Origin of the sequence: Primorskyibacter sp. S87 (genome assembly GCF_049801055.1) — a bacterium.
Lineage (GTDB): Bacteria > Pseudomonadota > Alphaproteobacteria > Rhodobacterales > Rhodobacteraceae > JBNAGF01.
In genome coordinates, this window is record NZ_JBNAGF010000001.1 from 111,058 (window position 1) to 336,469 (window position 225,412).

Annotated in this window: 225 protein-coding genes, 1 tRNA gene and 2 riboswitches (2 of these 228 running past the window's edge); of the genes, 114 read left to right on the forward strand and 112 right to left on the reverse strand. The window is 59.2% G+C overall.

Translation table 11 applies throughout. The features are described from left to right. On the forward strand, positions 1–776 hold the 3' portion of the coding sequence (hemE, locus tag ACP15U_RS00590) for a uroporphyrinogen decarboxylase (protein WP_425043174.1). 253 nt of this gene lie to the left of the window's left edge; the window shows 776 of its 1,029 coding nt (coding positions 254–1,029); its start codon lies beyond the left edge, outside the window; it ends in the stop codon at positions 774–776. Between the two features lie 12 nt (positions 777–788). Here the strand turns inward: hemE and ACP15U_RS00595 are convergent, their stop codons facing one another. Together ACP15U_RS00595 and ACP15U_RS00600 are read right to left on the reverse strand one after the other, a co-directional pair. Further along, positions 789–1,877 (reverse strand): CaiB/BaiF CoA transferase family protein, encoded by a 1,089-nt coding sequence (locus tag ACP15U_RS00595; protein WP_425043175.1) that lies wholly within the window; start codon positions 1,875–1,877, stop codon positions 789–791. Between the two features lie 17 nt (positions 1,878–1,894). Further along, on the reverse strand, positions 1,895–2,029 hold the full coding sequence (locus tag ACP15U_RS00600; RefSeq protein ID WP_425043176.1) for a hypothetical protein: 135 nt from the start codon (positions 2,027–2,029) through the stop codon (positions 1,895–1,897). On the opposite strand from ACP15U_RS00600, the gene ACP15U_RS00605 reads away from it, so the two are divergent. Both ACP15U_RS00605 and ACP15U_RS00610 read left to right on the forward strand, forming a co-directional pair. Further along, the gene (locus ACP15U_RS00605; RefSeq protein WP_425043177.1) at positions 2,028–2,888 is read left to right on the forward strand and encodes a crotonase/enoyl-CoA hydratase family protein; all 861 of its coding nucleotides are present in this window, start codon (positions 2,028–2,030) and stop codon (positions 2,886–2,888) included. The two genes, ACP15U_RS00600 and ACP15U_RS00605, sit on opposite strands and share 2 nt — an antisense overlap. A 64-nt stretch (positions 2,889–2,952) precedes the next feature. Further along, positions 2,953–4,230 (forward strand): TAXI family TRAP transporter solute-binding subunit, encoded by a 1,278-nt coding sequence (locus ACP15U_RS00610; protein ID WP_425043178.1) that lies wholly within the window; start codon positions 2,953–2,955, stop codon positions 4,228–4,230. A 64-nt stretch (positions 4,231–4,294) separates the two neighbouring features. Here the strand turns inward: ACP15U_RS00610 and ACP15U_RS00615 are convergent, their stop codons facing one another. Next, a complete protein-coding gene (locus tag ACP15U_RS00615; RefSeq protein ID WP_425043179.1) occupies positions 4,295–5,275 on the reverse strand; it encodes a DMT family transporter in 981 nt (326 codons plus the stop codon). Between the two features lie 248 nt (positions 5,276–5,523). Between ACP15U_RS00615 and ACP15U_RS00620 the strand changes: the two genes are divergently transcribed. The 10 genes from ACP15U_RS00620 (at position 5,524) to ACP15U_RS00665 (ending at position 13,731) form a co-directional block, all read left to right on the forward strand. Next, on the forward strand, positions 5,524–6,453 hold the full coding sequence (locus ACP15U_RS00620; protein ID WP_425043180.1) for an ABC transporter ATP-binding protein: 930 nt from the start codon (positions 5,524–5,526) through the stop codon (positions 6,451–6,453). Beyond that, complete coding sequence (locus ACP15U_RS00625) at positions 6,450–7,211, forward strand: ABC transporter permease (RefSeq protein ID WP_425043181.1); 762 nt, start codon at positions 6,450–6,452, stop codon at positions 7,209–7,211. The genes ACP15U_RS00620 and ACP15U_RS00625 overlap by 4 nt, the downstream gene beginning before the upstream one ends. Before the next feature lie 115 nt (positions 7,212–7,326). Next, the gene (locus ACP15U_RS00630; protein ID WP_425043182.1) at positions 7,327–8,124 is read left to right on the forward strand and encodes a S49 family peptidase; all 798 of its coding nucleotides are present in this window, start codon (positions 7,327–7,329) and stop codon (positions 8,122–8,124) included. Further along, positions 8,105–8,299 carry a hypothetical protein gene (locus tag ACP15U_RS00635; RefSeq protein WP_425043183.1) on the forward strand — a complete coding sequence of 65 codons (195 nt, stop codon included), beginning with the start codon at positions 8,105–8,107 and terminating at the stop codon, positions 8,297–8,299. Before ACP15U_RS00630 ends, ACP15U_RS00635 begins: the two co-directional genes overlap by 20 nt. Then, the gene (locus ACP15U_RS00640; RefSeq protein WP_425043184.1) at positions 8,296–9,264 is read left to right on the forward strand and encodes a calcium/sodium antiporter; all 969 of its coding nucleotides are present in this window, start codon (positions 8,296–8,298) and stop codon (positions 9,262–9,264) included. The genes ACP15U_RS00635 and ACP15U_RS00640 overlap by 4 nt, the downstream gene beginning before the upstream one ends. Positions 9,265–9,301: 37 nt before the next feature. Then, positions 9,302–10,081 (forward strand): SDR family oxidoreductase, encoded by a 780-nt coding sequence (locus tag ACP15U_RS00645; protein ID WP_425043185.1) that lies wholly within the window; start codon positions 9,302–9,304, stop codon positions 10,079–10,081. A 300-nt stretch (positions 10,082–10,381) separates the two neighbouring features. Next, entirely contained in the window at positions 10,382–12,244 is a 1,863-nt protein-coding gene (uvrC, locus tag ACP15U_RS00650; RefSeq protein WP_425043186.1) for an excinuclease ABC subunit UvrC, read from the forward strand. Between the two features lie 125 nt (positions 12,245–12,369). Continuing rightward, positions 12,370–13,041, forward strand: a complete 672-nt coding sequence (gene pgsA / locus ACP15U_RS00655; RefSeq protein ID WP_425043187.1) for a CDP-diacylglycerol--glycerol-3-phosphate 3-phosphatidyltransferase — start codon at positions 12,370–12,372, stop codon at positions 13,039–13,041. Further along, positions 13,041–13,286 carry a molybdopterin converting factor subunit 1 gene (gene moaD, locus ACP15U_RS00660; RefSeq protein ID WP_425043188.1) on the forward strand — a complete coding sequence of 82 codons (246 nt, stop codon included), beginning with the start codon at positions 13,041–13,043 and terminating at the stop codon, positions 13,284–13,286. The genes pgsA and moaD overlap by 1 nt, the downstream gene beginning before the upstream one ends. Positions 13,287–13,290: 4 nt before the next feature. Further along, entirely contained in the window at positions 13,291–13,731 is a 441-nt protein-coding gene (locus ACP15U_RS00665; RefSeq protein ID WP_425043189.1) for a molybdenum cofactor biosynthesis protein MoaE, read from the forward strand. Positions 13,732–13,802: 71 nt separating this feature from the next. Here ACP15U_RS00665 and ACP15U_RS00670 read toward each other — a convergent pair whose 3' ends face one another. The 3 genes from ACP15U_RS00670 to ubiA all read right to left on the reverse strand — a co-directional run bounded on the left by ACP15U_RS00670 (position 13,803) and on the right by ubiA (position 17,097). Beyond that, a complete protein-coding gene (locus ACP15U_RS00670) occupies positions 13,803–14,120 on the reverse strand; it encodes a hypothetical protein (RefSeq protein WP_425043190.1) in 318 nt (105 codons plus the stop codon). Between the two features lies 1 nt (position 14,121). After that, positions 14,122–16,065, reverse strand: a complete 1,944-nt coding sequence (locus ACP15U_RS00675) for an OmpA family protein (RefSeq protein WP_425043191.1) — start codon at positions 16,063–16,065, stop codon at positions 14,122–14,124. Positions 16,066–16,134: 69 nt separating this feature from the next. Beyond that, complete coding sequence (ubiA, locus tag ACP15U_RS00680; RefSeq protein ID WP_425043192.1) at positions 16,135–17,097, reverse strand: 4-hydroxybenzoate octaprenyltransferase; 963 nt, start codon at positions 17,095–17,097, stop codon at positions 16,135–16,137. A gap of 12 nt (positions 17,098–17,109) precedes the next feature. Here ubiA and ACP15U_RS00685 point away from each other — a divergent pair, with 12 nt between their 5' ends. From ACP15U_RS00685 to ACP15U_RS00695, 3 genes are all read left to right on the forward strand, one after another. Next, positions 17,110–17,835: a 16S rRNA (uracil(1498)-N(3))-methyltransferase gene (locus tag ACP15U_RS00685; RefSeq protein ID WP_425043193.1), complete on the forward strand. Its 726-nt coding sequence runs from the start codon at positions 17,110–17,112 to the stop codon at positions 17,833–17,835. Beyond that, positions 17,832–18,359 (forward strand): hypothetical protein, encoded by a 528-nt coding sequence (locus ACP15U_RS00690; RefSeq protein WP_425043194.1) that lies wholly within the window; start codon positions 17,832–17,834, stop codon positions 18,357–18,359. Before ACP15U_RS00685 ends, ACP15U_RS00690 begins: the two co-directional genes overlap by 4 nt. Positions 18,360–18,425: 66 nt before the next feature. Further along, a complete protein-coding gene (locus ACP15U_RS00695) occupies positions 18,426–19,796 on the forward strand; it encodes a glutamate--cysteine ligase (protein ID WP_425043195.1) in 1,371 nt (456 codons plus the stop codon). Positions 19,797–19,885: 89 nt separating this feature from the next. On the opposite strand, the gene plsY is transcribed toward ACP15U_RS00695, so the two are convergent. Genes plsY through ACP15U_RS00720 form a run of 5 tightly spaced genes read right to left on the reverse strand, consistent with a single transcriptional unit; the run spans position 19,886 to position 23,607 of the window. After that, entirely contained in the window at positions 19,886–20,491 is a 606-nt protein-coding gene (gene plsY, locus ACP15U_RS00700) for a glycerol-3-phosphate 1-O-acyltransferase PlsY (protein ID WP_425043196.1), read from the reverse strand. Then, entirely contained in the window at positions 20,491–21,771 is a 1,281-nt protein-coding gene (gene pyrC / locus ACP15U_RS00705) for a dihydroorotase (protein WP_425043197.1), read from the reverse strand. The genes plsY and pyrC overlap by 1 nt, the downstream gene beginning before the upstream one ends. Next, positions 21,768–22,142, reverse strand: coding sequence for a hypothetical protein (locus tag ACP15U_RS00710; protein WP_425043198.1), 375 nt, complete (start codon positions 22,140–22,142; stop codon positions 21,768–21,770). The genes pyrC and ACP15U_RS00710 overlap by 4 nt, the downstream gene beginning before the upstream one ends. Next, positions 22,139–22,666 (reverse strand): hypothetical protein, encoded by a 528-nt coding sequence (locus ACP15U_RS00715; protein WP_425043199.1) that lies wholly within the window; start codon positions 22,664–22,666, stop codon positions 22,139–22,141. Before ACP15U_RS00715 ends, ACP15U_RS00710 begins: the two co-directional genes overlap by 4 nt. Further along, complete coding sequence (locus tag ACP15U_RS00720; RefSeq protein WP_425043200.1) at positions 22,663–23,607, reverse strand: aspartate carbamoyltransferase catalytic subunit; 945 nt, start codon at positions 23,605–23,607, stop codon at positions 22,663–22,665. Before ACP15U_RS00720 ends, ACP15U_RS00715 begins: the two co-directional genes overlap by 4 nt. A 733-nt stretch (positions 23,608–24,340) precedes the next feature. Between ACP15U_RS00720 and ACP15U_RS00725 the strand changes: the two genes are divergently transcribed. The 6 genes from ACP15U_RS00725 to ACP15U_RS00750 all read left to right on the forward strand — a co-directional run bounded on the left by ACP15U_RS00725 (position 24,341) and on the right by ACP15U_RS00750 (position 31,855). Further along, entirely contained in the window at positions 24,341–25,126 is a 786-nt protein-coding gene (locus ACP15U_RS00725) for a uracil-DNA glycosylase (protein WP_425043201.1), read from the forward strand. Next, entirely contained in the window at positions 25,123–25,719 is a 597-nt protein-coding gene (locus ACP15U_RS00730) for a metallophosphoesterase family protein (RefSeq protein ID WP_425043202.1), read from the forward strand. The genes ACP15U_RS00725 and ACP15U_RS00730 overlap by 4 nt, the downstream gene beginning before the upstream one ends. Then, positions 25,720–26,340 carry a LysE family translocator gene (locus ACP15U_RS00735; protein ID WP_425043203.1) on the forward strand — a complete coding sequence of 207 codons (621 nt, stop codon included), beginning with the start codon at positions 25,720–25,722 and terminating at the stop codon, positions 26,338–26,340. Positions 26,341–26,346: 6 nt separating this feature from the next. Then, positions 26,347–26,889, forward strand: a complete 543-nt coding sequence (moaB, locus tag ACP15U_RS00740; RefSeq protein WP_425043204.1) for a molybdenum cofactor biosynthesis protein B — start codon at positions 26,347–26,349, stop codon at positions 26,887–26,889. 109 nt (positions 26,890–26,998) lie between these two features. Next, positions 26,999–28,453: an efflux RND transporter periplasmic adaptor subunit gene (locus ACP15U_RS00745; RefSeq protein WP_425043205.1), complete on the forward strand. Its 1,455-nt coding sequence runs from the start codon at positions 26,999–27,001 to the stop codon at positions 28,451–28,453. Between the two features lie 6 nt (positions 28,454–28,459). Then, entirely contained in the window at positions 28,460–31,855 is a 3,396-nt protein-coding gene (locus ACP15U_RS00750) for an efflux RND transporter permease subunit (RefSeq protein ID WP_425043206.1), read from the forward strand. Here the strand turns inward: ACP15U_RS00750 and ACP15U_RS00755 are convergent. Together ACP15U_RS00755 and ACP15U_RS00760 are read right to left on the reverse strand one after the other, a co-directional pair. Continuing rightward, positions 31,842–32,261, reverse strand: coding sequence for an NUDIX hydrolase (locus ACP15U_RS00755; RefSeq protein WP_425043207.1), 420 nt, complete (start codon positions 32,259–32,261; stop codon positions 31,842–31,844). The two genes, ACP15U_RS00750 and ACP15U_RS00755, sit on opposite strands and share 14 nt — an antisense overlap. A 2-nt stretch (positions 32,262–32,263) precedes the next feature. Beyond that, a complete protein-coding gene (locus ACP15U_RS00760; protein WP_425043208.1) occupies positions 32,264–33,079 on the reverse strand; it encodes a protein-disulfide reductase DsbD domain-containing protein in 816 nt (271 codons plus the stop codon). Between the two features lie 142 nt (positions 33,080–33,221). Here ACP15U_RS00760 and ACP15U_RS00765 point away from each other — a divergent pair, with 142 nt between their 5' ends. Continuing rightward, positions 33,222–33,779, forward strand: a complete 558-nt coding sequence (locus tag ACP15U_RS00765; protein ID WP_425043718.1) for a YqgE/AlgH family protein — start codon at positions 33,222–33,224, stop codon at positions 33,777–33,779. A 5-nt stretch (positions 33,780–33,784) separates the two neighbouring features. On the opposite strand, the gene ACP15U_RS00770 is transcribed toward ACP15U_RS00765, so the two are convergent. Next, positions 33,785–34,777, reverse strand: coding sequence for an L-threonylcarbamoyladenylate synthase (locus ACP15U_RS00770; protein ID WP_425043209.1), 993 nt, complete (start codon positions 34,775–34,777; stop codon positions 33,785–33,787). 131 nt (positions 34,778–34,908) lie between these two features. Between ACP15U_RS00770 and ACP15U_RS00775 the strand changes: the two genes are divergently transcribed. The 7 genes from ACP15U_RS00775 (at position 34,909) to ACP15U_RS00805 (ending at position 41,444) form a co-directional block, all read left to right on the forward strand. Continuing rightward, on the forward strand, positions 34,909–36,612 hold the full coding sequence (locus tag ACP15U_RS00775; RefSeq protein WP_425043210.1) for an acyl-CoA dehydrogenase: 1,704 nt from the start codon (positions 34,909–34,911) through the stop codon (positions 36,610–36,612). 35 nt (positions 36,613–36,647) lie between these two features. Beyond that, positions 36,648–37,670 carry an MBL fold metallo-hydrolase gene (locus ACP15U_RS00780; protein WP_425043211.1) on the forward strand — a complete coding sequence of 341 codons (1,023 nt, stop codon included), beginning with the start codon at positions 36,648–36,650 and terminating at the stop codon, positions 37,668–37,670. 10 nt (positions 37,671–37,680) lie between these two features. Then, positions 37,681–38,133, forward strand: coding sequence for a DUF6173 family protein (locus tag ACP15U_RS00785; protein ID WP_425043212.1), 453 nt, complete (start codon positions 37,681–37,683; stop codon positions 38,131–38,133). A gap of 59 nt (positions 38,134–38,192) precedes the next feature. Further along, the gene (locus ACP15U_RS00790; protein WP_425043213.1) at positions 38,193–40,025 is read left to right on the forward strand and encodes a glycerophosphodiester phosphodiesterase; all 1,833 of its coding nucleotides are present in this window, start codon (positions 38,193–38,195) and stop codon (positions 40,023–40,025) included. Beyond that, positions 40,009–40,566, forward strand: a complete 558-nt coding sequence (locus ACP15U_RS00795) for a hypothetical protein (RefSeq protein ID WP_425043214.1) — start codon at positions 40,009–40,011, stop codon at positions 40,564–40,566. The genes ACP15U_RS00790 and ACP15U_RS00795 overlap by 17 nt, the downstream gene beginning before the upstream one ends. Before the next feature lie 79 nt (positions 40,567–40,645). Then, positions 40,646–40,780 (forward strand): aa3-type cytochrome c oxidase subunit IV, encoded by a 135-nt coding sequence (locus ACP15U_RS00800; RefSeq protein ID WP_425043215.1) that lies wholly within the window; start codon positions 40,646–40,648, stop codon positions 40,778–40,780. 43 nt (positions 40,781–40,823) lie between these two features. Beyond that, positions 40,824–41,444, forward strand: a complete 621-nt coding sequence (locus ACP15U_RS00805; RefSeq protein ID WP_425043216.1) for a hypothetical protein — start codon at positions 40,824–40,826, stop codon at positions 41,442–41,444. Positions 41,445–41,496: 52 nt separating this feature from the next. Here the strand turns inward: ACP15U_RS00805 and ACP15U_RS00810 are convergent, their stop codons facing one another. Both ACP15U_RS00810 and ACP15U_RS00815 read right to left on the reverse strand, forming a co-directional pair. After that, positions 41,497–41,829: an AzlD domain-containing protein gene (locus ACP15U_RS00810; protein WP_425043217.1), complete on the reverse strand. Its 333-nt coding sequence runs from the start codon at positions 41,827–41,829 to the stop codon at positions 41,497–41,499. Beyond that, positions 41,826–42,542 (reverse strand): AzlC family ABC transporter permease, encoded by a 717-nt coding sequence (locus tag ACP15U_RS00815; protein ID WP_425043218.1) that lies wholly within the window; start codon positions 42,540–42,542, stop codon positions 41,826–41,828. The genes ACP15U_RS00810 and ACP15U_RS00815 overlap by 4 nt, the downstream gene beginning before the upstream one ends. Positions 42,543–42,597: 55 nt before the next feature. On the opposite strand from ACP15U_RS00815, the gene ACP15U_RS00820 reads away from it, so the two are divergent. The 3 genes from ACP15U_RS00820 (at position 42,598) to ACP15U_RS00830 (ending at position 45,981) form a co-directional block, all read left to right on the forward strand. Continuing rightward, the gene (locus ACP15U_RS00820) at positions 42,598–43,494 is read left to right on the forward strand and encodes a formate dehydrogenase accessory sulfurtransferase FdhD (protein WP_425043219.1); all 897 of its coding nucleotides are present in this window, start codon (positions 42,598–42,600) and stop codon (positions 43,492–43,494) included. A gap of 73 nt (positions 43,495–43,567) precedes the next feature. Further along, positions 43,568–44,188 carry a molybdenum cofactor guanylyltransferase MobA gene (gene mobA, locus ACP15U_RS00825; protein ID WP_425043220.1) on the forward strand — a complete coding sequence of 207 codons (621 nt, stop codon included), beginning with the start codon at positions 43,568–43,570 and terminating at the stop codon, positions 44,186–44,188. Then, positions 44,185–45,981, forward strand: coding sequence for a bifunctional molybdopterin-guanine dinucleotide biosynthesis adaptor protein MobB/molybdopterin molybdotransferase MoeA (locus tag ACP15U_RS00830; RefSeq protein ID WP_425043221.1), 1,797 nt, complete (start codon positions 44,185–44,187; stop codon positions 45,979–45,981). The genes mobA and ACP15U_RS00830 overlap by 4 nt, the downstream gene beginning before the upstream one ends. An 8-nt stretch (positions 45,982–45,989) precedes the next feature. On the opposite strand, the gene ACP15U_RS00835 is transcribed toward ACP15U_RS00830, so the two are convergent. The 3 genes from ACP15U_RS00835 to ACP15U_RS00845 form a co-directional block, all read right to left on the reverse strand. Next, positions 45,990–47,018 (reverse strand): hypothetical protein, encoded by a 1,029-nt coding sequence (locus ACP15U_RS00835; protein ID WP_425043222.1) that lies wholly within the window; start codon positions 47,016–47,018, stop codon positions 45,990–45,992. A 27-nt stretch (positions 47,019–47,045) separates the two neighbouring features. Further along, on the reverse strand, positions 47,046–47,516 hold the full coding sequence (greA, locus tag ACP15U_RS00840; RefSeq protein WP_425043719.1) for a transcription elongation factor GreA: 471 nt from the start codon (positions 47,514–47,516) through the stop codon (positions 47,046–47,048). 145 nt (positions 47,517–47,661) lie between these two features. After that, entirely contained in the window at positions 47,662–48,042 is a 381-nt protein-coding gene (locus ACP15U_RS00845) for a VOC family protein (RefSeq protein ID WP_425043223.1), read from the reverse strand. Positions 48,043–48,128: 86 nt separating this feature from the next. Here ACP15U_RS00845 and soxR point away from each other — a divergent pair, with 86 nt between their 5' ends. From soxR to ACP15U_RS00865, 4 genes are all read left to right on the forward strand, one after another. Continuing rightward, complete coding sequence (gene soxR / locus ACP15U_RS00850) at positions 48,129–48,584, forward strand: redox-sensitive transcriptional activator SoxR (RefSeq protein ID WP_425043224.1); 456 nt, start codon at positions 48,129–48,131, stop codon at positions 48,582–48,584. A gap of 133 nt (positions 48,585–48,717) precedes the next feature. Beyond that, positions 48,718–50,367 carry an electron transfer flavoprotein-ubiquinone oxidoreductase gene (locus ACP15U_RS00855; protein ID WP_425043225.1) on the forward strand — a complete coding sequence of 550 codons (1,650 nt, stop codon included), beginning with the start codon at positions 48,718–48,720 and terminating at the stop codon, positions 50,365–50,367. A 102-nt stretch (positions 50,368–50,469) separates the two neighbouring features. Then, positions 50,470–52,185 carry a tetratricopeptide repeat protein gene (locus ACP15U_RS00860; RefSeq protein ID WP_425043226.1) on the forward strand — a complete coding sequence of 572 codons (1,716 nt, stop codon included), beginning with the start codon at positions 50,470–50,472 and terminating at the stop codon, positions 52,183–52,185. Beyond that, positions 52,175–53,014: a 4-(cytidine 5'-diphospho)-2-C-methyl-D-erythritol kinase gene (locus tag ACP15U_RS00865; RefSeq protein WP_425043227.1), complete on the forward strand. Its 840-nt coding sequence runs from the start codon at positions 52,175–52,177 to the stop codon at positions 53,012–53,014. The genes ACP15U_RS00860 and ACP15U_RS00865 overlap by 11 nt, the downstream gene beginning before the upstream one ends. A 27-nt stretch (positions 53,015–53,041) precedes the next feature. On the opposite strand, the gene ACP15U_RS00870 is transcribed toward ACP15U_RS00865, so the two are convergent. Continuing rightward, on the reverse strand, positions 53,042–54,043 hold the full coding sequence (locus tag ACP15U_RS00870) for a polyprenyl synthetase family protein (protein WP_425043228.1): 1,002 nt from the start codon (positions 54,041–54,043) through the stop codon (positions 53,042–53,044). A gap of 56 nt (positions 54,044–54,099) precedes the next feature. Here ACP15U_RS00870 and ACP15U_RS00875 point away from each other — a divergent pair, with 56 nt between their 5' ends. The 3 genes from ACP15U_RS00875 to ACP15U_RS00885 all read left to right on the forward strand — a co-directional run bounded on the left by ACP15U_RS00875 (position 54,100) and on the right by ACP15U_RS00885 (position 55,367). Next, entirely contained in the window at positions 54,100–54,315 is a 216-nt protein-coding gene (locus tag ACP15U_RS00875) for a DUF2007 domain-containing protein (RefSeq protein WP_425043229.1), read from the forward strand. Then, positions 54,312–55,088, forward strand: coding sequence for a tRNA1(Val) (adenine(37)-N6)-methyltransferase (locus ACP15U_RS00880; RefSeq protein WP_425043230.1), 777 nt, complete (start codon positions 54,312–54,314; stop codon positions 55,086–55,088). The genes ACP15U_RS00875 and ACP15U_RS00880 overlap by 4 nt, the downstream gene beginning before the upstream one ends. Positions 55,089–55,202: 114 nt before the next feature. Then, on the forward strand, positions 55,203–55,367 hold the full coding sequence (locus ACP15U_RS00885; protein WP_425043231.1) for a YdcH family protein: 165 nt from the start codon (positions 55,203–55,205) through the stop codon (positions 55,365–55,367). Here ACP15U_RS00885 and ACP15U_RS00890 read toward each other — a convergent pair. From ACP15U_RS00890 to ACP15U_RS00930, 9 genes are all read right to left on the reverse strand, one after another. Next, positions 55,364–56,227, reverse strand: coding sequence for a DMT family transporter (locus ACP15U_RS00890; RefSeq protein WP_425043232.1), 864 nt, complete (start codon positions 56,225–56,227; stop codon positions 55,364–55,366). The two genes, ACP15U_RS00885 and ACP15U_RS00890, sit on opposite strands and share 4 nt — an antisense overlap. Next, on the reverse strand, positions 56,224–57,171 hold the full coding sequence (locus ACP15U_RS00895) for a transcriptional regulator GcvA (RefSeq protein ID WP_425043233.1): 948 nt from the start codon (positions 57,169–57,171) through the stop codon (positions 56,224–56,226). Before ACP15U_RS00895 ends, ACP15U_RS00890 begins: the two co-directional genes overlap by 4 nt. Before the next feature lie 311 nt (positions 57,172–57,482). Next, entirely contained in the window at positions 57,483–58,205 is a 723-nt protein-coding gene (gene phbB / locus ACP15U_RS00900) for an acetoacetyl-CoA reductase (protein ID WP_425043234.1), read from the reverse strand. Between the two features lie 191 nt (positions 58,206–58,396). Continuing rightward, entirely contained in the window at positions 58,397–59,572 is a 1,176-nt protein-coding gene (locus ACP15U_RS00905) for an acetyl-CoA C-acetyltransferase (RefSeq protein WP_425043235.1), read from the reverse strand. A 154-nt stretch (positions 59,573–59,726) separates the two neighbouring features. Next, positions 59,727–60,575 carry an EAL domain-containing protein gene (locus tag ACP15U_RS00910; protein ID WP_425043236.1) on the reverse strand — a complete coding sequence of 283 codons (849 nt, stop codon included), beginning with the start codon at positions 60,573–60,575 and terminating at the stop codon, positions 59,727–59,729. A gap of 118 nt (positions 60,576–60,693) precedes the next feature. Next, entirely contained in the window at positions 60,694–61,623 is a 930-nt protein-coding gene (locus ACP15U_RS00915) for a sterol desaturase family protein (protein ID WP_425043720.1), read from the reverse strand. Then, positions 61,620–62,006 carry a hypothetical protein gene (locus tag ACP15U_RS00920; protein ID WP_425043237.1) on the reverse strand — a complete coding sequence of 129 codons (387 nt, stop codon included), beginning with the start codon at positions 62,004–62,006 and terminating at the stop codon, positions 61,620–61,622. Before ACP15U_RS00920 ends, ACP15U_RS00915 begins: the two co-directional genes overlap by 4 nt. A gap of 74 nt (positions 62,007–62,080) precedes the next feature. Continuing rightward, positions 62,081–62,446 carry a hypothetical protein gene (locus ACP15U_RS00925; RefSeq protein WP_425043238.1) on the reverse strand — a complete coding sequence of 122 codons (366 nt, stop codon included), beginning with the start codon at positions 62,444–62,446 and terminating at the stop codon, positions 62,081–62,083. Between the two features lie 109 nt (positions 62,447–62,555). Further along, positions 62,556–63,113: a TlpA disulfide reductase family protein gene (locus ACP15U_RS00930; RefSeq protein ID WP_425043239.1), complete on the reverse strand. Its 558-nt coding sequence runs from the start codon at positions 63,111–63,113 to the stop codon at positions 62,556–62,558. Between the two features lie 23 nt (positions 63,114–63,136). Between ACP15U_RS00930 and argH the strand changes: the two genes are divergently transcribed. The 5 genes from argH (at position 63,137) to ACP15U_RS00955 (ending at position 69,105) form a co-directional block, all read left to right on the forward strand. Next, positions 63,137–64,528 (forward strand): argininosuccinate lyase, encoded by a 1,392-nt coding sequence (gene argH, locus ACP15U_RS00935; protein ID WP_425043240.1) that lies wholly within the window; start codon positions 63,137–63,139, stop codon positions 64,526–64,528. Further along, positions 64,525–64,707: a hypothetical protein gene (locus tag ACP15U_RS00940; protein WP_425043241.1), complete on the forward strand. Its 183-nt coding sequence runs from the start codon at positions 64,525–64,527 to the stop codon at positions 64,705–64,707. The genes argH and ACP15U_RS00940 overlap by 4 nt, the downstream gene beginning before the upstream one ends. 112 nt (positions 64,708–64,819) lie before the next feature. Beyond that, positions 64,820–65,137: a DUF2834 domain-containing protein gene (locus tag ACP15U_RS00945; protein WP_425043242.1), complete on the forward strand. Its 318-nt coding sequence runs from the start codon at positions 64,820–64,822 to the stop codon at positions 65,135–65,137. Between the two features lie 46 nt (positions 65,138–65,183). Then, positions 65,184–66,449, forward strand: a complete 1,266-nt coding sequence (gene lysA, locus ACP15U_RS00950; RefSeq protein ID WP_425043243.1) for a diaminopimelate decarboxylase — start codon at positions 65,184–65,186, stop codon at positions 66,447–66,449. A gap of 34 nt (positions 66,450–66,483) precedes the next feature. Continuing rightward, positions 66,484–69,105: a TIGR02302 family protein gene (locus ACP15U_RS00955; protein WP_425043244.1), complete on the forward strand. Its 2,622-nt coding sequence runs from the start codon at positions 66,484–66,486 to the stop codon at positions 69,103–69,105. Positions 69,106–69,123: 18 nt separating this feature from the next. Here ACP15U_RS00955 and ACP15U_RS00960 read toward each other — a convergent pair whose 3' ends face one another. Beyond that, a complete protein-coding gene (locus ACP15U_RS00960) occupies positions 69,124–69,945 on the reverse strand; it encodes a zinc-ribbon domain-containing protein (protein ID WP_425043245.1) in 822 nt (273 codons plus the stop codon). A 184-nt stretch (positions 69,946–70,129) separates the two neighbouring features. Between ACP15U_RS00960 and ACP15U_RS00965 the strand changes: the two genes are divergently transcribed. From ACP15U_RS00965 to ACP15U_RS00980, 4 genes are read left to right on the forward strand one after another with little or no spacing between them, the layout of a single operon-like run. Continuing rightward, positions 70,130–70,807 (forward strand): cell division ATP-binding protein FtsE, encoded by a 678-nt coding sequence (locus ACP15U_RS00965; protein WP_425043246.1) that lies wholly within the window; start codon positions 70,130–70,132, stop codon positions 70,805–70,807. Then, a complete protein-coding gene (locus ACP15U_RS00970) occupies positions 70,804–71,703 on the forward strand; it encodes a cell division protein FtsX (RefSeq protein ID WP_425043247.1) in 900 nt (299 codons plus the stop codon). The genes ACP15U_RS00965 and ACP15U_RS00970 overlap by 4 nt, the downstream gene beginning before the upstream one ends. After that, positions 71,703–72,431, forward strand: coding sequence for a lysophospholipid acyltransferase family protein (locus tag ACP15U_RS00975; protein WP_425043248.1), 729 nt, complete (start codon positions 71,703–71,705; stop codon positions 72,429–72,431). Before ACP15U_RS00970 ends, ACP15U_RS00975 begins: the two co-directional genes overlap by 1 nt. Further along, positions 72,428–73,033, forward strand: a complete 606-nt coding sequence (locus ACP15U_RS00980) for a pyridoxamine 5'-phosphate oxidase family protein (RefSeq protein ID WP_425043249.1) — start codon at positions 72,428–72,430, stop codon at positions 73,031–73,033. The genes ACP15U_RS00975 and ACP15U_RS00980 overlap by 4 nt, the downstream gene beginning before the upstream one ends. A 21-nt stretch (positions 73,034–73,054) precedes the next feature. Here the strand turns inward: ACP15U_RS00980 and ACP15U_RS00985 are convergent, their stop codons facing one another. Then, positions 73,055–73,648, reverse strand: a complete 594-nt coding sequence (locus ACP15U_RS00985) for an NAD(P)H-dependent oxidoreductase (protein ID WP_425043250.1) — start codon at positions 73,646–73,648, stop codon at positions 73,055–73,057. Between the two features lie 100 nt (positions 73,649–73,748). Between ACP15U_RS00985 and ACP15U_RS00990 the strand changes: the two genes are divergently transcribed. Continuing rightward, positions 73,749–74,327: a TetR/AcrR family transcriptional regulator gene (locus ACP15U_RS00990; protein ID WP_425043251.1), complete on the forward strand. Its 579-nt coding sequence runs from the start codon at positions 73,749–73,751 to the stop codon at positions 74,325–74,327. A gap of 25 nt (positions 74,328–74,352) precedes the next feature. On the opposite strand, the gene lpdA is transcribed toward ACP15U_RS00990, so the two are convergent. From lpdA to mdh, 9 genes are all read right to left on the reverse strand, one after another. Beyond that, entirely contained in the window at positions 74,353–75,741 is a 1,389-nt protein-coding gene (gene lpdA, locus ACP15U_RS00995) for a dihydrolipoyl dehydrogenase (protein ID WP_425043252.1), read from the reverse strand. A gap of 112 nt (positions 75,742–75,853) precedes the next feature. Next, entirely contained in the window at positions 75,854–76,123 is a 270-nt protein-coding gene (locus ACP15U_RS01000; protein WP_425043253.1) for a hypothetical protein, read from the reverse strand. Between the two features lie 2 nt (positions 76,124–76,125). Next, positions 76,126–77,646 (reverse strand): 2-oxoglutarate dehydrogenase complex dihydrolipoyllysine-residue succinyltransferase, encoded by a 1,521-nt coding sequence (gene odhB / locus ACP15U_RS01005; RefSeq protein WP_425043254.1) that lies wholly within the window; start codon positions 77,644–77,646, stop codon positions 76,126–76,128. Between the two features lie 6 nt (positions 77,647–77,652). Then, complete coding sequence (locus ACP15U_RS01010) at positions 77,653–80,607, reverse strand: 2-oxoglutarate dehydrogenase E1 component (protein ID WP_425043255.1); 2,955 nt, start codon at positions 80,605–80,607, stop codon at positions 77,653–77,655. Next, a complete protein-coding gene (locus ACP15U_RS01015; protein ID WP_425043256.1) occupies positions 80,604–81,146 on the reverse strand; it encodes a DUF805 domain-containing protein in 543 nt (180 codons plus the stop codon). The genes ACP15U_RS01010 and ACP15U_RS01015 overlap by 4 nt, the downstream gene beginning before the upstream one ends. A gap of 64 nt (positions 81,147–81,210) precedes the next feature. After that, positions 81,211–82,092: a succinate--CoA ligase subunit alpha gene (gene sucD / locus ACP15U_RS01020; protein WP_425043257.1), complete on the reverse strand. Its 882-nt coding sequence runs from the start codon at positions 82,090–82,092 to the stop codon at positions 81,211–81,213. A gap of 84 nt (positions 82,093–82,176) precedes the next feature. After that, positions 82,177–83,370: an ADP-forming succinate--CoA ligase subunit beta gene (gene sucC / locus ACP15U_RS01025; RefSeq protein ID WP_425043258.1), complete on the reverse strand. Its 1,194-nt coding sequence runs from the start codon at positions 83,368–83,370 to the stop codon at positions 82,177–82,179. 182 nt (positions 83,371–83,552) lie between these two features. Next, positions 83,553–84,731, reverse strand: coding sequence for a hypothetical protein (locus ACP15U_RS01030; RefSeq protein WP_425043259.1), 1,179 nt, complete (start codon positions 84,729–84,731; stop codon positions 83,553–83,555). A 94-nt stretch (positions 84,732–84,825) separates the two neighbouring features. Then, a complete protein-coding gene (gene mdh / locus ACP15U_RS01035; RefSeq protein WP_425043260.1) occupies positions 84,826–85,788 on the reverse strand; it encodes a malate dehydrogenase in 963 nt (320 codons plus the stop codon). Between the two features lie 159 nt (positions 85,789–85,947). Here mdh and ACP15U_RS01040 point away from each other — a divergent pair, with 159 nt between their 5' ends. Next, positions 85,948–86,703, forward strand: coding sequence for a sulfite exporter TauE/SafE family protein (locus tag ACP15U_RS01040; RefSeq protein WP_425043261.1), 756 nt, complete (start codon positions 85,948–85,950; stop codon positions 86,701–86,703). Positions 86,704–86,751: 48 nt separating this feature from the next. Here the strand turns inward: ACP15U_RS01040 and ACP15U_RS01045 are convergent, their stop codons facing one another. Further along, positions 86,752–87,069: a hypothetical protein gene (locus ACP15U_RS01045; RefSeq protein ID WP_425043262.1), complete on the reverse strand. Its 318-nt coding sequence runs from the start codon at positions 87,067–87,069 to the stop codon at positions 86,752–86,754. 215 nt (positions 87,070–87,284) lie between these two features. On the opposite strand from ACP15U_RS01045, the gene ACP15U_RS01050 reads away from it, so the two are divergent. From ACP15U_RS01050 to ACP15U_RS01110, 13 genes are all read left to right on the forward strand, one after another. Further along, positions 87,285–88,142, forward strand: a complete 858-nt coding sequence (locus ACP15U_RS01050; protein ID WP_425043263.1) for an HpcH/HpaI aldolase/citrate lyase family protein — start codon at positions 87,285–87,287, stop codon at positions 88,140–88,142. Positions 88,143–88,149: 7 nt separating this feature from the next. After that, a complete protein-coding gene (locus tag ACP15U_RS01055) occupies positions 88,150–88,704 on the forward strand; it encodes an NnrU family protein (RefSeq protein ID WP_425043264.1) in 555 nt (184 codons plus the stop codon). An 11-nt stretch (positions 88,705–88,715) separates the two neighbouring features. Continuing rightward, positions 88,716–88,922, forward strand: a complete 207-nt coding sequence (locus ACP15U_RS01060; RefSeq protein WP_425043265.1) for a DUF1737 domain-containing protein — start codon at positions 88,716–88,718, stop codon at positions 88,920–88,922. After that, complete coding sequence (locus ACP15U_RS01065) at positions 88,922–89,950, forward strand: MaoC family dehydratase (RefSeq protein ID WP_425043266.1); 1,029 nt, start codon at positions 88,922–88,924, stop codon at positions 89,948–89,950. Before ACP15U_RS01060 ends, ACP15U_RS01065 begins: the two co-directional genes overlap by 1 nt. 91 nt (positions 89,951–90,041) lie before the next feature. Next, complete coding sequence (locus ACP15U_RS01070; protein WP_425043267.1) at positions 90,042–90,785, forward strand: DUF1194 domain-containing protein; 744 nt, start codon at positions 90,042–90,044, stop codon at positions 90,783–90,785. Between the two features lie 125 nt (positions 90,786–90,910). Then, the gene (gene sdhC, locus ACP15U_RS01075) at positions 90,911–91,297 is read left to right on the forward strand and encodes a succinate dehydrogenase, cytochrome b556 subunit (protein ID WP_425043268.1); all 387 of its coding nucleotides are present in this window, start codon (positions 90,911–90,913) and stop codon (positions 91,295–91,297) included. A gap of 12 nt (positions 91,298–91,309) precedes the next feature. After that, positions 91,310–91,681 carry a succinate dehydrogenase, hydrophobic membrane anchor protein gene (sdhD, locus tag ACP15U_RS01080; protein ID WP_425043269.1) on the forward strand — a complete coding sequence of 124 codons (372 nt, stop codon included), beginning with the start codon at positions 91,310–91,312 and terminating at the stop codon, positions 91,679–91,681. A 19-nt stretch (positions 91,682–91,700) separates the two neighbouring features. Beyond that, positions 91,701–93,506, forward strand: coding sequence for a succinate dehydrogenase flavoprotein subunit (sdhA, locus tag ACP15U_RS01085; RefSeq protein ID WP_425043270.1), 1,806 nt, complete (start codon positions 91,701–91,703; stop codon positions 93,504–93,506). Between the two features lie 10 nt (positions 93,507–93,516). Further along, entirely contained in the window at positions 93,517–94,362 is an 846-nt protein-coding gene (locus ACP15U_RS01090) for a hypothetical protein (protein WP_425043271.1), read from the forward strand. Then, the gene (locus ACP15U_RS01095) at positions 94,359–95,246 is read left to right on the forward strand and encodes a hypothetical protein (protein ID WP_425043272.1); all 888 of its coding nucleotides are present in this window, start codon (positions 94,359–94,361) and stop codon (positions 95,244–95,246) included. The genes ACP15U_RS01090 and ACP15U_RS01095 overlap by 4 nt, the downstream gene beginning before the upstream one ends. A gap of 94 nt (positions 95,247–95,340) precedes the next feature. Further along, positions 95,341–96,120: a succinate dehydrogenase iron-sulfur subunit gene (locus ACP15U_RS01100; RefSeq protein WP_425043273.1), complete on the forward strand. Its 780-nt coding sequence runs from the start codon at positions 95,341–95,343 to the stop codon at positions 96,118–96,120. 547 nt (positions 96,121–96,667) lie between these two features. Next, positions 96,668–97,918 (forward strand): DEAD/DEAH box helicase, encoded by a 1,251-nt coding sequence (locus tag ACP15U_RS01105; RefSeq protein WP_425043274.1) that lies wholly within the window; start codon positions 96,668–96,670, stop codon positions 97,916–97,918. 62 nt (positions 97,919–97,980) lie between these two features. Beyond that, complete coding sequence (locus tag ACP15U_RS01110) at positions 97,981–98,844, forward strand: urea carboxylase-associated family protein (RefSeq protein ID WP_425043275.1); 864 nt, start codon at positions 97,981–97,983, stop codon at positions 98,842–98,844. Positions 98,845–98,929: 85 nt separating this feature from the next. Here ACP15U_RS01110 and deoD read toward each other — a convergent pair whose 3' ends face one another. From deoD to ACP15U_RS01125, 3 genes are all read right to left on the reverse strand, one after another. Then, the gene (gene deoD, locus ACP15U_RS01115; RefSeq protein ID WP_425043276.1) at positions 98,930–99,634 is read right to left on the reverse strand and encodes a purine-nucleoside phosphorylase; all 705 of its coding nucleotides are present in this window, start codon (positions 99,632–99,634) and stop codon (positions 98,930–98,932) included. A gap of 26 nt (positions 99,635–99,660) precedes the next feature. Next, a complete protein-coding gene (locus ACP15U_RS01120; protein ID WP_425043277.1) occupies positions 99,661–99,978 on the reverse strand; it encodes an H-NS family nucleoid-associated regulatory protein in 318 nt (105 codons plus the stop codon). A 91-nt stretch (positions 99,979–100,069) separates the two neighbouring features. Further along, a complete protein-coding gene (locus ACP15U_RS01125; RefSeq protein ID WP_425043278.1) occupies positions 100,070–102,049 on the reverse strand; it encodes a methylmalonyl-CoA mutase family protein in 1,980 nt (659 codons plus the stop codon). Between the two features lie 148 nt (positions 102,050–102,197). Here ACP15U_RS01125 and ACP15U_RS01130 point away from each other — a divergent pair, with 148 nt between their 5' ends. From ACP15U_RS01130 to ACP15U_RS01155, 6 genes are all read left to right on the forward strand, one after another. Beyond that, entirely contained in the window at positions 102,198–103,625 is a 1,428-nt protein-coding gene (locus ACP15U_RS01130) for a 1-acyl-sn-glycerol-3-phosphate acyltransferase (RefSeq protein WP_425043279.1), read from the forward strand. A 109-nt stretch (positions 103,626–103,734) separates the two neighbouring features. Continuing rightward, positions 103,735–105,021: a crotonyl-CoA carboxylase/reductase gene (ccrA, locus tag ACP15U_RS01135; protein ID WP_425043280.1), complete on the forward strand. Its 1,287-nt coding sequence runs from the start codon at positions 103,735–103,737 to the stop codon at positions 105,019–105,021. Between the two features lie 367 nt (positions 105,022–105,388). Then, entirely contained in the window at positions 105,389–106,108 is a 720-nt protein-coding gene (locus ACP15U_RS01140) for a helix-turn-helix transcriptional regulator (protein WP_425043281.1), read from the forward strand. 104 nt (positions 106,109–106,212) lie between these two features. Then, positions 106,213–106,851, forward strand: a complete 639-nt coding sequence (locus tag ACP15U_RS01145) for an acyl-homoserine-lactone synthase (protein WP_425043721.1) — start codon at positions 106,213–106,215, stop codon at positions 106,849–106,851. Between the two features lie 55 nt (positions 106,852–106,906). Continuing rightward, positions 106,907–108,463 (forward strand): AAA family ATPase, encoded by a 1,557-nt coding sequence (locus tag ACP15U_RS01150; RefSeq protein WP_425043282.1) that lies wholly within the window; start codon positions 106,907–106,909, stop codon positions 108,461–108,463. Beyond that, positions 108,460–109,188, forward strand: a complete 729-nt coding sequence (locus ACP15U_RS01155) for an SDR family oxidoreductase (RefSeq protein ID WP_425043283.1) — start codon at positions 108,460–108,462, stop codon at positions 109,186–109,188. Before ACP15U_RS01150 ends, ACP15U_RS01155 begins: the two co-directional genes overlap by 4 nt. Positions 109,189–109,220: 32 nt before the next feature. Here ACP15U_RS01155 and ACP15U_RS01160 read toward each other — a convergent pair whose 3' ends face one another. From ACP15U_RS01160 to ACP15U_RS01215, 12 genes are all read right to left on the reverse strand, one after another. After that, positions 109,221–109,985, reverse strand: coding sequence for a TIGR02186 family protein (locus ACP15U_RS01160; protein WP_425043284.1), 765 nt, complete (start codon positions 109,983–109,985; stop codon positions 109,221–109,223). Beyond that, complete coding sequence (locus ACP15U_RS01165) at positions 109,985–110,908, reverse strand: sulfite exporter TauE/SafE family protein (protein ID WP_425043285.1); 924 nt, start codon at positions 110,906–110,908, stop codon at positions 109,985–109,987. The genes ACP15U_RS01160 and ACP15U_RS01165 overlap by 1 nt, the downstream gene beginning before the upstream one ends. A 93-nt stretch (positions 110,909–111,001) precedes the next feature. After that, positions 111,002–111,967 (reverse strand): ABC transporter permease, encoded by a 966-nt coding sequence (locus tag ACP15U_RS01170; protein WP_425043286.1) that lies wholly within the window; start codon positions 111,965–111,967, stop codon positions 111,002–111,004. Continuing rightward, positions 111,967–113,061, reverse strand: a complete 1,095-nt coding sequence (locus ACP15U_RS01175) for an ABC transporter permease (RefSeq protein WP_425043287.1) — start codon at positions 113,059–113,061, stop codon at positions 111,967–111,969. Before ACP15U_RS01175 ends, ACP15U_RS01170 begins: the two co-directional genes overlap by 1 nt. Next, positions 113,061–114,590, reverse strand: coding sequence for an ABC transporter ATP-binding protein (locus tag ACP15U_RS01180; RefSeq protein ID WP_425043288.1), 1,530 nt, complete (start codon positions 114,588–114,590; stop codon positions 113,061–113,063). The genes ACP15U_RS01175 and ACP15U_RS01180 overlap by 1 nt, the downstream gene beginning before the upstream one ends. 120 nt (positions 114,591–114,710) lie before the next feature. Next, positions 114,711–115,709, reverse strand: coding sequence for a BMP family lipoprotein (locus tag ACP15U_RS01185; RefSeq protein ID WP_425043289.1), 999 nt, complete (start codon positions 115,707–115,709; stop codon positions 114,711–114,713). Positions 115,710–115,890: 181 nt separating this feature from the next. After that, positions 115,891–116,319 carry a GNAT family N-acetyltransferase gene (locus ACP15U_RS01190; RefSeq protein ID WP_425043290.1) on the reverse strand — a complete coding sequence of 143 codons (429 nt, stop codon included), beginning with the start codon at positions 116,317–116,319 and terminating at the stop codon, positions 115,891–115,893. Continuing rightward, positions 116,316–116,906 (reverse strand): tRNA (adenosine(37)-N6)-threonylcarbamoyltransferase complex dimerization subunit type 1 TsaB, encoded by a 591-nt coding sequence (tsaB, locus tag ACP15U_RS01195; RefSeq protein WP_425043291.1) that lies wholly within the window; start codon positions 116,904–116,906, stop codon positions 116,316–116,318. The genes ACP15U_RS01190 and tsaB overlap by 4 nt, the downstream gene beginning before the upstream one ends. A 15-nt stretch (positions 116,907–116,921) precedes the next feature. After that, complete coding sequence (locus tag ACP15U_RS01200; RefSeq protein WP_425043292.1) at positions 116,922–117,485, reverse strand: NifU family protein; 564 nt, start codon at positions 117,483–117,485, stop codon at positions 116,922–116,924. 103 nt (positions 117,486–117,588) lie between these two features. Further along, positions 117,589–118,044: a universal stress protein gene (locus ACP15U_RS01205; RefSeq protein WP_425043293.1), complete on the reverse strand. Its 456-nt coding sequence runs from the start codon at positions 118,042–118,044 to the stop codon at positions 117,589–117,591. 73 nt (positions 118,045–118,117) lie between these two features. Continuing rightward, entirely contained in the window at positions 118,118–118,981 is an 864-nt protein-coding gene (locus tag ACP15U_RS01210) for a branched-chain amino acid aminotransferase (protein WP_425043294.1), read from the reverse strand. A 124-nt stretch (positions 118,982–119,105) separates the two neighbouring features. Beyond that, positions 119,106–119,564, reverse strand: a complete 459-nt coding sequence (locus ACP15U_RS01215; protein ID WP_425043295.1) for an Lrp/AsnC family transcriptional regulator — start codon at positions 119,562–119,564, stop codon at positions 119,106–119,108. A gap of 132 nt (positions 119,565–119,696) precedes the next feature. On the opposite strand from ACP15U_RS01215, the gene ACP15U_RS01220 reads away from it, so the two are divergent. Next, positions 119,697–120,746, forward strand: coding sequence for a Glu/Leu/Phe/Val family dehydrogenase (locus ACP15U_RS01220; protein WP_425043296.1), 1,050 nt, complete (start codon positions 119,697–119,699; stop codon positions 120,744–120,746). Positions 120,747–120,841: 95 nt separating this feature from the next. Here ACP15U_RS01220 and trpS read toward each other — a convergent pair whose 3' ends face one another. Further along, entirely contained in the window at positions 120,842–121,864 is a 1,023-nt protein-coding gene (gene trpS / locus ACP15U_RS01225; protein ID WP_425043297.1) for a tryptophan--tRNA ligase, read from the reverse strand. A 110-nt stretch (positions 121,865–121,974) separates the two neighbouring features. On the opposite strand from trpS, the gene ACP15U_RS01230 reads away from it, so the two are divergent. Then, positions 121,975–122,661, forward strand: coding sequence for a rhomboid family intramembrane serine protease (locus tag ACP15U_RS01230; protein WP_425043298.1), 687 nt, complete (start codon positions 121,975–121,977; stop codon positions 122,659–122,661). 14 nt (positions 122,662–122,675) lie between these two features. Here the strand turns inward: ACP15U_RS01230 and murJ are convergent, their stop codons facing one another. The 3 genes from murJ to ACP15U_RS01245 are packed head-to-tail and all read right to left on the reverse strand — an operon-like array spanning position 122,676 to position 128,216. Next, a complete protein-coding gene (gene murJ / locus ACP15U_RS01235; protein WP_425043299.1) occupies positions 122,676–124,271 on the reverse strand; it encodes a murein biosynthesis integral membrane protein MurJ in 1,596 nt (531 codons plus the stop codon). Continuing rightward, positions 124,268–127,084 carry a [protein-PII] uridylyltransferase gene (locus ACP15U_RS01240; RefSeq protein ID WP_425043300.1) on the reverse strand — a complete coding sequence of 939 codons (2,817 nt, stop codon included), beginning with the start codon at positions 127,082–127,084 and terminating at the stop codon, positions 124,268–124,270. The genes murJ and ACP15U_RS01240 overlap by 4 nt, the downstream gene beginning before the upstream one ends. Then, positions 127,044–128,216 (reverse strand): penicillin-binding protein activator, encoded by a 1,173-nt coding sequence (locus ACP15U_RS01245; protein ID WP_425043301.1) that lies wholly within the window; start codon positions 128,214–128,216, stop codon positions 127,044–127,046. The genes ACP15U_RS01240 and ACP15U_RS01245 overlap by 41 nt, the downstream gene beginning before the upstream one ends. An 86-nt stretch (positions 128,217–128,302) precedes the next feature. On the opposite strand from ACP15U_RS01245, the gene rsmI reads away from it, so the two are divergent. From rsmI to ACP15U_RS01265, 4 genes are all read left to right on the forward strand, one after another. After that, entirely contained in the window at positions 128,303–129,160 is an 858-nt protein-coding gene (rsmI, locus tag ACP15U_RS01250; RefSeq protein ID WP_425043302.1) for a 16S rRNA (cytidine(1402)-2'-O)-methyltransferase, read from the forward strand. Positions 129,161–129,188: 28 nt separating this feature from the next. Continuing rightward, on the forward strand, positions 129,189–129,533 hold the full coding sequence (locus ACP15U_RS01255; protein WP_425043303.1) for a YraN family protein: 345 nt from the start codon (positions 129,189–129,191) through the stop codon (positions 129,531–129,533). A gap of 86 nt (positions 129,534–129,619) precedes the next feature. After that, on the forward strand, positions 129,620–130,555 hold the full coding sequence (gshB, locus tag ACP15U_RS01260; protein ID WP_425043304.1) for a glutathione synthase: 936 nt from the start codon (positions 129,620–129,622) through the stop codon (positions 130,553–130,555). Further along, positions 130,552–131,475, forward strand: a complete 924-nt coding sequence (locus tag ACP15U_RS01265) for an alpha/beta hydrolase fold domain-containing protein (protein ID WP_425043305.1) — start codon at positions 130,552–130,554, stop codon at positions 131,473–131,475. The genes gshB and ACP15U_RS01265 overlap by 4 nt, the downstream gene beginning before the upstream one ends. Here the strand turns inward: ACP15U_RS01265 and ACP15U_RS01270 are convergent. The 12 genes from ACP15U_RS01270 to cbiE all read right to left on the reverse strand — a co-directional run bounded on the left by ACP15U_RS01270 (position 131,441) and on the right by cbiE (position 143,551). Then, on the reverse strand, positions 131,441–132,955 hold the full coding sequence (locus tag ACP15U_RS01270; protein ID WP_425043306.1) for a YifB family Mg chelatase-like AAA ATPase: 1,515 nt from the start codon (positions 132,953–132,955) through the stop codon (positions 131,441–131,443). The genes ACP15U_RS01265 and ACP15U_RS01270 overlap by 35 nt on opposite strands. Before the next feature lie 546 nt (positions 132,956–133,501). After that, positions 133,502–134,416, reverse strand: coding sequence for an agmatinase family protein (locus ACP15U_RS01275; protein WP_425043307.1), 915 nt, complete (start codon positions 134,414–134,416; stop codon positions 133,502–133,504). An 821-nt stretch (positions 134,417–135,237) separates the two neighbouring features. Beyond that, the gene (modC, locus tag ACP15U_RS01280; RefSeq protein WP_425043308.1) at positions 135,238–136,326 is read right to left on the reverse strand and encodes a molybdenum ABC transporter ATP-binding protein; all 1,089 of its coding nucleotides are present in this window, start codon (positions 136,324–136,326) and stop codon (positions 135,238–135,240) included. Next, the gene (gene modB, locus ACP15U_RS01285) at positions 136,323–137,015 is read right to left on the reverse strand and encodes a molybdate ABC transporter permease subunit (RefSeq protein WP_425043309.1); all 693 of its coding nucleotides are present in this window, start codon (positions 137,013–137,015) and stop codon (positions 136,323–136,325) included. The genes modC and modB overlap by 4 nt, the downstream gene beginning before the upstream one ends. Positions 137,016–137,018: 3 nt before the next feature. Next, a complete protein-coding gene (gene modA / locus ACP15U_RS01290) occupies positions 137,019–137,816 on the reverse strand; it encodes a molybdate ABC transporter substrate-binding protein (protein ID WP_425043310.1) in 798 nt (265 codons plus the stop codon). Positions 137,817–137,915: 99 nt separating this feature from the next. Then, positions 137,916–138,287 (reverse strand): winged helix-turn-helix domain-containing protein, encoded by a 372-nt coding sequence (locus tag ACP15U_RS01295; RefSeq protein WP_425043311.1) that lies wholly within the window; start codon positions 138,285–138,287, stop codon positions 137,916–137,918. 84 nt (positions 138,288–138,371) lie between these two features. After that, positions 138,372–139,121 carry a precorrin-6A synthase (deacetylating) gene (cobF, locus tag ACP15U_RS01300; protein ID WP_425043312.1) on the reverse strand — a complete coding sequence of 250 codons (750 nt, stop codon included), beginning with the start codon at positions 139,119–139,121 and terminating at the stop codon, positions 138,372–138,374. Then, positions 139,114–139,854 carry a uroporphyrinogen-III C-methyltransferase gene (gene cobA / locus ACP15U_RS01305; RefSeq protein WP_425043313.1) on the reverse strand — a complete coding sequence of 247 codons (741 nt, stop codon included), beginning with the start codon at positions 139,852–139,854 and terminating at the stop codon, positions 139,114–139,116. The genes cobF and cobA overlap by 8 nt, the downstream gene beginning before the upstream one ends. Then, positions 139,851–141,203, reverse strand: coding sequence for a cobyrinate a,c-diamide synthase (locus ACP15U_RS01310; protein ID WP_425043314.1), 1,353 nt, complete (start codon positions 141,201–141,203; stop codon positions 139,851–139,853). The genes cobA and ACP15U_RS01310 overlap by 4 nt, the downstream gene beginning before the upstream one ends. Beyond that, the gene (gene cobM, locus ACP15U_RS01315; RefSeq protein ID WP_425043315.1) at positions 141,196–141,990 is read right to left on the reverse strand and encodes a precorrin-4 C(11)-methyltransferase; all 795 of its coding nucleotides are present in this window, start codon (positions 141,988–141,990) and stop codon (positions 141,196–141,198) included. Before cobM ends, ACP15U_RS01310 begins: the two co-directional genes overlap by 8 nt. After that, positions 141,987–142,355: a cobalamin biosynthesis protein gene (locus tag ACP15U_RS01320; RefSeq protein WP_425043316.1), complete on the reverse strand. Its 369-nt coding sequence runs from the start codon at positions 142,353–142,355 to the stop codon at positions 141,987–141,989. Before ACP15U_RS01320 ends, cobM begins: the two co-directional genes overlap by 4 nt. Further along, positions 142,352–143,551: a precorrin-6y C5,15-methyltransferase (decarboxylating) subunit CbiE gene (cbiE, locus tag ACP15U_RS01325; RefSeq protein ID WP_425043317.1), complete on the reverse strand. Its 1,200-nt coding sequence runs from the start codon at positions 143,549–143,551 to the stop codon at positions 142,352–142,354. Before cbiE ends, ACP15U_RS01320 begins: the two co-directional genes overlap by 4 nt. On the opposite strand from cbiE, the gene ACP15U_RS01330 reads away from it, so the two are divergent. Continuing rightward, positions 143,550–144,281: a cobalt-precorrin-6A reductase gene (locus tag ACP15U_RS01330; protein ID WP_425043318.1), complete on the forward strand. Its 732-nt coding sequence runs from the start codon at positions 143,550–143,552 to the stop codon at positions 144,279–144,281. The genes cbiE and ACP15U_RS01330 overlap by 2 nt on opposite strands. On the opposite strand, the gene cobJ is transcribed toward ACP15U_RS01330, so the two are convergent. The 7 genes from cobJ to ACP15U_RS01365 are packed head-to-tail and all read right to left on the reverse strand — an operon-like array spanning position 144,272 to position 152,287. Beyond that, positions 144,272–145,069 carry a precorrin-3B C(17)-methyltransferase gene (gene cobJ, locus ACP15U_RS01335; protein WP_425043319.1) on the reverse strand — a complete coding sequence of 266 codons (798 nt, stop codon included), beginning with the start codon at positions 145,067–145,069 and terminating at the stop codon, positions 144,272–144,274. The genes ACP15U_RS01330 and cobJ overlap by 10 nt on opposite strands. Next, complete coding sequence (locus tag ACP15U_RS01340; protein ID WP_425043320.1) at positions 145,066–145,794, reverse strand: precorrin-2 C(20)-methyltransferase; 729 nt, start codon at positions 145,792–145,794, stop codon at positions 145,066–145,068. The genes cobJ and ACP15U_RS01340 overlap by 4 nt, the downstream gene beginning before the upstream one ends. Next, positions 145,791–146,420, reverse strand: a complete 630-nt coding sequence (locus ACP15U_RS01345; RefSeq protein WP_425043321.1) for a precorrin-8X methylmutase — start codon at positions 146,418–146,420, stop codon at positions 145,791–145,793. Before ACP15U_RS01345 ends, ACP15U_RS01340 begins: the two co-directional genes overlap by 4 nt. Next, entirely contained in the window at positions 146,420–147,547 is a 1,128-nt protein-coding gene (locus ACP15U_RS01350) for a cobalamin biosynthesis protein CobG (protein WP_425043322.1), read from the reverse strand. The genes ACP15U_RS01345 and ACP15U_RS01350 overlap by 1 nt, the downstream gene beginning before the upstream one ends. Further along, entirely contained in the window at positions 147,544–150,840 is a 3,297-nt protein-coding gene (gene cobN / locus ACP15U_RS01355) for a cobaltochelatase subunit CobN (protein ID WP_425043323.1), read from the reverse strand. The genes ACP15U_RS01350 and cobN overlap by 4 nt, the downstream gene beginning before the upstream one ends. A 14-nt stretch (positions 150,841–150,854) precedes the next feature. Continuing rightward, a complete protein-coding gene (gene cobW / locus ACP15U_RS01360; RefSeq protein ID WP_425043324.1) occupies positions 150,855–151,910 on the reverse strand; it encodes a cobalamin biosynthesis protein CobW in 1,056 nt (351 codons plus the stop codon). Continuing rightward, entirely contained in the window at positions 151,907–152,287 is a 381-nt protein-coding gene (locus ACP15U_RS01365) for a DUF1636 family protein (protein ID WP_425043325.1), read from the reverse strand. The genes cobW and ACP15U_RS01365 overlap by 4 nt, the downstream gene beginning before the upstream one ends. A gap of 88 nt (positions 152,288–152,375) precedes the next feature. Then, positions 152,376–152,595: riboswitch (cobalamin riboswitch) on the reverse strand. 189 nt (positions 152,596–152,784) lie between these two features. On the opposite strand from ACP15U_RS01365, the gene ACP15U_RS01370 reads away from it, so the two are divergent. After that, a complete protein-coding gene (locus tag ACP15U_RS01370) occupies positions 152,785–152,919 on the forward strand; it encodes a hypothetical protein (protein WP_425043326.1) in 135 nt (44 codons plus the stop codon). A gap of 289 nt (positions 152,920–153,208) precedes the next feature. Next, positions 153,209–154,135: a fumarylacetoacetate hydrolase family protein gene (locus tag ACP15U_RS01375; protein WP_425043327.1), complete on the forward strand. Its 927-nt coding sequence runs from the start codon at positions 153,209–153,211 to the stop codon at positions 154,133–154,135. 36 nt (positions 154,136–154,171) lie between these two features. Here the strand turns inward: ACP15U_RS01375 and ACP15U_RS01380 are convergent, their stop codons facing one another. The 11 genes from ACP15U_RS01380 to thiD form a co-directional block, all read right to left on the reverse strand. Continuing rightward, positions 154,172–154,792 carry a TetR/AcrR family transcriptional regulator gene (locus tag ACP15U_RS01380; protein ID WP_425043328.1) on the reverse strand — a complete coding sequence of 207 codons (621 nt, stop codon included), beginning with the start codon at positions 154,790–154,792 and terminating at the stop codon, positions 154,172–154,174. 72 nt (positions 154,793–154,864) lie between these two features. Next, positions 154,865–155,608, reverse strand: coding sequence for an ABC transporter permease (locus ACP15U_RS01385; RefSeq protein WP_425043329.1), 744 nt, complete (start codon positions 155,606–155,608; stop codon positions 154,865–154,867). After that, complete coding sequence (locus ACP15U_RS01390) at positions 155,605–156,339, reverse strand: ABC transporter ATP-binding protein (protein WP_425043330.1); 735 nt, start codon at positions 156,337–156,339, stop codon at positions 155,605–155,607. Before ACP15U_RS01390 ends, ACP15U_RS01385 begins: the two co-directional genes overlap by 4 nt. Further along, on the reverse strand, positions 156,336–157,016 hold the full coding sequence (tenA, locus tag ACP15U_RS01395) for a thiaminase II (RefSeq protein ID WP_425043331.1): 681 nt from the start codon (positions 157,014–157,016) through the stop codon (positions 156,336–156,338). The genes ACP15U_RS01390 and tenA overlap by 4 nt, the downstream gene beginning before the upstream one ends. Continuing rightward, the gene (locus tag ACP15U_RS01400) at positions 157,013–157,948 is read right to left on the reverse strand and encodes an ABC transporter substrate-binding protein (RefSeq protein WP_425043332.1); all 936 of its coding nucleotides are present in this window, start codon (positions 157,946–157,948) and stop codon (positions 157,013–157,015) included. Before ACP15U_RS01400 ends, tenA begins: the two co-directional genes overlap by 4 nt. A gap of 15 nt (positions 157,949–157,963) precedes the next feature. Beyond that, positions 157,964–158,923: a HesA/MoeB/ThiF family protein gene (locus tag ACP15U_RS01405; RefSeq protein WP_425043333.1), complete on the reverse strand. Its 960-nt coding sequence runs from the start codon at positions 158,921–158,923 to the stop codon at positions 157,964–157,966. Next, positions 158,920–159,516: a thiamine phosphate synthase gene (locus ACP15U_RS01410; RefSeq protein ID WP_425043334.1), complete on the reverse strand. Its 597-nt coding sequence runs from the start codon at positions 159,514–159,516 to the stop codon at positions 158,920–158,922. The genes ACP15U_RS01405 and ACP15U_RS01410 overlap by 4 nt, the downstream gene beginning before the upstream one ends. After that, positions 159,513–160,295, reverse strand: coding sequence for a thiazole synthase (locus ACP15U_RS01415; protein ID WP_425043335.1), 783 nt, complete (start codon positions 160,293–160,295; stop codon positions 159,513–159,515). Before ACP15U_RS01415 ends, ACP15U_RS01410 begins: the two co-directional genes overlap by 4 nt. Before the next feature lie 2 nt (positions 160,296–160,297). Further along, entirely contained in the window at positions 160,298–160,492 is a 195-nt protein-coding gene (gene thiS / locus ACP15U_RS01420) for a sulfur carrier protein ThiS (RefSeq protein ID WP_425043336.1), read from the reverse strand. Then, positions 160,476–161,453 carry an FAD-dependent oxidoreductase gene (locus ACP15U_RS01425; protein WP_425043337.1) on the reverse strand — a complete coding sequence of 326 codons (978 nt, stop codon included), beginning with the start codon at positions 161,451–161,453 and terminating at the stop codon, positions 160,476–160,478. The genes thiS and ACP15U_RS01425 overlap by 17 nt, the downstream gene beginning before the upstream one ends. Then, on the reverse strand, positions 161,450–162,250 hold the full coding sequence (gene thiD, locus ACP15U_RS01430) for a bifunctional hydroxymethylpyrimidine kinase/phosphomethylpyrimidine kinase (protein ID WP_425043338.1): 801 nt from the start codon (positions 162,248–162,250) through the stop codon (positions 161,450–161,452). The genes ACP15U_RS01425 and thiD overlap by 4 nt, the downstream gene beginning before the upstream one ends. 52 nt (positions 162,251–162,302) lie before the next feature. Further along, positions 162,303–162,416, reverse strand: a riboswitch (TPP riboswitch). A 207-nt stretch (positions 162,417–162,623) separates the two neighbouring features. Between thiD and ACP15U_RS01435 the strand changes: the two genes are divergently transcribed. Continuing rightward, positions 162,624–164,138 carry a phospholipase D family protein gene (locus ACP15U_RS01435; RefSeq protein WP_425043339.1) on the forward strand — a complete coding sequence of 505 codons (1,515 nt, stop codon included), beginning with the start codon at positions 162,624–162,626 and terminating at the stop codon, positions 164,136–164,138. A 59-nt stretch (positions 164,139–164,197) separates the two neighbouring features. On the opposite strand, the gene ACP15U_RS01440 is transcribed toward ACP15U_RS01435, so the two are convergent. Both ACP15U_RS01440 and ACP15U_RS01445 read right to left on the reverse strand, forming a co-directional pair. Further along, positions 164,198–164,821: a phosphoribosyltransferase family protein gene (locus tag ACP15U_RS01440; protein ID WP_425043340.1), complete on the reverse strand. Its 624-nt coding sequence runs from the start codon at positions 164,819–164,821 to the stop codon at positions 164,198–164,200. Continuing rightward, a complete protein-coding gene (locus tag ACP15U_RS01445; protein ID WP_425043341.1) occupies positions 164,818–165,564 on the reverse strand; it encodes an adenine phosphoribosyltransferase in 747 nt (248 codons plus the stop codon). The genes ACP15U_RS01440 and ACP15U_RS01445 overlap by 4 nt, the downstream gene beginning before the upstream one ends. Before the next feature lie 80 nt (positions 165,565–165,644). On the opposite strand from ACP15U_RS01445, the gene ACP15U_RS01450 reads away from it, so the two are divergent. The 8 genes from ACP15U_RS01450 to ACP15U_RS01485 all read left to right on the forward strand — a co-directional run bounded on the left by ACP15U_RS01450 (position 165,645) and on the right by ACP15U_RS01485 (position 172,408). Beyond that, entirely contained in the window at positions 165,645–166,541 is an 897-nt protein-coding gene (locus ACP15U_RS01450) for a LysR family transcriptional regulator (protein WP_425043342.1), read from the forward strand. Between the two features lie 170 nt (positions 166,542–166,711). Next, positions 166,712–167,815: a polyamine ABC transporter substrate-binding protein gene (locus tag ACP15U_RS01455; RefSeq protein ID WP_425043722.1), complete on the forward strand. Its 1,104-nt coding sequence runs from the start codon at positions 166,712–166,714 to the stop codon at positions 167,813–167,815. 106 nt (positions 167,816–167,921) lie between these two features. After that, on the forward strand, positions 167,922–168,746 hold the full coding sequence (locus tag ACP15U_RS01460; RefSeq protein WP_425043723.1) for an ABC transporter permease: 825 nt from the start codon (positions 167,922–167,924) through the stop codon (positions 168,744–168,746). Then, positions 168,743–169,540 (forward strand): ABC transporter permease, encoded by a 798-nt coding sequence (locus ACP15U_RS01465; protein WP_425043343.1) that lies wholly within the window; start codon positions 168,743–168,745, stop codon positions 169,538–169,540. The genes ACP15U_RS01460 and ACP15U_RS01465 overlap by 4 nt, the downstream gene beginning before the upstream one ends. A gap of 1 nt (position 169,541) precedes the next feature. Continuing rightward, positions 169,542–170,627: an ABC transporter ATP-binding protein gene (locus ACP15U_RS01470; protein ID WP_425043344.1), complete on the forward strand. Its 1,086-nt coding sequence runs from the start codon at positions 169,542–169,544 to the stop codon at positions 170,625–170,627. A gap of 3 nt (positions 170,628–170,630) precedes the next feature. Beyond that, complete coding sequence (locus tag ACP15U_RS01475) at positions 170,631–171,527, forward strand: polysaccharide deacetylase family protein (RefSeq protein WP_425043345.1); 897 nt, start codon at positions 170,631–170,633, stop codon at positions 171,525–171,527. 4 nt (positions 171,528–171,531) lie between these two features. Next, on the forward strand, positions 171,532–171,975 hold the full coding sequence (locus ACP15U_RS01480; RefSeq protein WP_425043346.1) for a nucleoside deaminase: 444 nt from the start codon (positions 171,532–171,534) through the stop codon (positions 171,973–171,975). 130 nt (positions 171,976–172,105) lie between these two features. Further along, positions 172,106–172,408, forward strand: a complete 303-nt coding sequence (locus tag ACP15U_RS01485) for an SH3 domain-containing protein (protein ID WP_425043347.1) — start codon at positions 172,106–172,108, stop codon at positions 172,406–172,408. Positions 172,409–172,580: 172 nt separating this feature from the next. Here the strand turns inward: ACP15U_RS01485 and ACP15U_RS01490 are convergent. Beyond that, positions 172,581–172,655 (reverse strand) — tRNA-Gln (locus ACP15U_RS01490). Positions 172,656–172,763: 108 nt separating this feature from the next. Continuing rightward, positions 172,764–173,753 (reverse strand): NADPH:quinone reductase, encoded by a 990-nt coding sequence (locus ACP15U_RS01495; protein WP_425043348.1) that lies wholly within the window; start codon positions 173,751–173,753, stop codon positions 172,764–172,766. Positions 173,754–173,874: 121 nt separating this feature from the next. Here ACP15U_RS01495 and ACP15U_RS01500 point away from each other — a divergent pair, with 121 nt between their 5' ends. After that, a complete protein-coding gene (locus ACP15U_RS01500; RefSeq protein ID WP_425043349.1) occupies positions 173,875–174,780 on the forward strand; it encodes a haloalkane dehalogenase in 906 nt (301 codons plus the stop codon). An 18-nt stretch (positions 174,781–174,798) separates the two neighbouring features. Here ACP15U_RS01500 and ACP15U_RS01505 read toward each other — a convergent pair whose 3' ends face one another. Beyond that, the gene (locus tag ACP15U_RS01505; RefSeq protein ID WP_425043350.1) at positions 174,799–175,260 is read right to left on the reverse strand and encodes an SH3 domain-containing protein; all 462 of its coding nucleotides are present in this window, start codon (positions 175,258–175,260) and stop codon (positions 174,799–174,801) included. A 195-nt stretch (positions 175,261–175,455) separates the two neighbouring features. Between ACP15U_RS01505 and ACP15U_RS01510 the strand changes: the two genes are divergently transcribed. The 6 genes from ACP15U_RS01510 (at position 175,456) to ACP15U_RS01535 (ending at position 184,502) form a co-directional block, all read left to right on the forward strand. Continuing rightward, positions 175,456–176,442, forward strand: a complete 987-nt coding sequence (locus ACP15U_RS01510; protein ID WP_425043351.1) for a 2-hydroxyacid dehydrogenase — start codon at positions 175,456–175,458, stop codon at positions 176,440–176,442. A gap of 45 nt (positions 176,443–176,487) precedes the next feature. After that, complete coding sequence (thpR, locus tag ACP15U_RS01515) at positions 176,488–177,045, forward strand: RNA 2',3'-cyclic phosphodiesterase (protein ID WP_425043352.1); 558 nt, start codon at positions 176,488–176,490, stop codon at positions 177,043–177,045. 117 nt (positions 177,046–177,162) lie between these two features. Then, a complete protein-coding gene (gene ggt / locus ACP15U_RS01520) occupies positions 177,163–178,911 on the forward strand; it encodes a gamma-glutamyltransferase (RefSeq protein ID WP_425043353.1) in 1,749 nt (582 codons plus the stop codon). Positions 178,912–178,963: 52 nt separating this feature from the next. Continuing rightward, a complete protein-coding gene (locus tag ACP15U_RS01525; protein WP_425043354.1) occupies positions 178,964–180,373 on the forward strand; it encodes an FAD-binding oxidoreductase in 1,410 nt (469 codons plus the stop codon). 104 nt (positions 180,374–180,477) lie between these two features. Beyond that, positions 180,478–181,845 (forward strand): hypothetical protein, encoded by a 1,368-nt coding sequence (locus ACP15U_RS01530; RefSeq protein ID WP_425043355.1) that lies wholly within the window; start codon positions 180,478–180,480, stop codon positions 181,843–181,845. 149 nt (positions 181,846–181,994) lie between these two features. Then, on the forward strand, positions 181,995–184,502 hold the full coding sequence (locus ACP15U_RS01535; protein ID WP_425043356.1) for a GcvT family protein: 2,508 nt from the start codon (positions 181,995–181,997) through the stop codon (positions 184,500–184,502). Between the two features lie 279 nt (positions 184,503–184,781). On the opposite strand, the gene ACP15U_RS01540 is transcribed toward ACP15U_RS01535, so the two are convergent. The 9 genes from ACP15U_RS01540 to ACP15U_RS01580 all read right to left on the reverse strand — a co-directional run bounded on the left by ACP15U_RS01540 (position 184,782) and on the right by ACP15U_RS01580 (position 193,883). Next, entirely contained in the window at positions 184,782–185,120 is a 339-nt protein-coding gene (locus tag ACP15U_RS01540; protein ID WP_425043357.1) for a carboxymuconolactone decarboxylase family protein, read from the reverse strand. Between the two features lie 71 nt (positions 185,121–185,191). Continuing rightward, positions 185,192–185,842, reverse strand: a complete 651-nt coding sequence (locus tag ACP15U_RS01545; RefSeq protein WP_425043358.1) for a DUF938 domain-containing protein — start codon at positions 185,840–185,842, stop codon at positions 185,192–185,194. Continuing rightward, positions 185,839–186,912: an NAD(P)/FAD-dependent oxidoreductase gene (locus tag ACP15U_RS01550; protein ID WP_425043359.1), complete on the reverse strand. Its 1,074-nt coding sequence runs from the start codon at positions 186,910–186,912 to the stop codon at positions 185,839–185,841. Before ACP15U_RS01550 ends, ACP15U_RS01545 begins: the two co-directional genes overlap by 4 nt. Continuing rightward, positions 186,909–187,847 (reverse strand): aldo/keto reductase, encoded by a 939-nt coding sequence (locus ACP15U_RS01555; protein ID WP_425043360.1) that lies wholly within the window; start codon positions 187,845–187,847, stop codon positions 186,909–186,911. Before ACP15U_RS01555 ends, ACP15U_RS01550 begins: the two co-directional genes overlap by 4 nt. Before the next feature lie 64 nt (positions 187,848–187,911). Continuing rightward, a complete protein-coding gene (locus tag ACP15U_RS01560; RefSeq protein WP_425043361.1) occupies positions 187,912–189,006 on the reverse strand; it encodes a hypothetical protein in 1,095 nt (364 codons plus the stop codon). A gap of 175 nt (positions 189,007–189,181) precedes the next feature. Next, a complete protein-coding gene (locus ACP15U_RS01565) occupies positions 189,182–190,255 on the reverse strand; it encodes a BMP family ABC transporter substrate-binding protein (protein WP_425043362.1) in 1,074 nt (357 codons plus the stop codon). Between the two features lie 35 nt (positions 190,256–190,290). Further along, entirely contained in the window at positions 190,291–191,211 is a 921-nt protein-coding gene (locus tag ACP15U_RS01570; RefSeq protein WP_425043363.1) for an ABC transporter permease, read from the reverse strand. A gap of 2 nt (positions 191,212–191,213) precedes the next feature. After that, complete coding sequence (locus tag ACP15U_RS01575; protein ID WP_425043364.1) at positions 191,214–192,296, reverse strand: ABC transporter permease; 1,083 nt, start codon at positions 192,294–192,296, stop codon at positions 191,214–191,216. Positions 192,297–192,365: 69 nt separating this feature from the next. Beyond that, complete coding sequence (locus ACP15U_RS01580; protein ID WP_425043365.1) at positions 192,366–193,883, reverse strand: ABC transporter ATP-binding protein; 1,518 nt, start codon at positions 193,881–193,883, stop codon at positions 192,366–192,368. Positions 193,884–194,455: 572 nt separating this feature from the next. Here ACP15U_RS01580 and dnaE point away from each other — a divergent pair. After that, positions 194,456–197,956 (forward strand): DNA polymerase III subunit alpha, encoded by a 3,501-nt coding sequence (gene dnaE, locus ACP15U_RS01585; RefSeq protein ID WP_425043366.1) that lies wholly within the window; start codon positions 194,456–194,458, stop codon positions 197,954–197,956. 41 nt (positions 197,957–197,997) lie between these two features. Here dnaE and ACP15U_RS01590 read toward each other — a convergent pair whose 3' ends face one another. After that, positions 197,998–198,192, reverse strand: a complete 195-nt coding sequence (locus tag ACP15U_RS01590) for a SlyX family protein (protein WP_425043367.1) — start codon at positions 198,190–198,192, stop codon at positions 197,998–198,000. 103 nt (positions 198,193–198,295) lie between these two features. Between ACP15U_RS01590 and ACP15U_RS01595 the strand changes: the two genes are divergently transcribed. The 4 genes from ACP15U_RS01595 to hisG all read left to right on the forward strand — a co-directional run bounded on the left by ACP15U_RS01595 (position 198,296) and on the right by hisG (position 202,504). Next, positions 198,296–199,099, forward strand: coding sequence for a crotonase/enoyl-CoA hydratase family protein (locus ACP15U_RS01595; RefSeq protein WP_425043368.1), 804 nt, complete (start codon positions 198,296–198,298; stop codon positions 199,097–199,099). A gap of 134 nt (positions 199,100–199,233) precedes the next feature. Next, complete coding sequence (hisS, locus tag ACP15U_RS01600) at positions 199,234–200,730, forward strand: histidine--tRNA ligase (RefSeq protein WP_425043369.1); 1,497 nt, start codon at positions 199,234–199,236, stop codon at positions 200,728–200,730. Beyond that, entirely contained in the window at positions 200,730–201,818 is a 1,089-nt protein-coding gene (locus ACP15U_RS01605) for an ATP phosphoribosyltransferase regulatory subunit (protein ID WP_425043370.1), read from the forward strand. Before hisS ends, ACP15U_RS01605 begins: the two co-directional genes overlap by 1 nt. Then, entirely contained in the window at positions 201,815–202,504 is a 690-nt protein-coding gene (hisG, locus tag ACP15U_RS01610) for an ATP phosphoribosyltransferase (RefSeq protein WP_425043371.1), read from the forward strand. The genes ACP15U_RS01605 and hisG overlap by 4 nt, the downstream gene beginning before the upstream one ends. Before the next feature lie 12 nt (positions 202,505–202,516). Here hisG and ACP15U_RS01615 read toward each other — a convergent pair whose 3' ends face one another. Both ACP15U_RS01615 and ACP15U_RS01620 read right to left on the reverse strand, forming a co-directional pair. After that, the gene (locus ACP15U_RS01615) at positions 202,517–202,972 is read right to left on the reverse strand and encodes a cupin domain-containing protein (protein WP_425043372.1); all 456 of its coding nucleotides are present in this window, start codon (positions 202,970–202,972) and stop codon (positions 202,517–202,519) included. 107 nt (positions 202,973–203,079) lie between these two features. Beyond that, positions 203,080–203,511 (reverse strand): DUF1489 family protein, encoded by a 432-nt coding sequence (locus tag ACP15U_RS01620; RefSeq protein ID WP_425043724.1) that lies wholly within the window; start codon positions 203,509–203,511, stop codon positions 203,080–203,082. Positions 203,512–203,640: 129 nt separating this feature from the next. Here ACP15U_RS01620 and ACP15U_RS01625 point away from each other — a divergent pair, with 129 nt between their 5' ends. Together ACP15U_RS01625 and ACP15U_RS01630 are read left to right on the forward strand one after the other, a co-directional pair. After that, a complete protein-coding gene (locus tag ACP15U_RS01625) occupies positions 203,641–205,923 on the forward strand; it encodes an adenosylcobalamin-dependent ribonucleoside-diphosphate reductase (protein WP_425043373.1) in 2,283 nt (760 codons plus the stop codon). Between the two features lie 114 nt (positions 205,924–206,037). Further along, complete coding sequence (locus ACP15U_RS01630; protein ID WP_425043374.1) at positions 206,038–207,309, forward strand: NAD(P)/FAD-dependent oxidoreductase; 1,272 nt, start codon at positions 206,038–206,040, stop codon at positions 207,307–207,309. A 35-nt stretch (positions 207,310–207,344) separates the two neighbouring features. On the opposite strand, the gene ACP15U_RS01635 is transcribed toward ACP15U_RS01630, so the two are convergent. Both ACP15U_RS01635 and ACP15U_RS01640 read right to left on the reverse strand, forming a co-directional pair. Then, entirely contained in the window at positions 207,345–208,298 is a 954-nt protein-coding gene (locus ACP15U_RS01635; RefSeq protein ID WP_425043375.1) for a dihydrodipicolinate synthase family protein, read from the reverse strand. Positions 208,299–208,311: 13 nt separating this feature from the next. Next, positions 208,312–210,420: a xanthine dehydrogenase family protein molybdopterin-binding subunit gene (locus tag ACP15U_RS01640; RefSeq protein WP_425043376.1), complete on the reverse strand. Its 2,109-nt coding sequence runs from the start codon at positions 210,418–210,420 to the stop codon at positions 208,312–208,314. Between the two features lie 157 nt (positions 210,421–210,577). On the opposite strand from ACP15U_RS01640, the gene ACP15U_RS01645 reads away from it, so the two are divergent. The 5 genes from ACP15U_RS01645 (at position 210,578) to ACP15U_RS01665 (ending at position 214,908) form a co-directional block, all read left to right on the forward strand. Then, complete coding sequence (locus ACP15U_RS01645) at positions 210,578–211,372, forward strand: aspartate dehydrogenase (protein ID WP_425043377.1); 795 nt, start codon at positions 210,578–210,580, stop codon at positions 211,370–211,372. A 12-nt stretch (positions 211,373–211,384) separates the two neighbouring features. After that, complete coding sequence (locus tag ACP15U_RS01650) at positions 211,385–212,329, forward strand: LysR substrate-binding domain-containing protein (protein WP_425043378.1); 945 nt, start codon at positions 211,385–211,387, stop codon at positions 212,327–212,329. A gap of 208 nt (positions 212,330–212,537) precedes the next feature. Next, positions 212,538–213,602 (forward strand): Hint domain-containing protein, encoded by a 1,065-nt coding sequence (locus ACP15U_RS01655; RefSeq protein ID WP_425043379.1) that lies wholly within the window; start codon positions 212,538–212,540, stop codon positions 213,600–213,602. Positions 213,603–213,789: 187 nt separating this feature from the next. After that, positions 213,790–214,410 carry a 30S ribosomal protein S4 gene (gene rpsD, locus ACP15U_RS01660; protein ID WP_425043380.1) on the forward strand — a complete coding sequence of 207 codons (621 nt, stop codon included), beginning with the start codon at positions 213,790–213,792 and terminating at the stop codon, positions 214,408–214,410. Positions 214,411–214,581: 171 nt separating this feature from the next. After that, positions 214,582–214,908: a hypothetical protein gene (locus ACP15U_RS01665; protein WP_425043381.1), complete on the forward strand. Its 327-nt coding sequence runs from the start codon at positions 214,582–214,584 to the stop codon at positions 214,906–214,908. A gap of 16 nt (positions 214,909–214,924) precedes the next feature. Here ACP15U_RS01665 and ACP15U_RS01670 read toward each other — a convergent pair whose 3' ends face one another. Further along, complete coding sequence (locus tag ACP15U_RS01670; RefSeq protein WP_425043382.1) at positions 214,925–215,383, reverse strand: Lrp/AsnC family transcriptional regulator; 459 nt, start codon at positions 215,381–215,383, stop codon at positions 214,925–214,927. Between the two features lie 100 nt (positions 215,384–215,483). On the opposite strand from ACP15U_RS01670, the gene ACP15U_RS01675 reads away from it, so the two are divergent. From ACP15U_RS01675 to ACP15U_RS01690, 4 genes are all read left to right on the forward strand, one after another. Next, positions 215,484–216,902, forward strand: coding sequence for an aminotransferase class V-fold PLP-dependent enzyme (locus tag ACP15U_RS01675; RefSeq protein WP_425043383.1), 1,419 nt, complete (start codon positions 215,484–215,486; stop codon positions 216,900–216,902). 93 nt (positions 216,903–216,995) lie between these two features. Continuing rightward, entirely contained in the window at positions 216,996–218,081 is a 1,086-nt protein-coding gene (gene hisC / locus ACP15U_RS01680) for a histidinol-phosphate transaminase (RefSeq protein ID WP_425043384.1), read from the forward strand. Continuing rightward, entirely contained in the window at positions 218,078–218,998 is a 921-nt protein-coding gene (locus ACP15U_RS01685; RefSeq protein ID WP_425043385.1) for a prephenate/arogenate dehydrogenase family protein, read from the forward strand. The genes hisC and ACP15U_RS01685 overlap by 4 nt, the downstream gene beginning before the upstream one ends. Continuing rightward, positions 218,995–219,864 carry an extensin family protein gene (locus tag ACP15U_RS01690; protein WP_425043386.1) on the forward strand — a complete coding sequence of 290 codons (870 nt, stop codon included), beginning with the start codon at positions 218,995–218,997 and terminating at the stop codon, positions 219,862–219,864. The genes ACP15U_RS01685 and ACP15U_RS01690 overlap by 4 nt, the downstream gene beginning before the upstream one ends. Positions 219,865–219,910: 46 nt before the next feature. On the opposite strand, the gene ACP15U_RS01695 is transcribed toward ACP15U_RS01690, so the two are convergent. After that, positions 219,911–220,912, reverse strand: a complete 1,002-nt coding sequence (locus tag ACP15U_RS01695) for a DUF2125 domain-containing protein (protein ID WP_425043387.1) — start codon at positions 220,910–220,912, stop codon at positions 219,911–219,913. A gap of 66 nt (positions 220,913–220,978) precedes the next feature. Between ACP15U_RS01695 and ACP15U_RS01700 the strand changes: the two genes are divergently transcribed. The 3 genes from ACP15U_RS01700 (at position 220,979) to ACP15U_RS01710 (ending at position 224,589) form a co-directional block, all read left to right on the forward strand. Beyond that, the gene (locus ACP15U_RS01700; RefSeq protein WP_425043388.1) at positions 220,979–221,509 is read left to right on the forward strand and encodes a gamma-glutamylcyclotransferase; all 531 of its coding nucleotides are present in this window, start codon (positions 220,979–220,981) and stop codon (positions 221,507–221,509) included. A 68-nt stretch (positions 221,510–221,577) separates the two neighbouring features. Further along, entirely contained in the window at positions 221,578–222,753 is a 1,176-nt protein-coding gene (locus ACP15U_RS01705; protein WP_425043389.1) for a biopolymer transporter ExbB, read from the forward strand. Between the two features lie 3 nt (positions 222,754–222,756). After that, positions 222,757–224,589, forward strand: a complete 1,833-nt coding sequence (locus ACP15U_RS01710; RefSeq protein ID WP_425043390.1) for a peptidoglycan -binding protein — start codon at positions 222,757–222,759, stop codon at positions 224,587–224,589. 51 nt (positions 224,590–224,640) lie between these two features. Here ACP15U_RS01710 and ACP15U_RS01715 read toward each other — a convergent pair whose 3' ends face one another. After that, positions 224,641–225,412: the 3' portion of a M23 family metallopeptidase gene (locus ACP15U_RS01715; RefSeq protein WP_425043391.1), read on the reverse strand. The gene runs 194 nt beyond the window's last position; the window shows 772 of its 966 coding nt (coding positions 195–966); the start codon falls outside the window, past its right edge; it ends in the stop codon at positions 224,641–224,643.

A 225,412-nucleotide genomic window follows, 5' to 3' on the forward strand; every position in this document is an offset into this window, starting at 1 on the left:
TGTGGTTCGTGACCGGTGAAGGGCCGCGCTTGTCAACCATCACCACCGGTGACGAGCTGGCCGCGCTGCGACCGGTTGGCGATATCCACGAGACCCTGAACCCGGTTTATGAAACCGTGCGGATCCTGCGCCGCGAACTGCCCGAAGACACCACGTTGATCGGGTTTGCTGGCGCGCCTTGGACCGTGGCCACATACATGATTGCCGGGCGCGGCACACCCGACCAGGGGCCGGCGCACGCTTTGCGTCAGGAAAACGAAACGGTGTTCGCCGGTCTGATCGAGCGTCTGACCGAAGGCACGATAGACTATCTATCGGCGCAGATCGAAGCGGGCGCGGAAGTGGTGAAAATCTTCGACAGCTGGGCAGGGTCTCTGCAGGGCGAAGCTTTCGAACGTTATGCGCTGGAGCCCTGCCGGGTGATCACGCAGGAGCTAAAAAAGCGCCATCCGGGTACTCCGGTGATCGGTTTCCCGCGTGAAGCCGGCGAAAAATACATCGGTTTTGCCAAGGCCACGGGTGTTGACTGCGTGGCACTGGATGCGGCTGTGGATCCGGAGTGGGCCGCGGCGAATGTTCAGGTCGATGGCTGCGTGCAGGGGAACCTTGCCTCGTCACATATGGTGACGGGCGGGCAGGCACTGGTGGATGAAACCCGCAAGATTGTCGAAGCGTTCTCAAAGGGTCCGCATATCTTCAACCTCGGTCACGGGATCACACCGGACGCGGATCCGGAGAATGTGCAGCTGATGATCGAAACGGTGCGCGGAACGTAAAAGCTTCTGGCGTCAGCGCGAAGTCTTAAGTTCGGCTCTGATTTCGTCATTGTGCTGACCGCGCGACGGGCTGGGTTTCGGCTGCCATCCTTGCCCCTGAAAGCGCGGTGCCGGCGCGGCTTGCATGACATCGTCGATTTCAACCCAGCTTTGGCGGGCAGCATTCATCTCGTGGGCCATCGCTTCTTCCGGGCTGAGAACCGGTGCGACACAGGCATCTGAGCCAAGGAATAGGTCCGCCCAGAAATCGCGAGGTTTCCCGGCGAATTTTTCCTCAAGCCGCGCGGTGAGTTCCGACCAGAGTTTCGAATTGTATTGCTGGCGGAACTCAGGATCGGCAGACAGCCCCATTCGGTCGAGAAAATCCGCATAGAACTGCGGCTCGAGACATTGTACCGACACATGGCCTCCATCTGCGCATCTGTACGATCGCGACCAATGCGGGCCATCCAGCAGGCTGCGGCCCCGGGTGCCGCTCAGGTTGCCGGTCTGGCGCAGGGACATCAGCAGGTTCATCATATGTGCGGACCCGTCGTAGATCGCCGCATCGACCACCGTTCCACTGCCGGTTTTCTGGGCGCTCAGGATCCCCGAAAGCAGGCCAGCCACCAGATACATCGCCCCGCCTCCGATGTCTCCGACAAGCGTGGCTGGTGTGACCGGTGGATCACCGGGTGCCGATCCATACCAAAGCGCACCCGAGAGCGAGATGTAGTTCAGATCATGCCCCGCAGCATGTGACAGCGGGCTGTCCTGTCCCCACCCGGTCATCCTGCCAAAGACAAGTCGCGGGTTGATGGCGTGGCAAATCTCGGGCCCGAGGCCAAGCTTTTCCATCACACCGGGGCGGAATCCTTCGATCAGCGCATCGGCCGTGGCGATAAGCGCCTTGCAGGTATCGAGATCAGCCGGGTCCTTCAGATCCAGAGCGATTGAGCGTTTGCCCCGATCGAGCAGCGACCGCTCCGGCATGCCCGGTGTTACCGCACCCCCTTTGCGATGGACCACGATGACTTCGGCTCCGAGATCGGCAAGGGTCATTGCCGCGAACGGGCCGGGGCCCAGCCCTTCGATTTCGATAATGCGGATGCCGTCGAGCATTTTGGTTCTCCTGTATCTCAGCTCAACCTGTCCCTGCTACGGGCAATCGACAAGCTGCCAATCCGAATGAAACGTAGCGTCACTGCAAAGCGCCCGAGGGTTTCCAGAGCCGCGTCAAGCTGATCGACTGACGGCGAGGGAGGGTCAACCATGTCAGTTGTCACTTACGAGAAGGACGGCCGTGTCGGCCGGATCACGCTGAACCGGCCAGACGTCTTGAACGCAATCAACAACGAACTGCCCGCCGCTTTGGCTGATGCCGTGGCCCTGGCCGACGCAGATCCCGGCGTTCATGTCATGGTGTTGTCCGGAAACGGGAAAGCATTCTGTGCTGGATACGACCTGACCTATTATGCCGAAGGCAACGGGTCAGGGGATGCAACCCAGCCAATGCCTTGGGATCCGGTAAAGGATTACCGGTTCATGTGGGCCAACACGCAGCATTTCATGTCCCTTTGGCGTGCAGTGAAACCCGTGATCTGCAAGGTGCATGGGTTCGCGGTGGCCGGCGGGTCGGATATTGCCCTGTGCGCCGATCTGACGATCATGGCCGAGGATGCACAGATCGGTTACATGCCCGCCCGGGTTTGGGGGTGTCCGACAACGGCCATGTGGGTTTATCGGCTGGGACCGGAACGGGCCAAACGGATGTTGTTCACCGGTGACAGAATTTCGGGGATTGAAGCGGCGGAAATGGGCTTGGTTTTGAAATCTGTTCCGGCCGACCAGCTGGATGATGCTGTTGAGGAGATGGCGGCGCGCATGGCGACGGTGCCGATCAATCAGCTGGCGATGCAGAAGATGGTGATCAACCAGGCGATCGAGCAGACGGGGATGATGCAGACGCAGAGGCTCGCGACGATATTCGACGGCATCACTAGGCACTCACCCGAAGGGATCAATTTCAAGACACGGGCCGAGGACGTCGGCTGGAAACAGGCCGTGACCGAGCGTGATCAGGGAACTTTCGACTGGACGGACAACCAAGAGATCCCAAAACGAAACAGATAGTTGTCTTGCCACGCCGGTGCGGCTTGCATAGCGTCGGACGCGTTATCCAAAGTGGGGCGGAGTCATGCGGGCCTGGATTGTCATTTGCTTTTGTGCCGTTCTGGCCCTTCTGGCGGTTATCCTCGCCCAGCTGCACCCTCCGAATGAGCTGCGTCTTGCGGCTGGTCCGGGCGGTGGCGCTTATGTTCAGGTTGCAGATGATTATGCCGAGGTTCTGGCCCGTGACGGAATTCGTCTGAGGATTGTTGAAACTGCCGGGTCGGCCGAAAATGCAGCCCTGTTGAGAGAAGGCAAGGTTGACGCCGCATTTCTGCAAGGTGGCATCAACGCCCGCGGGATGGCGGCAGAGGCTGTTGGCAATATCTTTTACGAACCAATCGTATTGCTCGCCCGTGACGATGGGATTTTGCCAGACAATCCTTCGCAGTGGAAAGGCCTGCGGATCAACAGCGGGGCACCCGGATCGGGAACAGAAGCCGCCTTCCGGGATTTTGAAGCTGCGGTCGAACTGTCGCGAGAAGACAACGAGCATCTGGAGTTCCCCTATGATGAAGCCGTGTCGGCTCTTTTGAACGGGGACCTTGATATTGCGGCCTTCGTGGCGCCGATCGATGCACCGTATCTGGTTGAGGCCTATCATACGCCCGGCCTGCATACCCTTGCACTTGATCATGCCGAGGCGATCTCGCGCCGGATGGAATATGCGGGGGTGGTCACCGTGCCGACTGGTGGAATGTCACTGGATCCGGTCCTCCCGGCCGAACCACGCCAGCTTGTCGCTCTGTCCGCGCGTCTGGTCGTGGATGAAAATCTGCATCCCGCGCTGGTTAATCGCCTGACCATGGCGGCGATCGAACTTCACCGTGGCAGGGGGATCATCACAGATCCGGGCACCTTCCCGTCGATCGAAGCGACTGGTTTGCCGGTCAACAAGACGGCTCGGCAGCTGATCCAGAACGGCCCGACCACATGGCACGACTGGCTCCCATATTGGATGGCGGCTCAGATCAACCGGGTTCTGCTGCTGTTTCTTCCGTTCTTCTTCATTGCCGTGCCGCTGCTTCGGGCGGTGCCGTCCATTTATACCTACCTAATGCGCTGGCGCGTCTGGCAGCATTACCCCGAGATCCGCCTAATTGAGGATGAATTGATGCAGGCCCCGAGCGTCGAGGAGCTTGAAACCATGCGGACGCGTCTGGACGAGCTGGATGAAAGGCTGGCCGGGCTGCGACTGCCACCTGCCTATCGTCAGGTCCAGTACGATGCTCGACTTCATCTGGAGCTTGTCCAGAAGCGCATAGCCGACATGTATCGCATGCGGCGAAACGATCAGGCGGGATAGACTGCTCTGCGATTGTTCGTTTTGTTGTGCCTGTCCGGTTCGGCTGCCTTGTGTCGGCGGGGCCTCAATACCGGCCTTTCACCTCGGTTCGGGCAATTTGTTTGGATTTCTGCTGTTCACGCAGGAACACGAACAGACCGGCGCCCATGATCAGGGTCATACCCACCCAGATCTCTGGCTGCGGTAGTTCATTCCAGATCAGCCAGCCCCAAAAAACCGCCATAGGGAGCATGGCATACTCAAATGGAGCGACGGTGGCAGCGTCGGCAACGCGATAGGCTTGGCTGAGGCAGTATCCGACGGCGGCAGAATTCACGCCAAGTCCGATCAGATAAGGCCAATCCTCCTGCGCGGGCCAGATCCACGGCCGCAGCAGGAAATAGCGACTGGGATTTCCAGATTCTTCGGCGAACCGGCCATCTCCGGCCACCACGAAAAAGCAGACGGACACGACAACAAACATGCTTTGAATGTAGACCGCCAAGGCAGAGGCCTTGGTAGTGGCGCCCAGTTTGCGGGTCATCAGTTGCATCAAGGCATAGGCAAACGCGGAAAAGACCGGCAACAACAGCACGACTCGGTCGACTTCCAGTGTTTCGCTGCCCTCCCACGGGCGTTGCATGATAATGACACCGGCAAACCCGACCGCAACTGCGCTGATCCGCATGGCGCCGACCTTTTCGCCGAGAATTGGAATGGACAGCAGCGTGATGAACAACGGGGCCACGAAGAACAGCGCTGTGACATCGGCCAGCGGTGCCACGGCCAGCGCCACGAAAAAGGTCATGTTCGAGACAACCACCAAGAGGCCGCGGATCACATGCAGCAACGGTTGCCGGGTTTTCAGGATAGACAGGCCTCCTTCATACCAGACCATTGGCGACAGGATCGCCAGTCCGATGGCCGATCGTGTAAACACGATCTGGTGCAAGGGATAACCACCTGACAGTTTCTTGATCAGCATGTCGTTGACCGAAATCGCCAACATGCCAAGCAGAATGAAAGCAATTCCGGTCGAAGACCGGTTTCGGGTGATTTCCGTCAATTCGAGCGCTCCAGAGGGAGGCAGAGAAGAACAACTGCCCTACCGAAACAGAGCTATCACGATTTGCAGCCGGGGATTTGCCGATTTGCGACATTGCCGAAAACGAGAATGTCCGAAGGGCGGCCCATTCCCCAAATGGCAGGCGCAGTAAACACTGCACCCTTGCACACCAGTCTGTTCGTGCACCCCCCCCTGTTTCCTCGCGTTCAGGCCGCTAGGATGGCACGCAGAATCACACCGGAGTCTCCATGTCCTCGATCCTGTCCATCAAGAACCTGCGCAAGTCTTATGCGGACGGGTTCGAAGCGTTGAAGGGTGTCTCTCTCGACATCAATCAGGGAGAGATTCTTGCCCTGTTGGGACCCAATGGGGCCGGAAAGACCACTCTGATATCGACGATTTGCGGTATCACCATTCCCAGCGCGGGTTCAGTAACGGTGGGCGGACACGATATCGAGCGTGATTTTCGGGCTGCGCGCGAGATGATCGGGCTGGTGCCGCAAGAACTTAATCTGGAGCCATTCGAGAAAGTCTGGAACACGGTCCGGTTTTCGCGCGGATTGTTCGGTCAGCCCCGTAATGACGCCCTGATCGAGGAAATCCTGCGTAAGCTCTCTCTCTGGGACAAGCGCAACAATGCCACCAAAGAACTTTCCGGTGGCATGAAGCGTCGAGTGTTGATCGCCAAGGCTCTGGCGCATGAGCCAAGGGTGCTGTTTCTGGATGAACCCACAGCCGGCGTAGATGTGGAGTTGCGAAAAGACATGTGGGACATCGTAGCCGAGCTCAAGGCGGATGGCGTTACGATAATTCTCACCACCCATTACATTGAAGAAGCCGAAGCGATTGCCGACAGAGTCGGCGTGATCAACAAGGGTGAGCTTCTGCTGGTCGAGGAAAAAGACGCTCTGATGGCACAGATGGGTCGAAAGCAACTGGACGTGCAACTGAGCAGCCCGATCCTGAAAATCCCGGAATCGCTTGCGGAACACGAACTGGAACTGTCAGAGGATGGCGAGGTTCTGACCTACACCTATGACACCCGAGCGCCCCGGACCGGGATCACGACGCTGTTGCGTGACGTGGCTGAGGCCGGGCTGGTATTGTGCGACGTGCAGACCCGGCAGAGTAGCCTTGAGGAGATTTTCGTGACGTTGGTTTCGGGAGAGCGCACATGAATTGGACCGCGATCGCCGCAATCTACCGCTATGAGATGGCACGATTTTTCCGAACTCTCTTACAGAGTTTCGTATCCCCGGTGTTGTCCACCTCGCTCTACTTTGTGGTGTTCGGAGCCGCGATAGGCAGCCGCATCGATCAGGTAGAAGGCGTGGACTACGGGTCCTTCATCGTGCCCGGGCTCGTGATGCTGAGCGTGATTACCCAGTCGATTTCAAGCGCATCCTTTGGGATCTACTTCCCCAAGTTCATCGGGACGGTCTATGAACTGCTTTCGGCGCCTGTCAACTTTCTGGAGATCGTGATGGGCTATGTCGGGGCGGCAGCCACCAAGGCGTTGTTCATCGGCACGGTCATTCTGATCACTTCAACTTTTTTTGTGGATCTCGAGATTCGGCACCCACTGGCGATGGTGTCATTTCTTGTTCTGACCTGCCTGAGTTTTGCGCTGCTTGGGTTTATCATCGGCATCTGGGCGGGGAATTTTGAACAGCTGCAACTGGTGCCTTTGCTTGTTGTCACGCCGCTGATCTTTCTGGGCGGAGCGTTCTATTCGATCTCGATGCTGCCGCCGATCTGGCAAACAATCACCTTGTTCAATCCGGTTGTTTATTTGATCTCAGGGTTCCGATGGGCCTTTTTTGGTATGTCCGACGTGCCCGTAGGGTTGAGCCTGCTGGCGATTTGCGCGTTTACAACACTTTGCCTGTGCGTGATCGGCTGGATTTTCAAAACCGGGTGGCGGATCCGTAGCTGATGCGGTCGTGTGGCGTTGCAAATTTGCCGGTCGAATGTGAGAAATTTGCAGCCGTGACGTTTCTGTGGCCCTCGGCGTCTTGTTTCACCCCTATCGGCAATCTACATCGGGCGTCATGAAGCTGCGTCTCCCGTTTATTAAGAACCCGCCTCTCGTTTCGGTGGTTCGCCTCTCCGGAGCTATTGGAATGGCCGGCCGTGCCTCTCTCAGTGACGTCGGGCTGACACCGGTGCTGGAAAAAGCGTTTCGCCGTGGAAAGCCCGATGCGGTCGCGTTGGAGATCAATTCGCCGGGTGGCTCCCCTGTCCAGAGTTCTCTGATCGGAGCCCGTATCCGGCGCCTGTCCGACGAGTTGGAAGTTCCGGTTTATGCCTTTGTCGAAGATGTGGCGGCGTCGGGCGGATACTGGCTGGCGGCCGCGGCTGACGAGATCTGGGCAGACGAAAGCTCGGTCCTTGGTTCGATCGGCGTGATCTCCTCGGGCTTTGGGGCACATGTATTTCTGGCGCGTCAGGGCTTGGAGCGGCGGGTGCATACAGCCGGAGATTCCAAATCGATGCTGGATCCCTTCCGCCCGGAAAAGAAAGAGGATGTGAAACGCCTCAAGGGGCTCTTGGGCGATATCCACGAGAATTTCATTGCTCATGTCAAATCCCGCAGGTCCGGCAAGCTGGACGAGACCGCCGACCTGTTCACTGGTGAGATCTGGCTCGCCCGGCGCGCGACCGAACTTGGGTTGATCGAAGGCGTCGGGCATCTGAAGCCAAAAATGAAAGAGCTTTTCGGAGACAAGGTTCAGTTTCGCCGTTACGGGATGAAACGTCCTTTCTGGAGCCGTTTGGGGGCGGAGATATCTCAGGATGCGATCGCCGGGATCGAGGAACGCGCAGCCTATGCGCGTTTTGGGTTGTGACGTGATCCTGAAAATCGTTTCCCTGTTTCTGGTGGTCATGGCGGTGCTGGCCATGTTCGGCAAGCTCAAGGTTCCCGGCAGCAAAAGGCTGGCATCCGCACGTTGCCCCCGATGTGGTCGGTTTCGGATCGGTAAGGGGCCATGTGCCTGCGGGCACGGAGGATCCGGAACATGACGGCGTGGTTGCTATCAGGTCTGGGCCTGTTCATCCTGCTGCTGGCTGGGGATGCATTGGTGCGTGGTGCTGTGAACTTAAGCCTGCGTCTTGGCGTTCCTGCACTGATCGTCAGCCTGACAATTGTAGCATTCGGAACGTCGGCACCAGAGTTGCTGATTTCCATCAAGGCGGTGCAGGAGAATGCGCCGGGCATCGCGCTGGGCAACGTTGTCGGGTCTAATACGGCCAATATCCTGCTGGTTCTCGGTGTGCCGGCTCTATTGGCCACTCTGCACACCAGTGAGTGCAACAGCCGGCGGAATTACGTATTCATGTTGCTGGCTTCTTTATTGTTTATCGGACTTGCCTTTTGTGGGACGTTCACATGGGTCAGCGGCCTGATCCTCCTTGCTGCCTTGTCGTTAGTGCTGTTCAACGCCTTTCGTCAGGCCCGCGCCCATCGCAAGTTATGCGGGAAGGCGGACGAAGACGACGATCTGGAAGAGCTGGACGGGCTGGAAGACGCAGATCCCGACATGCCGTATTGGAGGATAGGAATATACCTCGTGCTCGGCTTGATCGGCTTGCCGATGGGGGCGCATCTGCTGGTGGACAATGCAACGATCATTGCCCGTACCTACGGGGTCAGCGAAACCGTGATCGGACTGACGCTTGTTGCCATTGGAACATCGTTGCCTGAATTGGCCACCACCGTGATGGCTGCGCTGCGTCGGCAGGCCGATGTGGCGCTGGGCAACGTTATCGGGTCGAACATGTTCAACCTTTTGGCCATCGTCGGCATCGCCACGCTCGTTGGACCTATCCCGGTGGATCCCGAGTTCCTTGAGTTCGACCTGTGGGTCATGCTGGGGGCTTCGCTTCTGCTGATCCCCTTCGTGTTTTTTAAAAGGGACATCACACGAACCTGGGGTGTGGCCTTGACGCTGCTATATGCGGTCTATCTGATCGCTGTGCTGGTTTGATCACTTCAATCGCGAAGGCTGGCAAAGGGGAGCTCATATGACACGCTGTCTGGTTACCGGGGCGGGAATACGCATTGGTCGTGCAATGGCGCTTTATCTGGCGCGGCGCGGCTATGACGTTGCTGTCCATTTCGCCAGTTCCGAAGGCCCGGCGCACGAGGTCGTGGCGGAAATCGAAGCAATCGGGCGCCGTGCTGTGGCAGTGCAGGCTGATCTCCTAAGTGAGGACCAGACGCAGGCTCTTCTTCCACGCGCTGCAGAGGCCCTCGGTGGGCCAATAACCTGTCTCGTGAACAACGCTTCGATCTTCGAGTATGACAATATCTCGATAGCCAGCCGGGTGTCGTGGGACCGCCACATGGAAAGCAACCTGCGCGCGCCCTTCGTACTGACACAGGCCATGGCTGAACAGGGTTTGCAGCCGACCCGCGACGACAACGGAGAGCCGGAGGCAGCCGGCCTGATCGTCAACATGCTCGATCAGCGCGTGCGCAAACTGACCCCGGAGTTTATGTCCTACACTCTGGCCAAGGCCGGTCTTTGGACGCTCACGCAAACTGCCGCCCAAGCGCTCAGCCCGGCCATACGCGTCAACGCAATTGGTCCCGGGCCGACCGTTCAGGGGCACCGGCAAAGCGCCGAACACTTTGCGGGTCAGCGCAGGAATACGATTCTGGAACGCGGGGCGAGCCCATCGGACGTTGTCGGGGCTTTGGGGTTTTTCATGGATGCCGTAGCGGTAACCGGGCAGTTGATTTGCGTGGATGGCGGACAGCACCTCGGTTGGAAGACGCCAGACGTGCTAGGGGTGGAATAGGCGTAAATATCCATGTTCCCCGCAAGTTTTGCACCGCTCACGGCCGGGTGAAAAAGGCGTTACAAAATTGCCTTTGATTTCATGAGCTTGCTGCGTGAACATTTTTTTTCGCAACAGAATCAACATGTTAAAGCATTGCCTATTTTTTGTGCAATTCAACGAAGCGCCCATTTTTCAAGGGAAATCTTCCCGACACCCAAAGATATCTTCAGACTTATCCACAAAAGGCGTGGATTTGTTTTTGCTTGAAACCGGCACGTCAAGATTGCAGCCCGGACCGGAGAATCATATTTCCGTAACATGACCGACCAATCCGACATGCCCCCGACCGGTTATGCCGTCATCCAAGCGCATCTTCGCACGTTGGATGGGTCTCCCGGTGTCTATCGAATGCTGGATGCTCAGGCTCGCGTTCTTTACGTGGGAAAAGCCCGAAACCTTAAGGCGCGCGTGTCGAGCTATTCCCGTCCCGGTCATTCTCCGCGTATCGAGCGGATGATCCGCGAGACGGCCTCGATGATGTTCCTGACGACCCGCACGGAAACCGAGGCATTGCTGCTTGAGCAGAACCTGATCAAGCAACTCAAGCCGAAATACAACGTGCTGCTCCGGGATGACAAAAGCTTCCCCAACATCCTCGTAGCCAAGGGTCACTCTTTTCCCCAGATCAAGAAGCACCGAGGTGCCAAAAAGGAGAAGGGCGCCTATTTCGGACCGTTTGCCAGTGCCGGCGCAGTGAACCGGACCCTGAACCAGTTGCAAAAGGCGTTCCTGTTGCGCAACTGCTCTGGCCCGATGTTCGACAGCCGGACGCGCCCCTGCTTGCTTTACCAGATCAAAAGATGTTCTGGCCCCTGTGTCGGGCTGATTTCCGAGCAGGACTACGCCGCCAGCGTAAAAGACGCCGAACGGTTCCTGTCGGGCCGGTCGACCAGGATACAGGAAGAACTGGCCGCTCAGATGATGGCGGCCTCCGAAGCGATGGAGTTCGAGCGCGCCGCCGCTCTGCGAGACAGGATTCGGGCGTTGACCGCTGTTCAGACCAGCCAGGGCATCAACCCGCGTGGTGTTTCCGAAGCGGACGTGATCGCGCTGCATCTCGAAAGTGGACAGGCCTGTGTTCAGGTATTTTTCATCCGGGCCAACCAGAACTGGGGCAACCGGGATTTCTATCCGCGTGTCGGGGCCGATGTTTCGCCAGCCGAAGTGGTGGAGGCGTTTCTCGGCCAGTTCTACGACAACAAGGAACCGCCCCGACAATTGATCTTGTCCGACGATATCGAGAATGCCGACCTGATGACCGAAGCCCTGTCTGAGAAAGCCGGACGCAAGGTCGAGATCATCGTTCCGCAGCGGGGGGAAAAGGCCGAGCTTGTCTCGGGAGCGCTGCGCAATGCTCGTGAATCTCTTGCCCGTCGGATGGCAGAGAGTGCCACTCAGGCAAAACTGTTGCGCGGACTTGCCGAAGCCTTGGACCTCGACGGCCCGCCAAGCCGAATCGAAGTCTACGACAACTCTCATATTCAGGGAGCCAATGCCGTCGGGGCCATGATCGTCGCGGGGCCGGACGGTTTCGACAAGAACCAGTACCGTAAGTTCAACATTCGGGGTGATGATCTGACCCCGGGTGATGATTTTGGAATGATGAAGGAGGTCCTGACGCGTCGCTTTGCCCGGCTTCTGAAAGAGGATCCGGATCGGGACAAGGGACTTTGGCCGGATCTGTTGTTGATCGACGGCGGTGCCGGGCAAGTCAGCGCGGTGGCCGAAATCATGCAAACGCACGGGGTTGAGGACATCCCGATGGTCGGAGTGGCAAAAGGCGTCGACCGCGACCACGGCAAAGAAGAGTTTCACCGCAAGGGACAGCGCCCATTTGCATTACAACGCAATGATCCGGTGCTCTACTTCATTCAACGTATGCGGGATGAAGCGCATCGTTTTGCGATTGGCACCCACCGCGCAAAACGGGCCAAATCGGTCGGGGCAACGCCACTGGATGATGTTCCGGGTGTCGGGGCAACCCGAAAACGGGCGTTGCTCGCCCATTTCGGCAGCGCCAAGGCGGTGAGCCGCGCCAACCTTGCCGACCTGAAGGCTGTAGAGGGGATTTCAGCTACACTGGCGGAAACCATCTATGACTATTTTCATGAAAAGGGCTGACGCCGGCAATCCGGGCGTTATCGACGCGCGCCTTGGCCTATGCGTCGGGCTCTGGGCGGATCGCACATGCGATTTCCGCTCGCGCCGCCTTTCATGTTTTTCTGCCGCGATGTAAGTTCCGCCGCATGAAGTGGAACCTCCCGAATATCCTGACCTTGTTGCGTCTGCTGGCGGCTCCTGGGCTGGCTGTCATGTTTCTGTATTTCACCCGTCCCTACGCGGATTGGTTTGCATTGCTGCTGTTCATATCCGCAGCGATAACCGATTGGTTCGACGGCTATCTTGCGCGGGCTTGGAAACAGGAAACCAAGATCGGGGCGATGCTTGATCCGATTGCGGATAAGGCAATGGTGGTGATCGCCCTGATGATCCTTGTGGGGTATTCCAACGAACACTGGACGCCGTGGCTAGTGCTTCCTGCCACCGTTATCCTGTTTCGCGAAGTATTTGTCTCTGGCCTGCGGGAGTATCTGGGCGACACCGCCGGGACCCTCAAGGTGACCAAGCTGGCGAAATGGAAGACAACAGCCCAGATGGTGGCAATCGCCATACTGTTTTCGCAGGGCATCTTTGAACATTACTATGTGATGTCGTCGTGGGGTATGGACAACGCGCTAATCGATCAGGTTCTGACGGGAGAGGTCGAAGATCTTCAGGGTCTGCGCTGGAAGGTTGAGGCCATGTTCTGGTCCGGCCGGATCGGGCTCTGGCTGATCTGGATTGCAGCGGCGCTGACATTGATCACCGGCGCGGACTATCTACGTAAAGCCATGCCACATCTGAAGGAGGGGGCGTGATGGACGTTCTGTATTTTGCATGGGTCCGGGAACGAATTGGGCTTCCAAAGGAAAAGATCGAGACCTCGGCTCAGACCGTGTCGCAACTGGTCGAAGAGCTTAAGGCGCGTGAAGACCGGTATCAGGCCGCCTTTGCCGACCTGTCGGCCTTGCGTGTGGCACTGGATCAGGAGTTGAGTGATTTTGAGGCCTCGCTTGCCGGCGTCCGCGAAGTGGCGTTCTTTCCGCCCATGACCGGCGGTTGAGCCAATGCGGATTTCGGTTCAGGATGCACCGTTCGATTTGGGGCAGGAGGCCGAAACCTTCGCTGCCGGCAGCACCGCCGATGGTGCCGTCGTGACCTTTACCGGGGTTGTGCGTGATATCGCGGGCGGTTTGGACGCGATGGAGATCGAACACTATCCCGGCATGACCGAAAGCGCGATCCGGAAGATCGCCGAAGAGGCGCAGGCGCGCTGGAATCTGGGCGATGTGCTGGTCATTCACCGCTTTGGGCGGCTCGCACCCGGAGAGCGGATCATGATGGTGGCAACCGCTGCTCGGCATCGAAAGGATGCGTTCGAAGCTGCGGAATACCTGATGGATTACCTGAAATCCCGCGCGCCGTTCTGGAAGAAGGAAATCACGTCCGCCGGAACCGAGTGGGTCGCCGCAAAAGACGAAGACGAAGAAGCTCTGTCGCGCTGGTAGCCCGCCACGGCATACGTGAACATCCTCGCCCTTTCTGTTGACGCCTGCTTGCGTGGTAGCGCCGTGCGGCCTCAGGTGCGCCCCATATGCGCGCGCAACTCTTCTGCCTCGTGGCGTGCGGCCCGCAAACCGTCCATCGCCGCTGCGAGTTCTGCCTCTGTCTGGGTCAGTTGATTGGTCAGTTCTGCTTCACGTTGCTGAAGGTAGGTAATTGCCTGATCCCGTGTTTCCTCGGCCTCGTGCAACTCCTGACTCATCCGGTCGAGATCCGCGACATCACTTTGGCGGACGCGGGTAAAACGATGCACCAGCCAGTTTGCAAACCATCCCATTGCAAAGGCCACGAAAAGGATGATGGCAGTGGTGATGATGAACTCGGTGCGGTTCATGTCATTGATCCTCGTCCGCTTGGGTTTCGGTTCCCTGATCTTCGGCTTCAGTTGGCGTCGCTTCCTCAGACCCTTCGCCAACAGCCGCGGTTTCCTGTTCGGAGGCTTCCAACGTGGTGGGCGTTTCAGGAATTGGTTCAGGCCGGATCAGGTGGAATTCAATCCGGCGGTTTTCCTCGCGGCCGTCCGGGGTGCCGTTGTCGGCGATGGGGCGGCTCTCGCCATACCCGATTGCCGAAAAGTTGGAGGTCAGCACCCTGCGGGAACGTAATTCGTTCAGGACCGATTGCGCGCGCGACTGGCTAAGTTGCAGGTTCATCTCTTCACGCCCCTGGCTATCGGTATGGCCCTGAATCTCCATCCGGATTTCTGCACATTCGGTCAGGATCTCGGCAAGACGGTCGAGCGTTTCCAAAGACTCGGCGGCAACAGTCGCCGACCCGGGTTCGAAAGCGATTTTGGCGTTGGCCTGAACGGCCGCAAGATCCGCCTCGCACTGGCCCGGATCCGGGGGGAGGTCCTCGGGGGGCGGCGGCGGCCTATAGGTTACGTCCAACTCGTAACTTTGGGCTTGGCCAAGTTTTTCAGACAAGAGCCGGGAGATGATCGCCTTGGCGTCTTCCTGCGAAGAGGACCCGCGCAGGCGCAGTTCATCCGGGGTTACGGTTATGGCGCCGTTGGAAAGAATCGAAAGAGCCTCGAGCCCCGCTAGAACCCGCACCGGCCACCCAGACGGCAGAGTTTCATCCACCCGAGCCGCCATATGAACATTGGACGATCCGAACCGGGATTTTGCGTAGCTGTCGGCCATCTGCCGAAGTGTTTCGTCATTGACGCGGCCGCGCAGCTGAACCAGCCCTTCGGGGCTGAGGGTGGCGGTGAATTCGGGCGGTCCGGCCAGCGTGACAGTTTCCGGTTCCGGAAGCACTGCATGCAAAGCAAAGACATCGGGCAGCGAGGTTTCGAGTTCACCCACAACCTTGTCAAAAAGGCTTTGGTCGGTCCCCTGGGCGGCCACCAGAGTGATATCGGCATCTGCGATTGTCACCGAACCTGCACCCAGCTCGGCCAAAGCCGAAATGCTCTGTTCCGCGGCACGAGGCCAGTTGGGTGACGGAACACCCATTCCAATCACGCAGTTCGACGGACCGGTCAGACCGGCCGATATGGCTGCTTTCACAATCCGGTCGCGGGAGGCCGTGCTCTCGGCGGAACAGGCGTCGAACCGCCCCCCGGTTTCGTCGATCAGGTAGCGAAGCGTGAACGGGGTGATTACCGGGCGCGGGGCCGAGATCTTGAGCGCCAGTCGCACACCAGCAGGTGCGCGGCGCGTCAGTCGGGCCTCGATCCGTTCCTTTTCCTGTGCGCTGTCGGTGATCGCAGTGACCGAAACCTGCTCGGAACTGACCGAGATTTTCGAACGCGGCAGCATCGACAGTGCGGCTTTGGCAAATCGAAGCGCTTCCGGCCATCGGTTCGGAACAGGGTAGTCCGCGGTTTCCAGCAAATCGATCACCGGTGCGTCCCGGGTGATGTCGGACAGTTCGTCTATCAGCGCATCGCGGTCGGATACTTCCGGTATCAGCCCGATCAGAGAGATGCCGCTGTCATTGCGCAGGATCTCGATCAGAAAGCGCGGCGGCACGATATCTGCCGTAGGGGTGACGTCCATCTGGTCGATGATCCGGGCGGCATCGACAACGCTCCCGACCTGACTGATTGCAGTAAAGCGCGCGGCCTCGTCGGGCGCGGTTCCGCTCATGACGACCTGCAGCCCATCGGCCTGCACCTCGGCCCAGCCATGTCCTGTGCGATCAAGTTGTCTGCGCACCGATATTTCAGTGCTGTCCTCGATTGCGGTAACCGCAAAGCTGGCTGCGACCGTGCTCAGCACGGCTGCCAATAGGAAGGTCGCAATGACCACGAACAGAGAGGAAATACGCATTAGCCTCGGGATTGTAGCGTTGTCCGATTGTGATTCCGCTGTCTTACAGGGGACGTGGCCGGGGTTCAATCAGGCCAGCAGGGCCGCAAGAAAGAAGATGAGCGGGATCAAGCCGGTATCCCGATTGGAACGGAACAAGCCAAGCAGTCGGCCGTTATCTTCGATATCAAGTCGGCTGAGTTGCCATGCCATATGCCAACCCATCGCCCAAGGCCCCATCAGGGCAATCACAAGCGCCAATATCGACGCCTGTGGCAGCCCGGCGGCGATCACCGCGAGCCCCATAAGAGCCACCGTGGCGACCAGAAAGCGCCGCAGCCAGGCAGGCGTTTCCGAGCCGAACAGCCGCGCCGTGGATTTGACGCCGATCAGTGCATCATCCTCGGTATCCTGATGGGCATAGATCGTGTCGTAGAACAGGGTCCAAGAGATGCCGGCGGCATACAGAAGCAGCGCAGGTTGGTTCAAGGTCCCGGTATGGGCAACCCAGGCCAGAAGCGCACCCCAGTTGAAGGCGAGGCCGAGAAACACCTGCGGCCACCACGTAAAACGTTTGGCGAAAGGATACACTGCGACAGGCAACAATGAGATGACACCCATCAGGATCGCTGCGGTGTTGAAACTGAGCAGAATGCCAAAGGCCACAAGAGCCTGAAAGCCCATCCAGCCAATTGCCTGTTTCACCGAAACCTGGCCGGAAGGAATCGGGCGCGATCTTGTGCGCTCAACCTGCCCGTCGAAATTGCGGTCGGTGATGTCGTTCCATGTGCAGCCCGCCCCACGCATCAGCCATGCCCCAGCGGCACAGCCGATAGCAATCCACAGATCTTCCCAGCGCGGGGTCTGGTCCCACAGCATCGCCAACGCCAGACCCCACCAGCAGGGCAGCAGCAACAGCCATGTACCGATGGGCCGGTCGGCACGGCTGAGCCTGAGATAGGGGCGGGCAGAAACCGGTGCATAGCGGTCGACCCAGTTGCCGCTCACGGCATCCGAGACCTGACCATCTGGTGTTGGGGCATTGCCTTGCATATGTAGGCTTTCATGAATGCTAAGATCAGGCTGTATGTAGAGCACCCTTTGGGGGCGGGGCAATCGGTTCCTTTGGATCGCGATCAGGCACATTACCTTTTTGGGGTGATGCGGCAGGGTGTCGGCGACCGGGTTGCCCTGTTCAACGGGCGCGACGGGGAATGGCTGGCCGAAGTGGCCACCGCAGGCAAACGCGGCGGTGAGTTGACCTGCGCGGAGCAGTCGAAACCACTGCAGTTGCCACCCGACCTTTGGCTGCTTTTTGCCCCGATCAAGAAGACTCGCACCGATTTCATTGTGGAAAAAGCGGCCGAAATGGGCGCGTCAAGGATCGTTCCGGTGCAGACCGAATATACCAATTCTGAGCGGATCCGGCAGGATCGCCTGCAGGCTCATGCAGTTGAAGCTGCCGAACAGTGCGGAGGAACCTATGTCCCCGAGGTGGCGGATCTGCAGAAACTGTCGCGCCTTCTCGATCAATGGCCCGAAGACCGGCAGTTGATGTTTTGTGACGAGGCCGAGGTGGGCGCTGCACTCCGGCTTTCGGAGCTGGGCAGAGGCAAGCCGTGGGCAATCGTGATTGGCCCCGAAGGCGGGTTTTCGGACGCCGAACGCAAACGCCTCGCAGCGCTACCGCAATCACATGTCGTTAGTCTTGGGCCGAGAATCCTGCGCGCTGATACCGCTGCCGTGGCTGCGTTGGCTCTTTGGCAGCAGGCCCTTGGAGATTGGACATGAGTTTCGTTCGGCCCGAGGCCAGCGCAGCGCTCTGGCGCTGGCGTGAGGTGCTCACCGGGGCTGCAATCACGCTGCTGGGGATCAGTTGGATCATCGGGCCGGGAGGATTGTTGGGGCTGGTCGGCTGGCCGGTTCTGCTGGGAGGCGTGGCTCTGGCGGTGATCGGAGTCCAGCGGGCTCGCTTTCGCAAGGGTGGCGGTGGTCCGGGCGTGGTCTTGATCGACGAAGGCGAAGTCACCTATCTGGGTCCGTTGACCGGCGGCGTGATTGCCATCGACAACATGCAGCGGTTGACGCTGGATCCAACCGGCAGCCCCGCGCACTGGGTGCTGGAGCAGCCAGGGCACCCGCCGCTGATGGTGCCCGTGAATGCAGAAGGGGCTGACGGGCTCTTTGACGCGTTCGCAATCCTACCGGGACTGCGCACGGAACGGATGCTTGCGGAACTCAATGGCGGAGCTGTTCACCCGGTCGTGATCTGGGAACGGCAATCGACACGCCCTTCGCTGGCGCGGTTGCATTGACAGTCTCTGCGTTTGGGGCCACGACTGACCATCTGAACGAAAGCAATCAGGATCGGAGCACCGCTCATGTCCATTCCCCAATCTGGTGGCGGCCCCATCGAGAGACACGAGCAGCTGGCTGAGTACCTGGCCGATGGCTGCAAGCCTAAGGATCAATGGCGGATTGGCACCGAGCACGAGAAGTTCGGCTATTGCAAGGACACACTCAAGCCGCTGCCCTATGAAGGGAAGCGCTCGATTCTGGCGGTCCTCGAGGGGCTGCGCGATCTGCACGGCTGGTTGCCATTGGAGGAAGGCGGCAAGCTGATTGGCCTGGAAAAAGACGGGGCCAATGTCTCGCTTGAGCCGGGCGGGCAGCTCGAATTGTCCGGAGCGCCGCTGGAAACCATCCATGAGACCTGTGACGAGGTGAACGCGCATCTGCGTGACGTCAAGGACATCTCGGACAAGATCGGTGTCGGGTTCATCGGCCTGGGGGCGGCTCCGATCTGGACGCACGAAGAAATGCCGGTCATGCCCAAGGGGCGCTACAAGCTGATGACCGACTACATGGACCGCGTGGGAACCATGGGAAAAACCATGATGTACCGCACATGCACGGTTCAGGTGAATCTCGATTTCGCATCCGAAGCGGACATGGTGCAGAAACTGCGTGTGGCGCTTGCATTGCAGCCGGTTGCAACCGCACTGTTTGCGAATTCTCCGTTTCTCGAAGGCAAGCCGAACGGCCACAAGTCTTGGCGGTCGCGGGTCTGGCGGGATCTGGACGCGGATCGAACCGGCATGTTGCCATTTGTGTTCGAGGACGGCTTCGGCTTCGAACGCTGGGTGGAATACGCGCTCGATGTGCCAATGTACTTTGTCTATCGCGACGGAAAATATGTCGACGCGCTGGGGCAATCCTTTAGAGATTTCCTCAAGGGACAATTGCCTGCCCTGCCGGGGGAAACTCCGACGTTGAGCGATTGGGCGGATCACCTGACAACGATCTTTCCCGAGGCGCGGATCAAGAAATTCATCGAGATGCGTGGCGCGGATGGCGGCCCGTGGCGGCGGCTCTGCGCTCTGCCCGCTTTCTGGGTCGGGCTGACATATGATCAGGCTGCGCTGGATGCGGCGTGGGGTCTGGTCAAGGGCTGGGATGCCGAAACCCGCGAGGCTTTGCGTGTGGCGGCCAGCCAGCAGGGTCTGCAGGCAAAGGTGGGCAGTATCGACATGCAAGATCTGGCCCGCGAAGTTGTTGCCATCGCCGAAGCGGGGCTCCGTTCACGCGCCTGTCCCGGCGCCGGTGGGCTGGTGCCGGACGAGACCCATTTCCTCAATGCTCTCAAGGATTCGCTGGACAGCGGCAAGGTGCCCGCCGACGAGCTGCTCGACCGTTACAGCGGTGAATGGCAGGGCGACCTGACGCGGATCTACGGCGAATTCAGCTATTGATCTGACCGAGAGATTGATTTCGAACAGGTTCACTCTGTCTTGCGTGGATCTGCTTTGTCAGTTTCGCGCGCAGGGCGGCTTTCGAAAGATCATTTCTGACCGATCCGGGGCTCTTCCCCGGCCCGGATCCGCATGATGTTGGACCGGTGCCGCCAGAAGAGCAAAAGTGTCAGAAGGATACCCAGAATGAGGGTCGTTCCAAAACCAAGGACCACGGCCCACAGCGTCGATAGAGAAGCCGCGGCTAGCGCCCCCATCGACGAGATCCGAGTTGCAGCGGCCGCCGCTAGCCATGTCAGACAGCAGGCAATTCCGACGGGCCACGCAAGTGCCAGCCAGATCCCGAGGAATGTGGCGACACCCTTGCCCCCCCTGAAGCCCAACCAGACCGGATAGCAATGCCCGATGAATGCGGCCAGGGCGGCGATCTGAACGGCATCCTCGGCCGCAAGCGCACGGGCGAGCAGAACCGCCGCGGCGCCCTTGCCACCATCAAGCAGTAGGGTCAGGGCTGCGGCCATTTTGTTGCCGGTGCGTAGCACATTGGTGGCCCCGATATTGCCCGAACCGATCTCCCGTAGGTTGCCGAGATTCATCAGGCGGGCCAGAACCATGCCGAAAGGGATCGATCCCAGCCCGTAGCCGATCACGGCCCAGAGGATGAGCTGAAGTGTACTGCTGTCAATTTGGGGCATCAGGCTTTCCGATAGATCTCTTGTCCTGCCAGGTAGGTTGCGAGAACCCTACCTTGCATCCTCTGACCGTCAAAGGGCGTGTTCTGGGATTTTGATTTCAGGGTGAACCGGTCCAGCACAAAAGGAACATCAGCATCGAACAGCACGAGATCCGCAGGTGCGCCGGCGCTCAGGCGCCCGCTTTCGAGGCCAAGACGTTTCGCCGGATTGAGCGACATGGCCCGGAACAATTGCGGCAGGGTCAGCTGTTCGGAATGATAAAGGCGCAGAGCCGCAGGCAGCAGCGTTTCCAGCGCCACAGCGCCCGATGCGGCCTCTTCGAAGGGCAGGCGTTTGCTTTCTTCATCTTGCGGCGTGTGCATCGAACTGATGATGTCGATCAGGCCCGTTCGCACGGCTTCGACCACGGCGAGCCGGTCCTCTTCGGACCTGAGCGGGGGTTTGACCTTGAAGAACGTCCGGTAACCGGCAACGTCCAGCTCGTTCAGAGTCAGGTGGTGGATCGACGTTCCAGCGGTGATGTTCAGCCCGTTGTTCTTTGCCCGTTCGAGGGCGGGCAGGGCGCGGGCAGTTGTGATCTGGTCGGCGTGGTAGGCGGCCCCGGTCATTTCCAGTAGCGCGATATCCCGGTCCAACCCCATACGCTCGGCCATCGGGGACACGGAAGGCAAACCATATAGCGTCGCGAATTTACCGCTTGTCGCTGCCGCGCCAGAGCTCAAGCCCGGTTCCTGCGGGTGGGCGATAACCAGCGCATTGCAGGACCGGGCATAGGTCAGGGCGCGAGTGAAAACCTTGGTATTTGTGACGACATGATCGCAATCGGTGAAGGCCGCGGCCCCGGCATCCAGCAGGAAGCCGATTTCGGTCATTTCGCGCCCTTCGCGCCCCTTTGTCAGTGCCGCCATGGGCAACACATTGACCGGCGCGTCGGCCTGTGCGCGGCGGGTGACAAATTCCAGCGACTCTGGTGTGTCTGTGGCCGGCAGCGTGTCAGGCCGGGTGACGATGGTGGTAACACCGCCGGCGGCGGCAGCCTGACCGGCAGATTTGTAGCTTTCTTTGTGGCGCTCGCCGGGTTCGCAGACCTTGACACCGGTATCGACGATGCCCGGCGCCAGGCAGTGGCCGCCACAATCGACGACTTCTACGCCCTCGGGTACACCAATTTCCTGACCCGCCTCCCGGATGCGGCCGCCCGAAACCAGCAGGCTTCCCGGTGCATCCGTTCCGGCTTCGGGATCGATAAGCCGAGCGTTCTGAAACAGGATTTCGGTCATGGGCGCGCCCTTTCGATGGCTTGCACGGTGGCGGCCGGGTCCGCCTGATATTTGATGAGGTGCTTGTCCCCGCTGCCGGTGATGATCTGCACAAAGCTTCCCATTGAACGAACTTTTTCGATCTGGTTCAGCGGCACGTTTCGACCGGCTCCCCGGAGGGTGCCGCCATCAATTTCCCAGACCACGGCGAGCTCATCTGACGCAAGATACCAGCCGCGCACGGCGACTGCGGCAAGTCCTGCGACTGCCCCTGTCCAGACATGCGGGTTGCCGATCAGCCACAGCACTGCCATCGCGCCCGCCATACCAAGCGCTGCCAGCCATGCATGGCTGCGGATATAGGCTTGGCGGTCGGCGGGAAAGTGGGTCACAGCACCAACCACAGAAGGCCTCCGATGATTATCGTCATCACAAAGGCAAACAGGGAAAACCCGATCCAACGGGCCCGCGCGCGTGTTTCTCGGGGCGAAGGTCGAGGCGCGGAATAGGGTTTTGCACTCTCCGCCTCAATTGGTTTTGCCGACCAGTCCACCCCGGCTTCGCGATAGATCTCGACCGGGATAACGCGCTGATCGGGGTCAAGTTCGGCTGCGGTTCCGTTGAAGGCGGAACTGCGGACCAGCATCACCCACCCCTGTATCTTTTCCAGTTGTTCCCGGTCGATCTGGTCTTCGGATATCCCGCATCCTTCGGTGAGGTAGCCAAAGAGTCCGAGCTCTTCGAGATCCCAGACCGGAAAGACTTCGACATGGCGATCGTCGAGCCCCTCGACCCCCAAAAGCTGGGCCGCGGCTCCGGGTTCGCGAAGGAACCGGGCATGTTCTGGGGCAAGGTCCAGCGCGAAAAGGCGCAACAGGCGGCGTTCGCCGGTGTCCACGGTCAGGATATCGCTCATTTGGATACCTCCAGATTGCGAGCCAGCAGCTCCATTGCCGCCATCCGCACTGCGACACCCATCTCGACCTGTTCCTGAATCACCGAGCGATTGATGTCGTCGGCCAGCGTGCCGTCGATCTCAACGCCTCGGTTCATCGGGCCGGGATGCATGACAATGGCATCCGGCTTGGCCAGCGACAGCTTGTCGGCGTCCAGCCCGTACCGGTGGTAATACTCGCGCTCCGACGGAATGAAACCACCGTCCATCCGTTCGCGCTGGAGCCGCAGCATCATCACCACGTCCACGTCTTTCAACCCTTTGCGCATGTCGTCATACACCTCGGCTCCGAATTCGGCGAAATGGCCGGGCACCAGGGTCGGCGGGCCAATCAGTCGAATGCGGTTTTCCATCTTGCCCAGTAGGATCAAGTTGGACCGAGCCACACGGCTATGGGCAATATCGCCACAGATTGCGATATTGAGCCGATGCAGCCGCCCCTTTGCGCGGCGAATGGTCAATGCATCAAGCAGCGCCTGCGTCGGGTGTTCATGCCGTCCATCTCCGGCGTTGAGAACGGCGCAGTTCACTTTTTCAGCCAGCAGGTCCACCGCGCCGGAATGCGGATGCCGAACCACCAACAGATCGGGGTGCATCGCGTTCAAGGTCATCGCGGTGTCGATCAGGGTCTCGCCCTTTTTGATAGAGCTTGCCTGCATCGCCATGTTCATCACGTCCGCACCCAGACGCTTGCCTGCAAGTTCGAAACTGGCTTGCGTGCGCGTCGAATTCTCGAAGAACATATTGATCTGCGTCAGGCCGGACAAAACGTCCGAGTGCTTTGCCGATTGCCGGTTCAGATCAACATAGGTTTCGGCCAAATCGAGAATTGCCGTGATGTCGAGTTGGGAAAGATGTTCGATGCCAAGAAGATGACGGTGGGCAAAACGCGTAGCGTTCATGGCGAGGGCTCCGATCTGGCAGGTCGAAAGTGCTTATAGGGAGGGGGCGGTGCCGGGGCAATATCCGCAAACATGGTCAATTCAGTCCGTCCCTCTCTGTCGGCGTGCAGCCACCACCTTGGACACATTGCTCTCCGGGGCGGCACCATTTACCGAACCCGCAATCCACGGCCTTGACCGGAACACAGCCACGGCCCTTGGAGCACTTGAAACCCGGGCGGCATTCCGAGTCCGTTTCCTCACATTGGAACCACCCCGGTTCAGAGCACCCTCCGCCTGGCAAACACCCTGTCTGCGGATCCGGGCGAGTCAGATCAAGGCCCTGAAGTCCTCCGGGCTTGGTGCAACCTCCGTTGATGGCGCAAACTGTACCAGGGCGGCAGATCGTTCCGTCCCGGCACCGGGTCGACCCATGCGGCGCGCAGCTGGTTCCGGCGCCAGTGCAGATTTGCCCGGGTGGGCAACTGACTCCACCGCCGCAATAATTTCCGCCAGGTGGTATGCAGTGTCCGTCCCAGCTGCATCTGTGTGAAGCGGGGCAGCAGATTGTTCCGCATCGCCGCTGGCCTGCCGCGCAATCATCTCGCAACCCCTGAGCATCTGCAGGAAATGAGAGCCACAGGGCAACAAGGCAGGCAAGAACTCGAAACATCGCCCCATGCTGTCTTGCAGTCGGTTGTCGCGCAAGCTCAATCCGCTTTCCCTCGCCGATTGGGCGGGTAGAGTGGGACACATGGAATCGGCCTTGGATTATCACGAAGCTCGTGCATTGCTGGAGTGGCAGATTGAGCTTGGCGCACTGGATGCTATCGGCGATCTGCCGGTGGACAGGTATGCGCTGCCCGACACCCGAGCCGAGACGCGAAAAAAGGCGAAACCCGCCGCGGTCTCAGATAGTGTTCAGCCTGCTTTGCACACGAATGCCGCAGATCCAGTGCAGCTTGCACGTCAGGTCGCGCAGTCCGCGACCTCTCTGTCCGAGCTGAAATCCGCGTTGGCAGGATTTGAGCATTGTGATTTGAAAAAGGGCGCCCGCAACCTTGTCTTTTCGGACGGTGTGGCCGGGGCCTCGGTCATGATCATCGGAGAGGCACCAGGACGAGAGGAAGACCGCGAAGGGCTGCCCTTTGTCGGGCGGGCTGGTCAATTGCTGGACAAGATGCTGGCAGCGATCGGGCTCGACCGAACCGAAAGCGTGTATATCACCAATGTTCTACCGTGGCGGCCGCCACAAAACCGCGACCCGCGGCCAGACGAAATCGGAACGATGGTCCCGTTTCTTGAGAGGCATGTCGCATTGGCAAAGCCCGACATGCTGGTTCTGATGGGCAATATCAGTTGTCAGGCGGTGTTGGGCAAGCGGGGGATAACCCGGCTTCGTGGCCAGTGGGAACAAGCGATGGGCTTGCCGGTTATGCCGATGTTCCATCCGGCCTATCTTCTTCGCCAGCCGCAGATGAAACGACAGGCCTGGGCGGACCTTCTTGAACTGCAGGCGCAACTCCGGGATCTGACATGAAGATTCTCGCTTTCTCTGATCTCCACTTGGCCCGCGCCCGTGCCGCCGATTTGGTCGCGGCCAGCGCAGATGCGGATCTGGTGATCGGCGCAGGGGATTTCTGCAACATGCGGCAGGGATTGGATCAGGCGATGGACATGTTGTCCGGTATCAGCGCACCTTTCGTGGTTGTGCCCGGCAATGCCGAGAGCGTCGATGAACTGACGCAGGCAGTCCCGAATGGGGTTCATGTTCTGCACGGATCGGGAGTGGAAATCGGCGGGTTGCAGCTGTTCGGGCTTGGATATGGCGTGCCGGTCACCCCTTTCGGATCGTGGTCTTGTGATCTGACAGAGGCCGCAGCGACGGTCATGCTGCTGCATTGTGAAGCGGCCGATATCCTCATAACCCATTCGCCGCCCCAGGGCGTTGCGGATGTGACATCTCAGGGTGTGTCGGTGGGGTCAGAGGCTGTCTATTCCGCCATCGATCGGATTCAGCCAAAGCTGGCGCTTTGCGGTCATATCCACGACAGTTGGGGCGTACGCGAAAAAATCGGAGTAACCGACGTGGCAAATCTTGGTCCGACCGTCAACTGGTTCGAGGTGAGTTGAATGATTGATCCGGTGATCCTGTTGGCATTTCTTCCGGCCGCACTGGCGCTGAACTTCACGCCGGGCGCGGATATGATGTTCTGCCTTGCGCAGGGGGTGCGGGTCGGTCCCAGGGCGTCGCTGGCAGCAAGTGCCGGGATTTCCTGCGGCGCGATGGTCCATGTTCTGCTGGCCGGCCTTGGTGTCGGCGCCGCCGTTGCGGCTCAACCCTGGCTATTTGACGTGATCCGCTGGGCCGGGGTTGGGTATCTTCTGTTTCTGGCCTATGGCGCGATTCGGAACGGCGCCTTGCCGGCACAGGGGCCGGGGCAACCAGTGAGCAACGCCTTTCTGACCGGAATGGTCGTGAACCTGACCAACCCCAAGGTGATCCTGTTCGTGCTCGCCTTTGTACCGCAATTCGTAGACCCGTCGACCGGCTCGATCCTCGCTCAGTTCCTGATACTCGGGGCGATGCTCGCGCTTGGCGGGTTCGTGGTGAACGGGCTGGTTGGTGTGTTTGCCGGCAGCGCCAGCCGCCGCCTGACCGACAATCCGCGCTCCAGCAGGATATTGGGCTGGATTACCGGAAGCATTTTTGCCGCGCTTGCTGTGCGGCTGGCCATATTGGAAAGGGCCTGACATCTCATGTCCCGAATTGACGAAGCAAAGGAATTCATTCCGATTCGTATCGCCGTGTTGACCGTTTCCGACACCCGCTCGATTGAGGAAGACCGCTCGGGCCAGACTTTGGTGGACCGGATAGCGCGGGCAGGTCACGAGATTGCCGATCGCAGAATTCTTCGGGATGAGCGAACCGAGATCGCCGACCAGTTGCGCGTGTGGATCGCGGATCCGACGGTTGACGTTGTGATTTCGACCGGAGGCACGGGTCTGACGGGCCGGGATGTCACTGTCGAGGCGCACAGGGACGTGTATGAAAAAGAGATCGAGGCCTTTGGCACAGTCTTCACGACCATTTCGATGGAGAAAATAGGCACATCGGCGGTTCAATCCCGCGCTACCGGAGGGGTAGCGGGCGGAACGTATCTCTTTGCACTGCCGGGCAGTCCGGGCGCTTGCAAGGATGCATGGGACGGGATTCTGGAGAAACAGCTCGATTATCGTCACCGACCCTGCAACTTTGTGGAAATTCTGCCGAGATTGGACGAACACCAGCGACGGAAGTAGGCTGGCAGCACGTTTTACGTCTGTGTGACCGCCGTGAGGCTTGGCATTTTTCAATGTCCAGCTACCTTTGGACTTGGCGGCCTCAAACGACCCGACAGGTGAGACAAGAATGCGATTTTTGCGGCAAAGCCTTGTAGGCGTTTTTCTGGCCTCGGTGACTCTGGCCCTTTTGATCTATGCCGGTCAATTGGTGTTCGGGGCCGTTCAGGAACGCATGAACGCGGACAAGAACCCGCCGCAGGCCCGCGAACGGGTGTTTGCCGTTAATGTGGTCACGGCTGAACTGGACCGCATCACGCCCATTCTCGAAGCATTCGGCCAGATCCAGAGTCGTCGCACGCTTGAATTGCGCGCCGCCGCAGGAGGGCGGGTGATCGAATTGGCCGAACAGTTCGAAGAGGGTGGTTCTGTGCAGTCCGGCGATGTGCTGGTAAGAATCGATCCGGCAGATGCGCAATCCGCGTTGGACCGGGCCAATTCGGATCTTCTCGACGCTCAGGCCGAAGAGCGGGACGCCGAGCGTGCTCTGGCTCTGGCCCGCGACGAACTACAAGCCGCAGTCGATCAGGCCGAATTGCGAGAGCGTGCCCAAAAACGGCAACAGGATCTTCAGGATCGTGGCGTGGGAACGGCAGCAGCTGTAGAAACCGCCGAACTGTCCGCGGCTTCGGCGCGTCAGGCCGTACTGGCCCGCCGGTTGTCGGTCGCACAGGCGGAATCTCGAGTCGACCAGACTGTGACCCGGTTGGCGCGGGCTCAGATCACGCTCGACGCGGCCCGTCGGGATCTGCGCGATACCACAGTAACTGCAGGATTTGATGGCACGCTGAGCGGTGTAAATCTTGTCGAGGGACGGCTTGTGTCGGCCAACGAAAAGTTGGCCGAGCTGGTGGACCCGTCGGCGTTGGAGGTGGCGTTTCGCGTATCGACGGCGCAGTATGCGCGGCTGCTTGATGCGGCCGGGCAGCTCATCCCGGCCTCGGTTGTGGTCTCACTCGACAGCAGCGGAGCCGCATTGCAGACAGGCGGGATCATCAGCCGAGACAGCGCAGCAGCGGGCGATGGCCAGTCAGGCAGGCTGATTTATGCCCGACTTGATCTGGCGCCGGGGTTCAAGCCGGGTGATTTCGTGACGGTTCTTGTCGAAGAGCCGCCCCTCGAGGGCGTTGCCCGTCTGCCAGCTTCGTCGCTTGATGCGTCCGGCACCGTACTGGTGATTGGCCCGGATGACCGGCTTGAGGCATTGCCAGTGCGGCTGATCCGTCGCCAGGGTGACGACATTCTGGTTCGCGGGTCTGGACTGGAAGGGCGCGAGGTTGTTGTCGGCCGGACACCGCTTCTGGGGCAGGGGATCCGTGTTCGCCCCTTGCGCAAGGAGGCAAGGGCTGAACCCGAAGCCGCGATGCTGGACCTGTCCGACGAACGCCGGGCACGGCTCGTGGCCTTCGTTGAGGCCAGCGACCGTTTGCCCGCCGAGGCCAAGGCCCGTGTCCTGAACCAGCTTGCCAAGACCAAAGTTCCGGCCCGGCTGGTCGAGCGGATCGAGTCGCGGATGGGGGGCTGATCGGCCATGATCCGCGAAATCCCCAGCGCCGCAAAAGGCATACTGAGCTACTTTACCCGTCACCGCACAGCGGCCAACCTTTTGTTGCTTGTTCTTCTGGTTCTGGGCGCAGCGGCGATGCCCAACATGCGGGCTCAGTTCTTTCCCGATGTGATCGTTGAAAATGTTCGTGTCGAGGTGACATGGGAAGGCGCCGGTCCGGAAGACGTGGACAATGCCATTGTTCAGGTGCTGGAGCCGGGATTGCTGTCTGTCGACGGCGTAGAAAGCTCGGAAGCCAGTTCCCGCGAGGGCCGGGCCTCGATCCGGCTTGAGTTTGAACCTGGCTGGGACATGTCCCGCGCCGCGGATGACGTGCAATCTGCAGTCGATGCGATCACGACCCTGCCGGATGATGCCGATGATCCCACTGTCAGGCGTGGAGCATGGCGTGATCGGGTGACCGATGTTGTGATCACAGGAGATTTGGGTGCTGAACAGCTTGGCCTGTTGGCTGACGAGTTTGTCACCCGACTGTTTGAGGCAGGTGTTACACGGACCACCATTCGGGGCGTGGCCGCGCCGCGCACGATTATCGAGGTGCCTTCCAACCAGCTGATCGCCAACAACATCACCATGGCAGAGATAGCCGAGGCCATTGCGGCCGAGGCGACGGCCAACCCTGCCGGCGATGTTACCGGAGCCAATGCCCGGGTGAGAACCGGTGTCGAAAAACGCAGCCCCGAACAGATTGAGCGCATCGTGTTGCGGTCCAACCCGGACGGGTCCAAGCTTCGGATCGGCGATCTGGCCAGCCTTCGGGTTGAAGGGGTGGATCGCAACCGCAGCTACTACGTAGGGGAGCATCCGGCCATGTCGATCCGGGTGGATCGATCGGATGCCGGAGATGCAATCCGCATTCAGCATCTCGTGGCCGAAGTTGCCGACACCATGCAGCTCAGCCTGCCCGAAGGTGTCACGATACAGCTGATCCGCACCCGTGCCGAAGCCATCACCAACCGGCTCGACATTCTTGTGGACAACGGGCTGATGGGGCTGGCTCTGGTGGTCTGCCTGCTGTTTTTGTTCCTGAATGCGCGGATTGCCTTCTGGGTGGCGGCCGGGATCCCCGCTGCGATGTTTGCTGCTGTGGCTCTGATGTATGTCGGTGGGCTGACCATTAACATGGTGTCGCTGTTCGGGCTGATTATCACTCTGGGGATCGTGGTGGACGACGCAATCGTTGTTGGCGAACACGCTGATTTCCGGGCGCGCAGGTTGGGAGAACACCCGGTCGTTGCCGCCGAAAACGCCGCCCGAAGGATGGCAATGCCAGTCTTTGCCGCGACTCTTACGACTGTGATTGCGTTCTTTGGGCTCGTTGCCATCGGGGGACGGTTTGGCGATCTGATCCGGGATATTCCGTTCACGGTGATCGCGGTCCTGCTCGCGTCGTTGGTTGAATGCTTTCTGATCCTGCCAAACCACATGGCTCATGCCATCGCGCATTCCAGCAAGCAACACTGGTATGATCTGCCGAACCGCATCGTCAATCGAGGGTTCCGCTGGGTGCGGGATCATCTGTTCAGACGGCTGATCGCCTGGGTCGTGTGGGCGCGTTACGTGGTCCTTGCAGGGGCCATCGTGATCCTTGCCAGCCAGCTGGCCCTCTTCATTGGCGGTGATGTCAAATGGCGGTTCTTCAACGCGCCCGAGCGTGGGTCAGTTACCGGCAATTTTGCAATGACTGAAGGGGCCACCCGCGAGGACACGCTGGCCATGATGCGCGAGATGCAAAGGGCCACCGAAGAGCTGGGCAAGATCTATGAGGACCGGTATGGCCTTAATCCGATCGACTACGTGATGGCCGAAGTCGGCGGCAATGCCGGACGCGGCCTGTCCGGTGTCGAGACGAAGGACACCGATCTTCTGGGCGGTATCTCGATCGAGTTGATTGACGCGGATCTGCGCCCGTATTCCAGCTTTGCGTTCGTGGCGGAATTGCAGGAAACCGTTCAAAATCATCCTTTGGCCGAGACTGTCAGTTTCCGCGGCTGGCGCTCGGGGCCCGGCGGTGACGCGCTCGATGTGCAGTTCTTCGGGGCAGAGGTGACATCGCTCAAGGGGGCGTCTGAGGATCTGAAAACCGCCTTGCTGCCCTATGGTGAAGTCTCTGCGGTCGAAGATGATCTGGCCTACGATAAGGAAGAGATCGTTCTGGACCTCACGCCGCAGGGGCAGGCGCTCGGGTTCACCATTGGCGGGTTGGGGCGGGTTCTGCGGCATCGGCTGAACGGGATTGAGGCGGCGACCTATCCCGACGGACCTCGAAGTGCCGAGATCCGGGTGGAACTGCCTGCCGGCGAACTCACCGCCGATTTCCTTGAACGAACACTGATGCGGGCACCCAATGGCGCCTACGTGCCTCTCGCCGATATTGTCAGCGTGGAACAGCGGACCGGGTTTTCGACGGTACGGCGTGAGAACGGGGTGCGGACGATCTCGGTTACCGGGGATATCTCGGAAGACGATCCAGCCCGCGCCGAGGCCATCGGCGACGCACTTGAAACAGAGGTTCTGCCGAAGATCGCAAGCGAGCGGCAAGTCGAGTGGCGTCTGTCAGGACTCAGCGAACAGGAAGACGAGTTTCTGAGCGACGCTCGGACCGGGCTGACCCTCTGTCTGACCGGAATTTATCTGGTTCTGGCCTGGATCTTTGCCAGCTGGACACGGCCACTGGTGGTGATGGCAGTCATTCCGTTCGGCCTCGTGGGCACGATCTGGGGGCACTACATCTGGGATGTGCCCCTCTCGATGTTCACCGTCGTCGGCATGCTGGGAATGACGGGGATTATCATCAACGACTCGATCGTTTTGGTGACAACCATTGACGAATACGCAGAGGATCGTGGCCTGATACCTTCGATCATCGAAGCGACGTCAGACCGATTGCGGCCGGTGATGCTGACAACTCTGACCACTGTTCTGGGCCTGACGCCGCTTCTCTACGAAAGCTCGCAACAGGCGCAATTCCTGAAACCCACGGTGATCACGCTTGTTTATGGTTTGGGCTTTGGGATGTTCCTCGTGTTGCTGTTGGTGCCGTCACTTGTTGCGATGCAACGGGATTTCGCGCGTCCGATCCGTGCGCTGCGGCGGGCCGTGCGGGCACCCAGCCCGATTTTGCGGAGCTGGGTTCTGGGTTACGGGGCTTTGCTGTTGGTCTGGCTAGGGTTCGTGGTGGTGCAACCGGCGCTAACTGGTGCCATGCCGGTGTTTGTCTCCGATGCAGTGCCGGTACTGGGGGATATGCCTGCCGCGCGGGCCGGGCTGCTGCTTTTTTGTTGCGGGGCACTGGTTTTGCTGATTGCAACCCTGATCCTGACAGCGCTGCTGCGCGGGCGCGGGATCAGACGGGTCTGAGCGCCCGTTCCAGCAGATCGGTCACGCCCGACAATAACGGCAGTCCGCTATCCGCCAGTTCATCGGTCGGAATCCAGCGGGCATCCATCGCATCATCGTTGGCATAGGGCGTTCCGCGGACATAGGTGCAGGCGACAGCCACAAGAAAGTAGTGGGTTGTGGTTTCACCGTCGGCGTCCCGCCGCAAAAGGTCGAACTGGTGCAGGTATCGCGATGGTCGGGCTTCGATTCCGGTCTCTTCCATCAACTCTCGCACGGCGGCTTGCCTGACGGTTTCGCCCCACTCCACATGCCCGCCGGGAAACCCCCATAGGCCACGACCGGGATCCTTGCCGCGTTGGGCAAGCAGGACATGGTCATCATGGATCAAGACGGCCAGAGCGCCGAGAAGAGGTATCTGCGTCATGTTCAGCTGGGTGTGCAGCCCCGAATATCCACCGAGTGTTTTTTGCCAAGCACGGTGATGCGGATTGCGGATCGGTCAAGCGCAAAGGCAGTCCCGGAGTCGTTTGCGACCTCGGCAGTTGCAATCAGAGTATCGCCCTTTCGGCGGGTCTCTGTTTCCGATGCCCACAAGCCCGGATTGCCGGGTTCAATGACAGCGAATTCTTCTCCACCGGCAGAGGGCATGCGGATATGGGCTTCGATGCGCATTCCATCGGCGGTGGGAGACAGCGCGCAGGTGGTCGCACGAACTCCAGCCTCGCGTGCTGAATAGGGGCGCTGAGCCATCGCCGCCACGATTGTCGGGTTGCGCCCGGCTTTTGCGTCCAGGTCGTGGTCGAAGCGCAGAGTTCCGGGAACGCAAACCTCGTTGCAGACCCCCAGCTCAACGCTTCCACGCAAGCGGACAGGATCGCCTGCGCGGGACGGGGTGATTTCCACAGGCAACACCAGTTCGTTCTGGTAGCCGATGGATCTCAGGCCGTTTTGTTCGAAAACATGCGGGGCCGGCCATGTGATCGACAGTTCGCCGACATTGCGTGATCGGCTCCAATCGAAGCGCGGCGGAATGCCAGCGTCACCGGGTGCGCGCCAATAGGTCTTCCAGCCATCGGACAGGGTCAGCCGAAGGGCGGCCAGATGGGTTCCGCGACTGGTCTGCCCTCCGTCAAGAACTTCGACACGGACAAGGTCGCCCATCCCTCCGGCAAAAGCGGAGTTGGCCTCTGAAACGGCAGCGGGCACGGCTAATGCCAGCACGGACAGTAACGATTTGATCATGGATCATAGATGCGCCCTTGGCCGGTAAATGCCAAGTCACGTTCCGTTCAAAACATCAGTTTTTTGGAAACTGTGGGGATCCGGCCTTGCGCAGGGCGCAGGGCGCAGCCATCTTGGAAGAAAGGAGGCGCACAGCCATATGATCGATCTCACCGGAAAGCTGCTGATTGCCATGCCCGGAATGGGTGATCCTAGATTCGAACATTCAGTGGTCTTCATGTGTAGCCATGGCGAAGATGGTGCCATGGGGCTGATTATCAACAAGCCGGTGCCACAGTTGTCGCTGTCCGACCTGTTTTCGCAGCTTGAAATCGAGGTTACGGACGACGCGAACGGACATCCCCCGGTTCATTTCGGAGGACCGGTGGAGACCACGCGCGGTTTCGTACTGCATTCAAGCGACTACGAAGCAAATCTGCATTCGATGTCGGTATCTGACGAAATCAGCATGACCGCCACGCTCGACATTCTCGAAGACATTGCCCACGGTCGCGGACCTCGGCAAAAGCTGTTGACATTGGGGTATTCCGGATGGGGTCCGGGGCAGCTGGAAAGCGAGATCGCAACAAACGGCTGGCTCACGACAGATACGGATCTGTCGCTGGTGTTCGATCTTGCCCACGACGAAAGGTGGAGCGCGGCGCTGGCAACTCTTGGTGTCGATCCTTTGACTCTGTCGGCAAGCGCCGGCCACGCCTGATCGCCTCAGAGCAGCCCGATCCCCGACCTTCGGATTATTTCGGGTGCCAGTTTTGGGCGGGGCGCTGCGGCGCGGCGTAACCGATCGTTTATTGCCAGACCCAGCCCGTTCATGGGGACCGGAGCGATGGCAATAGGTTTGCCCTGCGCGTCCAGTTTGTGCAGGTGTCCGAACAGGCGGGCGGCCGCTTCTACGAGATCGCCGCGTTCCGAAAGGTTCAGGTCACATTCCATGTCTCCGAAGCCCAGCAGCAACTCCCCGGGTTCGGCGTGATCTGCGTTCAGGCGAACCTGTGCCCGGGGGGCATAGTGCGACAGCAGTTGCCCGGGCGCATTCAACGGTTCGTCCTGTTCACGACGGTTCAGTTTCCGCCCAAGAACTGTTTCGATCTCCTCGCAAGCCAGACCGCCCGGACGCAGCAGGGTGGGTTGTTCTGTGACCCCGACAATTGTGGATTCGACGCCGACACCGCACGGTCCGTCGTCAAGCACGGCGGCGATCCGGCCTTGCAGTCCATTCAGCACATGCTGGGCAGTTGTCGGGCTGATACGGCCGGACGGGTTTGCCGAAGGGGCCGCGACCGGCGCATCGAGCCGTGTGAGAATCGCCTGCGCGGCGGGATGAGCCGGCACGCGAACCGCCAGAGTGTCGAGCCCGGCGGTAACCAGTTCGGACACGCCGCCATCGTTGCGAAGCGGCAGAACCATCGTGAGCGGGCCCGGCCAGAAAGCCCGTGCAAGTTTCTCGGCTGTCTCGGACCACTGGACATAACGGCGGGCGACTTCTGCCGAGGCGACGTGAGCGATCAGAGGGTTGAAACTCGGCCGGCCCTTGGCTTGGTATATCGCTGCGACGGCCGCACCGTTGCGGGCATCGCCGCCCAGCCCGTAAACGGTTTCGGTTGGAAATGCGACGAGCGCACCCTGCGCCAGCAACGCAGCAGCGCGGTCGAGGCCAAGGCTATCGGCTTTCAGAATCTCGGTTTGGACTGGTTCCATTTCGGTGACGCGGCGTTTTGGTTGCTTGAAGGCAGGCAGAAGGTAGGTAATCTTCCAAGCCCTGATCCTTATCCCTGCTGGATGCAGATTCCAAGACTGCCCGGCCAGCCCCGCAACTGAAGGAGGCTGAGATGCCTTATCGTGCTCCCGTCAACGACTATGAATTCCTGATGCATAAAGTCATCGGCTATCAGGACGTATCCGCCACTGAAAGGTTCGAGGAAGCCAGTGCGGACGTGGCCTCGGCCATTCTGATCGAAGCGGGCAAGCTGTGCGAAGAAGTCATGTCTCCGCTGCAGCGGAATGGCGATCTGCACCCGGCCAAGCTGGAAAACGGCGTTGTCCGGACGTCGCCGGGGTATTCCGGGGGATGGGAAGCCATCAGCGAAGGCGGCTGGATCGGGATGAGTGCAAACCCGGAGTTTGGCGGGATGGGCCTGCCCATGACCCTGACCACAGCGGTGAACGAAATGATGAGCGCAGCTTGTCTGTCGCTGCAATTGGCCCCGTTGATGAGTCAGGGGCAGATCGAAGCACTGGAACATCATGCCGACGATGCACTCAAGGAATTGTATCTACCGAAGTTGATATCGGGTGAATGGGCCGGCACCATGAACCTGACCGAACCACAGGCGGGGTCGGACGTGGGTGCGCTGAGCTCTCGTGCCGAGCCAAATGGGGACGGAACCTACGCGATCACCGGGCAAAAGATCTTCATCTCTTGGGGCGACAATGATTTTGCCGGGAATATCTGCCATCTCGTGCTGGCCCGCCTTCCGGACGGTGTGCCCGGAACAAAGGGGATCAGCCTGTTTCTCGTGCCCAAGTTCCTGCCCGATGAGAACGGGGCACCGGGGGTTGGAAACAGCCTCAAGGTGGTATCGCTGGAGCACAAGATGGGTCTCCACGGATCTCCCACCTGCGTGATGCAATATGACGGAGCCAAGGGATGGCTTGTCGGTAAGGAAAACGGCGGTATGGCGGCAATGTTCACAATGATGAACAACGCTCGTCTCGGGGTCGGAGGACAAGGAGTCGGTCAGGCTGAAGGCGCGTATCAGCATGCGATGGCCTATGCGATGGAACGGCGGCAGGGGCGAACAGAGTCTGGCACGATTGTCGACCATGCCGATGTGCGACGGATGCTGATGGAGATGAAGGCCGACGTGTTTGCGTCGCGCGCGATCCTGTTGGCCTGTGCTGCGGCCATCGATATGCAGACAGCCACCGGGGAACCGAATTGGGCCGCGCGTGCCGCACTGCTGACGCCGATTGCCAAAGCCTTCGGAACCGAAACCGGGATCCGGGTGTCGGAAACCGGCGTGCAGGTTCACGGTGGAATGGGTTTCATCGAGGAAACCGGTGCTGCGCAATTCTATCGCGATGTTCGTGTAACCTCGATTTACGAAGGCACGAATGGCATTCAGTCGATGGACCTTGTGGGCCGCAAGATGATGGATGGTGGTGAGGCCGCCACACGTCTTTTGGACGAAATCGAGGCGCAGGCTGAAAATGCCCGGTCGCAGTTTCCGAACATGGCCGAAGCCGTCTGGGAAGCCACCGAAAGCCTGCGAGAGACCACCGAGTGGCTGGTTGCGCAAAGTGACATGAACCAGCGGTTCGCAGGGGCATTTCCCTATCTTCTTGCCTTTGCACGGGTTCTGGGTGCGCATTATCATCTGTCTGCTGCGATCGCTGAGCCGGGCGGAGCACGCGAAAAACTGGCGCGCTTCTACATCAACCGGCAGCTTCCATTGCATTCCGGCTTGCTGGATCAGGTTCAGACCGGTGCCGAAGACCTGTTTGCATTGTCGCTTGACGAACTCGCCTCGTGATGGATGGAGCATTGAATAGCCAGGAGGCAGCGGTCATGCGCTACCCATGGGCCGAACCCCCTGCTGCAGGCGCTGCCATCGAGGTCGCGGAGGGCGTTCTCTGGATGCGGCTTCCATTGCCGATGAAGCTTGATCACGTCAATGTCTATGCCCTCGATGATGGCGGTAGCTGGACGGTGATCGACACCGGGTTCTCGTCAAAGAAGACCCGCGGTATCTGGGAAACCCTGATGTCCGGCCCGCTTGCGGGTAAGCCTGTGACCCGGGTTATCGCCACCCACCATCACCCGGACCATGTCGGCAATGTTGGCTGGTTTCAGTCTGAGCATGGGGCCGAACTTGTCACGACACGCACAGCATGGCTGTTTGCGCGCATGCTGACGCTGGACGTACAGGACAGCTGGCCCAGCGAAACGCTGGACTATTATCGCAGCGCCGGGATGGACCCCGACGTTCTGGCCAAACGTATGTCAGAGCGTCCGTTCAACTTTGCCGACATGGTCTATCCGATGCCGCTGGGCTTTACCCGGATCAAGCAGGGTGACGTGTTCCGCATGGGTGGGCGCGACTGGGACGTGCACATGGGCAACGGACACGCGCCCGAACACGCCACGTTCTGGAGCCGGGACGATAATCTCGTGATTACAGGCGACCAGATCCTCAGCTCGATCAGCCCGAATATCGGGGTTTACGCGACCGAGCCAATGGCCGACCCAGTGGCGGATTGGTTGGAAAGCTGTGAACGGCTGGCGCCGCTAGCCCGGGCGGACCATCTGGCATTGGGGGGGCATAAGCTGCCCTTCACCGGTTTGCCCACGCGCATGCGGCAACTGATCGAGAACCACCATGGTGCTCTGGCCCGGTTGCTGGACCACCTCGATCGACCCAAATCCACTTCGGAGTGTTTTGCGCCTCTGTTCAAGCGATCGATCGGTGAGGGAGAATATGGCCTCGCGCTGGTTGAAGCGGTGGCCCATTTGAACCATCTTTACCATATCGGTGATGTGACCCGAACCCGTCGCGAGGACGGCGCCTGGCTCTATCAGCGTAAAAGGTAAAGGAAAACCAATGGGCGAAAAGATCGAAACAGCAGCTGAACATCAAGAGGAAGCTGCCCTGCCGCGCTGCCACGAGGTGCACGCCGATCCGAACAGCAACGCCAAGTTGGACGGGGTTCCGCAGCCGTTGCAAAAACCCGTTGAAGCCAAGAGCCCGGCGCAGTGGGCCTATGAACGGCTGATCCTTTACATCCGCAATTTCGAAGAACAGCTGGACGCCGAACACGAAGTGGCGATGGGGTTCACCGGCGGCGATGCCGGCGTGCTGCGGATTGAAGGTATGGGGTATTTCGATCCCGACATGATCACCTTCTACGGCACCGATGGCGGCGGCGCGCGCACCCAGTTGGTTCAGCACGTCAGCCAGTTGAGCGTAATGCTTCGGGCCTTGCCGAAACCTCAGGAGAGGGATCAGGCCACGCGGATCGGCTTTCGCCTTGCCGCCGACCTCGAGAACAACTGAAACCTTGCGAAAGCCTGTCTGATCGCGTCTAAATTCCTGTGTATTGCAGGAGGACGCAGATGTCCGATACTTCAAGTGTATTAGAGGCTTACTCGCGCGCATGGGGCCGCAGGGGGGCGTTTGTCCCGACTTATTTCGCGCTGCGGCTATTGGCGGTTGCCCTGATAGCGCCGGGCTTTGCAGCACTTGTCAACGTGGCGGTTTCCCTGTCGGACCAGTCGGCGCTCACCGATCAGGATATTGCGTTCTTTATCCTGTCTCCGTTCGGTTTCCTTCTCACGCTGGGCGTGCTGGCCGTGCTGCTGGTCGTCGAGGTGCTTGGTTTCGCGGTGATGACGGCGATGCTGCGGATCGATGGCGCAGATCGTTGGGCAACTGGGTGGGGCGCGTTTCGGGCTGTGTTGGCAAAGTCGCGGACTTTGTTTGTCTTTTCCGCACATTTGATCCTGAGGATCCTGCTGATCGCAGCCCCCTTTGTTGCCGTGGCCGGGCTGATCGCGTGGTGGGGGCTGACCGAATTCGACATCAACTACTATCTTACGTTCAAGCCTCCGAGTTTCATCGTATCTGCCCTGTTGATTGGTCTGGTTCTGGCGGTGCTGGCGGTCGTGTTGATTTTGCGCCTTTCTTCCTGGGCGCAGGCTCTGCATCTCGTGTTGTTCGACGGGGTGAAACCGTCCGAAAGCTTTGCAGAAAGCGCACGCCGGATGGAAGGAAAGCGCAACCGGCTCAAACTGCAGCTGGTGTTCTGGTTGGTGGCGCGCCTTGCAATGGGCGCGGTACTCGCCTTTCTGGCCGGGCTGGCGATTCAAATGGTCCCGTTGGGCGACGGAGCAAGTCTGCGTCGGGCACTTGTGTTGTCGTTGGCAGTGGCGGGGATCTGGTCGCTGCTCAATCTGGTGCTGGCGGCCATCGCTCTGGGTGCGCTGGCAATCCTGCTTGATGGGCTGTTCGAGGGACGGCGTCTGCAGCCATCCGCCGTTTCGACAAGTGTGGGCGGGGCGACCGGCCTTGCGATGCTGGTGATCGGAGCCTTGGTGATCGGCTTATGGTCATCGGGCGAATTGCTCGAATCCGTGCAGGCCGAGGACAATGTAACTGTGATTGCCCACAGAGGCGCGGCGGGAAGCCGACCCGAAAACACCATGGCCTCGGTCGAGAAAGCCATCGAGGATGGCACGGATTGGGTTGAGATCGACGTGCAGGAAACAGCGGACGGCGAGGTCGTTGTCATGCATGACAGCGATTTCATGAAGCTCTCCGGCGTGAACCTGACGATCTGGGATGCGACAATGGAAGACCTTGCCGGAATCGATATCGGAAGCTGGTTTGACCCGACATATTCGGATCAGCGTGCGCCGACCCTGCGTGATGTCCTGCAAACCGCCAAGGGCAAAGCCAAGGTTCTGATCGAACTGAAGTATTACGGCCATGACGTGGACCTGGAAAACCGCACCATCGCGATCGTAGAAGAACTGGGAATGGCCGATCAGATTGCGACGATGTCTCTGAAATATCCGGCGGTCCAGAAAATGCAGACTCTGCGACCTGACTGGCGGGCTGGTGTGCTGGCGGCAACCGCCGTTGGGGATCTTGCCGGGCTCGATGGCGATTTCCTTGCGGTCAATATGGGCATGGCCCGACCCGGGCTGATCCGTTCTGTTCAGGCCACGGGAAAAGATTTCTATGTCTGGACGGTGAACGATCCGCTCGACATGTCACGAATGATCTCGCTGGGTGTTGACGGGCTGATCACCGACGAACCTGCATTGGTTCGCGAAGTGTTGCGAATCCGGGCCGAGCTTAGTCCGCCACAGCGATTGCTTTTGCTGCTGACCGAAGCACTGGGCCTTTCCATTCCGACTGGAGAGTATCGTGATCAGAGCCCTTAGTGTCATTTTCCTGATCGCCTCGCCGGTTGCCGCACAGGACAATCGATTGACCCGCAGTTTCGAACTGCCGTCCCACCGTGCGCTGATGTCGGTAAAGGGCGAGCTCGCGCCATTCACGACAGACGGGTGCAGTGGCGGATTGTCGGCAGGCTGGCAATTGGTGGCAGACCAGTTCCCGGATTTTGCCGCCGCGCATCAGGGCCAGCCACCGTGGGAAAGCTGTTGTGTGACCCATGACCGGGCCTATCACAACGCAGGCGGATCGGAGACCGCCGAAGACAGCTATGAGGCGCGCCTGACCGCAGATATGGAATTGGAAACCTGTGTCAACGAAACAGGGGAACCACGCATCACCGATCTGGCCCTTTTCTACGACGTTTCAGAAGATCTGGTGCGGGACGCCTATGACACGATCGCCGGTGCGATGTATCTTGCCGTGCGTTTCGGAGGCGGTCCTTGTTCGGGCCTGCCATGGCGTTGGGGATACGGGTTCGAGGCCTGCTCCATACTGGATGCGACAACTGGCCCGGCCAATGAATGAACAATGTGCGTGATTGACGTGGTGACACTGCTGCGAGAATCCGTTATCCAAGCCTTTAAACGCGAATAGGAAGAGACCCATGGCAGACCATAAGCACGGCGAAATGGACATTACCACTCAGACCGAAACCTTTGATGGTTTCGTGAAATTCACCACATGGGCGGTGATTGTTATTCTGGCGGTGCTCTTGTTCCTGGCCGTTTTCGCATCCTGATCTGCAGGCTGCTTGCCTTTAGACACCTGCGGAGTGTTGGGTCGTGTTCCGGTTGATTTGCTGTAGTGCTCTGATCATTTCGGTGGCCGCCTGTGCGCCGCGCCATCCGGATGACGACGATGCTGAAATCGCTGCCGTATCTTACCGTGATCCCGGCCCTTCCAGCCTGACCCTCTACACGGTGGTCAACAACCGGACCGGTGGCGGCGGACACTCCTCGTTGATGGTAAATGGTCCCGAACGGGTCCTGTTCGATCCGGCGGGATCCTTCTATGCAGACGTGGTGCCGGAAAAGAACGACGTTCTTTACGGAATCACGCCTTCTGTCGAAAAGGCCTATCGCAGCGCTCATGCGCGCAGCACTTATCACGTGGTTTCCCAGACCATCGAAGTGACGCCGGAACAGGCGAATCTCGCCTATAATCTCGTCCGCCAGAATGGACCGGTCGCGGGTGCTTTCTGCGCCAACGCGACGAGTTCGGTATTGCGGCAGATCCCCGGGTTCGAACAGATCCAGACAACGTATTATCCTGTCAAACTGCAAGAGCAGCTTGAACAGATCCCGGGTGTCAAAACGGAAAAGTACTACGAAAACGACGATGAAGACCTGCAACAAGGTCTGGTTGACGGCAACGTCGCACTGAACGCAACCGCAGGCGGCTGACGCATTTTACGACGATTTCAGCCGATGTTCTGCACCCGTCAGTTCCCGTCTATTAGCCCATCAGGGCCAGCAACGTCCAAAGCGACCCGGCGCCTGAAAAGATTGCCATCAGAACATTCTTGGTTAGCAATCCGACGGTGATCGTAATCAGAGCGGCCAGCAGGCGTGGCATATCCGGGGTTCCCCCTGTCGCAGGCGGCCATACGACAAGCGGTGCCACCAATGCCGGAATGATGGCAACGGCGGTATACCGAAGGTGGCGCATCAGCCAAGGCGGGATCTCCCGACCACCGACAAACCCAATGAATGCGAAACGCATGGCGAAGCTGCCGACGGCCAATCCGATGATGACGGTCCAGAGGGTGGTTTGATCGATTCCGTTCATGACCGGGCCGCCTTTCGTTCGAAGTAGAGCTCGGCCTGCGCGCCGGCGAGCATCCCTGCCAGACCGGCGACCATCAGGCCAAGGTTATAAGGAAGGCCGGCTGCGAGCAGAGCAGTCACCACGGCCACCAGCGCAGCCACGACATGCGCCTTTGTTCGGAGCATCGGGCAAATCATGGCCAAAAAGGCGATTGGAAGCACGAAATCCAACGCCCAGCTGTCGGGAATCCGCGCGCCGAGCAAAGCGCCGGTCAGCGTGCACAGAACCCAGGCTGGGGCAACGATCACGTTGGTGCCGGCGAAATACGCCATTCGCTGCGGCAGGGTCATTTCTCGATCCGTTTCGAACTGCACGATCGAGAGCGCATAACTCTGGTCGACGATGAACATCGCAGCCAGGGCACGCTGCCACATGGGCGCCGCACCCAGATAGGGGGTCAGCGAGGCTGAATACATGGCCACCCGCAGGTTCACTGCCAGCGCCGAAACCAACACGACGATCATCGGTGCCCCTTCCAGCATCAACTGCATTGCGGTCAGCTGCGCGGCCCCGGCAAAAACGGTCAGCGAGAACGTGAAGGATTCGATGATCCTCAACCCGGCTTCGGTGGCAAGAACGCCAAACAGGAGCCCGAATGGCCCCGCAACGAATACGAACGGAGCGCTGTCCTTGATACCTTTGAAAAGGTAGGAATCGGCTGTGGTGATTGCCATGAGATGATCCTAGATTGTCCCGAACCGGCCTAGCGCCATATCGAGAGGGTTGCAATTGTCCACGGATCGGGATGTCGACAAGTATCTGATTGCCCCGGCCCCTGAACGTCAGGGGCTGACACGCACGGTGCAAGGGGTAGACCACACTGGCGCCGTCAGCGAGATCTCGGTGGTCGAAGAACGTCCTCTGACGATCTTTCTAAACTCACAAGAGATCGTGACCGCCATGACCATCGGGGACTACCCCGAATATCTGGCGCTTGGTTTTCTCCGAAATCAGGGGATGCTGCTCGACGATGACGAAATCACCGGAGTTGATTTCGACGCGGATCTGGAAACCGTTGTGGTGCGCACGGCAAGGCAGACGTCCTACGAGGAAAAGCTGCGCAAAAAGACCCGCACAAGTGGGTGTGCAGTCGGCACCGTTTTCGGCGACATGATGGAAGGTCTCGAGGACGTACAGCTTCCCGACACGCAGGTCCGCAGCTCATGGCTGTACGCGCTCGCGTCAAAGATCAACCGCACCCCGTCGCTATACCTCGAAGCGGGCGCGATACACGGCACTGTGCTCTGTCGCGAAGATCGGCCGATGGTCTACATGGAGGACGTGGGCAGGCACAACGCCGTTGACAAGATCGCGGGCTGGATGCTGTCCACCGGCGAAAGGGCGGATGACAAGATCCTTTATACGACCGGTCGTTTGACGTCGGAAATGGTTATCAAAACAGCTCTGATGGGCATTCCCGTGCTGGTGTCCCGGTCGGGTTTCACGGCGTGGGGTGTCGACATCGCCCGCGAGGTGGGGCTGACGCTGATCGGGCGTATGCGCGGGCAAAGGTTCGTTTGCCTCGCAGGTGAACAGCGCCTGCTGCGTGATGTGGACCCATCTTCGGTCTCGGATGAGGATCGCAAACATCGCCGCAAAAGTGCTGCGCGCTCAGGGTCGCTGTAAATGGGTTCGAGAGATGTGCAACGAAGTTGTCCGGCCGAGCGGGCCGACAGGCGCCGAAAATGAAGGGCAAGCCATGAAACAACCGCTGGGCATCATACTGGCCGGGGGTCAGGCCACCCGGATGGGCGGCGGCGACAAAGGGTTGCTCCGATTGGGCGGGACAACATTGCTGACCCGTGTGATCGAGCGGCTGGAGCCTCAGGTCGCCGGTCTGGCCCTCAACGCCAATGGCGACCCCTCTCGGTTTGCGGGATACGGGTTGCCTGTTCTGGCGGACAGTATTGGCGGTTACGCCGGACCTCTAGCAGGTGTGTTGGCCGGGCTCGACTGGGCCGCGGAACAGGGGGCGGATACCATCGTGACGGCTGCGGCCGATACGCCGTTTTTTCCGCCCGATCTCGTCCCCCAACTGTTGCTGGCGGCAGAAGGGATGCAAGCCCCCTTGACGCTTGCTGCCACGCCCGACCCAAAGCGCAATCGAAATCGCCATCCCACATTCGGTCTCTGGCCTGTGGCACTGCGCCACGACCTGCGGAATGCGTTGCAGGACGGGTTGCGCAAGGTCGTTCTCTGGACGGATGCACATGATGGCCGCGAAGCCCTTTTCCCGGTCGGAGATTTCGACCCGTTTTTCAACGTGAACACGCCCGAGGACCTTCAGCTTGCGCGACAGATGATCGGAGCCGAGGCATGAAGATCTATGGCGTCACAGGTTGGAAAAACAACGGTAAGACCGGGTTGATGGAGCGTCTGGTCGCCGAGCTCACGTCTCGTGGGTTACGGGTGTCCACCGTTAAACATGCCCACCACGCATTTGATGTGGACCAACCCGGCCGCGACAGCCATCGCCACAGGATCGCCGGTGCCAGCGAGGTGCTCTTGGCCTCGCGGCAGCGGGTGGCCCTGATGCAGGAATTGCGCGCAGATCCCGAGCCGTCGCTTGATGAACTGTTGCTGCGGCTCAGCCCGGCAGATCTGGTTCTGGTGGAAGGCTACAAGCGCGAAGGGCACCCAAAGATCGAAGCCCACCGGGCAGAGGCGGGAACGGAGCTGATCGCCCCCACAGACCCCCTGATCCGTGCCGTGGCGAGTGATGTGCAGATTGATCTGGACCGGCCGGTTTTTGATCTAGACGACACCGTCACGATTGCCGATTTCATACTGCAAGAGGTAGGTCTTGCGCCGTCATCGCCTCTTTCGAGCGAAGGGACTGCTGAAGTCGAAGAGTGCGGGCCCTCTGCGCCACCACCGCTGCGCAATGATTGTTTTGCTTTGCCACCCGGGGTCGACTGGACGCCTGTGGACGACGCATTGGAGATGCTGCGCACGCGGCTGTCCCCGGTGGCGGGTGTCGAAACGATCCCGTTGCAACAGGCGTTGAACCGGGTTCTGGCCGAGGACGCAATGGCCGCCCGGCCAAACCCGCCACAGGCGAACTCGGCTGTCGATGGGTATGGCTTTGCCGGGGCTGTGACTGATGGCAGCCACAGATTGCCGCTTGTCGATGGCAGGGCGGCAGCGGGTGTTCCTTTTGAGGGTGCGGTTCCTCGCGGCATGGCGATCCGTGTTCTGACCGGGGCCGCATTGCCCGATGGTGTGGAGACCGTGGTTTTGCAGGAAGATGTGGCAGTTTCTGACGGGTATGTCTCGTTCAGAGGGCCGCTCAAGCGTGGTGCAAATGCGCGAAAAGCAGGGGAAGACGTGGAGGCAGGTCAATTGGTCTTGCGTGCCGGAAGGCAAATTACCCCCGCCGATCTTGCCCTGATGTCGGCGGTTGGGTTGTCGCATATACCGGTTCGCAAATCACTGCGGGTTGCCGTTCTTTCCACCGGTGATGAGCTTGTTGAACCGGGGCACCAAGCTGGGCTCGGGCAAATTTTCGATGCCAACCGCCCGATGCTTCTGACAATGGCGCAGCGCATGGGATTTGTGCCGGTCGATCTGGGTCGGGTCGCCGATGACCGGGAAACTCTGCGGTCGGTGATGGACCGGGCGGCAAACGAGGCCGATGTGATTCTGACCAGCGGGGGGGCGTCGGCTGGTGACGAAGATCACGTTTCTGCGCTGCTCGGTGAAACTGGCGCTTTGCAGGAATGGCGAATTGCCCTCAAACCGGGGCGCCCCGTGGCGCTGGCCATGTGGCAGGGAACCCCGGTTTTCGGTTTGCCGGGAAACCCTGTGGCGGCGTTGGTCTGCGCGCTGATTTTTGCCCGCCCCGCCATGGAAGTACTGGCCGGGGCCGAATGGTCAAAGCCGCAAGGGTTCGACCTTCCGGCGGCGTTCGAAAAGCGCAAGAAACCGGGACGGCGCGAGTATCTGCGCGCCCGAGTTCGCGATGGCCGGGTTGAAGTTTTTGCCTCCGAAGGGTCGGGGCGGATCAGCGGTCTGAGCTGGGCCGAAGGGCTGGTCGAAATTGGTGATGGTGCATGCCACATCCGACCCGGAGACCCGGTGCGCTACATTCCCTATGGCAGTTTCGGGCTCTGACGCCGGTATCAGTCGAAGGTTCCGGCCACACGGCCAAGCAACATGAATGCACGGGCAGTGCGGGTTTCGCTTAGCGCTGAGATTTCCGCGTCCGAGGCGATCTGTTCGAATTCGGCAAAGGTCTGATCGAACCGGCGCAGGAAATGATGAGCGGCATCGCGGAAGATCGGGTCCTGCTTCATCCGCCCGGCAGTCAGCGCAAGCGACGACCGGTCACGCACTCCGCCCAAGGATGCGACAGCGCGGCCGCGTGTCCCGTTGGCAAACTGCCGCCAGATTTCCGGGCGAGCCATGTCCGGCCGCAGGTCGTCCATGTATATTCCGTCCTGACTGAGAAGGGTCAGCACGTCCTGCGCGGCCTGAATCAGCTGCGCGGCCTTTCGATCCCGCAAGGCCCGGCGCAAGGCTGTAAAACCGGCCTCGTCCTCGGCGGATTCCGGGAAATTGAGGGCGCAAATGAAGTCTTCGGTGGTCAAAGGGGGGGCAAGTTCTTCGGCTTGTGTGCCGAGTTCCAGCAACCCTTGATCTTCTGCTTGGGGATCGGCGGGCGGAGTTGGCGCTGGCGTTGCGGCCCGAATGCCGTCGGTGCGCTTTGTTGAAAACGTTGCCAGAGCGGTTTCGGTCTTTCTTGCTGCGGCGGCGATCTCATCCAGCTTGCGGGCAACCGAGGGTTCCGACGTGACCGCGCCACGTTGCTGTTGCGCCAGATAGGCATGGCGGATTGCGTCGATGGCGGCTTGCAGCCTTTGGCTTTCCTCGCGCATGACGCGACTGGCTCGTGCGGCCGTCGCAGCAACCCAGATCATGGCGACCGGCATGAAGATCGCCAGCATCGTCATAAGGAACCGCAGCCCATCAAAGCCGCCCTGCGCCTCGGACGGCAAAGCAACAAAAAAGATCAGCGCACCAAGTAGCCACAAGCCGCTCAATGCGATGGCCACGACCTCTATCGCGGTGATCGGTTCACGCTTGGGCTTGTCGTAGATTCCAAGAGGCGGTGAACGTGTTGTTTCGGGTTCGGGCAGGGGGTCGGACATTGGAAACGCTTCCCGGGTATGCACCCGTCAGGAATACTCGATCTTCAGAACCTCGTAGGCACGCTCGCCACCGGGCGTGCGGACTTCGACACTGTCACCTTCGTCCTTGCCAATCAATGCCCGCGCAATGGGGGACTTGATATTGAGCAGGCCCTTTTCGATGTTGGCCTCGTGCTCACCGACGATCTGCCAGGTCTTTTCCTCGTCCGTGTCTTCATCGACCAGCGTGACCCGGGCTCCGAACTTGATCGCGCCCGAAAGCCGGGCAGGATCGATCACGTCCGCCAGTGACAAAACGCCTTCGAGCTCTTTGATACGGCCCTCGATGAAAGACTGCTTTTCCCGGGCAGAATGGTATTCGGCGTTTTCTGACAGGTCGCCATGCTCGCGCGCCTCGGCAATCGCCTTGATGATTGCAGGGCGTTCTTCGCTTTTAAGCTGCTTCAGCTCCGTCTCCAGTGCGGAAAAGCCCGCCGGGGTCATCGGGATCTTGTCCATGTCGTCTTGGTCCATGCATCAAATTGCATCGCCCCGCCGCGCAATGCGCCGGGGCGACTTGTAGGGTTGAGGACTAACTGACTCAAACAGAGGGCAGATTTCAAGGGAATTCAGGAAGCGAGGCGCCGGTTACGCAATTCCAGGCTTACTTATAGGAAACTACTTCGAATTCGATGCCGTTTTCGTCGTCGAAATAAAAACGGTGACCCGGTTCGTAATCTGCATGACTGCGCGGAGTGAATCCTGCGGCCTTCACACGAGATTCGACGGCATTTAGATCATCTACGACCACTCCGATGTGATTGAGCCCGCCGATAATGTCGTAGCTGCTTTCCCCAGAAGCCTGTGGTGCCGGTGGTTGGTACAGGGCCAGATAGGCATCATCGGTGCCGACATGCGCGGTGCGCCCGCCGGCGATGGCGTCACCTTCCCAACGGATTTTCCAGCCAAAGACGTCGGCCATCCAGCCAGAGGTGGTTCTTAGGTCCGCAACCGTGAAGTTGGCGTGTTCCAGCGTGGCGGTCATATCGGTTCCTCATTTCATTTTGATTGATCCCGCTCATCGTAATTTCTAAACCTAACTTTAGGTCAAGGATAATTTGGGAGCTTGCCGTGAAACCAGAATCGGGATTGTCCATCGGGGCTTTGGCGGACCGGACGGGGTTGGCTGTTTCAGCCATTCGCTACTATGAGAAACAGGGCCTGATCGAGCCGTGGCGCAATTCCGGTGGCCAGCGCAGATTCCAGCGCGCGGATATCAGAAGGTTGAGCTTCATCATGATCGCACAGCAATTCGGGCTGTCGCTTCCCCAGATCCGCGAGGTGTTGTCCGGCCTACCTGGCGGGCGCACGCCGACTCCCAAGGACTGGACCCGGATTTCCGAGCGGTTGCGGACCCATCTCGATCAGCGAATCGATGCGTTGCTGCGACTGCGAGACAATCTGGATGGATGTATCGGCTGCGGGTGCCTCAGTTTGCCAAACTGTGCGCTCTACAATCCGGAAGATCGGGCTAAGAGGCTGGGAAAAGGGCCGCGATACCTAATGGGCGACCGGCCAGAGCAATGACGCTGCGACGCAGCAGCGCGACGCTCGGTTTTATTTGACCTCTGTCCTGTTCAAAGGGTAATCACGCCGAAAGATTATTGCGCCCAAACACCTGTTTGAGAGCCGAATCGGTAAGTCAGCGAAGGAGCCCGCAATGGCCGAGATTGAACGCGAAGCGATGGAATACGATGTTGTGATCGTCGGTGCGGGTCCCGCGGGTTTGTCCGCCGCGATCCGTCTCAAGCAGCTCGATGCAGAACTGAATGTGGTGGTGCTGGAGAAGGGCTCGGAAGTCGGAGCACATATTCTGTCTGGCGCGGTTCTGGACCCCTGCGGGCTTGAAGCGCTGATCCCCGACTGGAAGGAAAAGGGCGCACCTCTTAACGTTCCGGTCAAGGAAGACAATTTCTACATGCTGGGCGAAGCGGGCAAGCTGCGCGTGCCAAACTGGCCGATGCCGCCCCTGATGAACAATCACGGCAACTACATCGTGTCGATGGGCAATGTCTGCCGCTGGATGGCTGAGCAGGCGGAGGAACTTGGCGTCGAAATCTTCCCGGGCATGGCCTGCTCCGAAGTCGTCTATGGCGACAAAGGAGAAGTAAAGGGCGTCGTCGCCGGTGAATTCGGCAAGAACCCCGATGGTACTCCGGGTCCGGGATACGAACCCGGAATGGAGCTGCACGGCAAGTACGTCTTTATCTCTGAAGGTGTCCGCGGATCGCTGGCCAAGGAAGTCATTGAGAAATACGACCTTCAGATCGGTAAGGAACCGCAGAAGTTCGGTATTGGCATGAAAGAGATCTGGGAAATCGATCCAGCCAAGCACAACGAAGGCGAAGTCACGCATACGATGGGGTGGCCGCTTGGCTCCAATGCCGGTGGCGGCTCCTTCATTTACCACATTGAGAACAATCAGGTTTATGTGGGTTTCGTGGTCCATCTGAACTACAAGAATCCGTATCTGTTCCCCTACATGGAGTTCCAGCGGTTCAAGCATCATCCGATGGTTGCCAAGCTGCTCGAAGGCGGTAAGCGTGTGGCCTATGGCGCGCGGGCGATTTCCGAGGGTGGCTATCAGTCGATGCCCAAGATGGTGGCGCCCGGAGTTGCGCTGCTGGGATGTTCGGTGGGTATGGTCAACGTGCCGCGCATCAAGGGGAACCACAATGCGATGCTGAGCGGCAAGGCAGCCGCCGAAGCCGCTTACGAAGCCCTTCAGGCCGGCCGGAGCGCCGACGAACTATCCGACTACGAAATCGAAGTGCGCGAAGGTGCAATTGGCACCGATCTCAAAAAGGTTCGTAACGTCAAGCCGATGTGGTCGAAATGGGGGCTGACAGCCTCGCTGGCCTTTGGTGGTTTTGACATGTGGACCAACACGCTTGGCTTCTCGCTGTTTGGCACCCTGAAGCACGGTAAGACTGACGCCGAGGCCACTGGTATGGCCGCGTCAAACGAGCCTATCGAATATCCAAAGCCTGATGGCGTCCTGTCATTTGACCGGCTGACCAATGTATCCTTTGCGATGACCAACCACGAGGAAAGCCAACCCTGCCATCTGCAACTGAAGGATACGAACGTCCCGACAGTGGTGAATCTCCACACTTATGCGGAACCGGCTCAACGGTATTGTCCTGCGGGGGTTTACGAAGTGGTCGAAGAAGAAGGCAAACAACCGCGATTTGTAATCAACTTCCAGAACTGCGTGCATTGCAAGACTTGCGACATCAAGGATCCCAGCCAGAACATCACATGGGTGACGCCGCAGGGCGGTGACGGGCCAAATTACCCGAACATGTAAGCAAACATCCGAGCAATGGCGCTTGGTTAATACCTGTGCCATTGCCTCCCCCGTTGGAACGGCCTAGCTTGTTTGGAAACACACGAGCATAGCAGGTTCCCGGTGAAATCCATTCTCAGACAGTCCGCAGCCATTGTATTGGCCCTCGGCATTGCAGTGCCCGGTTCTGCCCAAGCAGAATCCAATCCGGGCGCCTACCTGGCCGGGCGCCAGGCGTCGTTCGACAGCGACTTTGAAACTGCTGCGCGCTACTATGTGCAGGCGCTGGCCGAAGACAGGGACAACCCGGCCCTCATGGAGAACGTGGTCCATTCGCAATTGGCGCTTGGGCAGATCGACCGCGCTCATCCGGTGGCCACGCGCATGGAGCAACTGCAGCTTCGCAGCCAAGTCGCCCACATGGTAACTGTCGCGCGTCTTGTGCGTGACAAGGAATACGACCCCTTGCTGGAGCGTCCCCGCGAAGAGCTTGGCATCGGCCCTCTGATGGACGGGCTGATCGATGCCTGGTCCCGTATGGGGGCGGGGCAGGTTTCCGAGGCTATGGCCGCATTTGACGCTGTTGCCAACGAAAACGGCCTGCGTGGCTTTGCGATGTACCACAAAGCGATGGCACTGGCCTCGGTTGGTGATTTCGAAGGAGCCGAGGCGATCTTTGCGGAAGATGAGGGCGCCCTCACAACCGTGTCTCGCAGAGCAGCACTGGCGCGTGCTGAAATCCTGTCTCAGCTTGAGCGGAATCAGGATGCTCTGACGATGCTCGAAGAGGTGTTTGGCGCGCGGATCGATCCGGGGCTCGGCGATGTCGCAAGCCGCCTCGCGGACGGGCAGACCATACCCTTCACTCATGTACGCAGTGTTTCAGACGGCATAGCAGAGGTTTTCTTCACCATTGGTGCTGCGCTCAATGGTGAAGCTGCAGATGATTATGTTCTGCTCTATGCACGTGTTGCCAATTACTTGCGCCCGGATCATATCGATTCCCTGTTGCTGACCGCCAACCTGCTGGAAACACTGGGCCAGTATGAGCTCGCGGTTGCCACCTACAAACAGGTTCCGGCTGGCACTCCGGATCACCACGCTGCCGAACTGGGGCGTGCGGAATCCCTGCGGCGGGCCGCAAAACCAGACGCCGCAATCGAGGTTCTGGAGCAGCTTGCAAACGACTACCCGGACCTTTCACTGGCTCACAGCGCGCTGGGTGACCTACATCGGCAGCAGGAAAACTATGCTGCGGCAGCCATATCCTATGACCGGGCATTGGAGCTGACAGAGGAAGGCGATCCTTCCAAATGGTTCGTTCTTTATGCTCGGGGCATCAGCCATGAACGCCTCAAGCAATGGGAACTGGCCGAGGCTGATTTTCGCGAGGCATTGAAACTGAACCCAGACCAACCTCAGGTTCTCAACTATCTCGGTTATTCACTGGTGGAAAAGGAGACCAAGCTGGACGAAGCCCTGTCGATGATTGAACGTGCCGTGGCGGCGCGTCCGGACAGCGGATACATCGTCGACAGTTTGGGGTGGGTCTTGTTTCGCCTTGGGCGCTATGACGAAGCGGTTCAGCATATGGAACGTGCCGTGGAGCTGATGCCAGTAGATCCCGTGGTCAATGATCACCTTGGCGATGTCTATTGGGCCGTTGACAGACTCCGCGAGGCAGAATTCCAGTGGAAACGGGCGCTCTCGTTTATCGATCCGGACGATGTCGATGGCGAAGCTGACCCGAACCGGATCCGGCGCAAACTGGAGGTGGGCCTGGATACGGTGCTGGCCGAGGAGGGTGCAGAACCTCTGACTGTCGCCAATGGCGATTGAGGTCTTTGCTCCTGCCAAGATCAACCTGACCCTGCATGTGACCGGCCAGCGTGACGATGGCTTTCATCTGTTGGATTCGCTGGTTGTCTTCGCGGATGTCGGGGATCGGATCACTTTGGATTGTGTCAGGCCGCCAACAGCCGACATCCGGGTTTCTATAGATGGACCCAGAGCACAAGGCGTGCCGACGGACCGAAGCAACCTGGTGGTGCGCGCGGCTGAGGCGATGGGCGTTGCCGCGAATATCCATGTCGAAAAACATCTTCCTGCTGCGGCCGGTATCGGTGGTGGTTCCTCGGACGCTGCGGCGACCCTCACAGGGCTTGCGCGGCTTACGGGCAGGCCATTGCCGAGCGATGACGAAGTTCTGGGGCTTGGGGCGGATATCCCCCTGTGTCTGCGCGAAGGGCCTCAACGGATGCAGGGTATCGGAGAGGTGCTGACCCCGGCCCAACCTGTGCCTGACCTGTATCTGATTCTTGCAAACCCGGGTGTATCGGTGCCGACACCGCAGGTGTTTCGCGCACTCTCGTCAAAAACCAACCCGCCGCAGAATTGGCCGATGCCCGCGGGAAAGGAAGCGTGGTTGTCTTGGCTTGCCGCGCAGCGCAATGACCTGCAGGCGCCGGCCTGTTCAGCGGCTCCAGTGATCGGTGAAGTCATGGAGGCGCTGCAAGCTCAACCGGGGTGCCGCCTGAGCCGCATGTCAGGCTCCGGGGCAACCTGTTTTGCCATCATGGACGACGCCGGGACGCAGGCGCGGGCGGTTCGGGCACTGCGCCGTTTGCACCCGGATTGGTGGGTGATGCCCTGTAAGGCATTGCCCTGATTCCAACGGCAGCGCGCTATGCAGAGATCAGTTCAATCGCGAAACCACGTAATCCGCCAGTTCAGTCAAGAGGTCGCGAATATGATGGTCGGGCAAGGTTGAAAGAGCAGCCTTGGCCTTAGTTGCCCAGCCAAGCGCATCAGTGCGAGTCGCTTCAAGCGTGCCGTATTTGTCCATCAGGCGGAGCGCTTCAGTCAGATCGCCGTCCTCTTGCCGGCCCTTTTCGATGGTCCGCTGCCAGAAACCGCGTTCTTCGGGCGTGGCTTGGGCAATCGCCTTAATCACCGGAAGGGTCAGTTTCCGTTCGCGGAAATCGTCGCCGACATTCTTGCCGGTTGCTTGGCTGTCTCCCTGGTAGTCCAACAGGTCGTCTGCGATCTGGAAAGCGATTCCAAGGCAGTCACCGTAATCGAACAGGGCCTTTTCCTGAGGTTCGGGCACGCCTGCGATCACCCCGCCCACTTGCGTCGCTGCCGAGAACAGCGCAGCGGTCTTGCCGCGAACGACCTGCAGATAGACGCTCTCGTCCGTGGCCAGATCCTGTGCAGCCGTCATTTGCAGAACTTCGCCTTCGGCGATCGTTGCTGATGCATTGGCCAGAATGTCCAGAACGCGAAGCGAACCGGTTTCGACCATCAGTTGGAAACTGCGCGAGAACAGGTAATCCCCGACAAGGACCGAGCTTTTGTTGTCCCACAGCAGGTTGGCGGTAGGGCGCCCACGTCTTTGTCCGCTTTCGTCGACTACGTCGTCATGCAGCAGGGTGGCAGTATGGATGAATTCAACGGTGGCGGCCAGCCGTACATGGTTCTGACCACTTTCATAGCCGCACATCCGTGCTGCCGCCAAAGTCAGCATCGGCCGTAGCCGTTTGCCGCCGGCCTCGACCAGATGGGCGGTCACTTCGGGAATGCGTGGGGCATGTTCCGAGGTCATGCGGGTGCGGATCAGCGTGTTCACCGCTGCCATGTCATCCGTCAACAGTTCCGCAAGGCGCTCATGCGGTTTCGCGATCGTGCCGGTGTCCATCAGTCTCCTGCTACAAGGCTCGACATCTGCCGCGCCTTGCCCTTACATCCCCAGTCATGAAGGAACTTCTGCGTAGCACAGATCCGACCATCATGGCCTTTGCGTCCGCCCTTCTTGAGGGCGAGGGTATAGACTGCTTTCAGATGGACGTAAATATGAGCATCCTCGAAGGTGGGATCGGGATTTTCCCGCGCCGGATGATGGTGCGGGAGGAAGACTATGACCGCGCCTTGCGGGTCGTCACCGACAACGAGATTCCGCTGGGAAAATGAGCATTTCTGATCCGGTCAAGCTAACGCATAACGCCTTTCTGGGCGGGCGGCTGCACCTCTGGCAACCAATCGACGGATACCGTGCGGGAATTGATCCGGTCGTTCTGGCGGCCTGTGTTCCGGCCAGCAAAGGGCAGAGAGTGCTTGAACTGGGATGCGGGGCAGGGGTAGCCATCCTGAGCTTGGCGACACGGGTTCCGGGCCTCGACTTGGCCGGAGTGGAGCTTCAGGCGCTTTATGCCGATCTTGCGCGACGCAACAGTGCCGAAAGCGGTTTTGAACTCGAAGTGTTTCAGACAAATCTAACCGCGCTTCCGGTGGACCTGCGGCAAAGGCGGTTCGACCATGTCATCGCCAATCCACCGTATTACCCCTCGGGCCGTCACAGCCGAGCCCGTGACGGTGGACGGCAGATTGCCTTGGGGGAATTCGAGACCCCACTTTCCGCGTGGATCGAGGTCGCTGCGCGCCGGCTGCTTCCCAAAGGGTATCTGCATATGATCCAGCGGGCCGAGCGGCTGCCTGAAATGCTGTCGGCGTGCTCCGGCAGGCTGGGATCGCTGGAAGTTCTGCCGTTGGCTGCCCGGCAGGGACGTGCGCCCGAGCTTATTGTTCTGAGAGCTCGAAAAGAGGGAAAGGCCCCATTTCGGCTGCACGCCCCGGTCATCCTGCATGAAGGTTCAAGACATGAACGCGACGGAGATGACTATCGCCCCGAAATCGTTGCGGTGCTGCGGGACGGGGCCGCGCTCGCCTTTTCCGGGACCAAATGAGCGGCGTTCAGCCTAAAAATGTCGGATTCCTGACAGAAATTGTGTGATGAAGGCGTGACAGCGCATTTTACTTATGGTCAACTCGTTGAGCATCTAATTCACAGGAGGATCGCCATGAGCCTGAGCTCGCACCTGACGGAACTGAAGAAGAAGCACCATACTCTCAGTATCGAGGTAGAAGAAGCGCAACGGTCTCCTGGTATCGACGACCTACATATCGCCCAGCTCAAGAAACAGAAGTTGAAGCTGAAAGAAGAGATCGAGCGACTCTCGAGTTAGGATGAAAGACTGGCGCGCGCCGCCAATACCGCGCCGCCGGTAATCAACGCAGCCGCGATCGCCAGACCCCACGAAGGGGCGGCGATCCCGGCACCCACAAGGATCAGTGTGGACAGCAGCGGGGCCGCGTAAGAACTGGTCCCAAGCATCTGGATGTCCCCCTGCTTGACCCCGATATCCCATACATAAAAGGCCAGGCCGACCGGTCCGAGGCCCAGTCCAATCGTCGACGCCCAGCCCAATGCCCCCTGCGGCCAGACAGTATCCTCGACCGCAAGATGCAGGATCCATGAGGCAACGGCCGTCGCGACGCAGAACACGGCGACCGAGGCAGTTGGCGCGTCCCCTACCTTCCGCGATAGAACCGAATATCCCGACCAGGTCAGCGCGCAGAGAAGGGCCAGACCGTAGCCGGGCAGATACTGGGTCTGAAAACCACCGCCGCCGCCTGCGATGATCAGCGCCGCACCTGAAAACCCCAGAAAGGCGCCGATCAAATGACCCGGACGCAGTTGTTCGCCTGGCAGGAGGCCCGAGAACAGGACGATCAAAAGCGGCCAGAGATAGGCGATCAGCCCGGCTTCGGCCGCTGGGGCAAGGCGAAGCGCAGAGAAGTAAAGCGCGTGGTAGCCGAACAGCCCAACCGTACCAAAGGCGTAAACGCGCCACGAGACGTTACGCAGCTGCCTGAGACCGCCACTGGCGGCCGTCCAGATCAGCCCCAAGGTGCCGCCGATCGAAAAGCAGATCGCATTCAAGAGCAGGGGAGGCGTCGGCTCAGAGCCAACGGTGAGCAGAGCGAGAAGAGACCAAAGCAGCACAGCCACAAAGCCGACCATCGTTGCGCGGGATCGGGTCATGCAGGCGGGATATCCTCTACTGGAACAATGGTGAACTCGTCCGAGATATGCGCGGTCTTTTCGATTTCGGCAAGAAACCATTCGCGGAAAGCCGCGATCTGCGGGCGATTTTCTGCGCCCTGAAGGCAAAGAAATCGAAAACGGGCCTTAGTCTCGATCGCGGTCTTAAAGGGCGCCACAAGCCGCCCCTCGGCCATATCCTTGATAAACATGGGGCGCCGGGCCAGGGCAACACCGACACCGGCAACGGCAGCATCAACCGCGTGATCGGCGTTTGAAAACCGAGGGCCGTGGGTTGGTGCAAAGCTGATGCCTACCGCGCGAAACCATGCTGGCCAATCGCAGGCGGGTCGCAGGAAGTCGATCGAATCGTCGTGAATCAGCGGGGCTTTCTTCAGGCTTTCCGGGGTTGGGAACTTGCGGGCAAGTTCGGGGGTCATGACCGGGGTCAGCCACTCCTTGCGCACCGGGACCGAAAAAAGCCCGTCGTCTTGCCCGTAGCCAAAACGGATGGCTACATCCACGTCGTCCCGCTCAAGGTCCACGATGCGCAGAGTGGCCGAAAACCTCAGGTCGATTTCAGGATGAACGCGTGCAAAGTCATAGAGCCGCGGGGCCAGCCACTTTGCGGTCAGGGCAGGGCCGGCGGTGACAGTCAGCGTACGGGTGTCCTGCAATCGCCGCGTGGTCGCCCATGCGGAATGCAATATGGCGAACCCCTCTGCCGCTCCCGGTGCCAGAATCCGTCCGGCTTCGGTCAGGTCTACCGCGCGATTGAGTCGGCGAAACAACGGTTGCCCGAGGTGCTCTTCGAGAGATTTGATCTGAAACGAAAGCGCTGCAGGCGTGACGTGGAGTTCTTCGGCGGCCTTGGCAAAAGACATATGCCGGGCAGCTGCATCAAAGGCGCGCAATGCGGTCAGGGGAGGAAGTCGTTGTTTCATGCCACGTTAGTAAATCTTAACTGAATACATGAAAAGACTCGTTTGTGACCTGTTATCTTTGGCTACATATTCACCGCAACTCAACAAAGCTGATCCGAAGGAGGCTGAAATGGTTGCGATATCTGGTAGTGCTCGTGTCAAAAACGCCATCTGTGACGCGCGAAAAGCGCGCGGTGAGGCGGTTCAAAATGTCTGGAACTGGTTGTTCGGACAAAAAACTTCCCGCTGAGCACGGCGCGCGTGTTCTTACGGGATGCAATCGGGGCCGGTCCTTAAGGACCGGCCCCGATCATTTGCAGCTTGCTGTTCGGTCAGGCGAAGAACTGAGCGCCGTTGGCCGAGATAGTTGAGCCATTGATGAACTGAGCGTCATCCGAAGCAAGGAAAGCGACGCAGCGGGCGATCTCTTCGGGTTCACCCAGGCGACCAGCAGGGATCTGACCAATGATCGCTTCGCGCACCTTCTCCGGGACGGCCATCACCATTTCGGTGGCGATGTAGCCGGGGCAGATTGCGTTTGCTGTGATCCCTTTGGCAGCACCTTCCTGCGCAAGGGATTTCACGATGCCGAGGTCACCGGCCTTGGTAGCGGCATAGTTGACCTGACCGAACTGGCCTTTCTGGCCGTTGATCGAACTGATCACGATGATGCGGCCAAAGCCACGCTCGCGCATGCCGGGCCAGATGGGGTGTACCGTGTTGAACACGCCGGTCAGATTGGTGTCGATCACCTGCTGCCACTGTTCCGGTGTCATCCGGTGGAAGGGGGCGTCACGCGTGATGCCGGCATTGGCGACGACCACGTCAACAGGCCCGACTTCGGCTTCGACCTTGGCGATGCCTGCGGCCGAATCTTCGTAGTCTCCAACGTTCCACTTGTAAGTCTTGATGCCGGTTTCCGCAGTGAAAGCGGCGGCGGCTTCGTCATTGCCGGCATAGGTTGCGGCGACATTGTAGCCATCTGCCTTGAGTGCCTTGGAGATTGCCGCGCCGATTCCGCGGCTGCCGCCGGTGACGAGTGCTGTTCTTGCCATTTTGTGGGATCCTCCAGATCTGAATTAGCTTGGTAATCCTGTTACCCATTGCGCACTACGTACGCAATAATGTTTCGCGACGGATTCCAGTGTGCAGCTGGTCCCTATTGTCGCATCCCGGGTAAAGTCTTGTTTCCTGAATTGAAAAAGGGCCCCAGTGGCGCCCTTTGTTATTTCGTATGGAGGCAGGTTCAGTCCCGCTCCAAGCAGAGCGCAACACCCATGCCGCCACCGATGCAAAGGGTTGCAAGACCCTTCTTGGCGTCGCGGCGCTTCATTTCGAACAGAAGGGTGTTGAGAACCCGGCAGCCCGATGCACCGATGGGGTGACCGATGGCAATGGCACCGCCGTTCACGTTGACGATCGACGGATCCCAACCCATGTCCTTGTTCACGGCGCAGGCCTGCGCGGCAAAGGCTTCGTTGGCTTCGACCAGATCCAGATCGTCGACGCTCCAGCCTGCCTTTTCCAAGGCTTTACGCGAGGCGTAAATCGGGCCAACGCCCATGATCTGGGGGTCAAGACCGGCGGTTGCATAGGATGCGATCCGCGCGAGTGGCTCGATGCCGCGTTTCTCGGCATTCTCTGCCGACATCAGAAGGGTCGCGGCCGCGCCGTCGTTCAGGCCCGAAGCGTTTGCCGCAGTGACCGAACCGTCCTTGGTGAAGGCCGGGCGCAGTTTCTGCATGGCGTCCATGGTCGCGCCGTGGCGGATGTACTCATCCTTGTCCATCACGATGTCGCCCTTGCGGGTCTTGATGGTGAAGGGGGTGATTTCGTCGGCAAACTTGCCGGCTTTCTGGGCGGCTTCGGCCTTGTTCTGCGATGCAACGGCGAATTCGTCCTGCATGTCGCGCGAGATCTGCCATTTCTCGGCAACGTTCTCGGCTGTCTGGCCCATGTGGTAGCCGTTGAAGGCGTCCCACAGACCGTCCCGGATCATGGTGTCGATGTACTTCATGTCACCCATCTTGTGGCCGGCGCGCAGGCAGGCGGCATGGGGCGACAGGGTCATGTTTTCCTGGCCGCCGGCGGCAACGATGTCTGCATCGCCCAGCTGGATGTGCTGTGCACCCAGTGCGACGGCGCGAAGACCCGAACCGCAAACCTGGTTGATGCCCCAAGCGGCGCTTTCCTGCGGCAGGCCGGCGTTGATGTGGGCCTGACGGGCAGGGTTCTGACCCTGAGCGGCGGTCAGGACCTGACCAAGGATGGTCTCAGAAACTTCGCTCTTGTCGATGCCGGCGCGCTCCACCACGGCTTCGAGAACGGCCGCCCCCAGATCGTGGGCCGGAGTGTTGGCGAACGAGCCGCCGAAGCTGCCGACGCCTGTGCGTGCGGCGGATGCAATTACAACATTGGTCATGGTGATTGGGTCCTCTGCCATCATGTCACAACGCAAAACACCGTTGCCGGGTCATTTTTGAGACCCCGATTCCGGCAATTCCCGCTGAAGTGGCCCCCGTCTTATCGTAACGTTGCGTCAGCAACAACGGACAGTGTGTCTCAGGTCGGAATTATCAAGTTGACCGCGACTGCTTTCGCAATTGGGCTGTTTCCGACCATGTTGGGTTGATCGCCGGAGCACCAAACAAGAAGCCCTGCAAGCAGTCCACTCCGATGGAAACAAGGAATTCGGCATCTTCCTGGGTCTCGACGGATTCGGCGATCACGAACATGTCGAATTCTTTGGCCACGGCGACCAGAGCTCGCGCGACAGATTGATTGTCGGGGTTTCGGCTGACTCCCCGGACGAACTGTCCGTCGATCTTTTCGGCGTCAAAAAAGAACTCGCGAAGATGACGAAAGGCCATGTTGCCGGCGCCGAAGTCGTCCAGCGTGAATGCGACACCGGATTTCTGCAACTGGTCCATAATGTCGATCACAAGCTCCGGAACCAGCATGGCTGAGCTCTCGCCGATCTCGAGAATCAGGCGCTCTCCGATACTTGGATCGTTTTTCAGAGATCTTTGAAGCAACTTCGCCCAGCGGCGATATCCGATGGACCGAGCGGACATGTTGATGGCCAGCCGTATCTCGGGATGGCGGGCCAAGGTGCGAAGACCCATCCGCAAGGCGTTGCAATCCAGTTCGCGGCCCAATTCGTCGTTTTCGACAGCGGGCATGAAATCGCGTGCCGGAATGACCCGTCCTGTTGCGTCAAGAACCCGGATGAACCCTTCGTGAAAGGCTGCCCCATGCGGCGGCCGGGCCTGCATGACAGGTTGATAGGCCAGTCTGCACTGATTTTGGCGGATTGCCTGATCCACCATTTCCAGAACTTCCCGGTCGCGTCCGGCAACCGCCGCGTTGAGCGGGCTTTCCCGGCCTGCAGGAATTTCGGGTTTGTTCCTATGACGCTGCTTCATGAACGGTCTCTCATCAGCCAAAGGCCCATTTGTGACCGCAAGAATTCGCCAAAAACCCTGAACTGCCGGTTAAAGCTAAAATGCAGAACCAATTTGAACCGTTTGGCCGGAAAACCGGTCAGCCGAAGCCGGGCGTCCCACGCTTCTGCGGGTTATGCGCCAGATGCTTGGCCTTGATCTCGTCCGAAGTGTCCCGGCTTCCGTCATGGCTATAGCCGGGCGGTCCGAACGCATAGCCCAGCCGTTCGCGGACTGTGATCCCGGAATGCGTGATATCTTTCCAGATGGCGACCCATTCATGGAACGCGACCCGAAGCGGGTTAAACGTGCCCAGATTGTTCACAAGGCCATAGTCCACCCGTTCGCTTTCCTGTTCGGGAACGAACGTTCCAAACAGCTTGTCCCAGATGATGAAAACACCGGCATAGTTGCAGTCGAGATAGCGGGCGTTCCTGCCGTGATGAACCCTATGATGACTGGGTGTATTCATGATGGCTTCGAACCACTTCGGCATTTTGCCGATGGCTTCGGTGTGAATCCAAAACTGATAGATCAGGTTCAACCCACCGCAGAACAGCACCATCGCGGGGTGAAACCCCAACAGGATCAGCGGCGCACGCACCACCATCATAAAGGTAAATGTATAGGTCCACGTCTGTCGCAGCGCCGTGGTCAGGTTGTAGTGCTGGGAACTGTGATGGTTCACATGGCTGGCCCAGACCCACCGGACACGGTGCCCGAACCTGTGAACCCAGTAATACCGGAGATCGTCAAGCACGAAACACAACGCCACAACCGCGACCGAGCTGCCCAGATCCAGCGGGGTCAGTTGCCAGAGCCACATGAAAAAGCCCCAGGCGATGAACCCCAACAACAGCCCCGAAGCGACGTTGCCCGCTCCCATGATGAGCGAGGTCAACGCGTCGCGGGTTTCATAACGTCCGCCGCGCCCCTTGATCGCGATCCAGAGAAATTCGGCGAGTATGGCCGCGATGAAAACGGGCACAGCCCATTGCACCACGTCGGGATAGGTCAAAGTGTCTGTCATCCGTTCTCGATCAGTGATTGCCATGTGTCCCGCTCTTCTTCGCTCAGGTTGAGAGCGACATGCGGGGCCGAAAAGTCGTGAAACATCACGCGCAGGCCGTCAGGATATTCTACCATATCATAGTCGATCAGCCGCCGAGCCACTGTGTCCGCGCCAAGCGCCCAGAGCAGCCCTGGCCCCTCTTCGGCGCGGATGAGCGCGGCATGACCGTCGCGACTGACGGTCACGTCGATTATGTTGTCATCCGGAAAGTGCCGGTGCCATTCGCCGCGTGCGTCTTCGGGCATCAGAATCCGCCGCCGCGACTTGCCGGTCAGATGCAGCAATCCGGTGATCGCGGCAATTCCGCCAATCACGAGCGCCAGCAACACGTATAGCGGCATAGGTCCTCCTCCAAAGCCACGTCAGTGCAATGGAGAGAGTTCTGCCTGTCAAGGCGGCCGTGGCGTTAAGCCGGTTACTTGATGGTGAGAACGGCGCTTTCGCCCTTTCCCTTCTTGCGGGTGTAGCGCACCTGATTTCCGTCCACCTCGATTTTCTGACAATCGGTGCCTAGTTCCTCACCGCCAACGGCAACATTCCGGCACAGATACTTGCCACTCCATTTCCACGCACCGGCGAAGCTTTTGCCGCTTTTCAGCTTGCCGCTCATCGAACCGTCGGCATTCCAGCGGAACCAATTGCCGTGTTTGTCATAGGCTTTCTTACCAACAAGTGTCGCTCGAAGGGCGTCTTCGGATTTCACTTGCTTGAAGTCGGCCAGCGCGGCGGTTGCAAGAAAGGCCGAAGCCAGAATTGCGGGTAATGCGAGTTTGGCAAACATTGAAAATCTCCAACAGCAATCTAAAAGAAAAGGGATCCGGCAAAATCAACACCGCCCCTGTGCTGGAGTTTACCACTGTTTTGCAGCGTCACAAAATAGTGGTGCAGATCTAGTCTCGCAAGAGTTCCGAAATTATGGCCTTGGCGCTGTCCGAATTCCATTCGGCATCGCCCAGCATTCGGGCGATCTCTTTGCCTTCGGGGTTCAGCAATACTGTGACCGGAAGCCCAAGAACCGCCATGTCCCGTGACAGCGCCATGCTTTGGTCCTGATGACGTGGCAGGTTCGATACGCCGATTTCGTCAAAGAATTTTTTGATCCCCTTGGGATTGTTGCGCCCGGTCGCGAGGGTCAGAACCTCAAACCGGTCGCCGCCGAACATGTCCTGCAATTCGGACAGCTGCGGCATTTCTTTGCGACAGGGCGCACACCATGTCGCCCAGAAATTCAACAACACGTATTTGCCTTGGTAGTCTGCCAAAGTCGCCTCGCCGCCCCCGTCCTCTATCTGGAAGGCGTTCGGGGATGTCTCTTTGGGATCAGGGAAAAAGACCAGCTTTTTCATAGATCCTTCGCGCAGCGCTTCGAGTGCCGGAATGTCCGGTTCTGCCGCATTTGCACCTGCTGCGAGGGCGGTATAGACGAGGGCAAGCAAAAGTTTCTTCATTTCCCCCTCCGAAGGGTTCCCAAATGACCGACAAAACCTCGAACCAGATGTGGGGCGGCCGCTTTGCCGCCGGACCGGACGCAATCATGGAGGCGATCAACGCCTCGATCGGGTACGATCAGCGGATGGCCGCACAGGACATTTCCGGTTCGCGGGCCCACGCGGCAATGCTTGCTGCCACGGGCGTGATCAGCGATAGCGATGCCGAAGCCATTCGGGAAGGGCTTCTCACTGTTTTGTCAGAGATTGAGGGCGGAAAGTTTTCGTTTTCGACCGCGCTCGAGGACATTCACATGAATGTTGAGGCTCGCCTCAAGGAGATCATTGGCGAACCTGCCGGACGCCTGCATACAGGGCGGTCCCGAAATGATCAGGTCGCAACCGACTTCAAGCTGTGGGTGCGGGATCAACTGGACGCTGCAGATGCCGGGTTGATTGCCCTGATCCGGGCGTTGCTTGCGCAGGCCGAAGCCGGGGCGGACTGGGTGATGCCCGGGTTCACGCATCTGCAAACAGCGCAGCCGGTGACTTGGGGGCATCACATGATGGCCTATGTCGAGATGTTCGGCCGCGATCTGTCGCGCGTGCGCGATGCGCGGGCAAGGATGAACGAATCTCCTTTGGGCGCAGCTGCGCTCGCAGGTACGTCGTTCCCGATCGATCGGGAGATGACGGCTTCGGCACTGGGGTTTGATCGCCCTGCCGCCAACTCTCTGGATGCCGTGTCCGACCGTGATTTCGCGCTGGAGTTTCTGTCCACGGCTTCTATCTGCGCCGTTCATCTCAGCCGCTTTGCCGAAGAGCTGGTCATCTGGTCCTCGGCACAGTTCCGCTTCGTGACGCTCAGTGATCGGTTTTCTACCGGATCCTCGATCATGCCGCAGAAGAAGAACCCTGATGCGGCCGAGCTGATCCGGGCCAAGGTCGGGCGGATCTTTGGTGCCAACACCGCGTTGATGATGGTGATGAAGGGCCTGCCTCTGGCCTATTCCAAGGACATGCAGGAGGACAAGGAGCAGGTGTTCGACGCCGCCGACAACCTCATGCTGGCACTGGCGGCGATGGAGGGCATGGTGCGCGACATGAGCGCCAATCGCGAGTCGCTGGCCGCTGCTGCCGGGTCGGGGTTCTCGACGGCCACCGATCTTGCCGACTGGCTGGTTCGGGTGCTGGGCTTGCCTTTCCGCGATGCACATCACGTCACCGGAGCCTTGGTCGCACGCGCTGAAAACAAAGGATGCGATCTGCCGGATCTGTCCTTGGCAGATATGCAGTCGGCCCATTCGGCGATTACCGAAGACGTCTATTCTGTTCTTGGCGTGGAAAACTCGGTAAACTCGCGTCAGTCTTACGGGGGGACCGCGCCGACTCAGGTGCGCGCCCAGATTGAACGTTGGAAAGCGAGCCTGCCATGACCCTGATCCGCGCTGCCCTGATTTTGGCTTTTTCAGCCGTTTTGTCGGGCTGCGGGGCGGATGGAGAACCAGTGCAGCCCTCTCTGAACGCGCATGTCGGCCTTTCCTCTGGTGGGGCCTATGTGAGCGGCGGGATCGGGCTGCATCAGGGGCCGGTGAGCCTCTACATGGGGTTCTGAGACACGCGGCTGTGCTGCCCGAACCGGATCAAGAGGCAGCACACGCTGAATCACTGGCCAAACAACGCAGCGCCCTTATCATCCCGGGAAACAGGTGCGGAGTGAGAGCAGCATGTCTCCTTTGAGAATGGTTTACCTCGGGCTGGCGATATGGGGTGCCGTGCACCCCATGACTTACTTCGCAACATGGATTGCGGAACACGGACCGGATCTGCCTACAATGGTGGCTGCCTGGAAGATCAACGCAGCCACAACAGGGCTTTATTGGGATCTGGTGATTTCAGCCGTGGCCCTCACGATTTGGATCGTTGCAGAGGTTGCCGTTCGGCGGAACTGGTTGTCGCTAGTCGCAATCCCGGCCACCTTCCTGATCGGGGTCAGCTGCGGGTTGCCGTTATACCTGTTCCTGCGGACGCGCCCGGTTCGATAAGCAAAACGCATTGATCCTGACGGGGTTTTCTGGCTAATCCCCGCTCATGGACCATTTTCTCTACCGTGACGGCCACCTGCATGCCGAAAACGTCCCTGTTGCCGAGATCGCTGCGGCCGTAGGCACTCCGTTCTATGTCTATTCAACCGCAACCCTATTGCGCCATTTCACCCTGTTTGACGAGGCGCTGACCGATGTTGACCATCTGGTGTGTTACGCGATGAAGGCAGCATCGAACCAGGCGATCCTGCGGACATTGGCGCAGGCCGGTGCCGGAATGGATGTCGTCAGCCAGGGAGAATACCTGCGCGCCAAGGCAGCGGGTGTTCCGGGAGAGCGGATCGTGTTCTCCGGCGTCGGCAAAACCGAAGAGGAAATACGCACGGCTCTGTCCGGCGGGATCCGCCAGTTCAACGTGGAATCTGAGCCTGAGATGGAAGTCATCAACCGTGTTGCGCTCGAGCTGGGAAAGGTTGCACCGATTACAGTGCGTGTGAACCCGGACGTGGATGCCAAGACACATGCCAAGATTGCGACCGGCAAATCCGAAAACAAGTTTGGCATCCCGATTGCACGTGCCAGTGCGGTCTATGCCCACGCAGCCAGCCTGCCCGGGTTGGACGTGATCGGCATCGACGTCCATATCGGCTCTCAGCTGACAGAACTGGAACCGTTCCGGCTGGCCTATGAAAAGGTCGCAGAGCTGACCGAGCAACTGCGCGGCGAAGGCCATGACATCCGCAGGTTGGACCTCGGTGGCGGGTTGGGCATCCCCTATACCCGTTCTAACGAGGCACCTCCTTTGCCGGTCGAATATGGCCAGTTGATCAAGGACACGCTGGGGCATCTGGGTTGCGAAATCGAAATCGAGCCGGGCCGTCTGATCGCGGGGAATGCCGGGTTGATGGTCAGCAAGGTGATATACGTAAAATCCGGAGAGGGGCGTAATTTCCTGATCCTCGATGGTGCGATGAACGATCTGATCCGTCCGGCCATGTACGAGGCGCATCATGATATTGTGCCCATCGTAGAGCCGGCCCCCGCTCTCGAGGCACGCCCCTATGACATCGTTGGCCCGGTTTGCGAAACCGGTGATACCTTTGCCCAGCAGCGTGACATGCCGCCGGTCGCGTCAGGCGATCTGATCGCGTTCCGCAGCGCCGGTGCCTATGGCGCGGTGATGGCGAGCGAATACAACACCCGCCCACTGATCCCCGAAGTTTTGGTGCATGGGGATCAATTCGCGGTTATTCGCGCACGCCCAAGCTTTGACGAGATCATAAATCGCGATACCATTCCCGAGTGGCTCTGACGCATTCCGCGTCAGCCTCTTGAGGAGATCACGGGTGACGTCCCAGCCCCAGCGACCAAAAGTGGTGCCGTTTTTGACCTTGACCCTGACCCGGGCGGGCCTGCTGGCTGAGCGAACGCTGCGTGCATTCTGGCCGCTCCTGTCGATCCTGATGGCTGTTTTGGCTGCCCTGATGCTGGGGTTGCAGGATCTTGTCGCAGTCGAAGCAGTTTGGGTTGCCGGCGCCATTGCGACTGCAGTCGCGTTATGGGCGGCGGTTTACGGCATCCGCCGGTTTCGATGGCCCGGTCGCGCCGAAGCTCTGGACAGGTTGGACGAAACCCTTCCGGGTCGACCAATTCAGGCTGTTCTGGATGCTCAGGTCATCGGCGAGACCGATGCTGCGTCACGCGCCTTGTGGCGGGCGCATCAGAAGCGGATGGCGGAACGTGCAGCAGATGCCCGTGCTGTTCCTCCAAATCTGCGTCTGGCCCGAAGTGATCCGTTCGGACTGCGTTACATGGCCACGCTGGCGTTGCTGGTTGCGCTGCTATTCGGATCCGTGTGGCGGGTAAGCTCGGTGGCCGACATGGCTCCAGGGGCAGCTGCTGCCGCGACAGGCCCATCATGGGAAGGCTGGATCGAGCCGCCCCGTTACACCGGGTTGCCGACACTCTACCTGAACGATCAAAAGGCCAAGTCGCTATCGTTGCCACAGGGCAGTCGCCTGACATTGCGGCTGTTTGGCGAGGTTGGGTCGCTCAGCGTGACCGAAACCGTGTCGAACCGGGATACCGGTGATCCTGCCGCGCCTGAACAGAGTTTCGACATCGCCCGAAGCGGCCAGCTGCGAATCGACGGTTCTGGCGGGCGTGAATGGGTGGTCGAACTGCTTCCGGACAACCCGCCCGGCATCAGCGTTGCCGGACCCGCCGAGGCCGAAATCACAGGCCAGATGGCCTTGCCGTTCATCGCCTCGGACGACTATGGCGTTACAGGCGGCAACGCTGTCATCCGGCTTGATTTGGCCGCATTGAATCGCCGTCACGGCTTGCGAGCGGATCCCGATCCGCGCGATCCGGTCGAGCTCGACCTGCCGCTCCCCATCGCAGGTGATAGGCGTGAGTTCGAAGAAAAGCTGATTGAGGATCTTTCGCAGCACCCGTGGGCCCATTTGCCTGTAACCGTCACCCTAACGGCCGAAGACGCAGCCGGGAATCAGGGTATGACAACGCCTTTCGGGACGCTTCTTCCAGCGCGCAGGTTCTTTGATCCCATGGCTGGTGCGATCGTTGAAATGCGTCGCGATCTGCTCTGGGCGCGTAGCAATGCGCCACGGGTGGCACAGGTTTTGCGGGCAGTCTCGCATCGGCCCGAGAGCGCGTTCCGTTCGGAAACTGCCTACTTGCGCCTGCGGGTGATTTTGCGCCGGTTGGAGACATTCACAAGATACGGACTGAAACCCGAGCAGCAGGATGAAATCGCAGAGGCGCTCTGGGATTTGGCCATTCTGCTGGAAGAAGGCGATATCGGTGATGCGCTGGAGCGAATGCGGCAGGCACAGGAGCGGTTGTCGGAGGCAATGAAAAACGGAGCGTCTGATCAGGAGATCGCCGAACTGATGCAGGAGCTGCGCGAGGCCACAGAAGATTACCTGCGACAGTTGCAGCGTCAGGCGCAGTCGGATCCGAGCCAACAGGGGCAGAATGGTGAGATCCCCGAGAACTCGACGGTTCTGTCGCAGGATGACCTGCAGCAGATGATGGATCGAATTCAGGAACTGATGGAACAAGGTCGCATGGCCGAGGCCGAGCAGGCGCTTCAGGAATTCCAGCAGATGATGGAAAACATGCGTATGACACAGGCGCAGCGCGGTCAGGGCGGTCAGACCGAAGGCGATCGCGCCATGGAAGGGCTGGCCGAAACACTGCGTGACCAGCAGGGTTTGAGCGATCAGGCGTTCCGTGATCTGCAGGAACAGTTCAACCCGGGCGCCCAGTCTGGCGAAAGCGAAGGTAACGAAGGCCGTAGCGGTGGTCTCGGGCGTGGACAAAGCCATGAAGGCGGGCAGGGGAGTGGCCGGTCCCAAGGCGGTGAAGGCGAGCAAGAGGGCGAACAAGGTGGTGGGCAAAGCGCCGAAGGTCGCGGTCAGCAACAGGGTCCAGGCGGAGATGAACAAGGGCAGGCCGGATCGCTTGCCGACCGACAACAGGCTCTGCGAAACGAGCTCCGGCGGCAGCAGGGCAACCTTCCCGGTGCCGGTACCCCGGAGGGCGATGCCGCCCGAGAATCGCTTGGTCGTGCCGGCCGGTCAATGGAGCAGGCCGAAGAGGCATTGCGAAACAACGATCTTGCCGAGGCGATCGACAACCAGTCTGATGCCATGGAAGCCTTGCGCGAAGGCATGCGCGAACTTGGCGAAGCTATGGCACAACAGCAAGGGCAGCAGGACGGTCAGGGCAACATGCAGGGTGCCAATCGGGATCCGCTGGGACGCGAACCGCTGAACGGAGATCGCAGCAGCGGCGGTTTTGCCGATCAGGGACGGCTTCCGTCAGATCTGGACGAATATGGCCGGGCATTCGAGTTGCTGGACGAGCTTCGCCGCCGCTCGGGCGAGACCGGGCGTTCGCTTCTTGAGCTGGATTATCTGAAGCGATTGATGGAGCGCTTCTGAACCGCAGTCAGTGCTGACCTATTGTTGCAGGCTTTCGAACTGGACGGCCAGCCAGACCCGCCCCTGATCGACAAGGGCGACATAGGCCGACAACATCGGATCCGCCTGCGGCACGCTTTCGGCAATCCTTGGCGCGTTGCTGTAAATCAGGAACAATATGGCCCCGAGGATCAGCATGATTGCGATCCCGCGACTGAAACCGCTGCGTTTGCGTTTGGGTGCGGCCTCGGCCGTGACTTGTGCGGCAGGTGTGACTGTCGCCACGGATCCTGTCCGCTCTCCACCCGATCTCAGGGTCGAATTGATCTCTTCGATATCCGGGAGCAAATCACGCCGCCCGCCGGTTTCGCCCATCGGATCAGGCCGTTGCGGGTTCTCACCACGGATACGCGCCATCCGGTCCTGTGCTTCGCGCGCGCGTCGCTCACCTTCTTCCGAACGGCTTTCCTCCAGTCCGAGGTCCGGCTGACTTTCCAGCGAACTGCCCTCTTCCGCACGCAGTCGGGATTCGCGTTCCGCTTCTTCGCGCAGTATGTCCGACACCGAACTGTCGAGATCGCGCTGGGGCGGAGCCGCTGGAGGCTCGTCCTGCTCTTCGTCAAAGTCCGCAGCCAGCTCTGCATCAAGCTGATCCTCGAAGTCGGAATCGTATTCCTCTTCGAACTCGGTCGGTTCTGCGTCAGCCGGTTCGGCCTGATTGAGAGCCAGTTCGGGGTGGTCAGGATGAGCGTGGTACCAGGTGTCGCCGCAATTTGAGCACTGGACATCCCGTCCTTCCGGCGGGATCACCTCGTCGGGAACCTCGTATTGGGCACCGCAATTTGGGCATGTCAGTCTCATACTGCCTCTCCTGGTTTTACCATCTGCAAGACGGTTTTTCGGTGCAGGATAGGACGTTAACCAGCTTCGGAAAAGAGAGATTTCCAATTCTGCATGTAAGGTGTCACCATTCAGACTCGGTTCGTGGCATTGAAACCTCCGTGCGGCTGAGGCACAAGGCGTCAACAACCGTCAGGGGGCAGACGTGATCGAGCTGGAAAATGTGGGCTACAGCTATGGCGGCGGAGAGCTGTTGAGCGATGTCAGTATCACCTTGTCACCGGGATCCTTTCATTTTCTGACCGGGCCATCGGGGTCTGGCAAGACGACGCTGCTCAAGCTCTGCTATGGTGCCTTGCTGGCCACGCATGGTCAGGTCCGTGCGTTCGATTCTGACATGCGCAAGCTCGACCGGGACCAGATGGCACTGCTGCGTCGCCGGATCGGTGTGGTGCATCAGGATTGCCGGTTTCTCGATCATTTGCCGGTGGCCGACAATATTGCGCTGCCTTTGCTGGTTTCTGGCAGAGATATGGCAGACGAAACCGAAAACCTGACCGAGTTGATGAAATGGGTCGGATTGTCGAACCGCGCTGATGCAACACCGCCCGAGCTGTCGGGCGGCGAGCGTCAGCGCGCGGCACTGGCCCGAGCCGTGATCATGTCGCCGGATGTCGTTCTGGCCGATGAACCCACCGGCAATGTGGACTGGGAAATGTCACAACGGCTGATGGCCTTGCTGGTTGAACTGAACCGCATGGGCAAGACGGTTTTGATCGCGACCCATGACATGGGCCTGATCCGCACAACCAAGAGCCAGATTCAGGCCCGTGTCCTGCGAATCTCGAACCGGCAACTGCAACTCGCGGGGGCGGACCTATGAGCAAGGGAACGATCCGAAGCTATCTGTTGGGTGACGCGCAGGCTGGGCGGGTTGTCCCCCCCAGCGGTTTCACAGCGCATCTTACGCTGTTTGTTTCGGGCGCGATGGCGTTTCTGGTGGTGTTTGCCATGGCACTGTCGCTGGCTTCCGGTCGCCTAGCCGACCGCTGGTCCGAGGAACTGGCCCGAAGCGCAACCTTGCGGATCAACGCCCCTGCCGACCAGCGGGCGGCGCAAACCGAGGCAGCGCTGCGCATCTTGCGCCAGACGCCGGGCGTGGCCAGTGCCCGCGCACTTTCTGCCGAAGAGCAGGCGGCATTGCTCACCCCGTGGTTCGGCGCGGGACTGCCGCTGGATACTCTTCCCATGCCGCAGCTGATCGAAGTAACCGAAGGAACACCGGGTTACGACCAAACAGGTCTGCGTCTGCGGCTTGGGGCCGAAGTGCCCGGTGCCGTTCTGGACGACCATACACGTTGGCGCAAGCCGCTGGTGCAGGCTGCCAACAGCCTTCGCAGGCTTGGCTGGGTTTCAATCCTGCTGATCGGAGGCGCCACGGCTGCGATGATTACACTGGCTGCGAATGCTGCGCTTGCCGCGAACTCACAGGTTATCGAGGTGTTGCGGCTTGTCGGTGCCCGTGACCGTTACATTGCCAGTGCCTTTGTGCGCCGATTTACCTTGCGGGCGCTGATCGGAACCTCTGTTGGGGTTCTGCTTGGACTGGTCGGCGTGCTGTTGCTGCCCGAGGCTTCGGACGAGGGCGGTTTCCTGACCGGCCTCGGGTTTCAAGGTTTGGGCTGGCTGTTGCCATTGGTGGTGCCCCCATTGGGAGCTATGGTGGCCTTTGCGGCAACTCTCGCAGCCGCGCGCCGCAGACTGAAGGAACTTCGCTGATGCGGGACCTGATACAATTACTGCGTTCTGTCCTGTTTATTGGCCAGATGTATTTGATGATGCCCTTGGTTGGGCTGGTCTTTGCGCCTTGGGCGCTGTTCAGCAAGCACGGCGCGCGCATGTGTTGCAAGACCTACTCGCGTTGGGTTTTCTGGACCGCAAAATGGATGGTGGGTATCCGTTGCGAAGTGCGAGGAACACCGCCTACGGGTGAAGCGCTCATTGCGGCCAAGCATCAGTCGTTTCTTGATATCATGATGATCTTCACGGCTCTGCCGACCGCCAAGTTCGTCATGAAGAAGGAAATTCTGCGAATGCCGGTTATCGGGCAGTACGCGAAGCTGCTGGATTGCGTGGCCGTTGACCGGGGCAAACGCGGCGCCGCCATCGAAAAGATGGTGCAGGAGGTGCACGAAGGCCGGCAGGAGGCTGGACAACTGATCATCTATTCGCAGGGAACGCGTGTCGCTCCGGGCATCAAGGCGGAATACAAAGTAGGGACCGGGGTGCTCTACGAGCAATTGAGCCAGACATGCGTGCCAGTAGCGACCAATGTTGGTGTGCTTTGGCCCAGACGCGGGTTCATGCGCCGGCCCGGCACTGCCGTGGTTGAGTTTCTCGACCCGATCGAACCCGGGTTGTCCCGTTTGGAGTTCATGGAACAACTGGAAAAGGTTGTCGAAGAACGGTCCGACGCGTTGATGCGCGAAGCTGGATTTGACGCGTGACATGGCTGGATACAGTCGAAGAGCTTGAGGGGCTCTATGGTACGCCCGGCGCTCCGTCGCTGCGCAAGGTTGCCCGCAAAATGACACCTCTCTATCGCAAGTGGATCATGGCATCGCGATTGGCCGTTCTTGGCACCGTGGGCCCCGAAGGAACCGATGTGAGTCCTCGCGGTGATGACGGGCCGGTTGTTCTGGAACTTGATCCCGGCAGACTGGCGATGCCGGATTGGCGCGGAAACAACCGGTTGGATTCCTTGCGCAACATTGTCAGAGACCCACGCGTTTCGCTTATGTTTCTGGTTCCGGGCAGCAATAACGTGGTGCGGCTCAACGGGACGGCCGGAGTGACGACCGACAAATCCCTTCGGGCGCGGTTCGAAAAGCGGGGAAAGGTGCCGGCGACGGTCATCGTCATCGAAATCACTGAAATCTACACACAATGCGCCCGGGCATTTATGAGGGCAAAGACCTGGTCGGGACAGGACGAAAGCGAGACCTTGCCCACTGTCGGTCAGATCCTTGCAGAAGCATCTGAGGGAGAAGAAGGCGGCGCGAACTATGATGCCGAATGGGCAGAGCGCGCCGCCCGCACCATGTGGTAGGTGCGCTAGCGAACGGGACGTTCACACCGCTGCTGCTCCGATCCGTTCGACCGTTGCGAGCCAGCGATCCACATGACCGGGTTTCGGTTGGCTGGCGCCGGAGAAATAGGTGAAGCGTGTCGGCTTGAAACCGACAAAGCCAAGGATCTGATCGCGCAGTTGGCGGATCATCGCCTGCTTGTAAAACAGGCGCATGAACCATCCCGGCGTATCCGAAGTCATAATGACCCGGGCGGTTCGGCCCGTCAGCAAAGGAGCCGGTAGGCCCAACTTTGTTGTCGTTCTAGTGTCAAAGGTCCGACCGGGCAGGAACGCCCTGTCGATCAGGCCCTTGAGTCTCGCTGGCAGGCCGCCCCACCACATCGGTGTGGTCAGAACGAGGTGATCGCTCCACTCGATATCCTGCAGCACGTTTTCCAAGGCAGGCTCCAGAGGTTTGTAATCCGTGTAATTGCCCTGTCCAAAATCGTCGTCGAACTCCAGATCGCTCAGGTGCACGATACGAACGTCGTGACCATTCTTTCGGGCTGCGTCGCCATAGGTTTCCGCAAATGTGCGGGACAGGCTGTCATGGCCGGGATGACCATCAAGTATGAAGATCTTTCGGGGTCGCATGAGAATCTCCTAATATTGACCATGGTCAATTAAATGGCTCAAAAATTGACCGCGGTCAATAAAAATTTGACCATGGTCAGATTTCGTGCAACATGAGCCTATGCAAAAGACGATCCAGAAACGCACTCTGAAAACCCGTGCCCGCCTGCTGTCCGAGTCTCATATCCTTGTCCGGAAACACGGATACGAGGCGCTGAGGGTAGAGGAAGTTGTCAGGGCGGCTGGAGTGGCGAAGGGCACATTTTTTGCGCATTTCAAGGACAAAGACGCCCTGATGGAGATTCTGATCGGTGAGGAATTTGGCCGCAAATTCGACGAGGCCGCAGCTGCTCCGTCACCCGGTTCAGTTCCGGAACTGGTTGCCGCACTAGACGGCATACACAGCTTCATGACCTCGGAGCGGTATGTTTTTGACCTGATCCTGCGGTACTCTGGGGCAACTGCAATCGCGGAAATCGGACCGATTGCACATTGCTTCGTTCGCTATGTTGAGATCGTTGCAGCCTGGCTTGAAACGGCGAACCTGCGCAGGGATGTGTCTGCCGAATTGCTGGCCGAAGGAGTTATGGCCTTTGCTATACAGGCCATGTCCTTGCAGTTTTGCGCATTGCACGGGGAAACAAATTTTGCCGAGCGGTTGGAAACCTATCTGACCGCATGGCTACGCCCGGCGGTATGAAGGCCGCCGGGCGCATCGGAAATCTTCAGGCGTGAATAGGCCCGTCGCCACATGCCAGCGCGGCCTCGCGCACGGCCTCGGAGTAGGTTGGGTGCGCGTGGCAGGTCAGCGCCAGGTCCTCAGCCGCAGCGCCAAACTCCATGGCAACGCAGATTTCGTGAATCAGTTCGCCGGCTGCCGGGCCGATGATATGCGCCCCGAGAATCCGATCAGTGTCCTTGTCGGCAAGGATCTTGACGAAACCTTCCCCCTGGAAATTGGCCTTGGCCCGGCCATTTCCCATGAATGAAAACTTGCCAACCTTGTAGGGCCGGCCGGCCTCTTTCAGGGTCTGCTCTGTTTCACCAACATTGGCCACTTCGGGTGTCGTATAGATCACACCGGGAATGACGCCGTAGTTGACGTGACCATGCTTGCCGGCAACCTGTTCGGCGGCGGCCATTCCTTCGTCTTCTGCTTTGTGAGCAAGCATCGGACCTTCGATAACGTCACCGATAGCATAGATGCCGGCAATGTTGGTCTGCCAGTCAGAACCCACCTTGATCTGACCGCGCTGCGTCATTTCGATGCCAAGTTTTTCGAGTCCCAGGCCGTCGACGAACGGGCGGCGGCCAGTGGCGACCAGAACGGTATCTGCCTCGATGACATGTTCGGTGTCATCCTTGCGTAGCTTGTAAGTCACCTTAGCCTTGGTCTTTGTGGCTTCGGTCTTCTGAACGGCGGCTCCCATTACAAAGCTCATGCCCTGCTTCTTCAAAATGCGCTGGAAGGTCTTCTGCACTTCTGCATCCATTCCCGGAGTGATTGCGTCGAGAAACTCGATCACCGTGACCTCAGCGCCCAGACGGGAGTAGACAGAGCCCAGTTCCAGCCCAATCACACCGGCCCCGATCACGACCATTTTTTTGGGGATCTTGCCCAGTTCCAGAGCGCCCGTTGACGTCACGACGACTTTTTCGTCCACGTCCACACCTGGCAACGAGGAAGGCTCGGAACCCGAGGCGATAATGATGTTCTTTGCCTCGTGGACTTCATCACCGACCTGCACCTTGCCCGCAGCCGGGATCGACCCCCAGCCTTTCAGCCAGTCGATCTTGTTCTTCTTGAACAGGAACTCTATGCCCTTGGTGTTCTGGCCGATCACGTCGTCCTTATAGGCCAGCATCTGCTTCCAGTCGACCGACGGAGACTTGCCCTTGAGACCCATCTTGGCGAAATTGTGCTGCGCTTCGTGCAGGCTGTGCGACGCATGCAGCAGCGCCTTGGAGGGAATGCAGCCCACGTTCAGGCAGGTCCCGCCCAGAGTTTCACGGCCTTCGACCACGGCGGTTTTCAGACCCAGTTGGGCGCAGCGGATAGCGCAGACATAGCCGCCGGGCCCGGCGCCGATTACGATGACGTCATAATTTGCCATTGTTTTCTCCTGTGGCGCACCGGATTACCCACGAGGGCAAGATGCGCTTGGTGGCCGAAGGTGGCCGAAAGAATGTGTCGCGGCCCCGCAGAAAGAGCCACGCGGACTAGGTTCAGGCCGGGGTCAGTAGTTTCACTGAAACGTTGATGACACCATCGCGTTCCATGTGAACTGCGAGTTCCTCGGATTCAAAAAAGGCGCGCGCCTTGTCCGGATCGAGGATCTCGAACAGGGCAACCGCGTGGTTGTCCTGATCGGGGTCCCGCCAGACATGCAAAGTGCGGATACCCACGGCTTTTCGATTCAGTTTGTCCTGTTTGAAAACACCGAACCAAGCGTCGAAATCGGCCACATCGGCCTGCCAGATTGCATGAGTTGCCATGATTACAGATCCATCAACAGGCGGCGCGGATCTTCCAGCGCCTCTTTTACACGAACAAGGAAGGTCACAGCGCCTTTGCCGTCAACGATCCGGTGGTCATAGCTAAGCGCCAGATACATCATCGGACGGATCTTGATCTCTCCGTTGATGACCATCGGGCGATCCTGAATCTTGTGCATGCCAAGAATACCGGACTGCGGGGGATTCAGGATCGGCGAGGACATCAGCGAGCCGTAGACACCGCCATTCGAGATAGTGAAGGTCCCGCCCTGCATTTCAGCCATGCTCAGCTTGCCGTCGCGCGCGCGCTTGCCTTTCTCGGCAATGGCTTTCTCGATCGCGGCAAAGGACATGCTGTCGGCATCGCGGATGACCGGAACAACCAGACCCTGCGGCGTACCGGCGGCAACGCCCATATGCACGAAGTTCTTATAGACGATGTCGTTGCCGTCGATTTCGGCATTGACCTCAGGAACTTCTTTCAGCGCGTGGCAGCAGGCTTTGGTGAAGAAGGACATGAAGCCGAGGCGCACGCCATGCTTTTTTTCGAACTGGTCCTTGTACTGATTTCGCAGCGCCATCACCTCGGTCATGTCCACCTCATTGAAGGTGGTCAGGATCGCGGCGGTGTTCTGGGCATCCTTCAGGCGCTTGGCGATGGTTTGGCGCAGACGGGTCATTTTCACCCGCTCCTCGCGTGCGGCATCGTCAGCGGCCACCGGTGCCCGGGGGGCCGCAGGTGCAGAAGCTGCAGCCGGGGCGCTGGCAGCAGCGGCTACCGCTCGGGCGACATCCTCTTTCATGATGCGGCCGTCACGGCCAGTCCCGGTGACGGCATCTGCACTGATTCCAGCCTGTGCCATAGCCTTTTCGGCTGACGGCGCGTTGGCTACATCCTTGGCGCCGCCGGTGGCAACGGCGGGTGTCACAGCAGCGGCAGGAGCTGCCGGAGCTGGTGATGCACCGACACCTGCGCCGGATCCGGACAGAACCGCGAGCTTGGCGGTGGCGTCTACGGTTGTTCCTTCGGGGGCCACGATCTCGGCAAGAACACCGGCCGCTGGGGCAGGGACTTCGACCGAGACCTTGTCTGTTTCCAGCTCGCAGAGCATTTCGTCTTGCGCGACCGAGTCGCCGACCTGCTTGAACCATGTTGAAACGGTGGCTTCGGTTACGCTCTCGCCTAGCGTCGGCACCATCACGTCAATGCGGTCGGCGGTGCTGCCGGATGCAGCAGGGGCCTCGGCCGGTTTCGGCGCATCTCCGGCTCCGGCAGACGCAGCTCCGCCCTCCGTGATCATTGCCAGCAGAGCATCAACTCCGACAGTGTCACCTTCGGCGGCAACCACTTCACCCATGACGCCAGCGGCGGGTGAGGGGACCTCAACGGTTACTTTGTCGGTTTCCAGCTCGCACAGCATCTCGTCAACGGCGACAGGATCGCCGGGCTTTTTGAACCAGGTGGCTACCGTGGCTTCGGTAACGGATTCGCCCAGTGTGGGGACTCGAACTTCGATTGCCATCTTCTGTTATCCTTCGATGCTCAGCGCTTCGTTCACGAGCGCCTCTTGTTGGGCTTTGTGTTGGCTGGCCAGACCTGTGGCGGGCGAGGCCGAGGTGGCGCGACCGGCATAGCGCGGCCGGGTGTTCTTGGCGCCGATCCGGGTCAGCGCCCATTCAATGTTGGGTTCGATGAACGACCAGGCACCCTGGTTTTTAGGTTCCTCCTGACACCAGACCATCTCGGCCCCCTTGAAACGCTGCAGCTCGTTGATCAGCGAATGGGCCGGGAACGGATAGAACTGTTCGATCCGCATCAGGTAGATGTCATCGATACCGCGGGCATCCCGTTCTTCCAGGAGATCAAAGTAGACCTTGCCCGAACACATCACCACGCGCTTGATCTTGTCGTCTTTTACCAGCTTGGTGGTCGAGTTGCCCTTTTGAGCGTCGTCCCACAGAACCCTGTGGAAACTGGATCCGGTAGTGAAATCCTCGGCCCGGCTGACTGCAAGCTTGTGACGCAGCAGGGATTTGGGTGTGACAAGAATCAAGGGCTTGCGGAAAGATCGGTGCAACTGGCGCCGCAGGATGTGGAAGTAGTTGGCCGGGGTCGTGCAATTGGCGACGATCCAGTTGTCTTGCCCGCACATTTGCAGGAACCGTTCAAGGCGCGCGGAGCTGTGCTCGGGGCCCTGACCTTCGAAACCATGCGGCAGCAGCACCACGAGTCCCGACATCCGCAACCATTTCGATTCACCCGATGAGATGAACTGGTCAAACATGATCTGCGCACCATTGGCGAAATCGCCGAACTGCGCTTCCCACGCGACGAGCGCGTTGGGCTCTGCAAGCGAATAGCCGTATTCGAACCCAAGCACTGCATATTCGCTGAGCATCGAGTCAATCACGTCATACTGGGACTGACCGGCACGGATATGATTGAGCGGGTAATAGCGTTCCTCAGTTTCCTGATGAATGAAACCCGAGTGGCGCTGCGAGAAGGTCCCGCGGGTGGCATCCTGACCTGACAGACGCACCGGGAAACCTTCGGTCAGCAACGAACCGAAGGCAAGCGCTTCGCCTGTTGCCCAGTCGTAGCCCTCGCCGGTTTCGAGCATTTTTGCCTTGGTGTCGAGAAGTCGGCCCACAGTCTTATGCAGGGCAAAATCGTCCGGCACTCGGGACAGAGCCGCGCCGACTTCGGCAAGGGTGTCCGGCGAGATTGCCGTATCGCCACGCACATACTCGCCCTTTTCGCGATCCAGATGCTTCCACCGACCATCAAGCCAATCGGCCTTGTTGGGTTTGTAGTCTTTCCCGGACTCGAACTCCTCGTTCAGGTAGGCCTGAAACGCGGCTTTCATGTCTTCGATTTCACCCTCGGGGATGAGGCCGTCCTTCACAAGGCGCTCGGTGTAAAGAGCCAGCGTGGTCTTATGGCCCTTGATCCGCTTGTACATGATCGGATTGGTGAACATTGGCTCATCGCCTTCGTTGTGACCGAAGCGGCGATAGCAGAAGATGTCGATGACCACATCCTTGTGGAATTTCTGGCGGAACTCGGTTGCGACCTTGGCCGCATGAACAACCGCTTCGGGATCGTCGCCGTTCACATGGAAGATCGGCGCTTCGACCATCAGGGCAATGTCTGTCGGGTAGGGGCTCGAGCGCGAGAAATGCGGCGCGGTAGTGAAGCCGATCTGGTTGTTCACCACAATATGCATCGTGCCGCCGGTCTTGTGGCCCTTGAGGCCGGACAGACCGAAACCCTCGGCCACAACACCCTGACCGGCAAATGCAGCATCGCCGTGCAAAAGAACGCCCATGACCTGGGTACGTTCGGCATCGTTCAGCTGATCCTGCTTGGCGCGGACCTTGCCCAGCACCACCGGGTTCACGGCCTCAAGGTGTGAGGGGTTGGCGGTGAGCGACAGGTGAACAGAGTTGCCGTCAAACTCACGATCTGAAGACGCGCCGAGGTGATATTTCACATCGCCTGATCCATCCACATCCTCGGGTTTAAAGCTGCCGCCCTGGAACTCGTTGAATATGGCGCGATAAGGTTTGGCCATCACGTTGGCGAGAATGTTGAGGCGGCCGCGGTGAGGCATGCCGATAACGATCTCTTTCAGACCCAGTGCGCCGCCGCGCTTGATGATCTGTTCCATCGCCGGGATCAGGGATTCTCCGCCATCCAGACCAAACCGTTTGGTTCCCATGTATTTGACATGCAGAAACTTTTCGAAGCCCTCCGCCTCGACCATCTTGTTGAGGATGGCTTTGCGTCCTTCGCGGGTAAAGGCGATTTCCTTACCGAACCCTTCGATCCGTTCCTTCAGCCAAGCCGCTTGTTCGGGATCGGAAATATGCATGTACTGGAGCGCGAAAGTGCCGCAATACGTGCGTTTCACAATCTCGACAATCTGCCGCATCGAGGCCACTTGCAGCCCCAGAACATTGTCGATGAAGATCGGGCGATCCATGTCCGCATCGGTGAAGCCATAGGTCTTGGGCTCAAGTTCTGGATGAGGGGTCTGGCTGCGCATGCCGAGCGGATCCAGTTCTGCAACCAGATGCCCCCGGATCCTGTAGGCGCGGATGATCATCAGCGCACGGATGGAATCCAGCACCGCCCGCTTGATCTGGTCGTCGCTCACCTCGACACCGGCGGCGACGGCTTTTTCCTTAATCTTTTTACCGGCCGCCTTTGCGTCCGTATCGGCCCATTCTCCGGTCAGGGCACCGGTCAGATCATCGCCCGGCATCGGAGGCCAGTCGCTGCGCGCCCAGCTTGGTCCGGCGGCTTCGGCTTTCACGTCAAGTTCCGCGTCACCCATCTGCCGGAAAAATTCGGCCCAGGCCGCATCAACCGCGCTGGGATCATTGGCATACTGGGCATAGAGCTGTTCCAGATACGCGGCATTGTGCCCCTGCATGAAGCTGGAAGCATGAAAGAGGTCGTTGGGCGATTGATCGGTCATTGGGCTGCCTCATGTGGGTTGGGACCGTATTGGTTGGTGCCGGGCTGGCTGGGGCGGGTCAGCCACCAAAGCACCAAAAGAGGAGAAACAAAAAGCACAAGAAGTGTCGGAAGCAGGATTAGTCCCGTTGCGCGGGTGAAAAGAATGTCCATCGACCCACCCGGATCAAACACCGAGGCAAAGCCAATGCCAAAGATCAGCACACCGAACGCGCCCAGCATAAGAAGGATCGGCAGCAGAGCATAAAGCCCGCTGCGGCCGGTGTCCTGCATGCGTCGCCATGCGACAGCGAGATGCGGCAGGAAAACGATCAGGCCTGCGATGGTCTGGACCGGTTGCGAAGAAGTTGCAACGACGGTTTTGACGCCATCCACTTCGGTTTCGCTGACCTGGGTGAACAGTTGCCAGTCAATGATCCCGGCTATCGTGTTCCAGATCACGATAAAGAGAAAAAAGTACCAGTATTCCGCGCGCGAAGCACGGCCCGAGAAAGTGACAAACTTGGAGAAGCAGGTGCGCACTGCGGTTCCGAATGTCATGGTCGTTCTCCCTTGCATGATCCGGCCCCGGCCTTGGTTGACCGGGGCTGGTATTGGCTTGGGCTCAGCCGATCGCCTTCAGTACGGCTTCGCCGAGTCCGGCAGGGCTTTCGGCAACGACGATCCCCGCCGATTTCATCGCTTCGATCTTGTCCTCGGCACCACCTTTGCCACCAGCGACAATCGCGCCGGCATGGCCCATGCGACGGCCCGGAGGAGCGGTACGACCGGCAATGAAGCCAGCAACCGGTTTCCAGCGCCCTTTTTTCTTTTGTTCGGCAAGGAATTCCGCAGCTTCTTCTTCGGCGGATCCACCGATTTCACCAATCATAATCATTGACTGGGTTTCATCGTCGTCAAGGAACATGTCCAACACGTCGATATGTTCGGTCCCCTTGATGGGGTCGCCACCGATACCCACGGCGGTGGATTGGCCAAGGCCGATATCGGCGGTCTGCTTCACCGCCTCATAGGTCAGCGTGCCCGAACGTGAGACAACACCGACCGACCCACGCTTGTGAATATGGCCGGGCATGATGCCGATTTTGCAAGCATCGGGCGTGATGATGCCGGGGCAGTTGGGGCCGATCAGGCGGCTAGAGGAACCTTCCAGCGCGCGCTGCACCTTCATCATGTCCAGAACCGGGATACCTTCGGTGATGCAGACGATCAATTCCATTTCTGCGTCAATTGCCTCGAGGATCGAGTCGGCTGCGAAGGGCGGCGGCACATAGATCACGGATGCATTGGCCTCGGTTGTGGCTTTGGCCTCGTGGACCGAGTTGAAGACCGGCAGGCCGAGGTGATCCTGTCCGCCTTTTCCGGGGGTGACCCCGCCGACCATCTTGGTGCCATAGGCGATAGCCTGTTCGGAGTGGAATGTCCCCTGAGAGCCGGTGAAGCCCTGGCAGATGACCTTGGTATTTTCGTCGACGAGGATAGCCATGGTGGCATTCTCCTTTGTGGGGCGGGCATGGCCCGCCAAATCTGTTCGGTTAGGCGGGGAGGCCCCCGCCCTGCGGATTTGGGATCAGCCCTTCACGGCCTTGACGATCTTTTCGGCGCCGTCGCTCAGGTTGTCGGCAGCGATCACGTTCAGGCCGGAGGTGTTGATGATCTCCTTGCCTTTTTCGACATTGGTGCCTTCGAGGCGCACGACCAGCGGAACCTGCAGCCCAACTTCCTTCACTGCGGCAACAACACCCTCGGCAATCACGTCACAGCGCATGATGCCACCGAAGATGTTGACCAGAATGCCTTTGACCTGCGGGTCGCTGGTGATGATCTTGAACGCCTCCGTCACTTTCTCTTTCGTGGCGCCGCCGCCGACATCGAGGAAGTTGGCCGGCTCAGCACCATAGAGCTTGATGATGTCCATTGTCGCCATCGCAAGGCCGGCACCGTTCACCATGCAGCCGATCTCGCCATCGAGAGCGATGTAGTTCAGGTCATACTTGGAGGCTTCGAGCTCCTTGGGATCTTCCTCGGTAGTGTCGCGCAATTCGGCGATGTCGGGGTGGCGGTAGATCGCGTTGCCGTCGAACCCGAGCTTGGCATCCAGAACCTTGAGCTTTCCGTCCTGCATAACCACCAGCGGGTTGATCTCGAGCATCTCCATGTCTTTTTCGATGAAGGCCGAGTAGAGGATCCCCATCAGCTTGACGCATTCCTTGACCTGCGCGCCCTCGAGCCCAAGCGCAAAGGCAATCCGGCGGCCGTGATACGGCATGTAGCCGGTGGCCGGATCGACCGAAAAGCTCAGGATCTTTTCGGGGGTCGAGGCCGCAACTTCCTCAATATCCATGCCGCCTTCGGTCGAGCAGACAAAGGACACACGCGAGGTTTGGCGATCCACCAGAAGCGCAAGGTACAGTTCGCGGGCAATGTCCGACCCGTCTTCGATGTAGATGCGGTTGACCTGTTTGCCGGCTGGGCCAGTCTGGTGGGTCACAAGGGTGCGCCCCAGCATCTTTTTGGCTTCTTCAGCCGCTTCTTCGACCGATTTTGCCAAGCGCACGCCGCCCTTTTCCCCAGCATCGGCCTCCTTGAAGGAGCCTTTGCCGCGGCCGCCGGCATGAATCTGGGCTTTGACCACCCACAACGGGCCGTCCAATTCGCCTGCGGCGGTTTTTGCATCTTCGGCCTTCAGAACCACACGTCCATCGGACACGGGCGCGCCGTAGCTGCGAAGAAGGGCTTTGGCCTGATATTCGTGGATGTTCATTGAAACTGTCCCGTCTGACTGCGATTGAGCCGATATAGGCTCTTCTACCCCCATTCCTTAAAGGATTTTTTGACGCAGAGCGGTTTTTTGGCGGATATTGGGGCAATTTGTGATCACGCTTTTTCCAGGTGTGATCACAGAACGGAAGGGTCAGGCCGGAAAGTGATTCGGAGCCTCAGCCGTCAATTCAACCATACTGCAAAAAGGGCGGCATCGCCGCTGACCAGATCTTGGAACAGCCACCAGTTTTCAGTGCTGATACGCTCGCCGTCTTCGAAATAGGGCAACAACCCGATCCCATGCGCCCATGCTGCAATATCAACCGGGGGAGGCTCTTCCATGAGGCGAAGAAGGTTAAGTCCAGCTCCGCTGCGGAGGCGCCAGAACGGGATAAGCTTACGCCCCTCCAACAGATCCTCGCCATCTGACAGCAGATTGAGCCACCGCTCCCCGGTTTCCGGAGGAACCGGAATGCCGAGTGCCGAAACCTGCTGAGAGTTCGGGATCCATTCCGCGAAATTGTCGGTCTCGGCCTCCACTCTTGCCCAGAAGACTCGGTTTTTGCGGATCATCGCCAACAGGTTTTCACGCGCTGCACGCGTGCGGACTGGATCAGGTTGCTGCCCAAGAGAGAAATAGGCGATTGCGAGCAGATCAATCTCGGTGCTCAGCATCATGTCATAGGCATTGGTATAGGGTGTAGAGCCGCCCATGCTCTCCATCTCCCGATCCGCCTGCAGAATTCTATCGATCTGGGGCGTTGGGTTGAATGCCAGCACAAGGTCTCCCACAGCGGCAAGCAGATGGGTGTAAGCCGAAAGCCAGGCTGCATCGGCTGTGTCAAACTGGATTGTCGGCGGCGTTCCTCCACGAATACCCAGAGTAGTCCCGGCGATCGAAAGCAACCCCTCCTGCGGGCTGCGTTGGCCATCCATGTTCACGTCGAACCAGACATCACCGAGGGACAGCGGGATACTGACCTCGTCACCATCCCCGATCAGGTCGAGCTGTGCGCGGGCAGCTTCCATATTGCTGATCAGCGCAGCGAACATTTCTACGATCAGTTCCGGTCTGAATGGGTCAGGGTCGGGATTTTCTGCCACGGGAAGACGAAGAACGGGAAGCATCCCACCGGTTCGGGACATTCCATGTTGCCACCGGGTTTGCAGAGATTCCTCGATAGCCCTCAAAAACAACACGCCGCCAAGGGCGAACCGATCTTCGGCCGAAGTCGCGCCATTCAGTTGCAAGGCTGTCGCCTCGAGCCCGTTGGCCGCAATTAGGTCCGAAACCTGAGTGCTCGTTTGAGCCAGCGCACCGGACGCTGACAGAACAACGGCAAGGATAAAAGATCGGAACATGCTTCGGAGTGTATCGCTGTCCCGAGCCCAGACAACAAAAAAAGCCGCGCGCCTTTTGTCAGCGCACGGCCTTGTTCATTTCAAAGCTGCTGGATCAGCCCAGCGAACTGTCGATGGATTTGCAGGCGTCCACCAAGCCCTTTACGGCTTTGACCGAGGTATCGAACATTTCCTGCTCGGCCTTGTTGAGCTTGATGTTCACAATGCGCTCGATGCCGCCGGCTCCGATCACCGTGGGCACACCCACATACATGTCCTTCACTCCAAGATCGCCATCGCAATATGCGGCACAGGGCAGAACACGCTTTTGATCTTTCAGGTAGGCTTCGGCCATTTCGATGGCCGAGGTTGCCGGTGCGTAGAAAGCGGAACCGGTTTTCAGCAGGCCGACGATCTCTGCGCCACCATCACGGGTACGCTGAACGATGGCGTCCATTTTCTCCTGAGTGGTCCAGCCCATGTCGATCAGATCGGGCAGCGGAATGCCGCCAACTGTCGAGTAGCGGACAGACGGAACCATGGTGTCTCCGTGGCCGCCCAGCACAAAGGCAGTAACGTCTTTCATCGAAACGTCGAACTCTTCGGCAAGGAAATGGCGGAAGCGAGCGGAGTCCAGAACCCCGGCCATACCACAGACCTTGTTCGCGGGCAGGCCCGAGAACTGCTGCAATGCCCAGACCATCGCGTCGAGCGGGTTGGTGATGCAGATAACGAACGCATTCGGTGCGTGATCGCGGATACCTTCGCCGACCGATTTCATGACCTTCAGGTTGATCCCCAGCAGGTCATCACGGCTCATGCCCGGTTTGCGCGGGACGCCAGCGGTCACGATGCAGACATCGGCACCTGCGATATCGGCATAGGACTGTGTGCCCTTCAGCTTGGCATCAAACCCTTCAGCGGGGCCGGATTCAGCGATGTCGAGCGCCTTGCCTTCAGGAATACCTTCTGCGATGTCGAAGAGAACGACGTCACCGAGTTCTTTGAGGGCAACAAGGTGGGCGAGCGTGCCGCCGATCTGACCTGCGCCGATTAGCGCGATCTTGGGTCTGGCCATTGGAATTTCTCCGGTCCGGTTTAAATCGCCGGTTTGCTAGTCGCTAATGGCCTTCTGTGCAAGTGTCCCACTACGCGGCATGGCATCGCATCATCAGTGTTCGTCCGGACCAGTTTGCGCTAAACCGTTTGAAGAATTGGCTTTTGTGGGGCTCAACCTGTGCCGAATCTGGATCTGACGTTTTTTGCAGTGGCCATACCCGCAGTCATATTCGCTGGCGTCTCCAAAGGTGGGTTCGGTTCCGGCGTCGCTTTTGCTTCGTCATCGATTCTGGCTTTGATTTTGGAGCCGGGACAGGCACTTGCGTTGATGTTGCCGATCCTGATGGTGATCGATCTGGCAACGCTCGGTCCGTTCTGGCGGCGATGGAGCTGGCCCGATGCACGGCTGCTTCTTTCGGGAGGGGTGCCGGGCGTCGCGCTGGGCGCATGGCTGTATCAGGCAACTGATGCAGATCTGCTGAGATTGTTGATCGGAGGGATCTCAATCGCTTTCGTGGTCTGGCACCTGTCGCAGTCGAGGGGTTGGTTGCACGGGTTTTCCAAGCGCCTGCCGCCTTGGGCCGGGTTGTTTGCCGGGGTTGTCACCGGGTTCACGAGTTTCGTCAGTCACGCTGGCGGGCCGCCCGCCGCAGTCTACCTGCTGTCACAGCGGCTTACGAAAACCGAGTTTCAGGCAACCACCGTGCTGACCTTCTGGGTCATCAACATCGCGAAATTTGTGCCTTATGCCTTTTTGGGGATGTTTTCGGTTCAGACGATGTGGGCTGATTTGTTGCTGGCACCCTTTGCCGTGCTGGGGGCGTGGCTGGGGGTACGTGCACATTGGATGATGTCTGAACGGATGTTCTTTGGTGCGGCTTATATTTTGCTCAGCCTGACTGGCAGCAAACTGATCTGGGATGCGCTGAGTTGAGTGTCGCCGCCAGCCGGGCGAGCAGCCGCGCGGTCCGGAGTTGAAGCCTCAGGTGTCTCTCCCGGTGGCCGGAAGCGCTTCCGACAGAGCCTCGTACGATTGACCGGCGGCTATCAGACACGTGACGCCCGACGGCAGAGTGACTGTGATTGTCCAAGAGCCCGTTTGCAAAGAGGCAAAGATTTCTACGACCGATCCCTGTGTACCCAGGCCGATGCCCTGTCTGGTTTCCCCGTAGTCTTTGGCCAACTTGCTGAGCACGGTGTCGCGCGCGGTGCAGTTGCGTCCGGACTGTGCATTGACCTGCTGGGCAGCAAGGACCATCAGCCCCAACCCCATCGTCATCTTGAACACGGTTTTCACCATGAGCTGTCTCCTCCCTGTATCTCTATGTCCCGGTGGCTTGCCGCAGGGCTGCGGGTTTTTGACCGGTTCTGAGGTTGGCAGGGACTGACTTAGGTGCCGTTAACCCTCCGGTCGGGGGTGTGGCAACGGCACATGCTGCATTGCGGCGATTTCCCCTTGAACTTTCCGGTAAAAAATGCCCCCTTCTGCGCAACAAAATTACTCAGGAGAGACTCATGGACCCCCGCCTGCGCCCTTATCGTTCTGTTCTCTATATCCCGGCATCCAAAGAACGTGCATTGGACAAGGCCAGAAACCTGCCGGTCGACGCGATCATCTTTGACCTAGAAGATGCTGTATCTGCAGATGAGAAGGAGAACGCACGCGAGACGCTAAAGGCGGCCTTGTCCCAAGGTGGATATGGTGCGCGGGTTCGGATCGTGCGGATCAACGGGTTGGACACGCCGTGGGGGCATGCGGATGCCGAAGCGGTGAAGGATATGGACGCCGATGTCTTGTTGCTGCCCAAGGTCAGCTCAGCCGCTGATGTGGATGCCCTTGCCGCCATCACCGGCGACATACCTGTCTGGGCAATGATGGAAACCCCCCGCGGAATGCTGAATGCAGCAGAGATCGCCGCGCACCCGCTGATGACCGGTTTTGTAATGGGGACAAACGATCTCGCCAAGGAATTGCAGACACGCTTCCGCCCGGATCGCCTACCGATGCAGACGTCGCTGGGGCTGTGTCTGTTGGCAGCAAAGGCAGAGGGGCTGATCATCGTCGATGGTGTTTATAATGCCTTCAAGGATGACGAAGGCCTCATTTATGAATGTGAACAGGGGCGCGACCTCGGGTTTGACGGAAAAACGCTGATCCATCCGGCCCAGGTAGAGATTACCAACACCGCATTCGCGCCTTCAGAAGCCGAAATAGATCTCGCCGGCCGTCAGATCGCCGCGTTTGAAGAAGCTGAGGCACGGGGGCAAGGCGTTGCCGTTGTAGATGGCAAGATTGTCGAGAACCTGCACGTTGCCACAGCACGTGAAATTCTGGCAAAAGCCGAGGCGATATCGGCTTTGCAAGAGGGGTAGACGGGTCATGGGTTTCATTCTTCTTATCTTGGGGGTGGCATTTTGGTGGGGCGCACATCTTTTCAAGCGGGTCGCTCCTGAACGCCGCGCCGCTATGGGTGACGGCGGGCGCGGAGCGGTCGCTCTCGGGATCGTTGCCGGGATCGTGCTGATGGTGATTGGCTTCCGTATGACGCCGTTCATTCATGTCTGGTCGCCACCATCCTTCATGATTCATCTCAACAACCTGTTGGTCCTGATCGCCATCTGGATGATGAGCCCGGCAGGAGAAAAGGGTCTGATCCTTAACAAGATGCGGCATCCAATGCTTGCTGGTTTTGGCGTCTGGGCAATTGCACACCTATTGGTCAACGGCGATATGGCATCGATCATTCTGTTTGGCGGTCTACTTGTGTGGGCGCTGGTCGAAGTATCGGTAATCAACAAGGACGAACCGGATTGGACGCCGGGCGAACCAGGCACATTGGGCAAGGACGCCATGTTCATGGCGGGATCGGTCGTGCTGTTGGCGGTGATCGGCTACGTCCATGGTTGGCTTGGCTACTGGCCTTTCCCTTCATAAGGATCACGAAAATGGCAAAACTCTATCGCCTTCTCACCGAGGAGGACACGTCAGCCTTCTGTCACAAGGTTTCGGATGCACTGGCAAAAGGTTGGGAGTTGTATGGCAACCCGTCATATGCGTTTGACCAGACCAGCAGCGTCATGCGTTGCGCGCAGGCTGTGACCAAAGAGGTTCAGGCTGACTATTCACCCGACATGAAATTGGGAGCCCAATGATGGTAAAAACCAATCCCGGTCGCTTTTTTGAGGACTACTCTGTAGGCCAGATTCTCAAACACGCGGTGCCGCGCACTGTGTCAGGTGGTGAACGCGCGTTGTACCATGCTCTCTATCCTGCTCGGCACGCGCTGTATTCATCGGACAGTTTTGCCCAGACGTGCGGTTTGCCGCAAAGCCCGATCGACGATCTGGTTTCGTTTCACGTGGTCTTCGGCAAGACAGTTCCCGATGTATCGCTGAATGCGGTGGCAAATCTCGGGTATGCTGAAGGGCGTTGGCTGAAGCCAGTCTATGCCGGGGACACCCTGCGGTCGGAATCCGAAGTGATCGGTCTGAAACAGAATTCCAACGGAAAGACGGGTGTTGTCTATGTGCGAACCCGAGGTCTCAATCAGCGAGACGAAACCGTGATGGAATATGTGCGCTGGGTGATGGTGCGTAAATCCGACCTTGATGCACCCGCGCCTGAAACCGTGCTGCCGGACCTGCAGAAGACGGTTCCGGCCGATCAGCTTGTCATCCCCGACGGTCTAGACTTCTCCAACTACGATTTCGCTCTTGCCGGTGAACCCCATCGCTGGGGGGACTATGACATTGGCGAAACCATCGATCATGTCGATGGGGTCACCATTGAGGAAGCCGAGCACATGATCGCAACCCGCCTTTGGCAGAACACCGCCAAAGTGCATTTCGACCTGACTTTCCGTCCTGAGGGGCGGTTGATCTATGGCGGGCACGTGATTTCGATGGCACGCGCGCTCAGCTTCAACGGATTGGCCAATGCCCAGATGATCGTCGGCCTCAACGGCGGCGCCCACGCTAACCCCTGTTTTGCTGGCGATACGGTCAAGGCCTGGACCGAAGTTCTCGACAAGGCCGATACGGAGGCGCCGGGCGTTGGCGCAATTCGGCTGAGGCTGGTCGCGACCAAAGGGGGCGAGCCGTTCCAGTTGAAAAACGAAGACGGAAAATACCGGCCGGAGGTCTTGCTGGATCTCGATTACTGGGCCCTCATGCCCAAGTAACCGGCACTTCTGTCGTTGATGCGGGCCTGTTCGGATACGGCATGTCGCGAAAGTGATCGGCCCTGGCAGGTTTGCTTGCTAGGGTCGTCCCATGAAGGTTTTTCGGACCATATTGCTGAGCGTTTCTAGTTGTATGCCAGCGGCGGCGTTGTCTTGCGACCTTGCTTTGGCGCTGGCGGTCGATGTGTCGGGGTCGGTGGATGCCCGAGAATATGAAATCCAGATGCAAGGTCTGGCCCAGGGGCTGCGGGACCCGATAGTCTCCGAAGCGCTTGTCCGTGCGAACGCCCGTTTGATGCTGGTTCAATGGACCGGCGCATCCCGACAGCAGATCACTGTGCCTTGGACCGAGATTGACAGTTTCGAAGCACTGGAGCGCTTTGCCGAAGTGGTGGAGCAGGACAGAAGGGTCTGGAGGAACTATTCCACTGCCATCGGTGAGGCCTTGCTTGCCGCTTTGGACCAGTTTGGCGAGGTGTCACACTGCAAAAGGCGATTGATCGACCTGTCCGGCGACGGAGTATCTAACGAAGGCGTGGAGCCCACTGCTCTCCACCCGAGACTGAAAGCCGCCGGGATTGTGGTGAACTCCATAGCGATCGAAGAAAGCGAACCTGATTTGACGGCCTATTTCTTCGAGAACGTCATCGTGGGCGAGGGGGCTTTTGTCGTATCGGCCTCAGGGTTCGAAGATTACCCTGAACGAATACGGAAAAAGCTGCTGCGCGAGGTGACACAGCAGACGGCAAACGACGACACGAGGGGGAATCGTTTTTTTATGCCGGAAAGCGAACTGACCCGGCTCACGAAATTTCGTGATCACGGTTTTGACTAGCGTGATCACAAAGGCGAACTATCTGCCCGACCGCGCCAAAAAACCGCGCTTTTTGACCTTTGGCATGCGTGACAGAACTCGAAAATCCGGTAAAACCGTGCGCAGCTAATCTGAAAGGAGCCACCATGGCCGATGTAAATCGGGGCAACCGCCCGCTTTCGCCGCATTTGACCATCTACCGGCCGCAGCTGACGTCGGTGACATCGATCCTGACCCGGATCACCGGAAATGCTATGATCCTGGCCGCGTTGCTGATCGTCTGGTGGTTTCTCGCCGCTGCAACGTCGGCCGGAAGCTTTGCCGTGGCGGACGGTGTGATCACTTCGTTGCTTGGCGATATCATAATGGCGCTTTCGCTTTGGGCGCTGTGGTATCACTCGCTGGCGGGCATCCGTCACCTGATCTGGGACTACGCCATTGGGCTGGATCTGCCCACTGCCGAGGCAATGGGTTGGGCTGTTGTCGTCGGATCCTTCATATTGACAGCGGTTACGCTGCTCGCAGTGGCGTAGGGGAGAAGCAAGATGCGTTATCTCACAGACCGCAAACGTGCAGCCGGGATGGGATCGGCAAAATCCGGGACACATCACTTCTGGGAAATGAAAGTCAGTTCCGCTGCTCTTCTGCTTCTGGTGCCGCTTTTCGTTTTCACCTTTGGCCCAATGCTCGGCGAGCCGCACGAGGCTGTCGTTGCGTATTATTCGCGCCCGTTCCCGGCGATCGTCGCAGCCCTGACCCTCTCCGTGGGGTTCATGCATTTCAAGAGCGGCGCCCAGGTGCTGATCGAGGACTACGTGCACGGGTTGGCACAAAAGATCCTGATTATCGGTGTTATCTGCCTGAGCTATGCCGCGGCCGCGACCGGCCTATTCGCCATCGCGCGCATCGCGCTTTAATGACCGGAGCTTTCTAGAAATGGCTGCTTACGAATACGAAACCCACGAATATGACGTGGTCGTTGTCGGCGCCGGCGGTGCCGGTCTGCGCGCAACATTGGGCATGGCAGAGCAAGGTCTTCGAACCGCCTGTGTGACCAAGGTTTTCCCGACACGTTCGCACACGGTTGCGGCGCAGGGCGGGATCGCTGCCTCGCTGTCGAATATGGGGCCGGACAACTGGCAGTGGCACATGTACGACACGGTGAAGGGCTCTGACTGGCTGGGTGACACCGACGCCATGGAGTATCTTGCCCGAGAAGCGCCAAAGGCGGTGTATGAGCTGGAGCATTATGGCGTTCCGTTTTCGCGCACCGAAGAAGGTAAGATCTACCAGCGACCCTTTGGCGGTCATACCACGGAATTCGGAGAAGGGCCCCCGGTGCAGCGAACCTGCGCGGCCGCCGACCGCACCGGCCACGCGATCCTGCACACGCTGTATGGGCAATCGTTGAAGAACAATGCCGAGTTCTACATCGAATATTTTGCCATCGACCTGATCATGTCCGAAGACGGTCAATGCCAAGGCGTCGTGTGCTGGAAACTGGACGACGGCACCATGCATGTTTTCAATGCCAAGATGGTCGTGTTGGCCACCGGTGGTTACGGCCGTGCCTATTTCTCGGCGACCTCGGCACATACCTGTACCGGCGACGGCGGAGGCATGGTGGCTCGGGCCGGGCTGGCCTTGCAGGACATGGAGTTCGTGCAGTTCCACCCCACCGGGATCTATGGTTCCGGTTGCCTGATCACAGAAGGCGCACGCGGTGAAGGCGGATACCTGACCAATTCCGAAGGCGAGCGTTTCATGGAACGCTATGCCCCGCAGTACAAGGATTTGGCGCCGCGAGACTATGTCAGCCGTTCGATGACCATGGAAATCCGCGAAGGCCGCGGTGTGGGCAAAGACGGGGATCATATCCACCTGAACCTGAACCACCTTCCGGCCGAAGCACTGGCAGAACGCCTGCCCGGAATTTCGGAAAGCGCCAAGATCTTTGCAGGTGTCGACGTCACCAAGGAACCGATCCCGGTCTTGCCGACGGTTCACTACAACATGGGCGGTATTCCGACCAACTACTGGGGCGAAGTGCTGAATCCGCGCAAGAAGGATCCCACTGCAATTGTTCCCGGGCTGATGGCCGTGGGCGAAGCGGGCTGCGCGTCGGTCCATGGCGCCAACCGCCTCGGCTCGAACTCGCTGATCGACCTTGTGGTTTTTGGCCGCGCGTCAGCAATTCGTGCCGGCAAGGTTGTGGACGCTGAGGCACCGAACCCGATGCTCAATCACGCTTCCGTCGACAGGGCATTTGAGCGGTTTGACGGGCTGCGTAATGCCAAAGGAACCGTCGGAACGGCAGAACTGCGGCTTGAGATGCAGAAGACCATGCAGGCCGATGCTGCCGTGTTCCGGACCGCCAAGACCATGGCCGAAGGGGTCGACAAGATGACCGCAATCGCCGCCAAGCTCGATGACATCAAAGTGACCGACCGTTCGCTGGTCTGGAACTCTGACCTGATGGAGACGCTGGAACTCACAAACCTGATGCCCAACGCGCTCGCGACCATCGTCGGCGCCGAAGCGCGCAAGGAAAGCCGGGGCGCGCATGCGCATGAGGATTTCTCGGAGCGCGACGACAAGGAATGGCGGGTGCACACCGTATCCCGGGTTGAGGGCAACAAGGTTGACCTTAGCTATCGGCCGGTCATCACGGATCCGCTGACCACCGAGACCGAAGGCGGAATAAACCTGAAGAAGATCGCGCCCAAGGCGCGGACTTTCTGAGGCGCGAACCATGCGCCTGGCGGCAGACAGCAGGGGCGGAACGCCCGGTGTGGTTCACACCGGGTCTCCTCGCCTGATGTGTGTTGCTACGCACCACAAGGCCGGCACGGTCTGGATCAAGCGGGTTATGCGCGGGATAGCCAATGCGCTTGATCTGCCAATGGTCGGTCTCTGGTCAGACCGCCATTTGCCAAAGGTTCCCGCGACCGATCGCGCAATTCTGGTAAACTGGGAAGGCAATTTTCCGGAACAGATCTGGGTCCGCGAGGATGTTGTATTCCTTCACCTGATCCGGGATCCGCGCGACATTCTGCTTTCGGGCTGTGCCTATCACCACACCGCGCCGGTGAAGGGTGAGCGTTTCCTGCATGAACCGAGGTCGGACCTTGGTGGGCTGACGTATCAGCAGCATCTCAATGCCCTCGAGACGCGAGACGAAAAACTCCTGTTCGAGATGGACAACAAGCACGCCGAAACAGTTCAGCAGATGCTGGACTGGCCTTGGGGCGATCAGCGGGTGGCAGAATTGCGATACGAGGATCTGATCCGCGATACATCGTGCGAACTGGCCGTCAAAGCGTTTCGCAGACTTGGCCTCGATGGGCAGGAGTTGCAGACCGCGACGCAGATCTTTCGCGACAACTCGCTTTTTGGAGGTCTGGCAGATAGCTCCAACCGTACCGGCCGGCTGAATGACCACATCGCCTCGTACGGAAAAATCAAACGCTGGCAGACCGAGCTGCCGCGGGCCGTGGGTGCCGTATACGCAGATCGCTTTGGTGAGGCACTGATCCGTCTGGGGTACGAGCATGATATCGATTGGGTGAAGACGCTGCCCGAGGAGGTCTCCGAATGAACCGGGCGCTCGATACTACGGTGATTGCCCCGGCATGGCAGCAGCTTGGGTTTGAACCCGGGCTGATGTTCAGGGCCTTCGGGATGAGGAGGTCAGGCAACCACGCCATTCTCGATTGGCTATTGCGCAATGCCCCCGGGGAAAAATCGGTCTTTCTGAACAACTGCCGCCCCGGCAAGAACCCTTTGACCAGTTTCAGCGCCATTGAGGTGAACGGCGAAACCCTCCCGCCGCGCCGGGCGGTCTCGGACTTGCCGCAAGCAACCGCAACCGCAGGGCAGGGGGCAATGCTGTTGGTGTCTTATGAAGATACTTCGCCCGCAGAATTCACCCATGCGACCCGGCCCTCGGGTTCGTTTGACGAAGCCTTGATAAACTGCGATTTGATCATCTGCCGTGGTTTCCTGAACTGGAGTGCGTCCCTGCTTCGGAAATTGCAGCGCAATCCGGGATACACAGCCATTCAACGCACTGTTGTCATGCTGCGGGCAATGGCGATCTATTCCCGGCTGCTCAGCTTGCTGGATGCAGCGGAAACGGAGCGTCGCGTCTGTATCCCCTATGACACGTGGCGATCTTCCGAGAGCTTTCGCGGCGAGGTTCTTCGGCGTCTCGGCCTGCCGGAACGGGACAACACGCTTGGAAAGGTGCAGGGCTATGGCGGCGGCTCGTCCTTTCAGGCCGATGCAGAGGATCCGGCCAAGCTTTCCACCGACCGTCGCTGGCAGCAACAGGCCGACGATCCCGAGTATCAGGCCCTGCTGCATCTGGCTGCTCGGGATACACTCCTTGCTGAACGTCTGAAACGGCACTTCCCTGAGGACGCCATGCGCCTGTCACGGCTGCTGGATCACGCGCCTTTGCCAAAAGAGGTGCTGTTGTGATGCGTGGCCTCAATACAAATTCGGCGCCTCCCGCGCCTGTCGAAACCGCATGGTCTCTGCGCTCAGAGGCCCAAATCCCTGAGGAGGCTTACCCATGGTCGAACTGACCCTGCCTAAAAACTCCAAGATCACCACGGGCAAGACATGGCCCAAGCCGGAAGGCGCAAGGAACGTGCGCAAGTTCCAGATTTATCGCTGGAACCCGGATGACGGCCAGAACCCGCGTGTGGACACGTATTTTGTGGACATGGATGATTGCGGTCCGATGATTTTGGATGCGCTGATCAAGATCAAGAACGAGATCGACCCGACATTGACATTCCGCCGTTCTTGTCGCGAAGGGATCTGTGGCTCTTGCGCGATGAACATTGACGGTATCAACACGCTGGCCTGCATCTACGGAATGGATGAGATCAAGGGCGATGTGAAGATCTATCCGCTTCCGCACATGCCCGTGGTCAAGGACCTGATCCCGGACCTGACGCATTTCTATGCGCAACATGCATCGATCATGCCTTGGCTCGAAACCAAGACCAATCGCCCCGCCAAGGAGTGGCGGCAGTCGATCGAGGACCGCAGGAAACTGGACGGTCTCTATGAGTGTGTGATGTGTGCCTCTTGCTCGACCTCTTGCCCCAGCTATTGGTGGAACGGTGATCGCTATCTTGGGCCGGCAGCCCTGCTGCATGCTTATCGCTGGATCATCGACTCACGGGACGAGGCAACCGGCGAGCGGCTGGACGAGCTTGAAGATCCTTTCAAGCTCTACCGCTGCCACACGATTATGAACTGTTCCAAGACCTGTCCAAAGGGGTTGAACCCCGCCAAGGCAATCGCCGAAATCAAGAAGATGATGCTCGAACGAACCGTCTGAGCGAGCGCCCTGATTTCTTGGAAGGCCACGGATCCCAAGCTGTAGGGTTCGTGGCCTTTCCCATTCTTTCCGGCGATATCAGGCCGGTTACTTGCAAAATTGCCAAGGATCAAACTCGGCCCATGCCTGTCCTGTTGCTCGTACTTGCACTCGGTGTGTTCGCCTATCTGTTCTGGCGGTCGCGCACCAGCAGGCTGACCCGCGATTGCCGATGGCGACAGAACCGGGCTGCGGGCACTTGGTCTTGTGCCTTTTGCGGTGCAACCCGGAAGGGCAGCGAAACACCGCGCAACTGTCTGCGCAAAAAACGGTTGCCAGACAGCGATTCCGATTGACTTTCGTTGCCGAAGGGTCCAATTGCGCCGGATTGGCGCGAGATGGGTCCTCTTTGGCTTGATTGGTTGAGTACCAGCCAGACCCCTCCGACGCGCACTTAGATGCAGATCCGGCTTAATGTCCGGGATGTCGGGGCGGCAGCCCATACTGGAATTCGCTCAATCAGAGCCACCAAACGTGCCCGCCGCAAACGGGCCGAAAAGGAAACGATTTGACTACATTCTCCGAACTCGGCTTGTCCGAGCGTCTTGTACTGCGCCTTACTGAAATGGGGATCGTTGATCCAACCCCGATTCAATTGCGGGCCATTCCGCTTGCACTTCAGGGCCGGGATATCCTTGGCCTGGCGCAAACCGGCACTGGCAAGACGGCGGCCTTCGGTTTGCCGCTTGCACAGATCATGCTGGCCGAGCGCGGAAAACCTGCCCCGAAATCCGTGCGCGGGCTTGTGCTGGCTCCGACCCGGGAACTGGCCAAGCAGATTCATGAAAACCTTCGCGCCTATCTGGGCAAGAGTCACCTCAAAACCGGGATCGTGGTTGGCGGTCAATCCCTTTCGGCGCAAGCGAACCGTCTGGCGCGCGGCACGGATATCCTCGTGGCCACTCCGGGCCGTTTAATCGATCTGCTGGATCGTGGTGCCGTCACTCTGGAGGCGACCGGATTCCTTGTTCTGGACGAGGCAGATCAGATGCTGGATCTGGGCTTCATTCATGCCCTGCGAAAGATTTCAGACCTGCTGCCCGAGAATCGTCAGACCATGCTGTTCTCTGCAACCATGTCGAAACAGATGAACGAGGTGGCGCAGAAATATCTGACTGGCCCCATCCGGGTGGAGGTTTCGCCTCCGGGCAAGGCCGCGGACAAGATCACCCAATCCGTGCATTTCATCGCCAAGGCGGAAAAAACTTCGCTCTTGAAAGAGTTGCTGGACGAGCACCGCGAAGAACTCGCTCTGGTGTTTTCACGCACCAAGCACGGTGCGGAACGTCTGCGGAAATCACTGGAGGCAGCGGGGTTTGCGGCGGAATCCATCCACGGCAACAAGTCGCAAGGCCAACGCGACAGGGCCCTCAAATCGTTCCGGGACGGCAAAGCCCGTATTCTCGTGGCAACTGATGTCGCTGCGCGTGGCATCGACATTCCTGATGTTCGCCATGTCTACAACTACGACCTTCCGAACGTGCCGGACAACTACGTGCATCGGATCGGCCGCACCGCGCGGGCTGGTGCCGACGGTCGGGCCGTTGCATTCTGCGCGCCGGACGAGGCCAGCGAATTGCGGGCGATCCAGAAAGTGATGAAAATGGATATCCCCGTTGCCAGCGGCCGGCCATGGGAAGGTGTTACGCCACCTTCAAACCAGCGAAACAATCGGGGCAATCGTGGCGGCGCCGGCGCTCCGGGTAACAAGCATCGACGTCCTCAGCGTCGCGGTCGCGGTAAACCCCGCGCGGCCTGAGGCTTTACACGTTCGAGCCCGTTGAAGAAGGTGATGGCAGAGAATCCTAAAGGAGTCTGCCCTTGCCTGTCCCACCACCTGATGCCGATGCCCGCCGTGCAGTCGCCCCTGTCGTCTGCTACCCGCCCGAGACACTGCCCACGCCGGATCTGGCGCTTTACTCGTCTGCACGGGAAACGGCCCGAAAAACCGGCCAAGTCATCGTGCCACCGAGGGAGGCACGGTGTTTCGAAGTGCCCGCAGGCAGCTTTTTTCGTATCTCTTCGATCGACGGGCCGCAGGTCGGCGATCTCAACCTTTGGAATCTGAACGACCTGAACGAGCGGTTTTATTCGGGTAAAACCCGTGCGCTGCATGGCACGCATGTGACGACGGGTGAGCGGCTCTGGTCCAGTTTCCCCTTTTTGCGCCCGATGACGACAATCGTGGCGGACTCGTTGGGCTGGTATGGTATCGACGAGTATGGCGGATCGGTCCACGACGTCATCGGCACGCGTTGCGACCCATATACCGGAAACCTGTTGTCGGGAACTCAATATCACCATTGCTGTCATTCGAACCTGACACGCGCTCTGGCAGATCACACGGGGCTTGATCTGATGGTCGCGGAAAGAATGGTTCATGATGTGCTGAACGTGTTCATGTGCACTGGGTTTACACGCGAGACCGGGCAGTACTTCATGAAAGCTTCCCCTGTCCGACCGGGAGATTATCTTGAATTCTTTGCCGAAATTCCACTGTTGGGCAATCTGAGCGCCTGTCCGGGAGGTGATTGTTCGTCAGAGCATTCCTCTGACACAGCGGCCTGCTATCCCCTTCTGGTCGAAGTTTTTACACCTGCCGATGGGGCCTTGGAGGGATGGAAACCGCCTGCCCAAAACGCATATGACCGATCGCATGGGGTAACAACCGCGGGTCGATTATAGGATCGGACGACAGGGCGGCGACAGCTCAGTTTTTGGGGAAGGCGGGTCACGACGGCGCGCCCTTTGGCGCGCAGCCGACGTTGACTTAGCTAAAGGCAGACTCGAGCGCGATTTCAACCATGTCTCCAAAGCTGGTTTCCCTTTCGGAGCTGGGCAGGGCATCGCCAGTCAGAAGGTGATCCGATACGGTCAGGACAGCCAGTGCGCGGCATTTGTGGCGGGCAGCAAGAATATAGAGCTCAGCGGCTTCCATCTCGACGCCCAGAATGCCGTGGCGAACCATCTGTTCGTTCAGGTCGGGACGCTCATCATAGAAGACATCCGAAGAATAAATGCCGCCGACATGCGTTTTCGCATCTTTGCTCGATGCCGCCTTCACTGCGGCATTCAGCAATGACCAATCCGCGGATGGCGCAAAGTTCAGCTCGCGGAAGATACCTCGCGACGGAGTGCTGAGCGTGCTGGCCGTCATTGCGATAACGATATCTCGAACCGCTACACTCTCCTGCATCGCTCCGCACGACCCGATCCGGATCAGTGTTTTTGCGCCATAGTCCCGGATCAGTTCGTTCACGTAGATCGACAGCGATGGCATCCCCATCCCGCTGCCCTGAATAGTAACCCTATTCCTTTTCCACGTGCCTGTAAAACCGAGCATCCCCCTGACATTGTTCACCTGTTGAACATCGGTCAGGAAATTCTCGGCAGCCCATTTCGCGCGATAGGGATCACCTGGCAGAAGAACGGTTTCCGCAATTTCGCCGGCTTTGGCGCCAATATGAATTGTCATTTAGAACCTTCTTATTGATGATCGTGTCAGATTTCCAATTCAGACATATCGGTTCCCTTGGCAAGTGCGTCATGCACCCATTTCGGCTTGCGACCGCGGCCGCTCCAGGTTTCGCCCGGATTGGCAGGGTTTTTGTATTTGGCTGCAGTCTTGGCACCTTTTCGTGCGGCTCCCGAAGTAACATTCAGTTCCTGAAGTGTGAATCCGTATTCGGCGGCCGCCTTTCGTGCAGCTTCAAGTGCCGCCGTACGCTCACGGTTTTCTGCCGCGATTATTTCTTTTTCAACGTCGGATTTCAGTTTTACGAGTTCTTTTTTCGACATGGTAGATAGATCGATGGCCATTGTGGTCCTCCCCAAAAAAATGCACGTGCCACATATAATGGCACGTGCAATGATTGGTAGTCCGGAATTCAGACGCTTTTCAGCATCTTTTTTATTCGGCGGCGATTTTTTGCGGATCAACGAGTTCGACAATATCCGTCATTATCGTATTGAGTTCAAAATCCTTAGGCGTGTACACGCGGGAAACGCCCATTTCTTTCAGACGAACCGCATCATCATCGGGAATGATGCCACCGACGATAACCGGAATGTGGCTAACCCCCGCATCTGCCATTCGCTGCATGACATCTTCGACCAGTGGCAAGTGGCTGCCGGACAGGATCGAAAGCCCAACCACATGGGCCTGATCTTCGATCGCCTTTTCCACCAGTTCCTCGGGCGTGAGGCGAATTCCGTCATAGGAGATATCCATGCCGCAATCCCGCGCCCGGAATGCAATCTGCTCGGCTCCATTGGAATGCCCATCGAGGCCCGGTTTTCCGACCAGGAATTTCATCCGGCGGCCAAGCCGGTCGCTGACGGCATCCACCGCAGCCCGGATATCATCCAGCCCCTCGGTCTTGTTCGAAACCGAACCGGATACGCCGGTGGGTCCGCGGTAGGTCCCATACACCTTGCGCATTTCCTCGGCCCATTCACCGGTGGTCACACCGGCCTTGGCCGCGGCAATGGAGGGAACCATAACGTTTGCACCGTTTCTTGCGGCTTCGCTCAGGTCAGCCAGTGCCGATTTCACAGCGGCATCGTCCCGTTCGGTGCGCCACTCCTCCAGACGTGAGATCTGTTCAATCTCGACGGCCGGATCAACAACCATGATCCCGCCATCTTCCGTTTGCAGAGGCGATGGCTCACCTTCGGTCCAGCGGTTCACGCCGACCACAACGGTTTCGTTGCGTTCGATCCGATTCAACCGCTCGGCATTGGAGTCGACCAGCCGCGATTTCATGTATTCGATCGAAGCGACCGCACCCCCCATCTGGTCGAGATTGGCCAGTTCGGCGCGTGCCCCTTGTTTCAGCTCTTCCACTTTGGCGTCCACGACCGGGTTTCCATCGAACAGGTCGCCATATTCGAGAAGATCGGTTTCGAAGGCGAGGATCTGCTGCATCCGCATTGACCACTGCTGATCCCATGGGCGGGGAAGGCCCAATGCCTCGTTCCAGGCCGGCAGTTGAACGGCGCGTGCGCGTGCTTTCTTGGACAGGGTCACCGCGAGCATCTCGATAAGAATACGGTAGACGTTGTTTTCGGGCTGCTGCTCGGTCAGGCCCAGCGAGTTGACCTGAACTCCGTAGCGGAAGCGGCGGAATTTTGGGTTTTCAACCCCATAACGCTGTTCAAGGATTTCGTCCCACAGATCGACAAATGCCCGCATTTTGCACATCTCGGTGACAAACCGGATCCCGGCATTGACGAAGAACGAGATGCGCCCGCACAGCGCCGGGAAATCTTCCGCCGGAACCCGTGGCTTGAGCTCGTCCAGAACCGCAATGGCTGTTGCCAATGCAAAGGCCAGTTCCTGTTCGGGCGTCGCGCCGGCCTCTTGCAGGTGATAGGAACACACGTTCATCGGGTTCCATTTGGGCACGTTAGTATAGCAGTACTCGGCCACATCGGCGATCATCTTCAGCGACGGCTTTGGCGGGCAAACATAGGTGCCCCGGCTCAGGTATTCCTTGATCAGGTCGTTCTGGACCGTGCCCTGAAGCTGCGAGACATCTGCACCCTGTTCTTCGGCGACTGCGATATAAAGCGCCAGCAGCCATGGTGCAGTCGCATTGATCGTCATCGACGTGTTCATCTGTTCAAGGGGTATCTGGTCGAACAACATTCGCATGTCACCCAGATGGCAGACCGGAACCCCGACCTTTCCGACTTCGCCGCGCGACAGGACGTGATCGCTGTCATACCCCGTTTGAGTGGGGAGATCGAACGCCACGCTGAGGCCCGTTTGCCCTTTGGCCAGATTGGCTCGGTAGAGCGCATTCGATGCCTTGGCGGTGGAGTGACCTGCATAGGTGCGGATCAGCCACGGCCGATCGGATTGGCGGTCTTTCTGCGTCTGCGTCATCAGCGTCTCTCGAGTCGTTGTGGGCAATAATATTTCACTTCCAGCCTCTAAATCGCAATTTTCGGAAGTTGTCAATTCGCTGCAACGCGGCGCGACACAGTTTCCGCAGCCGATTGTCGCCGGTTCTGTTCAGTGGCACTGTGCGCCAATGATGCAGATGGTGGAAATGCCGCTTTGGCTTCTGCTGCTGATCCTGGTTCTTGCCGTGGTCGCAGCTTTGGACAAGGTGATGATCCCTTCGGTTCGCTGGTATTTCCGCCGGCGGCTTGAACGGGCTGTGGCCCGCCTGAACACGCGACTGGAACGCCCGATCCAGCCGTTCAAGCTGGCCAGACGGCATGACATGATCCAGCGGCTCATCTACGATCCCGAGGTAACAGCAGCTGTGCAGGCCAGTTCGCGTGAAACTGGTGTTCCCGAAAATGTGGTCTTTCAGGAGGCAACCCGATATGCGCGCGAGATCGTGCCGTCGTTTTCTGCCTTCGCCTATTTCGGGTTCGCGATCCGTGCAGCCCGGTTTCTCAGCAACGCTGTTTATCGGGTCCGGCTTGGTCACGTGGACGAAGAGGCCCTGCGCCAGATCGACCCTGAGGCCACGGTGGTTTTTGTAATGAACCACCGCTCGAACATGGACTACGTGTTGGTGACCTACCTCGCGGCCGACCAGTCAGCCCTCTCATATGCGGTCGGAGAATGGGCGCGGGTGTGGCCTCTGAGCCGATTGATACGTGCCATGGGCGCCTACTTTATTCGCCGCAAGTCCAGAAGCGATCTCTATCGTTCGGTTCTTGCCTGCTATGTCAGGCACGCGACCGAAGCAGGTGTGACACAAGCGATCTTTCCCGAGGGCGGGTTGAGCTTGAACGGAGAGCTTGGCCGCCCGAAACTGGGGCTTCTGAAATACATTGTTGACACGCACCAGCAGTCTGAACGCGACGTGGTGTTTGTTCCGGTCGCACTCAACTACGACAGAGTGCTGGAAGATACCGTCTTGACCGCAGCGTCGGGCAAGGCCGAGCGAAGGTTCAATGCCCGCATCGGCGTGATTGCAGGATGGATGATCAAGCATGGGTGGCTGCGCATGACCGGGCGGGCGCATCGGTTTGGATACGCCGCAGTGAGCTTTGGGGCACCGATTTCTCTAAAGCAGTTTCAGGCAGAGACCACCAGAGAAGCGACCGTTGAACTTTCCCGTCACCTGATGCGCCGGATCGGAGCTTTGGTCCCTGTATTGCCGGTGCCTTTGGTCGCATTTCTGTTGCTGCGGCACGGATCAATGTCGCGCACGGCGCTGCTTCACGAGGTGGACAAGTTTCTGGAAAGGCACCCTGATGCTTACGTTCATATGCCGAGACATGATCGTGCTTATGGACTTGAGGTTGGGCTGAGGCAGTTGCTGGAACGGCGGATCGTCGTGGAAACGAACGGACATCTGGAGCCATCTGCGGAGCGCCGGAACCTGCTGGAATTCTATGCAAACTCGATCAACCATCTGGTGCAACAGCCGGATGAGGCCCGCGTTTCCCCGCAGAATTCTGCAACTGCATCAGAAATTTCTGCGATTGCAGGGTCATAAAATTACAAAATGATGCCGTGAGGCTATTGCATTATTGCGCGGCTGTTCTTATTCCATCTTTAGTCCCGCGATTCTGCATTGCGGCGCAATTCATCATAAGGAGGCCATTATGGCTTTGGACACCAACGGCGGTATCGCACCGTACGAAGCGCCTGAAAAAGACCTCTACGAGTTGGGCGAAATGCCCCCGCTGGGCTATGTGCCCAAGAAAATGTATGCATGGGCCATCCGCAGGGAACGCCACGGCGAGCCGGATAAATCGTTCGAGGTTGAAGTCGTCGACACCTGGGAGATTGATAGCCACGAGGTGTTGGTGCTCGTAATGGCTGCCGGTGTTAACTACAACGGTGTCTGGGCCGGGCTTGGCCAGCCGATTTCTCCGTTCGACGTTCACGGTCAGGACTACCACATTGCCGGGTCGGATGCTTCGGGGATCGTTTGGAAAGTCGGAGACAAGGTGAAGAACTGGAAAGTGGGCGACGAGGTCGTGATCCACTGTAACCAGGACGATGGTGACGACGAGGAGTGCAACGGCGGCGACCCGATGTTTTCTCCGACACAGCGGATCTGGGGCTATGAAACCGGCGATGGGTCTTTCGCCCAGTTCACCAAGGTTCAGGCACAGCAGTTGATGCCACGTCCCAAGCATCTGACTTGGGAAGAAGCGGCTTGTTACACGCTGACCCTTGCCACAGCCTACCGGATGTTGTTTGGCCACCACCCGCACGAGCTGCGGCCCGGTCAGAACGTGTTGGTCTGGGGGGCGTCGGGCGGTCTGGGATCCTATGCGATCCAGCTGGCCAACACTGCGGGCGCCAACGCGATCGGTGTGATTTCGGACGAAAGCAAACGCCAATTCGTTCTGGATCAGGGCGCCAAGGGCGTAATCAACCGGAAGGATTTCAAGTGCTGGGGGCAGCTGCCCACCGTGAACTCGCCGGAATACAATGAATGGCTCAAAGAGGCGCGCAAGTTCGGCAAGGCAATCTGGGACATCACAGGCAAGGGCGTCAATGTCGACATGGTGTTCGAACACCCGGGCGAGGCGACCTTCCCGGTCTCGACATTGGTGGTGAAGAAGGGCGGAATCGTTGTCATCTGTGCCGGGACCTCTGGGTTCAATACCACCTTTGACGTCCGTTACATGTGGATGCATCAAAAGCGTCTTCAGGGTTCGCATTTTGCAAACCTAAAGCAGGCTGCGAGCGCCAACCGTCTGATGTGCGAGCGGCGTCTTGATCCGTGCATGTCCGAAGTGTTCACTTGGAACGAGATCCCTGACGCGCACATGAAGATGCTTCGCAACGAACACAAGCCCGGCAACATGGCCGTTTTGGTCCAGTCGCCCAAGACCGGCCTGCGCACATTCGAAGAGGTTCTGGAAGCCGGCCAGTAAACTGGCGCCATTCCAAACGACAATTTGCACCCGCGAATCGCCCCGGCAATTCGCGGGTGTATCGTTTTCGGAGGCCAGATTCCTGTGTTGAGTAACTAGGTAAATCCCCCCTCACTATTTTTGGGGAGTGGAAACCAGTGAGTTTCTTCGAGATATTAACACATGCTATGGTTGTGTTAATCATTCGTTAACTGTTCCGGGGAGATTCTGATGACGCAAAATGACTGGATACTGGACGTGCTGGCCGATCTAAATGCATTTGCGTCATCGAATGGGCTCAACGCTCTTGCGGAACACCTTGATGACACCATGCTGATAGCCGCTGGCGAGATTGCGTCCAAACGGAAAGAGGCTCTAGTTCTGGCGAATGGGGACAACGCAAAAACTGGTACCAATACTCGATGCCTTGATCGACACCAACAAGCTTGAGGGGATGCAAGCGGTTTCCGAGGAATTGAGGGACGCATTCGGTATCGATCACATCATTTATCACTGGGTCGACAGTTCGGGCGATCAATATGGCTGCGGGACCTATCCCCTTGAATGGGCGGATCGATATGTAGAAAGAAACTACCTGAGGATCGATCCCGTCGTAGCAGGCTGTTTTCAAAAGTTTCATCCTGTCGACTGGAAGCGGCTCGACTGGTCGGGAAAGGCTGCGAAAGCCTTCCTTGCAGACGCTGCCTCGTACGGGGTTGGCAATCAGGGCTACACGATCCCGATCCGCGGACCCAATGGCCAGTTTGCACTGTTCACTGCGAACCATACCTGCAACGACGAATGTTGGGAGGAGTTCACGGAAGAAAACGGTCGGGATCTGATCCTGTTTGCCCATTACTTCAACCGGAAAGCGCTGGAGTTTGAAGCGGGTCGCCAACCGGAACTGGCACGCGCTCTGTCTCCGCGCGAGGTCGATGCGATGACCTTGCTGGCGCAGGGCCTCAACAGGGCTCAAGCCGCCAACAACCTGTCGATTTCCGAGCATACATTGCGGGTCTACATCGAAAGCGCCCGGTTCAAACTCGGCGCAATGAATACAACTCATGCGATAGCAAGGGCCATGAGTTGCGGTCTGATTGTCGTCTGATTTTGACGGGTGTTGACCTGCCGCTACCGTTCGGAGCGCTGACCGGATGTTAACCATTCCCCCTTTAGCCCTGTTGTCAGTCAGGACGACAAGGGGACATGATTATGCTGCGCTATCTCTATGCAGATCAACTCCATCACCACCCAGAACTGGCCCACGCGATGTTTCGCGATCGGGCAGACCAGTTTCAAACGCGTCTGGGTTGGGATGTTTCCGTCAACCAGAATGGTGAAGAACAGGATCAATACGATGAATTGAACCCACTCTACGTCATCTGGGAAGAGCCCAATGGCGGGCACGGCGGTTCAATGCGATTTCTGCCGACCACCGGACCGGTGATGGTCAACGACATCTTTGGCCACCTGACAGGTGGCAGCCCGATATGCAGCCCGCTGATCTGGGAGTGTACTCGGTTCTGCCTCGCCCGCGGCACTTCCTCCAATGTGGCCGCAGCTCTGATGCTTGGCGGCGGCGAGATCATGACGGGTTTCGGCATCCAGCATTTCGCCGGAGTTTTTGATGAACGAATGGTACGGATTTACAAGGCTATTGGATCATCACCTGAGATCCTCGGTTCCGAAGGCGAGGGGCGCGACAGGATCTCTGTAGGATTGTGGGAATACTCATCGCAGGCACAGGCGCGCGTCGCCAGCAGAGCTGGTGTTTCCGCCGAGCTGTCCCGCCTTTGGTTTGCCCGTGACATCGGAGGCAGCGCCCGGAACCGGTTCGCCCTGACAGGGTAAGGAAAAGTGGGTTCTTCGGCTGGCGAAGCCCGGTTCGGCCCTGTAGGGTCGCGCCATGACAGACGCCCCCGAGAACCCGCGATCAGACGTTTCCGTTGCCATCACCTTCTCGGAAGATCAGGCACAGGCTTACGACGCAGTTACTGAGATGCTGCGCCTTGCCGGAATTGACCTTGACGACAGCCTTTTACGGCCGCCTCAAAGCAAGGCCAGCAGCGTCATGGCGGTGATGGGAAAGGCGGGTTCCGGTAAGACCTTGCTGTTGGCGGAGCTTTACAAAGCACTGGAAACGGCCGGTGTCAAAGTCGTGTCCGGTGACTACGAAGGTCGTCGGAAAGCAGATCGCCGAACGCTGGCGATCCTTGCTCCAACCAACAAGGCGGCCAGTGTGCTCCGATTGCGCGGGGTTCCGGCAACGACCATCCACCGGATCCTTTACACGCCGGTATACGATCCCGAATACGAGCGCATCGCCGAATGGTTGGCCGGGGATGGTGAAAGACCTGAAATCGAAGGCCTGACGGATGAAGCGCTCGAACGCGCCCGAGGTTTCTATGATCGCAACAAATCCATCCCCGGAGCGCTGGCCGCCGCAGGCCTGCGCGGTTCCGATTTCATCACGGGTTGGAAGCGGCGGGACGAACCGCTGGATATCGGCTTCATCGATGAAGCGTCGATGCTGGATGACCGACAGTTCGAGGATCTGCAGGAGATTTTTCCAACGCTACTGCTGTTCGGAGATCCCGCCCAGCTGGCCCCGGTGAACCAATCCGGCACCATGGTGTTCGAAAAGCTGCCAGAGCCACGTAAGCTGGAATTGCATCGCGTGCACCGGCAAACCGCCGACAATCCTATTCTGGACTTGGCCCATGCGCTTGCCGACCCGCTGATTGGGTTCGAAGATTTCGAGCGCATGATAGAAGAAACCGCCCGCCGTGATGATCGCGTGCAATGGGGCCAGCGGGTCGAAGTAGATCTGATGGCACGCAGCCCGGTTCTTGTCTGGCGCAATGCGACGCGAATTCGCCTGATCAATGCGTTCCGAACTGTGCATGCCGCTCCCGAGGACGAGCTGCTTCCGGGTGAGCCGCTGATTTGCGACGGGATTGAGCTTCCGCTGAAGCACCGCAAGAAACGGCTGGATCTTGAAGCAAGGGGGCTCATCAAGGGTGCGCAGGTCGTGTATCTGGGCCCTGGTCGCAAGCCGGGGTTTTCACGTCTTCACGTGGTGGGGGCCGAAGACCCGCAGGTTTCGGCCGCTTCGATCGTGAAGATTGAAAAACCTGAGGAAGAAGAACCGTTCATTCCCTATGCCGCCCGCATGGGAGCCACATTTCTGCACGGAGCGGCAGTGACGATCCACAAGGCGCAGGGGTCTCAATGGGAGACTGTTCAAGTTTTTGCCCCAGACATTTATGCCGCTGCAAGAATGGGGCGCAGCGAGGCCGGACAACCACTTTGGAAGCGGCTGGCTTATGTGGCAATAACCCGGGCACAGGGGCGGTTGATCTGGGTTGTTCGCAATCGTTTGGCCAAGCCGCAGCAGCCCCTGGGTATTGATGACCTGCGTGCCGCCGCAGCGCCTACACTGACATTGGAGGAGCAGACATGAAGAGCATTTTGATAACCGGAGCAAGTTCCGGTATCGGACGCGCCACCGCCGAGCTGTTTTTGGACAAGGGCTGGACGGTCGGTATGTTGGCCCGTCGCGCAGAGGTGTTGGATGAGATAGCCGCTGGTCGCGAAGCCGCCATGTCCCTTCCTGCTGATATCACGGATCCCGACGCGGTTTCGCAGGCATTCGACAGCTTTGTGCGCAAGGCCGGGCGTCTTGATGTCCTGTTCAACAATGCAGGCGTTTTTGTGCCCGGTGGAACGGTTGACGAGATCGCGCTCGACGACTGGTTTCACGCGGTAAACGTCAATCTCAACGGGATGTTCATGGCGGCCCGTGCTGCGTTCGGGATCATGCGGCATCAGGACCCGCAGGGCGGCAGGATCATCAACAACGGTTCGATTGCCGCCCATGTGCCACGCCCTCATTCCGCCCCCTACGCGGCGACGAAATCGGCGATAACCGGGCTGACCCGCAGCCTGTCACTCGACGGACGACCCTATTCCATCGCCTGCGGTCAGATCGACATTGGCAATGCCCGAACACCAATGGTCGAAGACCTGAACGCAGCCAAGCAGGCCCGCGGAGAAGAGCCCGATCCCAGCATGGATGTGATGGATGCGGCGCGTTCGATCCTGCACATGGCGGATCTGCCTCTGGAGGCCAATGTCCAGTTCATGACCGTGATGGCCACGACCATGCCCTATATCGGTAGGGGATAGGGCACTAAGCCTTGCATATACCTGACTGGAAATCAGCTGTTCCTGAGAACGGTAAAGGCCGCTGATGCGCCCCAGCCAGCGGCGATAGCAATTGCCAATGACATCAATCCGTACCACATGGGTTTCTCGCGAGAGAGGCTGTAGAGCCAGCGTTCCAGTCCGACCTTGCGGACGTCAATGCTGGTTTCGTATTGCGAAATGATCTTGCCCGAGCGGGTCAGGAAGATGCGAGTGGCATAGTCGCCTTCCGTCAGGTTGGCCGGCAGTTTCAGGGCGGTTCGGAACAGCGTCTGCTGATCTAGTGCAACCTGACCTTCGAGCATCTGATAGAGATCCTCGTTGCTCCGAATACGGATAACAGCCTCGGTGAATTCCGCGGCATCTTCGACCGTAGCGGGGGCACCAACGGATCGGATGGCGCGATCAATGGAAATCTTGTGCCTGAGATCTTCGGTGCTCGACAGCACAGTGTCCAAGGGCCCGGTAGTCGCCACGGCATAGTAGCTCGGAGCGGAATCTACCTCGATCGCATCCGTGTTTACCCAGATGCCGAACCTGTTCTCCTTGCGGCGAACGATCACGGGCTCCGAAGGGCCGGCCACGGTGATCACGACCTCCAGCGGTGCTTCGGTCGGAATCGGCTGCTCGCGCTTGACCGCCCCAAAGATCAGGATCTCGGACCCGTCAAAACTGGTGGTGATATCAACCCGGTCATCGCTGAGGCCCAGAACGACCTCCTCGGCAGACAGTTGCAGAGGGACCAGCAACAACAGCAGGGACAGGATCCGATACACCATCAGTGCCCCCCCACATCGCCGAGTGTGAACAATTCGCTGGGTTGCAGCAGCAAATCCAGGGCCAGCTTGCCACAGACCACGAGGACGAGCCCGGCCAGCAGGATGCGCAACTGCTCGGCCTTCATCCTAACTCCGATCTGGGTGCCAATCTGGGCGCCAATCACGCCACCGACCAGCAGCAGAACCGCCAGCACGACATCCACCGTGTAGTTGGTCGTGGCATGAAGCATCGTGGTAAAGGCGGTCACGAAAATGATCTGGAACAGCGAAGTGCCCACCACGACCTTTGTGGGCATGCCCAGAATGTAGATCATCGCCGGGACCATGATGAACCCGCCGCCCACACCCATGATAGCCGCAAGAATACCGACGACGATACCGACGAGTACCGGAGGGATCACTGATATATAGAGCCCCGATGTCCGAAATCTCATTTTGAACGGCAGGGCATGAACCCAGCCGCGCTGTCGGCGCTTCGGTGGCGAAGTCTGCCCCTTACCGCGGCTGCGTCGCAGCGCATTCAGGCTTTCGATGAACATCAGCCCGCCAACCACGCCGAGAAAGACGACATAGCAAAGCCGCACCAGCAAATCGACCTGACCAAGGCTCTTCAAATAGTTGAAGACCACCACGCCCAGTGCGGCTCCGATCAGGCCACCGACCAGCAGTACGCAGCCCATTTTTAGGTCTACGGTTTTTCGTCGGAAATGCGCCAGAACTCCGGAGAAGGAAGAGGCGACAATCTGGTTGGCCTCGGTGGCCACTGCCACCGCAGGCGGAATGCCTATGAAAAACAACAGCGGCGTCATCAGAAATCCGCCGCCAACGCCGAACATCCCCGAAAGAATGCCTACCATTCCGCCAAGGCCAAACAAAAGAAAGGCGTTGACGGAAACTTCGGCAATCGGGAGGTAGATTTGCATAACCCTTGTTAGCCTGCGGATTTGAGTGAAATCAACAGGCTGCACCGCCGGTTAGCCAACAGGACCGACCGGCGGTGTCAAACTGGACCTATATCACCGCTCTTTCACGTAGGGTTCGCCGCCGGCGCGCGGAGGGATTGCCTTGCCAACGAAACCAGCGAGAATAACAACGGTCAGGACGTAGGGCAGGGCATCCATGACCTGTACCGGAATAACTACGCCACCGAGGTCGATGTTTTGGAACCGCAGAGCAATCGCTTGCAGTAGGCCGAAAAGCAGGCATGCTCCCATCGCCTGCCAAGGCCGCCATTTGGCGAAAATCAGCGCCGCCAGGGCAATAAACCCACGGCCAGCAGTCATGTCCTTGACGAACCCGGCTTGCAGTGCGGTTGCCAGATAGGCGCCGGCAATCCCGCAAAGGACGCCGCAGATCATAACTGCGGCATAACGCAATCCCACGACGGATACGCCCGCCGTGTCGACGGCAGCCGGGTTCTCGCCCACGGCTCGAAGCCGCAGGCCAAACCGTGTCTGAAACAGCACCCACCAAGTTGCCGGAACAGCGAGAAAGGCAATGTAGACAAGGATCGAATGTCCGGACAGCAGCTCGGAGTAGATCGGTCCCAGAAATGGAATTCCGCTCAGCGCATCGGCAAATGGCAACGTGATCGGCTCGAACCGTCCACCGCCCATCAGAGAAGGCGTTCGCCCGCCTTGCTTGAACCAATCCTGCGCAATCAGAACCGTCATGCCTGCGGCTAGGAAATTGATCGCAACACCCGAGATCAGCTGATTGCCCCGGAACGTGATCGAGGCCAAGCCGTGCAGCGCCGCTAGCACAAGCGACGACGCCACACCTGCCAGAAGCCCCAGCCAGACCGAACCGGTGACAGCCGCAACCGCCGCCGAGAAAAAGGCCGCCATCAGCATCTTGCCCTCAAGCCCGATATCGAAAATGCCAGCCCGTTCCGAATAAAGACCGGCAAGACAGGCGAGCAGAAGTGGTGTGGCAAGGCGAACGGTGCTGTCGAGCACCTGGATGATTGTCAGAAAGTCCATCACGCCTTCCCCTTCCGCATGGCAAGGAACAGCTTTTCAAGGGGGATCCGCACCATGTTGTCCAGTGCGCCCGTGAACAGAATGACCAGAGCCTGGATCACCACGATCAATTCGCGCGGGATCGACGTCCACAGGGCCAGCTCTGCGCCGCCCTGATAGAGGAAGCCGAACAGTATTGCGGCCAGAAACACACCGAACGGATGTGACCGGCCCATAAGCGCCACCGCGATTCCGATGAAACCCGCGCCTTCGGTCGAATTAAGTACCAGTCGTTCCGCTTCGCCCATGACGTTGTTGATCGCCATAAGGCCAGCCAAGGCGCCTGAGATCAACATGGCGATGATGGTGATCCTGATGGGGGAAATGCCGGCATAAAGAGCACCTGTTTCCGAATGGCCATAAGCCCGGATCTCGTAACCCAACCGTGTGCGCCAGATCAGAGCCCAGACCACCACGCAGGCGAGAATGGCAACAAAGAATGAAATGTTTGCCGGGGCACCCCGAAACAGCACATTCTCGGCGGTCGAGAACATCGATTGGAAGGTAGGCAGATGAACGGCCTCGGGGAACCGGGCAGTGGCCGGGTCCATCGACCCCTCGGGTCGCATCACGTTGACCAGCATATAGTTCAGGACGGCCGCAGCGATGAAATTGAACATGATCGTAGTGATCACGATGTGGCTGCCGCGCTTGGCCTGCAAATAGGCCGGTATAGCTGCCCAGGCTGCGCCGAACAGCATCGACCCTGCACAGGCTGCCAGTAAGGCAATGGACCAGTGTGGCCAAGGTATGTAAAGGCACACCATGGCAACGCCGAGACCACCCAGCATGGCCTGGCCTTCGCCTCCGATGTTGAACATGCGGGCGTGAAAGGCCACGGCAACCGCGAGGCCTGTAAACATGAAGTTGGTGGCGTAGTAGAGCGTATAGCCCCAGCCGTAGGTGGACCCGAGCGCCCCGGTCACCATCAATTTGACGGCCTCGACCGGGTTTTCACCAATGCCCAGGATTACCAGTGCAGACAAGATAGCCGCGAGGATCAGGCTGATTAGCGGGATCAGGATCACGTCTGCCCATTTCGGCATCTTTTCCATCAGGCGGCCTCCCCGTTGACGCCAGCCATCAGAAGACCAAGCTCTTTTTCGTCGGTGTCCTGCGGCATCCGTTCACCCATGATATGCCCGTCAAACATCACCGCGATCCGGTCAGCGAGGCCGAATATTTCCTCCAGCTCCACAGAGACAAGCAAGACGGCCTTGCCCTGATCACGCAGGGCGACAATCTGCTTGTGAATGAATTCGATCGCGCCGATATCGACACCGCGCGTCGGCTGCCCGACAAGCAGTAGGTCCGGGTTGCGCTCGATCTCGCGGGCAACAACGATCTTCTGCTGGTTGCCTCCCGAAAAGTTCTTGGCAGACAGCCAGCCGTCCGCGGGTCGGACGTCGAACTTTTCGATCTTGGCGTCGGTATCCGCACGCAAGGCCGCATTGTTCATAAAGATCCCGGATTGATATGCCGGGTCTCGATGATATCCGAAAGCGACATTCTCCCAGGCATGGAAATCCATGATCAGGCCTTCGCGCTGACGATCTTCGGGAACATGCGCAATCCGTTGCGCACGCCGGGCCTGACCGTCCGAACCCGGTCCGCTCAACGCCATTGGCTCGCCGTTCAAACGTATGGTTCCACTTCCGGAACGCATTCCCCCCAGAACTTCGAGCAGTTCCGACTGACCGTTTCCGGCGACACCGGCAATCCCGAGGATTTCCCCGGCGCGCACGGACAGGTCGATACCCTTGACCCGTTCGACACCCTTGTCGTCCACCACCCGCAGGTTCTCGATCTCCAGAACCGGTTTGCCCGGCTGGGCAGGTGTCTTGTCCACCCGCAGCAACACTTTGCGACCAACCATCAGTTCGGCAAGATGTTCGGGGTTGGTTTCTGACGTTTTCACGGTCGCTGTCATCTCGCCCCGTCGCATGACCGAAACGGTATCGGTCGCTTCCATGATCTCGCGCAGTTTGTGGGTGATCAGGATGATCGTTTTGCCTTCGTCCTTGAGGCGGTGAAGGATGCGAAACAGCTGGTCGGCTTCGGCGGGGGTAAGAACGCCGGTCGGTTCGTCCAGAATGAGAATGTCGGCCTGACGGTACAGCGCCTTCAGGATTTCGACACGCTGCTGCATGCCCACGCCGAGTTCTTCGATCACCGCGTCGGGATCAACGTTGAGGCCGTACTCGCGTTCCAGTTCGACAAGCGTTTTGCGGGCCTTGGTGAGGGAAGGGCGCAACAGGCCGCCGTCCTCGGCCCCCAGAATAATATTCTCCAGCACGGTGAAATTTTCTACCAGCTTGAAATGCTGAAACACCATGCCAATTCCAGCGGCAATGGCCGCCTGGCTGTCGGGGATCTCGGTCTTCTTGCCGTGGATCCAGATTTCACCTTTGTCGGCTTTGTAAAAGCCGTAAAGAATGCTCATCAGCGTGGATTTTCCCGCGCCGTTTTCACCAATGATACCGTGGATCGTGCCGGGGGCGACGCTGATCGAGATATCCTTGTTCGCCTGAACAGGTCCAAAGGCCTTGGAGATGCCTTTGAGTTCGATTGCGGGGGCGGTCATGTCTTTTCCTCGATGGCCGAAGAGGGCGATCGTCCACCGCTTGGCATCCTCCTGCGAAGATTACCTGTTTGGGGGAACGAGCGAAGAAGTGCGGGCCGGCTGAACCGGCCCGCGATCAAATCAGAAGTTCACAGCCGGGCAGCTGTCATTGTCGTAGTAGCTGACAACGTTGATCTTGCCGTCGATGATGTCCTGACGGGCGCCGTCAACAGCGGCCTTCATGTCGTCTGAGATCAACGCGGCATTGTTGTCATCCAGCGCATAGCCAACACCCTCTTCGGCGAGACCCATGTTGAAGACGCCGGTTTCAAGATTTTCGCCGGCCTTCATCGCGTCATAGACGGCCACGTCTACGCGTTTCAGCATCGAAGTCAGCACCTTGCCCGGGTGCAGGTGGTTCTGGTTGCTGTCCACGCCGATCGACAGGATTCCCTCGTCGGCTGCGGTCTGCAGCACGCCCACACCGGTGCCACCTGCAGCAGCATAGATCACGTCGGCGCCCTGGCTGATCTGCGCCTTGGTCAGCTCCGATCCTTTGACCGGGTCGTTCCATGCCGCCGGGGTGGTGCCAGTCATGTTGGCAACAATATTCACATCCGGGTTCACCGCCTTGGCACCTTGCGCATAGCCGCAGCCAAAGTGGCGGATCAGCGGGATGTCCATACCGCCCACAAAGCCGACTGTCCCGGACTTGGAGGCCATCGCGGCCAGCATGCCGACAAGATACGAGCCCTCATGCTCGGCAAAGCCGATCTGGCGAATGTTGGGGATATCCAGCCATGTCACGTCGACCGCCACGAACTTGGTGTCCGGATAGTCGGCAGCAACCGCGCTCAGAGGATCGGCCATCGCGAAACCCATGGTGATGACGGGGTTGGCTCCGGCTTCTGCAAAGCGGCGCAAAGCTTGCTCGCGCTGGGCTTCGGACTGCAGTTCGATCTCACGGTAGGATCCGCCGGTCTCGTCTGCCCAACGCTGCGCGCCGTTATGTGCCGCTTCGTTGAACGACTTGTCGAACTTTCCGCCCAGATCGAAGATCAGTGCCGGCTCAGCCAATGCGGCTCCAGCACTCAGCGCCATGGCGGCCGCAGCCCCCATCAGGGTTTTCATCAGGGTCATATTGGTACTCCCGTTGTTTATGTTCTTGTCCGGGGCGGGCATACGTTGGCTGCCCCGATCCAGCGAGTTGAATTGCTGTGATAAAGGCAATTAAGGCCGGTTGCAGCTTGCAGGGTCAACCGCTTTTTTGGCAGGGCCGCCAAGAATTTTGACCAGATGGTCCAATTATTCGGCCCTGCCGTTAGGGCAATTGCCGCTCCATCAGGATCGCATCAATCTGTTTTCCGCCCGACCGGCGGTAATACCCTTGCCGTCTACCACAGGCCGCGAACCCGCAGGCTTCATAAAGAGCGGCAGCCGGTAAGTTGTCTTCGGCCACGTCAAGAAATGCCCGGGTTACGCCCCGGCGGGCAACGCTTTCCAGCCAGTCGGACATGCATCTTTGAGCCAGTCCCTGCTTTTGGAAATCGGGATGGGTCGCGATGGTTAGCAGCTCGGCTTCGTCAGAGATTACCTGAACCAGCGCGAAACACCGCGCGTCGCCGAAAAAATGTGTGAACCTGTTTGTGAGCAGATCCTCGATTTCTGCCGACGACCACCCTCGTGATTGGGTGAATGCCGCCTTGTGTGTTTCGGCAAGCAGATCGGGTGAGACCGGGATGTCGCTCATTCGTCCAGTAGCACGGGCGGCACATCCCGCGACGGGGCCGCATCGGCAGATTTCACATAAAGCGGCGCCGGTGCCGGCTCCGGAACGCTCCAGCGTTGGGCCGCTGCAAGGGCAATGGCTTCGGCCTGTTTTTCGGGAGGGACGTCGATATGCAGCGGTGCGATCCGTTCTGCTTCCGTCTGCGGTAGTATTTCAGGCGCGTGGTCCGCGCGATGGAGATATACCTGATCGCGGGGCGCCGGAACTGCCGGCAGGTGACCTTCCGGCGCCGAAGCCTGGCGGGCGTCAAAGCCCGAAACGCCGACCGCCGGAACGCCGAGTCCCAGCGCCAGTCCGCGTGCTGCCGAAACCGAAATCCGGATTCCCGTGAAATTGCCCGGGCCAATCCCGACACCGATCGCATCCAGATTGCGCCACGTGACGCCATGATCGTCAAGGATTTCCTGAAGGAATGGCATCAGACGTTCTGCCTGACCCCTGCCCATCTCCTCGGATCGGCTTTCAAGAATCTTTGTGCCGCGTAATAGGGCGGCCGCGCAATGCGCGGCCGACGTGTCAAAGCCCAATATGAGCGGTTCAGATGCCATCGATTGGAACGTCGGTCAGACTGCGACCGGCCGAACCTCTGTCACTTCGGGGATGTAGTGCCGGAGCAGGTTCTCGATACCCATCTTCAGCGTCAGTGTCGAAGACGGGCAGCCGGCGCATGCCCCTTGCATATGCAGGTAGACAACGCCGCGATCGAAGCCGTGGAAGGTAATGTCGCCGCCATCCTGAGCAACCGCCGGCCGCACACGGCTGTCCAGCAATTCTTTGATCTGGTCGACGATTTCACCGTCTTCCCCGGAATGCTCGGCATGGCCCGAGGCCGCCGATCCATCGCCTTCCACTACCGGTTGGCCGGATTGGTAATGTTCCATGACCGCACCGAGAATTGCCGGCTTGATATGATCCCATTCCACGTTCTCGGCCTTTGTCACGGTAACAAAGTCATTTCCGAAGAAAACGCCGGTCACCCCAGATACGCCAAAAATCCGGCGCGCCAGCGGGGAGGGTGCGGCTGCGTCGGCATTTGGGAAGTCCGCAGTTCCTGCTTCCAGAACCGTTTGTCCGGGCAGGAATTTAAGGGTTGCGGGGTTCGGCGTGGATTCGGTCTGGATGAACATGGCGGTCTCCGTAACAGATGACTTGGATATGCGGGCCTTGCCGCTCCAAGTCAAGGATTGGAATGATTCTAAGTAGTGGGTTCCGGACGTTTTGCTGTCGTTTTCAGGTAATCGCTTCGAGCTTTTCCTTGCTCAGGTCACCCGGCACCACCGTGATCGGAATTGGAAGCGATCCCGAAGACCGGCTGAGTTGTGAAACAAGAGGGCCCGGTCCTTTCTTGTCCGTTCCCGCACCCAACACCAGCACACCAATCTCAGGGTCGGCCTTGATCTGTGCGATGATCTCCGGGACGGCGTCGCCTTCGCGGATAACCAATTCCGGGTCCACCCCCTGCTTGTCCCGCATCCATTTTGCGAAAACCTCGAAATGCGCATGGATGCGTTCACGGGACTCTTCCCGCATGACCTCTCCGACCCCAATCCAGTGGTTAAATTCATCCGGCGGGATGATGGAAAGAATGGCGACGCCACCTCCGGTATGGGCGGCGCGCATCGCCGCGAACCGCATCGCGTTCAGACATTCCCGGCTGTCGTCGAGAACGACAAGAAACTTGCGCATGGTCAGCTCCCTTCCGCGCGATCATGCCCCAAGGCCCGTTGTGAGGCAACTCTGACGGTCGGACCTGCCGATCTCACGTCGCGCTGGTTGCCCAGTCCCAATAAAGTTCGCGTACCTTTCGAGTCACCGGACCCACCTGGTAACTGGTGTCGTCCAACGCTGTGACGGGCGTGACCTTGTTCATGTTACCTGACATGAAGACCTCGTCGGCATCGTGGAAATCGTCAAATCCCAGAACTGCTTCATGAACGGTCACACCATCAGCTTGCAGGTTTGCGATGTGTCGTGCACGGGTAATACCCGACAAAAAGGTTCCATTGGCGATCGGGGTAAAAACCTCGCCATCTTTGACCAAAAAGATGTTGGCCGTGGCGGTCTCGGCCACATTGCCCATGACATCCGCTACAAGGGCGTTCGAGAATCCCTTGGCACGGGCCTCGCGCAGCATCCTTGCATTATTGGGATATAGACACCCCGCTTTGGCGTTGACGATGGCGTCCTCGAGAACGGGGCGACGAAAACGGGTGGTTGTCAGCGTGACCGAGGCGGTTGGTGGCGCCATGGGGATCTCTTCCAGACAAAGCGCAAAGCCCGTGCTGTCTGTGGACGGAACAATTGCTGTTACGTCGCCGTCGATGCCCCAATACATGGGGCGGATATAGATGGCCTGACCCGGCGAGAATGCCTTGAGCCCTTCGAGCGCAATCTCGACCATGTCCTCGGTTGATACCGTCGGGCTAAGCATCATCGCCTCGGCCGAGCGGTTGGTTCGGGCACAGTGGGCTTCTAGGTCCGGGATGACGCCATCAAAGAATCGTGCCCCGTCGAATACCCCCGACCCCAGCCAAGCGCCGTGGTCGGCGGCGCGGATTACGGCGACATCGCCATCATGCCACGTGCCATTGAAATAGGTACGAATATTGGTTCCGGTCGCCATGTCTCTCCCCCTGACTTGCCCCCAGATGCGGCCGGAAAAACACAAGCGGCCCGGCCCTGACTCGGAGCGGATGGTAGGGGGCGTTGGGTCAGGGGTCCAGACCTTTTCAGGCCCAAACCCAAGGCTAACGCCGGACGGGCAGGGTTTCGCGCTTGACCATCGTTCGCAGTGCAAAGTTGGAACGCAGGTTGCGTATGCCCGATATTTGCATCAGCCGATTTTCTAGAAAAGCGTCAAAAGCAGCAAGATCGGCAGCGACTACGCGCAGCAAAATATCCCGTGACCCGGTCATCAGGTAACATTCCATCACTTCGTCGCAGTTGCGGATCTCCTTTTCGAACGCATTGATTGCAGCGCGGTCCTGTTTGTCGAGCTCGACCGAAACAAAAATCGAAACACTCAGACCGAGCTTTTCCATGTCGACCTGTGCAGAGTAACCGGTGATTACACCGTCATTTTGCAGGCGTTCGAGCCGACGAGCGCATGGGGTGGGCGAAAGCCCAACCGCATCCGCCAGATCCGTTACCGTCATTCGCCCGTCACGTTGCAGAGTGCGTACGATTTTGTAATCGATCCCGTCCACTTGGGGAAATTACCTATTTTGTTCACGATCTATAGTGAAATACCCTAAGAAATTTTCGATCATAAGGCAATCTTGGTGACATTCCCTCTTTGAATCGTGGGAAGACAGATAGACCATGTTAGGAGGACCGAGATGAAGATCACAGCCGTTGATGCCCCCGAACACGCGCAGGTTGTGCGTGTTGCAGACGCTCCCAGTGGTCTGCTTGGCTTCATCGCGGTTCATTCAACCCAGCTTGGTCCTGCAGCTGGCGGGGTGCGGATGCGGCGCTATGACAATGAAACCGCGGCGCTGGATGACGCGCTGCGCCTTTCGCGCGGCATGACCTACAAGAACGCGGCGGCCGGGCTCCCTCTGGGCGGCGGCAAGGCCGTCATCATTGCCGATCCTGCCAAAGACAAGTCGCCCGAATTGCTGCGGGCCTTCGGGCGCGCCGTTGACAGCCTGAACGGGCAATACTGGACTGCCGAGGACATGGGCATGACCCCGGGCGACATGGCCGAGATCGGAACCGAAACCCGCTATGTGGCAGGTTTGGCAAATGGCGCGTTCGCAAGCGGCGATCCGTCACCGATTACAGCCCGTGGAATTTTCAATGCGATCGTGACGACAGCGCGCCACCGGTTCGGTTGGAAGGACCTTAGGAAGGCAACCGTGTCTGTGCAGGGGCTCGGCCATGTCGGCTACCACCTGTGCAGCCTGTTGACGGCTGCAGGAGCAAAGCTGATCGTCACCGATATCGACCCTGAACATGTCGCTCGAATAGCCCGCGAGTTTTCTGCTCGGGCCTTTGGCCCGGACGAGATTTTTGCGGTCGAGGCGGACATTTTTGCACCCTGTGCAATCGGGGCAATTCTGAACGAAACGACAATACCAATGCTCAAGACAGGTGTGGTCGTCGGAGGTGCCAACAATCAGCTCGCAACGGATCAAGATGGCCAGCGCTTGCACGACCGGGGCATCCTCTTCGCGCCGGATTTTGTTGCCAATGGAGGGGGCATCATCAATGTCGCGACAGAGATTCTGCAAATCAGCAACGGCGAAGCTTGGGTGGCATCTCGGTTGGAGGCTCTGGATCAGACCATGGACCGCATCCTGTCGCGAGCCAGTGCAATGAATGTCAGCCCCAATCAGGTGGCCGAAGATATCGTGAGAGAAATCCTGCATCCCAAAGCCGCCTGAGAAGCGGTGCCCCAAAAAGACTAAGCCGCCCTCAAGGGCGGCTCATTTTTTTTGGGGGTATATCTTGGTTGGCAATTGGCATTGCCCTTTGGCAGTCAACCTGCGCCCACCATCCCAACGATTTCATAAGCCCGCCGCAAAATCGGTGCAGCAATGCCGCGGGCGCGTTCGGCGCCGCGTGCCAAGATCCGGTCAATCTCGGATTGGTCGTTCATCAGCCGAGCCATTTCGGTGGATATCGGCGAAAGCTTTTCTACGGCCAGTTCCGCCAGCATCGGTTTGAATTCCCCGAATTGCTTTCCGCCGACATCCGCCAGCACATTCTCGACCGAGCTGTCGCTGAGTGCCGCATAGATGTTGACCAGATTCCGCGCCTCGGGCCGGTCATCCAGCCCCTTGGCTTCGGAGGGCAGTGCATCCGGGTCAGTTTTGGCCTTGCGGATCTTCTTGGCGATGGCGTCTGCATCGTCGGTCATGTTGATCCGGCTCATATCCGAGGGATCGGATTTTGACATTTTCTTGGATCCGTCCCGAAGGCTCATCACCCGCGTGGCGGCCCCTTCTATCACCGGCTCGGTTTCCGGGAAGAAGTTGACCCCGAAATCGTGGTTGAACTTGATTGCAATATCCCGCGTCAGCTCCAGATGCTGCTTCTGGTCCTCACCCACCGGAACATGCGTGGCGTGGTAAATCAGAATGTCGGCAGCCATCAGCGCGGGGTAGGCAAACAGGCCCAGTGATGCATTCTGCTGGTTCTTACCCGCCTTGTCCTTCCACTGGGTCATCCGCTGCATCCATCCCATCCGGGCGACGCAGTTGAAGATCCATGCCAGTTGAGCATGTTCAGGCACCTGGCTTTGGTTGAACAGGATAGACTGTTCTGGGTCGATCCCGGCCGCGATGAACCCGGCGCAAAGTTCGCGGGTGTTGCGGGTCAGGTCCGCAGGGTCCTGCCAGACTGTAATGGCATGCAGGTCGACCATGCAGAAAATGGTTTCGAAATCCGATCCCTGCATATCCACAAAGCGCTTCATTGCGCCTAGATAATTGCCCAGAGTCAGTCCGCCGGACGGCTGAATGCCGGAAAACACCCGCGGGGTGAAACGTGTTTCGGTCATGGAGGGCAACTCCCGTCTGGAAAAATCGACCTGTGTCGCTTACCCATGAGGTGAGAAGACGTCAACAGGCGCCAAACAAACCGCGTTCATTCGCACAGGAGGCCCGGGTCATGAGCAGCCCCGACAATCCATCAGCCGTCAACCCGCTACCGCCTGCTGTGGTTGCGCTGTTTCTCATCATCATGGGGATTGAGCTGGCATTTTCACTTGGCGCCAGGGGAATAGTCGGCGGACCCGAGGCGGTCGGATGGCGGCTCTCGGCTATCCAGACATACGCCTTTTCCGGCGATATCTTTGACTGGATGTGGACGAACAACCACTGGCCGTTCGAACACCTGATGCGGTTCGTGACCTATCCCTTTGTGCATGTCAGTTTCACGCAGGCTCTGTTTGTCAGCGTATTCGTGTTGGCAATGGGCAAGATGGTCGGCGAAGTCTTTGGCGGAGCCGCGATGATGCTGATCTTTGTGGCATCAGGCATCGGTGGCGCACTGGCCTATGCAGTGCTCTTGAATGAGCCTTTTCCGCTGATAGGTGGCTTTCCGGCTGTCTATGGGCTGATCGGCGCATTCACCTATCTGCTATGGCACAACCTGTCTCTTGTCGGGGCCAACCAGTCCCGTGCCTTCACGCTGATCGCGTTCCTGATGGGCGTGCAATTGCTGTTCGGACTTTTGTTCGGCGGGCAGAAAGACTGGGTGGCAGATCTTGCGGGGTTTGCAACCGGGTTTGGTCTGTCCTTCTTTGTCGCTCCCGGTGGATGGCAGCGAATCCGACGCCGGATGCAGCATGACTAACCCGGCGCTGGCCGTTATCCCCCGCGTCGCATCGCCTGTTTGAATTCGGCCAGACGAAATGCCCCGATGGCATGGCCGATGCCAAAATAGCTGAAGATACCAATGCCGACGAGTGCGGCCAGTGCGACATAGCGAATGGTTGGCGCGTAGAGCCAAGGCGCCAGCAACCAGCCCGCGAACAGCAACACTACTCCCATTCCGCAGGCCGCACCTGTAATGCGCCAGATCCGCCGATGGAACCTGTCGTCGAATTGCGCGACTTCGCCCATCGATGCGGTACCCCGTGACAAGAGAGCAACCATGCCCCATGCGGCAACAGTCGTTCCCAGTGCCGCGCCGATATATCCCAACACAAGCGCACCGCCCACGGCCACAACGGCGTTCACCACCATTGAAACAACAGCGAACCGGAAGGGCGTGCGGGTGTCTTCGCGTGCAAAGTAGAGAGGCTGAAGCACCTTTTGTAGCACGAAGGCCGGTAGCCCCGCGCCATAGATGGCCACCGCGAGCGCCGTCGCGGCGCTATCATCCGGTCCAAAGGCTCCGCGTTCGAACAGGACCGACACCAGCGGCAACGGGATCACGATCAATGCAACCGCTGACGGGATGGTCAGGGCCAGCGAGACCTCGCCAGCCCGGTTCAGGGCGTGCCGGGCGCCATCGTCGTCCTGTGCGGCCAGCCGGCGTGACAGGTCGGGTAACAGAACAACGCCGACCGCGATACCGACCACACCCAATGGGAGTTGATATAGCCTGTCTGCATAGGACAGCCATGCGATTGCGCCGTCGAAGAAACTGGCAACCTGACGGCCCACCAGCAAATTGATCTGAACGACGCCACCGGCCAGCATGGCAGGTGCCGCGATCACCGCCAGCCGCTTCAGGTCCGGTGTCAGCCGCGGCCAGGTCGGAGAGATATGAAATCCGGCACGTTTGGCGGCAATCCAGACCAGAACCATCTGCGCGATCCCGGCAAAAAGCGTTCCCCACACCAGCATGGTTCCGTGATGCACGCCGTCGATGTTCAGGGCCGCCAGCGCCCCGATCGTTACGACCCCTTCCAGCACCCCGGATTCCGCAAGTGCCAATGTCATGATCAGGATGACGTTCAGCAGAACCGGAGCTGCCGCTGCTGCCGCAAACCGTCCGGCGGCATTCAGAACTCCTGACAGCAAGGCCGCCAGCGAGATAAAGAGGATATAGCCGAATGCAATCCGCCCAAAGGTAACGGCCAGATCGAACCGTTCATCCCCGGCAAAGCCGCTGGCCATTGCCAGCACCAGAAAAGGCATGAACAGCTGCGCCAACAGCGAGAATCCGATGAGAAGGGTCGCGAGGCCGGAGAAGGCGTCTCGGGCGAACTGCTCGGGTTCGTCTCCGGTTTCCAGCTTCTTTGAAAACAGTGGGATGAAGGCAGTGTTGAATGCCCCTTCGGCAAAGAAGCGGCGAAACATGTTTGGCAGGCTGAACGCGACGAGAAACGCTTCGGCCACCGGACCGGCTCCGAGGAAGCCGGCGATCAGTATGTCGCGGGCAAATCCGAGAATTCGGCTGAGCATCGTCCACATGCCCACCGTCAGAAAGCCTGAGATCAGTCGGATCGGTTTCATGCGTGCGCGCGCTCGGCCCCTTCGGTGATTGCCTTTCGCAGCTTGGCTTCAAGAGCGTTGCGTTTGGCTTCCGAATGGTATTTCAGCCCGAACATATCCTTTACATAAAAACTGTCTACGACCTGTTCGCCATAGGTCGCGATCACCGCGTTGGCGACATAAACATTGGCCCCGGCAAGTGTGCGGGCGAGATCGTAAAGAAGGCCGGGCCGGTCGCGGGTGTCGACCTCGATAATGGTATAGATCTCGGAACCTTCGTTGTCGAAAGTGATATGAGTTGGCACGTTGAACGCTCGCTCGCGTTTCTTGATCTTGTCGCGGGATTTCAGGGCATCACGGGCGACGACTTCGCCTTTGAGGGTCTTGTGCAGCATCTGGCTCAACCGCGGCAGACGCGAGACCTCGAATGGGCGGCCCTCGGCGTCCTGTATCCAGAACGCATCGGTCACATAGCCGTCCTTGGTCGTATAGCTGCGGGCATCGACGACATTGGCGCCGACCAAAGCGAGCGCACCGGCTACGCGTGCGAAGATGCCGGGATGGTCCTCCATGGCGAAACAGGCCCGTGTGGCATCACGCTCTTCGTCGGGATGCAACCGGACCTGAACAGAGCCGGGGTCGTCGGTCTCGGTCAGCTCCCGTAGCATTTCGGCGAACTCGACATGCGTGTCCACGTTCAGCCCCTGCCAGTAGGGGTCATAATGTCGGCCGGTCTCGACCTTGAGTGCCGGTTTGGACCAATCGTTTAGCTTTTCGCGCAGGGCCTTCTTGGCCTCGTTGCCACGACCTTCGCGGTTGATGGCTTCCAGACCGGTCTCCAAGGCGGCCTTTGTCGAGGCATGCAGCCCCCTCAGCAGCGTTGCCTTCCAATTGTTCCACGTGTCCGGGCCGACGCCACGTATATCGCACACGGTCAATACGGTGAGCAGATCCAGCCGTTTCACCGTTTGAACAGCCTTGGCAAAATCCCGAACCGTGCGCGGATCGGAAATGTCGCGCTTCTGAGCCATGTCCGACATCAGAAGGTGATAGCGTACCAGCCATTCGACCGTTTCGCTTTCCGACTTGTTGAGACCGAGCCGCGGGGCCACCTTTCGCGCGATCCGGGCTCCGAGAATGGAATGGTCTTCGGGCCGACCTTTGCCGAGATCATGCAGCAGAAGCGCCACGTAGAGCACCTTGCGGTTCACACCGCCCTCGAGGATGGACGAGGCCAGCGGCAGTTCTTCTATCAGTTCGCGTTTTTCGATCTGGGCAAGATTGATGATGCACTGGATCGTGTGCTCGTCCACAGTATAGCTGTGATACATGTTGAACTGCATCATCGCCACGATCGGTTCGAACTCGGGAATGAACGCTGAAAGCACACCCAGTTCGTTCATGCGCCTAAGCGCGCGTTCTGGGTTTCCGTGTTTGAGCATGAGATCAAGGAAGATCCGGCGCGCCTCCTTGTCATTGCGCATGTCTTCGTCGATCAGGTCCAGGTTTGCCGTCACCAGCCGCATTGCGTCCGGGTGGATCAACATTCCGGTGCGCAACCCTTCCTCGAACAACCTCAGCAGATTCACCTTGTCGGCAAGAAATGTCTCGGGATCGCTCACATCAAGACGGCCGTGAACGACCTTGTAGCCGGGTTTGACCCGCCGCCTGCGGCGAAAGATCCGTTCCAGAAGAGGAGCGCCCTTCATGTGAGCGGCTTCGAGCTTGGTCAGCAGGATCCGCGTCAGCTCGCCGACTTTCGTTGCCTCCCGAAAGTATCTCTGCATGAAGATCTCGACACCCCGGCGTCCAGCACGGTCTTCGTAGCCCATGCGCTCGGCCACTTCGACCTGCAGGTCAAAGGTCAGCTGCTCGGTGGCGCGCCGGGTGACAAGGTGAAGATGTGAACGGACCGCCCAGAGAAAATCTTCGGCCTGAACGAAAGTATCGAACTCTTCAGGTGAAAACAGGCCCAGATCCACCAGTTCGGCCACGTCCTGCACACTGTAGATATACTTGGCGATCCAGAAAAGGGATTGAAGATCGCGCAGCCCGCCTTTGCCCTCTTTCACGTTCGGTTCGACCATATACCGCTCACCCTGCTTGCGGTGGCGGATGTCACGTTCTTCCAGCTTCGCCTCGATGAACTCGCGCTCGGAACCCGAGAACAGTTCGGCCTTCAGGCGGGTATCAAGTTCTTCGGCCAATGGTGCATGGCCCGCCAGGAATCTGTGTTCGAGCATGGCGGTTCGGATGGTGAAATCTTCTGCGCCAAGCCTCAGGCAGTCTTTGATGGTGCGCGACGAGTGGCCGACCTTCAGTCGCAGGTCCCACAAGATGTAGAGCATCGATTCAATGACGCTCTCGGCCCATGCGGTAACCTTGTAGGGCGTCAGAAACAGCAGGTCGACATCCGAGAACGGCGCCATTTCACCCCGGCCATAACCACCCACGGCAATGACCGCGATCCGCTCGCCCTGAGTGGGGTTCGCCAGGGGATGGAGCAGGTTTGATGCCACGTCCAGAGCCGCCGTCACCAACCCGTCGGTGAGATAGGTATAGGACCGGGTCAGCGGTCTCGCGGCAAACGGGTGCTCGGCGAAAGCCGAAGCAATTGCGGCCCGTCCCTCGTTCTGAATGTCACGCAAGATATCGACCACGGCGGCGCGGAGAGCAGCGTTGTCTTCTGCGTCTTCAGCCGCCAGCGAAATCTGGTTGGCAACCGCATCGTGGTCAAAGATCAGTTCTGGCGCACAGATCAGCGCTGGCTGAGTCTGTGGTGGGGTAGCCGGATCAGAATCCGGCACCGGAGAAGCTTTGTGGGGCAGGGTCAATCACAACCACCTGTTTGTCTTGGATCGTGGCAACGGCCAGCCCTCTTTCATTAGTCCCATCCGCGCGCAAACGGAAGATGCCGCCGACACCCTGAAACCCAGCATTCTGGGTCAGCGCTGCGCCCGAAAGCGCGTCTTCCCGACCGGCACCGACCAAAGCGCCGATTGCGGCAATGCCATCATAGGCCAGCCCAGCGATCGGATGCGGTGAACCACCATATGCCGAGGCGTAGCGGTTGCGGAACAGCTGAGCCTTGCCCGGATCAGGCAGGGCAAACCATCCGCCCTGAACACCTGGCAAAGCCAGCGTTTGCGTCGGGATATCCCACCGGGTCAAGCCGATATATTGAATCTCCTGCGGAGACACGCCTGCTTCGGGCAGAAGTTGCGTGAACAGCGGCAGCGCTCCCGCTGTTGTCGAGGTAAAGAAGATCGAGTTTGCCGCACTTGCCTCGACCGTCGATTTCACATTCGGAACCGCGTCGATCACACCCTGTTGCGAGCGTTCATATGGCACGGCACCGGCGTTGCTTGCCCGGCCTCCGGCAATGGCCTGCGCGATTGCAGCCCGGCCGACTTCGCCGGCTTCGTCAGTGCTGTGCACGATGACCATATTGCCCTTGCCAGCGCGTCCCGCATAGCTTGCCAGCCGGTTGGCGGTGTTCTGGAAGGTATTGCCCAAGACATAGACGTTGCCGCCGGCAATTTTGCTGTTGTTCGAAAAGGACAGCACGTTGATGTTGTTGTTCAGCACGGCGAGACCTGCAGCATTCGCAGCCTGTGCATAAACCGGTCCAAGGATGATCTTTGCACCTTCATCCGCAGCCTGTGCCGCCACTGCCGACGCTGTGCCGGCATTGCCAGCCGTATCATAGACGCGAAGATCGATCTGGACGTCGCTCAGGTCACTGATCGCCAGACGCGCGGCGTTTTCAAGGCTTTGCGCAAGAACGGCATCCCCGGATTGTGCCGATCCCAGAGGCACCAGCAGCGCCACCGGCACCGGCTTGGACGTGTTGATCGAAGGACCACCTCCGGTCGGGACCGGATCACAGGCAGCCAGAAATGCGGCAGCGGCCAAACCCAGCGCCAGCCGGGTCACCTTGCGGGCGGGACGGAAAACGGCAAACATCTAAATGAATTCTCCCTGCTGCGGCCTCTGAGTGCCGCGTGTATGACAGGGTTCGATAATAAACGTCACAGAGAACGGGTCCAGCTTTGAATCACCAGAAGGTCAGATTGTCACCGGGGCTGTACTTTGTCGCCACCCCGATAGGCACAGCGCGCGACATCACACTGCGAGCGTTGGATATTCTGGCCTCTGCCGATGTGATTGCCGCGGAAGATACCCGGAGCCTGCGCCGCCTGCTCGAGATCCACGGCGTCCCGCTGGAAGGACGCAAGGTGGTCTCATATCATGATCACAGTGGTGCCGGTGCGCGTGCACGTCTTCTGGGGTCCTTGGAAGACGGTCAGACTGTCGCCTACGCTTCCGAGGCCGGTATGCCACTTATCGCCGATCCCGGATATGACCTCAGCAGGGCAGCCTCCGAAGCAGGCCATCTTGTCACTGCAGCACCTGGGGCCTCTGCTGTTCTAACGGCACTCACGCTGGCTGGTTTGCCCACGGATGCCTTTTTTTTCGCGGGTTTTTTGCCCAATGCAGCCGGCGCCAGGCGTTCCCGATTGCAGGACTTGCGGAGCATTCCCGGCACGCTGGTCTTTTATGAATCGCCAAAGCGTGTTGCGGCGAGCCTTGCGGATATGGCGAACGTTTTAGGCGGAGACCGGCAGGCAGCTCTTTGCCGGGAACTGACAAAGAAATTCGAAGAAACCCGGCGCGGGTCGCTGGCAGATCTGGTGTCTTCCATTGCAGAGAAGCCGCCAAAGGGAGAAATCGTTCTGCTGGTGGACCGAGCGCATTCAGAAGCTGTTAGTGAATCGGACCTAGAGTCGGCCCTGAAAGACGCATTGGAGAGCCATTCTGTGAAAGACGCCGCCGACATCGTTTCTAACATGTTCGGGGTGGCGCGCCGGCCCGTTTACCAGATGGCCCTTAAGATGGGAAAGGAATGATCGCTTGCAGCGTAGGAACCGGGGTCAAATGGCCTATCATGCGGGTCAGGCGGCAGAAAACCGAATAGCGATTGAATATGAGCGGCGCGGCTATTCCATCGCTCGCAAGCGATGGCGCGGCCCGGCCGGTGAGATCGATCTGATCACCAGATCCGACACTGCCTTCGTTTTTGTCGAAGTCAAACAGGGCGGCAGTTTCGACATCGCCGCCGAACGCCTTGGGCGGCGTCAGATGCAGCGGATATGCGCCTCGGCCGAGCATTTCATGGCCACCCAACCGAACGCCCAATTCGTTGATGTCAGGTTCGACGTTGCGCTTGTCGACGAGGCCGGAGAATTCCGCATTATCGAGAATGCCTTTGGCCTGAACTGAAAGGATTTGGCGAACGGCATTGAACCCTGACGGCGGCTGCGCCATGTATCGGCAAGCAGTTGGGGACGACAACCGGGATAGCCGCCATGAAAATCGCCTTTCAGATGGACCCGATCGGGGCCGTGGATATTGACGCCGACAGCAGCTTTCGGCTTGCTGAAGAAGCTCAGGCAAGGGGGCACGAGCTGTTTTTCTACGGCCCGGACCACCTGGCTTATCAGGAAGGGCATATCACAGCGCGTGGCCACGATATGTCCGTTCAGCGGGTGGCGGGTACACCGGCAGTGCTTGGCCCCGAACGCGAAGTCGACCTGGCCGAGATGGACGTCGTTTGGTTGCGGCAGGATCCCCCCTTCGACATGCATTACATCACCTCCACCCATCTTCTGGATCGCCTCAGGGGCCAGACTCTGGTGGTTAACGATCCTTTCTGGGTGCGCAACTATCCTGAGAAACTGCTGGTGCTGGATTTTCCGGACCTGACACCGCCAACTACGGTTGCGCGGGATCTGCAGACCATCAAGGCGTTCAAGGAACGGCATGGCGACATCATTCTCAAGCCGCTGTATGGCAATGGAGGGGCCGGAGTGTTCCGACTAGACGCGAATGATCGGAACCTGACTTCCCTGCACGAACTGTTCACCGGCTTTTCCCGCGAGCCACTGATTGTGCAGAAATTTCTGCCGGATGTGAGCAATGGCGACAAGCGCGTGATCCTTGTCGACGGAGAGCCGGTCGGCGCCATCAATCGCGTTCCGGCCGCAGGCGAAACCCGGTCGAACATGCATGTGGGCGGTCGGCCTGAAAAGATCGGCCTGAGTGATCGCGACCGCGAGATCTGCGCCGCCATTGGTCCACTACTGCGTGAGAAAGGGCAGATCTTTGTCGGGATTGATGTCATCGGCGACTACCTGACCGAGATCAATGTCACATCGCCGACCGGCATTCAGGAACTGGAGCGGTTCGACGGGGTGAACATCGCCCAGAAGATCTGGGAGGCAATCGAAGCCCGGTTGGTATGAGCTGGCAACGTCGCTGGATTAACGCGGCTCTGCTGCGGTTCGAAAAACCTTTGTTGGAAAGGGCAACGGACCCCAAGGCCCTGCGCCGGGGTTTCGAGCGCCGCGTGCGATTCTGGATGCATGTGCCGCGCCGCGTGAAGGTCGAGAAATCACTGCCGGGCGGGTATCCGGGGTGGGTGCTGCATCCTCCCGATCTGTCGGAGTTCGGCCGGCGTGGAGGGACACTGTTTCATATCCACGGCGGGGCCTTTATCCTTGGAAGCCCCCGCACGCACGCCCCTATGCTGGGCCACCTTTCGTGCCTTGTCGGAGCACCGGTGATGGTCCCGGCCTATCCTCTGGCCCCCGAAGCGCCGTTTCCGGCTGCTCGGAATCATTTGCGCGAGACGCAGCACAGCCTGATCGCCGGCGGGATCGAACAGGAACGGATCGTTCTTGGCGGAGACAGCGCAGGTGGGGCGCTGGCATTCGGACTGCTGGCTGATCTTTGCAAGTCGGGGCTGCCGCCGCTTGCGGCCTATGGCCTGTCGGTGGTTTCAGATTTGACCTTTTCCGGTGAAAGTATGTCCCGCAACGCAGACCGCGAAGCCCTTTTGCCGGCCAAACGGGCGCAGGATCTGGCTGAAATGTATCTTGGTTCCGCAGATCCGTTCGACCCACAGGCGTCCCCGCTGTTTGCGGAGTATCCATCGCCTCCACCTGTTTGGCTTGCAGCCAGCAGCAGCGAAGTTCTTCTGGATGACACCCGCCGGTTGGCTGCGCGCCTGCGGCATCACGGTGGGGAGGTGACCGAACGGATAGAGCAGAACCTGCCACATGTCTGGCCGTTTTTCTGGCGTATGCTGCCCGAAGGTCGGCAGACCTTGGCAGAGCTTGCGCGCTGGATCAGCAGACAGCACCCGGGTTCAGGCGAAAGCTGATCGCCTCGGCTACGTGGGGCCGGGTCACATTGGCCGAGCCTTCCAGATCGGCAATCGTACGCGCCAGCCGCAAGACACGATGATACCCTCGCGCAGATAATCCGAATCGTTCAGCTGCCCGCAGCAGCAGGTCACGCCCTTCCGCATCGGGATTGGCCACCTGTTTCAGGGTTTCTCCTTCTGCGTCAGCGTTGAGAAAAACACCGTCGTGATCGCGAAACCTGTCGGCCTGAATTTTCCGTGCTTCCGCAACCCGCGCGGCCACCATGGCAGACGCCTCTCCGTTCGTGGGTAGATCAAGGTCAGTGAAACGCACCGGCGGAACTTCGATGCGCAGGTCAAACCGATCCATAAGCGGCCCTGAAATCCGTGACATGTAGTCCTCGCCGCAGATCGGAGCGCGCGAGCAGGCACGGCCGGGATCACTGAGATATCCACATTTGCAGGGGTTAGCCGCGGCCACCAGCATGAACCTGCTGGGGTATCTTACATGGGCGTTGGCCCGTGCCACGGTGATCTCTCCGGTTTCGATCGGCTGGCGCAATGTTTCAAGCACCGGTCGCTGGAATTCCGGCAATTCGTCCAAAAACAGCACACCGTTATGCGCCAGTGAAACCTCGCCGGGTTTGGCGCCACGACCTCCGCCCGAAATTGATGCGACCGAGGCGGTGTGATGCACGGCTCGGAACGGTCGCGTGCGGCTGATGCCGCCTTCGTCCAGCAACCCGCTGAGCGAATGGATCATTGAGGTTTCCAATGCTTCGGCTGGGCTGAGCGGCGGCAACACGCCGGGCAGGCGCTGGGCCAGCATCGACTTGCCGGACCCCGGCGTGCCGATCATCATCAGATGGTGTCGTCCGGCTGCCGCGATTTCCAATGCTCGCTTTGCACGTTCTTGTCCCTTTACATCGCGCAGATCACGGCAGGCAGGATCAGCCACAACTTCACCGGGGCAGGCGGGTGCAATCGGTGTCTGCCCAAGGAAATGCCGAACGGCATCGCTCAGGCTTGCCGCACCGATGACCTGTGCAGCGTCGACCCATGCAGCCTCTGAGCCCGATCCTTCGGGACAGAGCAGAGCGCGGTCCGCCTGAGCTGCCGCCATTGCCGCCGGCAATGCGCCGGGTACGGTAACGAGGGACCCATCCAATGACAGCTCACCCAAGGCGACCGTTGCTTCGGCAATGTCAGGGGGAACGATACTGAGAGCCGCAAGCAGGGCTAGCGCAATTGGCAGATCGAAATGGCTGCCCTCCTTGGGCAGATCAGCTGGCGAAAGGTTGATGGTGATCCGCTTTGAAGGCAGCGCGATAGCCATTGCCGAGAGCGCGCTTCGGATACGATCCTTTGCTTCGGACACGGCTTTGTCGGGCAGTCCCACAATCGAAAAGGCTGGCAAGCCGGGGCTGACCGCGCATTGCACTTCGACCAAGCGTGCCTCGACCCCTTGGAAGGCAACGGAGTAGGCACGTGCGATCATGAGATGCCCTGTAGTTTGGTTAACAAGGACTGAATAGCCAAGCAGGTGTTTAGGAATGGTTAACGGCGGTTCATCTTTTTACCTTTTATTTTCAGCTTGTTAAGCTTCGTGGGACAAGCACTAGGTACGTTATGGGAGAAGCTGGCCAGCAGGCTAGGAGGATAGTTGCGCTGCCAGCGAAAACACCGGTCGGTGTCCTAGGTTTAATTGTCACAAGGCAGACGTCTGGAAACAGCCGTCACAAGGTCTCCTGTGCGGACTTTGCGGACCTAGCCACTGGTCAAGCCAAATGGCGCTTTCGTCCATTGGCAGACCTGGGACCAAGATGATGCTAACGACCGGCTTGACCTGGATCTACCGCGGCGACGCTGGCGGAGACCGGGGCCTCTTCGGATTACAGGTTGCCAAAAAGCAGACGCGCAGTTTGCGCAATCTTGGCAAACAACCAGCCATGGTTTGGGCCGTTTCAAGAGGCGAATTTCCGAGGAGCTTCATGGCGGTGGCTCGGAGATTCCTGTAAAAACAATTTCCTAAGACACCGGCTACCTAGTTTCTGTTTCCCCCGAGGATGTCGGGGTGGTAGTAGTGCGGCTCGCGAATGCCATTTTTCCGAAGTGCGATCCCATTCAGCAATTCGCGGATCATGTTGTTGGTAATCAAGGCCGTTGTGCGCCCACGGTCGTCCACCAACGGATTGTATTCAACAAAATCGGCTCCCACGATGTCGCCTGTAACAGCGACGGTTCGAATGAACTCGACCAACTGTCGCGTCGTCCAGCCACCCAGCACAGGCGCAGTTACTCCGGGAGCCGCAGCAGGATCTAGAACGTCGATGTCAACGGACAGATAGATCTTGCCCGGGCCAGCTTTGATGTCTTCAACGACGTCCATGAGAACATTGCGAAAACCGCGATCTTCAAACTCGCCCTGCCAGTAGATGCGCACGTTGTTTTCACGGTACCACGCCAGTTTGTCGGGGCCATAACCAGGCGCCCGCTGCCCAACCGAGATCATGTGTTTCCCATCGACAAGACCTTCTTCGACGGACAATTTAACCATGTTCCCTATGGTGACATAATGGCCAAGGTTCTCCGAACTCATGTCGGTGTGCGCATCGACATGAATGATCGTCATGCTTTTCTTGCCGTAGTCATCGGTCACACCCAGAACGTGCGGGTACATGATCGAGTGGTTGCCGCCGACCATAATGGGAATGGCTCCCGTTTCGGCGACTTCGCGGACGGTTTCGCGAATAGACCCCAAACTTCTTTCAATACTCATGGCATCTACGGGAATATCGCCGTAGTCGACCATGACAAGATCGGCAAACGGATCGACCTGCGTTTCCGTTGAAACCCCGCTGGGACCCCAAGGCAGGATAACTTCTGCCGTTCGGACAGCCTGAGCTGCCCAACTCGTTCCGACCCTGCCATAGCCGCCGTTGTCCATAGGCACGCCCATGATTGCGACCTCAACATTCCCCGCCTTTAAGTCCTCTGGTGTCAAGGCAACAGGAAGCCGAAAGAACGTTGGTATTCCGTGCCATGCCAGTCCGGCCAGGGTACGCTGAATATTGATGGGGCGGGGTCCCTTTTGTCCTTCGAGAAATCGCGTTTTTGGAACAAAATGTCTCCGGTAGGATCATCCGGATTCAGTCTGATAATCTTGCTTTCAGGGTCGTATGCCTTTTCGAAAGCGGTCTACTTACCAGAAGCAATCGTGGGGGAAAGAAACGGAAGACACATTGCAGAAACTGCAAAACACATGTTCAAAAATGAGCTACAGCGGAATCCATAAGGCATCTTTTTTGTTCCCCTAAAGAATTAGCAAACGTCTTTTGAATTCGAGTCAATGAAAACACTACCGAAGTCAAATTGCATGGACATTCCAACACCAGCTCGCACGTCGCTATAGTGCGCTACGTTGCTTTATCGGTCGCTCTTCATGTGTTCGATTGGTGCGCTGCAACCAACGCCAGCAAGGCCCGCAATAGAGACTTCTATGCACTTCTTATCGAAGGTCCGCTTCCCGTTCCTTGCGTAGGATGCTGCATACTCAATCAATGAGTGGTTCGGGCTACTTGCTGCCGTTCACGGCAGTCTTCTTCAATGTCAGCTTCTGTTTTGCCGTACACCCGCTTCGAGTAACCTTAGGGGATCCAGAGTAATGAGGAGTAAACCGTTAAGCATCTGATACATGTTCTTTTTCCTCAGTGAGGTCGAAAGGCACAATAAAATCAGTAAACCATGAACTTAAGAAATGGCTAAGGTGGCTGACGGGCTTCAGCCAAAACCGCCGACATCGCCGCGCGCAATCGACACACTCTTGATCACCGCCCAGCATTCGACCCCTTCGGACAACTCCAAGGCCTCTGCCGACCGGCGGGTAATGCGTGCCAGAACACGTCCGGCCGGTGTTTCCACCGAGACAATGGCTCCCGGGCCATCACCCGCTCTGATATGTTCAACTTGTCCGGGCAGTTGGTTCAAGGCCGATAATCCGTCGGGCCTGCTGCGCGAAAGGATAACGCCCTGGGCTGCGATGCGGATACGGATCAACGCGCCGGGTGCCTGCGGAACGCGGGGCAGGAACAATGACTGCCCTCCTGCTTCAAGTTCGGTCAACCCGTCATCGTGATGGGTCTTGACCGTAGCCTCCAGCATGGCTCCGACCGAACGGATCCCGTCGGGGGTGAACATTGGGTCGCTGAGCACCTCCATTGCCGGCCCCTGTCGGGCAACCGTTCCACCCTCCAGCGCCACGACGGTTGTGGCCAAACGTGCAACCTCGGAGAGGGAGTGGCTGACATAGAGAACCGGAACCGATACTTCGTCCCGCAGCCGTTCAAAGTAGGGCATGATCTCGGCTTTGCGGGCCTCGTCCAGCGCTGCAAGAGGTTCGTCGGCAAGGATCAACTCGGGTCCTGCAAGCAAGGCGCGGCCGATCGCGACACGCTGTTTCTCACCGCCTGATAACAAGCCGGGACGCCGTGACAGCAGCGAACCGATGCCCAGCATTTCAACCACGCGATCGAATTCTCCACCTTTTGACCGTTTGCGCGCAAACCACTGGCCGAACAACAAATTTTGCCGGACCGTCAAATGCGGAAACAGTCTTCCCTCCTGAAAGATATATCCCAGCCGCCTGCGGTGAGGCGGTAGCCAGAGATTCTTCTCGGTATCGCACAAGACCCGGTTGCCGACTGCAATCTGACCGGTCTCAGGCCGCAACAGGCCGGCGACAGCCTGCACAACGGTGGTCTTTCCGGAACCTGATTGCCCGAACAGAACCGTAACCCCCGGAGGCGCTTCGAAAGCGACGTTCAGCGTGAAGGCGCCTTGATCATGGCGCAGGGAGACCGAGAGCGTCATGTTCCGTGAACCTTTCGCGCAAGCCGCCGTGCCAGCAGCTCCGAAACCAATAGTGCCGCCATCGAGATCACCACCGAGATCAAAACCAGCCGCAGGGCCGCGTCCTCACCTCCGGGCACCTGAAGGAACGCGTAAATCGCTGAAGGCAGCGTTTGCGTCTGGCCCGGAATGTTCGATACAAAAGTGATTGTGGCGCCGAACTCTCCCATCGCCTTCGCAAAGGCCAGAACCGCCCCCGCCAGAATTCCGGGTAGGATCAGCGGCAGCGTAACCGTGGCAAAAACCCAGAACCGGGATGCCCCCAAAGTGGATGCCGCTTGTTCCAGCTTGGGGTCCACGGCCTCGATCGACAGGCGAATGGCCCGAACCAGAAGCGGGAACGCCATTACGCCAGCCGCGAGCGCGGCACCGGTCCATTGAAAGGCAAAAACAATTCCGAGTTCTTGCAGGGGCCCGCCAATCGGGCCTTGTGTCCCGAAGCCCAACAAAAGCAGATACCCCGTTACCACGGGAGGAAGGATCAGCGGCAGGTGCACCAGACCGTTGAGCAGTTGGCGGCCGGGAAAACTCCATCTGGCGAGGGCGTGGGCGACGAGGACACCCAAGGGCAAGGTTGCCAGCGTTGCCCACAAAGCCACTTTGAGTGAAAGGGAAACTGCCTGCCATTCCTCGGGTCCAAGCCAGTCCATCCACTACTCCTTTGGCGGCAGAAACCCGTGGTGGGTCAGGATTGACCGTGCATCGTCGCTTGCCAGAAACGCAAGCAGGGATTGCGCCGCCGCGGTATGCTGCCCCGACACCATCGCAGCTGGAAACCGGATCCTCGGGTGGCTGTCGGCGGGAAAGGTGCCGAGGATCCGAACCCTTGGATCCGCAGCCGCATCAGTCTCGTAGACGATGCCCAAGGGAGCTTCGCCTGAGGCAACCAGAGCAAGGGCGGCTCGCACGTTGTCGGCTTGCGCCACCTGACCCGCCACAGAGTCCCACAGGCCGAAATGCGTCAGGGCAGCCTTGCCATATATCCCGGCCGGGACCGCATCGACCAGTGCCATTGCCAGATAGCCGCCATCCAGCAATGCAGCGGGATCGAAATCCGGTGTGAGCTGGCCAAGAACAGGCGTTTCCGGGTTCGACCCGATCAGGACCAGCCGATTTTCGACCATGTCAAACCGGGTGTCCGGTGCAATCCGGTTCTGGCATTCCAGCCAGTCCATCCACCCGGTATTTGCGGAAATAAAAATGTCGGCCGGAGCGCCAAGCCCGATCTGTCGCGCTAGTGATGAGGAGCCAGCCAGAGAAATTGTTACCGTATGCCCGCTCTGGTCTTCGAACTTTTTGGCAATATCTTCCAGCGCGCCCTTGAGGCTGGCCGCCGCGAACACCGTGACCGGCTCAGCAGCAGCCGTAGTTCCGGCAAAGCACGTCAGCAGTAGCGCCAGCACTGTCAGCTGACGGCGTATGAGTATCAGGAAGAAGAAGCGGCTTTTCACAAAAAGCACCCGTGGAGGTTCGATATGTTCACACGGAAATATCGGTGAAGTTCGCTGTATCGCAAGTAAAATGTGGTGGCGCTGTAAATTGCTGCGTGTTCACGTGTCAGATTTCGGATCGTTCAGCAAGCTTGCCAACTGACCGACATGCTCCGCGCCGGCCGAGCGTGCCTTGCTTTCCAATGCTCTGTACTCGGACAGGACTTTTAGCCCCATATCCGTCACTTGAGCCCCGCCACCCCTTGGTCCTCCGCGGGTGCTGACGACCACTGGGTCACGAAACATCGCGTTCATCGTCTCAACAAGCTGCCATGCGCGTTTGTAGCTCATTCCCATTTCTCGCCCGGCTGCAGCGATTGACCCGGTGCGGGAGATCCTTTCCAGTAACTCCGCCTTTCCGGGGCCGATCATCTCGTCAGGGCTGAAATACAGGCGAAGGCGGAGTTTGGGTTCGGTCGGAATTGATGGCATGGCGCAAATCTGCGCCTTAACCGGCGAAACCGCAAGCTGGTGGTCTGGGCTCGAAACAGCATTTGTGGCTGCTGACTGTTCGCCTCAACTACGGTCTTTTCGTCGATGCAGCAGGTAGATGTCCATGATCCAGCCGTGATTGGCGCGTGCTGTTGCCCGTGTTTCGATAATCCTGTTGGCAACCTCGGTCAGAGGACCTTGGATGAGGATTTCTTCTTTCATGCCAACATAGGCCCCCCACCAGATGTCAAAGGAGGCCATGTCAAGGGATTGGAACGAGCAGTCACCGTCAAGCATGACCGCAGCCCTGTCCGCCAATGCAGGCCATCCGTTCTCGCGTAGACGGCGACCGGTGGTGACGACAAAAGGTGCCCCCAGATCGTTGACCGGTATTGCATGGGCTGCCGTCAGCGCTTGCAGGGCGGTGATGCCGGGGAATACCCGAATGGCAGGCACCGGATCCAGCCGGGCGGCGATACGCAACGAGCTGTCATAAAGGGATGGATCGCCCCAGATCAGCAGCGCCACGTTCCGGGCTTGGGGATGGGCCTCGATGGCATCCTGCCAACGTTTGGCAATCGCATCGTGCCACGCATCGACGCCGCGCAAGTATCCGCCCTCGGTTCGCCGCACGGGGATATCAAAATACGCAATGGTCGGCGGCGTTTTCGTCACCTGACCGATGATCATCTCGCGCAGGCCGGCAAGATCGGATTTGCCTTCGCCCTTTCGTGGTATCAGGATCAGGTCGGATTTGCGGATTGCCTCGGCCCCCTGAAACGTCAGGTGATCGGGGTTTCCGGTGCCGATACCGATAAGCGAGAGTTCAAACATCGCCTTCTCCGGTTTCCGGGTCGGCCAGCGGACCGTAGAGGATCAGCGCAGCGGCGGTTCCTACCTCGGCTTTCAACCGTTCGGACAACGCGCCGATCGTAGACCGATACAAAGTCTGTTCGGGCGTCGAGACAGCCTCGGCAAGCAAGGCCGGCGTATCCAGTGAAAGGCCGTGGGCATGCAGCGCCTCGACCAGTAGTGGGAATGTCCGTTTGCCCATGAATACAACCGAAGTTGCCCCGGGATCGGCCAGCGCAGGCAGGTTCAGATCCGGCGGCAGTTTTCCACTGACATCGTGGCCGGTGACAAACTGAACACGCCGCGCGGTCAACCTGCGGGTCAATGGGATGCCTGCAACCGCGGCAGCCGCGATTGCCGACGGGATTCCGGGGATTATCTCATAGTCGATCCCGGCCTTTTGCAGCGCGACCAGTTCCTCTTCGAGGCGCCCGAACAATCCACCGTCTCCGGACTTGAGCCGCACCACGCGGGCGCCGGTTTTTGCATAGTCGACCAGCAGCCGGCTCACGTGATCCTGTTTGGGCGACGGCCGGCCGGCGCGTTTGCCGACCCCGACAAGGTCGGCGTCGTCGCGTGCATGGGACAGGATCGGCCCTGAACTCAAATCGTCGAACAGAACTGCGTCGGCCCTGCCCAGCCGATCGGCCGCTTTGAGGGTCAGAAGTTCAGGATCACCCGGCCCGGACCCGACAAAGGAAACAAATCCACTCATGCCGCTTCCATTCTGCCGGCTTGGGCAATCAGATGGAAGAATGTGCCGGAAACATTGCCTCGCACCGAGCCGGTTTCCGGAACTTCGGCGCCTTCCGCATCCAGTACGCGGGCCAGCGGTGCATCAGGCTGGTCAAGGATCGAGCAATAGTGAAACTCATGTCCGCGCAGTTGATCGCCAGCGGAAAACCCGGGCATCCCGGACTCGAGATGGGCTTTTCGGTACCCGAGGTGAAACTTCCGTTTTTCGTAAGAGGTAACGAGGCTGAGCAACCCTGCCATCTGGTGCTGGGTGCCGTCCTTGTCGATCAGCGCAGCACCAAGGGTCATGTAACCGCCGCATTCTCCGTGCACCGGTCTGCTCTCGGCATGTCGGCGCAAACCGGTCAGGAAATTGTCAGCGGCGGCAAGTTTGCCGGCATGCAGCTCTGGATATCCTCCCGGCAACCAGACCAGATCGGCGTCTGCGGCAGGGGCTTCGTTGGCCAGAGGCGAAAACGGCAGGATCTCGGCACCCGACGCGCGCCACCCCTCCAGAAGATGGGGATAGGTAAAGGAAAACGCAGAATCTCGGGCCAGAGCAATCCTTTGAGCTGGCGGGCGCGGCAGCTCGTTTGCCGAGCGCCCGACAGAAGCGCCTGCCGATCGCGAAGCAGCCGCCGACCGGATTGCTGCCAGATCCACATGCTCTCGAAGGAAGGACGCATATCCCGAAATTGCTGCTTCGAGGTCGGGATGTTCGACCGCCTGTATCAGTCCCAGATGTCGCTCGGGCAAGGTCAGGTCCCCGCGCCGGGGCAGAACGCCAAGGACAGGCATCCCAGCGCGTTCCATGCCCAGGCGGGTCAGCCGTTCGTGGCGTGGGCTCGCGCACCGGTTCAGGATCACCCCGGCAAACGGAAGGTCTGGGTTGTACATGCGAAACCCCAGCGCCGTCGCCGCAGCCGATTGGGCCTGCCCCCCCACATCCAGCACGAGGATGACAGGCCATCCCATCCTTGCTGCGGTTTCGGCGCTGGTTCCATGCCCCTGTTCCCCCGGTTTGGCGACCCCGTCAAACAGGCCCATCGACCCTTCCGCTACCACGATGTCGGCGCCGCATGCCTGAGCCGAAATCGCCTCGAGCAGGCCGCCATCCATTGCCCAGGTGTCGACATTGAAAGAAGGCCGGCGCGCCGCCGCGAGGTGAAAGGCGGGATCGATGTAGTCGGGGCCGCTTTTGAAAGGCTGCACGGTCAGCCCGTCCTCGGCCAGGGCTCGCAGGAGCCCCAGCATGACGGTGGTTTTGCCCGTGCCCGAGGATGGGGCCGAAATCAGGATGCCGGGCGGGCTTGTCATCATCTCAGTCATCACCGGGGCTCCAGCTAGCCCACGGGCTGTCGGCGTTTTGAGGTCGGTATCTCCGGTCATAAGTGGCGGAATACAGACAACTTTCGTCAAATCCCTCACCGGCCAGCGCTGGGCCGACCATAATCAGCGCTGTTCGCGCAATGCCATCGTCCAACGCGTCTTTGAGTGTGGCCAGTGTGGCCCGGATGATCCGCTCATCCGGCCAGCTTGCACGGTAGACAACCGCAACCGGGCAATCGCTCCCGTAGGCCGGGGTGAGATCTGCAATCACCTTGTCGAGGTTTCCGATCGACAGATGAATGGCCAGCGTCGCACCGGTTCGGGCGAAACTTTCCAGTGTTTCACCTGCGGGCATCGAAGATGCGCGGCCGGGCGTTCGGGTCAGGACGACGGACTGGGCCAATCCCGGAAGGGTCAGTTCCGTACCCAGAGCGGCCGCCGCCGCCGCGAACGAAGGCACACCGGGCGTAACGCTGACAGGGATACCAATGGCCTTGAGGCGGCGGATCTGCTCGCCCATCGCGGACCAGACGGACAGATCACCCGAATGCAGACGTGCGATGTCGTGACCGGCCTCATGCGCGGATTTGATTTCGGCAATGATCTGGTCGAGGTCCATCGATGCTGTGTTCACCACCCGGGCTTCCTCGGGGCAGTGGGCGAGGATTTCCTCGGGAACCAGCGACCCGGCATAAAGACACACCGGACAGGCCGCGATGATATCGCGGCCACGCAGGGTCAGCAGGTCGGCGGCTCCTGGGCCGGCGCCAATGAAATGAACGGTCATGTCTGTCCTCCGATGGCAACCGCACAGGTGGCAAGGCGGTCGCTCGAGATGTGTCTTGGCGAAACCAGCCGGGCATCCGGCCCGGCGGCGGAAAGGGCGGCTGCCTCGGCAACACTGCCGGTGCCGCGCTCGGTCTGGCTGCGTTGCGATTGGCTGAGCGTTCTGGCCGAGGTCAGGGCATTGGTCGAAACCGGATGGATCGGCAGATGCAATTCGGCAGCAAGGGCGACCAGAGCCGGGTGATCGACTTTGTCGCTGGCGGTTGCCAGAGCGGTCACGAAATGATCGCCTGACGCCGAAAGGTAGACGTCGTGCAGGCTTTCCGAACTGGCCGATGAGGAAAATCCAAGACCTGCGACAATCATATTGTAACGCTCCACTGAACGACCGGATAGGCCGATTTCCAACCACGGCGCGGTCCCAGCGGGGCGGCCTGTGCCAGATCTATTCTGAGCAACGCGCCGCCCTTTTCCTCATGCCAGCGGGCAAGAAGGGCTTCGCTTTCAAGGGTTACCGCGTTGGCGACCAGCCGTGTTCTCGCAGGCAGGGTGCCAAACAGCCAGGTCAAAAGCGGTTCGCTGAGCCCGCCGCCAATGAAAACCGCATCTGGCAGCGGCAGATCGGCCAAGGCTTCCGGGGCGTTGCCACAGATCACTTCCAACCTGTCCTGCCCCAATTTACCAGCGTTGTGAATGATCCTCTCGGCCCGATCCGCGCGGGACTCGATTGCGGTGGCACCGAGGCTGGGGTCGCACATGAGCCACTCGATTCCAATAGAGCCCGAGCCGCCGCCGATATCCCACAGATGCTCGCCATGCCGCGGCGCTAGGGCAGACAGTGTCAGCGCCCGCACAGGCCGTTTTGTGATCTGCCCATCCGTTTCAAAGGCCGTATCCGGGCGGCCTGTTGCCAGTGGTAGAGCAGCCCCGTCACCGGCCACCCGAACCCCGACGCAGATCGGGTGGTTGAGCGTGTCGTTCAGCGCCTGCGCAACCGTCATCTTGCGAACCCGTTCACGCGGGCCGCCGAGTGCTTCCATCACTGTGATTTCGCTGCCCGCAAACCCGATATCCGCGAGGTATCGCGCCAGTTCCGGCACGGCGGCCCCGTCGCGCAGGAGCAGAATCGCCTGCATGCCCGGTGCCAAGTGGGGGCGCAGCCGGTTCAGCGGCGCGGCATGCAGGCCCATTGTCAGCGTCTTTTCCAGTGGCCAGCCAAGGCGGGCGGCGGCCAGCGAAAAGGTCGAAGGGCCGGGCAGGGCGATCCACTCCTCCGGTTCGAAATGCCGCGAAAGAACGGAACCCGCGCCGAACCAGAACGGATCTCCGGACACCAGCACAACCACGCGTTGCCCGCGCAATCCCTCCAGAATGGGCAGTCCTTCCCGGAAAGGAATCGGCCATTCGATCCGTTCTGCGCCCGTGTCCGGAACAAGTGACAGGTGACGTGGCGGTCCCATCACAATTTCGGCCCGGTCCAGAAGTTCACGGGTTGATGGCGCAAGGCCATCCGGTCCATCTTCACCCAGCCCGACCACGGTCAGCCACGGAGTTCTACCCATGCCACACCTCTTGATACTGGGAGGCACGACAGAAGCGAATGCGCTGTCCAGGGCAGTGGCAGAGGCAGGTCTGACGGCGACCTATTCCTACGCCGGGCGTGTGGATATGCCACGACCGCAGCCGCTGCCAACCCGTGTCGGCGGCTTCGGTGGCGTTGATGGGTTGTGCGGCTACATCCGCGACCACGAGATTACGCATCTTGTGGATGCAACCCACCCATTCGCCGCTCAGATGAGCCACAACGCCAAAGCCGCTTGTCTGGCGACGGGGATCGAACTTGCTGCGCTGACCCGCCCGGAATGGGACGAAGTCACAGGGGATCGATGGACGCGCGTGCCGGATGTTGCCGCGGCCGCCGCTGCCCTTTCCGGTCCGGCCCGGCGTGTTTTTCTTGCGGTGGGCCGCATGCATCTCGACGCGTTCGCCGTGCGGCCACAGCATCACTATCTGCTGCGCCTGGTCGATGAACCCGAAACCCTGCCATTGCCGGATGCCGAGGTCGTTGTGGCCCGTGGCCCGTTCTCGGTTGCGGGAGACCGGGCACTGATGCAGGCCCATAAAACGGATCTTGTTGTGTCTAAGAATGCCGGCGGTTCCGGGGCAAGGGCAAAGCTCGATGCTGCGCGGGAACTGGGCGTTGAGGTCATGATGATCGACCGCCCGACTATGCCGCCGCGCCTGGAACTGCGATCTTCTATCGAAGTTCTGGACTGGCTGGATCACGGGTGATCTCCTGCGGCAGGTTGAGGTTCGGCCGGGTCCGGAGTGAACCTTGGCGTATAGAGTATCGGGCCACGGTCGCAGGAAATTATTCGTGTTCGCGATGACCCGACGATGACCACGGTGCGCATGTCGGCCATGTCGGGGTGCGCATCTGACAAGGCTACGATGCGAAGCTCTTCCTGCGGCGTGGACACTCCCCGGGCAAAGAGGATCAGCCGATCCGGCTCGCATTCCTGTTGCAGGATCTCAAGGGTCTTAACGAAGCCTTCGGGCCGGGACTTTGATCGCGGATTGTAGAAGCCCATAGCAAAGTCGCCCTGCGCCGCGAGGCGCAGGCGCTTTTCGATCAGGGACCACGGTTTGAGGTTGTCGCTCAGGTTGATGGCGCAGAAATCGTGACCCAGCGGCGCTCCGGCCCGGGCCGAAGCCGCCAGCATCGCGGTGATACCGGGTAACACGTCGATCTGAAGATCGCGCCATTCGAGCGGGCCATTCTCAAGTGCTTCAAAAACCGCCGAGGCCATCGCAAAAACACCGGGATCGCCCGATGAGACCACAACCACACGCCTGCCTTCGGCTGCCATTTTCAGGGCGTGTCTTGAGCGATCAATCTCGACCCGGTTGTCGCTTGCGTGGAGTGTCAGGCCCGGCCGTTCGGAGATGCGCGCAACATAAGGGATATAACCTACTACATCCGTCGCCTCGCTCAGGGCTGCGCGAACCTCTGGTGTCACCAACAAATCGTCTCCGGGGCCAAGTCCCGCGATTTTTACCCAGCCGTGCGCGTCCTTCATGGTCTGCGTCCCTGTCCATGCACCAGAACGATGGAGAAATACGGCGTCGTGCCCTCGGGGGCGTCGGCCAGCTTTGTCACGCTCTGGTTCGGCATTTGTGCGAACTGAACCAGCCACGCGCGGTCATACAGCCCGGCGCTGCGCAACGCGCGCTTCACCTTGTCCATGTTGCGGCCGATTTTCATCACCACCAGCGCGTCGGTATCAGCCATACGCTGTGCAAGTTCGTCCTCGGGCAGCGTCGCCATCAACACGGTGAGCACATCGTCGCCCCATGTGATCGGATCGCCGGTTGCCGTCCATGCACCCGACATGCCGGTGATGGCGGGCACGACCTCGACCGGCGCATGCGTGCGGAGTCGTTCATAAAGATGCATGAACGAGCCATAAAAGAACGGGTCCCCTTCACACAGAACCACCACGTCTTCGCCGTTCTCCGAAAGGGATTTCAGATGCGCCGTGCACTCTTCGTAAAAGCTGGAGAGCAATGCGTTGTAGCGGGGATCACTGACAGGGATCTCAGTTGTGACCGGATACTCCATCGCGAACTCTACAGCGGTTGCCGGCAGCATGCCGTTCACGATCGTGCGCGCCCGCCCGGTCTTTCCGGCCTTGCGAAAGAACGCAACATGCTTGGCATTGCGAAGCAGTCGGTCGGCCTTGACGCTCATCAGGTCGGGGTCACCGGGGCCAAGCCCCACTCCATATACGGTTCCCATCTTCATTCTGCCCTGCTTGCAATGGCATTGATCGCCGCGACCGTAATTGCGCTGCCGCCCAGCCGGCCTTTGACAATGCAGCAGGGCACGGGCTGCGCCTCCCAGAGGGCGTCCTTGGATTCCACCGCGCCAACAAACCCCACAGGGCAGCCAATTATTGCGGCTGGGCGGGGGCAATCGGGGTCTTCAAGCATGTTGAGCAGATGAAACAGCGCCGTCGGAGCATTTCCGATTGCAACAACAGCCCCATCAAGATGCGGGCGCCAAAGCTCAAGCGCCGCGGCTGAACGGGTGTTGCCCATCTTTTCGGCCAACGGACGCACGTGCGTGTCATGCAACGTGCAGATCACGTCATTGTCGGCCGGCAGGCGAAACCGGGTCACACCCTCGGAAACCATGCGGGCGTCGCAAAGGATGGGGGCACCGTTTTCCAAGGCCGATCGCGCGGCCTGTACGAAGCCGGGGGAAAAGTGAACGAACTCTTCCAATCCGACCATACCGGCGGCGTGGATCATGCGAACCGCAACCTGTTCCTCGTTGGTATCGAACCGAGCCAAATCAGCTTCGCCCCGGATGGTGGCAAAGCTCTGCTTGTAGATCGCAGCGCCGTCGGTTTCGTATTCGTATGGCATCAGGAGAAGTCCATCTTCATGAGTGTTTCGGAAGTCAGGCCGCGTTGAAAGGGCTCATCCCCTGCGTGGCCGTTCTTGACAAGATCAAATCGCCCGTCGGAACCGACCAGAGTGACATCGGCCGGCCCCATGCGGGCACATCCCTTGGCGCAACCCGACACATGCAAAGAGCCGGAAGCGCGCGAAGCCAAAGTCCGCGCGATGGTGCGGGTTTCAACCTGAGCCTGAGGGCAAAAGGGCAGGCCGGGGCAAGCATCGGTGGTCAAAAGCGTTCCATCCTGGGCGGTCAAAAAATTGTCCGACGGCACAAAGTGCCCACCTTCGAGCAGGAACAACCGCCAAGGCGTGACCCTTAGCGCCGTTGCGCCGCTATCGGCGATCAGGGCCGCCAACGCCCTCGCGGGGAGTTGTCCAAACGCAGCCCCATAGATCGGTCCCAGAGAGCCAGAACCCGGATGCAGGCGTTGACCAGAAGGAACCGGGGCGCTGCCCTGCCATTCGGCAGGCAAGGTCAAATTGGACAGCAACCGACCCATTCGGCGGGCTTGAACAGTGTGGTTGTCGGCAAACCACCGCGCCAAGGCAATCAAACGGGGAATGGCTTCGGGCTCAGTTATCTCAACCCCGGTCTGGGACCCGTCAGCACGCAGGATCAGGCCGGATTGGCCGCGTTCCAGACGAATATCCGCTGAATCGTCGGCAAGTTGGCGTTCCGGGCCAGTGTCCACGGCGAAACCGAATTTGGCCGGCAGGTCCGGCATTGCGCCAAGCTGACCGATCAGGGTTGTAGCCAGCCGGGAGGTCAGGTCGCCGTCCCGGTAGAGTGGGGTGACCAGAATGTTGCGCTTCACTTCGATGCCGGGTTCGCGATCAACAAGCCCGAGTGCCGAAAGCTCGGCCAGGAGTATCGGATGTTCTGCCTCGGACACGCCGCGCAGTTGAAGGTTGCCGCGGTTCGTCAGGTCGAGTGTTCCGTTGCCGAAGCGGTCGGCCAGGTCGCACAGGCCCAGCGCCTGATCGGCGTTCAGCCGGGCCAGTCGCGGCCGAACCCTGACCACCAGACCGTCGCCCGACATCATCGGGCGGTGGGCGCCCGGGCACCATCCCTGAACAATCGGTTGCGTCATGCCGATCCCTCCATCCGGGCCCGGATCGAATTTCGGCGCGTTGTCCACAACCCGGACTCGTGAAGCGCGCGAAACCTGTCCATCATTGCCCTGTGGGCTTCTGGGTTGGCCTCAATCAGAAAGACGTCGATTTCTGAATTGCCCAGAGTGGCTTCGTGATAGAGGTCGAACAGATGCGATGCTACGGAACCGGAGAGGTGTGCGAACGTGGCCATATGCTCCAGCGTGGCGGCAATTTCTGCGGCGCCTCTAAAGCCATGCCTTTGCATGCCCGCTATCCAGCCGGGGTTCGCTGCGCGGGCATGGACAACGCGGGAAATTTCTTCGGACAGTGTTCTGGCGCGCGGATCTTCCGGGTTCGTGTTGTCCAGATGATAAAGCTGGGCCGAGCCGCCTGTGACCCGCTTGGCTGCAGCGAAACCGGCTTCGTGGGTGGCATAGTCGTTGGCAAGCAACAGGTCGCTTTCGACCAAATCCTGAAGATGAACGAAACTGTCTGCCCCGGCCACCCGGTCGCGGATCCCGTCGGGATCTCTTGCAGTGCTGTCACCCTCAAGCGCAAAGGCACTTGCATCGAGCCATGCCTGACCGGCAGCGGAACGGGCTTCTTCATTGTAAGTCTCGCCCAAATCTCCGATCGACAGCCCATAACTGCCGGGGGCAGGGCCATACACGCGAGGCGCGGCGGGTTTGCCGGCAAACGGGTTCCAATCCGGTGCCTCGTCGCGTTGGGACAGCGCCCGCACCGCCTGACCGAACAATTTGGACAGCGTCGGGAACACATCCCGGAACAGGCCGGAAACCCGCAAAGTCACGTCGAGCCTTGGGCGATCGAGGTCGGTGATCGGCAACACCTCGATGCCCGACACCCGTTCCGATCCCGTGTCCCAGACAGGTTTGACCCCAAGAAGGTGAAGCGCCATGGCGAATTCCTCGCCAGCGGTGCGCATCGTGGCGGAGCCCCAAAGGTCGACAATCAAACCGGTGGGATAGTCGCCTTCTTCCTGCAGGTGGCGTCGCACCAGTTCTTCGGCAAGCCGCACACCCTGCGCATAGGCCGCGCGCGTGGGAACAGATCGTGGGTCAGTCGTATAAAGATTGCGTCCTGTCGGAAGAACATCGCTACGACCTCGGTAGGGCGAGCCTGACGGACCAGCGGCGATCCGTCTGCCGGACATCGCATCAATCAGAGCCTGCCGCTCGGCCTGTGCCGAGGGCGCTGGATCGAAACTGCCGGTCACCTCAGGAACGCGGCCGAAAACGTGCAGGCCGTCACCGAACTGACTTTCCTTGATGTCGCAGACAAAGCGGTCAATTCGGGTGATCGCCTCGGCGGTGGAACTGGCGCCGTCGAGGCCCAGATCCTGCTCTAGCCCGATTGCCTGCGCTTCGTCGCGGATTTCGCCCTGCAACCGATCTCGGCGCCGCGGATCGAGCCCGTCAGCGTTCGAAAACTCGTCAAGCAGGGCTTCCAGCCGAACCATCCGGTCCGGTGTTTCACTTTGCTTAAGTGCAGGCGGGATATGGCCCAAAGTCACCGCGCCAATGCGGCGCTTGGCCTGCGCTGCCTCTCCGGGGTCGTTGACGATAAAGGGATAAATAACGGGCAAATCGGCCGCGAGGCTTTCCGGCCAGCACTCATTTGACAGTGCTGCGGATTTTCCCGGCAGCCATTCGAGTGTTCCATGGGCTCCGATATGAATGAGGGCGTCAACCTTCAGTTCGTGCCTGAGCCAGAGGTAGAACGCGACATATGCATGTCTGGGTGTTCGGCTGAGGTCGTGATAGTCATCATCGCGCTGATCCGGAACACCACGTTCCGGTTGCAGTGCAACAACTGCTTTGCCGCGCCGTACTGCGGAAAAATGGAAGGCAGATTGCGAAAATGCCGGATCATCTTCGGGTGATCCCCATTTACTTTGCAAATTTTGACGTAATTGCGGCGAAATCGAGGCAAGGGCTTGCCGGTAATGCTCGACGGGCCACCTGATCTCAGCGTGCTGCAACTCTTCGGAAATCGGCGTGCCGTTGGATATGTCGTAGCCTTCGCTTTGCAGATCCGTGAGGATGCTCTCTGCCGAGGCAAGGGCATCCAGCCCAACAGCATGCGCCATCTGCCACGTTTTCCCCGGGTAGGTGGACAGCACCAGAACAGGGTTTTTCTCAGAGTTGGGGCTGTCTGCCAGCCGGACCCAATGGCGAACCCGGTTGACCAGCGCGGCGATGCGGTCCGGGTCCGGGGTGTGCAGGGTTCGAGCGAATTGCAGATCCTCAAGGCGTTGTGCGGTCTCCTTGAAGGATATGACGGACCCGGTGATACGCCCGTCGACTTCGGGCAGGACCACATGCATCGCCAGATCGGTAGGTGACAGCCCACGCTCGGCTTCGGCCCAAGCTGCCCGGCCCGAGGTGGCGAGCATGGCCTGAAAGACCGGCACACCCGCCGCATCCAGCGGTGACGAACCGTCATCTCCCTTGCCGGAAAACGCGGTGGCATTCACGATGGCAGCCGGGGACAGGGCAACCGTCTGCTCCCTCAACCATGCGGCGGATGCCCGAGCCTTGAGCGAAGGTGCAAACAGCGCGACTGCGGCAAAACCAGCGTTCCGGAAAGCGTGCACCAGCGCGGCGATCGGCGCGGTGTCGGCAGCGGTCACGTAGGCACGATAGAAGGTGATGATAACGCGCGGCTTTTCCATGCCATCGAATGCAGCCTCGGCTGGGACAACGCCACGTTCCGGACACCAGGCGCCGCATTCCGGTATCGTCTTGGCACCCAGAACCGGCCCAGCATAGAGGCCGGTCGCCAATGCCATCTGCGCCAGCGCCGCCTGTGCAGCCACTTCGCCGCCGGTGTCGCACAGATGGGCCAGCCGCCTTAGCGTTGAGACCGGAAGCGTCGAGTAGGCGTCAAGCCGGGTGTCTTCCCTTCCATCTGCGGGCAGAACGGCAAGGGCCAAATCCTTTTCCTGAGCCAATGCAAGCACTTGCTGCAACCCGTAGGTCCAATAGGGCACGCCGCCAATCAGGCGGATCAGGATTCCCTTGGCGCCGGTCAGCGTCTGCTCGACATAGGTGTCTACGGAAAGCGGGTGCTTGAGCGCCGCCAGATTGGCGAGCCGAAGAGTCGGCATTTGCCCGTCGGGTCCGCCTCCGCGATGCCACCCGGCGGCGAAAGCACCGAGATCGCTGTCTGAAAAGGACAGCACCACCAGATCCGCTGGGCTTTGTCCCAGATCGGTTGGGGTCTCGGTTTCCTCCAGCCCGTGGCTCTCGCGGAAGACGACATGCATGCGGGGCGGTTCCCTTACTCGGCAGGCTCGGCAACACCGGCTAGGACACCGCCGATCGCCGCTTCGTCGATATCGTCATGTTCAGCGATTACGACAACCCTGCCAAGGCGGTTTTCATCCGGTTTCCATGGCCGGTCAAACTGGTGGCGCACCCGGGCGCCGACAGCCTGAACCAGAAGCCGCATCGGTTTTCCCTGCACCGCCGCATAGCCCTTGACCCGCAGGATGTTCATCTCGTTGGCCAGCCGTTCGATTTTGCCGACCAGTTCCGCCGGGTCGGAGAGTTCGGGCAAGTTGATAACGACGCTTTCGAAATCGTCGTGGTCATGGTCATGCGGTGCGTCGTGATGGCTGGGGCGGGCGTCCATGTCGTCTTCGGCCGCGGCTTCCAATCCCAACACCACTCGCACATCGACCTCGCCTTCAGCCACCTCGACGACCGGCAGCGGGCGCGGGGCTTCGGCGGCGATAACCTCCTTGGCCTTTGCCACACCGTCAGGCCCGGCCAGGTCAGGTTTGGTCAGCAAGATAATGTCGGCGCAGGAAATCTGATCTTCGAACACTTCGCTAAGTGGCGTTTCATGATCAATCGAGTCATCAGCCAAGCGCTGGGCATCCACTGCCGCCACGTTGGGTGCAAAGCGGCCTGCGGCAACGGCCTCGGCATCGGCCAGCGCAATGACGCCATCAACAGTGATCTTGGAACGGATATCGGGCCAGTCGAAGGCCTTGAGAAGCGGCTTCGGCAAGGCCAGACCGGAAGTTTCGATCAGGATGTGATCTGGCCGTGGGTCCAGCGCCATCAGTGCTTCGATGGTTGGAATGAAATCATCAGCAACGGTGCAGCAGATGCAGCCGTTGGCCAGTTCCATGATGTTTTCTGCTGGGCAATCGGGGATGGCGCAGCTTTTCAGGATTTCACCATCGACGCCCACATCGCCGAATTCGTTAACCACAACCGCCAGACGCTTGCCCTGCGGATTCTGCATCAGGTGACGGATCAGTGTTGTCTTTCCCGAGCCGAGAAAGCCGGTGATGACAGTGACGGGAAGTTTCTCCAAAGTGCTCATGGTCGGGCTCCAATCGGGGGGATGCGGGCAGCGCAGTTCTTGCGGAAATGGACGGGACGTTCACGCCATGGGACCAACCCGTCCTGTGTGGCATGATACTTCGAGGCGCCGTCAACGATTGTCTCGATGTCGTTTGCCTCGTGCAGGTTTTCATAAACAAAGGTCCAGCGCCCGGGGCCGCCACGCAGCACGATCGAACAGCCCTGATCGCAGTTCGACAGGCATTCAACGGGTTTAACCTTGATGCCTTCGGGCAACCCGGCACCTGAAAGAGCCTGATGCAGCAAAGCCCCCGGTCGCGGGGCATCTTCTTCCATCGGCAGGCCGCGTCGGCAGGTTGTGCAGACCAGCAGTTCGACCGGATCGGTCTCAGTCACGTCTCATCCCCCTTTGGGTCTGGGGGACGGGGTTAATGCGGGCCATGGTCCGAGACATCGGCCCGTCACCGGAACACCCCGCCCGGTTATCGGTCTTCGGTTGCTGGCAGGTCTCCCGGCTTGCGGATATCGGAGGGTCCCTGTTGAGGATCCTCCGGCGGCTGTCCCGCCTTCCCGGCCTTTTGGCCAGTGGCTTGGGCACCCTTTCCGGTCACGGTCGCGGGGGCGGCTGCACTTGGCGGGAGAGTTCCCGGTGGTGCATTCCCTTTTCATCCGATTTCTCGGACACCAGCGAACAGCGGAATGCGGCATGCCCGGCCACCTTGTCAAGCGCAACGGGCCTGAGCGGGTCAATGCGGAGGTACTTTGGCGGAAAAGCGACCTTGCAGGCGTCACCGGCGGCAACCGGGTGCCGCAGTCACCGAGGCGAGACGCTCGCGACGAATCTAGCGGCCACCCGAACGGCATTGATGCGCGACATCGCATAAGACCGCATCTTGGCTGATGGCGAGGCAGAGCTGAACTGGATCAGCCACATGCTCAGGCCGCACGGAATTGTAGTGGCGAATACACCGGCGGGAGACCACGAAGGCGAACCGGTCGATCTGATGAAAGGCTGCGGCATGGGGTAAAATGCGACGCTCTCCCTGACCGGAGGGGAGGACGGGTAACGGGAACAGGCGCTTGGAGCTGAGGCGCACCCATTCGGCTGACCGAGCGGAATGGGCAAAGCCCGATGGCCTTGCGATCATCTGCGAAGGTCACCACTCCTCGAAGGAAATCGGGTATTGTCACATGGAGAAGCTTTCGAATCTCGAAAGCCTGCCGCCTGCCGGATTCGAGATCTCCTGCTTCCCGTTCAAAATCAAGATGCCTCTCCCGGCATTGTCCGGGCAGCGGCCTTGTTCGAGGAGGAAGCCAATGCGACTTGGAACCGTGTGCTACGAAGGGCGCGAACATGTTGTTGCCGCTCTTAAGGATGGCCGTTTGCTCGATCTGCATCTTGCGGCTGAACTGGCAGGGGAAGACTGCGCCTGGTTCATCGACATGATGGCGGTGATCTACGCAGGGAATCCGGCGCTGGATCTGGCATCCGGTCTAATAGCGGATGCCTCGGATCGTTGTATTCTCGAGGAAGAAGAAATCACCTTCTGTCCGCCGCTCTTGCCGGTGCAGTTTCGTGATTGCCTGGCCTTTGAAACACATCTCAAGAACAGCTTTGCCGCTGCGGAAAAGATGACAGGGCGGCCCTTTGCAATTCCCGGCGTTTGGTTCGAGCAGCCGATCTATTACAAGGGCAATCGGCTTAGCTTTGTCGGCCACGGGCAGGATGTGATTTGGCCCGCATATGCCAGTTTTCTGGACATTGAATTGGAAATGGCCGTGGTCATCGGCAAGAAGGGCAAGAACATCAGGCCGGAGGAGGCCGAGAGCTTCATTTTTGGTTATACGATCCTGAACGATGTCTCGGCGCGAGACGCTCAGATGGCGGAAATGCCTGGCCAACTCGGTCCTGCAAAGGGCAAGGATTTCGATACCGGCAACGTTCTTGGCCCCTTTATCCTGACCGCGGACGAGGTCAGCCACCCGGTCGCCCTCGATATGGAGGCTCGGGTCAACGGCGAGCGCTGGGGAGGGGGCAACTCAAAAGAAATGCACCATGATTTCGGAAAGATTCTGGCCCATGTGTCAGCCTCCGAAACCCTTTATCCCGGTGAGGTAATCGGCTCCGGCACGGTTGGCACCGGCTGCGGTCTTGAGATTGGCAAGCGGCTTTCACCCGGGGACCACTTTGAGCTGGAGATCGAAAAGATCGGGGTGCTGGCCAACCGGATTGTGAAAGAGTGACCTCGAAGACTTGGGATCAGAAAGCGTGGCGCGTCTTCACTCTGTCAGATGCCGGGACATGAAACGTCCGACTTCGCTCTCGCTCGGACGCTGCCCGGTAAAGACCTCTACAAAATCCGGCATCTGCGCCAGCCTCTGCCAACGGCTCTCCTGAACAGGCATCGAGAGGTGCCCGATCTGCGTGTAAAGAACGGTCATCGTTCGAATCTTCGCCTCATTCTCGGAATACCCGTGATGCACGAACATCCGTTCGATCGCTTCTTTACGAGCAGCGTCGGCTGCGTTCAGCTGGACTTGCAGCTTGGGATCCGTGCGCGCCCAATTGCGGATCGCAAGGTCCAGCCGCGAATCGAACAAATCATCATCCAGCCAACAGTCAAACAGGTTGAACATCGCTTCGCAGATGGTCTCGGCATAGGCGTCGGCGCGTTGGGCAAGATTGCCCGTGTTCTTTTCCTCCCAGCGCGCAACCAATGCGTCCAGCAACGCGTCACGATCCTCAAAATGCCAATAGAAGCTGGTTCGGCTCAGCCCCAGATTGCGTGCCAGCGGCATCACCCGCACAGCCTCGACGCCGCCACCGCAGAGCAGGTCGCTTGCACCTTCAAGCCAGAGGGTTTCCGAGCCACGGGGTTTTGCAAGGGTCTTGTTTGTCATCCGTGCCAACTAGCATTGCCGATCAGGGGTCACAATATCCTGACAGTTGTGTCGGGTAGATTGACAGCTTCGTCAACGCTGGCCTGTGGCTCGGCGAACCAGATAACCCGTTGCCCAGTTGGCCGCCACGTAGAGCAACACTGAAAACAGTCCGAGTGTCAGCATCGCGGCAAACATCAGGTCTGTTTTTGCGCGGCCGTTTGCCAGCAGCATCAGGTAGCCGAGACCCGACGAAGATCCGACCCACTCGCCGATCACCGCACCGATCGGGGCATAGACGGCAGCAAGTTTCAGACCCGATGCCAACGAGGGCAGCGCAGCGGGTACGCGGATTTGCCAAAGGATAGCGCGTGGGTTTGCCTGCATGGAGCGTGCGAGATCCAGATATCCCTGTGGCGTTCGGACCAGACCGTCAAAGAAAGCCGTCGTGACCGGAAAGAAAATGATCAGAACCGCCATGGCCACTTTGGAACCCAGACCGTATCCCAGCCATAGTGTCAGTATCGGAGCGAGGGCAAAAACCGGCAGCGCCTGCGAAAACACCAGCAGGGGCTGCAGGATCACCCGCGCGGATTTTGACAGTGCAAGCAGCAGGGCCGTGATCATGCCCAGGCCGGCGCCGACCAAAAGGCCCAAGGCAACTTCGATCGCCGTTACAGCTGTATGTTCGGCAATCAACCATCGGTTCTGCCACCAAGTCTCGGCCACACGGCCGGGTCCGGGCAGAATGAAACTGGGGAAATCGGTCAGCCAAACCGCAGCCTGCCAGACCGCCAGAGCAAAAACGGTTGCGATCAGGGCATGAGGCGCTCTCATATTGCACCTCCCGACATCAGTTGTTTCAGAAGCGTCCCTTGCAGGTGCAAGGTTTCCTCATCATCGACATTTCGGGGCGGCATCGCTGAGGGTGCGGAAATGTGGGTCAGCCCGCCGGGTCGCATCACTGCGATATGATGGCCAAGCCGGGCGGCCTCTGCCGGGTCATGCGTGACGAGCAAGACGGTTCGTCCGGTTAGCAGTTCAGCGGCCAGCCCCTGCATGTCGGCGCGGGTGGCCGCATCCAGTGCAGAAAAGGGCTCATCCAGCAGAATGATCTCCTTGTCCTCCATCAGCGTTCGGGCCAAAGCGACTCTTTGGCGCTGACCGCCCGACAATTGGCTTGGGGTCTTGTTTGCGTGGGCAGCCAGTCCGACACGGTGCAGCATGCGGTCCCGCCGGGCAGGATCCGAGAGCTCGCCCCGCAATCGGGCGCCCAAGGCGACGTTTTCGGCGACAGTGGCCCAGGGCAGAAGCAAGTCGTCCTGCGCCATATAGGCCACCCGGCCGGTTGCAGGCGCGCCGTCGCTGGCGGCAATCGTTCCCGAGAACTCCGCCCCGGTGGGAAGTTCGGCAATCAGACGAAGTAAGGTCGACTTTCCGACACCGGACCCTCCGAGGAGACATGTCCAGCCGCCGGGCACAAGGTCCAGCCGCAGGGGCGCAAAGAGGGTGTCGCCAGACAGGCTGGCGCTCCCCTCGATTGTCAGCCCCGGGCTGGCGCGGGTCACGGGGTCAGCCCCATATCCCAGAACCCGACTTCCAGACGGGTCGCGGTGGCAAACCGATCGCACAGGGACTGCCAGCGAGGCAGGCTGGCATAGTCCGCGCCCAATCGCCGTTCCAGTGCGTCGTCCAGCAGCTCGCCAACGGCAATACAGCTTTGCTGGTAATCCTCGCCGGCATAGGTTTCGATCCAGGCACGGTAGGTCTCGCTGCTGGCCTCTTGCGCCAGCCGGGTTCCGATTTCGCCATAACCCATCACACAGGGGGCCAATGCGGCCAACAGGTCCAGCAGGTCACCTGAATACCCGGACTCGAGTACATACCGCGTGTAGGCAAGGTTGCCCGCGCGTTCCGGTGTGGCGAAGAGGTCGGCCTCGGAAATGCCGGCCTCGGCGCAGATCGAGACATGCAACTGCAACTCATGGTTAACCAGTGCGTCGACGGTTGCTGCGGCCGTGGCCATTTCCTGCGGGGTCTCTGATTTTGTCACCGCCAATGCCCATGCACGGGCGAAATGGATCAGGAATACATAGTCTTGCCTGAGGTAGTGCAGGAATGCCTCGCGTGACAACCCGCCGTCGCTCAATCCCTGCACAAACGCATGCCGGGTGTAGTCCCGCCAGCTTTGACCTGCCGCATCGCGCAGCAGGCCAAAGGCGCGGCCATAGTCGGTCGCGCTCATTTCGCGTTCACATCAATGGCCAGATCCGAGACCGGCAATGTGCTGTCGATCAGGCCCGATTCCATCAGGAAGGTTTCGAACCGCACATAACGTCCGGCATCCAGCGCCGCCGGACGGATGGCAAAGCGCGGCAGCGTATCGACCCATGCGCGTGCGTTAAGCTCGTCCTGCAGTTCCGGCGCGGTTGCCGAGAAGATTTCCCAGCTGGCTTCGGGGTTGTTGATGATAAACTGGGTTGCCTTTTCCGTAGCGGCCAGAAAGCGCGATACCTTGTCGGCGTCGAGAGCGTCCGACTTGGCCACATAGATCAGCTCGTCGTAGGACGGCACGCCTTCTTCCTCGATGTAGAAACAACGCCCCTCGACGCCTTCGATATCCATCTGGTTCAGTTCGAAGTTTCGGTAGGCTCCGATAACGGCGTCGACCTGCCCGGACATCAGAGAAGGAGAGAGCGAGAAGTTGACGTTGACCATCTCGATCTCATCCAGCGCAACGCCGTAGGATCCCAGCACCGCGCCCAAAACGGCCTCCTCGACACCGGCAACGGAGAAGCCGATCTTGCGGTCCTTAAGGTCGGCGGGGGTTTCGATCGGCCCGTCTTTCAAAACCAGAAGGCAGTTCAGCGGGGTTGCGACCAAGGTCCCGACGCGGGTTAGCGGCAGCCCTTCGTGAACTTGCAGGTGCAGCTGGGGCTGGTAGGATACCGCCAGATCCGCCTGACCGGCAGCAACCAGCCGTGGCGGTGCCGACGGATCGGCAGGGGCAACGATTTCGACCTCCAGATCCTGTTCTGCGAAATAGCCTTTTTCCTGCGCCACGATGATCGGGCCGTGGTCAGGATTCACGAACCAGTCGAGCAGAACGGTCATCTGGTCGGCTGCCATTGCCGGTGTCGAAACCAGAAGGGCAAGGGAGGTCATCAGCTTCTTCATTTTTCGTTTCCTTTGTCATGAAGTGGCAGCCGCGACGAGAACGATCTCGCCGGGCCAATCGGGGTGTATCTGTTCGGCCAGCCGCCAGGACCGCAATCCGCTGGCGCAACAGAGCGCGAGCCGGCGATCCGGACGTGGCAGGTTCTCACCGACATCCTGCGGACGCATCCGGAGCGCACGCGGATCTGCGGGGATCGGCGCTTCGTCCGTATCGCGCAACTCGATGATCAGATCTTCGTCGCTTAGCTGCGAGGGGGCTGCGAAGCAAAAGCCCGTGTTCGGCTCCGGTGCCGTGTCGAACCGGAAAGAGGAGAACCGGTAGCTGCCTGCGTCGAGTTGCACCAACTGTCCCAGCGGCGACGGGTCCTGCATGGTCAGAGCGGCAAGGGCCATTTGTGCCTGCATTGCGCCGATCATGCCGACCACGGGGCCGAGCACTCCGGCCGTCGCGCAGCTTGCGCCGCTATCGGGGGCGTCGGGAAAAACCGCGCGCAGCGATGGCGCGCCGCCGCAGAACCCGCCGACATAGCCGGACACACCCAGGACCGATGCGGAAATCAGCGGTTTGCGGGCCGCACGGCAAAAATCGCTCAGCGTGTAGCTGGCCGCATAGCTGTCGGCGCAGTCCAGCACCAGATCCGCGTCAGCTATCAAGGCCGGGGCATTATCCGGGGTCAGGGCTTTGGTGATCTCTCGCACGGAAATCGCAGAGTTTCGAGCGGTGCAGGCCTGCGCAGCGGCCTGCGCTTTGAGCAGACCCATATCAGCTTCGGTGAAGAGGGTCTGGCGATGCAGATTGCTTGTTTCGACGATATCGGGATCAATTATGGTGATTTCGCCGATCCCGGCGCCGGCCAGCAGCGGCAATGTCGGGGCCGCAAGACCACCGGCTCCGACGACAAGAACTCGTGCGTCCGCCAGCCGGGCCTGCGCGGTCGCTCCCAATACCATTTCCTGCCGGGCATACCGGGTCATCCGCAGACCTCGACCCATTGCCGAACCCGGACCTCGGGATCTTCGTTGAGCGTGATGTCGGTCACTGCTGAAACGATATCTGCCCCGGCCTGCAGAACGCCGGGTGCCCGCTCGACGCTCATCCCACCGATGCCGACCAGCGGAATGTTTCCAATCCTGGATTTCCATTCGGCGACCCGAGGCAATCCTTGCTGGTACCACTTCATCTGTTTCAGAATGGTCGGGTACACCGGGCCCAGAGCAACGTAGTCGGGTTTCATGGCAAGAACCCGTTCCAGCTCGTCGTCGTCATGGGTGGACACGCCCAGCTTCAGGCCTGCGGCACGGATCGCCTTCAGGTCGGCCTCGTCCAGATCCTCCTGCCCGAGATGAACCCAGTCGCATCCTGCGTCAATCGCGATTTCCCAGTAATCGTTTACTACGAGAATGGCGCCATTCGCGGCGCAGAAGTCTCGCGCGGTCTCGATCTGCCGGCGGACGTGGTCCTCCGGTTGATCCTTGATCCGCAGCTGAACAAGTTTCACGCCCAGCGGCAGCATCCTCTCTAGCCATTTGCAGTCATCGAAGATCGGATAAAAGCGCGGCAGTGTCATGACAGGAAAGCCTTTCCGATGACCGGAGTGGACGCGTGGGCCATGTCGCGCGGTTCGATCGGGTCGGCCTGTTGCGCCAGGGTGCCGGCCTCGACGGCAAGCGCCATGGCGCGGGCCATTTGCACCGGGTCGCCAGCTCGGGCGACCGCCGTGTTGAGCAATACCGCGTCATAGCCCAGTTCCAGCGCATGCGCAGCGTGGCTGGGCAGCCCAATGCCGGCATCGACAACCAGCGGCACGTCCGGAAACTCGGCCCGCATTGCCCGCAGAGCATATTCGTTGTTGAGGCCCCGCCCAGATCCGATCGGCGCACCCCACGGCATCAGCACTTCGCACCCTGCCGCCAGAAGCCGTTCGCCCACGATCAGGTCTTCGGTCGTGTAGGGAAACACGTCGAAACCATCTTCGGACAGGATTCGTGCGGCTTCGACCAGTTGGAACACGTCCGGTTGCAAGCTGTCGGTGTGACCGATCAGTTCCAGCTTGATCCATTTCGTGTCAAACACCTCGCGCGCCATGTGCGCCGTGGTCACAGCCTCCTTGACGGTGTGGCATCCGGCGGTGTTCGGAAGGATCAGAACTCCGAGCTCCCGGATCATGTCCCAGAATGTCTGACCGGCACCTCCTGCGCCTTCTCGGCGCAGAGATACAGTGGCCACGCCGGCGCCGCTCTCGCGGAATGCCTGCTCTAGAATGGCAGGGCTGGGGTATTGGGCCGTGCCTAGCATGAGCGGATTCGGAAGCGCAGTTCCGTAAAACGTTTTGCTGTCCTGCTGCATTTTCACCCTCCCTGCATAGGGGCCAGCACCTCGACCCGGTCGCCATCTTGCAGGCGATGCGCTATGCGCAGGGACGAGGGGACAAATTCTTCGTTCACCGCCGTGGCAACCCGGCCGGAAAATCCGCATTCTTCGAGCAGACCCGACAGCGTTTCCGATGCAACCTCTCGCGGTTCTCCGTTAAGCACGATCTTCATCGACCATCTCCGAGTGTTTTCCGTTCAGCGCCAGATCGGCCACGCCCTGTGCCAGCGCCGGGGCAAGAAGGTAGCCGTGGCGATAAAGCCCGTTGGCATAGATTGTCCGACCCAGACGCCGGATCCGAGGCAGGTTGTCGGCAAAAGCGGGGCGCAAGTCGACGCCGATCTCGATCACCTCTGCCTCGCCAAAGGCCGGGTTGAGGGCATAGGCGGCGCTGAGCAACTCGAGCATCGACCGGGCGGTAATGCGACCGCTGTCTTCGCTTTCGATCATGGTCGCGCCCAACATGTAGATCCCATCGCCGCGCGGTACGATATAAAGCGGCATGCGTGGATGCAGAAGGCGGACCGGACGGGTCAAGGTTACATCCGGGCAGCGTATAACCAGCATTTCGCCTTTCACCCCGCGCAGGTCATACAGCAGGTCGCGGGCATGCAGCCCCCGACAGTCGATGGCATTTTCAAGCTGCGCCGGGGCAAGTCTGCTGTGGAAGACAACGCCTTTTCCCAACAGGTCGCGATACAGGTCCTGCATCGCGCGGCGGGGATCCAGATGAGCTTCTCCTGCAAAGTAGAGACCTGATCCGAACTCATGCAGATCCGGTTCCATCCGGGAGATTGCGGCCTGATCCACATGTTCAAACCCTTCGGTACGCCGGGAAAAACGGCGCAAGTCGGGAAGGTCGCGGGTGTTGGCCACCACAAGGGTTCCCGCATGTGTGACCTGCGTTCGCTTTGACCACCAGTCGATGGCTTGCTGTCCCAGACGCAGCACAGGTTCTTCGGCGTTTTCAAACTCACACCACGGGGCGAGCATGCCGCCGGCCCACCAGGAACACCCGTGCGGGCCGGGTGGTCCACCGGGGTCGTATACCTCGACCGTGGCCCCGCGTGCGACAAGCTCGGTCGCAACGCAGAGCCCGGCCACGCCGGCCCCTATGACGGAATACTGGGTCACGCAGCCCACCACGGGTGGAAATGATGAACGGGGCCATGCCCATGCCCGACCTGCAATCCGTCGGCCTGCTTTATGGCGTCCTGAAGATAGGAATGCGCTCGGGTGACGGCGTCAGCCAGCCCATACCCCTTGGCCAGACCAGCTGCGACGGAGGATGACAGCGTGCAGCCGGTGCCATGGGTGTTCGCGGTCTTTTGACGAGGCGCCGACAGGGTAAGGGGCGCGCCTTCATGCAAAAGCAGATCGTGGCAGATGTCGCCTGCACCGTGTCCGCCCTTCATGAGAACCGCATTTGCCCCCAATGCCCGCAACGCATCGCCCTGACGGAGCATGTCCTCGTTTCCGGCCGCCTGAGCGCTTTCAAGCAGGGTTGCGGCTTCGGGCAGGTTAGGGGTCAAAAGTGTAGCGCGGGGCAGCAAGCTGTCTCGCAAGGCCGAAACGGCGTCCGATGCAAGCAAGGCATCGCCAGACTTTGCCACCATGACAGGATCGAGAACAATCGGCCCCTGATAACCGAACAAAGCCTCGGATACCGTCCCGATAATCTCGGGTGTGGCGAGCATCCCGATCTTGATGGCTTTGACGTCAAGATCACTCAGAACCGCGTCAATTTGAGCAGCAATCACGTCAAGCGGGATGCCATGAACTGCGGTTACTGCCTGCGTGTTCTGTGCGGTCACAGCTGTGATGACGCTGGCACCGTAGACGCCCAAGGCGGAGAAAGCCTTGAGATCGGCCTGAATGCCGGCGCCCCCGCCGCTGTCTGAGCCGGCTATGGTCAATGCAATGGCCGCCATGATCTGCCGCCCTTTCAATTTTGGGGGCAATCGGGACGGTTTCAGGTCAGTCTTGAGTGTCTTGACCGTTCCCTCCGCCGGTATTGCCCGGATCAGGTTCGATGGGTTAGTGCTTGCGCACCTCTCAGCCCCGTCAATTCTCTCAGGGGCACCCCAACGGTAATTGGCCGTGTTTTTGGTCACGCGGGGCATGTGAGTCAAGCAGGAAAATCAGTAACCGGAGCAACAGAAGGCTGTCGGTCTCGGTAAAGGAAGACGTTTCCGGCAAAGGCCGAGCGGGGCCTATGGACCCCGGGCCTCGGGTGATCTACCAATCGAACAAGAGGGCGGAAAGCCGCCTGCCGAATGGCTCGATAGCGAGACGGGGTAGCCTGTGAAGAACGTCCGGAATGCTGCTTTCACAGGTGTCCTTTGTCTGTTGGCCGCCTGCACCTATGTGCCTTTCGATACGCCGCGCGAACCCTCGAAGGCTCTTTCGGCGGCGGGAACGCGAAACGCGCGGGCTGCTCTGGATCTGGCCGGGCCGGGGCCGTCCTCGGTTGCCATCGCGCCACTGGTCGACGGCAACGATGCGCTTGGAGCGCGGTTGCGCATGATTGCCGAGGCCGAGCGCTCGATCGATCTCAAAACGTTTCTGATCAAACCGGACATAGCGGGCACTCTGATCTGGGTGGCGCTGTATGATGCTGCAGAACGGGGCGTGAAGGTCAGGCTCTTGTTCGACGATGTGTTCACGACCGCGAAGGATGATGAAATCGCAACTCTGGATGCGCATCCGAACGTAGAGATCCGGGTGTTCAACCCGTTGTCCAGAAACAGCACGTTGGTCGGCAACTTCCTGTTGGATTTTTCCCGTGTTAACAGGCGGATGCACAACAAGGCTATGATCACGGATGGGTTGCTTGCCATTGTCGGCGGGCGCAACATCGCCGACGAGTATTACCAGATCAATGCCTCTCACGAGTTCGCGGATTTTGACCTGTTCGTCGCCGGACAGCCGGTAGCTGAGCTGTCCAATGCGTTCGATCTCTATTGGAATGACCAATGGTCACTACCGCTGTCGGTGTTTGAAACAGGTGATGAAACGCTGTTGCGCGACGCTTTGGCAAAATTCAGGAACCGCAGCGAAAGCGAGGAGGCGGAAATCTACCGCCGAGCCGTGAACTCGACCTATTTGGCGGCCCTCCGCGAAGGGCGTGTTCCCAGTTTTCCCGGGCAGGCGCATGTTGTTGTGGACCAGCCGGGGAAACTGAGAAACCCGCCCGGAAAGGGCCCCTTTGAGGTGGGCGAAAGCCTGTACCAGACGCTCGGGCGCGCACGTCGGGATGTGCTTCTCATTACCCCCTACTTTGTTCCCGAAGCATATGGGTCCGCCTTTTTCCGTTCGCTGTCCGAGCGCGGTGTTCGGGTGCGTGTCATGACCAATTCACTGGCGTCGACGAACCATCCCTATGTTCACGGCGGATATGCACCCTATCGCGCGGAACTGCTGGACGCCGGAGTTGAACTTTATGAGGTGAGGGCAGATGCAACCCGCCTGTTGGCCGGTCTTGACGCACCGCTTACCATGCACACCAAGCTTGCCATCGTCGACGGGCTAACGGTTTTCGTTGGGTCTCCGAATGTCGATCCGCGCTCAATCCGGCAGAATTCCGAAATCGGCATGGTGATCGACAGCCCGGAACTGGCCAGGTCTATTGTTGCGGATATTGCAAAGGTCAGGGCTGATGTGACCTTCCGGGTCGAAAGGACACCCGATGGTGGTATGCGGTGGTATTACGAAGGGCAGTCCGGGGCGCAGGTATTTGAGACCGAGCCGGGCGCAAGCATGTGGCGTCGGATCGTGGCGCGGGTGACAAGCTGGTTGCCGGTCGAGCAGCAGCTTTGAAGGAGGGGCCTCTGCCAGATGGTTGCCCAATCTGACAGAGGCACCGGCCGGGGGGGAGATCAGACCGGAAAGGCCAGTTCCGGCTTGTAGCTATCGAAACTGGACAGGGTTTGCGCATTGCATTCGGTTTGCCAACGCGATCCCTGAACGACAGCAGCAACACACGGGTAGGATTTTCGGTATTCATTGGTGCGCTCGTTTTCTTCGATCGCAACAGCCACCAGACCGGCGACTTTGCCTTTCTGACGCTCTACCAGCCGGATCGCGCCATCCATGGTTCCGCCGGTCTCGACCCACTGGTCGGCAAGCAGAACCCGGGTACCCGGGGCAAAGGCAGGGGTGCGCATTTCCATGTCCTGCGTCCGACCCGAGTAGTTTCCGAACGACACCTTGTCGGTATCCACGCAAAGTTTGCCGGCCTTTCGGATCGGCAGGAACCCAACACCGGATCTGGCAGCCAGAGCCGCGCCGAGAACAAATCCCATCGCATCGAGCCCTGCAACAACGTCGTATTCGACGCCTTCCAGATCAGCCAAGAGGTCATCGAGCAGGTCGGTGAACGCAGCCTGATTGATGTAGATCGAAGTCGGGTCGAGCCATGCGAACTTGTCGCCCTTTGTGTTCGGTGCCATGATGTTGAGGTACCAGCGGTCGTCGCGTGGGCCCTTGTCGTTGTCGGTCATGTCTGTTCTCCTTTGCCCAATTCACGGCTGACCCGCATCAGGTCTGCCAGACGGTTGGGGTCAATGTCATAGAAGTTTCCGGGCTCGTTGATGCCCGTGGCCACCATGAAGCAATCTACATCCCGGTAATTCACGGCGTTTTCGGGTGTGATGCCCGAGGCCAGCGCCAGCGGTCTGTCCCCGATGGCCCCCCGAAATGTGTCGACTTTGCCAAGCTCGGCCTCGTGCCCGGTGGCCACGCCGGATGTCGTGACTACGTCCATGAAGGCACTGGCTTCGCGGGCCGCGTCGCCATAATGTTCCGGCGCGACTTCACGTTGTTTCTTGAAGCAGGTTCCGCCGAAGTACATTCCGCGCCAACCGCTATCGTCATAAATCTTCGCAATCTCTTTCGCCTCGGCGTTGACGCCGTGCTCGTCAATGCATGCATCGTCGGCCCAATAGGCGTCCACCGGATACCCTTCGCGATCGAGTTTACCAAGTATGGGAAAGGCATCACGCCCGGTAACAGCAAGAAAGTTCACGCCCATCCAGAGCGAGGGGAACCGTTCGCGAATGTGCCTGATGATCGGCAAAAAGCGCTCGGGTTCGAAATCATGGTTGATCAGGAAACATCCGGCTGCCCCGCCGCCAACAACTTCGCGGACGTTCCGCTCCGTGCGCGCGTCGTCGAGCACATGGATGACGGGAAGCACCACTGGGCCGACAGATTTGAAGTGTTTGTGAAAGTCCGAGCGTAGCATGATGTCAGGGTAACGAGGCAAAGTGGATTAAAGAAATTTATTGTTGCAATTGATGGATTGATAATTGAAATCTTTATCTCATGCGCAACGTAAACCTACCGACGGACCTGCTGCGCACCTTTGTCACTGTGATCGAGGTGCAGAGCTTTACGCGCGCCGCTTATCTTCTGGGGCGCTCACAACCTGCTGTCAGTCTTCAGATCAAGCGGCTTGAGCAACTCGTTGGTTACAAGCTGATCAACCAGAAGGGCAGGGTCATGCAGGTCAGCGAGCGGGGCGAAGCATTGGCGATGCATGCCCGTCAGATCCTGAGAATCAACGACCTTGCCATGGGCCTCTTTGAACGGCGCAGTGGCGCCGAAGCGCTGCGTGTGGGACTGCCACTTGATTATGGCGTCCGCCTGTTGCAACGCAACCTGACCGGGTTGATGAAAGACAATGCGGAATTGCGTCTGAACATTCGCTGCGATCTGTCCAAGAACCTGCACGAGGCCCTGCTGAGTGACGAGATCGACATGATCGTGGCGCTGTATCAGGACGGAGATCCCCAGTTTCTGGTGCGGCGTTGGGAAGAACAGCCGTTCTGGGCCGGAGCATCGGACTCCGATCCACGGGAGTTCGCAGACCTGCCGCTGGTCGCGCACCCGTCGGGATGCGTTTATCGGCAGCGAATGACCGATGCGCTGAAATCGGTTCAACGTGGCTGGGACGTGGTGTTCTCCAGCCCGGATATCGAAGCGGTTCAGCAAGCAGTGCGCGACGGGCTGGGTTTTTCCAGCCTAACCGCGTCGACCATTCAAAAGGGAATGCGACACATCCCGCCCGAAGAAGGGCTGCCGTCGCTAGAGCCGCTTCGCATAGGACTGTTCTATCGGCAAACACGCCTTGGAAGCTGGGGGAACCTCGTGGCGGATTGCCTGACCTCGACGATCGAGAGCAGCCTGCAGGATGCGCCCGCAGATGCAGCGGTCATTTAGAGGGTTAATGGATTCATATATTCGATAAATTTCCTTTTGCTTTTGATTCTGGCTAGTCTCGACTCAATCAAGGCAAGACACTCCCCGGTAAAGAGGGAGACCGACCACAAATAGACGACAACAGCGGAGAAAAAATCATGGGCGATAGGAAGAAAACCGGATCCGGTCAAATGCTTAGAAGGGATGTCCTGCGGCTGGGCGGCGGGCTGGCGCTGAGCGCCCCGTTTGTGGGTCGCGCCTGGGCTCAGACCACCGAGATTAACATGCTCGCATGGTACGGACACGGCGAACCGGACATGGTGGGCGAGTTCGAGGCCGCCAACAACGTCAAATTCGTTCCGAAATACTACGCCGGTGGTGACAACATGCTGGCGTTGATCGCCCAGTCCCCTCCGGGCACCTATGACCTGATTCTGTCTGATGCTGAGTTCGTTCAGCAGCTCAATGCAGCGGGCTACATTGAAGAGCTCAATGCGGGTGACTACCCGTTCGACGACATGCTGCACGAGGATTTCACCAAGTTCCCGGGCCATTGGGATGGCGACAAGCTTTACTCGATGATCCTACGCGGCGGGCATCTCGGTGTAAGCTACAACACCACCGCGATCAGCGCCGAAGAGGTGCAAAGCTACGATGCGTTCTGGAAGCCGGAGGTGAAAGGGAAGGTCGGACATTTCGACTGGCATCTGCCAAATCTGGGAATGATGAGCTTGAAGAACGGCAACGGCGCCAATTTGTGGAACGTGGATGATGACCAATGGCAGGCCGTCCAAGACACAACCATGACCCTGCGCCCACAGATTGGCGGGTTTTTTGACTATGGCGGTACCTTCAACGGGCTGAAGAACGGTGAAATGCTGGCCATGTGCGGGATCGGTGACTGGATCACCGGTGTACTTGAGCGCGATGGCGCACCCGTTGCCTCGGTCATTCCGAAAGAAGGCGGCATCCAGTTTACGGAAAGCTATTCGATCGGAAAGGGCAGCCAGAAGGCAGACCTCGTGACCAAGTTCATCCAATACATGATGTCGCCCGAAGGGCAGGTGAAATCGGCGCAGATGCTGGCCTATCCGGGGTTCTGCGTGACAAAGGCAGGTCGTGCCAAGCTGCAGGAGGTTGATCCAAAGGAAGCCAAGCGCAGCCACCAGGTGGACGGCATGCCAAATGATCCGATTGCTCTGATCAACGAAGGTCGGATTCACTACCGCGATATCCCGCAGCAGCAGTCGCTGGAAGATTGGAACGACTTCTGGTCGGAATACAAGAACGCCTGACCATAGCCGTCAGACCAACGGTCCCGGCTGCCTCGCGCGGCCCGGACCAACACTGACCTGAGGGGCTGATCGGGTGAGCCGCAATAAAGAATTCGATTTATACGCAATGACATGGCGACTGCCGATCATCATCTGGCAGCTTATGTTCTTTGTCGGTCCGGTGCTTTTCATGGTCGCAATATCGTTCTTCGTCGTGAAGAACTATCGAATGAATGCGGCCTTCGAGTTTGTGAACTGGCAAAAGATGCTGAGCCGGGGGTATTTCTGGGACAGCTACTGGTACACGCTGCTTATTGCGTCGCTAAGCGCGACGATCGCGATGTTGATTGCATTTCCGGCAGCCTACACATTGGCCTTTCGGGCCAGCGAAGCCTTGCGTCGGTGGGCGGTCTTTCTGCTGATCATACCGTTTTTCACCTCATACCTTGTGCGAACTTTCTCGTGGTATGTGATCCTGGCAGAAAGCGGTGTTCTGAATGCGATGCTGGGTTATGTCGGGTTAGGCCCGTTCAAGATGCTGAATACGCATTTCGGCACGGTCATCGGATACCTGACGCTGACCCTTCCCTTGGCGGTGATCCTGCAAACGGTGACAATGGCGAATATCGACAAAACTTTGGTCGAAGCCGCGCGCAACCTAGGGTGCAAACCGTTTGAAACGATTTGGCGGGTGGTCATTCCCCTGTCGAAGACCGGCCTGATCATCGCTGCCCTGTTCTGTTTCATCCTGTCCTTTGGTGACTTCATTGCGCCTTTCTATCTCGGCGGCAGTCAGGAGCCGACCTTGCCGATCTTGATCCTTGACACCACGAAATCAGGCCAACAGTGGCCGCGTGCAGCCGTTGTGGCCATCATGATGATGGTTACGCTCTTTACCATCGCCTTTGCCGCGATCGCGCTTGCGTATCGCAAGCCTAAAGGTGCGACATGAATGAGAACCGCACCTTGAACCTGATGCTGGGCATATATGTCGCCCTCATCTTCGTTTTCGTCTTTGCTCCGATCGTGTTCAGCCTCGTGTTCTCGCTGAATTCCCAGCGGTTCCCGACGATCCCGCTGGGAGAGTTTTCGACCCAGTGGTACGAAAAGATTCTGGGCGACCCGGATATCTGGCAGGCGGCCGTAAACTCGGTCATCGTTTCCGGCTGCAGCGCCGTGCTGGCGACATTCTTGGGCTTTTCAACGGCCTACTCTGATTTTCGCTACAACTTCCGTTTCAAAGGCGCCTATCTGGCACTGATCCTGCTGCCGCCGACGATCCCGCTGATCATCATGGCGCTGGCGATGCTGGCGTGGCTGTCCAAGCTCGGGATGTCAGGCTATCTCTGGTCAATCATCCTTGCCCATTCCGTTCTGACGGCACCGTTTGCGATGGCAATCATCCGTCTGCGTCTGCAGCAGATGGACCCGGATCTCGAAGCTGCAGCGTGGAATCTTGGGGGCAGCGAATGGCAGACAATGCGCCATGTAATCATCCCGTTCTGTGCCCCGGCAATTGTCTCTTCACTGTGCCTGACGGCTGCGGTCTCTTTCGATGAATTTGCCGTTGCATGGTTCGTGTCGGGTTTGAACAAGACGGTGCCGGTCGTGATCCTTGAAATCGTTCAGGGCAACATCGATCCGCAGGTCAACGCCATCGGGACATTCGTGTTCCTCACTTCAATGACGCTGGTAATCCTTGCACAGGTATTTTTCATCAGCCGCCAGATAAGAAGCCATTCCTGACATGACTGAACCACTCGTGACTTTCCGCAATGTCCAGAAACGGTTTGGCAGTTTCGTGGCCGTGCGCGACATGGATCTTGATATTCAATCTGGCGAGTTTCTTGCCATCATGGGGTCTTCGGGCTGCGGAAAGACCACGACGCTGCGCATGCTGGCGGGACTGGAAAGCCCGACATCAGGAGAAATTCGCATTGGCGGGCGGGTAATGAACGACGTCAAACCGCATGAGAGAGACACGCCTCTGGTCTGGCAGTCTCTGGCGCTTTTTCCGTTTCTTTCAGCCCGCGAAAACGTAGAGTTTGGACTTAAGATGCGGGGCGTCGACAAGGCGGAGCGCAAGCGGCGCGCTCTGGATTGGCTGGACCGGATGCACATCGGAGAATTCGCCGAGCGCAATGTTGACACTCTGTCGGGCGGTCAGAAGCAGCGGGTGGCACTGGCGCGAAGTCTCGTCATGGAGCCGCAAATGCTGTTGCTCGACGAACCGCTTTCGGCGCTCGACGCCAATCTGGTTATTCGGATGCAGGGGGTGCTGACACAGCTGCAGAAGGAACTGGGCATCACCTTTGTCTATGTCACCCATTCGCAGTCCGAAGCTTTTGCCATGGCCGACCGCGTTGTCATCATGAGCCAGGGCGACATTGCACAGGTCGGAACGCCCAAGGACATCTATCGTGCGCCTGCCAACCGTTTCGTGGCCGAGTTCGTCGGGCGCAACAATATTCTAACGGGCAAGGTAGAGGAAGCCGGTGCGGAATTCGCGCGCATCTCGACGCCGGTCGGCAGTTTTCGAGTCAAAGCGCCGGATTTTGTGCTGGGTACCGGAGAAGATCGGAGTTTTGTTGTCTCCGCTGATCTGGTTGCGCTTGGTCTCGGGGAACCGGAGGGGCCAAACAGCGTGCAGGCCAAGCTGATTTCGGAAGAATTCATCGGATCTGTTGTCACTCTGTTCCTCGAAGGCGGTGACGGTCAGGAGTTCAAGGTCCAGATGCAGGAGCGGGAGTTGCTGAATCTGGATCTGTCAGCGGGAACGGTGGTCTGGTTGAGCTGGAAGCCCGAAAATGCACATATGCTGGAGAGCGGCTGACCCATGATCCGAAACCCGATCCCATGGCCCGATGGAGCGAAATGCGCTGTGGCGATCACGTTCGACATGGATGCGGACAGTCTGATCCATGTAGCCCGCCCGCAGGACAGCCACCGCCGCCTGTATCCGATCAGCATGGGTCGTTACGGTCCGAATGTGGCGCTGCCACGAATCCTCGATACCTACCGCCGGTTCGGCCTGAAACAATCCTTTTTCATCCCCGGCTGGTGTCTGGAACAGTATCCCGACACCGTCGAAGCCATTCTGAAAGATGGGCACGAGATCGGCCATCACGGGTGGTTGCACGAGGACCCGGTTTCGACCCACGGCAGCCAACGCGAGTGGTTCGAGCGCGCGCTAGAAGCCCACAGACGCATCTGTGGCCGGTTGCCACGCGGGTATCGTGCCCCGGTGTATAATATCACCGACGAGGTCGTGGACCTGATGCTTGAGCACGGGCTAAGATATGACAGTTCGATGATGGGGGACGATATCCCATACTCGCTGCAAAGCGACAAAGGGCGACTCTATGAGATGCCGGTTCACTGGGGCACGGACGACTGGCCGCCATTCGCCCATTTCGAGGAAATCGGATACATGATGCCGGTCAGGGCTCCGTCCGAGGGACTTGCCGCATTCTGGGAAGAATTCGAAGCACAGTACGAAGCAGGCGGCTTTTTCATGATGATCGTGCATCCTTTTCTTACCGGGCGTCTGGCCCGCTGGCGTCTGGTGGAGGCATGGATTGAACAAACGCTGAAAACCCGCGATGTCTGGTTCACATCGCTCGAAGGAGTAGCAGATCACATGGACAAGCTTGAACGGTCCGGCACATGGTCGCCAACGGTCGAGCCGCTGCCGTATTACGCATCGCCCCCTGCGGGGCAGAAAGGGGCCTGAAATGATGACGGATGACGACAAACGCTTGCTTCGCATCGCCTATGACGAAGCAAAGGCGGGTTATGACGAAGGCGGCTGCCCGATCGGGTCAGTTCTGGCGCGTGACGGCAAGGTCGTTTCTCAGGGACGGAACCAGAGGGTTCAAAAGGGGGATCCGATCGCGCACGGAGAAATGGACGCGTTGCGCAAGGCAGGTCGGCAAAAGACCTACCGGGATACGGTCCTGTACACGACACTTTCGCCCTGCATGATGTGTACCGGAACGATCCTGCAATTTGATATCCCGCGGGTCGTCATTGGCGATACTCAGAATTTCGGCGGCAACGAAGAGTTCCTCAGATCTCGGGGCGTTGAGGTCGTGATCGTAAAGGATCCCGATTGCGTGTCCCTGATGAAGCGTTTCATCGAAGAAAAACCCGAGCTTTGGGCAGAGGATATCGCCGAGTAAACGGTGACAGCGCCTGGGATGCGGTCGTGCTCCTGCAAACATATGTAGGCGTGCTTTCTCTGCCATTGCGGTTGCCGGGCGCGCGTAGCTCGACCTACACTGGGCGCGAGGCACAATTCGGGAGATCAAGATGCAAAGGACCGCTCTTGGCGCGTTCATGATGATAGCGTTGATGCTGGGGTTGAACTTGGATCCAGCCAATGCCAACTCCGGTCAATACTACGAGGTCGTCGGTGTCGAAGGCGACGACATGCTGAAACTGCGCGCCGGTCCCGGCACCGGCTACAGGATCATTGTCGGGCTTCCCAACGGTACCGTTCTTCGGCTTCACGATTGCCAGCAGATCGGCAGTACCGAGTGGTGCAAGGTTTCATTGAAAGAGGCTCGAAGCCTCACCGGTTATGTGTCTTGGCACTACTTGAAGGGGCTGTGAACGTAGGGGCACATCAAAACTGAAGGGTGCTTCGCAGCGCCTCAATTTGAGTTAACCAGTTGGCCGAGATTGAAGGCGGCGAATGATGTGACGTGTTGAGCACACGCCGACATGCGACGTTGTTGAGCCGTCCGCTCCGAGCGAGGCATTTATTAACCATGAATAGTGAGCTTGGCTGGGGTGGTAGGATTCGAACCTACGATACACGGTACCAAAAACCGCTGCCTTACCACTTGGCTACACCCCAACGGTGAGCGGCTAATTACTCACCTTGGCGGATTGGTTCAAGGCCTGATCGCAAAAAATCCACCGGTTCGGCCAAAAAACTTTTCTGCATCGATTGCATCGGAAATTTTTAGGGAATTTCGAGCAGAACGGCCCCGTTGCGCCGGCCCGATGCCACCAGGTCATGCGCCTCGTCGGTTGCCTTGAGCGGCAGGACCCGATCCACTGGACTGTAGAGGGCTCCGTCGGCAATGGCGTGGTCCAGTTTTCCGATCGCCATGTCTCGGACGTCGCGTGGCAACAGGTAGACAAGTCCCATTTCCAGTGTCACTGATTTGAACATCAATGGCATGAACGGCAGAACAGGGCTCGGGCAATGGGCTGAGCCATAGGCGTTGATCCTGCCGTTTTCGGCAATGACTTCGATATCGGTTTCGACATTCTCGCCGAACTCGAGTTCTACGATGCGATCAACCGGATGACCACCGTTGGCAGAAATAATCTGGGCGGCAAGATCCGGGTCGGCATAGTCGAGCACCACGTCAGCGCCGGCTTCGAGAACTTTCTCCGATTTGCCAGGGCTGGCCGTGGCGATGACGCGGGCGCCGCCCCATTTGGCAAGCTGGACCGCCAGAAAGCCCACGCTGCCTGCACCGCCGTGGACCAGCACGCTGGCGTCAGAGACAGATCCGCCGCTGAACACCATATGCGCGGCCGTTGTGCCGGGAATGCCCAATGTGGCTCCGGTCTCAAGGCTGGCCTTCCGTGGAAGGGGAACGGCTTGCTCCGAGGGCAGGGCGATCTGCTGCGCAGCCGTTCCGAAAGGCCTGCGCCATTGACCGTTCCAAACCCACACCTCTTCACCGATCCGGGCCGGGTTCACACCGGAGCCGACGGCGGAAACTCGACCCGACCCGTCGCTATGTGGCACGATGACGGGGAAGGGCGGTTTGGTCACGCCAGGGCGCGATCCCGACCTCGCCTTAACATCGGACGGGTTGACCGCGGAATAGGCAAGATCAACCGTGACTTCTCCGGGGGAGGGTATAGGGTTTTCGATGTCGCCATAGTTCAGCACATCCGATGCGGCGCCAAACGCACTGTAGGAAATTGCCTTCATCTCAGTCGGTTCCTGCTGTTGTTTTCCGTGACGTTTACCCTAGCCCGGGACGTCGTCAATGCTAGGCTCGTATTCGTGCCTATCCCGGAATGGTATAAGAGTGGATCAGGGAGGAACCGCCATGAAAACCCTCAGAACCCCGGATGCCCGGTTTGACGCCCTGCCGGACTACCCGTTTCGGCCCCACTACGTGACAATTGATGACACCGAGGGGGGCTCGCTCAGGGTTCACTATGTCGATGAAGGGCCCGATGGCGCGGCCCCGGTGCTGATGATGCATGGCGAGCCGTCGTGGTCCTTCCTCTATCGCCACATGATTCCAGTCGTGGCAAAGGCCGGGCATCGGGTCGTGGTGCCGGATCTGATTGGTTTTGGAAAATCCGACAAGCCGACCGAACGCACCGATTATACCTATGATCGGCACATCGATTGGATGGGGCAGGTGGTTCGCCAACTCGATCTGAAGGGCATTACACTTGTCTGTCAGGATTGGGGCGGTCTGATCGGGCTCAGACTGTGGGCAGAAATGCCCGAGCGATTTGCCCGCATCGTCGTCGCCAACACCGCATTGCCTACGGGCGAGCAGAAATTGAACGAGGCGTTTTATTCGTGGCAGCAGTTCAGTCAGGAGGTCGAGGAATTCGATTCCGGGCGCATCGTTTATGGCGGAACCATATCGAAACTCACTGATGCCGAGGTTGCGGCATACAATGCGCCTTTTCCAGACGACAGCTACAAGGCCGGGGCACGTCAGTTTCCGATGCTGGTTCCTGATCGCCCTGACGCTCCGGGTGCCGCCGGAAACCGAGCCGCTTGGGATGTGATCCGAACGCTGGACACACCAGTTCTCACAGCCTTTGGGGCCGACGACATGGTTATGGCCGGAGTCGATGCAGTATTTCAGAAACTCTGTCCGGGGGCCGAAGGGCAGCCGCATGTGATCCTGCCGAATGCGGGGCATTTTCTTCAGGAAGATGTGGGGAAAGATCTGGCCGGGCTGATCGTCGAGTTCATTGACCGCACCTGACCACCCGGAGCGGAGGAATCAGTCGCGAATTTCGCTCATTGAGACGCCCCAAAGGCTGCTTTTGGGGGCCCAGCCGCGATAACCGCCGGACGAGATCCGGCACCAGTCGGCGTTGCAATCACCCAATCGTGCCACAACACCCATCTCGAAAACGGCCGAAACCGGAGCGTCGGGATCGGGGCGCGACCTGACCTGCAGCATATCGCGTTCGACAAGCACTGTCCGCACACCGGACAGCAGCGCGTAATGGACCCAGCCTCCGGCCCCGTCGCGGTCCTGAACCCGGCGCCAGTGGCCGTATTCGGCGGTGATCTGCAAAGGCATGTCGCGGCGCTGGAACACCCAGTCGATACGGTGTGTCAGAGATGGCCCGCGACGGACATTGCCTTCGCTGGTCTTCATTGAGACATAGCGGGGCAGCGGAAGGTTGGTAACGGATCCCCGCTGTTCGGCTGCGAAAACACTGCCGGATAGGATCATAAGAATCGCTGAAATCCCCGCAAACGCGAGGCGTCTGTAAACGCCGGATTGGGTCACTGCCTGCCTGCCCGTATCTGTTCAATCTATTCTCAATAAAAGGCTGCGTCATTTGCGCATGGGGTTCTTGTGCCCCGCCCTGTCCTGCGCCACGATGCCATGGCGCAAACCGATTTGAAAAGCGTGAGGAGAGCGGAAGTGTCAAGAGAACGCCTGAGTGTTGTCGTAACGCGACGGTTGCCGGAGGCCGTCGAAACCCGGATGAGCGAGCTGTTCGATGTTCGACTGAGAGAAGACGACACACCTATGACCCGTGCCGAACTGGTCGATGCGGTAAAAACTGCCGATGTTCTGGTGCCAACTCTCAACGATGAAATAGACGCTTCGTTGATTGCTCAGGGGTCCGAGCGGCTCAAGCTGATTGCGAATTACGGGGCCGGTGTCGATCATATCGATGTGCACACGGCCCGGCAGCGTGGCGTTTTGGTGTCCAATACGCCCGGTGTTCTGACCGATGACACCGCGGACATGACAATGGCGCTGATACTCGCCGTTACCCGTCGCATTCCCGAAGGGTTGTCGGTTATGCAGAAGAGCGAATGGGGCGGCTGGGCTCCCACCGCATTGCTGGGCGGGCGGATCGCCGGTCGACGGCTTGGAATCCTGGGTATGGGCCGGATCGGTCAGGCCGTGGCCCGCAGGGCAGCCGCCTTTGGGATGCAGATCCACTATCACAATCGTCGCCGCTTGCGCCCGGAAACCGAGGAAGAACTGGAAGCAACCTGGTGGGAAAGCCTCGACCAGATGGTGTCGCGAATGGATGTGATTTCGGTCAACTGTCCGTCAACACCGTCGACCTTTCACCTGATGAATGCGCGGCGGCTCAAGCTGATGAAGCCGTCCTCGGTGATCGTGAACACGTCGCGAGGCGAGGTGATTGACGAAAACGCTCTGACAAGGATGATACGCGCCAGCGAGATCGCCGGGGCCGGGCTGGACGTTTACGAACACGGCATCAACGTGAACCCCAGACTGCGCGAGTTGCCAAACGTCGTGTTGTTGCCGCATATGGGATCGGCGACGCTCGAAGGGCGGATCGAGATGGGCGAGAAAGTCATCATCAACATCAAGACATTCGGGGATGGTCATCGCCCACCTGATCAGGTTGTACCGGCTATGCTGTAACCCGCATTCTGGCCGGGTCGGTGCCAGGGTTGGCGGTGTCGAGAGATGCGAAGCTTCATTGCGATAAATCCCGGCGAAGACACCGGGCGGGCGCTCTGCGCATTGCAGTCACGGTTGCCTGCGGGGCGCCCTGTGCCGGGGCACAACTTGCACCTGACGCTGGCCTTTCTGGATGATCAGCCCGAAGAGCGTCTTGAAGAACTGCATTATGAGCTGGAACAGATCGAAGCCTCCTGTTTCGAAGTGCAACCCGCAGGTCTGGGTTGGTTTGGCAGGTCGACGCCGAATTTGATCTACGCAGATCTCGAACCAAGTCCGGCACTACAAGATTTGCACGCCCGTGTCGTGAGGGCCGTCCACGTGGTGGGTATCCAGACAAAGCTGAGCCGCTTTCGTCCTCACATCACGCTGGCGCGCATGCGCCAACACCCCAACGCCAGCGAGGTTCGCGACATCCTGGAGTTCTTTGAAACCGGGCCGGAATTTCGAGCGCCACCGTTTCTTGTTGAGCGGTTTGGTCTCTATCAATCGACACTGATGCCAACTGGGGCAGTGCATGACGAACTGGCCAGCTATGAGCTGAATCGGTTGGCTTACGGCTAAATTGGCGCGGTCAGCAATTGGCGCTGCGATTTTCCTTCGCTAAGGTTCAGCCACGTTCAGAGTCGGTGAGGGAACATCATGCGCAACTGGATTTCTGGCCTGCTAATGAGTGCGTCCATGGCTGCCGTCGCAATGGCACAAGAAGCCGCAGACGCGGTGGCCCCCGAGGCGGCGACCGAAGGCCGGCTGCAATCCCTATCGCCGGAGATTTCCGCATCCTTTGAAGCCCGGGACGCTGGCCGGCCAGTGTCGGCGAACACTTGGATGGTCGCTGCGGCCAATCCGTTGGCAGTGCAGGCCGGTGCCGACATCCTGCGGGCGGGCGGTTCGGCGGCTGATGCGATGGTCGCCGTGCAGACGGTTCTGGGCCTGGTCGAGCCGCAATCTTCCGGGCTTGGCGGTGGGGCCTTTCTGGTCTGGTATGATTCGGCCTCCGGAGAGCTGACCACTCTGGATGGGCGCGAAACTGCGCCATTGGCTGCAACACCGCGCCTGTTTCAGGATGAGAGCGGTGATCCGCTCAAATTCTTTGACGCCGTTGTGGGCGGTCGGTCGGTTGGAACGCCGGGCACGCCTGCCTTGCTGCAAGAGGCGCACCGGCGTTGGGGGCGCAGCCCTTGGCCTTCCCTGTTTGATGCCGCGATCGGGCTGGCGGAAGATGGCTTTGCGGTTTCGCCCCGGCTGGCTGGTCTGGTGACGCGCGACGCCGAACGGCTGGCGCGCTTTCCCGATACTGCTGCCTATTTCCTGCCGGGTGGCGCACCACTGGAAGCGGGGCAGGTGTTGATCAATTCGGCTTATGGAGACACGCTTCGAACGCTTGCTTCGCAAGGGGCAGAGGGGTTCTATTCCGGTCCGGTGGCGGCCGATATACTGCGTAGCGTTCACAACGCGCCCGGAAATCCGGGTGTTTTGTCGGCGCGGGATCTGGCGCTCTATCAGGTCCGGGAACGACCGGCGGTGTGTGCGCTCTATCGCGGCTATGACGTCTGTGGCATGGGGCCGCCATCGTCTGGCGCTCTGACCGTAGGCCAGATCCTCGGCCTGCTGTCGCCTTTCGACCTTTCGGCGCTTGGTCCGGATTCTCCTGAAGCATGGCGGCTAATCGGGGATGCGTCACGCCTCGCATTCGCCGATCGCGGACGTTACATGGCCGACAGCGATTTCGTTCCCATGCCGACCGAGGGGCTGGTCGACCCAGATTACCTGAGATCGCGGTCGGACCTTTTGCGCGGCGACGATGCGCTGCCCGAGGTGACCCCCGGAGAGCCGGAGTTTGACCATGCCGGGCTTTGGGCGGACGACGAGTCGCTCGAACTGCCCTCGACTTCGCACATCTCGATCGTTGACAGCTATGGCAATGCCCTGTCGATGACGACAACTATCGAGAACGCCTTTGGGTCGCGACTGATGGTCCGTGGTTTCCTGCTGAACAATGAACTCACTGACTTTTCCTTTCGCACCCATCGCGACGGGGTGCCGATCGCCAACCGGTTGGAACCCGGCAAACGGCCACGGTCTTCGATGGCACCGACAATCGTGATGCAGGGCGGCAAGCCGGCTCTGGTCATCGGATCTCCCGGTGGCAGCCGCATTATTGGATATGTCGCCAAGTCGATCATCGCTTGGGCGGATTGGGGAATGGATGTTCAGCAGGCGGTGTCGCTGCCCCATCTGGTCAACCGGTTTGGCACCTATGACATTGAAGCCGGGACTTCTGCCGAAGGGTTGGAGGAATCCTTGTCCGAGCTGGGGTTCGAGACCGAGATCCGTGATCTCAATTCGGGACTTCATGCCATTTCGATTGGCTCTGTTCTCGAGGGCGGGACTGATCCCAGACGGGAAGGCATAGCTCTGGGCGAGTAATCATCGGCGGGCTACAAAGACGACGAACAGGACATTTGGGGAGAATGACCGCATGGTCCAGGCAACTGCATTGCCGCGCAACGATGCCGGCATCGAAACTGTCACGGCAATTCTGAAACAGAGATTTTCTGACCGCCTGCAAACGGGCGCATCCATTCGCGAGCAGCACGGGCATACAACCACGTGGATCGACAACCAGATGCCAGATGCCGTGGTGTTTCCGCAATCGACCGACGAGGTCGCCGAGATCGTTCGCATTTGTGCGGAACACAAGGTGCCTGTTATTCCCTTCGGAACCGGCACCTCGCTCGAAGGCCATGTGAATGCCCCCGCTGGCGGTATCTCGGTGGATGTCTCGCAGATGAACAAAATTCTGGCGGTTCATGCTCAAGATCTGGATGTGGTGCTTCAACCTGGAGTGACCCGCGAGGAACTCAATATGTTTTTGCGCGACCAGGGGCTGTTCTTTCCAATCGATCCGGGGGCCAATGCGTCATTGGGGGGGATGGCGTCGACCCGGGCCTCAGGGACCAATGCGGTGAGATACGGCACGATGAAGGACAACGTTTTGGCGCTGGAGGCGGTGATGCCGGATGGCGAGATTGTCCGAACAGCCCAGCGGGCCAAGAAATCATCAGCCGGCTACGATCTGACCCGCCTTCTTGTCGGCGCCGAAGGAACGCTTGGGATCATCACCGAGATCACCCTTAAGCTGCAGGGCATCCCAGAGGCGATCAGCTCTGCCCGCTGCTCTTTTCCTTCAGTGGATGCCGCCTGTCAGGCTGTCATGATGACTATCCAATACGGGGTTCCGGTCGCCCGGATCGAACTGCTTGATGCACTGTCAGTCGCTGCGGCCAATGCCTACTCCAAGCTTGACCTGCCGGAGACACCGCTGCTGTTGCTCGAGTTTCATGGATCCGAAGCCGGGGTTGTGGAACAGGCCGAGACCTTTGGGCAGATTGCCGGGGAATTCGGGGGCAGCGACTTTGCGGCTACGACCTCGACAGAAGAACGAAGCAAGCTCTGGCAGGCCCGGCACGACATGTATTGGGCTTCACTTCAGTTGCGCCCGGGGGCAAGCGGTATCTCCACCGATGTTTGTGTTCCGATTTCACGCCTTGCCGAATGCGTGACTGCCTCTGCTGAAAAGGCGGCTGAAATGGGATTGATCGCCCCGATTGTCGGGCATGTGGGCGACGGTAACTTTCACACGCTATTGCTGATCGACCGGGAAAACCCGGACGAGGTTGCCAAAGCCGATACGTTTGTGGGCTGGTTGAATGACCTTGCAATTTCGATGGATGGTACCTGCACCGGAGAGCATGGAATTGGGCAGGGCAAACGCCCATACCTAGAAAAGGAGCTTGGTCCGGCAATACGCTACATGGCAGCGATAAAGGCGGCCTTGGATCCGGATAACATCATGAATCCCGGTAAAATTCTGCCTTCCTCTACGTAAGCTTCGGGGATTTCCAGAAAGGGGCAGGCTTTAGACACAGAGCTGCCCCATTTTTTTGGTCTTACTCTCCTCAGAATTGTTCTCAGAATTTTTGGAGAGATAACATGAGTTTCGTTCGGGCCTCGGGATTCGCGCTTATTTGTTGCGCCGTAGCTCTTGGGGTGGACTATTTTCAGCAAAGCAAGACGACTGAAGGCAATTTGAACCTTTCGTCTTACATGAGCACGGTTACCGGTCGGATGGAGGGGTTCCGTAGTGACCGCAAAGCCGCCGAGCTAGAACGCGATCGGGAAAAGCGGTGGCGGGTTGGTGGACGGGGCTATTTGCCCGAACCGCCCGAAGGCTGGACTCGAAGAGCCATTGCCGACCGCGATTATGACGTTGCCGATTTCGCATCCATTCGTCGGGGAGACCCCAGCAAGTCCGCCGCGCCGCTTTTGGTTGGCATCGCCACCAAGGAGGCCGCCAAGCGGGCCAAGAAATACGACAAGCAGGGTTGGGTATACGAGCGTGACGGCGATACGGTTTGGATCCGTGTCGGCTTGCACCAACCGGCGAACATGAATGCGCTGACCGGGCTGGTCGCGACTACTCTGTCCGGCTTCGACATTTCCGAAGCCGAGCTGGCACCGCTGGGTGTGATCGGCGGCGTCTCATTTGTCGAGAGAACACATGACAAGGTTTCGACAGCTGCCCTGGATAACTGGTCTATGGTCAAGGCCGCGCGTGTTCAGGATGCCGGAATTCCCTATCGACAGATCACAGGCCGTATCGGGTTTGGGCAGGAAATTAGCCTGAGCGTGTTCACGGACGCCTCGGATGCAGTGTTGCGGCAGCTGCTGGTACAGATTGATTATGACGGTTTGAACGCACTGCTGTCCGCTCCGATTGCGACGGTCGGCAATGACATTAAGGTTCCTTTGTTGCAGCAGCCGGAACTTGCGATGGAAATGCGGAACCTGCGCGCCGAATTCATCGAGCTGCGTACTCTTGCCGCTCAGCATCGTTTAGAAAATGTCGATCCACACGCGCTGGTGGTTAACACGGTCGCGCGGGGGCATGGTTTGCCGGATGGTCTGGTTGATCTGACAGCCGGAGAGGTTCCGACCATGGCGATGCTGCTGGAAATCGGTTACCGGGAAGGTCTGGCCGCCCTCATGGAAGAGGACCGGCGCAAGGCGGATCTCGGCATCGGCGGCTTCTTTGCTGCGATGGTCAGCGGTGCCGATCCTGAAGCATTGACCGAGCGTCCAAAGGCAAAGACCATTGCCGAAGCGCCTCCGAACGAGCCCAAGAAGTCAAAGGGAACGCTGCAATGGCTCTGGGGGTCGTCCGAACAGGCATCAGCAGGTGGTGCCGGTGGCGATGTGCGGGTCAACAAGGGCGGTGGCTCAGGGGCGAGTAGTGGCTTTGGCAAGGGCGCCTGCCAGCAGGTAGGTGCCATGAAAAGATGCAGCGTGCCCGGCGGCTGAGCTTCTGATCAGTTTCCCGACTAAGCATTTGCGACCCGCAACAACCTTGCGGGTCGTTTTTAATTGATCACAGGTCGGATGGTTGTCGCGTCCGGCCCCGCAATTGCGCCATATGATGGCAAAACATTCGGAGAGGGGATGCAGGGGACATGAAAACCCAAGTCAAAGCACTGGTCGTTGGCGGTGGCGCCGTCGGCACCTCGATTGCCTATCATCTGGCCAAAGCCGGCTGGGAAGACGTGATGCTGATCGAGCGGGACGAGCTGACCTCGGGGTCAACTTGGCACGCGGCGGGTCTATTGCCGCTGTTCAACATGTCCTATGCGACAACCCACATCCACAAGTACTCGGTCGATTTCTACAAAACACTCGAAGAGGAAACCGGCCTGAATGCCGGCTTCGCCGTGGTGGGTAATCTGCGCATGGCGCAGACGCAGGAGCGTATGGATGAATACATGCTCTATGCCTCGACAGCCGAAACCTGTGACGTGGCCTATGAGTGGCTGACGCCTGAACAGATCAAGGAGCGCTGGCCGCTGATTCACACGGACGATCTGAAGGGCGCGATATATCACACCGAGGACGGCTATATTAACCCTGCCGACGTGACACAGGCGATGGCTAAGGGCGCCCGTCAGCGCGGTGTCGAGATCGTGCGCAAGATGCAGGCCGACGCCTTCCACTGGACCGGCACGCATTGGGAAGTCACCTGCACCAAGATGATCGAGAAGGGCGGCAATCTGGTCGAATCCGACGAGAAAGTGGTCATCACCGCCGAGCATGTCGTAACCGCGTCGGGCAACCACGCGCAACGCACGGCCAAGATGCTGGGCATTAAGATGCCGGCAATTCCCGTTGAGCACACCTTTATCGTCATGGATCAGGATCCCGAGCTGGTGCAGTGGCGCAATGAAGGCAACCCTGAGCACCCGGTTGTGCGCGATGCCGACTCGCAGTCTTATGCGCGTGAGGAACGCGGCGGCTGGATCTTGGGCATCTACGAGGTCGGCGCACCCGCGCGTTTCGAACACGGTGTGCCCGACAGTTTTCGCGCCGATCTTTTCCCGCTGGATCTGGACCGGATTGCCGAGCAATACATGGCGATGACTGAACGGGTGCCCTCGTGCGCGGAGTCGGGGCTAAAGGACGATTTCAACGGCCCAATCTGCTACACTCCCGATGGCAACCCGCTGGTCGGCCCGGCACCGGGTCTGCGCAACATGTGGCTGGCCGAGGGTTTCTCGTTCGGCATCACCGCTGCAGGTGGAACCGGTTATTACCTGGCTCAGATGATGGTGGATGGCGAGGCCGAGATCGACATGGCATCGCTGGACCCCAAACGCTATTCTCAGGGCTGGATGACCACCGAGTTCGCCGCGCGCAAGAACGAGGAATGCTACAACCACGTCTACATCTTGCATCACCCAGACGAGGAGCGCGAAGCCTGCCGTCCTCTGCGTACCGCACCAGCTTACGACAGGCAGAAGGCGAAAGGCGCGCAGTTTGGCTGGGTCAATGGCTGGGAACGCCCTAACTATTACGGCCCACTCGATGCGCCGGAGAATTTCGACCACGATGCGCGCAGCTTCCGCCGCGGCGGCTGGTGGAAATATGCTGTCCAAGAGGCCAAGGCGATCCGTGAAGGCGTCGGCCTTATCGACGCAACCGCCTTTACCAAACATGTGGTCAAGGGGCCCGGTGCGACCGCCTTTCTCGACTGGTTTACCTGTAACAAACTGCCGAAAGTGGGTCGGATCAACCTGACCTATGCGCTGACGTCGCACGGCACGACCCGAACCGAATACACCATCGTGCGCAATGGCGAGAATAACTATTACCTCGTCTCCGCCGGGGCCTGGACCGAGTATGACGCCGACTACTTGCGCAAGGCGGCCGAGGACAAGATGAAGGAGTTTGGCTACATTGAGATCCAGGACGTCACCACCCAATGGGGCGTTTTTGCAATCGCTGGGCCCAAGTCGCGGGATGTTCTGAAAGAAGTCATCAGCGACGCCGATCCGCAGTCAGCCTTGTCGAACAAGCGCTTTCCATGGCTGTCGGCGCGACAGATCGAATTGGGCATGTGCCCGGTCAACGCCATCCGAGTGGCCTATACCGGTGAGTTGGGCTGGGAACTACATCACCCTATCGAGATGCAGAACTACCTATGGGATCTGCTTCTCGCAGAGGGCGAGAAGCACGGGATGAAACTGGTTGGTGCCCGTGCCCAGAACTGGTTACGGCAGGAAAAGAGCTATCGTGCATTTGGCACGGAACTCGGTCGCGACGCGACCCCGCTTGAGGCTGACCTACCGCGTTTCGTGGATCTTGAGAAAGACTTTCACGGCAAGTCAAAACTGGAAGAAACCGGGGTCCGCGTCAAATGTTGCACCTTGCTGATCGACGGACCCGACGACGCCGATCCGTGGGGTCGCGAGGCGCTCTATTCCCCTGACGGCGAACGCGTCGGACGCCTGACTTCAGGCGGCTACTCGGTCGTGTTCGGGAAGTCTATCGGAATGGGGTATGTCAAACCTGAACTGGCGGTTGAAGGCACAACGCTCAAGGTGAAAATTCAGGACAAGCTGTGGAATGCGGTCGTGACCTGCGACAGCCCCTATGACCCAAAGAACGAAGTGATCCGCAAAGACGCATGAGTTTGCGGCAATGCACTGGCGGCGCGCCTGAATTGTGCCGCCAGCGGCGGCCCATGCCTTCGGCGAAGGTATTTTTGAACAGAAGAAAACGCCGTTTCAAAAAACAATCCAGCCCCCCGCTGTCGACGGGGGGCCTTCTCCTGTTGCGGCCATCGGCGCCTCCGCCTGTACCGCTCGATCAGGTTGGACAAAGAAGCTAAACAAATCCCTTCTTCTGTACAAAAATCCCTCCGCCGGAGGCAAACCCGGTGCTTGCACCGGGTATTCAAACAAAACACGTCATCCTGCGCTTAGTTCGTCGAAACACTCCAGGGCTTTGGCGGCATACATCATGGCTGGGCCGCCACCCATCTGAATACTCATCGCGAGAACGTCGGAAACTTCTTCGCGGGTTGCGCCAGCTTTTACCAGCGCCTCGACATGTAGGGAAATGCAGGGTTCGCATCGTACTCCGACCGCAATGCCGAGCGCGATGAATTCCTTGGTTTTGAACTCCAGCGTACCCCCTTCCTTGACCGCCTTGCCCAAACCGCCAAAGGCGCGGGCTGTATCCGGTATTGCGCCGTTGAGGTTGCGCAGCCCTTTTCGGGTCGCTGAAAGTCTCTCTGTCCAGCTCATATTTGGTCCCTTTGCAAACATTTCATAGTTTGCATGTGTAGGGATTTCCCGGGCCGCTACCTTGATCTCGATCAGAAACCCGGAAGCTGCGCGATCAGAGAAAGATTGTTGGCAGGCATCTCGACGACAGAAACCATTTCAAGCCCGGCATCCTGTAGTTGGTCGATCATGTCGAAGTCGTCCTTGTATCCGATCTCGGGATCCTGTTCGGCAAGCGATGCATGAAAGCGTTCGTCTCCAGCGCTGGTCAGTTCTCCGCCGCGCTTGAACGGTCCGTAGATGACGAACCGGCCAGATGGAGCCAGAGCTTGCGCGGCCTCGCGGATCAGTGTGAAGACCTCATCGTCCGAGATCAGGTGCAGCAGGTTGATCAGAACGATCAGGTCCTGCCCGGAGTGACGTTTTGACCAGCCGGGAACAGTCGCATCAAGCGAAATTGCTGTGGCAACGTTGTCCACGCCTACGGAATAGGCGTCTATGCTGGCGCGTCGATCGGCGTCGATTTCCGAGGGTTGCCAGTGCAGATTCGGCAGGCGCGATGCAAAGGCCGTGATATGCTGCCCGGTGCCGCTGGCAATCTCCAGTGCGCGCCCGGATCGGGGGGCCATCTGTTCCAAAAGATCACAAAGGGCTCTGCTGTTCCTTTCGGCCGACGGCGCCACAAGGCGGGCCCCTTCGCCGGGCGTGGCGATGCTTGCTGTTGGCGGAAGTTTTCGGGTCATCGGCGAAGCCTTTCCGGTCGCAGCGCGGCAACCATGTCTGTTTCAATTTCAGGAATGCGACCGCCCACCAGATCGGCCAAAAGCCGAGAAGCCGCCGGAGCAGTCTGAAACCCGTAGCCCCCTTGTCCGGCGCACCAGATGAATGCGGGCGTCGCGGGATCGGGTCCCAGCACCAGCGTCCGATCAGGGGCAAAACTGCGTAAACCGGCCCAGTTGGATTCCAGGCGGGTAACGGGTTCAGTGACCATGTCTTCGTAACGGGCAAGCCCCTCTGCAAGAACCATGTCGTCAGCAAAGGCATCATGAGGTTCAACCGGATCAGCATCCGCTGGAGAGACCAGCAGCTTTCCCGCATCTGGCTTGGCGTACCAACTTTCGCCGACGCCCATAATCATCGGCCATTCCGAAACATCATGCCCACCTGGAGCCGGTAGGCGGGCCATCGATCGACGGCATGGCACAAGGCCGATCGGGGCAATGCCTGCCATCTCAGCGACCCGATCTGCCCAAGCTCCGGCTGCATTGACGATATGCCGTGCCTCGAATGAATCCTTGGCCTGTATGTGCCAATGCCCGTTTCTTGTGATCGAGGTGACCGTCTGCCGGGTCAGGACCTGACCGCCATTGACGCGAATGGTCTTGGCAAAATCCTGCAACTGGCGGTCGGTGTCGATGTCTTCGGCGGCTGCGTGGTATGCGACCAATGCTATCTTATCGGAGTTTAGGATAGGCACTCGAGATATGGCTTCGCTGACCGGAATTTCCGCGAGTTGAAGCTCTTGGAGGTCACTTTTGAAGGCCTCCTTCTGGTCGGAGCGGGCGACCAGCAACAAGCCGCGAGGGCTGAGATAGCCGCCATTGTGGTGGCAGTGATAGTCTGCGCTGGCAATGCTCAGCGCGACGGTGGGGGGCAGGCCATAGTTCTGTTCAAACAAAGCCGCCGAGCGTCCCGATGCATGGTATCCGAGCGCGTCTTCGGCCTCCACTACGGTAACTGTTCCCAGTTCGGATAACCGGGCACCCGCACTGAGCCCGGCAATGCCACCGCCGATGACAAGAAAATCGATCATTCCTGTTCCTCGATCCGGTCAGTGGCCGGGGGAGGAGTGGGCCCAAGCGATGACAGTCGGTCATAAAGATCTTTTGTCATGGCGAACTGCAGAGCCGCCAGCGATGGCTCCAGCTGCCGTGCATTGCGGGCGGAGATAATCGGCATGGGTCCGGTCTTCTCAGCGGCAACCCATGCAACAGCGAGCGTGGCGGGCTCGATTCCGAGTTCACGCGCCAGATCCGACAACGACCGGGCAGTGTCCGCCATCCATTCTGGGCTGTAGCGGGCAGCGTATCGGTCATCCTCGCTCAACCTGCCCGATGCGCCCTGATCGTATTTCCCCGTGAGCAGACCGCCGCCAAGTGGCGAATAGGCGGCAACTGCAATGCCCCGATCTGCACACATTGGCAGGATCTCGACCTCGGCCTGCCGTTTCACCAGATTATACATTGGCTGCAACAGGTTGACCCCCAGCCCGAATTCCGCTGCAACGGTCTGAGCCTTCATGGTTTGCCATGCAGCCGCGTTTGATAGCCCGACGTAACGGATCTGTCCGGCTTCTCGCAGTTCGGCAAAACAGGACATGGTTTCGCGCAGGTCGGTGTCCGGGTCGAACCGGTGCAGGTAGAGAACGTCAACCATGTCGATGTTCAGCCGTTGGCGGGACAGGTCGAACTGCGCCCGCATATTGTCTGCCCCTGCACCTCCGGTGTAGCCAACCTTGGTTGCGATCAGGAGCTTTTCGCGCTCGGTTGCGATCATCCCGCCAAGCAGGGTTTCGGAATTGCCATCCGTGTAGAGATAGGCCGTATCAAAATGATTGATGCCTGCTGTACGACACGCATCATACATTGATTGGCTCTCGGACGCGTCAGCACGGCCCCCGAATTGCATGGTGCCAAAGGCAAACTGGGAAACAGGGGAGCCATTCGGGGTGGTCAAATGCGGTGTCATGGCGGCACGATTGCATGGCCGCGCAGCAGAGAAAAGAGGCGTCGAACAAACAACCGTGTCTCCTTTAGCGCGCTTTCAGCGCCCGTCGCAGGCTTTCAATGGACGCAGGCAGATCTTGCTCAAACGATCGGACAAAGTGCTCACGGACAGCTTGGTTCAATGCTTCGTCAGCCTGCGCTTCGGTCGGGTTTGCCTTGCCGGCAATGCGTTCGAATTCTTCGAATGCGTCGAGAACAAGCAGAGGTTCGCGGAGAATGCCTTGGACCGTCATGCTGATTGACATGTGCTCGACCTGATTGTTGTTTTCCGCAGGGCCGACGAACCGAGGTGCAAAACCTGAAACCCCCCAGATGTTGGAGTTCGGCTGTGATAATCCGATATCGTATTGCCAAATCGTGCCAACGTGAAATCGGCGGATAAAACCGTGATCAAATATTGGGATGTGTGTCACAGGATTTTGCCGCGATGACCCGACGACGATCTGCTGCCAAAAATACAGTTTGGCCTGTTCATCGTTGCGGATGTATTCCGATGTTTCGAGCCGGTGATCTCGGGGAACCGTGTCGATCAGGGTGCTGACAGGCATGAATAAATCCAGCGCGGTGTCCAAGGCGGTGTCGCTGGCATCGCTGTCGCGCGACTTGAAGGCATGAAACCTTGTGTATGCAGCGCCCAGCGCATCGAGATACGGCAACCCATCCGGCGAGGACAAAGCCGCCACAACACGATAAGGATCCCACCCATCGGCGAGCATGGCCTCATTTTCCACATCCCAGAAAGCCGACGGGATCTGCCGTCCCGTTTGCAGTGTCCGAAGCGCGAGGCTGCGGAGCCCCTCGGCATAGTCCAACAGTTGCACGGCCGTGACCGTGCCTTCGTCAAGCCGCGTCAGGTGACCTTCGATTCCTATGTCGCCGAGAAGCGGCTGAGGGCTCAGTCCGGCATCCAGCAAGGCCCGTTCCACCCGGTCCCGCCCGGCGGATTCTTGGTTTCTGTTCGCGTTGGTCGCGGTTGATATCACGCGACCATCCAACCGGTCTTCGGGCAGGCCAAAAAAGAGGAACCGGACCTGCGGGATAAAGAACAACCCAAATAGGCAGAGGCAAACCGCCAGCAGTGCAATCCGACGTTTCCGCCATCTGGTTTGATCCAGCTCCATTCCCGCTCCGCAACGGTGTCCGTTGTTTGCCGCCTTCTTGCCTTCAGATCTTAAGTAGCATTGGGGTTGTACAACAAAAACACCCAGCAGACAGGCTGCTGGGTGCAAGAATTTTGACCTTTTGCCACATGGGTTTGCCAGTCATGCTGGTCGCCCGCTGTGGTATGTTTCCGACTTACTGCGGGATATCGCCTTCGATGCCTTCGACATAGAAGTTCATGCCGGCCAGGGTGCCGTCATCGGCGGTCTCGCCCTCGCCCAGCCAGTCGCTGCCGTCCTGCTTCTTGAGCGGGCCGGTAAAGGCGTGGTAGGAGCCGTCCGCCAGCGATGCCTTAAGGGCAAGTGCGCTGGTCTTCAGATCTGCCGGAACAGCGTCCGAAATCTCGCCGATGCCAACCATGCCTTCGCCAATACCGTGCCAGGTGTTGGCGGTTTCCCAGGATCCGTCCATCACTGCCTTGGTGCGAGCGATGTAGTAGGGGGCCCAATCGTCGATGATTGAAGAAACACGCGGGAACGGTGCGTATTCGCTCATATCCGAGGCCTGACCAAAGGTGACCACGTTACCGGCTGCCTGTGCGGCCGCCTGCGGGGCAGTCGAGTCGGTGTGCTGCAGTATCACGTCGGCGCCCTGTTCGATCAGCACCTTGGCGGCGTCAGCTTCTTTCGCCGGGTCGAACCATGTGTAGGCCCAGACGATCTTGAACTGTACGTCAGGGTTCACCTTCTTGGCGTGGATATAGGCCGAGTTGATGCCCCGGATCACTTCGGGGATCGGGTAGGAGCCGATATAGCCGATGATGTTCGACTTGGTCATGTTGCCGGCAATATGACCCTGAACGGCACGGCCTTCGTAGAAGCGTGCGGAATATACCGACACGTTGGGCGCGGTCTTATAGCCGGTGGCGTGCTCGAACTTCACTTTCGGGAACTTCTTGGCCACGTTGATGGTCGGATCCATGTAGCCGAACGAAGTGGTGAAGATCAGATCGGCGCCTTCGAGAGCCATCTGTGTCATGACGCGCTCGGCGTCCGGGCCTTCGGGTACGGATTCAACGAACACGGTTTCCACCTTGTCGCCGAACTCAGCTTCGACGGCCTGGCGTCCTTTGTCATGTTCATAGGTCCAGCCGCCATCACCCACGGGGCCGACATAGACAAAGCCGACCTTGGTTTTGTCTTCGGCCATGGCGCTCGTCGCGAGACCTGCGACCATTGCTGCCGTTGCGAGAAGGGATTTCAATTTCATGTGGTTACTCCCAAGTTGGTTGTTGGTTCCCTCTCTTAGTGAGAGGCGTGGAATATCCGACCGAGCGAGGCCGGTGCGCTGCTTTTGTCAGCAGATAGGATCACAAGTACAAGGATCGTGATGAGATAGGGCGACATTGCCAGATACTCGACGGGAATGGCAACGCCTGCCGCCTGAAGATTGAGCTGCACAACTGTCACACCGCCAAACAAATAGGCTCCGAGCAGGGCGCGCCACGGTTTCCAGCTGGCAAACACCACCAGAGCAAGGGCAATCCAGCCAACGCCGGCGGTCATGCCTTCGGTCCACTGCGGAACGCGGATCAAGCTGATATAGGCGCCACCCAGACCGGCGCAGGCGCCACCGAACAGGATCGCAAGAATGCGGATCTTAATGACTTTGTAGCCAAGCGCGTGTGCGGCATCATGGTTTTCGCCGACAGCGCGGAGAATAAGGCCGACACGGGTGTATTTGAGCACCGCCCAAACGGCCGCCGTCAAGGCGATCCCAAGATAGAGGATCGGATCGTGTCCGAACAGGATCGGCCCGATGACCGGCAGATCGCTGAGAATCGGCAGGTCGAGCTTGCCCATTTGCGGCGGCTTGATGCCGACATAGGTTTGGCCCATCAGCGCGCTCAGGCCAAGGCCAAAGAGCGTGAGAGCCAGACCAGATGCGACCTGGTTGGCCAGTGCCACCTGCGTCAGCAGGACAAACAGCAGTGACAGAACCGCGCCGCCAATGGCCGACGCGATAAAGCCCAGCCATGGTGATCCGGTTTCTACCGAGATCGCAAAGCCGCTGATGGCTCCGACGATCATCATGCCTTCGACACCAAGGTTCAGAACGCCGGCTTTTTCAACGACAAGCTCTCCGATGGCCGCCAACAAAAGCGGGGTGGCTGCCACCATAAGTGAGGCCACCAGCAGGACGGGATTGATTGCAGACAGGTCCATGTTCAGGCCACCTCTTTATGTGCCAGACGGATACGGTAGTTGGTCAGCAGGTCCAGCGCGAGCAGGAAGAACAGCAACATGCCCTGAAAAACCTGGATCGCCGCGGCAGGCAGGCCTAGGCTGCCTTGTGCGATTTCACCGCCAATGTAAGTCAATGCCATCAGGCCGCCTGCGAGCAGGATGCCGACAGGATGCAGTCGACCGAGGAAGGCAACGATGATCGCGGTGAAACCGTAACCCACGTTGAAGTCGATCGAGATCTGGCCTGACGGGCCGGCTACTTCGAATAGCCCGGCGAGACCGGCCAGGGCACCCGAAAGACCGAGGCAGAACAGGATCAGGCGACCGGGTTTGACACCCGCGAATTTCGCGGCCCGAGGGGCTTCCCCGGTAAGGCGGATGTGAAACCCGAGCATGTGGCGGTTCAGCAGAACATAGGCAAAGATCACGGCAATGAAGGCCGCAACCACTCCCCAATGCATGCCGGTGCCGGTGATGATCTCGGCGTTGTAGGCGCTGGCATATTCCTGAAGGTTGCGCGAACCGGGAAAGCCGAACCCCTCGGGGTTCTTCAGCAGACCCAGCGAAACGGAGGCCAGCATCTGTTCGGCCACATAAACAAGCATGAGGGAAACCAGAATCTCATTGGTTCCGAACCGGACCTTGAGCACGGCCGGGATCATCGCCCAGATCCAGCCTCCGAAAGCGCCGGCGAGGATCATGATGGGAAAGATGTACCAGGCTTCGAGCGGGTAGAAGGCCAAACCTGCCGCCGCGCCGCAGATGGCGCCCATGATGTATTGGCCTTCGGCGCCGATGTTCCAGATGCCGGCTTTGAAGCCAAGGCTCAGACCGATGGCAATCAGCACCAGCGGCGCCCCCTTCACAAGCAGTTGCGGGCGATAATAAAAAGCGAACTCGCCAAACAGGGGCTCCCAGAAGATGGTTCCGATTGCCTCGATCGGGTTCTTTCCGAGCACGGAAAAAAGCAATCCTCCAAAGAACATCGTGGCCAGCACTGCCACCAGAGGGGTCGCCAAGGACCATGTCCGGGATGGCTGCGGCCGTTTTTCCAGCACGATCATGTGCGCATCTCCCCACATCCTTCCAGTATGGTTCTTTCTGTGTTCGGCATCAGGCCGCATGACTGTTCATCAAACATGTGCGACCTCCATCCCATGAGCGCCGCCCATCATCAGGCCGATCTCTTCTACCGTCAGGCCAGAGGTCGGGCGCGGGGCGCTCAGACGCCCTTCGTTCAGAGCGGCAAAGCTGTCGGCAATTTCCATCAACTCGTCGAGGTCCTGACTGATGCAGACCACGGCCGTGCCTTTTGCCGCCAGATCAAGAAGCGACTGGCGGATCGCCGCCGCCGCTGCGGCATCCACGCCCCAAGTTGGCTGATTAACCACCAAAACATCCGGATTCTGCAGCACTTCACGCCCGATTACGAACTTCTGCAAATTGCCGCCCGAGAGCGATCGCGCCGCGTTCTCCGGACCGGGGGTCCGCACGTCGAACGCCTTGATAATCCGTTCGGCGAACTGGGTGGTCTCAGCCCACTTGAGAAAGCCTCCGTTTTCGAGGTTCTCTCGGACCGATCCGGTCAGCAGGGCGTTTTCCGTCAGGCTCATATCCGGTGCCGCGGCATGACCCAGGCGTTCTTCGGGCGCTGTCAGCAGTCCCAGTTTGCGTCGGGCGGTCGGCCCAAGCCGTCCTACCGGCTGACCTGCCAGCTTTACGGCGTCTGCCGCTGTCGAAATCTCACCCGACAGAACCCCCAGCAATTCGTCCTGCCCATTGCCGGCCACGCCTCCTATGCCGAGGACTTCGCCTTTGCGGACTGTCATGTGAACGTTCTTGAGCGCAGTTCCGAACTCGGTTGGTGAGGCCACGGACAACCCGGAAATGTCCAATGCGATTTCACCAAAGTCCCGCCCGGCGCGTTCCGGCGTTTGAAGGCTGCTTCCCACCATGAGTTCGGCCATCTCTCGCGCCGAAGTCTCAGCGGGCACACATTCACCGACATTCTTGCCCAGCCGCAAGATCGTTGCATGATCGCAGAGCGTGCGGATTTCCTCGAGCTTGTGGGAAATGTAGAGGATCGACGTGCCTTCATCGCGCAGTTTGTTGAGTGTCTCGAAGAGGATATCCACTTCCTGCGGTGTCAGAACACTTGTCGGTTCGTCCATGATCAACAGCTTGGGATCCTGCAGCAAGCACCGGATGATTTCGACCCGCTGCCGTTCCCCGGCGCTGAGATCACCAACCGTGCGATAGGGATCCAGCGGCAGGCCGTAGGTTTCCGAGACTTCCCGGATCCGCGAGGCCAGCTCGCCCATAGGTGGCGGGCTTTCCATGCCCAGAGCAACATTTTCGGCAACATTCAACGCGTCGAACAGCGAAAAATGCTGAAATACCATTGCGATCCCGTCTGCCCGCGCAGCGCGGGGTTCCGGTGGAGCATAGGGCTGGCCCCGAAGCAGCATGGTGCCGCTGTCAGGTTTCACCAGCCCGTAGATCATTTTCACAAGCGTCGATTTCCCGGCTCCGTTTTCGCCCAGCAGCGCGTGCACTTCGCCCGCGCCGATGTCGAAAGATACGGTGTCGTTGGCCACGACGCCCGGATAGGCTTTGGTCAGCCCTTGCAGGCTCAGAAGTGGGGTGGTCACGCGTGGATCCTTCTTCTTTCTGGCTTTCGGGGTTGGGCAGGGCAGGGCTGGATCGCCCTCCGAAACAGCTGTGGACGGCAATCGGCACACGCCACGGCGGGCGCTATGTTGTCGTCCGTCTTGCGGTCTGTTGATCTCGCATTGCGCAGGCGAACGGTGGCAGAGCATCGCTGCACTTCCACCCCCGCCTCTCCGCTGAGAAGAAACGCGATGTCCATCTTTATGACATCCGTCGCCTTACCCCGTTGAGCCCATTTTTGCCCCCTTCGATGCGACGTAGAAGGTGAGCGGGCTTTATAGTTGACGGACAGGTTAGAAACCGAGAACGGGCTCTGGCAAGAAAAAACGCCTCTGCAATGCAGCATAATGTGAGGGATTGGTGAATATTTGTTGATTGTGAGACTTTCGGTCATTGCAGAATCAAATAGTTTCATAAGCTTGAGGCGGGATTTCCCGCCTATTACTGTCGAATACCCGAATACAGCTTTCTGCATGGTTTGTGAATGGAAGTGCAGTGCGTAGGGCGCTCAAGCCCGCTTTCGCCTTCCTCTCTGCTGGGCTAGCTTGGCGGTATGAGCAGCGATCCCCGATTCATTCATCTCCGCGTCCATACCGAATACTCCCTCCTTGAGGGGGCCATGCGGCTAAAGAAACTGCCAGCGCTTTGTGACAAGATGGACATGCCCGCCGTAGCGGTGACTGATACGAATTCCATGTTCTCGGCGCTGGAGTTTTCGGTCACAGCAAGCGATGCGGGGATTCAGCCAATCGTTGGGTGTCAGGTTGATCTCGGGTATGTCGAGGCAAAGCCGGGGGAGCGCGCCCGGCCTCCCGCCCCATTGGTTTTGCTGGCGCAGAACGAGGACGGTTACAAAAACCTGATGAAGCTGAGCTCATGTCTCTATGTGCACAAGCGGGGTGAGGTGCCCCATGTGTCTCTCGACGAGCTTGAGGCGCTGTCAGACGGCTTGATCTGCTTGACCGGAGGTCCGGATGGGCCATTGGGTATGCTGCTGCAAACCGGGCAGCGGCCTGCGGCAGAGGGATTGCTTGACCGTCTGGCGCAGATGTTTCCTGACAGGCTCTATGTCGAATTGCAGCGCCATCCTGGTGAAGACGGTCAGCCCGAAGCAGAACGGCTGACAGAACGTGGGCATGTGGAAATGGCCTACGCCAAGGATCTGCCACTTGTCGCAACAAATGATGTCTATTTCCCCAACGCGGAAATGTACGAAGCGCATGACGCCCTGATCTGCATCGCCGAAGGGGCCTATGTCGATCAGCAGGAACCGCGCCGGCGCCTGACCGCGCAGCACTATTTCAAATCACCTCAGGAAATGACGACGTTGTTCGCCGATCTGCCTGAAGCAATTGAAAACACGGTCGAGATTGCCAGGCGTTGCGCATTCATGGCCTATCGGCGTGACCCGATCCTGCCAAAGTTCGCCGACGACGAGGTCGAGGAACTGCGGCGGCAGGCCAACGAAGGACTGCAGGCCCGTCTTGCGGTGATCCCACATGCCGTCAGCCCTGAGGCGTATCAGGAACGGCTGGATTTCGAGTTGGGTATCATCGAGGATATGGGTTTCCCGGGCTACTTCCTGATCGTGGCCGACTTCATCAAGTGGGCAAAGGATCACGACATCCCGGTGGGGCCGGGGCGTGGATCCGGTGCCGGCTCGCTGGTGGCTTATGCACTGACCATCACCGATCTCGATCCGCTGCGTTATTCGCTACTTTTTGAACGCTTCCTGAACCCGGAACGGGTCAGCATGCCGGATTTCGACATCGACTTTTGTATGGATCGCCGCGAGGAAGTGATTCAGTTCGTGCAGCAAAAATATGGCCGCGACAAGGTGGGTCAGATCATCACTTTTGGTGCGTTGCTGTCCAAGGCTGCCGTCCGTGACATCGGGCGCGTGTTGCAGATGCCTTATGGCCAAGTTGATCGCCTGTCCAAGATGATCCCGGTCGAAGGGGTGAAACCCGTAAGTATCGAAAAGGCGCTCAAGGACGAACCGCGCCTGCGCGACGAGGCCCGCAACGAAGAGGTTGTCGATCGCCTGTTGACCTATGGCCAGCAGGTGGAGGGGCTTCTCCGGAACGCATCGACTCATGCCGCCGGCGTCGTGATCGGCGATCGTCCGCTGGATGCGCTGGTGCCGCTGTATCAGGATCCGCGTTCCGATATGCCCGCCACCCAGTTCAATATGAAGTGGGTCGAGCAGGCGGGCTTGGTCAAGTTTGACTTTCTTGGACTGAAGACCCTGACGGTGATCCAGAACGCGGTCGATCTGATCCGAAAATCCGGGCGGGATCTACATGTGGCGGCCGACGGCACGCAGCTCTATACGCCGCCTGAGGGCGCTGTGAACGAGATTAACGCCATCCCGTTGGATGACGAGGCAACCTACAAGCTTTATTCGGCGGCCAAGACCGTCGCCGTGTTCCAGGTGGAATCCACCGGCATGATGGACGCGCTCAAGCGCATGAAACCCACCTGTATCGAGGATATCGTGGCGCTGGTGGCGCTCTACCGTCCCGGGCCGATGGAGAACATTCCCACCTATTGTGAGGTCAAGAACGGCCAGCGCGAGATCACTTCGGTTCACCCGCTGATCGATCATATCCTCAAGGAAACGCAAGGTATCATCGTTTATCAGGAACAGGTGATGCAGATTGCACAGGTCATGGCGGGATACTCGCTTGGTGGTGCGGACCTGTTGCGCCGCGCGATGGGCAAGAAGATCAAGGAGGCGATGGACGCGGAGCGGCCGAAATTTGAGAAGGGCGCCGCTGAAAACGGGGTCGAGAAGAAGAAAGCCAGCGAGGTGTTCGACCTGCTGGAAAAGTTCGCCAATTACGGCTTCAACAAATCCCACGCGGCCGCCTATGCCGTGGTCAGCTATCAGACCGGCTGGCTCAAGGCGAACCACCCGGTCGAGTTCATGGCCGGGGTGATGAATTGCGATATCCACCTGACGGACAAGCTTGCGATCTATTTCGAAGAGGTTCGAAAGGGGTTGAGCCTGCCTTACGTGCCGCCCTGCGTGAACCGTTCGCTGGCCACATTCGATGTTGCCAATGGCGAGTTGGTTTATGCGCTGGGCGCGCTCAAGAATGTGGGCGTGGAGGCAATGAATCTTGTTGTCGATGGTCGGGGCGACAAACCCTTTGCCACCCTGTTTGATCTGGCGCGCCGGGTGGACCTGAAGAAAGTTGGCAAGCGGCCGTTGGAGATGATGGCCCGGGCTGGTGCCTTCGACCAGCTCGATCCGAACCGGCGCCGGGTGTTCGAGAGCCTTGAGCCACTGGTGAGCTACTCGGCGGCAATTCACGATCAGAAAAACTCAAACCAGGTGTCACTCTTTGGAGAGGCCGGTGACGACCTGCCCGAACCACGTCTTTCGCAAAGTCCGGATTGGCTGCCGGCCGAGCGGTTGAGCGAGGAGTTCCGGGCAATCGGGTTCTACCTGTCGGGTCACCCGCTGGATGACTATATGGGCGCCCTGAAGCGTAAAGGCGTGTTGACCCTAGATGAAGTGACTGAAAAGGCGCGTTCAGGTCCGCTCGTGGCCAAGATCGCCGGCGTGGTCGCGGGTCGGCAGGAACGAAAATCGGCGCGCGGAAACCGTTTTGCCTTTGCCCAGCTCAGTGACCCGTCGGGGGCATACGAAGTAACGTTGTTTTCCGAGGCGCTGGAAAAGTCCCGGGAACATCTCGAAGCCGGTGCTCATGTCGTGATTTCCGCGGAAGCGACGCTCGAAGCCGATCAGCTGAAGCTGCTTGGCCGGTCAGTGGCTCCGATTGACACCGCCCTGATGCAGGCGGGTTCGGCCGGGTTAAAGGTGTTTCTGGAAACGCCAGAGGCCGTAGAAACCGTGGCCAAGGTTCTTCAGGATGCCGCCGAGGCTGCCAAGGGTGCTCAAAGGGGAGAAATTCGTCTTTTGCTGCTTGCCGCCGGCCTGCCGGGAGAGGTTGAGATGGATCTGGGTCGGGATTTCCCCGTCAATCCACAAATCAAAAGCGCCATCAAATCGCTTGAAGGCGTGCTGTCGGTGGATGAGCTCTAAGTGGCGCGCCCTGGGACTGTGAGGCGGGGGACACGCGCGCCTCAGTAATGTGGCGGTCGTTCGTCCCCGATAATGATCCCGCCTGTGGCCTCCTGCTCACGCGCGGCTTCTCGTTGCATCAGCATCTCGATGCGCCGGGTCAGGTGGCTGATTTCCTCCTGTTGACGCGCGACCACGTCGCTGAGCTCTTCGACGGTGCGGTTCAGATGCGCGATCTGTTCTTCGAGATGCTGCATGGCTGGCTCCTTTTACTTCTCCATACAGGCGCAACGTCACGCTTGCCAGAACCGGATTTCCCGTTGGACGCTCGCGCAGCAAACAGCCAGCAGGGAGGTCGGCATGACCGTGCTCGTAGACACCACGGATGGGATCACCACCATTACCATCAATCGGGCGGACAGGCGCAATGCCGTTGATCCGGCCACCGCGCGGGTTCTTTATGATGCATTTCTGGCCTTCGACGCCGATCCCCAACAGCAGGTTGCGGTGCTGACCGGATCCGAAGGCGCCTTTTGCGCCGGGTTTGACCTGAAAGCCGCGGGGGCAGGGCTTGCCGATGATTGGCTGGCGTCGCTTGCGATCCCCGAGGACTGGAAAGATCCGATTTCGGCCCCTCTTCCCGGGCCTATGGGACCAACCCGACTGATGTTGTCCAAGCCGGTTATCGCGGCGATCGAAGGTCACGCCGTGGCAGGAGGAATGGAGCTCGCAGCATGGTGCGACATGCGGGTGATGGCTGACGGGGCGGCGACCGGCGTGTTCTGTCGACGCTGGGGTGTTCCCTTGATCGACGGTGGGACGGTTCGGTTGCCCAAGATCCTCGGGCAGGGGCGGGCCAATGACCTGATCCTGACTGGCAGAGGCGTTTCCGCGGACGAAGCTTTGTCTTTGGGATTTGCCAATCGAATCTGTCCGCAAGGCAGGGCGCTGGATACAGCCACGGAAATCGCTCTAGATCTGATCCGGTTTCCGCAGCTGTGCATGCGCGCCGATCACCTTTCGGCCCGGACGCCACCCGCCGATCTGGCAGCGGCGCTGCGCAGGGAATGGCAATCCGCCGACGTGTTCTTGGCCGAAGGCAAGGCCGGGGCAGGGCGGTTTGCATCTGGTAAAGGGCGTGGTGGGGATTTTTCGAACATCTGATCCCGCATCCTTGTGGGCCATTTTGCTGGGCGGGGTAGCCGTTTGACCGTGTTGCCTGCGACGCTCTCTGCCTTGCCCCTGAGCAGGCCTTGGGATAGACCCCGCGCGGACAGTCAATCCGCCGAGGACACCCGATGGCAAAGCCCAAGAAACAGCCCCGCCCCAAGGCAATTACGCCAAAAGGGTTCCGCGACTATTTCGGCGCGGAAGTCAGCCAGCGCACCGAGATGCTGCGAGAGATTGCCGGGGTCTATCATCGCTACGGGTTCGAAGCGCTGGAATCGAGCGCGGTCGAAACCGTCGAGGCGCTGGGCAAGTTCCTCCCGGACGTGGATCGTCCGAACGAGGGCGTGTTTGCGTGGCAGGAAGCAGACGAACAGGGAAACGGCGACTGGATGGCGCTGCGCTACGACCTGACGGCGCCGTTGGCGCGGGTTTATGCCCAGCACCGCAACGATTTGCCGACACCTTACCGCCGTTATGCGATGGGTCCGGTCTGGCGAAACGAAAAGCCCGGTCCGGGGCGGTATCGCCAGTTCTACCAGTGTGACGCGGATACGGTGGGGTCGGCTTCGATGGCCGCTGACGCTGAAATCTGCGCCATGCTGAGTGACACTTTGGAAACAGTCGGCATTCCACGGGGAGATTATCTCGTTCGCGTCAACAATCGAAAAGTTCTCAACGGGGTGCTGGAGGCTATGGGACTGGCTGAGGATGCCGGCGCCCGTGACGACGTTCTGCGGACGATCGACAAGTTTGACAAGGTAGGCGAACAGGGTGTTCGGGAACTGCTGACCAAAGGACGCCTCGATGCGTCTGGCGCTTTCATCGACGGGGTGGGTCTCAGCAGCGATCAGGCCGAACCGGTCATTGCATTTCTTACGTCCAAGGCGACTGACGCGGGCGGGACATTGGCCAACCTGCGCAACGCTGTCGGAGACAGCAGGATCGGCGCTGACGGTATCGCCGAATTGGAACAGATCGGCGACTTGCTGGCCGCCGGAGGTTATGGGTCCGACCGGATTGAGATTGATCCCTCAGTGGTGCGTGGGCTCGGCTATTACACCGGGCCGGTCTATGAGGCGGAACTGACTTTCGAGATCTTTGACGAGAAAGGCCGTAAACGGCAGTTCGGCTCGGTCTCGGGCGGTGGGCGTTATGACGATCTGGTCAAGCGGTTTACCGGGCAGGAAGTGCCAGCTACTGGCATTTCAATCGGTGTCGACCGCCTGCTGGCGGCGCTGCGTGAAAAGGGCCGGATCGCTGCCGAGACCAAAGGGCCAGTGGTTGTGACGGTTATGGATCGGAATCGGATGGCCGATTATCAGGCGATGGTTGCCGAACTGCGGAATGCAGGGCTCCGGGCCGAAGTCTATCTGGGCAATCCCAAGAATTTCGGCAACCAGTTGAAATATGCCGACCGGAGAAACTCACCCATTGCCGTGATCGAAGGCGGCGACGAGAAAGAAAAGGGGATTGTCCAGATCAAGGACCTGATCCTGGGCGCGCGGATTGCTGAAAGCGCCACCCTCGAAGAATGGAAAGAGCGCCCGTCGCAGTTCGAAGTGAGTCGGGGTGATCTGGTCGCCAAGGTGCGCGAAATCCTCGACAGTCAGGACGGACAAAACTGATGCCGACACGGGCCCAAGTTCTGGAACGGGCGGCGTTCCTGCGCAGCTATTTCGAAGCAGAAGGCGCCCAGTCGGTTGAAACGCCAATTCTGCAATCGGCGGAAACCCTTTTGGACCTTTATGGCGAGGATATTCGGGGCCGGGCATACGTCACCACCGACGCGTTGCGAGGCGAACAGATGCTGCGGCCTGACTTTACGGTTCCCGTCGTTCAGATGCACATGGATCACGGGGCGGAGCCGGCCCGCTACACCTACTCGGGCGAAGTGTTTCGGCGGCAGGAGCATGATCCGGACCGCGCGAACGAGTATGTTCAGGTCGGATACGAAGTTTTTGACCGCGATAACCCTGCGGCTGCCGACGCAGAGGTGTTCGCGCTGATTGCGAAGGCTCTGAATGGCCTGTCGCTCAGGGCGGCAACCGGAGATATTGGGATCCTGATGGCCGCCGTTCAGGGGCTGAAGACCAGTGAGAGACGCAAGGCCGCATTGATGCGGCATATCTGGCGACCGCGCCGGTTTCGGGCTCTGCTTGACCGGTTCTCAGGGCGGGCTTCGGTGCCGCCCTGCCGGGCAGAGCTGTTGGTCGCCGCCGATCCGATGGCGAACGCAGGAACGGTCATAGGCAAACGCCGCACGGACGAGATTGCCGACCGGATCGCCGCGCTGCGCGAAGATGCCGCCGCCGCGCCGATTTCAGAGGCAGAGATGCTTGGGCTGGACACGTTGCTTTCAGTGCGTGAAACCATGCCCAATGCTCTGGAGCGGCTTCGGGATGTGGCGGTGGACCTGCCGCAGATCGGGCCCGCACTGACACGGTTGGAGGCGCGGATTGGCGCGCTACGGGATCGCGGTGTTGATGTGGATCGGCTGGACTTCGAAGCTTCCTATGGTCGGACGTCAATGGAATACTATGACGGGTTTGTCTTTGGATTTTATGCCGAGCGCCGCCCGGATCTACCGCCCATAGCAACCGGCGGGCGCTATGATGCGCTGACGCGACAGCTTGGGAATGGTGCCGAGATTCCGGCGATCGGCGGCGTGCTGCGCCCCGGTCTGATACTGGTCCTTGAGGAGGTTGCGGCATGAGCGTGAAGCTGGGCGTGCCGTCCAAGGGGCGGCTGATGGATAAGACTTTCTCATGGTTCGAGAAGCGTGGGATCACATTGTCACGCGCGGGGTCGGATCGTGAGTATGCGGGCCGGGTCGACGGTATCGGAAATGTTGATCTGGTGTTGCTCTCGGCCGGGGAGATCCCGCGGGAGCTGTCTGCAGGCCGTATCCATCTTGGCGTCACCGGGACCGATCTGGTGCACGAAAAGCTGCCACGCTGGGAACAACAGGTCGAAGAGATCGCTCCGTTGGGCTTTGGGCAGGCCGATCTGATCATCGCCGTGCCGCAGGCATGGGTGGATGTCGATCTGCTGGACGATCTCGATGCGGCAGCGGCTGCATTCCGCTTGCGACACGGTCACCGCCTTCGGATTGCAACCAAGTATCACCGGCTGGTTCGCGAGTTCCTGACGGCAAGCGGGGTGGCTGACTATGCGCTGGTGGACAGTCAGGGCGCGACCGAAGGCACCGTCAAGAATGAAACTGCCGAAGCAATCGCCGACATCACTTCAACCGGTGAAACTCTTCGGGCCAACCACCTCAAGATCCTGTCCGATGGCCTGATCCTGCGAAGTCAGGCCACGCTCTGGCGCAGCCGGGTGGCACGGTTCGAGGCGGCAGAAAAAAAGACGTTGGAGGAGCTGCTGGACAGGTTGTCCTGAAGCCCGCTGTGTTTAGAGCGGCGGGCCAACGAATTCCTGGCCGTTTTGAACCGCGATCCTTGCCATTTCTTCGGGGTCCAGCCCGCCATCACTTAGCGCTTCGTGAAAAGCGCGAAACATGGTCTCCATTCTGAGTGCCGGGGAAAACAAGTAGCGAAGACGCCCCGGAGCCTGTCCGACATTTTTAAACGCATGCACCGCGCCCTTGGGAACAAGTGCGACATCACCCGGTGCCATATGATGAAGAACACCATCAATCTCGACATCGAAAGAACCTTCGAGAAAAAAGAAAGTTTCGTCCTGATGAAGGTGGACGTGACGCCCCGGTCCGACACCGGGTTGCACAATGTCCTCGAACAGCTCCATCGTCCCGCCGGTCTGGGTGCCGGTGAGAAGTATCCGCAGCGTTATGGCGCCGGGAAAATCAAGTGTTTCGGCATCTGAGTATGCACTGTGTATCGGTTTCATTTCAGGTCTCCTGATCGGAAATTTCCCCGGAAACCTAAAGGTGAACCGGCGCCTGACCTATCTCTGGGGATGCACAAAGTTTGTGCGGTCCGGCAGGGTGAGGAGGTTCAGATCACGCCGATTTCTGCCAGCGCCCTGTTCAATTCATCAGGCAGCGGTTCTTCGGCGCTGCGCCCCTTGGGCAGGTCGGGCGGAGAGTCTTGGGGCTTCAGGTAGCGCCAGCCTTGAAAGGGGCGCTTTCGTGCTGTTTGCGTTTGGTGCAATTCCGGATTGAGGAGGATGGCGCACCGACGGATGCCGTCCTCGCCGGTGACCTCCTCCAGTCGTAGGATGCGTTGGCGGCATTGCACCAGACCTTTGATCACCCAATAGATTGATCCACCGTTCAATATCTCGGCTTCGCGCTTGGGCCACATACGGGTTATGTGCCGCGGCAGGCCGTCGGGAAAGCGTGTGCGATAGGCCTCCTGCCATTCGGCGAGACTTTCGGTGCTTTCAGATCCGACCGAGAGTTTTATCAAGTTCACGTAGTTGTCCACAGCTTTCCCACAGAGTCGTCCCACGAGACATCCTGATATTGTAGCTTGGCCCGTCTCAGTATCAAGCAGTTGTGGTTTACCCCCGAATACGGTTAATCTGGATGCCTCTTTCTGGATAGGGAATCACACATGAGCCGCTTTGCCGCCCCCATCGCCGAGCAGATTTGGGACATGAAGTACCGCTTCAAGGAAGCGGACGGCACCCCGATTGACCAGACGGTCGAGGACAGCTGGCGGCGTATCGCCCGGGACTTGGCCAAGGTCGAGGCCGACCCCGCAAAGTGGGAAGAGAATTTCTACTCCGCCCTGGAGGATTTCAAATACCTGCCTGCGGGGCGGATCACTGCAGGTGCCGGGACGGCGCGGCAGGTTACCCTGTTCAACTGCTTCGTGATGGGCACCATCCCCGACAGCATGGGCGGCATCTTTGACATGTTGAAAGAGGCGGCGCTTACCATGCAGCAGGGTGGGGGGATCGGCTATGATTTCTCGACCATTCGCCCGCGCGGTGCGGATGTCATGGGCGTTGCGGCCGATGCCTCGGGTCCGTTGTCTTTCATGGATGTATGGGATGCGATGTGCCGCACCATCATGTCGGCCGGATCGCGCCGTGGTGCGATGATGGCCACCATGCGGTGTGACCATCCGGATGTGGAACAGTTCATCTCGGCTAAGTCGGACCCTGCACGGCTGCGCATGTTCAACATGTCGGTTCTTGTTACAGACGATTTCATGGAGGCGGTGAAAGCCGACGGGCCGTGGGAACTGCAGTTCGACGGCAAGGTCTATCATACCGTTCAGGCGCGCGATCTGTGGAACAGGATCATGCAGGCCACCTATGATTATGCCGAGCCCGGTGTGATCTTCATCGACCGGATCAACGCTGCCAACAACCTGTCCTATGTCGAAACAATCGCCGCCACCAACCCGTGCGGCGAGCAGCCGTTGCCACCCTATGGCGCTTGTCTGCTGGGCTCGGTCAACCTGGCCCGGCTGGTTTCGAACCCGTTCGAAAAAGACGCGGCATTGAATGAAGGGGCGCTGAAGGAACTCGTCGCTACCGCTGTTCGGATGATGGACAATGTGGTGGACGCGTCGAAGTTCCCGCTGCCCGAGCAGGCCGCCGAGGCCGCCAACAAACGCCGGATCGGGCTTGGGGTGACGGGGCTGGCGGACGCCTTGCTGATGATGGGGTTGCGTTATGGGTCCGAAGAGGCAGCACGCCAGACCGAGGACTGGCTGCACGCAATCGCCCGCGCATCTTATCTGGCCTCGGTGGATCTGGCCAAGGAGAAGGGAGCTTTCCCGCTGTTCGACGCCGAACAGTATCTCGCCAGCGGCACCATGCAACAGATGGACGAAGATGTCAGGGATGCGATCCGCACCCACGGCATTCGCAACGCGCTGCTGACCTCGATCGCGCCGACAGGCACCATCAGCCTTTACGCCGGGAACGTGTCGTCCGGGATCGAACCGGTCTTTGCCTATGCCTATACGCGAAAAGTTCTGCAAAAGGACGGCAGCCGAACCGAAGAAGAAGTCGTGGACTATGCCGTGCAGATGTGGCGCGACAAGTTCGGAGACACCGAACTGCCCGATCATTTCGTCAATGCGCAAACCTTGGCGCCCGCAGACCATGTCCGAATGCAGGCGGCGGCGCAGAAATGGATCGACAGTTCGATTTCCAAGACCATCAACTGCCCCGAGGATATCTCGTTCGACGATTTCAAGGACGTCTACATGCAGGCCTGGGATCAGGGCTGCAAGGGTTGCACCACATATCGGCCCAATGATGTGACCGGCTCGGTCCTGTCGGTCAGTGAAAGTGCCGACAAAGCGCCGGGTGAAAGTGCGGATGCGCCGCACACTGTCGACGGCGGCGATGTGATCTACATGTCAGAGCCGCTCGATCGTCCGCCATCGCTGGAGGGGCAGACCTACAAGCTGAAATGGCCCGACAGCGAGCACGCGATCTATCTGACGATCAACGATATTATCATCAACGGCCATCGCCGCCCGTTCGAAGTGTTCATCAACTCCAAGAACATGGAGCATTATGCATGGACGCTGGCGCTGACCCGGATGATCTCGGCCGTGTTCCGGCGCGGAGGGGATGTTTCCTTTGTGGTCGAAGAACTCAAGGCCGTGTTTGATCCGCGCGGTGGCGCATGGGTTCAGGGCAAATACATTCCCTCGATTCTGGCGGCCATTGGCGGGGTAATCGAGCAGCACCTGATCGCGATCGGATTTCTCGAGGGCGAGGGCATGGGGTTAAAATCAGACCCCAAGGCGCAGGTGGTCAATGCGGGCGGGGCGCGTGGCAAAGCCTGTCCGAGCTGCGGCCAGTTCGAAATGCGAATGGTCGAAGGTTGCATGACATGCGGAAGCTGCGGCCACTCCAAGTGCGGCTGATAGTCCAGCAGTTGTTTTCCTGATCTGTCTGCACCAAGGTGACGCCGGAACGTCTCGGCCGGTGGTCGGGACATGTGCCGATTGTTGTCCCCGTTCTTCGCAAAGGAGACCAAGGTGCCGGAGACTGAAGCTGTTTCGCTTTGGGATATGTCATCGGCCGAGCCTGATTCTCAGGTTGGGCTGAGCGGCGACACGACCTGTGACCTTGTTATCGTCGGCGCAGGCTATACCGGCTTGTCGACTGCGCTGCACGCATCTGAGCTCGGTCTTGAGTGCCACGTTCTCGAAGCCGAACGGATCGGTCATGGCGGATCGGGTCGAAATGTCGGATTGGTCAATGCGGGCTTGTGGCTTCCGCCGCAGGAGGTTCTGGATCATCTGGGCACGGAAACCGGTAGCCGGCTGATCGAACTTCTTGGGGCAATGCCCGAAGAAGTCTTTCGATTGATCGACAGGCACGAGATCCGTTGCGAGGCCGTTCAGAATGGCACCATCCATGTCGCTCATTCACCCGCTGGATACGATGGTCTCGCCCGGCGGGCCGAGCAATGGCAGGTTCTGGGGGCTCCGGTTGATTTGCTGGGGGCGGACGAAACCGCAAAACTCACCGGCACGGCGCGGTTCCACGGTGGCCTGCTGGATCGCCGAGCGGGGACCATTGACCCGATGGGCTATGCACGGGGATTGGCGCGGGCAGCATTGGCGGCCGGCGCCACAATCTCGACCGGGGTACGTGCCACCGGACTGACACGGCTGGGAGATCTGTGGGAGGTCGCAACATCCAGCGGAACCGTGACGGCAAAGCACGTGGTACTAGCGACCAATGCCTATACCGATGATCTGTGGCCGGGGCTGCGACAAAGCTATACCCCGATCGAGTATTTCCAGCTTTCTACCGAACCGCTCGGGCAGCGGGCGGCGCATGTCCTGCCTGAACGGCAGGGGATCTGGGATACGGCGCCCGTGATGTTTTCGATGCGCCGGGATCTATCGGGGCGCATAGTGGTTGGCTCGATGGGATCCGTTTTCGGCGGCACGGCCGGGTTGTCGCGCCGCTGGGCTGCGCGCATTCTCGGCAAGCTTTATCCGGAATTGGGGGACCTGAAATTCGAACACGCATGGCACGGCCGGATTGCCATGACACCGGATCATATCTTCAGAATCCATCGTCTGGCCAAAGGGGTTTATTCTCCCATCGGATACAACGGCCGCGGCATCGTTACCGGAACCCTGTTCGGCAAGGCGCTGGCAGACCTGATTGCTGGTGGTCGCGAACAAGATCTGCCGCTTCCGTTCTCGGCCCTGGAACACGTCGGGCAGCGGAGCCTGCGGGCCGGTCTGTTTAAGGCCGCCTTTGCGGCAACACAGCTGTACCGGAGCTTCTGATCTCTTTGGTTCCTGCGTCTGTATCTTTGACCGGTTCAGACCGTTAGGCCGCAATTGTCGAAAGCCGCGCGGGTGGCTTCCTTTTCGGCGTCCGTCAGTTCCAGCATCGGATGACGGACACAGCCGCCGATTTGACCCAACAGTTCCTGCCAGTACTTTCCGTGTGCCGTGGGTTTGCCGCCAGGCTTGGTGTTGCGGATTGCAGCGCGCACTGGCTCCAGACTGTCCCGAACCCGGCGGGCCTCGTCGAATTTCCCGGAAAAAGCCAGTTCGGTGTATTCGTGCATCCGTTTGTCGTTTCGAGTCTGCAGCATGTAGGGCGGCGAGGAGCATAGGTAGAGGGCCCATCCCAGTTCCTCGATATTGTCCAGCCAATCATCCTCGAGCGATGTAGAGACATGGATTTTGTCGCCGACCATTTTGGTCAGCCGAACATACATCTCGCGCGGGACCGAGTATTTGATCCCCATGATGTTTGGCAATTCGGCGATCCGGGCGCAGGTTTCGGGCTCCATCAGATAGCCGGAATCCGGGTGGCTCCACATGGCAATCCCGATGTTCAGCCTGTCGCAGATGTGCTTGTAATAGTTAAACAGAACATCGTCCCGATCATGGCAAAAGCTCAGCATGGGTGCGTGGACGACGACATAGTCGGCGCCACAATCCTGCGCGTGGCGCCCCAGATCCAGAACGGTATCCACGTTCTGGTCTGAAATCGACATGATGGTACCTGCCTTGCCGGCGCATTCTTCGGCGGCGATCGTCATGTTGCGCTTGCGTTCGTCAAGGGACATCGACCAGAATTCGCCCTGTTTTCCGGCGATGAACAGCCCGGCAATCTCCAGATCGTCGATCCAGTGGCGGATGTTGTGACGCAGGCCAGTTTCGTCAAAGGATCCGTCCGGGTTGAACGGATTCAGCGCAGCTGCCCAGATGCCCCGCATCGTGTCCCGGGCATATTCCTTGGCCTGATGTTTCTCGTATTTCATCGGTTTCGTGTCCTCATTCGACCTGCCCGGCATCCTGCATGGTGTGCCAGAGCATCTGACTTGTCAGCGGCATTTGCAAATCGGTGACACCGAGCGGGCTCAGCGCATCGATTGCCGCGTTCAGAATGGCGGCCGGCGCCCCGATCGTCCCGGCTTCGCCAACGCCCTTGGCCCCCAGCGTATTCATCGGGCTTGGGGTTTCGAACTTGTAAATGTCGACTGGTGGCATATCGGCTGCGCGTGGCATCGCGTAATCCATGAACGAACCGGTCAAAAGCTGTCCGTCACCATCGTAAACCACACGCTCCGTTAGCGCTTCACCCAAGCCTTGGGCAATCCCGCCGAGGATCTGACCCTCGACCAGCATTGGGTTTAACAGGCGCCCGGTGTCATCCACGCACGTCATGCGTTCCAGGTTAGGCGCGCCGGTTTCACGGTCAATTGACATCAATGCCAGATAGGCACCGTACCCCCAAGCCTGTCCTGTGTTTGCGTAGCGGTTTTGTGCAGTGATCGGAAACGGTGCACCCGCCTCTCTTCGTGCAGCGATTTCACGACAGGCTTCCAGCACAGCACTGCCTCCGATCGCGGTGGAGCGGCTGGCAAGGGCACCTATCCCTTCCGGCGTGACCGCTGTGTCCGCCAGTCGCACCTCGACTGCGTCCAGTTCGATGTCCAGTGTATCGGCAGCGATTTGAGCATAGGCAGTTTCGCGCCCGTGACCTTGCGAAGAGCTTCCGCTGGAGACCGTGACACGGCCATTCCCGTTCAGCGTCACTGTTGCACTCTCCCAGCCGCTCCCGGAGGGTTCCACGTAGAAACCGAGCCCTATGCCGACCAGTTCGCCAGCTGTGCGGCGCCGGTCTCGGTCTGCAAGCAGATCGGCATAACCGGCCTTGTCACACAAAATATCGAGTGCACAGGCATAATCACCGGAATCGAGGATGTTTCCTGTTCCGGTCTCGTGAGGCAGATCGGTGGTGGTCAGCAGATTTCGGCGGCGTATCTCGACCGGGTCGAGAGCCCGCGCGCGCGCTGCCTTGTCCACCAGCCTTTCCATCAGGCAGTTCGCCTCTGGCCGCCCGGCGCCGCGGTATATCCCGGTAGGAGCTAGGTTGAACTGCTGCGCGACTGTTGAAATGTCCAGTGCCGCGACACGGTAGCCGCAGGGCAGAACCCGAGCGGCATTCCACGCGGTGATCAGACCACTGTTTGGCAGCCACGCGCCCAGCGGAGCCGTGATCTCGGCGCTCAGGGCAAGAAACCGGCCATTCGCGTCAATGGCCAACCGGCCCCGGCTGCAGACACCGCGCCCATGGGTGGCGGAAAGAAACTCTTCCGAGCGGGTGGCAGTCCATTTGATGCTGCGCTTGTGTTGGAACGCAGCCCAGACGGCAAACACTTCTTCGGGGTAAAGCGATGCCTTCATCCCGAACGCGCCGCCTACATCCTGTGCGATAACGCGGATCCGGTCGGCGTCGACGCCAAGGATTTCGGCCAGTTCAGACCGTGACCGATGGGGTGTCTGGGTCGAATGCCAGACCGTGACCCGGTCGCTGATCGCATCATAGGCTACGGCAATGCTTCGGGGTTCCATTGGAGATGGGGCAAGGCGGGGATGAGTTATTTCGCACTCGACCACAGTTGTGGCTTGTTCGAATGCGGTTTGGAAATCTCCTGAATGCCAAGTTTGTTCGGCAATCACCGTAGCTTCGAATTCGGTTTCCTCAATGTCAGGATATACCAGTTCAGCGGCGTCCTGAGCCGCAGCAGGCGATGTTGCCAGAACGGCGGCTATCGGTTGCCCAATTGCCAGAACCTTGTCTTCTGCGAGGATAGGGAAATCGGGAAGGCGGCGAATTGGCAGAACTGGATTGACCGACAGAGACCCGAGGCCAGCTACGTCGGCGCATGAATGGACTGCGATTACGCCCGAAGTGGCTACTGCGTCCTCAATGTCCATGCCGTTAATGCGACCAGACGGGATTTGTGATCGCACAAATGAGACATGAAGTTGGTCCGTCAGTGAGACATCATCGGCAAAACGACCGTGCCCCGACAAGAGGGCGGGATCTTCGCGCCTGCGCGGGGACGTCCCAATCTTTGCCTTGGCCTGCGCCATGTTTCCCCTGAGTTTCCCCGGACATTTCTGGATTTCAATTGAACAGGACCAAATCCGGGTGTCGAAGCCAAATTCAAAGAAGAAATTCTGGTATAACGTGAATTGATATCAGGGGCTGTGGAGTTAAAGTATTCTCGAGCCGAAACAAGGGATCGATATGAAGCTTGGACTAATTGGTAACGGTGCGATCGCCCGCTATGTGATGGGCGCGCTGGAAGACACCGGGCATGAAATCGGCTCGTTGCTGCTGCGTCCAGAACGCGTTGCAGAATTGGCGGCAGAGGGTTCATCCATCCCGTCTATGGTCAGTTCCGTTTCCGCCATTCCAAGCGATCTGGATCTGATTGTGGAATGCGCCGGGCATCAGGCATTGCGCCAATACGGGGCGGAGATACTGCGCAGAGGGTTGAATCTGGTAACCGTTTCGATCGGAGCATTGGCCGATCGGGATCTGGAAGACGAGCTGACCCGAGCCGCCCAGGACGGCGGTGCCCGGTTGTTGCTGGCCAGCGGTGCAATCGGTGCACTGGACGCTCTGCGGTCGGCCAAGGTCGGTGACCTCGCGCGTGTACGTTATGTAGGGCGAAAACCTCCGCACGGTTGGTTGGGGTCTCCTGCCGAGAGCCATTTGGATCTGAACAATATCGGGCCCGAAGCTCAGACCCACTATGCCGGTTCGGCGCGCCGGGCTGCACTGGAATATCCAAAGAACGCGAACGTGTCCGCGGCGGTTGCGCTGGCGGGGTTGGGGTTCGACCAAACCGAGGTCGAGTTGATCGCCGACCCCAGCATATCAGAGAATATTCACGAGATTCACGCCGAAGGAGAATTCGGCGCGTTTTCTTTCCGAATTTCTGGCCGGGCTTTGTCTGACAACCCGCGCAGTTCGGCTCTGGCAGCAATGAGCGTTGTCAGCAGGGTCGCGCAGGAAGCTCAACCCATCCGTTTCTAGGAGGTCGAAGCCGTGGCTGCCCGCCTTGCCCGTATTGTCGATCGCGCCTTGTCGCGGCTGAAGTTCAAGCAGCTGAGGCTGCTGGTTGCCGTTGGCGAACATGGGAACATCCAGAATGCCGCGCGGCAACTGAATGTGTCGCAGCCTGCGGCGACTAAGATGATCAAGGATCTCGAAGTGGATTTCGAGGTCCAGCTCTTTCATCGTACCAATCGCGGTGTGGTTCCCACCCCTTTCGGGGAGGCGCTGATCCGTCACGGCAAACTGATTTTCGCACAGATTTCAAACGCGGCACAAGAACTGGACGATCTGAACGAAGGCAGCAGCGGGAGGGTTATTGTCGGCACATTGTTGGCCGCCTCGTCTCATTTGCTGCCAAGCGCCATAGAAAAGGTTCTCAAAGACCGCCCGAAAGTTGCGATCAAGGTGGTAGAAGGAACGAACGAAGTGCTCATGCCGGCCTTGCGCACAGGGGAAATCGACCTTGTCGTGGGGCGCTTGCCGACGCACAGACACCGCAGTGAGCTGTCACAGATAAAACTGTTCGACGAAAGCATCGTTGCAATCACTGGCCCGAAACACCCGTTGGCAGGGCGGCAGGGGCTTGGCTTTGAGGCGCTTCGCCCGTTCGGATGGATCCTGCCCCCGATCGAAACCAGCCTGCGCCGCCAGCTTGACCAGTATTTTTTGAAGATGGGGCAATACGCGCCGCCGGTTGCCCTTGAATCTGTTTCCTATCTGACCAACCGCACCTTGCTGCAATCGCAAGACCTGATTGGACTGATGCCCGCCCAGGTTGCGGCGCAGGACATTGCAAGTGAAGCGCTTGTGCAAATCGGATGGACTGTGCCTTTTGGCGCCGGTCCGGTCGGGGTGTCTCACCGCCTTCATGGTCAGCTTTCACCGGCAGGAGAAGCACTTTTGGATGCTCTTCACGAAGCGGCAAGTGAAATGTGAGCTGGCCGCAACCTTTCCTCACGGCACTGTTTTTGCACAACTTTTCCGATAGCTCTCGGGAAATCACTGTCTTTTTTCTGACGCCGAATAGTAACAGTGAGGCATCAAGAACACGCTCTAACCGTGTGAAAATACAAAATACTTCCCAGAGTCCAGCGTGCTTGTTAACGTCTCGGTAATAAAAACATAAAGGCAGGCATACAGGCATATGAAAACGGGCTTTCGCGGCACGTTCGTCATTTCCTGGTCGCAGACAGAAGTTGATGGTCTCGAGGCCGCACCCATGGACGCACTCGGAGTAGGTGCGACATGGTCATGGCGCGGTGAGATGGTTAGGGTCGATGGCCCGAACGATCTGTTGCGGCTGGAAAATGCGGAGGGAGAGGCAGAATTGCGCCGGCGCGCAGCGCGCACGGTGCGGCGGCTGGTCGGTGCAGTTGTCCAGAACAAAACGGATCTCAACCGCGTCGAGGTTGATGAGCCATTGATGGACAGCAGTTTCGTCGTGACCAATGGGTCGCAGAGTTTCACGGTGACGGTTATCGAAGTCGGGCCGGGCCAGGCGCCGCTGCTCATGTTCGTCGACGACCTTCCGCCACGCGACAGCGATCTCTGGGTTGTGCATCATACTTTGGCCGGCACAGCACCGGAACCGCAGATGCACACCCCGGCCGGGGTGATCTGTTTCACGCCGGGCACCCGCATCCAGACTCCGGTCGGGCCCAAACCGGTCGAGGCGCTCCGTGAAGGGGACAAGGTGCAGACCCGGGACAACGGCGCCCAGGAGGTTCTCTGGATTGGTCAGCGTCGGATGACCGGTGCGCGGCTGTTCGTGATGCCGAAACTACGTCCGGTCCGAATTCGCGCCGGTGCGCTGGGTATCGACCGTCCGGAGCGTGAGCTTCTGGTCTCGCCGGAACACCGAATGCTGGTGCGCGGAGCAATAGCCCGGTCCCTTTTCAATACCGACGAAGTTCTGGTTCCGGCGGGCCATCTGACCAATGGCAGCACGATCGCAGTCGATCTGGCTGTTCGGGAAGTGACATACATTCACCTGCTGCTTCCGGGGCATGAAGTCATTTGGGCCAATGGCGTCGAAACCGAGAGCTTCCATCCAGCCAGTGCGGCGCTGTCGGCGCTGACCGACGGAGACCGGCGCAGGCTGTTGACCTACATGCCGAACATTGCCGAAGACCCTGCCAGCTATGGCGGATTTGCCCGACGCAACCTGACCGCGGCCGAGGCGGCAATCCTCATGCACGAGGCGGCATAACCTCGGGCTGGCAAAGGTCGGACAAAAATCACCGGGAACCTGTTGACTCTGGGAGCCGCGCCGATATAAGCGCGGCTTCATTGGTGTTGGTGGCCCCCGCAAGGGGATTCCTGTCATGCCGAAAGGCAAGAGGACAACGCCCTTCATAGCTGCCCGTTCGGGCAACGACAAACGAAGGAGATCAGCCGTGACCAAACGCACGTCTGCCAAGCACAAAATTGACCGCCGGATGGGCGAAAACATCTGGGGTCGTCCGAAATCCCCGGTCAACCGCCGCGAGTACGGCCCCGGCCAGCACGGCCAGCGCCGCAAGGGCAAGCTTTCCGACTTTGGCATCCAGCTGCGTGCCAAGCAGAAGCTCAAGGGCTACTATGGCGACCTGACCGAAAAGCAGTTCCGCCGCATTTATGCGGACGCCGAGCGTGTGAAGGGTGACACCGGTGAAAACCTCATCGGCCTGCTGGAGCGCCGCCTCGACGCGGTTGTCTACCGCGCAAAATTCGTCCCGACCGTGTTCGCGGCCCGTCAGTTTGTGAACCACGGCCATGTGCTGGTGAACGGCAAGCGCGTCAACATTCCTTCCTACCGTGTGAAAGAAGGCGACGTTATCGAGGTCCGTGACAAGTCCAAGCAGTTGGCCATCGTTCTCGAAGCAGCTTCGCTGGCCGAACGCGACGTTCCGGATTACGTCGATGTCGACCATTCGAAAATGACCGCCACCTTCGTTCGCGCACCGGGTCTGGGCGATGTGCCCTATCCGGTTGTCATGGAACCGAACCTGGTGGTCGAATTCTACGCCAAGAACTGATTTTTTCAGAACAAAAGTTTTAAAAAAGGCTGCGCAGCCCGCGCGGCCTTTTTTTTGCCATTAACGGATGCTTAACCGGTTTCGATTCAATGTGAATCCAGTGACCTAAATCCGAAATGCAATGGCATGAACTCAAAATCCGCGAATAAAACTCCGCCATATCTCTCACCCATGGCAAACGTATACCGCATTGAATGGGACGGTCCGCCGTCCCCTGACCATGAAGCACATCTGCGCAGGGCGATCGCCGCTACTTCGGCAGCAATCGGCGACCCGGCCTTCCCGCGCGGCAGCTCCTATATCCGCGTTCCGCTTGTCCTTGGTGACGAGGACGGGCCTGGCATAGACTGCCACTGGGATAATCACCGCAACACATTGGTTTGCCTTATGGATATCGAAGACGGCCCGCTCCCCGAGGAGCTGGAAGGGTTCTTCGAAGGGCAGGGCGAAGCCATCGATCTCTTTGAGCCTCTGCCGCGGATCCCGCGCAAGCATTGACAGTGTCAGCCCGTTGTCAAAGCGGCAGCGGGCGCCCTTCGGCGATGGCTTCCATCGCGAAATACGAGGTCACGCTGTCCAATTCGACCTTTTCGATCAGGCGCTGATAGACCTTGTCATACGAGGTCATGTCCTCGGTCACCACTTTCAGCAGATAGTCGTAATCCCCGCCAATCCGATGAAAATCCACAACTTCGGGGATCGTCAGGACATGGCTGCGAAAAGCCTGAAGCCAGTCTGCAGAATGGTGCCGAGTGCGCAGCATCACGAAAACCACCAGATCCAGACCCAGGGCCTGCCGGTCGATCCGCGCGGTGCTGCCTTGCAGCAGCCCGCTTTCCGACAACGTCTTGAGGCGGCGCCAGCAGGCGTTTTGTGACAACCCGACACGATCCGCGAGTTCGCGTTGGGACAGTCCGGCGTCCTTTTGCAGCTCGCTTAGGATGCGACGATCAATATTATCAAGTTTCTGCACAAATTAGATCATATGACACAGTATAAGTGTTTTCAAATGTGAAATTTGTGAAGTTTTCTCGGTCATGGGCAATCATTCTTATAGGCAAAGGAGATTCCCAATGCCCCTGTCCCAGTTCCGCAAGACGATCGAGACCGCCAAGGAAGAAGGCGCGCTAGGTAGCAGCGTGATCGGTGAAGGCATGCCGGTGCCGGGGCTGCATGGGGATGTTCCGCTTGTTTATGCCGACTATGTCGCTTCGGGTCGGGCCATGCAGCAGGTCGAGAGCTTTGTGGCATCTCAGGTTCTACCTTACTACGCGAACAGCCATACCGAAGCGTCTTTTTGCGGCTCATACATAACTCGCTTGCGCCGCGATGCGCGGGCTGAAATCTCCCGGCTCACAGGCGCCACGGAAAACGATGCGGTGATCTTCACCGGATCGGGCGCGACTGCCGGGCTCAACCGGCTGGTCCGTCTTTTGGGAGTGGATGAGGCTGACCGGCCGGTTGTCTTTATCGGACCATATGAACACCATTCCAACATCCTGCCCTGGCGTGAAAGCAAAGCCGAAATCATCGAGATCCCGGAAGCGCCAGTAGGCGGGCCGGACCTCCAAGCTCTGGAGGCTGCGCTGCGGGCGCATGTGAACTCCGATCTCCTGATCGGGAGTTTCTCTGCTGCGTCCAATGTGACTGGCATCATCACCGATCCCGACCCGGTAACCCGTCTTCTCAAGGCGCATGGGGCTCTGGCAGTCTGGGACTATGCAGGTGGCGGGCCCTATCTTCCCATGGACATGGGGGAGAACGGCGCCGTTCAAAAGGATGCCATCGTGGTCTCGCCGCACAAGTTCGCTGGCGGCCCCGGTGCGTCAGGTGTACTCGTCGTCAACAAGTTCGCCGTGACCCAAACCGCCCCCAGCTGGCCCGGCGGCGGCACCGTTTCCTTCGTTTCGCCGTGGCGCCATGACTACAGCGATGATCTGGCGGCGCGGGAAGAAGCGGGCACGCCTAACGTCATCGGAGACATTCGGGCGGCGCTGGCCTTTATCGTGAAAGACGTCGTGGGGCAGGCGGAAATCGAGGCCCGGGAAGCACGCTATAATGCAATGGCACTCGAGAGCTGGTCGAAGAACCCGCACCTGACCCTTTTGGGGGCGGACAAGGAACATCGCCTGCCGATTTTCTCTTTTCTGGTTCAGGACAAGGCCGGCCAGCCTGTGCACCAGCAGCTTTTCACACGCATGCTGAGCGATATCTACGGGATTCAGGCTCGAGGCGGGTGTGCATGCGCCGGCCCGTATGCCCACCGGTTGCTGGGGATCGATCGCGCCGCGTCGGAAGAGCTGCACCGCGCGCTCGAGGCCGGGCAGGAAATGCGCAAACCCGGCTGGGTTCGGCTCAACTTTTCCTACCTGATGGACGAAGAAACCGTTCGCTTTGTCATCGACAGCGTCAACGATCTCGCACGCCGCAGCGAAGAGTACGTTTCGTACTATTCGGCCGATCCTGCAACGGCGAGGTTCAAGGCCGCCTGAACGCCTGTCCGCCGAATGAACCCCTGAGTGATCTTGCCGCTTTCCCTTGAAGGGAGTCGCCGCTAGAAGGGTGCCCGACAAGGAGCCCCGCACATGAACCAGATCACGCCGCAACCGGGTATCATGGATATCGCCCTCTATCAGGGCGGTGCGGCGCATGTGAAAGGCGTCGAAAACGTCATCAAGCTGAGCTCAAACGAAAACCCGTTTGGGCCGAGCCCCAAGGCCATCGAGGCCGTGCGTGACAGTGCGGCGACCCTGCATCGATATCCGTCAACCGATCACGGTCAATTGCGGGCGGCAATTGGTGAGGTGCATGGGCTGGACCCGGAACGCATCATTTGCGGAGTAGGCAGCGACGAGATCATCGCATTCCTGTGCCAAGCCTATGCCGGACCGGGCGACGAGGTTCTTTATACCGAACATGGGTTTGCGATGTATCGCATCAGCGCGATGGCAGCAGGAGCAACGCCGGTTCAGGTGAAGGAGCGTGAACGGGTCACTGATGTAGACGCGTTGCTGGCAGGCTGCACCGAGCGGACAAGGCTTGTCTTTATCGCAAACCCCAATAATCCCACGGGAACAATGATCTCCAGCTCAGAAGTGGCTCGTCTTGCCGACGGGTTGCCGCCCACGGCGCTGTTGGTTCTCGACGGTGCCTATGCCGAGTATGTCGAGGGGTTCGACGGAGGTGTCGAGATCATCAATTCCCGAAGCAATGTCGTGATGACCCGAACGTTTTCAAAGCTTTACGGTCTTGGCGGACTTCGTGTGGGGTGGGGGTATGGTCCTCATGAAGTGATCAATGTTCTCAATCGCATCCGCGGGCCGTTCAACCTGTCTTCGACGGCGCTTGTCGCTGCCGAGGCTGCGATCTGCGACGCAGAATATGTCGAGAAATGCCGGGCTGAGAATGCCCGTCTTCGGGTCTGGCTGGCCGAGGCTCTGGCCGAACTGGGTGTGCCCTCCGATACATCCTGCACCAATTTCATTCTTGCCCGATTTGCCTCCCAAGATGAGGCGGAGGCGTGCGATACCTTCCTGCAGTCTCGTGGGCTGATCGTGCGCCGCGTGGCGGGCTACAACCTGCCAAATGCCCTACGAATAACGATTGGCGACGAAGACTCGTGCAAGCGGGTTGCTGATGCCGTTCGCGCCTTCAAGGAGAGCGTTGCATGAGCCAGATTTATGACCGCGTCGCGCTGATCGGCCTTGGCCTGATTGCGTCCTCAATGTTCTGGGCCATCAAGCGCGCTGGTTTGGCAGGGGAAGTCACCGGGTATGCCCGATCACTGGAAACACGCGATACCGCTCGAAAGATCGGTCTGTGCGACCGGGTCTGTGATACCGCAGCCGAGGCCGCCAAGGGCGCGGACCTCGTTGTTCTGTGTGTACCCGTCGGGGTTATGTCTGATGTCATGGTCGAGATTGCCCCTGTGCTGAAACCCGGTGCAACGGTTTCGGATGTCGGGTCGGTTAAACGTCATGTGATTGAGGCGGTGCAACCGCATATTCCGCACGGAGTGCATTTCGTGCCAGCTCACCCGCTTGCAGGAACCGAGCATTCCGGCCCGGAAAGCGGTTTTGCCGAATTGTTCGACAACCGCTGGACCATACTGGTGCCGATCGAAGGTACCCCATCTGAACCAGTTGCCCGGCTGCGTGCGCTCTGGGAGGGGATGGGAGCCAATGTCGAAGAGATGGAGGCCGATCATCATGATCTGGTGCTGGCTGTCACTTCGCATGCTCCGCACCTGATTGCCTACACGATGGTCGGTGTGGCAGATGACCTGCGGCGTGTGACCGATAGCGAAGTCATCAAGTATTCTGCAGCCGGGTTCCGGGATTTCACCCGCATCGCAGCCAGCGACCCCACGATGTGGCGGGACGTGTTCCTGACCAACAAGGATGCCACGCTGGAAATCCTTGGTCGGTTCACAGAAGAACTGTTTGCCCTGCAAAGGGCAATCCGCACCGGCGACGGTGATCATCTGTTTGACTATTTCACACGAACCAGAGCGATCCGACGGGGGATCATCGAGGCCGGACAGGATACCGATGCTCCCAATTTCGGACGTGGAAAGGGTGCGCAATGAAAAAACTGTCGGCGATGCTGGGCCTGTCGATGCTGCTTCTTCCAATGGGGCTATCGGCGGCTCAGGCTCCGGACAGTTCGCTGCGCCCGATGCAACGCCCGCAGGTCAGGGCTGCTACAGAGAAAGATCTCGCAGCACTGCAAGCCGCCGCCAAAGATGTGATCGTAGGCTCGGTGACGACCGCCCGGTTGCGCCCGCAGGCGCGACCTGTCTCAGAGCAGATCGTGCAGACAGCAGCGCGCCCCTCCGGTCTGCCCTTCTTTGGTCCGGATGTGTCGTTGCGCCCTTGGGCGCGCCCGCCTGAACTTGAACAGCAAGTCCTGTTCAAAAAGCGCAAGCGCCGCAAAGGGTCCGTCTGCGGAAACATAGACATACAAGGCGAAAATATAGGCCGCGTTCCCGGGAAAATCCGCGGCTGCGGCGTCTCTGATGCTGTCCGAGTGACCGAAGTGTCCGGTGTCAAACTCAGTCAAGGCGCTGTGATGACCTGCGATACCGCGCGTGCACTGAATACATGGGTATCAAAGGGCTTGAAACCTGCCTTCCGCAAACGCGGACCGGTGGTGGAAATGAAGGTTGCGGCACATTACGCCTGCCGAACCCGCAACAACCAGCGCGGAGCTCGGATTTCTGAGCACGGCAAAGGCAGGGCCATCGACATCTCGTCGTTTAAGATGATGGATGGAGAGGTGGTCACCGTACTGAAAGGGTGGGGGCAGGGGACTACAAAGGCCCCGCTGCGCCAGTCGTGGAAAACAGCCTGCGGCCCGTTCGGAACAGTTCTCGGTCCGCAGGCAGACAGGTATCACCGCGACCATTTTCATCTAGATACCGCAAGCCATCGCAGCGGTCCGTATTGTCGGTGACATCCAAGGCACCGTTCCGGCAGGCCTTGTGATTTTGCCTTTGCTGCTAGCGGATTACCAGCCGCGGAGCAGGGCCTAGCGGGATCGGCCCGAATGCCACAAATCCATCCCGGAAGTTCAGCTGTACATCGAGCGAGTTGGGGTTCCCTCCCAACCCGGCCAGCATGTTGAGAACACGACTAACCGGGGCCGTGGCCTGAGGCGGCAGTGCGCCCGCATTTTCGGCCATGGTCAGCATCTCCCGCCAGTTCTCGGCTTTGAAGGCAAGTTCGCCGGTCGGGATGCCCTGCTCGTCGACATCAAGCTCGCCTGCCACGAACAGACTGAGAGCCCCCCACTTCATCTCAGCTAGATCCAGATCGATGCGGCGCGGTTGCGGGCGGCTTTCTTCCAGTGCGGAGCGATCCCAGGATCGGTCAAACGTAACGGTCGTGCGTAGCTGAAGTGTTTCGAAACTGGGTGGCAGGGATGCCGAGGAACCGGACAAGCGACGCAGCCCGTCGCCGGGTGTGAACCCGGCCGCCGACAGATCTATCCGGTAGGTTTCCGGTGTGCCCACTTGTTCCATCGCAAGCGTCAGATCCTCAGCTCCCAGAAGATCGCCATCACCGGTCTGAATGGTCCAGGCGCCTGAGCTGACAGCCATCTTGTCCAGTGCAAGGGCAAGGCCAGGATGCAGGAACAGCACCGCCTGCAGGTTTTCGGCTGCAATCACCGCAGTTTGGTCAAAGTAGGATAGTCGCTGCGATGTATCTGGGAACCGGAGCGTCTGTCGCCCCGGCCAGATGGCCGGGCTTTCGAGCATGAGCCAGTCTGCCTGCCACGCCGTGCCGTTTCTGGGATCTGCCAGGGCCGGGCTGGTCAGCGCCGTCACGTGGCGAAAAGGATACCCGGATGTCGAGATCTCGGAGAATTCGGCCTGCCAGCCGCGAGTTTCCTGCTGCGCGAACCAACCCGTGACGCTTGTGCGCAACCCGTATCCGGCCGCGTACCAGTACAGCGACCAGAGCAGCCCAGCTGCGATCAGGACCTTCACCAGAAGACGCATGTTGCTGCCCCTTTCTCTGCTTCTCGAATTGGTGTTTATAGGCCGAAACAGGCAAGGACCAGTGCGATGACGATGTGGGTATTCGGATATGGCTCGCTGCTGTGGAATCCGGGGTTTCCGGTCGCCCGGCAGGAAGTGGCGCGGCTGCATGGTTATGCGCGAAGTTTCTGCATGACGTCGATTCATCATCGCGGCACCGAGGAAAGCCCGGGGCTTGTTCTGGCGCTCGACGAGGTGGACGGTGCCTCTTGCAAGGGATTGGCGCTTGCCGTCGCCGAGGGTCACGAAGACCAGACATTGGCTGAATTGCGAGAACGTGAACTGATCTCGTCGGCCTATCTGGAGCGTGAACTGGACGTGGAATTGAACACCGGTGATCGTGTCCGGGCGGTGACTTATGTCATCGATCCGCACCATGTGCAGTATTGCGGCGGGCTGCCGCTCGAGGAACAGGCCCGTATCATTGCCCGTGCAGTTGGCGGGCGCGGACCGAACACCGAATACCTGTTCAACACCGCCGAACATCTGGCCGAAATCGGTCTGAACGATCCGGATCTTGAATGGCTGACCCAACGGGTCCGGGGCCTGTTGGCATAAATCCTTGGCCTTGCCTGCCTTTGTTGGCTAGGCTCTCGACAGAGCAGAGAATGTCAGGAACCCCGCGCATGGCGCAGACCACAAGAGACGCGCGACCGCAGTTTTCCCAACCGGTCCGGCAGATTTTCATGATGGTGATTGCCCTCGGGCTGTCGGGGTTCGGTGCCTTTGTCGCGCTTCCTCGGGTCTTGCCGGTTTTCGAGGCAAACCCTTATCTGAATGGGTTTATCCTGTTTGTTTTCGTGATCGGTGTGCTGGCCTGTTTCTGGCAGGTGGTCCAGTTGATCGGGTCGGTACGATGGATCGAAGCGTTTGCCGCCGGCAACGAACGCGAGAACATTCGCACTCCGCAATTGCTGGCTCCGTTGGCGTCGTTGCTGCGCTCGAGAGGGGCTCGCATGCAGCTGAGTTCCACATCGACCCGCTCGATCCTCGATTCCGTGGCAACAAGGATCGACGAGGAACGGGAGATCACCCGCTACATCGTGGCGCTGCTAATTTTCCTTGGCCTGCTCGGAACCTTTTACGGGTTGGCGACCACGGTTCCTGGCGTTGTCGAAACCATCCGGAGCCTCGCGCCCAAAGAGGGCGAAGAGGGTATCGCGATCTTCAACCGTCTGATGTCTGGTCTTGAAACGCAGCTCGAGGGGATGGGCGTGGCTTTTGCGTCGTCCCTGCTGGGTCTGGCCGGTTCGTTGATCGTCGGATTGCTTGAGCTGTTCGCGGGGCATGGCCAGAACCGTTTTTACCGCGAGCTCGAAGAATGGCTGTCCTCGATAACCCGGGTCGGATTGTCCGGAGAGGATGGCGGCGGTGAAACCGGCGTGATGTCCAGCGTGCTCGATGGAATGGCCGAACAGATGGATGCCTTGCAGGCCATGTTTGCCGGCTCCAACGACAGTCGGGCGGAAGTGGATCAGAAACTCGGTCAGCTTGTTGATGCAATTGGCGAAATGAATGCCCGGGCGGACCGGGCAGAAAGTACGGCAGCTGCGCTGGATCGCATCGCGCTGGGGCAGGAAGCCCTTGTCGAACTGCTGCGCGCGCAAGGCCCGGGCGAAGGCATGGACGCCGAAAGCCGGATGCGCCTGCGCTCGATCGACGTCCAGATGTTGCGTATCCTCGAAGAAATCTCGGCCGGCCGTCAGGAGAGCCTTGCGGAACTACGCAAGGATATCGAGATGCTGGTCAAGGCGATGACCACGCCAAAGCCGCCGCGTTCGCCCGGCGGCGGAGGAGCGTAACCTATGGCCCTGTCGCGCCGCACCGGGCAACGGTTTCAGGGTTCGATCTGGCCGGGTTTCGTGGACGCGATGACTGGCCTTCTTCTGGTGCTGATGTTCGTTCTGACCATCTTCATGGTGGTGCAGTTCGTTTTGCGGGAAACGATTTCGGGGCAGGAAAGCGAGCTTGACGCGCTGTCGGCAGAAGTGTCCGCTCTTGCTTCGGCTCTCGGGCTTGAAGAGAGAAAGTCGAACCAGCTTGAGGCGCGGCTAGGGGCCTTGAACGCAACTCTGAATACCACTGAAGGTGATCTTGAACGCGTGCGGGCGGAATTGGCCAGCCAGACGCAGGCTTTGGATTCCGCAAACACACGCATTACTGATTTTGAGGCACAGGTGGCCGCCCTGATTGCTGATCGGGACAAGGCGCTTGTCGATATCGCGACGCTTGAGGAGGCGCGGGCAGGGCTTGAAGCCGAGCGCACTGAGCTTTTGTCCGCACAAGACGCGCTGCACCTTGCTCTTGCACAATCCCGGTCCGAAATTGATGCGCAAACCGAAGCGGCCCGGCTGGCGGCGGCGCAACGCGAAGCCTTGGAGGCTATGGTCTCCGATCTGCAAGCCCGGCAGACGGAAGCGGAGCAGGCCCGTGCCGAACTCGCCGAACGCCTCAGTGACGAAGAAGCCGCACGGCTCGCCGAAGCCGCCGCGGCAGAGGCGCTGCGCGCCCGGTTGCAGGATGCCGACGCGGAATTGACGGCTATGACACTCGCTCTGGAAGCGCAGCGGAAGGATGCCGAAGATACTCTGACCCTGTTGGCTGCTGCCGACGCGGCGCGGGCGGCGCTAGACGAAAAGCTGGGCGGCGTGCTTGCTGATCTCGAACAGGTGCGGGCAGAAGCGTCCACATCGCAATCCGAATTGGAAGCCGCGCAAGCGCAGGCCGCAGCAGATGCGCTGGACCGCGAAGAACTGCAACGTCGGTTGCTGGCGGCTCTTGGGTCGCAGGACGATGCCGAAACACGCATTGCAGAACAGGCAACGCTTGCGGAACAGCGTGCCGCGCTTTTGGCCCAAGCCAAGGCGGCGCTGGCAGATCAGGAAGAGATCTCGCTAGAAGCTCAGCGTGAAACTGCATTGCTGAACCAACAAGTCGCCGCCCTGCGCACGCAACTGGGCGGATTGCAGGCGCTGCTGGATGATTTCAAGGAACGCGACGCGGCTGCGCAGATTCAGCTTCAGAATTTGGGGCAGGACCTGAACGCCGCGTTGGCGCGTGCAGCGTCCGAAGAGCGCAAGCGCCGGATACTGGAGGAAGCCGAACGCAAGCGGCTGGAGGAAGAAGCGCTGGCACTGGAGGCTGAAGCGCGTGAACTTGAGGCCCAGGCCAAGGATCTTGAGCGTTACAGGTCGGAGTTCTTTGGGCGACTTCGTGACCTCCTTGGCAATCAGGAAGGTGTGCGGATCGAAGGGGATCGGTTCGTTTTTTCGTCCGAAGTCCTTTTCCCGCCAGCCGAGGCAGAGCTTTCCATCGAAGGTCAGATTGAGGTCGGTAAGGTTGCGAGTATTCTGCGCAATGTCGCCGAAGAAATCCCGCCCGAGATCAACTGGGTGATCCGGGTAGACGGCCATACCGACAATATTCCGCTTAGCGGGACCGGGCGATATCGCGACAATTGGGAACTGAGCCAGGGCCGGGCGCTGTCGGTGGTGCGCTACATGGTAAACGGGCTGGGCATCCCGCCGGAGCGGCTGGCAGCCAATGGGTTTGGAGAGTTTCAGCCGATCAATACCGACGATACACCAGAAGCACGCGCTCAGAACCGCAGGATCGAGTTGAAGCTGACTGAGAAGTAGGCGAGACGATCGGGGACCCAAGAGATCGTGGCCCCGCCGATATGTCCGAGATCAGTAGATCGTTGTTTCAGTTTCGATCCGGCTGATCGGCTGGCCATCCCGGATCAGAGAAACGCGGCCTCGGTAGTCTCCTAGCGGCCAGCTTTCGGATTTCAGCTTTCGCCCAAAGGCACGGAACAGCCGGGCCTGATCTTTTTCAAGAACGGCGTCGTGTTCCGCGAAATTTCCTTCCGGACCGTTGATCTCGATGCGAAGGATATCCCCTTTGCGGCCGCCGAATACATAGCCGAACAGAACCAGACCGGGGCTGTCCGAAGGCAGGCTGGCATAGCTGGTCTCCCCGGCCTGAACTTCGGCGAATTCCGGCACCCTTGGCGCGAACCCGGCCGAGATCAAGCTGCCGGGCACATAGTCAATAGGCTCCTGCCAGAGGATGTCGCCGCCTTCGCCACACTGGGTCACGTCGCCGGTGGCGAACGGATCCACCACTTGCCCTTCGTAACGGACAGACAAGTGAATATGCGGAAACTGCGTTCGTCCACTCAGTCCGACCTCACCCAGAACGGTGCCGCGTGTAACGGTTTGGCCCTGCTCCACTTGGATCGATCCAAGCTTCATATGGCAGTATTGGGTTTCCCACCCGCCATCGTGGGCGATAACGACGCCATTGCCGCACTCCTTGCCTTCGACGCTGGCGGCGGTGGCACGGGTGAAATACTGGTCGGGCATCTCGTCACGGACACCGCGCACGACGCCGTCGGCCGATGCTAACACGTTTACCCCCGCTTTCATGTCGCGCAGTGACAGAAGCGAGATATCTGTC

Coding starts and splice junctions, on each gene's coding strand:
- ACP15U_RS00985 (WP_425043250.1), bottom strand. CDS start 73,648: ATGCGACCCCGAAAGATCTTCATACTTGATGGTCATCCCGGCCATGAC.
- ACP15U_RS01485 (WP_425043347.1), top strand. CDS start 172,106: ATGCAAAGGACCGCTCTTGGCGCGTTCATGATGATAGCGTTGATGCTG.
- cobM (WP_425043315.1), bottom strand. CDS start 141,990: ATGACCGTTCATTTCATTGGCGCCGGCCCAGGAGCCGCCGACCTGCTG.
- ACP15U_RS00760 (WP_425043208.1), bottom strand. CDS start 33,079: ATGATCAAATCGTTACTGTCCGTGCTGGCATTAGCCGTGCCCGCTGCC.
- ACP15U_RS01590 (WP_425043367.1), bottom strand. CDS start 198,192: ATGCAGCATCTCGAAGAACAGATCGCGCATCTGAACCGCACCGTCGAA.
- ACP15U_RS00875 (WP_425043229.1), top strand. CDS start 54,100: ATGAAGGAACTTCTGCGTAGCACAGATCCGACCATCATGGCCTTTGCG.
- ACP15U_RS00595 (WP_425043175.1), bottom strand. CDS start 1,877: ATGCTCGACGGCATCCGCATTATCGAAATCGAAGGGCTGGGCCCCGGC.
- moaD (WP_425043188.1), top strand. CDS start 13,041: ATGGACGTTCTGTATTTTGCATGGGTCCGGGAACGAATTGGGCTTCCA.
- ACP15U_RS00770 (WP_425043209.1), bottom strand. CDS start 34,777: ATGGAACCAGTCCAAACCGAGATTCTGAAAGCCGATAGCCTTGGCCTC.
- ACP15U_RS01120 (WP_425043277.1), bottom strand. CDS start 99,978: ATGGCCATCGATCTATCTACCATGTCGAAAAAAGAACTCGTAAAACTG.
- ACP15U_RS01695 (WP_425043387.1), bottom strand. CDS start 220,912: ATGCGTCTTCTGGTGAAGGTCCTGATCGCAGCTGGGCTGCTCTGGTCG.
- argH (WP_425043240.1), top strand. CDS start 63,137: ATGACCGACAAAACCTCGAACCAGATGTGGGGCGGCCGCTTTGCCGCC.
- deoD (WP_425043276.1), bottom strand. CDS start 99,634: ATGACAATTCATATTGGCGCCAAAGCCGGCGAAATTGCGGAAACCGTT.
- ACP15U_RS01605 (WP_425043370.1), top strand. CDS start 200,730: ATGCCGACACGGGCCCAAGTTCTGGAACGGGCGGCGTTCCTGCGCAGC.
- ACP15U_RS00870 (WP_425043228.1), bottom strand. CDS start 54,043: ATGGACACCGGCACGATCGCGAAACCGCATGAGCGCCTTGCGGAACTG.
- tsaB (WP_425043291.1), bottom strand. CDS start 116,906: ATGGCATCTGAACCGCTCATATTGGGCTTTGACACGTCGGCCGCGCAT.
- ACP15U_RS01705 (WP_425043389.1), top strand. CDS start 221,578: ATGGCGCAGACCACAAGAGACGCGCGACCGCAGTTTTCCCAACCGGTC.
- ACP15U_RS01185 (WP_425043289.1), bottom strand. CDS start 115,709: ATGACCCTGATGAAAACCCTGATGGGGGCTGCGGCCGCCATGGCGCTG.
- ccrA (WP_425043280.1), top strand. CDS start 103,735: ATGGCTTTGGACACCAACGGCGGTATCGCACCGTACGAAGCGCCTGAA.
- ACP15U_RS00815 (WP_425043218.1), bottom strand. CDS start 42,542: ATGGCAATCACCACAGCCGATTCCTACCTTTTCAAAGGTATCAAGGAC.
- hisC (WP_425043384.1), top strand. CDS start 216,996: ATGAACCAGATCACGCCGCAACCGGGTATCATGGATATCGCCCTCTAT.
- ACP15U_RS01160 (WP_425043284.1), bottom strand. CDS start 109,985: ATGGTGTATCGGATCCTGTCCCTGCTGTTGTTGCTGGTCCCTCTGCAA.
- ACP15U_RS01275 (WP_425043307.1), bottom strand. CDS start 134,416: ATGGGCGTGCCTATGGACAACGGCGGCTATGGCAGGGTCGGAACGAGT.
- ACP15U_RS01505 (WP_425043350.1), bottom strand. CDS start 175,260: ATGATCCTATCCGGCAGTGTTTTCGCAGCCGAACAGCGGGGATCCGTT.
- dnaE (WP_425043366.1), top strand. CDS start 194,456: ATGAGCAGCGATCCCCGATTCATTCATCTCCGCGTCCATACCGAATAC.
- ACP15U_RS00880 (WP_425043230.1), top strand. CDS start 54,312: ATGAGCATTTCTGATCCGGTCAAGCTAACGCATAACGCCTTTCTGGGC.
- ACP15U_RS01100 (WP_425043273.1), top strand. CDS start 95,341: ATGGTCGAACTGACCCTGCCTAAAAACTCCAAGATCACCACGGGCAAG.
- ACP15U_RS01310 (WP_425043314.1), bottom strand. CDS start 141,203: ATGACTGAGATGATGACAAGCCCGCCCGGCATCCTGATTTCGGCCCCA.
- ACP15U_RS01350 (WP_425043322.1), bottom strand. CDS start 147,547: ATGACGCAACCGATTGTTCAGGGATGGTGCCCGGGCGCCCACCGCCCG.
- ACP15U_RS01525 (WP_425043354.1), top strand. CDS start 178,964: ATGGTCCAGGCAACTGCATTGCCGCGCAACGATGCCGGCATCGAAACT.
- ACP15U_RS01155 (WP_425043283.1), top strand. CDS start 108,460: ATGAAGAGCATTTTGATAACCGGAGCAAGTTCCGGTATCGGACGCGCC.
- ACP15U_RS01265 (WP_425043305.1), top strand. CDS start 130,552: ATGAGCTGGCAACGTCGCTGGATTAACGCGGCTCTGCTGCGGTTCGAA.
- ACP15U_RS01060 (WP_425043265.1), top strand. CDS start 88,716: ATGGCAAAACTCTATCGCCTTCTCACCGAGGAGGACACGTCAGCCTTC.
- ubiA (WP_425043192.1), bottom strand. CDS start 17,097: ATGCAAGGCAATGCCCCAACACCAGATGGTCAGGTCTCGGATGCCGTG.
- ACP15U_RS00750 (WP_425043206.1), top strand. CDS start 28,460: ATGATCCGCGAAATCCCCAGCGCCGCAAAAGGCATACTGAGCTACTTT.
- ACP15U_RS00970 (WP_425043247.1), top strand. CDS start 70,804: ATGAGCAAGGGAACGATCCGAAGCTATCTGTTGGGTGACGCGCAGGCT.
- ACP15U_RS01480 (WP_425043346.1), top strand. CDS start 171,532: ATGACGGATGACGACAAACGCTTGCTTCGCATCGCCTATGACGAAGCA.
- ACP15U_RS01495 (WP_425043348.1), bottom strand. CDS start 173,753: ATGAAGGCAATTTCCTACAGTGCGTTTGGCGCCGCATCGGATGTGCTG.
- ACP15U_RS01655 (WP_425043379.1), top strand. CDS start 212,538: ATGAAAACGGGCTTTCGCGGCACGTTCGTCATTTCCTGGTCGCAGACA.
- ACP15U_RS01175 (WP_425043287.1), bottom strand. CDS start 113,061: ATGGAAAAGATGCCGAAATGGGCAGACGTGATCCTGATCCCGCTAATC.
- ACP15U_RS00830 (WP_425043221.1), top strand. CDS start 44,185: ATGAAGATCTATGGCGTCACAGGTTGGAAAAACAACGGTAAGACCGGG.
- ACP15U_RS00725 (WP_425043201.1), top strand. CDS start 24,341: ATGGAATCGGCCTTGGATTATCACGAAGCTCGTGCATTGCTGGAGTGG.
- ACP15U_RS01440 (WP_425043340.1), bottom strand. CDS start 164,821: ATGACCGACAACGACAAGGGCCCACGCGACGACCGCTGGTACCTCAAC.
- sdhD (WP_425043269.1), top strand. CDS start 91,310: ATGCGTTATCTCACAGACCGCAAACGTGCAGCCGGGATGGGATCGGCA.
- ACP15U_RS01010 (WP_425043255.1), bottom strand. CDS start 80,607: ATGACCGATCAATCGCCCAACGACCTCTTTCATGCTTCCAGCTTCATG.
- ACP15U_RS01575 (WP_425043364.1), bottom strand. CDS start 192,296: ATGATCGTGCTGGAAAAACGGCCGCAGCCATCCCGGACATGGTCCTTG.
- ACP15U_RS01640 (WP_425043376.1), bottom strand. CDS start 210,420: ATGGCGCAGGCCAAGGCAAAGATTGGGACGTCCCCGCGCAGGCGCGAA.
- ACP15U_RS00895 (WP_425043233.1), bottom strand. CDS start 57,171: ATGAAACAACGACTTCCTCCCCTGACCGCATTGCGCGCCTTTGATGCA.
- ACP15U_RS01570 (WP_425043363.1), bottom strand. CDS start 191,211: ATGGACCTGTCTGCAATCAATCCCGTCCTGCTGGTGGCCTCACTTATG.
- ACP15U_RS00905 (WP_425043235.1), bottom strand. CDS start 59,572: ATGACCAATGTTGTAATTGCATCCGCCGCACGCACAGGCGTCGGCAGC.
- ACP15U_RS00620 (WP_425043180.1), top strand. CDS start 5,524: ATGTCCTCGATCCTGTCCATCAAGAACCTGCGCAAGTCTTATGCGGAC.
- ACP15U_RS01045 (WP_425043262.1), bottom strand. CDS start 87,069: ATGGTGAAAACCGTGTTCAAGATGACGATGGGGTTGGGGCTGATGGTC.
- ACP15U_RS01140 (WP_425043281.1), top strand. CDS start 105,389: ATGGGGACAACGCAAAAACTGGTACCAATACTCGATGCCTTGATCGAC.
- ACP15U_RS01405 (WP_425043333.1), bottom strand. CDS start 158,923: ATGACCCGGTATGCCCGGCAGGAAATGGTATTGGGAGCGACCGCGCAG.
- mobA (WP_425043220.1), top strand. CDS start 43,568: ATGAAACAACCGCTGGGCATCATACTGGCCGGGGGTCAGGCCACCCGG.
- trpS (WP_425043297.1), bottom strand. CDS start 121,864: ATGACCGAAACACGTTTCACCCCGCGGGTGTTTTCCGGCATTCAGCCG.
- ACP15U_RS01535 (WP_425043356.1), top strand. CDS start 181,995: ATGAAAACCCAAGTCAAAGCACTGGTCGTTGGCGGTGGCGCCGTCGGC.
- lpdA (WP_425043252.1), bottom strand. CDS start 75,741: ATGGCAAATTATGACGTCATCGTAATCGGCGCCGGGCCCGGCGGCTAT.
- ACP15U_RS01255 (WP_425043303.1), top strand. CDS start 129,189: ATGGCCTATCATGCGGGTCAGGCGGCAGAAAACCGAATAGCGATTGAA.
- ACP15U_RS00920 (WP_425043237.1), bottom strand. CDS start 62,006: ATGCCGCTATACGTGTTGCTGGCGCTCGTGATTGGCGGAATTGCCGCG.
- ACP15U_RS01320 (WP_425043316.1), bottom strand. CDS start 142,355: ATGATTGTCGCAGGTCTTGGATTTTCCTCATCGGCCAGTTCGGAAAGC.
- ACP15U_RS01000 (WP_425043253.1), bottom strand. CDS start 76,123: ATGGCAACTCATGCAATCTGGCAGGCCGATGTGGCCGATTTCGACGCT.
- ACP15U_RS01065 (WP_425043266.1), top strand. CDS start 88,922: ATGGTAAAAACCAATCCCGGTCGCTTTTTTGAGGACTACTCTGTAGGC.
- ACP15U_RS00865 (WP_425043227.1), top strand. CDS start 52,175: ATGGCGATTGAGGTCTTTGCTCCTGCCAAGATCAACCTGACCCTGCAT.
- ACP15U_RS01180 (WP_425043288.1), bottom strand. CDS start 114,590: ATGACCGCCCCCGCAATCGAACTCAAAGGCATCTCCAAGGCCTTTGGA.
- cobJ (WP_425043319.1), bottom strand. CDS start 145,069: ATGAAGGACGCGCACGGCTGGGTAAAAATCGCGGGACTTGGCCCCGGA.
- ACP15U_RS00810 (WP_425043217.1), bottom strand. CDS start 41,829: ATGAACGGAATCGATCAAACCACCCTCTGGACCGTCATCATCGGATTG.
- ACP15U_RS01555 (WP_425043360.1), bottom strand. CDS start 187,847: ATGACACCGCATTTGACCACCCCGAATGGCTCCCCTGTTTCCCAGTTT.
- ACP15U_RS01295 (WP_425043311.1), bottom strand. CDS start 138,287: ATGCCATCAATTCCGACCGAACCCAAACTCCGCCTTCGCCTGTATTTC.
- ACP15U_RS01470 (WP_425043344.1), top strand. CDS start 169,542: ATGACTGAACCACTCGTGACTTTCCGCAATGTCCAGAAACGGTTTGGC.
- ACP15U_RS00785 (WP_425043212.1), top strand. CDS start 37,681: ATGGGCGAAAAGATCGAAACAGCAGCTGAACATCAAGAGGAAGCTGCC.
- ACP15U_RS00915 (WP_425043720.1), bottom strand. CDS start 61,623: ATGACAGACACTTTGACCTATCCCGACGTGGTGCAATGGGCTGTGCCC.
- ggt (WP_425043353.1), top strand. CDS start 177,163: ATGGCTGCCGTCGCAATGGCACAAGAAGCCGCAGACGCGGTGGCCCCC.
- ACP15U_RS00755 (WP_425043207.1), bottom strand. CDS start 32,261: ATGACGCAGATACCTCTTCTCGGCGCTCTGGCCGTCTTGATCCATGAT.
- ACP15U_RS01665 (WP_425043381.1), top strand. CDS start 214,582: ATGGCAAACGTATACCGCATTGAATGGGACGGTCCGCCGTCCCCTGAC.
- ACP15U_RS01455 (WP_425043722.1), top strand. CDS start 166,712: ATGCTTAGAAGGGATGTCCTGCGGCTGGGCGGCGGGCTGGCGCTGAGC.
- ACP15U_RS00605 (WP_425043177.1), top strand. CDS start 2,028: ATGTCAGTTGTCACTTACGAGAAGGACGGCCGTGTCGGCCGGATCACG.
- ACP15U_RS01205 (WP_425043293.1), bottom strand. CDS start 118,044: ATGCGCAAGTTTCTTGTCGTTCTCGACGACAGCCGGGAATGTCTGAAC.
- cobA (WP_425043313.1), bottom strand. CDS start 139,854: ATGAGTGGATTTGTTTCCTTTGTCGGGTCCGGGCCGGGTGATCCTGAA.
- ACP15U_RS01460 (WP_425043723.1), top strand. CDS start 167,922: ATGACATGGCGACTGCCGATCATCATCTGGCAGCTTATGTTCTTTGTC.
- ACP15U_RS01375 (WP_425043327.1), top strand. CDS start 153,209: ATGCGACTTGGAACCGTGTGCTACGAAGGGCGCGAACATGTTGTTGCC.
- ACP15U_RS01330 (WP_425043318.1), top strand. CDS start 143,550: ATGCCACACCTCTTGATACTGGGAGGCACGACAGAAGCGAATGCGCTG.
- ACP15U_RS00925 (WP_425043238.1), bottom strand. CDS start 62,446: ATGTTTGCCAAACTCGCATTACCCGCAATTCTGGCTTCGGCCTTTCTT.
- ACP15U_RS00625 (WP_425043181.1), top strand. CDS start 6,450: ATGAATTGGACCGCGATCGCCGCAATCTACCGCTATGAGATGGCACGA.
- cobF (WP_425043312.1), bottom strand. CDS start 139,121: ATGTTTGAACTCTCGCTTATCGGTATCGGCACCGGAAACCCCGATCAC.
- ACP15U_RS01530 (WP_425043355.1), top strand. CDS start 180,478: ATGAGTTTCGTTCGGGCCTCGGGATTCGCGCTTATTTGTTGCGCCGTA.
- lysA (WP_425043243.1), top strand. CDS start 65,184: ATGGACCATTTTCTCTACCGTGACGGCCACCTGCATGCCGAAAACGTC.
- uvrC (WP_425043186.1), top strand. CDS start 10,382: ATGACCGACCAATCCGACATGCCCCCGACCGGTTATGCCGTCATCCAA.
- ACP15U_RS01070 (WP_425043267.1), top strand. CDS start 90,042: ATGAAGGTTTTTCGGACCATATTGCTGAGCGTTTCTAGTTGTATGCCA.
- cbiE (WP_425043317.1), bottom strand. CDS start 143,551: ATGGGTAGAACTCCGTGGCTGACCGTGGTCGGGCTGGGTGAAGATGGA.
- mdh (WP_425043260.1), bottom strand. CDS start 85,788: ATGGCCAGACCCAAGATCGCGCTAATCGGCGCAGGTCAGATCGGCGGC.
- ACP15U_RS01465 (WP_425043343.1), top strand. CDS start 168,743: ATGAATGAGAACCGCACCTTGAACCTGATGCTGGGCATATATGTCGCC.
- greA (WP_425043719.1), bottom strand. CDS start 47,516: ATGGACAAGATCCCGATGACCCCGGCGGGCTTTTCCGCACTGGAGACG.
- ACP15U_RS01345 (WP_425043321.1), bottom strand. CDS start 146,420: ATGCCATACGAATACGAAACCGACGGCGCTGCGATCTACAAGCAGAGC.
- ACP15U_RS01150 (WP_425043282.1), top strand. CDS start 106,907: ATGACAGACGCCCCCGAGAACCCGCGATCAGACGTTTCCGTTGCCATC.
- ACP15U_RS00835 (WP_425043222.1), bottom strand. CDS start 47,018: ATGTCCGACCCCCTGCCCGAACCCGAAACAACACGTTCACCGCCTCTT.
- ACP15U_RS01270 (WP_425043306.1), bottom strand. CDS start 132,955: ATGATCGCACGTGCCTACTCCGTTGCCTTCCAAGGGGTCGAGGCACGC.
- sucD (WP_425043257.1), bottom strand. CDS start 82,092: ATGGCTATCCTCGTCGACGAAAATACCAAGGTCATCTGCCAGGGCTTC.
- ACP15U_RS00720 (WP_425043200.1), bottom strand. CDS start 23,607: ATGAACGCTACGCGTTTTGCCCACCGTCATCTTCTTGGCATCGAACAT.
- ACP15U_RS01545 (WP_425043358.1), bottom strand. CDS start 185,842: ATGACCCGAAAACTTCCGCCAACAGCAAGCATCGCCACGCCCGGCGAA.
- ACP15U_RS01445 (WP_425043341.1), bottom strand. CDS start 165,564: ATGCTACGCTCGGACTTTCACAAACACTTCAAATCTGTCGGCCCAGTG.
- sdhA (WP_425043270.1), top strand. CDS start 91,701: ATGGCTGCTTACGAATACGAAACCCACGAATATGACGTGGTCGTTGTC.
- thiS (WP_425043336.1), bottom strand. CDS start 160,492: ATGAAGATCGTGCTTAACGGAGAACCGCGAGAGGTTGCATCGGAAACG.
- ACP15U_RS00855 (WP_425043225.1), top strand. CDS start 48,718: ATGGCCGAGATTGAACGCGAAGCGATGGAATACGATGTTGTGATCGTC.
- ACP15U_RS01165 (WP_425043285.1), bottom strand. CDS start 110,908: ATGCAAATCTACCTCCCGATTGCCGAAGTTTCCGTCAACGCCTTTCTT.
- gshB (WP_425043304.1), top strand. CDS start 129,620: ATGAAAATCGCCTTTCAGATGGACCCGATCGGGGCCGTGGATATTGAC.
- ACP15U_RS01130 (WP_425043279.1), top strand. CDS start 102,198: ATGATGCAGATGGTGGAAATGCCGCTTTGGCTTCTGCTGCTGATCCTG.
- ACP15U_RS00645 (WP_425043185.1), top strand. CDS start 9,302: ATGACACGCTGTCTGGTTACCGGGGCGGGAATACGCATTGGTCGTGCA.
- modB (WP_425043309.1), bottom strand. CDS start 137,015: ATGGACTGGCTTGGACCCGAGGAATGGCAGGCAGTTTCCCTTTCACTC.
- ACP15U_RS00910 (WP_425043236.1), bottom strand. CDS start 60,575: ATGAAGCAGCGTCATAGGAACAAACCCGAAATTCCTGCAGGCCGGGAA.
- ACP15U_RS01015 (WP_425043256.1), bottom strand. CDS start 81,146: ATGACATTCGGAACCGCAGTGCGCACCTGCTTCTCCAAGTTTGTCACT.
- ACP15U_RS00800 (WP_425043215.1), top strand. CDS start 40,646: ATGGCAGACCATAAGCACGGCGAAATGGACATTACCACTCAGACCGAA.
- ACP15U_RS00685 (WP_425043193.1), top strand. CDS start 17,110: ATGAATGCTAAGATCAGGCTGTATGTAGAGCACCCTTTGGGGGCGGGG.
- ACP15U_RS00640 (WP_425043184.1), top strand. CDS start 8,296: ATGACGGCGTGGTTGCTATCAGGTCTGGGCCTGTTCATCCTGCTGCTG.
- ACP15U_RS01190 (WP_425043290.1), bottom strand. CDS start 116,319: ATGAGCGACATCCCGGTCTCACCCGATCTGCTTGCCGAAACACACAAG.
- ACP15U_RS01030 (WP_425043259.1), bottom strand. CDS start 84,731: ATGTTCCGATCTTTTATCCTTGCCGTTGTTCTGTCAGCGTCCGGTGCG.
- pgsA (WP_425043187.1), top strand. CDS start 12,370: ATGAAGTGGAACCTCCCGAATATCCTGACCTTGTTGCGTCTGCTGGCG.
- ACP15U_RS00665 (WP_425043189.1), top strand. CDS start 13,291: ATGCGGATTTCGGTTCAGGATGCACCGTTCGATTTGGGGCAGGAGGCC.
- ACP15U_RS00990 (WP_425043251.1), top strand. CDS start 73,749: ATGCAAAAGACGATCCAGAAACGCACTCTGAAAACCCGTGCCCGCCTG.
- ACP15U_RS00940 (WP_425043241.1), top strand. CDS start 64,525: ATGACCCTGATCCGCGCTGCCCTGATTTTGGCTTTTTCAGCCGTTTTG.
- ACP15U_RS00890 (WP_425043232.1), bottom strand. CDS start 56,227: ATGACCCGATCCCGCGCAACGATGGTCGGCTTTGTGGCTGTGCTGCTT.
- plsY (WP_425043196.1), bottom strand. CDS start 20,491: ATGCCCCAAATTGACAGCAGTACACTTCAGCTCATCCTCTGGGCCGTG.
- ACP15U_RS01500 (WP_425043349.1), top strand. CDS start 173,875: ATGAAAACCCTCAGAACCCCGGATGCCCGGTTTGACGCCCTGCCGGAC.
- cobN (WP_425043323.1), bottom strand. CDS start 150,840: ATGCATGTCGTCTTCCGCGAGAGCCACGGGCTGGAGGAAACCGAGACC.
- ACP15U_RS00975 (WP_425043248.1), top strand. CDS start 71,703: ATGCGGGACCTGATACAATTACTGCGTTCTGTCCTGTTTATTGGCCAG.
- ACP15U_RS00610 (WP_425043178.1), top strand. CDS start 2,953: ATGCGGGCCTGGATTGTCATTTGCTTTTGTGCCGTTCTGGCCCTTCTG.
- ACP15U_RS00730 (WP_425043202.1), top strand. CDS start 25,123: ATGAAGATTCTCGCTTTCTCTGATCTCCACTTGGCCCGCGCCCGTGCC.
- sucC (WP_425043258.1), bottom strand. CDS start 83,370: ATGAACATCCACGAATATCAGGCCAAAGCCCTTCTTCGCAGCTACGGC.
- phbB (WP_425043234.1), bottom strand. CDS start 58,205: ATGGCAAGAACAGCACTCGTCACCGGCGGCAGCCGCGGAATCGGCGCG.
- moaB (WP_425043204.1), top strand. CDS start 26,347: ATGTCCCGAATTGACGAAGCAAAGGAATTCATTCCGATTCGTATCGCC.
- ACP15U_RS00945 (WP_425043242.1), top strand. CDS start 64,820: ATGTCTCCTTTGAGAATGGTTTACCTCGGGCTGGCGATATGGGGTGCC.
- ACP15U_RS01675 (WP_425043383.1), top strand. CDS start 215,484: ATGCCCCTGTCCCAGTTCCGCAAGACGATCGAGACCGCCAAGGAAGAA.
- sdhC (WP_425043268.1), top strand. CDS start 90,911: ATGGCCGATGTAAATCGGGGCAACCGCCCGCTTTCGCCGCATTTGACC.
- ACP15U_RS01210 (WP_425043294.1), bottom strand. CDS start 118,981: ATGGCGACCGGAACCAATATTCGTACCTATTTCAATGGCACGTGGCAT.
- murJ (WP_425043299.1), bottom strand. CDS start 124,271: ATGAAACCGATCCGACTGATCTCAGGCTTTCTGACGGTGGGCATGTGG.
- hisG (WP_425043371.1), top strand. CDS start 201,815: ATGAGCGTGAAGCTGGGCGTGCCGTCCAAGGGGCGGCTGATGGATAAG.
- ACP15U_RS01340 (WP_425043320.1), bottom strand. CDS start 145,794: ATGAAGATGGGAACCGTATATGGAGTGGGGCTTGGCCCCGGTGACCCC.
- odhB (WP_425043254.1), bottom strand. CDS start 77,646: ATGGCAATCGAAGTTCGAGTCCCCACACTGGGCGAATCCGTTACCGAA.
- ACP15U_RS01415 (WP_425043335.1), bottom strand. CDS start 160,295: ATGCAGCAGGACAGCAAAACGTTTTACGGAACTGCGCTTCCGAATCCG.
- ACP15U_RS01055 (WP_425043264.1), top strand. CDS start 88,150: ATGGGTTTCATTCTTCTTATCTTGGGGGTGGCATTTTGGTGGGGCGCA.
- ACP15U_RS01050 (WP_425043263.1), top strand. CDS start 87,285: ATGGACCCCCGCCTGCGCCCTTATCGTTCTGTTCTCTATATCCCGGCA.
- ACP15U_RS01245 (WP_425043301.1), bottom strand. CDS start 128,216: ATGTTTGCCGTTTTCCGTCCCGCCCGCAAGGTGACCCGGCTGGCGCTG.
- ACP15U_RS01380 (WP_425043328.1), bottom strand. CDS start 154,792: ATGACAAACAAGACCCTTGCAAAACCCCGTGGCTCGGAAACCCTCTGG.
- ACP15U_RS01090 (WP_425043271.1), top strand. CDS start 93,517: ATGCGCCTGGCGGCAGACAGCAGGGGCGGAACGCCCGGTGTGGTTCAC.
- ACP15U_RS01635 (WP_425043375.1), bottom strand. CDS start 208,298: ATGAAATACGAGAAACATCAGGCCAAGGAATATGCCCGGGACACGATG.
- ACP15U_RS01410 (WP_425043334.1), bottom strand. CDS start 159,516: ATGACACTGCCGCGCTTTTATCCGATCTTCGATGACTGCAAATGGCTA.
- ACP15U_RS01170 (WP_425043286.1), bottom strand. CDS start 111,967: ATGGACTTTCTGACAATCATCCAGGTGCTCGACAGCACCGTTCGCCTT.
- ACP15U_RS00780 (WP_425043211.1), top strand. CDS start 36,648: ATGCGCTACCCATGGGCCGAACCCCCTGCTGCAGGCGCTGCCATCGAG.
- ACP15U_RS01125 (WP_425043278.1), bottom strand. CDS start 102,049: ATGACGCAGACGCAGAAAGACCGCCAATCCGATCGGCCGTGGCTGATC.
- tenA (WP_425043331.1), bottom strand. CDS start 157,016: ATGAGCGCGACCGACTATGGCCGCGCCTTTGGCCTGCTGCGCGATGCG.
- ACP15U_RS00775 (WP_425043210.1), top strand. CDS start 34,909: ATGCCTTATCGTGCTCCCGTCAACGACTATGAATTCCTGATGCATAAA.
- ACP15U_RS00630 (WP_425043182.1), top strand. CDS start 7,327: ATGAAGCTGCGTCTCCCGTTTATTAAGAACCCGCCTCTCGTTTCGGTG.
- pyrC (WP_425043197.1), bottom strand. CDS start 21,771: ATGACCGAAATCCTGTTTCAGAACGCTCGGCTTATCGATCCCGAAGCC.
- ACP15U_RS00695 (WP_425043195.1), top strand. CDS start 18,426: ATGTCCATTCCCCAATCTGGTGGCGGCCCCATCGAGAGACACGAGCAG.
- ACP15U_RS01625 (WP_425043373.1), top strand. CDS start 203,641: ATGAGCCGCTTTGCCGCCCCCATCGCCGAGCAGATTTGGGACATGAAG.
- ACP15U_RS01645 (WP_425043377.1), top strand. CDS start 210,578: ATGAAGCTTGGACTAATTGGTAACGGTGCGATCGCCCGCTATGTGATG.
- ACP15U_RS01200 (WP_425043292.1), bottom strand. CDS start 117,485: ATGTTCATCCAGACCGAATCCACGCCGAACCCCGCAACCCTTAAATTC.
- cobW (WP_425043324.1), bottom strand. CDS start 151,910: ATGAGCACTTTGGAGAAACTTCCCGTCACTGTCATCACCGGCTTTCTC.
- ACP15U_RS01400 (WP_425043332.1), bottom strand. CDS start 157,948: ATGAAGAAGCTGATGACCTCCCTTGCCCTTCTGGTTTCGACACCGGCA.
- ACP15U_RS01220 (WP_425043296.1), top strand. CDS start 119,697: ATGAAGATCACAGCCGTTGATGCCCCCGAACACGCGCAGGTTGTGCGT.
- thiD (WP_425043338.1), bottom strand. CDS start 162,250: ATGGCGGCCATTGCATTGACCATAGCCGGCTCAGACAGCGGCGGGGGC.
- ACP15U_RS01450 (WP_425043342.1), top strand. CDS start 165,645: ATGCGCAACGTAAACCTACCGACGGACCTGCTGCGCACCTTTGTCACT.
- ACP15U_RS00930 (WP_425043239.1), bottom strand. CDS start 63,113: ATGAAGAAACTTTTGCTTGCCCTCGTCTATACCGCCCTCGCAGCAGGT.
- ACP15U_RS00670 (WP_425043190.1), bottom strand. CDS start 14,120: ATGAACCGCACCGAGTTCATCATCACCACTGCCATCATCCTTTTCGTG.
- ACP15U_RS00790 (WP_425043213.1), top strand. CDS start 38,193: ATGTCCGATACTTCAAGTGTATTAGAGGCTTACTCGCGCGCATGGGGC.
- ACP15U_RS01540 (WP_425043357.1), bottom strand. CDS start 185,120: ATGAGCTGGACAGAGAGACTTTCAGCGACCCGAAAAGGGCTGCGCAAC.
- ACP15U_RS01560 (WP_425043361.1), bottom strand. CDS start 189,006: ATGGAGCTGGATCAAACCAGATGGCGGAAACGTCGGATTGCACTGCTG.
- ACP15U_RS01565 (WP_425043362.1), bottom strand. CDS start 190,255: ATGAAATTGAAATCCCTTCTCGCAACGGCAGCAATGGTCGCAGGTCTC.
- modC (WP_425043308.1), bottom strand. CDS start 136,326: ATGACGCTCTCGGTCTCCCTGCGCCATGATCAAGGCGCCTTCACGCTG.
- ACP15U_RS00745 (WP_425043205.1), top strand. CDS start 26,999: ATGCGATTTTTGCGGCAAAGCCTTGTAGGCGTTTTTCTGGCCTCGGTG.
- ACP15U_RS01700 (WP_425043388.1), top strand. CDS start 220,979: ATGACGATGTGGGTATTCGGATATGGCTCGCTGCTGTGGAATCCGGGG.
- ACP15U_RS01145 (WP_425043721.1), top strand. CDS start 106,213: ATGCTGCGCTATCTCTATGCAGATCAACTCCATCACCACCCAGAACTG.
- ACP15U_RS00675 (WP_425043191.1), bottom strand. CDS start 16,065: ATGCGTATTTCCTCTCTGTTCGTGGTCATTGCGACCTTCCTATTGGCA.
- ACP15U_RS00885 (WP_425043231.1), top strand. CDS start 55,203: ATGAGCCTGAGCTCGCACCTGACGGAACTGAAGAAGAAGCACCATACT.
- ACP15U_RS01615 (WP_425043372.1), bottom strand. CDS start 202,972: ATGAAACCGATACACAGTGCATACTCAGATGCCGAAACACTTGATTTT.
- ACP15U_RS00715 (WP_425043199.1), bottom strand. CDS start 22,666: ATGAGCGATATCCTGACCGTGGACACCGGCGAACGCCGCCTGTTGCGC.
- ACP15U_RS00960 (WP_425043245.1), bottom strand. CDS start 69,945: ATGAGACTGACATGCCCAAATTGCGGTGCCCAATACGAGGTTCCCGAC.
- ACP15U_RS00600 (WP_425043176.1), bottom strand. CDS start 2,029: ATGGTTGACCCTCCCTCGCCGTCAGTCGATCAGCTTGACGCGGCTCTG.
- ACP15U_RS01685 (WP_425043385.1), top strand. CDS start 218,078: ATGAGCCAGATTTATGACCGCGTCGCGCTGATCGGCCTTGGCCTGATT.
- ACP15U_RS01550 (WP_425043359.1), bottom strand. CDS start 186,912: ATGATCGATTTTCTTGTCATCGGCGGTGGCATTGCCGGGCTCAGTGCG.
- thpR (WP_425043352.1), top strand. CDS start 176,488: ATGCGAAGCTTCATTGCGATAAATCCCGGCGAAGACACCGGGCGGGCG.
- ACP15U_RS00690 (WP_425043194.1), top strand. CDS start 17,832: ATGAGTTTCGTTCGGCCCGAGGCCAGCGCAGCGCTCTGGCGCTGGCGT.
- ACP15U_RS01475 (WP_425043345.1), top strand. CDS start 170,631: ATGATCCGAAACCCGATCCCATGGCCCGATGGAGCGAAATGCGCTGTG.
- ACP15U_RS01385 (WP_425043329.1), bottom strand. CDS start 155,608: ATGAGAGCGCCTCATGCCCTGATCGCAACCGTTTTTGCTCTGGCGGTC.
- ACP15U_RS01595 (WP_425043368.1), top strand. CDS start 198,296: ATGACCGTGCTCGTAGACACCACGGATGGGATCACCACCATTACCATC.
- ACP15U_RS01690 (WP_425043386.1), top strand. CDS start 218,995: ATGAAAAAACTGTCGGCGATGCTGGGCCTGTCGATGCTGCTTCTTCCA.
- ACP15U_RS00845 (WP_425043223.1), bottom strand. CDS start 48,042: ATGACCGCCACGCTGGAACACGCCAACTTCACGGTTGCGGACCTAAGA.
- hisS (WP_425043369.1), top strand. CDS start 199,234: ATGGCAAAGCCCAAGAAACAGCCCCGCCCCAAGGCAATTACGCCAAAA.
- ACP15U_RS00735 (WP_425043203.1), top strand. CDS start 25,720: ATGATTGATCCGGTGATCCTGTTGGCATTTCTTCCGGCCGCACTGGCG.
- ACP15U_RS00635 (WP_425043183.1), top strand. CDS start 8,105: ATGCGCGTTTTGGGTTGTGACGTGATCCTGAAAATCGTTTCCCTGTTT.
- ACP15U_RS01710 (WP_425043390.1), top strand. CDS start 222,757: ATGGCCCTGTCGCGCCGCACCGGGCAACGGTTTCAGGGTTCGATCTGG.
- ACP15U_RS01230 (WP_425043298.1), top strand. CDS start 121,975: ATGAGCAGCCCCGACAATCCATCAGCCGTCAACCCGCTACCGCCTGCT.
- ACP15U_RS01095 (WP_425043272.1), top strand. CDS start 94,359: ATGAACCGGGCGCTCGATACTACGGTGATTGCCCCGGCATGGCAGCAG.